The following is a 230,686-nucleotide window of genomic DNA, read 5'->3' as shown; positions in this document are numbered from 1 at the left end:
TGGCTGTAAACCGTCTCGATTTTGTCGAGGTCGGTGGTGCCGGATACCAGCACGCAATGGTCGATAGGGATAGTCATCTCGCCAACCAGCGACAGGGTGGTGTGCTGGAGCAAATCGTATACGTCGTTGATCGCGCCGGAACTGGTATTCTCGATCGGCACGACAGCGTAATCTGCTTGTCCGGTCTCGACCTGGTTGAAGATATCCGCAAACTTCGCGCAGCCGCTCTCAATAAACTCTTCGAAGTGACGGGCCGCATACTGACGCGCGGCGAGGTGGGAATAGGACCCTTTCGGCCCCAGGAAGGCAATACGCGCCGAATGCGGGTTGGTCTTGTTGAGATGCTGTTGCAGCAACGCCTGCTGCGTCAGGACGGAGTCTTCAATAATCAGCTGGAACAGGCGGGTAATGTAGTGTGCATCCAGATGGTGGGTCTTGCCGAGATTGATCAGGCGTTCCAGCAGGTCGCGCTCACGATCGATGTCGCGTACCGGACGATGCGACGCCAGCTTTGCTTTTCCTACCTCGACGGCCAGCGCACGGCGTTCGGCCAGCAGCGAAAGCAATTTTTCATCCAGAGCGCTGATCTTGTCTCGCAGATCCAGTAACGGGTTTTCCGGTGTCATAGCGTTGCCTTAATCATATTATCGTTATCAATAAAAAAGGCCCCCCGGTGTGGGAGGCCTTGTTGTTCGTCTTCGCATTCTTTATCACACGACGAAACGCCTCCCAATCAGGGGAAGGTAAAAAAGAATGCGAAGAAAAACGCTTTAATGGTCATGGATGATTCCTTCAAAAGACAGTCTTAAAGTACCCGTACTGTTTTCACCCTGTCAATAAAAAACAAAAAACGCGCCCGAAGGCGCGTTGGCGATAGACTCAATGTAAAGGATTATTCATCTTCAACTTCTTCTGCGAAGCTGGCGTCTTTCACCGATGTTGCGGCGCGACGGGCTTCACCTTTGTGTTGCACTTTATTGAGCTGCCGTTCCAGCTTGTTAATCAAATCGTTGATTGCGGTGTACATATCCTCATGTTTCGCGCTGGCGACCAGATGGCCGTTTGGAGTATTGATAGTTGCGTCAGCGATGAAACCCTGTGGCTCCTTAGAGAGAATGATATGCGGGTTAATCAAGTGTGTTTGCCATTTATCCAGTTTGGCGAGACGGTCTGCGACGTGCTGGCGGATAGCCGGAGTAATTTCCATTTGTTTACTGGTAATGTTCATTGTCATAAATTTTACCTCTTGTCTTTCCCGTCTTGGTGATTCCAGCATACCGTTCTTAATGTCAATTTGTGTGATCTAAATCACATTTTAATGTCACTTTTTGTCAACGGATTCTTTTTGTGAGGCAGGACAGGAAGAAGCAACTTTTGCCTTGTCGTAATAAGAAATTGCGGCCATAGTTGATAGGATTGGTGCAAGCTAAACCGGTTCAGCTTAATCCGAAAACGGATAAAAAAACGGCAGCCCTGAGGCTGCCGTTTTTTTATCTACCAGAAGAATCAGGAGCTGCTGCTGTTGGCGGCGATGATCTTCGCCACTTTGTCAGCCTGAGATGTCATCTGCAGCTCGCGATAGGCATTTTCCATCAGCTTCATGCCATCGCGTGTTGCCTGAGTATCCGGGTAATCACGCAGCATGCCTTCAACACGGTTCACGACGGCAACATATGCCCCGCGGCGGGTATAGTATTCCGCAACAGAGTATTCATATTTCGCCAGACGATCTTTCAGGAACACCAGACGTTTGCTGGCATCCGTCACGTACTGGCTGTTCGGATAGCCACGTACCAGTTTGGAGAAGTCATTGAACGCATCGCGGGCGTGCTGAGGGTCACGGTCTGAACGATCAACCCCAAAGAAGCCTTGCAGCGCACTGTCATCCAGCGCCATGTTAGTCAGGCCGCGCATATACATGACGTAATCAATATTTGGATGGGTCGGATTCAGACGCATAAAGCGATCAATCGTCGCCTGAGCCAGTGGCAGATCGGCATTTTTATAGTAAGCGTAGATCAGATCCAACTGTACCTGCTGGGAATACGGGCCAAATGGATAACGATTATCCAGCGCTTCCAGTTGCGTTATCGCCTGTTTCCAGTTACCGTCCTGCAGCTTTTGCTGAGCAGTCGCATAGATTTCATTCGGCGGATTGTCAGGGACCTGTTCACCCGAACCGGAGCAGCCTACCAAAGCCAGGCTCAACGTGGCCGCTGCCACCAGATATTTCATGCGCGTCATGACGTTTTGACTTTCCTCAAATGTTTGTCCGGGAGAATCTCTTTCCTGCTCCCGATTAAGACCAGCTACAATAGCACACTATATTAAACGGCAAAGCCGTAAAACCCAACGTTAAACGAAGAAGCAGTCTATGGCACAACGAGTAGAACTCACCGCAACAGTCTCCGAAAAACAACTCGGACAACGCTTAGATCAGGCTTTGGCCGAAATGTTCCCTGATTATTCGCGTTCACGCATAAAAGAATGGATTCTTGACCAGCGCGTGCTGGTAAACGGCAAGATCTGGGACAAGCCAAAAGAGAAAGTGTTGGGTGGGGAAGTGGTCGCCATCAATGCTGATATCGAAGAAGAAGTCCGTTTTGAGCCTCAGGATATCCCGCTGAACATCGTCTACGAAGATGACGACATTTTAGTGATCAACAAGCCGCGTGACTTTGTTGTCCACCCTGGCGCAGGGAACCCTGATGGCACAGTGCTGAATGCACTGCTGCACTATTATCCGCCGATCGCTGACGTACCCCGTGCGGGGATCGTTCACCGTCTGGATAAAGACACCACCGGTCTGATGGTCGTGGCCAAAACTATTCCAGCGCAAACGCGTCTGGTTGAGTCACTGCAGCTGCGTGAAATCACTCGTGAATACGAAGCGGTGGCAATTGGTCATATGACCTCCGGCGGTACTGTAGAGCAGCCTATCAGTCGCCATCCGACCAAGCGTACCCATATGTCGGTTCATCCGATGGGTAAACCTGCGGTCACGCACTATCGCATCATGGAGCATTTCCGTATCCATACGCGTCTGCGTCTGCGTCTGGAAACCGGTCGTACTCACCAGATCCGCGTGCATATGTCGCACATTACCCATCCGCTGGTGGGCGATCAGCTGTACGGTGGCCGTCCGCGTCCGCCAAAAGGCGCGTCAGAAGAGTTTATCGCCATGCTGCGTAAATTTGACCGCCAGGCTCTGCATGCGACGATGCTGCGTCTCTATCATCCGATCACCGGTATCGAGATGGAGTGGCATGCGCCAATTCCACAGGATATGGTGGATCTTATCGACGCCATGCGCGCCGATTTTGAAGAGCATAAGGACGCAGTGGACTGGTTATGACCAAACTGATTGTCCCTGAGTGGCCGGCGCCAGCAGGCGTGGCGGCCTGCAGTTCCACCCGCATCGGGGGTGTCAGCGAGGGAGCCTGGGAGTCCTTAAACCTGGGCGCACACTGTGGCGACGATCTCAACCATGTAGAAGAGAATCGTAAGCGGTTGTTTGCTGCTGGCCAGTTACCCTCGAAACCGGTCTGGCTTGAGCAGGTTCATGGTACGGCTGTTCTCAGTCTTACCGGGGAACCCTATGCTTCGAAACGCGCCGATGCCTCTTACAGCACTACTCCGGGCACCGTCTGCGCCGTCATGACCGCCGACTGCCTGCCGGTGCTTTTCTGCAACCGTGCGGGTACCGAAGTGGCCGCGGCCCATGCCGGCTGGCGTGGACTCTGCGCCGGCGTGCTGGAAGAAACCGTAGCCTGCTTTGCGGATAGCGCGGATAACATCCTCGCCTGGCTCGGCCCGGCGATTGGTCCGCAGGCTTTTGAAGTGGGCCCGGAAGTTCGTGAGGCCTTTATGGCGCACGATCCGCAGGCAGAGAGCGCTTTTCGCCCGCTAGGGGAGAAGTACATGGCGGATATTTATCAGCTGGCCCGTCAACGCCTGACCCATCTTGGCATCAACCAGATCTATGGCGGCGATCGCTGCACTTTCAGCGAAAAGGGTGATTTCTTCTCTTATCGTCGCGACAAGACGACAGGTCGTATGGCAAGTTTCATTTGGCTGATATAACCTATAGAATCAAGACGATCCGGTACGCGCCGTTTTCTTTTCGCATAATTCAGGTCATTCACCTTGAATAATTGAGGGATGACCTCATTTAATCTCCAGTAGCAATTTTGACCTGTTATGGGAGGAGTTATGCGTCTGGATCGTCTTACTAATAAATTCCAGCTTGCTCTCGCTGATGCCCAGTCACTCGCACTGGGGCACGACAACCAATTTATCGAACCTCTTCATCTCATGAGCGCCTTACTGAATCAGGAAGGGGGATCGGTTCGTCCTTTACTCACGTCTGCCGGCATTAATGCGGGCCAGTTACGTACAGCCATCGATCAGGCATTAAGCCGTCTACCCCAGGTAGAAGGCACGGGCGGAGATGTACAACCGTCCCAGGATCTGGTTCGCGTACTGAATCTTTGCGACAAACTGGCGCAGAAACGCGGCGACAACTTTATTTCGTCAGAGCTCTTTGTTCTGGCGGCGCTTGAATCACGTGGCACATTGACCGACTTGCTGAAAACGGCCGGCGCATCCACCGCTAACGTGACACAGGCGATAGCACAGATGCGTGGAGGTGAAAGCGTGAACGATCAGGGTGCCGAGGACCAGCGTCAGGCATTGAAGAAATATACGGTCGATCTGACTGAGCGCGCTGAGCAGGGCAAGCTTGACCCGGTCATTGGTCGTGACGAAGAGATCCGCCGTACTATTCAGGTTCTGCAGCGCCGGACCAAAAATAACCCGGTACTGATCGGTGAGCCGGGTGTTGGTAAAACCGCCATCGTCGAAGGGTTAGCGCAGCGTATCGTGAATGGTGAAGTTCCTGAAGGCTTAAAAGGCCGTCGTGTACTGGCGCTGGATATGGGCGCGCTGGTGGCCGGGGCCAAATACCGCGGTGAGTTTGAAGAGCGCTTAAAAGGCGTGCTCAACGATCTGGCGAAACAGGAGGGCAACGTCATCCTGTTTATCGATGAGCTGCACACCATGGTGGGTGCCGGTAAAGCGGACGGCGCCATGGATGCCGGGAACATGCTGAAACCGGCGCTGGCTCGTGGTGAGCTGCACTGCGTCGGTGCCACAACACTGGATGAGTATCGTCAGTACATTGAAAAAGATGCCGCCCTGGAACGCCGCTTCCAGAAAGTGTTTGTGGCTGAACCGACAGTGGAAGATACCATCGCCATTCTGCGTGGCCTGAAAGAACGTTATGAGCTGCACCACCACGTGCAGATCACTGACCCGGCGATTGTGGCGGCAGCGACTTTGTCGCACCGCTATATCGCTGACCGGCAGTTGCCGGACAAAGCGATCGACCTTATCGATGAGGCCGCCTCCAGCATCCGGATGCAGATAGACTCAAAACCGGAAGAGCTGGACAGGCTTGATCGGCGAATCATTCAGCTCAAGCTTGAGCAGCAGGCGCTGAAGAAAGAGTCGGATGAGGCGAGTAAGAAGCGCCTGGATATGCTTAATGAAGAGCTGAGCGACAAAGAGCGTCAATATTCCGGCTTAGAGGAAGAGTGGAAAGCGGAAAAAGCGTCCCTTTCCGGTACTCAGACTATTAAAGCTGAGCTGGAGCAGGCGAAGATAGCCATCGAACAGGCGCGCCGCGTGGGCGATTTGGCCCAGATGTCTGAGCTGCAGTACGGTAAAATTCCGGAGCTGGAAAAACAGCTGGCAGCGGCAACCCAGCAGGAAGGCAAGACCATGCGTCTGTTACGTAATAAAGTGACGGAAGTAGAAATTGCCGACGTGCTGGCGCGCTGGACCGGGATCCCGGTTGCCAGAATGATGGAGAGCGAACGCGACAAGCTGCTGCGAATGGAAGAGGATCTCCATCATCGCGTTATTGGCCAGGATGAAGCGGTTGAAGCAGTATCGAATGCCATTCGTCGTAGCCGGGCAGGTTTGTCCGATCCTAATCGTCCAATTGGCTCCTTCCTGTTCCTCGGGCCAACCGGTGTCGGTAAGACGGAACTGTGTAAGGCGCTGGCGAACTTTATGTTCGATAGCGATGACGCGATGGTGCGTATCGACATGTCCGAGTTTATGGAAAAACATTCCGTGTCGCGTCTCGTGGGTGCGCCTCCGGGCTATGTCGGTTATGAAGAGGGCGGATATCTGACAGAAGCGGTTCGCCGTCGTCCATATTCCGTCATCCTGCTGGATGAAGTGGAAAAGGCACATCCGGATGTGTTTAACATCCTGCTGCAGGTGCTGGATGATGGGCGTTTGACGGACGGGCAGGGGAGAACGGTCGACTTCCGTAACACGGTTGTCATTATGACCTCGAACCTGGGTTCCGATCTGATTCAGGAACGTTTCGGCGAACTCGATTACGGTCACATGAAGGATCTGGTGCTGGGAGTGGTTAGCCACAGCTTCCGTCCTGAGTTTATTAACCGTATCGACGAGGTGGTGGTCTTCCATCCGCTGGGTGAAAAACACATTGCGTCGATTGCCCGTATTCAGCTGCAGCGTCTGTACAAACGTCTGGAAGAGCGTGGATATGAAATGCAGATTGCGGATGACGCGCTGCAGCTGCTGAGTGCGAATGGGTACGATCCGGTATACGGGGCTCGTCCTTTAAAACGCGCTATTCAGCAACAGATCGAAAACCCGCTGGCTCAGCAAATCCTCTCCGGGAAGCTGATCCCGGGCAAAACGATACAACTGGTGAAAAAAGACGATCAGATTGTGGCAGTGCAGTAAGTCACAAAACGGCAAAAACGGGCCCTCAGGGGCTCGTTTTTGTTTAAAAACCAGGCAAGAATAGGTGTCTTGATGCCAAATCGCCTGGAAAGTGAGCGGTTAGCAAATAATTTTCACTTTATACTTGCCACCCCAGAAGAACTGCCTATAATGCGCCTCCATCGACACGGAACAACGGCAAACAAGCCGCCGGGTCAGCAGAGAAAAGCGTGAAATTACCGCTTGACTCTGAAAGAGGGAAGCGTAATATACGCCACCTCGCAACAGTGAGCGAAAGCCGCGTTGCACTGCTCTTTAACAATTTATCAGACAATCTGTGTGGGCACTCAAAGTGACATGGATTCTTAACGTCGCAAGACGATAAATGAATACCAAAGTCTCTGAGTGAACATACGTAATTCATTACGAAGTTTAATTCACGAGCATCAAACTTAAATTGAAGAGTTTGATCATGGCTCAGATTGAACGCTGGCGGCAGGCCTAACACATGCAAGTCGAACGGTAGCACAGAAGAGCTTGCTCTTCGGGTGACGAGTGGCGGACGGGTGAGTAATGTCTGGGAAACTGCCTGATGGAGGGGGATAACTACTGGAAACGGTAGCTAATACCGCATAACGTCGCAAGACCAAAGAGGGGGACCTTCGGGCCTCTTGCCATCAGATGTGCCCAGATGGGATTAGCTAGTAGGTGGGGTAATGGCTCACCTAGGCGACGATCCCTAGCTGGTCTGAGAGGATGACCAGCCACACTGGAACTGAGACACGGTCCAGACTCCTACGGGAGGCAGCAGTGGGGAATATTGCACAATGGGCGCAAGCCTGATGCAGCCATGCCGCGTGTATGAAGAAGGCCTTCGGGTTGTAAAGTACTTTCAGCGAGGAGGAAGGCGGTGAGGTTAATAACCTCATCGATTGACGTTACTCGCAGAAGAAGCACCGGCTAACTCCGTGCCAGCAGCCGCGGTAATACGGAGGGTGCAAGCGTTAATCGGAATTACTGGGCGTAAAGCGCACGCAGGCGGTCTGTCAAGTCGGATGTGAAATCCCCGGGCTCAACCTGGGAACTGCATTCGAAACTGGCAGGCTAGAGTCTTGTAGAGGGGGGTAGAATTCCAGGTGTAGCGGTGAAATGCGTAGAGATCTGGAGGAATACCGGTGGCGAAGGCGGCCCCCTGGACAAAGACTGACGCTCAGGTGCGAAAGCGTGGGGAGCAAACAGGATTAGATACCCTGGTAGTCCACGCCGTAAACGATGTCGACTTGGAGGTTGTTCCCTTGAGGAGTGGCTTCCGGAGCTAACGCGTTAAGTCGACCGCCTGGGGAGTACGGCCGCAAGGTTAAAACTCAAATGAATTGACGGGGGCCCGCACAAGCGGTGGAGCATGTGGTTTAATTCGATGCAACGCGAAGAACCTTACCTACTCTTGACATCCAGAGAACTTAGCAGAGATGCTTTGGTGCCTTCGGGAACTCTGAGACAGGTGCTGCATGGCTGTCGTCAGCTCGTGTTGTGAAATGTTGGGTTAAGTCCCGCAACGAGCGCAACCCTTATCCTTTGTTGCCAGCGGTTAGGCCGGGAACTCAAAGGAGACTGCCAGTGATAAACTGGAGGAAGGTGGGGATGACGTCAAGTCATCATGGCCCTTACGAGTAGGGCTACACACGTGCTACAATGGCGCATACAAAGAGAAGCGACCTCGCGAGAGCAAGCGGACCTCATAAAGTGCGTCGTAGTCCGGATTGGAGTCTGCAACTCGACTCCATGAAGTCGGAATCGCTAGTAATCGTAGATCAGAATGCTACGGTGAATACGTTCCCGGGCCTTGTACACACCGCCCGTCACACCATGGGAGTGGGTTGCAAAAGAAGTAGGTAGCTTAACCTTCGGGAGGGCGCTTACCACTTTGTGATTCATGACTGGGGTGAAGTCGTAACAAGGTAACCGTAGGGGAACCTGCGGTTGGATCACCTCCTTACCTTAAAGAACCTGCCTTTGTAGTGCTCACACAGATTGTCTGATGAAAAGTAACGAGCAAGACGGCTGCGAAGTCGCGACACATCGTGTCCCCTTCGTCTAGCGGTTAGGACTCCGCCCTTTCACGGCGGCAACAGGGGTTCGAATCCCCTAGGGGACGCCACTTGCTGGGTGTGAGTGAAAGGCACAACCAATCAGTATCTCAAAACTGACTGTTAAGTCATGTTTGAGATATTTGCTCTTTAAAAATCTGGATCAAGCTGAAAATTGAAACGACACACTGTGTCTGCTCTCCGTAATAAGAGCAGATGAAGGTGTGTTCGAGTCTCTCAAATTTTCGCAAAACGATGATGAATCGAAAGAGACATCTTCGGGTTGTGAGGTTAAGCGACTAAGCGTACACGGTGGATGCCTAGGCAGTCAGAGGCGATGAAGGACGTGCTAATCTGCGATAAGCGTCGGTAAGGTGATATGAACCGTTATAGCCGACGATTTCCGAATGGGGAAACCCAGTGCAATCCGTTGCACTATCGTTAAGTGAATACATAGCTTAACGAAGCGAACCAGGGGAACTGAAACATCTAAGTACCCTGAGGAAAAGAAATCAACCGAGATTCCCCCAGTAGCGGCGAGCGAACGGGGAGCAGCCCAGAGTCTGAATCAGCATGTGTGTCAGTGGAAGCGTCTGGAAAGTCGCAGGGTACAGGGTGATACTCCCGTACACGAAGATGCATGTGCTGTGAACTCGAAGAGTAGGGCGGGACACGTGGTATCCTGTCTGAATATGGGGGGACCATCCTCCAAGGCTAAATACTCCTGACTGACCGATAGTGAACCAGTACCGTGAGGGAAAGGCGAAAAGAACCCCGGCGAGGGGAGTGAAAAAGAACCTGAAACCGTGTACGTACAAGCAGTGGGAGCCTACTTGTTAGGTGACTGCGTACCTTTTGTATAATGGGTCAGCGACTTATATTCTGTAGCAAGGTTAACCGTATAGGGGAGCCGAAGGGAAACCGAGTCTTAACTGGGCGTTAAGTTGCAGGGTATAGACCCGAAACCCGGTGATCTAGCCATGGGCAGGTTGAAGGTTGGGTAACACTAACTGGAGGACCGAACCGACTAATGTTGAAAAATTAGCGGATGACTTGTGGCTGGGGGTGAAAGGCCAATCAAACCGGGAGATAGCTGGTTCTCCCCGAAAGCTATTTAGGTAGCGCCTCGTGAACTCATCTCCGGGGGTAGAGCACTGTTTCGGCTAGGGGGCCATCCCGGCTTACCAACCCGATGCAAACTGCGAATACCGGAGAATGTTATCACGGGAGACACACGGCGGGTGCTAACGTCCGTCGTGAAGAGGGAAACAACCCAGACCGCCAGCTAAGGTCCCAAAGTCATGGTTAAGTGGGAAACGATGTGGGAAGGCACAGACAGCCAGGATGTTGGCTTAGAAGCAGCCATCATTTAAAGAAAGCGTAATAGCTCACTGGTCGAGTCGGCCTGCGCGGAAGATGTAACGGGGCTAAACCATGCACCGAAGCTGCGGCAGCGACGCTTATGCGTTGTTGGGTAGGGGAGCGTTCTGTAAGCCGTTGAAGGTGGACTGTGAGGTCTGCTGGAGGTATCAGAAGTGCGAATGCTGACATAAGTAACGATAAAGCGGGTGAAAAACCCGCTCGCCGGAAGACCAAGGGTTCCTGTCCAACGTTAATCGGGGCAGGGTGAGTCGACCCCTAAGGCGAGGCCGAAAGGCGTAGTCGATGGGAAACAGGTTAATATTCCTGTACTCGGTGTTACTGCGAAGGGGGGACGGAGAAGGCTATGTTGGCCGGGCGACGGTTGTCCCGGTTTAAGCATGTAGGCGGAGGTTCCAGGTAAATCCGGAACCTTATTCAACGCTGAGGTGTGATGACGAGGCACTACGGTGCTGAAGCAACAAATGCCCTGCTTCCAGGAAAAGCCTCTAAGCATCAGGTAACATCAAATCGTACCCCAAACCGACACAGGTGGTCAGGTAGAGAATACCAAGGCGCTTGAGAGAACTCGGGTGAAGGAACTAGGCAAAATGGTGCCGTAACTTCGGGAGAAGGCACGCTGATGGTAGGTGAAGCGACTTGCTCGTGGAGCTGAAATCAGTCGAAGATACCAGCTGGCTGCAACTGTTTATTAAAAACACAGCACTGTGCAAACACGAAAGTGGACGTATACGGTGTGACGCCTGCCCGGTGCCGGAAGGTTAATTGATGGGGTTAGCGGCAACGCGAAGCTCTTGATCGAAGCCCCGGTAAACGGCGGCCGTAACTATAACGGTCCTAAGGTAGCGAAATTCCTTGTCGGGTAAGTTCCGACCTGCACGAATGGCGTAATGATGGCCAGGCTGTCTCCACCCGAGACTCAGTGAAATTGAAATCGCTGTGAAGATGCAGTGTACCCGCGGCAAGACGGAAAGACCCCGTGAACCTTTACTATAGCTTGACACTGAACACTGGTCCTTGATGTGTAGGATAGGTGGGAGGCTTTGAAGCGTGGACGCCAGTCTGCGTGGAGCCAACCTTGAAATACCACCCTTTAATGGCTGGTGTTCTAACGTGGACCCGTGATCCGGGTTGCGGACAGTGTCTGGTGGGTAGTTTGACTGGGGCGGTCTCCTCCTAAAGAGTAACGGAGGAGCACGAAGGTTAGCTAATCCTGGTCGGACATCAGGAGGTTAGTGCAATGGCATAAGCTAGCTTGACTGCGAGAGTGACGGCTCGAGCAGGTGCGAAAGCAGGTCATAGTGATCCGGTGGTTCTGTATGGAAGGGCCATCGCTCAACGGATAAAAGGTACTCCGGGGATAACAGGCTGATACCGCCCAAGAGTTCATATCGACGGCGGTGTTTGGCACCTCGATGTCGGCTCATCACATCCTGGGGCTGAAGTAGGTCCCAAGGGTACGGCTGTTCGCCGTTTAAAGTGGTACGCGAGCTGGGTTTAGAACGTCGTGAGACAGTTCGGTCCCTATCTGCCGTGGGCGCTGGAGAATTGAGGGGGGCTGCTCCTAGTACGAGAGGACCGGAGTGGACGCATCACTGGTGTTCGGGTTGTCATGCCAATGGCACTGCCCGGTAGCTAAATGCGGAAAAGATAAGTGCTGAAAGCATCTAAGCACGAAACTTGCCCCGAGATGAGTTCTCCCTGACCCTTTAAGGGTCCTGAAGGAACGTTGAAGACGACGACGTTGATAGGTCGGGTGTGTAAGCGCAGCGATGCGTTGAGCTAACCGATACTAATGAACCGTGAGGCTTAACCTTACAACGCCGAAGCTGTTTCGGCGGATTTGAAGACGATTTTCAGCTGATTACAGATTACTCATCACGCCTGAGGGCGGGGTGAACAACAGAATTTGCCTGGCGGCTGTAGCGCGGTGGTCCCACCTGACCCCATGCCGAACTCAGAAGTGAAACGCCGTAGCGCCGATGGTAGTGTGGGGCCTCCCCATGCGAGAGTAGGGAACTGCCAGGCATCAATTAAAGAAACCCCGTACCGGTAGGTACGGGGTTTTTTGCATTTCCCGAACCGGGCAAACTTCACAATCTCTGGCTAAAATAACAAGATACGTATCATCAGCGAGGTTATTTTGCCGAACCCACCCTTTAACTATGAACAGGATTTCGCCAACACCAACTTTCGTGATCACCCTGAGCTTTACCAGGTGGGGCGGGGAGAGCAAGGTGTTCTGCTGGTTGAACCTTACAAAAGTGAAATCCTGCCTTACTGGCGATACAAGAATGCTGTGGTTGCGACAAAATCTGCGCAGGAGATTTACGCGTTATTTGAGCAATACCGCCAGCAAGACGATTTCGTTGGCATGGATATGGCCAGAAAATTTATTCAGATGGGTTATACCCGCGCCAGACGCTACGCCAACCATAAAGGCGGGAAAAAGTACGACGATGAACGCAATGTTCGTCCGTTAGATCATGATCCCATTAAAGCCGAAGCGGCAAAAGTTTTCAAAGGATGGTGGGATAAAATTCGTGCTGACGAAGATTATTTGCAAAGAAAACAAGCGCATCAGAAAAAATGGGGATGAAGATGGCTCCCATACCAGCCCCCGTTTTATGATGTGTCTCACAAAATTAAATGAAACATAATAGAAACAATTTTTTTACCTAACGTTAAATTTTAAATCTGGTTTTACTGGAATGGGTGCAATGGCCCGCAATGTAAGACAGGGGATTTAAAATGACAGTAACCGTAGCAAGTACAGATACGGATAGTAAAAAAGCAGCAGACGGCGACACTCGCCGCAGGATCTGGGCAATCGTCGGCGCATCTTCAGGCAATCTGGTTGAATGGTTCGACTTTTACGTTTACTCGTTTTGCTCACTCTACTTTGCCCATATCTTCTTCCCATCTGGCAATACCACGACCCAGCTGCTGCAAACGGCAGGCGTTTTCGCTGCTGGCTTTTTAATGCGTCCGATTGGCGGCTGGCTGTTTGGTCGTATCGCCGATCGTAAAGGGCGTAAAACGTCCATGCTGATCTCCGTCTGCATGATGTGTTTCGGCTCTTTGGTTATCGCCTGTTTGCCCGGCTATGACGCTATTGGCACATGGGCACCGGCCTTACTGTTACTGGCGCGATTGTTCCAGGGTCTTTCCGTCGGGGGAGAATATGGCACAAGCGCAACTTATATGAGTGAAGTCGCAGTGGAAGGGCGTAAAGGTTTTTATGCCTCCTTTCAGTATGTAACGCTGATTGGCGGTCAGCTGTTGGCGCTCCTGGCCGTGGTGATCCTGCAGCAGGTGTTAAGTGATGAAGATCTCCGGGCATGGGGATGGCGTATTCCTTTTGCGCTCGGCGCAGTACTTGCCGTTGTGGCGTTATGGTTACGCCGTCAGCTGGAAGAAACATCACGAAAAGAGGTGAGAGCGTTAAAAGAGGCGGGTTCATTCAAAGGTTTATGGCGTAACCGTAAGGCATTTTTGATGGTGCTTGGCTTTACCGCAGGCGGCTCGCTCACCTTCTATACCTTCACGACCTATATGCAGAAGTATCTAGTTAATACCACGGGCATGCACGCTAACGTGGCGAGTATGGTCATGACGGGGGCGCTATTTGTCTTTATGCTCATTCAGCCTGTTATCGGCGCGCTATCGGATAAAATCGGCCGCCGGAATTCAATGCTGATCTTTGGCGGCTTGTCGGCATTATGCACAGTACCTATTCTCACGGCGCTTCAGCATGTTTCTTCCCCTTATGCCGCGTTCGCCCTGGTAATGGTCGCGCTGATCATAGCCAGTTTTTACACCTCGATCAGCGGTATCCTTAAAGCAGAGATGTTCCCCGCTCAGGTGCGTGCCCTGGGAGTTGGGTTGTCTTATGCGGTGGCGAATGCGCTGTTTGGCGGTTCGGCGGAATATGTCGCGCTGTCACTGAAGTCGGTAGGCAGTGAAACGACCTTCTTCTGGTACGTCACGCTGATGGGCGCGCTGGCGTTTGTCGTCTCTTTAATGCTGCACCGAAAAGGGAAGGGGATCCGTCTTTAGTGCTCCGCCAGTTGCCACAGGCTATAGCCAGCAGTGGCCCCGGCGATATCCCACGCAAAATCTTTCCAGCTCCAGCCGCTCCCCGCCGGGCGGCTGTCCCACAGCTCTTTCGATGCTCCCAGACTTACTGAAAACATCAGGCCGTACGCAGCGCTACGATCGTGGCTAACACCCTGGCGTTGGGCATATTCATTACCCGCGGCTGATAGCATCGCCGATGCTAAAAAGTGTTGCGCCTTATCCTGACCAGACCAGCTATCCTGAGCCATATGGCTGCAGCCGCACAATACCAGGCAGCTCATTAACAGGAAATAACGCACAACGACCTCCATAAAAAAGCCCCGTCAATGACAGGGCTGAATATTACAAGATGCGGCTGATTAAGCGATCGATTCGGATCCTGCGCAGGCGGCGGATCAGTTTTCTGACCTTAACCGGGTAATCAGCGATGCTTTGCAGCTCGCGATAATGATTCACCACAGTGGTGTGGGTGCGGATCAGCTCCAGCTCACGCTCGCGTTGAGGGGCCAGTTCATGACGCGGGTCGTGGATCAGAATGGCATTCTCAAGATCCAGTCGCCATGCGCGCGGGTTGAGGTTATTCCCCGTCAGCAGCATCCACTCATCATCAACCCACATCCCTTTCAGGTGATAGCTGTTGTCTTCATCTTTCCAGAGACGTACCACCAGCTGATCGGTATTCACATAATACTGCAGGCGGCTCAGGAAGCGGCGCAGGTTGATCTCATACAGATAAGGCAGGGCACCGATGATCTTAAACGGCTGATCTTCCGGAATGAAGAAATCGTTCGCGGTTTTATCGCCCACGATAATCTCTACCTTTTTGCCGTCGCGTAAGAGCTGAATGATATTACGCACCAGCACAGCCGGCAGGTTGAAGTATGGCGTACAGATGGTCAGCTTATGCTCGGTACACGGCATAAGATGGAAAATGGTCTTATTGAGCAGGCTGGATTTTCCCAGGCCTACCAGCGGAGTCACCGCAAGCTGTTCGTTGTCTGCATCACCCTGGAAATGAAACATGGCATCGCGCAGTTCCTGACGGAAAAGGCGAATGTCATTTTTGATCTCCGGACTTTTTGGACGATGGGGATCGTCAAGGCGATTCACGCCGCGACCGTGCACCAGGTTCTGATCCACCCACCCGAACATGACGTCCGCCATACGGGCATTACGCACCAGGTGATAGCGATCGTAACGGTATTTATCCAACTGATGCAGATAGACGTCATTCAGGCTCGCGCCGCTGTACAGCACGCTGTCATCAATGATAAAGCCTTTGAAATGGAGTACACCGAGCGCTTCACGGGTGTTGACCGGGACACCATAAACCGCCACGTCTACGCCAGGGTTTTCCTGCGCCATGCGGCAATACCAGTCGGCATTGGTGTTAGATGCAGCCGCACCGATACGGCCGCGCTGGGCGCGATGCCAGTCAACCAGAATGCGGACATCCAGTTCAGGGCGCTGACGTTTGGCCTCGTATACCGCGCGTAAAATGGCGCTGCCGCCTTCATCCTGTTCAAGATAAAGCGCGATAATGCAAATACGATGCGTTGCGCTGGCAATTTTTTCCAGTAGCGTCTCCCGAAAATCGGCGGGAGCATAAAAGAACTCTACATCATCAACTGACTGAGAAAGCTTCGGTAGTTGAGCAAGGTGTTGTTGATGTTTATTACGCTTAAATTTGGACAACATCACAGTGCGTTTCTTCTCTGTTCATTGAAGGATTATGTGGACTATGCAGACAACAGAAGCGGGCAATCATACCATCAGTGCCGTTTAAAGTGGTCAACATTTCCAGTACCTTACTCTTGTTTACCTGCCGACATCAGCGCCAGCGTCAACCCGACAATGCCGTCTTCCAGCTGAATATCAACGGTAAAGCCTAATTTTCGCGCCAGGGCGATCATGCCACGGTTGTTGGGCATAGTAATGCCATTGAGGCGGATAAGTCCGTGATCTCGCGTATAACCGATCAGCTTTTCCAGTAACCGTCTTCCTAACCCCAACCCTTTTAGATCGGAGCGAACCAGCACCGCAAATTCTGCATCGACGTTATCGGGATCGGAGATAGCGCGCGTCACGCCAAGGATCTCATCGCCCTCATCAGTGCGGCGGACGGCAACAAACGCCATTTCCCGATCGTAGTCGATCTGCGTCATATTGGCTAAATCTTCGTGGGTAAATTCGTTGATTTCACTAAAGTAGCGATAGTACAGATCTTCTTTTGTTACCTGGGCGATAAAGCGCTGCAGCTGCGGTTCATCTTCCGGCAGAATGGGACGAAATAGCGACTGCTCGCCATTTTTCATCTCCACCCACTCCTCAAGCTGATGGGGGTAAGGGCGGATCGCCAGTCGGCTTTCGCGATCGCCGGTAAAGGCTGCCACATCCATCGTCACATCCAGCGCCGTCAGCTCGCTGCCGGAGGCCAGTAAAGGATGAATATCCAGGCGCTGGATTTCCGGACTGTCGACAATCAGGTTCGATACCTGCACCAGGAACTGGCTCAGGGCGGCAATATCCAGCGGTCGTAAGGCGCTGCGCCCGCGGATCTTCTTGCTCTTGATTGCCTGAATGACCAGATAACGGGCGAGGTTCATGTTCAGTGGAGGCAGGGCAACCACCGCTTGATCTTCAGGGCGCCACTCCACGCCTCCTTCACCCAGCATGATCAGCGGACCGAAGACCGGATCCTGTTCTACCACCACCCGTAGCTCCTGCGCGCCCGCACGGTTGGCCATGCTTTGCACCAGCAGGCCATGGATCCGTGCCTGAGGCCAGGTCATTTTAACGCGATCGATAATCGCATCAGCCGCCTGCTGAACTTCCGCCGCGGTGCGCAGGTACAGCATCACGCCCTGTACTTCTGACTTATGCGGGATATCGGGGGAGCGCAGTTTCAGCGCCACCGGATAACCAATCTGCTCGGCGATATGCACCGCTTCCGCGCTGTCGCTGGCGATCCAGGTCGGTAGGGTATGCATGCCAAAGGCGTTGAGGATCGGCTGCACCTCATGGGTATCCAGCGAACGCGCGCCGTCGTCAATGGCGCGTTGCAGCAGGGCCCGGGCATGTCCGGTATTGGCCGTCAGATTCCCCGGCAGCGCAGGTGTTTCCCGCAGCTGTTTCTGGTTACGCCGGTACTCCACCATATGCATAAAGGCAGTGATGGTGCCTTCCGGGGTGCGGTATGTTGGCAATCCCGCCTCGCTGAACAGGCGCCGCGCCTCCTGCGAAGAAAACTCACCGCACCAGTTGGTTAGCAGCGACACGTATTTCCCCCGCGGATGCTTCTTCACGGCCTCAATCAGTGAACGGGCGCTTTCGCTACCCGGCGCTGCAGCACTCGGAGAGTGAATGACCATCAGGGCATCAAAATCCTGGCTTTCCAGCAAGATGTTGAAGGCGCTGATATAGCGATCGCTGCTGGCATCATCGCGCAAATCAAGGGGATTACCGGGCTCTACGCCGGGCGGGAGCGTCTCACGCAGGCGCTGGAGTGTCTCTTCGCTGAGCGCGGCCAGCTTCCCGTTGCGCAGCCAGAGCTCGTCCAGCGCCAGCGCGGCGGGGGCGGCACCGTTGCTGATGATCATCAGCCGCTCTCCCCGGAGCGGACGCATATGGCTCAGCGTTTCGACAGCGGAAAAGAGTTCGTGGGTATCCTGAACGCGCAACAGGCCGGCACGCTGGATGGCCGCATCCCAGGCCGGATCCATCCCCGAATGCGAATGCAGCAGACGCTGGGCGGCCGGGCTGCGTCCGCTTTTGATCACCAGAATCGGTTTATTGCGCGAGGCGCTGCGGGCCGCCGACACAAAGCGTCGCGCATCGCTAAGATGCTCAAGGTAAAGCAGGATGGCGCTGGTTTTAGTATCGCGCGCCAGGAAATCCAGCAGCTCGTCGACATCAATGTCCAGCCCATCGCCCAGGGCGATGAAGTAGGAGAATCCCATCTCGCGCTGCTGGGCCCAGTCGAGGATGGTATTGGAGACCGCCGCCGACTGGGAGATAAAGGCCAGCTTGCCTTTACGTATCGGAACGGGAGAGAAACTGGCGTTCAGCCCCTGCCAGGGGGCCAGCAGGCCAAGGCTGTTTGGCCCCAGGAGTCGCATCTGGTATCGCGCCGCGCAGGCCATCAGCTCTTTTTGCTGTTCAGGCGGCGAGGAGAGAATGATGCAGGTTTTACAGCCCTTTTTCCCCAGCGCCTCGAGGAGCGTGATATTGCGTCGGGCGTGGGTACAGAGCACCGCGAGATCGGGGATAAAGGGCAGGCTGTCCACATCGGGCCAGGCCAGGACGCCCAGCACGGCTTTATACGCGGGCGTCACCGGCAGGATCGGGCCGTTAAAACCGCCTGCGAGCAGGTTTCGCATCATCAGGTAACCGGCGCGTTCGGGTTTCATCGACGCGCCGATCACGGCGATGGATTTGGGGCGGAGTAAGGCTTCTAACCCGCGCTGGCTCATACAAGTCTCCTGAAAGGGCGAGTGACCTGATGATTTTAAACGCTTTCCGGCTCCGCTGCTGTGATGCTTCCCGTACGAATGGGTTTTCCGGCCAGATAGCGTTCACGGAAAAGAGAGAAGTGATCGCCCAGCGCGTTCGCCGCCTGCACATCTCCCGCCAGATCCAGCAGGGCAATTGCCACTTCGGCGGTGCAGTACTGGCCGTCCGCATGGGCTTCCCGGAGTCGGTAATTTGAAACGCGCGACAGATCGACGGAGATAACCGGCAAAGCATCCAGGTAAGGGCTCTTGCGAAACATCTTGCGCGCCTCGGTCCATGTGCCATCCAGCATGATAAACAGCGGCGGCTTTCCGGAAGGCGGAGCCGTCAGCACCTGACGCGTATCACCGGCATAGGAGGCCGGGAACACTACCATCGGTTGATAATCGGGGCTGGTGACGAGATCGAGCAGCGCCTGTGGCGGCTCAGTGCGTGACCACTGGAAGGCGGTAGTATCCGGTAAAATATCCGCGATCAGCCGTCCGGTATTGCTGGGCTTCATCGGTTCAGTATCAAACATCACCAGACAAAAACGGCTTTCGGCATGGCTGGGGGTCAGGGTCGCGCACAGGCATTGCTTAAGCGGCAGCAGGCAACGCTGACAGCGACGAATGCGGTTACCACGGGCAAGAAAGGGGCGAGTCGCACGCGCCAGGCGTTCAGCGCGCAATTGTAGTACGGCGTTATCAGTCATGGGGGAGTGCGCAGAAAAAACGCCATTCTCGCAGAGGCGAGGGCGGGGCACAAGTTACGTGCCCCGGAATATCAGAGGGATTCGTTCAGCCAGCTATCAAACGGCGCTTTCGGGACTGCACCGTTCAGCATATCGACAACTTCACCATTCTTGAAAATCATGATGGTCGGGATGCTGCGAATGCGGAAGCGGGCGCTTAACTCACGTTCAGCCTCGGTGTTCACTTTTACGAAACGCATTTTCCCGCTACGCTCCTCAGCGACATCTTCAAAGATTGGCGCGAAGTTACGGCACGGGCCGCACCATGGCGCCCAGAAATCGACCACTACCGGCAGATCGTCCTTCAGCAGTTTATCCAGAGTTGCACCGGTAGCATTAATGACATCACCATCGAACAATTCATGACCGCAGCGTCCGCATTTTGCTCCATCATCAACTCGATCATCCGGAATGCGGTTAAGAGCCTGGCAGTTGGCACATACGGTATTCATAACTAACCTCAGGTAGAGCGGGGGACAAATCGGCAACATGCCGGTTATGTTTCCAATATGTTACATATTATCAACGACCCTGTTTGAAACGACAATGCGTTTTATTCAATAAGAACAATAGTCACAGGCTTTTATACGAAGTAATGGCTATGCGCGGGTACATCGGGTAATCTGCGCGCTTCGCGCAGCGCTGGTGGAGAAAAGCATGAACGACGAACTGAAAAACAAAAGCGGCAAGGTCAAAGTGATGTATGTCCGCAGTGATGATGACTCTGATAAACGCACCGAAAATCCGCGTACCGGAAAAGGTGGCGGGCGTCCAGGGCCATCTCGTGCAGACGGTGGCCGTCGCCCCGCCCGCGATGAGAGAAACAGCCGCGGTGATGACCGCAAACGCGACGATCGCAAACGTGACGACCGTAAGCGTGATGATTTCAAACGCGACGACTTTAACCGCGATGCGTCACCATGGCGTACCGTTTCCCGCGCGCCAGGCGATGAGTCCAAAGCGCCTGTCGATCACGGCAGCATGGCCGGTAAAACGGTTATAGATCCGGAAGTGATTCGCCGTCAGCGCGCGGAAGAGACCCGCGTTTATGGCGAAAATGCCTGTCAGGCCCTGTTCCAGAGCCGTCCAGACTGCATCGTGCGCGCCTGGTTTATCCAGAGCGTCACGCCGCGTTTCAAAGAAGCGCTGCGCTGGATGGCGGCTAATCGCAAAGCCTACCACGTTGTAGACGATGCAGAGATCACCAAAGCGTCTGGCACCGAACACCACGGTGGCGTCTGCTTCCTGATTAAGAAACGTAACGGGACAACCGTTAAGCAGTGGGTCAGCCAGGCTGATGAAGATGACTGCGTACTGGCCCTGGAAGACGTAGGTAACCCGCACAACCTCGGCGCGATGATGCGCAGCTGCGCCCATTTCGGCGTGAAAGGGGTACTGTTGCAGGATGCGGCTCTGCTGGAATCCGGTGCGGCAATCCGTACGGCAGAAGGCGGTGCGGAGCACGTTCAGCCGATCACTGGCGACAGCGTACTGGAAGCGATTGAGCAGTTCCGTAAAGCAGGCTATGCCATTGTGACCACCTCCAGCCATAAAGGTACGACGCCGCTGTTTAAAGCGACGCTGCCGCGTAAAATGGTGTTGGTTCTGGGTCAGGAGCGTGATGGTCTTACCGATGCGGCACTGTCCAGCGCCGATCTGAGCGTCTCTATCGATGGCACCGGCAATGTAGAAAGCCTCAACGTATCCGTTGCGACCGGCGTTCTGTTGGCGGAGTGGTGGCGTCAGAACAAAGCGTAATCCCGCTTTGTTCGTAGGCCCGGCAAGCGTAGCGCCGCCGGGCAGTGTGCCGGGTGGCGGCTTCGCCTTACCCGGCCTATTTATCTTATCTACTCACTTTCAGCCGGTAACTCTGGCATCCAGTCAATTGGCGTTTCGCCCTGTTTCTCCAGCCATTCATTCGCCAGCACAAAATGATTGCAGCCAAAAAAGCCGCGATGCGCTGACAGCGGTGACGGGTGCGGTGCTTTCAGGACATGATGACGCTGGGTATCAATGATCGCCCCTTTCTTCTGCGCGTGCGATCCCCACAGTAAAAACACTACCCCCTCCCGATGCTGATTAATCAGGCTGATGACTTTATCCGTAAATGTCTCCCAGCCGAGACTGGCATGCGAATGCGCCTGTCCGGCGCGAACCGTCAGCACGGTGTTGAGCAACAGTACGCCCTGACGCGCCCAGCTTTCCAGATAGCCATGCGCAGGCCGGGTAAAGCCGGGGACCGAGGCTTCCAGTTCTTTATACATATTCAGCAGGGAAGGAGGGGTAGCCACGCCCGGACGCACGGAAAAGGCCAGACCGTGCGCCTGACCCGGCCCGTGATAAGGATCCTGGCCCAGGATCACCACTTTGACATCGGCCAGTTCGGTAAAACGAAAGGCGTTAAAGACGTCTTTCTGAGGCGGATAAATGGTGGTGCCGGACTCACGTTCAGCGGCTACCGTATTCAGGGTGTTGACGAAATAAGGCTGCTTTTTCTCATCGGCCAGTACATCGTGCCAGGTTAAAGGTGTTGTCATCTCGCTCTCCTGCGAATTTTCTCTGTCCCTAGCTTAACTGCTTATGACGAGGGCGCAAAATTGCCGGGGGAAAAAGGTCATCTTACTGAAAAATATTTAAAAAATTACGACGTTTTTGAATTCTGGCTTTGGGGAAAATTGATATAAAACAATAATCTCCCGCTATCACCCTTTTGCTGGTGTGGTTTTTATTGATTTAAGTCAAAGAATGCCGAGGGGTTGACTGATATATATACACTCAAGCAACAATGGTTTTACCAATTGCCCTAAACAACGGGCGACACCCAATAGTGTAGTTTAAGGGAGGCATCACATGATTACTGGTATCCAGATTACTAAAGCTGCAAACGACGACCTGCTGAACTCTTTCTGGCTGCTGGACAGCGAAAAAGGCGAAGCGCGCTGCGTATGTGCAAAAGCAGGCTTTGCGGAAGATGAAGTTGTTCAGGTTAATGCCCTGGGCGAGATCGAATATCGCGAAATCCCAATGGAAATCAAACCGGAAGTGCGTGTGGAAGGCGGTCAGCATCTGAACGTTAACGTACTGCGTCGCGAAACACTGGAAGACGCCGTTAAGCATCCGGAAAAATATCCGCAGCTGACCATCCGCGTTTCTGGCTATGCCGTTCGTTTCAACTCACTGACTGCAGAGCAGCAGCGTGACGTGATTGCCCGTACCTTTACTGCCAGCCTCTAATCGCTGTCAGTATGCAGATAAAAAAACGCCGGGTTAACCCCGGCGTTTTTTTTACTCTTCTTTCTGCGAAGCTGGCTCGCTGCCGCTTGGCTTACGACGCTTGCCTATGTTCTTAGCATCACGGTGGCGTTGCTTCACGCGTGGTTTCTCTTTTTCTTTCTCTTTTTTCTCTGCACGCTTAGCGAGTACTTTCTTCGACGGCTTACCCGTCATTTTTTCGCTTGGCGGACGCGTCGTCGGACGCAGTTCATCAATCACGCGCGCTTTAACCGGCTCGTCGATATAGCGGCCCACTTTCTGCAGCAGCAGATAGTCATGCGCCTCTACCAGAGAAATCGCCGTGCCTTTCAGGCCTGCACGTCCGGTACGACCGATACGGTGGAGGTAGACATCTCCGCTGCGCGGCATGTCGAAGTTAATCACATGGCTCACTTCAGGAATATCAATACCACGCGCCGCCACGTCGGTGGCAACCAGCACATTTACGCGACCTTCAGTCAGGCGTTTAATCCCTTCGGTACGTTTAATCTGTGCCATCTCGCCTTCGAGATAACAGTTGTTAATCCCTGCGGCACGGAGTTGTTCAGCCAGTTCATGCACACGCTCGCGTTTACGTACAAAGACGATGGTACGCGTCGTATCATCCTGTTTTAACAGGTGCTTAAGTAACTCGAGCTTATGCTCGTAGTTATCGGCACGATAATACCACTGGTGAATTTTTTTGCGCTCACGCGTGGACGGCGTGGCAGAGACCTCAGCCGGATCGTCAAGCAGACGCTCAGCGAAGTCCTTAATGGCATCACCTTCAAGCGTCGCAGAAAACAGCATGGTCTGTTTGCGCCAGCGGGTTTCGCCTGCGATGTGTTCAATATCCTGCGCGAAGCCCAGCTCCAGCATGCGGTCCGCTTCATCCAGAATCAGCGTTTCAACAGCACGGCAGTCAAAGTTTTCTTCTTTGATGTACTGCATCAAACGTCCGGTGGTGGCGACCACGATATCCTGGTTCTCACTGAACACTTCAGCGTGGTTCATGTAGGCCACGCCACCGGTGATGGTCGCGATATCCAGATGGGTATTGGCGGCCAGTTCACGCGCATGCTCCGCAACCTGAACGGCTAACTCACGTGTCGGGGTCAGAATAAGGATACGCGGTGGGCCGGATTTCTTGCGGGGGAAATCAATCAGATGCTGCAAGACGGGCAGCAGGTACGCCGCTGTTTTACCGGTGCCTGTCGGCGCTGAACCGAGTACGTCGCGGCCTTCTAACGCAGGCGGAATGGCTGCCGCCTGGATGGCAGTCGGGCGTGTGAAGCCTTTATTCTGGAGGGCTTCCAGAAGGCTTTCGTCGAGTTCAAGTTCGGAAAAAGTCGTTACAGTCATGTTCTACCTCTGTGTGGGGCGCTGATTATAGACGTTATGGCTGCGATCTTCATCTGTTTGTGTGGATATCCCTTTTCCGTCGTTACGCTTTCCCCTATGCTACACCCGTTTCATTTTGAAGGTTGCTCTGACATGTCTCAACTCAAAGCGCAGTTGCGCCGCGATGGTTTTACCTTTAAGCAGTTCTTTGTCGCGCACGATCGCTGTGCGATGAAAGTCGGCACTGATGGCATTTTACTGGGGGCATGGGCACCGGTAGCGGGCGTTAAACGTATCCTCGATATTGGCAGCGGCAGCGGATTATTAGCGCTGATGCTGGCTCAGCGTACCGGGGAGTCTGTTACCCTGGATGCGGTTGAGCTGGATCCACAGGCGGCCGAACAGGCGGCGGAAAACGTGGCTGAATCACCCTGGGCTGCTCGTATCACTCTCCATTGTGCGGATGTACTTACCTGGGCGCCAGAGCAAACGGCTCGCTATGACTTAATTGTCAGCAATCCTCCTTATTATGAACCCGGCGTCGGGTGCGCAACGCCCGAGCGCGATCAAGCTCGTTCAACCGGCTCCCTCGATCACGGCGCGCTGTTAGCCTGTGCGGCGGCGTTGATCACCGAAGAGGGCTTTTTCTGCGTGGTATTACCGGAAAGCGCGGGCAGTACGCTTATTAATAACGCCCTGGAGATGGGCTGGTATTTACGTCTGCGCACCGATATTGCTGACACGGATGGCAGGCTGCCGCACCGTGTGCTGGTGGCGCTGTCGCCGAAAGAAGGGGAGTGCTTCAGCGACAGGATGGTGATCCGTGGGCCAGACCAGCGTTATTCCGAAGATTACACCGCGCTGACCCACCCGTTCTATCTGTTTATGTGAGCCAGCGGCGAGAGCACCGACGGCCCGGAATGCTCAAGCTGTTCCGGGTAGTCGAGCGTGTAATGCAGGCCGCGGCTCTCTTTACGCATCATTGCGCAGCGCACAATTAACTCAGCCACCTGAACCAGGTTACGTAACTCCAGCAAATTGTTCGATACGCGGAAGTGGGCGTAATACTCGTCAATCTCCTGCTGTAGCATTGTAATGCGGCGCAGGGCACGCTCCAGTCGCTTGGTAGTGCGCACAATCCCGACGTAATCCCACATAAAGAGGCGCAGCTCGTGCCAGTTATGCTGGATCACCACCAGTTCATCCGGGTTTTCCACGCGACTCTCATCCCAGGCAGGCAGGTTTTCCGCCTGGCGGGCATAAGGCATACGCTTGGTGATATCTTCCGCCGCCGACCAGCCGTAGACCAGACACTCCAGCAGGGAGTTAGATGCCATACGGTTGGCGCCATGCAGACCGGTATAACTCACTTCGCCGATGGCATACAGACCGTCGACATCGGTCCGGCCATGATCGTCCACCATCACCCCGCCGCAGGTATAGTGCGCCGCGGGCACCACAGGCATCGGCTCTTTGGTGATGTCGATGCCCAACCCCAACAGTTTTTCATAGATCGTCGGGAAGTGCTGACGCACAAACTCTTCGGGCTTGTGGCTGATATCCAGATACATGCAGTCCACGCCCAGGCGCTTCATTTCATGATCGATGGCGCGGGCCACGACATCACGCGGGGCCAGCTCGCCTCGCTCGTCGAAGTCAGGCATAAAGCGCGTGCCGTCGGGGCGTTTCAGGTGCGCACCTTCACCGCGCAGGGCTTCGGTAAGCAGGAAATTGCGGGCCTGAGGGTGGAATAACGCAGTGGGGTGGAACTGATTAAATTCCAGGTTGGCTACGCGACAACCTGCACGCCAGGCCATCGCAATCCCGTCGCCTGAAGAGATATCCGGGTTGGTGGTGTACTGATACACCTTAGAGGCACCGCCCGTTGCCAGCACCACTGATTTGGCGCGGCAGGTTTCTACCGTCTCTTTATTACGGTTCCAGACCCAGGCACCCACGACGCGGCGCGTGCCCGGCAGGCCAATCTTGTCGGAAATGATCAAATCCACCGCATTGCTGCGTTCCAGCACCTGGATATTCGGATGGCTCAACGCCTGGCTCACCAGCGTTGTTTCCACCTCTTTACCGGTAGCATCCGCAGCGTGCAGGATACGGCGATGGCTATGGCCGCCTTCCCGCGTCAGGTGGTAACTCTCTTCCCCGTTGGGCTGCACATGCGTATCAAACAACACACCCTGATCGATAAGCCACTGCACACAGTGACGGGCATTACTGGCGACAAACTCCGCGGCGTGTTTATCCACGATACCGCCGCCAGCAATCAGAGTATCTTCCACATGCGAGTCGATACTGTCCGTTTCATCAAACACAGCGGCAATCCCGCCCTGTGCATAGAAGGTGGAGCCTTCGCTGATGGGACCTTTGCTGAGGACAATCACTTTCTGGTGTGAGGCAAGTCGCAGCGCCAGTGAAAGGCCAGCGGCACCGCTGCCGATAATCAGTACGTCACAGGAGAGTTCAGAAATTGCGTTCATGATGTGTGTTTAATTTACTAAACAATGTTTGGCCAGCATAGCACCCGAGTGCGATGAATCGCACGTTTTTTTTAAGCCGGGTTGCAACGGCTAAACAGGGCGTCTGGCGCGGACAGACACAAAAAGAGCGAAAATATTTTGCGAAGCAGATCGTTAGCTTCAGATTATGTGGTGAAATAAAGCCCGTCTTGCGGTACCCTGCAAGCGGTAAAATGCCAATTCTTATCAGAAACTGGGTGCGTTTCAGTATCAGACTTATAATGATAGAAAATGAACAGTCTGCGACGCGATTAACAAAAACAAAGGCGTGACGGAACTTTTCGAAAAAAAGACCCTCAAAGCAACTGCTTGCTCACAGTGCAGTGTTTGGAGTGGCGTTTCGATAACGCGTGGATTTTAGGTTTGGGGAGACATTACCTCGGATGAGCGAGCAGTTAACGGACCAGATTCTGGTTGAACGGGTCCAGAAGGGAGATCAGAAAGCCTTTAACTTACTGGTGGTGCGCTACAAGCATAAGGTGGCGAGTCTGGTATCCCGCTATGTACCTTCAGGGGATGTTCCTGATGTGGTGCAAGAATCTTTTATCAAAGCCTATCGCGCGCTGGAATCTTTCCGGGGAGATAGTGCTTTTTACACCTGGCTGTATCGTATTGCGGTCAATACTGCCAAGAACTACCTCGTCGCTCAGGGCCGTCGTCCGCCTTCAAGCGATGTTGACGCCATCGACGCAGAAAATTTTGAAAGCGGCGGCGCGTTAAAAGAAATTTCGAACCCTGAGAACTTAATGTTGTCAGAAGAACTGAGACAAATAGTTTTTCGCACCATCGAGTCGCTCCCGGAAGATTTACGCATGGCAATTACGTTGCGGGAGTTAGATGGCCTGAGCTATGAAGAGATAGCCGCTATCATGGATTGCCCGGTCGGTACGGTTCGCTCACGAATCTTTCGTGCGCGAGAAGCTATTGATAATAAAGTTCAACCGCTAATCAGGCGTTGACGATAGCGGGATACTGGAAAAGGTATTAGGCATGCAGAAAGAACAACTTTCCGCTTTAATGGATGGTGAGACGCTGGACAGTGAGATGCTCAACGAGCTCTCTCGCTCTCCTGAGATGCAAAAAACCTGGGAGAGTTATCATCTCATCCGCGATACCTTGCGCGGTGATACCAGCGATGTCCTCCATTTCGATATCTCAGCTCGCGTAATGGCTGCCATCGAGAATGAACCTGTTTCTCAGGCCACTCCGCTGATTCCTGAAGCCCAACCGGCACCGCACCTGTGGCAGAAGATGCCTTTCTGGAACAAAGTGCGTCCCTGGGCGAGTCAACTGACGCAAATGGGCGTCGCTGCGTGCGTATCGCTTGCAGTTATTGTTGGCGTCCAGCAGTATAACAATCAATCTGAAGTGAGCCAGCAACCTGAAGCGCCAGTGTTTAACACACTGCCGATGATGGGCAAAGCCAGCCCGGTAAGCCTGGGTATTCCTTCTGATGCATCGGCAGGCGCCGGTCAGCAGCAGCAGGTACAAGAGCAACGCCGTCGCATTAATGCGATGTTGCAGGACTACGAATTGCAGCGCCGTCTGCATTCCGAGCAACTTCAGTTTGAGCAGGCGCAAACCCAGCAGGCTGCTGTGCAAGTGCCTGGAAACCAAACTTTAGGAACGCAATCGCAGTAATGAAGCAACTTTGGTGCGCCATGTCTCTGATGGCGGGTAGCCTGTTGTTCACTGTCAACGCCTCGGCTGATGTATCGTCCGGGGCGTTGTTACAGCAGATGAACCAGGCCAGCCAGTCACTCAACTATGAGCTGGCTTTTATCAGTATCAATAAGCAGGGCGTAGAGTCGTTACGCTATCGCCATGCCCGTCTTGATAAACAGCCGCTTGCCCAGCTTTTGCAGATGGATGGTCCGCGCCGCGAAGTCGTGCAGCGTGGCAATGAAATCAGCTATTTTGAGCCGGGTCTTGAACCCTTTACGCTGAACGGCGATTACATCGTTGATTCGCTGCCTTCGCTCATCTATACCGACTTCAAACGGCTTGCCCCTTACTACGATTTTATCGCCGTAGGTCGTACCCGCATCGCCGATCGGCTATGTGAAGTACTGCGTGTGGTTGCAAGGGACGGAACGCGTTACAGCTATATCGTCTGGATGGATGCGGAAACAAAATTACCCATGCGGGTTGATCTGCTGGATCGTGATGGCGAGACGCTGGAGCAGTTCCGGGTGATCTCCTTCACCATTGACGATCAGGTCGGCAACAGCATGCAGAATCTGGCAAAAGCCAACCTGCCGCCGCTGCTCTCTGTCCCGGCAGGCGATCCCATCAAGTTTAACTGGGCACCAGACTGGATCCCTCAGGGCTTCAGTGAAGTGTCCAGCAGTCGACGTCAGCTGCCGACGATTGATACCGCGGTTGAATCCCGTCTTTACTCCGACGGTCTGTTCAGCTTCTCGGTTAACGTCAATCGGGCAACACCGGTCAGCGCCGATCAGATGTTGCGTACCGGACGCCGCACCGTGAGTACCAGCGTGCGTGACAACGCCGAGATCACCGTGGTGGGCGAACTGCCGCCGCAGACGGCGAAACGCATCGCCGACAGCATTAAATTCAGGGCCGGACAATGATCAAAGAGTGGGCAACTGTCGTTTCATGGCACGAGGGCGTTGCGCTGGTTCACTGTGACGTTAAAGCGTCCTGTAACAGCTGCGCCTCCCGCGCCGGTTGCGGAAGCCGGGTGCTGAACAAACTCGGGCCGCAAACATCACATACCATTAGCGTGCCCAGCACAGAGCCGCTGGTGACAGGTCAAAAAGTCGAGTTAGGGATCGCCGAAGGCAGCCTGCTCGGCTCGGCGATGCTGGTCTATCTCTCTCCGCTGGTGGGGCTGTTTGCCCTGGGCGGTCTATTCCAGGTGCTGTTTGGTACCGATCCTGCCGCGATGTGCGGTGCAGCCCTGGGGGGCGTGGGTGGCTTTTTACTTGCCCGCGGCTTTTCGTCCAGGCTTGCCGTGCGCGAGGAGTGGCAGCCCGTTATTCTTAGCGTCGGCTTGCCCCCCGATCAACTTCGTGTCGAAATGCTCTCTTCTGAAGCCCGGTGATGTCACCGGGCTTTGTTTATTTACATCTCATAAAAGAAAACGCCGGATCTAAGCGCTAAGCTTGCTGGAAGAGCATTTCCCGGTGAAGGAGATGTAGTGTAGAATGCTGCGTTTTCGCACTGAAAAACGTCAGGCTATGAACAGCGGCCTCCAGGAATTCGTAAGGCATAATTATTTAACTATATGAAGAACATACGTAACTTTTCGATCATTGCTCACATTGACCACGGTAAGTCGACGCTGTCTGACCGTATTATCCAGATTTGCGGTGGCCTGTCTGATCGTGAAATGGCAGCCCAGGTACTGGACTCCATGGACCTGGAACGCGAACGCGGTATTACCATTAAAGCGCAGAGCGTTACGCTCGACTATAAAGCGTCTGACGGTGAAACCTACCAACTCAACTTTATCGACACCCCAGGCCACGTTGACTTCTCCTATGAAGTATCCCGTTCGCTGGCGGCCTGTGAAGGCGCGCTGCTGGTGGTTGATGCCGGGCAAGGCGTAGAAGCCCAGACCCTGGCCAACTGCTATACCGCGATGGAAATGGATCTTGAAGTAGTGCCGGTTCTGAACAAAATCGACCTGCCAGCCGCCGATCCTGAGCGCGTAGCGGAAGAGATTGAAGATATCGTCGGTATCGACGCTACGGACGCAGTGCGCTGTTCGGCAAAAACCGGTGTCGGCGTTCCCGATGTGCTGGAACGTCTGGTGCGTGACATCCCGGCCCCGGAAGGTGACGCTGATGCGCCACTGCAGGCGCTGATCATCGACTCCTGGTTCGATAACTATCTCGGCGTTGTCTCATTGGTGCGTATTAAAAACGGCACCATGCGCAAAGGCGACAAAATTAAAGTGATGAGCACCGGACAGGTCTATAACGCTGACCGTCTGGGGATCTTCACGCCAAAACAGGTTGACCGTACCGAGCTGAAATGCGGCGAGGTAGGCTGGCTGGTTTGCGCTATCAAAGACATTCTCGGCGCACCAGTAGGCGATACCCTGACCCAGGCGCGTAACCCGGCAGATAAAGCGCTGCCAGGCTTCAAAAAGGTAAAACCGCAGGTTTACGCGGGTCTGTTCCCGGTCAGCTCTGACGATTACGAGAACTTCCGTGACGCGCTCGGCAAGCTGAGCCTGAACGATGCCTCCCTGTTCTATGAGCCAGAAAGCTCAACGGCGCTGGGCTTCGGCTTCCGCTGTGGCTTCCTCGGCCTGCTGCACATGGAGATCATCCAGGAGCGTCTGGAGCGTGAATACGATCTGGACCTGATCACCACCGCCCCGACGGTAGTCTACGAAGTAGAGACCACTTCGAAAGAAGTTATCTACGTCGACAGCCCATCCAAGCTGCCGCCGCTGAATAATATTCATGAGCTGCGCGAGCCGATCGCGGAGTGTCACATGCTGCTGCCGCAGGAGTTCCTGGGTAACGTCATCACGCTGTGTATCGAAAAACGCGGCGTGCAGACCAACATGGTTTACCACGGTAACCAGGTTGCGCTGACCTATGAAATCCCGATGGCGGAAGTGGTGCTCGACTTCTTCGACCGTCTGAAGTCCACCTCCCGCGGTTATGCGTCGCTGGATTACAACTTCAAACGCTTCCAGGCCTCTAACATGGTGCGTGTGGACGTGCTGATCAACAGCGAACGCGTTGATGCGCTGGCGCTGATCACCCACAACGACAATGCCCCGTACCGTGGTCGCGAGCTGGTCGAGAAGATGAAAGAGCTCATCCCACGCCAGCAGTTCGACATTGCGATTCAGGCGGCCATTGGCAACCACATCATCGCCCGTGCGACGGTGAAACAGTTGCGTAAAAACGTTCTGGCAAAATGCTATGGCGGTGACGTCAGCCGTAAGAAAAAGCTGCTCCAGAAGCAGAAAGAAGGTAAGAAGCGTATGAAGCAGGTCGGTAACGTCGAGCTGCCGCAGGAAGCGTTCCTCGCCATTCTGCACGTGGGTAAAGACGGAAAATAATCCTATAAGGAGTTGGCATGGCGAACATGTTTGCCCTGATCCTGGTGATTGCCACCCTGGTGACGGGGCTGTTGTGGTGTCTGGATAAGTTTATCTTTGCCCCGAAACGCCACGAACGTCAGGCTGCCGCACAGGCGGCCACGGGCGACCAGTTGGATGCGAAAACCCTGAAAAAGGTCAGCCCGAAGCCGGGCTGGCTGGAAACCGGCGCTTCCGTCTTTCCGGTGCTGGCGATTGTGCTGGTGGTGCGTTCGTTTATCTATGAACCTTTTCAGATCCCATCCGGTTCGATGATGCCAACGCTGCTGATCGGTGATTTTATTCTGGTGGAGAAGTTTGCCTACGGCATTAAAGATCCGATCTACCAGAAGACGCTGATCGAAACCGGCCATCCGAAGCGTGGCGATATCGTGGTGTTTAAATATCCGGACGATCCGCGTCTGGATTACATCAAGCGCACCGTCGGCGTACCGGGCGATAAGGTGACGTATAATCCGGTCTCGAAAGAGGTGACGGTTCAGCCTGGTTGCAGTTCCGGTACGGCCTGTGGCAGTGCGTTAGCGGTGACTTACTCCGGCGTTGAGCCAAGTGATTTCGTGCAGACGTTTGCCCGTCGCAACGGCGGCGAAGCCACCAGCGGATTCTTCCAGCTGCCAAAAGGCGAGACCAAAGAGAACGGTATTCGTCTGAATGAGCGTAAAGAGACGCTGGGTGATGTAACGCACCGTATCCTGACCGTCTCCATCGCTCAGGATCAGCTGGGGATGTACTATCAGCAGCAGGGGCAGCAGCTGGCGACCTGGATTGTGCCACCGGGACATTACTTCATGATGGGTGATAACCGCGACAACAGCGCGGACAGCCGTTACTGGGGCTTTGTGCCGGAAGCGAATCTGGTTGGCAAAGCGACCACCATCTGGATGAGCTTTGAGAAACAGGAAGGCGAATGGCCAACCGGCGTACGGTTAAATCGTATTGGCGGCATCCATTAATTCCTGATAAATGAGCACGTAGTCTCTTTAATTAGAGGCTACGTGAATTATTTCAGTGATAAATCTCTTCTGACTAACGACAACCCCTGTCGTTGCGTATAGAATATTCCCCCGAAGTTTAAGGTTGGCGCTGATTCAGTGCCACGGCACACGAAACCGCGTTGGCTCCCTCAGGACGGTTTCGTGTGCTGCATTTTTGACGCATTTATTCTATTGGTATCGCATGAACCCCATCGTAATTAATCGGCTTCAACGGAAGCTGGGCTACACTTTTCAGCATCAGGAGTTGTTGCAACAGGCATTAACCCATCGCAGTGCCAGCAGCAAACACAACGAGCGACTCGAATTTCTGGGCGACTCCATTTTAAGTTTTGTTATTGCGAATGCGCTTTATCATCGTTTCCCGCGTGTGGACGAAGGTGATATGAGCCGCATGCGCGCAACGCTGGTACGTGGCAATACGCTCGCCGAAATTGCCCGTGAATTTGAACTGGGTGAGTGCCTGCGACTCGGGCCTGGCGAACTGAAAAGCGGCGGCTTCCGTCGTGAATCTATTCTCGCGGATACCGTCGAAGCGTTAATCGGTGGTGTTTTTCTCGACAGCGACATCCAGAAGGTTGAGCAGCTGATCCTGAACTGGTATCAGTCGCGCCTGGATGAAATCAGCCCGGGTGATAAACAGAAAGATCCAAAAACCCGTTTGCAGGAGTATTTGCAGGGTCGCCATCTGCCACTGCCATCTTATCTGGTAGTGCAGGTTCGTGGCGAAGCACACGATCAGGAATTTACCATCCATTGCCAGGTCAGTGGCCTGAGTGAACCGGTGGTTGGCACAGGTTCAAGCCGTCGCAAGGCGGAACAGGCTGCCGCCGAACAGGCGTTAAAAATGCTGGAGCTGGAATGAGCGAAGAAAAGAGTTACTGCGGTTTTGTTGCCATCGTCGGACGTCCGAACGTAGGCAAGTCAACCCTGCTGAATAATCTGCTGGGACAGAAGATTTCCATCACCTCCCGCAAGGCGCAGACCACCCGTCACCGTATTGTCGGGATCCATACCGAAGGAGCGTATCAGGCGATTTATGTCGATACCCCGGGTCTGCATATGGAAGAGAAACGCGCCATTAACCGTCTGATGAACAAGGCGGCGAGCAGCTCTATCGGTGACGTTGAGCTGGTGATTTTCGTGGTTGAAGGCACCCGCTGGACGCCGGACGACGAGATGGTGCTGAACAAGCTGCGCGACGGTAAAACCCCGGTGATCCTCGCGGTCAACAAAGTTGATAACGTGCAGGAAAAAGCCGATCTGCTGCCGCATCTGCAGTGGCTGGGTAGCCAGATGAACTTCCTCGATATCGTCCCGCTCTCTGCCGAGACTGGTCTGAACGTGGATACCATCGCGGGCATCGTACGTAAGCATCTGCCGGAAGCGATTCATCACTTCCCGGAAGATTACATCACTGACCGTTCTCAGCGCTTCATGGCGTCTGAAATCATCCGTGAAAAGCTGATGCGTTTCCTCGGCGCTGAACTGCCATACTCTGTGACCGTGGAAATCGAACGTTTCCAGACCAACGAGCGCGGCGGGTATGACATCAACGGGCTGATCCTCGTTGAGCGCGAAGGGCAGAAGAAGATGGTGATTGGCAACAAAGGCGCCAAGATCAAAACCATCGGTATCGAAGCCCGTAAGGACATGCAGGAGATGTTTGAAGCTCCGGTTCACCTGGAACTGTGGGTGAAAGTGAAATCTGGCTGGGCCGATGACGAGCGCGCGCTGCGTAGTCTTGGTTACGGCGACGACGTTTAAGTCACTAAAACGTGGATGGATGGCAAAGAGCCTTTGTCCTTCACAGCCGTCCGTGGAGCGAAACCAGCCTGATGCTGGACGTCTTCACGGAAGAGTCAGGCCGCGTGCGCCTTGTTGCCAAAGGCGCACGTTCCAAACGTTCTAATCTGAAGGGCGCGCTACAACCCTTCACACCGCTGCTGGTGCGCTTTGGCGGACGTGGGGAAGTCAAAACCCTGCGCAGTGCCGAAGCCGTCTCTCTGGCTCTCCCCCTCTCTGGTATTACGTTGTACAGCGGTCTGTATGTGAACGAGCTGATCACGCGCGTTCTTGAACATGAAACCCGCTTCTCTGAACTCTTTTTCGACTATTTGCACTGTCTGCAGGCGCTGGCAGGCGTTACCGGCTCGCCTGAACCGGTGCTGCGTCGCTTTGAGCTGGCGTTGCTCGGGCATCTGGGATACGGCGTCGATTTTCTGCACTGTGCGGGCAGCGGCGATCCGGTCGAAGACGCCATGACCTACCGCTATCGCGAAGAGAAGGGTTTTATCGCCAGCGTCGTTATCGACAACAGCACCTTCACCGGACGGGATCTGCGGGCGCTGGCGGAGCGCGAGTTTCCCGACGTCGGCACCCTGCGGGCGGCAAAACGCTTTACCCGCATTGCGCTCAAGCCGTATCTTGGTGGCAAGCCCCTTAAGAGCCGCGAATTATTCCGGCAGTTTGTGCCGAAGCGTTAACGAATCAAAAGAAAACCGAGGATTGTCATGGCTGAATTACTGTTAGGCATCAACATTGACCACATCGCCACCCTGCGTAACGCGCGCGGGACGGCATATCCCGATCCGGTTCAGGCGGCATTCATTGCCGAGCAGGCGGGCGCCGATGGCATTACCGTGCATCTGCGCGAAGATCGTCGTCATATCACCGATCGTGACGTACGTGTCCTGCGCCAGACGCTGGATACCCGCATGAACCTGGAGATGGCGGTCACCGAAGAGATGCTGGCGATTGCCGTTGAGACCAAACCGCACTTCTGCTGCCTGGTGCCGGAAAAGCGTCAGGAAGTGACCACCGAGGGTGGGCTGGACGTGGCCGGTCAGCTGGATAAGATGCGTGACGCCTGCAAACGCCTGGCCGATGCCGGGATCCTGGTGTCGCTGTTTATCGATGCCGATGAAGCGCAGATTAAAGCCGCCGCCGACGTGGGCGCGCCGTTCATCGAGATCCATACCGGCTGTTACGCTGATGCCGAAGATGACGCCACCCGGGCGAAAGAGCTGGATCGCATCGCCAGAGCGGCCACCTATGCAGCGGGCCTCGGCCTTAAGGTCAATGCCGGCCACGGCCTGACCTACCATAACGTTAAAGCCATTGCTGCCATCCCGGAGATGCACGAGCTGAACATCGGCCATGCGATTATCGGTCGTGCAGTGATGAGCGGGCTGAAAGAGGCGGTGGCTGAGATGAAACGCCTGATGCTGGAAGCGCGCAAGTAATGGCTATCCTCGGCTTAGGCACGGATATCGTTGAAATTGACCGTATCGAAGCGGTGATTGCCCGTAGCGGCGATCGCCTTGCCCGCCGGGTGCTCAGCGATAACGAATGGGCCATCTGGAATACGCACCAGCAGCCGGTGCGTTTTCTGGCCAAACGTTTTGCGGTGAAGGAGGCGGCGGCAAAAGCCTTCGGCACCGGGATCCGCAACGGCCTGGCGTTTAATCAGTTCGAAGTGTTTAACGATGAATTGGGTAAACCGCGCCTCAGGCTGTGGGGCGAGGCGTTAACGCTGGCGGAAAAGCTGGGCGTGGCGCATATGCACGTCACGTTGGCGGATGAACGCCATTACGCCTGTGCCACGGTGATTATCGAAAGTTAAATCTTGTCCGCGTGGTGCATCAGGACAAACTTGTCCCACAGTTGCTCTTCGGATTCAGAGTGTGCCGGATCCTTCAGGATGGTATTGGGGATAGGGCACACCTTCTGGCAGGTTGGCGTCTCGTAATGGCCAATGCATTCGGTGCAACGGTCGCTGTTAATCTCATAAATGCTGTCCCCCATCGAAATCGCCTGGTTCGGGCATTCAGGTTCGCACATATCGCAATTGATGCATTTTTTGGTGATTAACAGCGCCATCAGGAAATTCTCAGAAACAACACAAACAGGGCGGGCATTATACACAAAATCATTCAAGTTGCATCAAGGCGGCAAGTCTGAGAATCCCCAGGAGCTTACTCAAGTAAGTGACTGGGGTGAGCAGACGCAGCCAACGCAGAGGCAGCTTGAAGGATGACGTGTATATACGCGCATTCTCTGCTCAAACCAACTTTTTTACCAGCGCCTCACTGTGGCGAATGCGTTCCGGAGCCCGCTCCAGATCCTGTTGAACCAGCGCCATAAACAGCAGATCGGTCAGCAGCATCTGCGCGCTGGTGGAGGAGATCGCCGCGCTGCGGGTGGCCTGCTCTTCGGCAATGGTGTAAAGACAGCGGGTGGCCCGCTGCTGCAGCGCATTGGGGGTAAAGCCGGTGATCGCCAGAATTTTCCCGCCCACGCGCAAGGTTTCATCGGCGGCAAGGTTAATCTCCCGACGTTCGCCGGAATAGGAGATAGCCAGCAGCAGATCGTCAGGCGCCATCGCCTGCACGGTGGCCAGCAGGGCATGCATATCCTGTTCGACAATGGCGATCAGACCGATCTTATTCAGCTTCCAGCCAAAATTGCGCGCCACCAGCCCGGACGCGCCGATCCCGGTGAGGATCACCCGCCGGGCCGCGTGCAGCATGGCGACGCTCTCCAGCAGTTTCTCCTCGCTGTTCACGTCCAGCGTGGCGTGCATCGCCGCAACTTTCTCCTTGATCAGCTTTTCGCCCACCAGGCGCATCGGATCGTCGCCGCGGATCTGGTTGTGCACCGGCATGGACTGCGGATTCGGATTGCTGGCCAGGGCTTCACTCAGCGCCAGCTTCAGCGCCGGAAAACCTTTAAAGCCAATTTTTTGCGCGAATTTCACCACGCTGGACTGGCTCACGCCCGCCTCGCTTGCCAGCTGCTGGGAGCTTAAATGGCGGGCACGATCGGGCTGGGTAAGTAAAAAGTCCGCCAGTTTTTTATCGCTCTGGGCAAAGCCCGCGTATCGCTGGCGGATACGAATTAAACAGTTCATAAAGACTCCTGGCGAAATGTGATGACTGCAGCAAATGCGAATTCTGCTCGCCTGAATGAATTTTATATTCCATTATAATGCGACTATTATGAATTAAAAATTCTAGAGGCACAAAAAAATGAATCTCGGCTCACTGGTATCAGAATCCCGCAATCCACAGACCCTGGATCTCGACGCGCTCTCCACGCTTGACCTGGTTAATCGCTTTAACCAACAGGATACGCTGGTCGCGCAGGCAGTGAAAGAGACATTACCCGAGGTAGCGAAAGCCGTGGATGCCGCCGCCGCCGCGCTGAAAGCGGGCGGGCGTATCATCTACATGGGGGCGGGCACCAGCGGGCGTCTTGGCGTGCTGGATGCCTCTGAATGCCCGCCAACCTTTGGCGTCCCGCATGGTCTGGTCATCGGCCTGATTGCCGGTGGACCGGGAGCGCTGCTAAAAGCGGTGGAAGGGGCCGAGGACAGCAAACAGCTCGGCGAAGACGATCTTAAAGCTCTCAACCTGACCGCGCAGGACCTGGTGGTCGGGCTGGCTGCCTCCGGGCGCACGCCGTACGTAATTGGCGGCCTCGAGTACGCGAACCAGACCGGCTGCACCACCGTGGCAATCTCCTGTAACCCGGGCTCACCCATTGCCCAGGTCGCCGCGATCGCCATCTCGCCGGTTGTCGGCCCGGAGGCGTTGACCGGCTCCACCCGCCTGAAATCCGGCACCGCGCAAAAGCTGGTGCTGAACATGATCTCCACCGGGGCGATGGTGAAGTTTGGCAAGGTCTACCAGAACCTGATGGTGGACATGAAAGCTACCAACGTGAAGCTCATCGACCGGGCCTGCCGCATGGTGGTGGAAGCCACCGGCACCACCCGCGACGAGGCAGAAGAGGTGTTGAAACAGACCGGATATGACGTCAAACCGGCCATTCTGATGATCTTAAGCGGGCTGGATGCCGCAGCCGCGCGCGCCAGACTCGACGCGCATCAGGGATTCTTACGTGCGGCATTAGAAAACTAAAGAGGCGTACATGGAAAAAACAGCAGCCCTCGCCAGCGATATCCTTGCGGGTATTGGCGGGGAGAACAACATTCTGCGTCTGGAAAACTGCATGACGCGGGTGCGGGTGGAAGTTCAGGATGATGACAAGCTCGATCTGGCGCGGCTGAAAAAACTGCCCGGGGTCAGCGGCTACGTGAAGCAGGGGGAGCAGCACCAGCTGATCGTCGGCCCTGGCAAGGCTGCGCAGGTAGTGGACGCTATGCGTTCCCTGATGGGCGGGGCGGTGATGGATGATGCCGAACGTACCAAAGCTCAGGTGAAGGCCAAATACAAAGCCCCGATGAGCGACGCGCTGCGCCAGCTGGCCAACGTCTTTATTCCGCTGATCCCGGCCTTTATTGCCTCGGGGCTGATCACCGGGATCATCAATATCCTGAAACGCCCGGACATTGTCGGCGACTTCGCGACCCACTACCCAAACCTGCTGGGGATCCTCGGCATTTTCGGCAGTGCGGTCTTCGCCATCATGAACATTCTGGTGGGGGTCAACACCGCCAAAGTGTTCGGCGGCTCGCTGGCAATGGGCGGGGTGATGGCGGGGATCCTCTCCAGCCCACAGCTGGCGCAAATCACTCTGTTTGGTGAAGCGCTGCAGCCTGGGCGGGGTGGGGTGATCGCCGTGCTGCTGGTAGTGGTGTTGATGTGCTGGATCGAGAAACGGCTGCGCAACCTCCTGCCGGGCTCGCTGGAGCTGATCTTTAATCCGCTGCTGACAACCTTAATCACCGGCAGCGTGGCGATTATCGCCCTGCAACCGCTGGGTGGCGTGATCTCGGAATCCATTGCCCATGGCGCCTCCTGGGCTATCGATCGCGGTGGCTTCCTGGTGGGTGGGGTATTGTCGGGCACCTTCCTGCCGCTGGTGTTGACCGGCTTACATCAGGGCCTGGTGCCTATCCACGTTGAGCTGGTGCAGGCGCATGGTTATAACGCGCTGCTGCCTATTCTGGCGATGGCCGGTGTCGGGCAGATCGGCGCGGCAATTGCGGTGCTGATGAAAACCCGGAATGAACGCCTGAAAAAGGTCATCAAAGGGGCGCTGCCGGTCGGGCTGCTGGGGATCGGTGAACCGCTGATCTTCGGCGTTACCCTGCCGCTGGGCAAGCCGTTTATCGGTGCCTGTCTTGGTGGTGCGGTCGGTGGGGCGCTCATCAGTTACTGGAAAGTGGCTACCGTTATTACCTTCGGTATTTCCGGATTACCGCTGGCATTAACCATCGTGACCGGAAAAGTCATGCTCTATCTGTTAGGCTATCTGGTAGCGGTTATCGCCGGGTTCCTGTTTACCTGGCTGTTAGGGTTTACTGATCCAGAGGAGTAAGGTTTGGCCAATCACGAGCGTCGCGTAGTCTTTTTTGATCTGGACGGAACGCTGCATCAGCAGGATATGTTCGGCACATTTATGCGCTATTTACTGCGCCGACAACCCCTGAATGCCCTGCTCGTGTTGCCTCTGTTGCCCATCATCGGCGGCGTGTTGCTGGTTAAAGGCCGCGCCGCCCGCTGGCCGATGAGCCTGCTGCTGTGGGGCTGCACCTTCGGCCACAGCGAAGCGCGCCTTAAACAGCTGGAGAAAGAGTTTGTCAGCTGGTTTCGCGGGCATGTCACCGCCTTCCCGGTGGTGCAGGAGCGGCTCACCAACTACCTCAACGCCAACGATGCTGACATCTGGCTGATTACCGGCTCGCCGCAGTCGCTGGTGGAGCAGGTCTATTTCGATACCCCCTGGCTGCCACGCGTCAACCTGATCGCCACCCAGATGGGGCGCGCATACGGTGGCTGGGTGCTGACCATGCGCTGCCTCGGCCACGAGAAGGTGGTGCAGCTGGAGAAGAAAATTGGTACCCCGCTGCGCCTCTACAGCGGCTACAGCGACAGCAAGCAGGATAACCCCCTCCTGTACTTCTGCCAGCACCGCTGGCGCGTCACGCCCCTTGGCGAACTTCAGCAACTGGAATGATTTTGTGATTATGCATAGCGGGTGTGTATAATGCGCCCGCTTTTCAGACTGGAGTATGCTGCGTTGTCCGACCTTGAACTTAATCATGAATACTGGATGCGCCATGCGCTCCAGCTTGCCAAACGCGCCTGGGAAGAGGGTGAAGTCCCGGTGGGCGCCGTGCTGGTCCACAATAACCAGGTGATTGGCGAAGGCTGGAACCGCCCGATTGGGCGTCACGATCCCACTGCCCATGCCGAAATTATGGCCCTGCGCCAGGGCGGTCTGGTGCTGCAAAACTACCGCCTGCTGGATACCATCCTCTATGTCACGCTCGAACCCTGCGTGATGTGCTCCGGCGCCATGATCCACAGCCGAATCGGCACGGTGGTGTATGGCGCGCGGGATGAAAAAACCGGGGCGGCAGGTTCGCTGCTGGATGTGCTCAGACATCCCGGCATGAACCATCAGGTCAACGTGATGGGCGGGGTGCTGGCACCAGCGTGTTCGGAGATGCTAAGTGAGTTCTTTCGAATGCGGCGTCAGCAGAAAAAGCGACAAAAGGCAGAATCGAAGTTATCGGGCGAGTAAGTTCATCCGGCGATACCACCGGATAACTTTGCGCCAGCTGCTGGGCCGCCTGTGCCTCTCTCTCTTTCTCCATCAGATACCCCACCAGGCTTATCTGGTATTTGCGGATATTCTCCACGTAGGCGTACGCCTCGTGCCCACGCGCATAGCCATAGGTTAACTTGCTGTAATACGGCTTCAGGCTCAGCATCGGCAGGCGCTGTTTGACGTCTGCCCAACTGTTGGGGTTGCCTTTGGTTTTGGCCGTCAGGGCGCGGGCGTCGATCATATGGGCATAGCCCATGTTGTAGGCCGCCAGCGCAAACCAGATCCGCTCCTCTTCCGGCACCGTCTCCGGCACCTTATCCATCATCGCCTGCAGATAGCGCGCTCCGCCGCTGATGCTCTGCTCGGCATCGGTTCGGTCAGTCAGGCCCAGGCTCTGGGCGGTGTTTTTGGTCAGCATCATCAGGCCGCGCACCCCGGTGGGTGAGGTGGCGAGGGCATCCCAGTGCGACTCCTGATAGGAGATAGCGGCCAGCAGGCGCCAGTCAATCTCCTGGGCGTACTTCTCAAACAGCGGCTGCAGATCCGGCAGGACATTATCCACCGCCCGCAGGAAGCTGCGGGTATCGACATAGTCAAAGTCATCCCCATGGCCGAGGTATTTCTCCTCCAGACGCGCCAGGGTGCCGTCCTCATTCATCCCGTTGAAGAAATCGAGCATCGCGGCAGAGAGCGTCTGGTCACCATCGAGCGGGCTGAACCAGGTGACGGGCTGCTCGTCAGTGACGTCCAGCGCCACTGCCAGTTCAGGATGAACACGCTGGAACAGGCTGATGGCTACCGAGTCAGCGATAGTGTAGGGCAGTTTGCCGTCGATGACCTGCTGCAGCAGCGCCGTAGTGCCGAGCTTCTCATCCACCGTCCAGTTGAGGTCAGGGTACTTCTTCTCTTTCAGCGCCCGCAGGTCGTCAATCACCACATGCCCCGGGGCGACGGTGAGCTGTTCAGCGCTGAGGCTGGCAAGGGTGCGCGGGCGCAGGCTACCGACGCGATAGACCAGCTGCTGCGAGACGGAGTAATAGGTGGGGCCAGGCTGATAGTTTTTGCTGCGCTCGCTGTTATAGACCAGTCCGGCGGCCAGCATATCGGCCTTGCCATTATCCAGGTCGTCAAACAGCTGGCTGATGTTCTGGCGCACGGTGATCCTGAGCTTAACGCCCAGATAGTCAGCAAAGTGCTGTGCCAGCTCGTAGTCCAGGCCAATCGCTTTGTTATTGATGGCGCTGTAGGTCAACGGCGAAGAGAGGGTACTGACGCGCAGCTCCCCCCGCGCCTGAATGGCGGCGATGCGATTTTCGGCCTTGCCGAACCAGGGGATTGAAGGCCAAAGGGCCGCTGCCAGCAGCAAGGTTACGATGCCGATGAACAAATAATTAATCTTTAATTTTTTCAATAAGTTGATTCTATGCGCTGTCTATTATTCTGCTTTGTCGTCGCCACAGTAAAAACAAGTATTACCAAAGATTTCGCGGCATTTTGCGTAAAGTTACGCCACTTGGCAACTTATTAGCGGGATAGGCAACACCAATGGTTAAATGACGGCGTCGATTTTATTACGACGCAAACGGTTTCGTCGGCGCTCAGGATCCACTATAATGGCGCCCGTTTTCCCCCCTTGCGCACACTGTAAGCGCCTCCGGCGCTTCGAAGACGAGAGACTTATGATGGAAATTCTGCGTGGTTCGCCTGCACTGTCTGCCTTCCGTATCAACAAACTGCTGGCACGTTTTCAGGCGGCCGACCTTCCGGTAAGCAATATTTACGCTGAGTATGTCCATTTTGCTGACCTGAATGCTCCCTTAACGGCAGAGGATTTGGTCCGGCTTGAACGCCTGCTGAAGTATGGCCCTAGCCTGAGCAGCCATACCCCAAACGGTAAACTTCTGCTGGTTACGCCTCGTCCGGGCACCATCTCCCCCTGGTCTTCTAAAGCAACCGATATCGCCCGCAACTGTGGTCTGAGCCAGATTGACCGTCTGGAGCGCGGCGTGGCGTATTACGTTGAAGCCTCTACCCTGACTGACGCGCAGTGGGTCGTTGTGGCAACCGAACTGCACGACCGCATGATGGAGAGCGTGTTTGCCTCTCTGGACGACGCGCAGCAGCTCTTCTCCCACCACCAGCCAGCCCCCGTCCAGAGCGTGGACCTGCTGGGGGAAGGCCGTCAGGCGCTGATTGATGCCAACCTTCGTCTGGGCCTGGCGCTGGCGGAAGATGAAATCGACTACCTGCAGGACGCGTTCGTTAAGCTCAACCGCAACCCGAACGACATCGAACTCTATATGTTCGCCCAGGCGAACTCCGAGCACTGCCGCCACAAGATCTTCAACGCCGACTGGGTTATCGACGGCGAGCAGCAGCCGAAGTCGCTGTTCAAAATGATCAAAAACACCATGGAGAAAACCCCTGACCACGTGCTGTCTGCTTATAAAGACAACGCTGCGGTGATGGAAGGTTCCGAGGTGGGCCGCTTCTTCGCCGATCGCGAAGCAGGGCGCTATGACTTCCATCAGGAGCCTGCGCATATCCTGATGAAGGTCGAAACCCATAACCACCCGACGGCGATCTCGCCGTGGCCGGGTGCAGCGACCGGTTCCGGCGGCGAAATCCGTGACGAAGGCGCTACCGGTCGTGGGGCAAAACCAAAAGCGGGTCTGGTGGGCTTCTCCGTTTCCAACCTGCGTATTCCGGGCTTTGAACAGCCATGGGAAGAGGACTTCGGTAAGCCGGAGCGCATTGTGACTGCGCTTGATATCATGACCGACGGCCCGCTGGGCGGCGCGGCGTTTAACAACGAATTTGGTCGTCCGGCCCTGAACGGTTATTTCCGTACCTACGAAGAGAAAGTGGAGAGCCACAACGGCGAAGAGCTGCGCGGCTACCACAAACCGATCATGCTGGCGGGCGGGATCGGCAACATCCGCGCCGATCACGTGCAAAAAGGCGAGATCGTGGTGGGTGCGAAGCTGATCGTACTCGGCGGCCCGGCGATGAACATCGGTCTGGGCGGCGGGGCGGCTTCCTCTATGGCCTCCGGCCAGTCTGATGCGGATCTCGATTTTGCCTCCGTACAGCGCGATAACCCGGAGATGGAGCGCCGTTGCCAGGAAGTGATCGACCGCTGCTGGCAGCTGGGCGACGCCAACCCAATTCTGTTCATTCACGACGTCGGCGCGGGCGGTCTCTCCAACGCCATGCCGGAGCTGGTGAGCGACGGCAACCGCGGTGGTCGCTTCAATCTGCGCGACATCCTGAGCGATGAGCCAGGCATGAGCCCGCTGGAGATCTGGTGTAACGAATCCCAGGAGCGCTACGTGCTGGCGGTGGCCCCGGATCAGCTGCCGCTGTTCGATGAGCTGTGCCGCCGCGAGCGCGCCCCGTACGCGGTGATCGGTGAAGCCACCGAAGAGATGCACCTCTCCCTGAGCGATACCCATTTCGACAACCAGCCGATTGACCTGCCGCTGGATGTGCTGTTGGGTAAAACGCCGAAGATGACCCGCGACGTACAGACCCGCAAAGCCAGCGGCAAAGCCCTCGATCTGCAGGGTGTGACCGTTGCCGAGGCGGTTAACCGCGTTCTGCATCTCCCGGCCGTGGCGGAGAAAACCTTCCTCGTCACCATCGGCGACCGTACCGTGACCGGCATGGTTGCCCGCGATCAGATGGTTGGCCCGTGGCAGGTGCCGGTGGCGAACTGCGCGGTGACCACCGCCAGCCTCGACAGCTACTACGGTGAAGCGATGGCGCTGGGCGAACGCTCCCCGGTTGCCCTGCTGGACTTCGCCGCCTCTGCCCGTCTGGCGGTAGGTGAAGCGCTGACCAACATCGCTGCCACCCAGATTGGCGACATCAAACGCATCAAACTCTCCGCGAACTGGATGGCCGCAGCCGGTCACCCGGGTGAAGACGCCGGGCTGTACGAAGCGGTGAAAGCGGTGGGTGAGGAGCTCTGTCCGGCGCTGGGTCTGACCATTCCGGTGGGTAAAGACTCCATGTCGATGAAGACCCGCTGGCAGGAAGGCAGCGAGCAGCGTGAGATGACCTCTCCGCTGTCGCTGGTTATTACTGCGTTTGCCCGCGTGGAAGATGTGCGTCATACCATCACTCCGCAGCTTTCTACCGAAGACAACGCCCTGCTGCTGATTGACCTGGGTAAAGGTCATAACGCGCTGGGTGCCACCGCGCTGGCGCAGGTTTACCGTCAACTGGGTGACAAGGCGGCAGACGTACGCGACGTAGCGCAGCTGAAAGGCTTCTACGACGCCATTCAGGCGCTGGTGGCGCAACGCAAACTGCTGGCCTACCACGACCGTTCTGACGGCGGCCTGCTGGTTACCCTGGCGGAGATGGCCTTCACCGGCCACTGCGGCGTGGAAGCCAACATTGCCAGCCTGGGCGACGACCGTCTGGCGGCGCTGTTCAACGAAGAGCTGGGTGCGGTAATTCAGGTGCGTGCTGCCGATCGCGAGGCGGTAGAAGCCCTGCTGGCACAGCACGGTCTGGGTGACTGTGTGCACTATCTGGGTAAAGCGGTGACCGGGGATCGCTTTGTTATTGAATCCAACGGTCAGGCGGTATTTGCCGAAAGTCGCGCCACGCTGCGTATGTGGTGGGCAGAAACCACCTGGCAGATGCAGCGTCTGCGTGACAACCCGGCGTGCGCCGATCAGGAGCACGAGGCGAAAGCCAACGACACCGATCCGGGCCTGAACGTGAAGCTCTCCTTCGACATCAATGAAGACATCGCCGCGCCGTATATCGCGAAGAGCGCCCGTCCGAAAGTGGCCGTTCTGCGCGAGCAGGGCGTCAACTCCCACGTTGAGATGGCGGCAGCCTTCCACCGTGCGGGCTTCGATGCCATCGACGTGCACATGAGCGACCTGCTGGCAGGCCGTACCGGTCTGGCTGATTTCCAGGCGCTGGTGGCGTGCGGCGGCTTCTCTTACGGCGACGTGCTGGGAGCCGGTGAGGGCTGGGCAAAATCCATTCTCTTCAACGACCGCGTCCGCGACGAGTTCGAAACCTTCTTCCACCGTCCGCAGACCCTGGCCCTGGGCGTCTGTAACGGCTGTCAGATGATGTCGAACCTGCGCGAGCTGATCCCGGGCAGCGAAGCCTGGCCGCGCTTTGTGCGTAACCAGTCCGACCGCTTCGAAGCGCGTTTCAGCCTGGTGGAAGTGACCCAGAGCCCATCTCTGCTGCTGCAAGGGATGGTGGGATCGCAGATGCCAATCGCCGTATCTCACGGTGAAGGGCAGGTGGAAGTGCGTAACGCCGCTCACCTGGCGGAGCTGGAGAGCAAAGGCCTGGTGGCGCTGCGCTTTGTCGATAACTTCGGTAAAGTCACGCAGACCTACCCGGCGAACCCGAACGGCTCTGCCAACGGGATCACCGCAGTGACCAGCGAAAGCGGTCGCGTGACGGTGATGATGCCGCACCCTGAGCGCGTGTTCCGCACCGTCAGCAACTCCTGGCATCCGGAGAACTGGGGCGAGGACAGCCCGTGGATGCGTATCTTCCGCAACGCGCGTAAGCAGTTGGGTTAAGAGATCGTTGTTGTGCCCGGTGGCGCTTCGCTTACCGGGCCTACAAAAGCCGAGTGAGGTTTTGTAGGCCGGGCAAACGCAGTGCCGCCCGGCATTCCCCAATGTCGCAAATGTGCGACAACCCTCACATTGTCGTGTCGCCAATTGGCGACACCTAACCTGTTGATTTTTATAGCACCCAGAATAACCCTGCAAGGGTGTTGCTAATAAGCGACAGATAGCCTGAAAATCATCCCATCCGAAATTACCGCTGGTATCTATTAAAAATCATATAAATTAACACTTTAATATTTTTATTTGCATTCTGGCACATCTGTTGCATAATAATAACCAGTGGCTCATTCACCCTCTTATGTCAGCCCCTTCGGGACGCGCTACATAAACTTCGAATGACGCACAAAAAGGTGCCTGCCGTCCAACTACTGATCATAGCGTTGCTTTATCAGACCCAGGGCGAAACGTCGAGTTAGGCACCGCCTCATTCCATAACAAAGCCGGGTTTTTAACCCGGCTTTGTTGTATCTGAAGGGTTGTCCAGCTAGCATCCTCTTACCTCCTCGCGACAGAGAGTAATGCGTTGAAACGCTGGCCTGTTTTCCCTCGCTCCTTGCGACAGTTAGTCATGATGGCATTCCTGCTGATCCTGCTGCCTTTGCTGGTCCTGGCATGGCAGGCATGGCAGAGCCTGAACGCCCTCAGCGCCCAGGCGGCGCTCACCAACCGTACTACCCTGATTGATGCCCGCCGCAGCGAGGCGATGACCAATGCCGCGCTGGAGATGGAGCGCAGCTACCGGCAGTATTGCGTCCTCGACGACCGAACCCTGGCAACCGTCTATCAAAATCAGCGTAAGCGCTACAGCGAAATGCTCGATGCCCATGCCGGGGTATTGCCGGATGACAAGCTCTATCAGGCCTTACGCCAGGATATTAATGCCCTGGCGCAGCTCCAGTGCCTTAACAGCGGCCCCGATGCGATGTCTGCCATGCGGCTGGAAGCCTTCGCCAATGCCAACGCCGAGATGGTGCAGGCGACCCGGGCGGTGATCTTCTCCCGCGGGCAGCAGCTCCAGCAGGAGATTGCCGAGCGCGGCCAGTTCTTTGGCTGGCAGGCGCTGGTGCTGTTTCTGGTCAGCCTGGTGCTGGTCCTGCTCTTCACCCGCATGATCATCGGCCCGGTCAAGGGCATCGAGCGGATGATCAACCGGCTGGGGGAGGGTCGCTCGCTGGGCAATACCGTAGTCTTTACCGGCCCGCGCGAGTTGCGCTCGGTCGGACAACGGATCATCTGGCTCTCAGAGCGGCTGGCGTGGCTCGAATCCCAGCGCCACCAGTTTTTACGCCACATCTCCCATGAACTGAAAACCCCGCTCGCCAGCATGCGCGAGGGGACCGAACTGCTGGCTGATGAGGTCGCCGGACCGCTGACGCCAGAGCAGGGGGAGATTGTGGAGATCCTCGATGCCAGCAGCCGCAATCTGCAAAAGCTGATTGAGCAGCTGCTCGACTACAACCGCAAGCTGGCCGACGGCATCCCCGAGCTGGAGCGCGTCGAGCTGGCGCCGCTGGTGGATATGGTGCTCTCCGCCCACAGCCTGCCTGCCCGGGCTAAAATGATGCATACTGAACTGGCACTCTCGACGCCCGCCTGTTTAGCCGAACCCATGCTGCTGATGAGCGTCCTGGATAATCTTTATTCCAACGCGGTGCACTATGGCATTGAATCCGGTACCATTTATGTTCGCAGTTTTACGCGCGACTCACGCGTCTGTATCGATGTCGCCAACACCGGAAACCCGATCCCCGACGATGAAAAAACGATGATCTTCGAACCCTTTTTCCAGGGGAGCCATCAACGCAAAGGGGCGGTTAAGGGAAGCGGTCTGGGGCTGAGCATCGCCCGCGACTGTATTCGTCGTATGCAGGGAGAGCTTAATCTTGTCACTGACGACCGTACCGATGTCTGTTTTCGCATCGAACTGCCGCTTGAGTCGGAAAAATCACTGAAATGAATCTAAGTCTGGTGAGTATGTCACACGTCTTTTCCCGCGCCATTAACGCGGTCTTTTCCGGCCACTTTATTCGCCTGAGCCTTCCCTGCCTGCTGCTGACCGGCTGCGTCACCCACGCACCCGCGCCAACGATTAGCGACAAGCAGGATGAAAAATTGCCTGAACATCAGCTGGCGGACTTCCTCTCTACCGACTGCAATAATATCTGGCAGCTGCACGGTCAGGAGACCGACAGCAACCCGCTCTTCTGGCTGCGCGGCATGGATTGCGCGGACCGCCTCTCACCCGCCGCCGCGCGCGCAGAGGCCCGGGGCTGGACCGATGACACCTGGCAGGAGAGCTTTAAACGCGGGATCCTGCTGGCGAATGCCAAAATTAACCCGGTGGAGCGGCGGGTATTGACCACCCGGCTGGATGCGCTGAGCCCGCAGATCCCCGCCCAGGTGCGTCCGCTTTACCAGCTCTGGCGACACGGACAGGTACTGCAGCTGCAGCTGGCGGAAGAGCGTTCCCGCTACGGCAAGTTACAGCAGACCACCGATGGCGAACTGGATAACCTGCGCCAGCAGCAGCAATATTTACGCACGCAGCTGGACACCACCACGCGGAAGCTGGAAAACCTGACCGATATTGAACGGCAGCTCTCCACCCGTAAGCCGGTCAGTAACTATCTGCCGGATGCGCCGAAGAGTGCGACACCATCCGCTGACGGCGACGCGGCGGATACCCCGAACCAGGAGGATGGAAAGCCATGACAAGCCGAAAACCTGCGCATCTTTTGCTGGTGGATGATGACCCCGGCTTGCTGAAGCTGCTGGGCATGCGTCTGGTGAGCGAGGGCTACAGCGTGGTGACCGCCGAAAGCGGTCAGGAAGGGCTGAAAGTGCTGGGGCGCGAGAAGGTCGATCTGGTCATCAGCGATCTGCGGATGGATGAAATGGACGGCATGCAGCTGTTTACCGAGATCCAGAAGCTCCAGCCCGGCATGCCGGTGATTATCCTTACCGCCCACGGCTCGATCCCCGATGCCGTGGCGGCCACCCAGCAGGGCGTCTTCAGCTTCCTCACCAAGCCAGTGGACAAAGACGCGCTTTACAAAGCTATCGATGACGCGCTGGAACACGCCGCGCCGTCCGGGGACGAGACGTGGCGGGAGTCATTTGTCACCCGCAGCCCGATCATGCTGCGGCTGCTGGAGCAGGCGCGGATGGTGGCGCAGTCTGATGTCAGCGTGCTGATTAACGGCCAGAGCGGCACCGGGAAGGAGATCCTCGCCCAGGCGATCCACAATGCCAGCCCGCGCGGCAAAAATGCCTTTATCGCCATCAACTGCGGGGCGCTGCCCGAGCAGCTGCTGGAGTCGGAACTGTTTGGACATGCGCGCGGGGCCTTTACCGGGGCGGTCAGCAGCCGGGAAGGGCTGTTCCAGGCCGCAGAAGGCGGCACGCTGTTCCTCGATGAAATTGGCGATATGCCCGCTCCCCTGCAGGTCAAGCTGCTGCGCGTGCTGCAGGAGCGCAAAGTCAGGCCGCTGGGCAGTAACCGTGATATCGACATCAACGTGCGCATTATCTCGGCCACCCACCGGGATCTGCCCAAGGCGATGGCGCGCAACGAGTTCCGCGAGGACCTCTTCTATCGTCTTAACGTCGTCAACCTGAAGATCCCGGCGCTGGCGGAGCGGGCGGAGGATATTCCCCTGCTGGCCACCCAGCTGTTGCGCCAGTCCGCCGAGCGACATAAGCCCTTTGTGCGGGCGTTCTCCACTGATGCCATGAAGCGGCTGATGACCGCCAGCTGGCCCGGTAACGTGCGCCAGCTGGTGAACGTGATTGAGCAGTGCGTGGCGCTCACCTCCTCGCCGGTGATCAGCGATGCGCTGGTGGAGCAGGCCCTGGAGGGGGAGAACACCGCCTTGCCGACCTTCGTCGAGGCCCGTAACCAATTCGAGCTCAACTATCTGCGTAAGCTACTGCAGATCACCAAAGGCAACGTCACCCATGCCGCACGGATGGCCGGACGTAACCGCACCGAGTTTTATAAGCTGCTGTCGCGCCATGAGCTGGAAGCGAACGATTTTAAAGAGTGATACGCTAAATTCCGCCTGAATATGATACTGTGAGCAACCGATTACGAGGCAGCTGACAGGCATAAGTTTAAGGAACACCATGAAAAAGATTGATGCGATTATTAAACCTTTCAAACTGGATGATGTGCGCGAAGCGCTGGCGGAAGTCGGCATCACCGGCATGACGGTAACGGAAGTGAAAGGCTTTGGTCGTCAGAAGGGCCACACGGAACTCTACCGTGGCGCGGAATACATGGTCGATTTCCTGCCGAAGGTAAAAATTGAAATCGTGGTGTCGGACGACATCGTCGAGACCTGCGTGGATACCATTATCCGCACCGCGCAGACCGGCAAAATCGGCGACGGCAAAATTTTCGTCTTTGACGTGTCGCGCGTGATCCGTATCCGTACCGGCGAAGAAGACGACGAGGCGATTTAAACGCCAGGCATTAAACCCGCAGGCGCAGCGCCGCCGGGCAAAAAAAAGCCCCTCCGAAGAGGGGCTTTTTGCATTACAGCACCTTATGCGGGCCGAAGCATTCGTAATGAATGTTCTCTTTATTCACCCCCAGCTCAACCAGCTGCGCCGCGGCATACTGCATAAACGCCACCGGGCCACAGACGTAGAACTGCATCTCCGGCGCGTGGAAGTGATCTTTATGCTGGCTTAACGCCATCAGACCTTCGCTGTCGAAGCGCGCTGCGGCGCGGTCATCGTCTGTCGGCAGGCGATACCAGGTATGCGCGGTAAAGTGCGGCAGACCGGCAGCCAGGGTTTTCACTTCATCAGAAAACGCATGCACTTCGCCATTCTCTGCGGCGTGGAACCAGTTCACCTGCGCCTGATGCTGCGATTTCGCCAGGGTATCCAGCATCGCCAGCATTGGAGTCTGACCGACACCCGCGGAGATCAGCGTCACTGGCGTATTTGCATCCACCGCCATAAAGAAATCACCCGCCGGTGCGGCCAGATGCACCACGTCACCCACGTTGGCGTTGTCATGCAGCCAGGTTGAGACCTGACCGCCTTCCTCGCGTTTCACCGCAATGCGATAGCCTTTGCCGTTTGGCTTGCGGGTCAGGGAGTACTGACGGATCTCCTGATGCGGGAAGCCTTCAGGTTTCAGCCACACGCCCAGATACTGGCCCGGCTGGTAATCGGCAACCGGCTGGCCGTCGACCGGCTCGAATTCAAAGCTGGTAATAAGCTGGCTGCGCGGCGTTTTTTCCACGATACGGAAGGCGCGGGTGCCCTCCCAGCCGCCGTTCTTACTGGCGTTCTCACTGTAGATCTGCGCTTCACGATTGATAAACACGTTGGCCAGCACGCCGTAAGCTTTGCCCCACGCGTCCAGCACCTCCTGACCCGGGCTGAACATCTCATCCAGCGTCGCCAGCAGGTGGCTGCCCACGATGTTGTACTGCTCGGGTTTGATCTGGAAGCTGGTGTGTTTCTGGGCAATTTTTTCCACCGCTGGCAGCAGCGCTGGCAGATTCTCAATGTTGCTGGCGTAGGCGGCAATGGCGTTGAATAACGCTTCGCGCTGATCGCCGTTACGCTGGTTGCTCATGTTGAAAATCTCTTTGAGCTCCGGGTTGTGCGCGAACATGCGATCGTAAAAATGAGCGGTAAGTTTTGGGCCGGTTTCAACCAGCAGGGGAATGGTGGCTTTAACGGTAGCGATGGTTTGAGCGTCTAACATAGCAGCTTCCTTCAAATGTTACTTTAATGATGTATTTTATATGCATCTTATAAAAAATAACCCTGCGTTGTAAATGGTTCTTTGCAACGTGAATTAACTGCATCACAAACCTGAAAAGAAATCCAGTTTACAGGGTGAGAGCGTTATTGCTCAAACCCTTGCGTGGCGGGTAGGTAAACGTTTGCGTAAAATCGTTTGTCAAGACCTGTTATCACTCTGCTAATCAGTTATACTGTTGCCCGTCGTCCAACTGGACCGCCTTTTTCAGGCAAAAATTTACTTGTTAGCTGAGTCAGGAGATGCGGATGTTAAAGCGTGAAATGAACATTGCCGATTATGATGCCGAACTGTGGCAGGCTATGGAGCAGGAAAAAGTACGTCAGGAAGAGCACATCGAACTGATCGCCTCCGAAAACTACACCAGCCCGCGCGTAATGCAGGCGCAGGGCTCTCAGCTGACCAACAAATACGCTGAAGGTTACCCGGGCAAGCGCTATTACGGCGGTTGCGAGTACGTGGATATCGTTGAGCAGCTGGCGATCGACCGTGCCAAAGAGCTGTTTGGCGCAGACTACGCTAACGTGCAGCCGCACTCCGGCTCTCAGGCTAACTTCGCGGTTTACACCGCGCTGCTGCAGCCGGGCGATACCGTACTGGGTATGAACCTGGCACAGGGCGGTCACCTGACTCACGGCTCCCCGGTTAACTTCTCCGGCAAACTCTACAACATCATCCCTTACGGTATTGATGAGACCGGTAAAATTGACTACGAAGACATGGCGAAGCAGGCTAAAGAGCACAAACCGAAGATGATCATCGGTGGCTTCTCTGCTTACTCCGGCGTGGTTGACTGGGCAAAAATGCGTGAAATCGCCGACAGCATCGGCGCATACCTGTTCGTCGACATGGCGCACGTGGCGGGTCTGATCGCCGCAGGCGTTTACCCGAACCCGGTTCCACACGCTCACGTGGTCACCACCACCACCCACAAAACCCTGGCGGGTCCACGCGGTGGCCTGATCCTGGCGAAGGGCGGTGACGACGATCTGTATAAAAAACTGAACTCTGCGGTATTCCCAAGCGCGCAGGGCGGCCCGCTGATGCACGTGATCGCAGCGAAAGCTGTGGCGCTGAAAGAAGCGATGGAGCCTGAGTTCAAAGTTTACCAGCAGCAGGTTGCCAAAAACGCCAAAGCGATGGTGGAAGTGTTCCTGAACCGTGGCTACAAAGTGGTCTCCGGCGGCACTGAAAACCACCTGTTCCTGCTGGATCTGGTGGATAAAAACCTGACCGGTAAAGAAGCTGACGCTGCCCTGGGCCGCGCCAACATCACCGTCAACAAAAACAGCGTACCAAACGATCCGAAGAGCCCGTTCGTGACTTCCGGTATCCGTATCGGTTCTCCGGCTGTCACTCGCCGCGGCTTTAAAGAAGCGGAAGTGAAAGAGCTGGCTGGCTGGATGTGTGACGTGCTGGACAACATCAATGACGAAGCCGTTATCGAACGCGTGAAAGCCAAAGTGCTGGATATCTGCGCGCGCTTCCCGGTTTACGCCTAATTCTGCTCCGCAGAACAAAAAGGCCGCTTATGCGGCCTTTTTTTATGGCTAACGTCGGTCGATGGAGATAGCCCCCGGCCCGGCGACCGCCAGCAGCAGAAACCCGCCGGCGATACTGATGTTCTTGAAGAAGTTAATCATGTTCGGCATCACCGCATCGCCGCTCATATCCCAGTAGTGGTGACCAATCACCGCCGTACCCAGGGTATAAAAGACAAACAGCACCGCCAGTGGACGGGTAAAAAAGCCGAGCACGATCAGAATGGCGGCGGGCACCTCCATGATCACCGCCACGATGGCCGCCAGCATTGGCATCGGGGCGCCGAGCTTCGCCATGTACTGCACCGTGCCGTCAAAACCAAACATCTTCGGCACGCCAAAAATAATAAACAGCAGGATCAGAGCGAGGCGGGCGATCAACAGGATCAGCGCCCGGGAGTGACCGAAATCGAAATAGCGTAATCTGTTCATGGCAGGCTCGATATGAGTGGGATTTATCTTAAAGCTAATACACAAAATGCCGGTCCGCCATTCAGGTTTTCTTCATAAATCAGGCATCAGGGTGATGTAAATTTTCCTGACTGCGGCAGGTTCCCGTCAGCCAGCCTCCAGCGCATCCTCCACAAACAGGTAACCAATACCGATAATCTGCTGCTGCCGGGTTAAGCCGCCAAAAGCGATCTCCGTTTGCCGGTTACGCACCGCATCCCCCTGATCGAAGGGAGTAAAGCCGATCTGGCGATTAATGGTTTGCAGCCAGCGTTCGCCGAAGGTGCAGCTGCGACCATAGAACCAGATTTGGTTGATGTTGAGCACATTGAGCAGATTGTAGAGCGTCAGCCCGATGGCGTTAGCGGCCTCGTCGGCCCAGCGCTGAATATTCACGTCACCCTGACGCCAGGCATCCAGCAGCTGCAGGCTGGTCAGGGTATCCGGGTCGAGACTCAGGGAGCCGGGTTGGGATTTCAGCCACAATCGTGCCTGTTTTTTGAGGGCCGACAGGGAGGCGACCGTCTCCAGGCAGCCGTATCGCCCGCAGGCGCAGGCCACGCCGTCGCGATCAAAAATGGTGTGGCCAATCTGCCCGCTGCCGTTGAGCGTGCCGCGATAGACCTGGCCATTAATGACGAACGAGGAGCCGATGCCGTAATCGACGTTAATCACGCAAAAATCGTCGCGGTTGGCCGGGTTTTGCCATTTTTCAGCCAGGGCTAGCATCACACAGTCGTTATCCACCATCACCGTGATGCCGAGTTTTTCTTCCAGCAGATACTTAATCTCGATCGGTTTTTTCCACGGCGCCTGGGGCATGATCTGGGACACCCCGGTGGCGGTATCCACCTGGCCGTGGATCCCGAGAGCCAGGTTAATTCGCTGCCCCGGCCAGCGTTTACGCTGCTGCTGCCACAGGCCTTCGATGGCCTGCAACAGCGCCTCTGGGGTGCGGGCGTTGACGTCGGTCCAGTTAAAATCTCCCAGGGGTGACATGCGCCCGTCGATCAGCTGGCTTTCAATGCTGGTGGGGCTGACATTCATGCAGAGTATCAGTGGACCCTCATCCGGGATCTGGTAGTGGCCGCTGTTCATCCCCCGGGTGCTGAGGTTTTCGCTGGAATGCGCCAGCTTATTGTCAGCCACCAGCTCATCCAGAATCTTACTGACGGCGGGGATCGACAGCCCGGTGTGCTGGGCCAGCTGCGATTTGCTCAGACGCTTGTAGCGCCAGATCAGCGCCATGATCGTGCGTCGGTTATGCTGTCGCACCCGCTGGTTGTTCAGACCGGCTATCTGCATTTCACTAAACTCCGTTAATAGTATTGCGTGAGCATTACGCAATCAGCGCGCTGAATTCCTCTCTACACTGCCATCTTATCGTCTTTCACTGTTATTTGTTTACTGGAGTGTGAATATGTCTGGAGCAGTTAACGTCTGGCGGGAAACCATCGCCTTACCGACATGGACCACCGGCGCAGAAGATACTAACCCGATGTTCCTGGAAAAACGCGTGTACCAGGGTTCCTCCGGCGCGGTCTATCCCTACGGCGTGACCGATACCCTGACCGGGACCCGCGAGATGCGTGATTACCAGGCGGTGTGGATGGAAAACGACTACATCCGCATCATGCTGCTGCCGGAGCTGGGCGGACGTATTCATCGCGCATATGACAAAGTTCAGGAGCGTGATTTCGTCTACTACAACGAGGTGGTGAAACCGGCGCTGGTGGGCCTGCTGGGGCCGTGGATCTCCGGCGGGATCGAGTTTAACTGGCCGCAGCACCATCGCCCGACCACCTTTATGCCGGTTGACGTGACCATCCAGCAGCAGGATGGCGGGGTGCAGACCGTCTGGCTGGGCGAGGCCGAGCCAATGCGCGGCCTGCAGGTAATGACTGGCTTTACGCTCTACCCGGATCGGGCGTTGATTGAGATCACCGGCAAAGTCTTCAACGGCAACGCCACGCCGCGCCACTTCCTGTGGTGGGCCAACCCGGCGGTGAAGGGCGGGGACGATCATCAGAGCGTCTTCCCGCCGGACGTTACGGCGGTGTTTGACCACGGCAAGCGCGCGGTCTCAGCTTTCCCGATTGCCACCGGCACCTACTATAAAGTCGACTACTCGGCGGGCGTGGACATCTCGCGCTACAAAAACGTACCGGTCCCGACCTCCTACATGGCAGAAAAATCGGCCTACGATTTTGTCGGCGCCTACCATCATGGTGAGCGGGGCGGCCTGCTGCACGTGGCCGATCACCACGTTTCTCCGGGTAAAAAGCAGTGGTCCTGGGGCCATGACGATTTTGGTCGCGCCTGGGATCGCAATCTGACCGATGAAAACGGCCCCTATATTGAGCTGATGACCGGCGTCTTCACCGATAACCAGCCTGATTTCACCTGGCTTGCGCCGTATGAAGAGAAGATCTTCGTGCAGAATTTCCTGCCCTATAGTGAGCTGGGGCAGGTGCAGAACGCCAACACCCAGTTGGCGCTTAAGCTGGAGCGGTGCGAGCAGCAGCTTCACCTCGGCCTGTACGCCATCGCCCCGCTTCAGGGCGTGCGCCTCGAACTGACCGCAGAGGGCAAGCCGGTGTGGGAAACACAGCTGACTCTGATGCCGGGTGAAAGCTGGCTGCAGGCGCTGGCGGACGAGTGGCCGCAGCGCTTAACCCTGACCATAAAAGAGGCCTCGGGCCGCACGCTGCTGCATTACCAGGAGCATATCGCCGAGGAAACCCCGCTGCCGGACCCGGCCACCGCACCCGCCATGCCGGAAAACATCAGCAACAGCGATGAACTCTATTTTATTGGTCAGCATCTGGAGCAGTACAACCACGCCAGCCGCTATGCGGAAGATTACTACCGCCGTGCGCTGGAGCTGGATGCCCACGACTATCGCAACAACGTCGCGCTGGGCACCCTGGCGCTGAACCGCGCCGACTGGGGGCTGGCGCAGCGCTGTGCCGAAGCCGCCCTGGTGCGTGCGCATAAGTTAAATAAGAACCCGCGGGATGGTGAAGCCAGCCAGCTGCTGGCGACGGCGCTGGAGCGGCAGGGGGACGACGATGCCGCCTGGGATCACTACTACAAAGCCTCCTGGAGCGGAAACTGCCGCGATGCCGCGTTCTGGTCGCTGGCGCGGCTGTCGATGAAGCGCGGGAATTACGCTGACGCGCTGGAAAAAGTCGACATCAGCCTCGGGATCAATGCCAGCAACAATCTGGCGATGGGGCTCAAAGCGCTGGCCCTGGCTCAGGTTGAGGGCGAACGCACCGCGCAGGACTACATTGACGGCTGCCTGCAAACCCATCCTCTGAGCTACACCCTGCACTATGCCCATTGGGCGATCGCCCGGGACGAGGCTTCACGTGACAAGCTGCTGCAGGTGACGGGTCGTCGTGGGGCCAACGCCTGCGTGCTGGCGGGCTGGTTAACCGCGATGGGGATGCAAGACGCCGCGCGCGAGATGCTGGATCTGCTCGACAGCCAGGAGACCTTGCCTCAGCTCTGGCGGGCCGCGTTAAGCGATGAGCCTGCCACGCGTGCCCATTACATTGCCGCCGCGCGCCGCTGTGAGCCCAACCGGGTGCGTTTCCCGAACGCGCTGGATGAAGTGCAGATGCTGCAGCGCCTGCAGGATGATCCGTTCGCCCGCTATCTGCTGGGCTGCTTCTGGTACAGCAAACGTCGATATGACGATGCGGTGCGGTGCTGGCAAACCACCCTGGAACAGGAGCCGCAGTTTGCACCGGCGCACCGCCTGCTGGGGATCTACGCCTGGAACAAAGCGCACAACCTGGCGCTGGCGGAGCAGCATCTGCAACGCGCCGTGCAGCTGGAACCTGACAACCCGCGTTTCCTGTTTGAACTGGATTATCTCAATAAGCTCACCGGCCAGCCGGTGGCGAACCGCCTCGCCATGCTTACCGGGCGGGAAAATGTGGTCCTCAAACGCGATGACCTGACCGCCGAACTGTTAAGTCTGTGGAACGGTTCCGGGCGCTACGACGCTGCGGCGCAGGTGCTTCAGGCGCGTCAGTTCCATCCGTGGGAAGGCGGGGAAGGCAAGGTGACCGGGCAGTATCTGCTCAACCAGCAGCACCGCGCCTTGCAGCACATTGCCCGCGGCGAGTTCCGCGAGGCGATTAACCTGCTGCAGGCGGCCCTGCGCTATCCGCACAACCTCGGGGAGGGGCGTCTGCCCGGGCAAACCGATAACGATATCTGGTATCTGTTGGGCTACTGCCACGCCCGTGGCGATGAGCAGGCCGAGGCGCAGCGCTGCTTTACCCGGGCGGCACAGGGGGGCTCAACCCTGGAGGCCGGGCGCTACTACAACGATCAGCCGGCGGATTACCTGTTCTGGCAGGGGATGGCCCTGCGGCAGCTGGGGGACAGCGCGGCGGCGGAGCGTCACTTCCAGGGGTTCCTGGCCTGGGTGCAGGCGCATCGCGACGACGTGCCGAAGGCCGATTTCTTTGCAGTCTCACTGCCGGATCTGGTGGTGCTGGATACGCCAGCCGGGCAGCAACATCAGCAGCACTGCCTGTTCATTGAGGCGCTGGGTCATGCCGGACTGGGTGACAGCGCAGCCTGCAAACGCCAGCTGGCGGCCTTGCTGGCACTTAACCCGGCTCATGACAAAGCGCATCTGATTCAGCATGCGCAGGCAGCCGGTATTTTCCATTAACTGACTCTGCAGGTGGGGAAACCCACCTGTTAACCCTCTGTACCCTGCGTTTCCCTTAAAGAGGAATCAACATGAATAACAGTGCGCAGACACAACTGAAAATGGGCTACGTCTGGACAATCTGTCTGGTCGCCGCCTGCGGTGGATTGCTGTTTGGCTACGACTGGGTGGTAATTGGCGGGGCAAAACCCTTCTATGAAGCCTGGTTCTCGATTACCGACCCGGCGCAGTCCGGCTGGGCGATGAGTTCCGCCCTGGTGGGCTGTATTTTCGGGGCTTTAATCTCTGGATGGTGCGCCGATAAATTTGGCCGTAAGTGGCCGCTGATCATCTCGGCGGTGCTGTTCAGCGCCTCGGCGTGGGGCACGGCGGTGGCGAGCAGCTTTGACATGTTCGTGGTCTATCGCATCGTCGGCGGGGTGGGGATTGGCCTCGCCTCCGCCCTTAGCCCGCTCTACATCGCCGAGGTCAGCCCGGCGGATAAGCGCGGTCGCTTCGTGGCCATTAACCAGCTCACCATCGTGGTGGGGGTGCTGGCGGCGCAGCTGATTAACCTGATGATTGCCGAGCCGGTGGCACCTGGCGCCACCCAGGAGGCTATCGTCCAGAGCTGGAACGGGCAAACCGGCTGGCGCTGGATGTTCGGTGCCGAGCTGGTGCCGGCCCTGGCGTTCCTGGTCCTGATGTTCTTTGTCCCGGAATCCCCGCGCTGGCTGATGAAGGCCGGCAAGCCGGAACGCGCCCGCGCCATGCTGGAGCGTATTGGCACCCCGGAGTACGCCAGCCAGACCTTAAAAGAGATCGCCCACACCCTGGAAAAAGATACCCAGAAAGTGGCGTTCTCCACGCTGCTGCAGCCCCAGGTCAAACCGATCGTCATTATTGGCATGGTGCTGGCGATGTTCCAGCAGTGGTGCGGGATCAACGTCATCTTCAACTATGCCCAGGAGATCTTCGCCTCGGCCGGGTTTGATATCAACGACACCCTGAAGTCGATTGTGGCGACCGGCATCATCAACCTGGTCTTTACCCTCGCCGCGCTGCCGCTGGTGGATAAAATTGGCCGTCGCAAGCTGATGCTGTTGGGCGCCTCGGGCTTAACCATTATTTATGTGCTGATTGCCAGCGCCTATGCGATGAACATCATGGGCTGGCCGGTTCTGCTGCTGGTGCTGGCGGCGATTGCCATCTACGCCCTGACGCTGGCCCCGGTGACCTGGGTGCTGTTGTCGGAGATCTTCCCCAACCGCGTCCGCGGCCTGGCAATGTCGATGGGGACCCTGGCGCTGTGGATCGCCTGCTTCCTGCTGACCTACACCTTCCCGCTGCTCAATGCCGGGCTGGGTGCGGCGGGCAGCTTCCTGCTCTACGGAGCGATCTGCGCCGCCGGGTATCTCTACATTCTGCGTAAAGTCCCGGAAACCAAAGGCGTGACCCTGGAGGCGCTGGAGGAGCAGCTGGAGAAACAGCACAGCAAAGTGGCCGCAACGGCGGATGCCGGGCGCGTACATTGATGGACCTGCTGTTGATAGAAAACGCGCATCTGCGGATGCGTGTTAACCCGCAGGGCGGCGGGTTGCAGGAACTCTTCTCCCTCACCCACGGGCAGCCCGTGCTGTGGGATGAGGGCGACAGCGCGCTGTTTCCGATGGTGCCGCTGGCCAACCGGGTGGCGGGTAATCGCTTTGCCTTTCAGGGGCGGGATATTACCCTGCCGCAAAGCCCGGTGGACGAGCGCTTCTTTTTGCACGGCGATGGCTGGCTGTCTCCCTGGCAGGTGGCCTCGCTCACCGATACGGAGTGTGTTCTGACGCTGCGCCGCCAGCATGACTGCGGCTTCGATTATCAGGCGGTGCTGCGCTATCAGTTGCGTGAGCACGTTCTGCGGGCGGAGCTGATGCTCACCCATCTCGGCCCGCAGCCGATGCTGTACGGTCTGGGCTTTCATCCGTGGTTTTACGTTGACGAACGCAGCCGCCTGCAGTTTTCCGCCAGCGGCTACTGGCCGGAAGGGGAGCACCATTTACCGCTGGCGTGGCAGGGAGATATCCCGCCGGAGATCGATTTCAGTACCGCCCGGCAGGGGAGCGATGGCTGGCTGAATGTCGGCTACTCCGGCTGGAACGGCGTGGCAACGATCCTGCGTGATGTGATGAATATCACAATTACCGCGCAAACTCCGTGGCTGATGCTGTTCAGAATGTCGGGTAAATCATTCCTGTGCCTCGAACCGCAGAGCCATCCGGTCAACGCTCACCATATGGCCGGGCAGCCTGGGCTGGTGGTCTTAGGCCCGGGCGACAGCACCCGTTTTGCGATGGAGATTGCCGTCGAAAGCGCCGCCTGAGCCTGTTAATCAGCTGTTAATACCCGCTTGCGCCAGCCTGTTTTTACCGTCAGACTATCGCCTCCAAAACGGGAGGGATTCATGGTTTTGCATTCCACGCGCTGGCTGGCGCTCAGCTACTTCACCTACTTTTTTAGCTACGGTATTTTTCTGCCTTTCTGGAGCGTCTGGCTCAAAGGGATTGGCCTCACGCCGGAGATGATTGGCGTTCTGCTTGGCTCGGGCCTGGTGGCGCGTTTTCTCGGCAGCCTGCTTATTGCCCCGCGCGTCAGCGATCCCTCCCTGTTAATCAAAGCCGTGCGCGTACTGGCGCTGCTCACCCTGGTGTTTATGGCCGGCTTCTGGGTGAGCCAGCAGTTTGCCTGGCTGGTGGTAGTGATGGTGGGCTTTAACCTCTTCTTCTCGCCGCTGGTGCCGCTGACCGATGCGCTGGCCAATACCTGGCAGAAGCAGATCACCATGGACTATGGCCGGGTGCGGCTGTGGGGCTCTATCGCCTTTGTGATTGGCTCGGCGCTGGTGGGCAAGCTGGTCAGCCTGTATGACTATCAGGCCATTCTGGCCCTGCTGAGCGTCGGAATTGCCTCGATGCTGCTTGGGATGCTGCTGCGCCCATCGGTAATGCCGCAGGGCGAAAGCCGTCAGCAGGAGAGCGCCGGCTGGCCGGCATGGCGCTCGCTGGTGGCCCAGAGCTGGCGCTTCCTCGCCTGCGTCTGCCTGCTGCAGGGGGCGCATGCCGCTTACTATGGCTTCAGCGCGATTTACTGGCAGGGAGCCGGGTATTCGGCCTCGGCCGTCGGCTACCTCTGGTCGCTGGGCGTGGTGGCGGAAGTGATCATTTTTGCCCTCAGCAACCGGCTGTTCCGCCGCTTTGGTGCCCGGGAGCTGCTCCTGCTCTCTGCCGTCTGCGGCGTTGTTCGCTGGGGGATCATGGGCTGGACTACCGAGCTGCCGTGGCTGATTGTCGCGCAGATCCTGCACTGCGGCACCTTTACGGTGTGCCATCTGGCGGCGATGCGTTATATCTCGGCCCGCGAAGGCAGCGATGTGATCCGCCTGCAGGCGGTCTACTCGGCGGTGGCGATGGGAGGCAGTATTGCGATCATGACCGTCTTCGCCGGCTTCCTGTACCAGCATCTCGGTCATGGGGTGTTCTGGGTGATGGCGCTGGTGGCGCTCCCCGCGATCCTGCTGCGTCCGCGGGTGGCAGCGCGCTAAGATTCCAGCATGGCGCGAATATGTTCCTGCTGCTGCGCATTCAACGCCTCGACGGCGTGGATGAGGGGCGGCGAGAACAGCGGCAGGGCGGTGGTGTAGGGCGTGACCACCAGGGCGGCCTCGCGCGGGGCGCCCTCCTTCTGAAAGGCCTGTAGCGTCACATAGCGAATGTTCAGCGGCAGCAGGGTTAACTCCCGCAGCTGCTGCTCAATCAGCTCCTCGCAGGCTTTATCCTCCCCGGTCAATAACACCACCTGTTTTTCATGCAGATCGCTCTCCTGCATCAGCCAGGCGCCAAAGATCACCGCCACCAGGCTCGACTCCTCCTCGGAGAAGCGCAGGCCAAACTCCGACTCGAGCTCGAACAGCACCTCCCGGGTGGTACGCATCAGGCGCGGGTAGAGGCGGTGGATCTCCTCGGGGAGGCTGTTGTCGATACCGATGCCAAACAGCGAGCGGTCCAGCGCCTGGGAAATATGCACATAAAGCTGATCGGTCAGCCCCTTCTCGTCGCTGAACTGCATGCCGGTTTGCCCATGAAAGCGGGCGATCATGCGGGTGATGGTGCGGCGCAGCCGGTCATCTTCCTGGTGCGCATCGCGAAGGGGATCCGGCGTGCGGAGCATCATAAACAGCAGCGCCAGGAAAGGTTGCTCATCGGCGTGGGGCACCAGCGCCACGCGGCGCTGCCAGTGGCGCACAATCTCCTGCGCCATCAGATATTCGTTACGTGACTGGGTCCAGTTGCGCTGGATCACTGAAAATTCCGGGCTCTGGCCCAGATGGTGCTGAAGCAGGCAGTACTGCAGATAGAGCTGCAAAAACTGCGTGTCCCGGGATTCAAACTGACGCTGCAGGCGGCGGGAGCAAAAATTAATCAGCGCCCGCAGATTGGTATCGTCATATAAAGTGCGGGCGATGCCGAGCTGCTTTAGCGCGATTTTCAGAGATGGGGTAAACTGCTGCGCGACGAAGTGGGGGCAGAGGCGTAACGCCCGGCGCAACCAGTGCAGCAGGCATAAACGTTGGTTCAGGTGGCTACCTTCAAGCAGGTAGCAGCCATCATGCTGTGTCGCAATGTCGAGCTGGTGATAGCGCTGGATCTCCATGCGCATCTCGTCGATATCCTGCCGGCAGAGGGCATCATCGACACCATTGATTTCACCGATGCGTTGCAGGTTGGCACGGAATCCTGGCACATAGAGCATCAACAGAACCTGGCAGCGGCGCTGCGAACTGGAAAGTGCAGATGGCATTTCGAGAGTCGTCATCATCTGTCGGGTTCCAGTGAGTGTGTTTGATAAGAATAGCTAAAGGATCTATGCCATAGCACAGGTTGCCGGGCTTTCCTTCAGGAATGCGGGTGAACATCACAGAATTTTTGACGTGAGGAAGAGATGCAAACAGTGAAACGCAGCGCAACGACGCTTTTTTTGGCGGTTTTGTCTTTTGCCGCCGCCGCGCACCCTCACAGCTTTATCACCCTGAAAACTCAGATCATGGTGAAAGACGACCAGCTTACCGGGCTGAAGATGCGCTGGGTGATGGATGAGCTGACCTCCGCCGATCTGCTTTATGATGCCGGAAACGCAAAGCCGGGGGATGAGATCTGGAAGAAGCTGGCGGCAGAGGTGATGGCCAACGTGCTCGGTCAGCACTATTTTACCGAGTTTTGGCACAACGGGGAGAAGGTGAAATTCCTCAACCGGCCCACCCAGTACGGTATGACCCGCGTTGATCATCAGGCGGTGCTGACCTTTATCCTGCCGCTGGCGGAGCCGCAGCCGCTGGCCGGGCAGAAATATACCTTTTCCACCTTCGATCCCTCCTACTACGTGGACATGAGCTACGCCGAGGATGACGATGTGTCGCTGCCCGCTGAGCTGCAAAAAAGCTGCGCCCTCACCATCGATACCCCGGAGCCCAGCGATGAGACGCTGAGTTTTGCCAGCTCGCTGGATAAAGACGATGCGCCTCCGGAAGATATGGATCTCGGCAAACAGTTTGCCCAGACGGTGACCTTACAATGTCAATAGTTCGTGCGCGCCGCGTCGCGGATCTCTGGCCGCTGGCGCTGTTTCTGCTGGTGGCGGTGTCAGGGGCCATCTGGCTGTGGCAGGCATGGCCGCAGGTAATGCGTCAGAGCATTCTCTGGCAGCGGGACGTCAATCAGCAGATGAGCGGCTTGCTGAAGGCGGTGGCCGAAAATCCGACGGCGGCGGGCGGGTCGCTGCTGGTATTCAGCTTTTTATATGGCGTGCTGCATGCCCTGGGGCCAGGCCACGGCAAAATCGTGATCACCACCTGGCTTGCCACCCATCCCTCAAAACTGAAATCGAGCATCGGCTTAACCCTGGCCTCCTCTCTATTACAGGGAGTGGTGGCGATTGCCCTGGTGGTGGGGGTATTGACCCTGCTGCAGCTCCCGGCGCGGGATCTGCACATGAGCAGCTTCTGGCTCGAGAAGGGAAGCTATGCCCTGGTGGGCGTGCTGGGGTTAATGCTCTGCTGGCGGGCGCTAAAAAAACTGCGGGCGTTGCTGCGTAAACCGACCTTTAAAGCCTTTACCCCGCATCACGTTCACGACGCCAACTGCGGCTGCGGCCATCAGCATCTGCCGAGCCCGACCCAGATCCAGCGCGCTGACGACTGGCGGGCGCGGATGATGATTATTCTGTCGATGGGGATGCGACCCTGTTCAGGGGCGATCATGGTGCTGCTGTTCAGTAAGGTGATCGGGGTGTTCAGCTGGGGCGTGGCCTCGGCGCTGGCCATGGCGGCGGGAACGGGGCTCACTATCTCTTCACTGGCGCTGCTGGTGCACGGTTTTCGTCAGCTGGCGGTCAGGCTTAGCGGTAATAAAGCGCCGGTACTGTGGCGACAGATCGGGTGGACAACGCTGGCATTAGCCGGTGGGGTGGTGTTGCTGGTGGCGGCGGTGATGATGTGGATCAGTGCAGTGCCGGTGGGCAGGGGGATGCGACCGTTTTAGCAATATTGCCCGGTAAGCGAAGCGCCACCGGGCAATATTCACAGAATTAACGCTTCAGCGCTTCACTCAGTTCGTCACGCATGTTCGCCAGCATGGATTTCACCACACGTGGGTTACCTGCAACGATGTTGCCAGACAGCATGTAGTTGTGGCCGCCGGTGAAATCACACACCAGAGCACCTGCTTCGCGAGCAATCAGTTCGCCAGCAGCGAAGTCCCATGGCTTCAGGCCAATCTCAAAGTAACCGTCCACGCGGCCAGCGGCAACGTAGGCCAGATCCAGCGCAGCAGAACCGGAGCGACGGAAGTCAGCGCACTCGGTGAACAGTTTGCCCAGGATTTTCATGTACGCAGGTGCGTGCTGTTTAGCTTTGAACGGGAAACCGGTCGCCAGGATGGTGCCGTCGAGATCGCGAGCGTTAGTGCCGCGCAGACGGTAACCGTTCAGCTGTGCGCCCTGACCACGGGTAGCGGTGAACAGTTCGTTACGCATTGGATCGTAAACCACTGCCACTTCAGTACGGCCTTTGATGCGTACGGCGATAGAGACAGAGAAGTGTGGCAGACGTTTAACGAAGTTGGTGGTGCCATCCAGTGGATCAATAACCCATTGAACATCCTGATCTTCGCCCACGTGCTCACCGCTTTCTTCGGTGATGATGGTGTGTTGCGGGTAAGATTTGCGAATGGTTTCGATAATCATCGCTTCTGCGGCTTTATCGACGTTAGTCACAAAGTCATTGCTGCCTTTCTGGCTGGTTTCTACGGAATCTGGAGTTTCGTAGTGTTTGGCAATTACATTACCCGCCTTGCGCGCTGCGCGCACGGCGATGGTCAACATAGGATGTTGCATCGGTTACTCTCACTGGATGTTAAAGAACGGGGGATACGAAAACGGCGCAGAGTATAGCAGCGGGATCGGATTATGTCTTCCGTTTATGGTAGCATGGGCGAATATTCTTCAGACACTGAATTCAAACGTAAAAAAATTATGCTGCAAAATATCCGAATCGTACTGGTCGAAACCTCACATACCGGCAATATGGGCTCGGTGGCCCGCGCGATGAAAACCATGGGCTTAACCAATCTCTGGCTGGTTAACCCGCTGGTCAAACCCGACTCACAGGCTATCGCGCTCGCCGCGGGCGCCAGCGACGTCATTGGCAATGCGCAGATCGTTGATACCCTGGATGAAGCCTTAGCGGGTTGCAGCCTGGTGGTTGGCACCAGCGCGCGTTCGCGCACTCTGCCGTGGCCGATGCTCGATCCGCGTGAATGTGGGTTGAAAAGCGTTTCCGAAGGTCAGCATGCGCCAGTGGCGCTGGTGTTTGGCCGTGAGCGCGTGGGGCTGACCAACGATGAGCTGCAGAAGTGCCATTATCACGTCGCCATTGCCGCTAACCCGGAATACAGCTCGCTGAACCTGGCGATGGCCGTGCAGGTTATTGCCTATGAAGTGCGGATGGCATGGCTGGCAACCCAGGAGAAAGAGTCCTACGCTGCGCCAGAAGAGACCCCGTATCCGCTGGTGGATGACCTGGAGCGTTTCTATGGTCATCTGGAGCAGACCCTTCTCAGCACCGGCTTTATCCGCGCCGGGCATCCGGGACAGGTGATGAACCGCCTCCGCCGTCTCTTTACTCGTGCGCGTCCGGAAAGCCAGGAGCTGAACATCCTGCGCGGTATTCTGGCGTCGATTGAGCAGAAGAATAAAGAGTAATGCGGTGGTGCCGGGTGGCGCTGCGCTTACCCGGCCTACAGGACCGTAGGCCCGTGCAAGCGAAGCGCCGCCGGGCAAAAACTGATGAGCGCACAGAAGGTTAAATACCTGACTAAAACAGTCAAGTAAATAGTTGACCAATTTAGTCGGGAATGTCAGACTTGGCCCTGCTATGCAATACCCCCACTTTACAATAAAAACCCCGGGCAGGGGCGAGTTTGAGGTTAAGTAAGACATGAGACTGACATCTAAAGGGCGTTATGCCGTGACCGCGATGCTGGACGTTGCGCTCAACTCCGAATCGGGCCCGGTTCCGTTGGCTGATATTTCTGAACGTCAGGGAATCTCCCTCTCTTATCTGGAACAGCTTTTCTCCCGACTGCGTAAAAATGGCCTGGTTTCCAGCGTCCGCGGTCCTGGCGGCGGATATCTGTTAGGTAAAGACGCGGGCAGTATTGCCGTTGGCGAAGTGATTAGCGCAGTTGACGAATCCGTCGACGCGACCCGTTGCCAGGGTAAAGGCGGCTGTCAGGGCGGCGATAAATGTCTGACTCACGCGCTGTGGCGCGATCTGAGCGACCGTCTGACCGGCTTCCTGAATAACATCACCATTGGTGAACTGGTTAACAACCAGGAAGTGCTGGACGTCTCTGGTCGCCAGCACTCGCACGAGTCCCATCGTAATACCCGCGCGCAGGACGCTATCGACGTCAAATTACGCGCGTAATAAAAAATAAGTATTTCAGAATCAGGCCGGGGCATAACTCGCCCCGCGTACTCGGTCGTACATCCAGCCGGTTGCCTGATTCCTTGCATTGAAGCGATGTACGGAGTTTAAAGAGCAATGAAATTACCGATCTATCTCGATTACTCCGCAACCACGCCGGTGGACCCGCGTGTTGCCGAGAAAATGATGCAGTGTCTGACCCTGGACGGAAACTTTGGTAACCCGGCTTCCCGTTCTCACCGTTTTGGCTGGCATGCTGAAGAGGCGGTAGATATCGCCCGTAATCAGATTGCCGAGCTGGTTGGCGCGGACCCGCGTGAAATTGTTTTCACCTCTGGCGCGACCGAATCCGATAACCTGGCGATCAAGGGTGCGGCCAATTTCTATCAGAAAAAAGGCAAGCACATCATCACCAGCAAAACCGAACACAAAGCCGTGCTGGATACCTGTCGTCAGCTGGAGCGTGAAGGGTTTGAAGTGACCTACCTCGCACCGCAGCGCAACGGTATCATCGACCTGAAAGAGCTCGAAGCGGCCATGCGTGATGACACCATCCTGGTCTCCATCATGCACGTGAACAACGAAATCGGCGTGGTGCAGGATATCGCTACCATCGGCGAACTGTGCCGTGCCCGCGGTATCATCTACCACGTGGATGCGACCCAGAGCGTGGGCAAACTGCCTATCGACCTGAGCCAGCTGAAAGTGGACCTGATGTCCTTCTCCGGCCACAAAATCTATGGCCCGAAAGGCATTGGCGCGCTGTACGTGCGTCGTAAGCCACGTATCCGTATCGAATCCCAGATGCACGGCGGCGGTCACGAGCGCGGTATGCGTTCCGGTACTCTGCCTGTTCACCAGATCGTCGGGATGGGTGAAGCCTACCGTATCGCCAAAGAAGAGATGGAAACCGAGATGGCACGCCTGCGTACGCTGCGTAACCGTCTGTGGGAAGGCGTGAAGGATATGGAAGAGGTCTACCTGAACGGCGATCTCGAGCAGGGCGCACCAAACATTCTTAACGTCAGCTTCAACTATGTTGAAGGCGAGTCGCTGATCATGGCCCTGAAAGACCTGGCCGTCTCTTCCGGTTCTGCGTGTACTTCCGCAAGCCTCGAGCCGTCCTACGTGCTGCGCGCACTGGGCATGACCGACGAACTGGCACACAGCTCTATCCGTTTCTCTTTAGGTCGTTTCACTACCGATGAAGAGATTGACTACACCATCAAGCTGGTTCGCAACTCCATTGGCCGTCTGCGTGACCTTTCTCCACTGTGGGAAATGTTCAAAGAAGGCGTGGATCTGAACAGCATTGAATGGTCACATCACTAATCGGTTTGTAAGGAGAATTCAACATGGCATACAGCGAAAAAGTTATCGATCATTACGAGAATCCACGTAACGTGGGCTCCTTCGACAACAGTGATGACAGCGTGGGCAGCGGCATGGTGGGTGCACCAGCCTGTGGCGACGTGATGAAGTTGCAGATTAAAGTCAACAATGAAGGTATCATTGAAGACGCGCGCTTCAAGACCTACGGTTGCGGTTCCGCAATCGCTTCCAGCTCCCTGGTCACCGAGTGGGTGAAGGGCAAATCCCTGGACGAAGCGCAGGCAATTAAAAATACCGATATTGCTGACGAACTCGAACTGCCGCCGGTGAAAATTCACTGCTCTATCCTGGCGGAAGATGCGATTAAAGCCGCAATCGCGGATTACAAAAGCAAACGTGAAGCAAAATAATTAGTTGAGGTTGTTATGTCGATTACCCTTAGCGACAGCGCTGCCGCGCGAGTAAGCTCCTTCCTGGCAAACCGTGGCAAAGGCTTTGGCCTGCGACTGGGTGTACGCACTTCCGGCTGTTCCGGTATGGCGTATGTACTGGAATTTGTTGACGAACCTGCGGCGGAAGATACCGTGTTCGAAGACAAAGGCGTGAAGGTAGTGGTCGATGGTAAAAGCCTGCAGTTCCTGAACGGCACTCAGCTGGACTTTGTCAAAGAAGGCCTTAACGAAGGGTTTAAATTCACCAACCCGAACGTGAAAGATGAGTGCGGCTGCGGCGAAAGCTTCCACGTCTAATTGCGTATCACCTGCTAACCCCACCGCAGCCAGACTGTGTGTGGGGTTTGTTTTAATCAGCTAACCCTGAGATTGTTATGGATTACTTCACCCTCTTTGGGTTACCAGCCGGGTATGAAATTGATACTCAGGCGCTGGCGGCCCGTTTCCAGGATCTGCAACGTCAGTACCATCCGGATAAGTTTGCCAGCGGCACCCAGGCGGAACAGCTGGCGGCGGTGCAGCACTCTGCGACCATCAATCAGGCGTGGCAAACCCTGCGCAATCCGCTGAGCCGGGCAGAATATCTGCTCTCGCTTCATGGGTTTGATCTCGCCAGTGAGCAACACACCGTCCGCGACACCGCTTTCCTGATGGAACAGCTGGAGCTGCGTGAAGAGCTGGATGAGATCGACCAGGCCAAAGACGAAGCGCGTCTGGAACGTTTTATTAAGCGCGTAAAAGGGATGTTCGATGCCCGCCATCAGCAGATGGTTGACCAATTGAATAACGAGACGTGGGACGTGGCGGCGGACACTGTGCGCAAGCTGCGTTTTCTCGATAAACTGCGAAGCAGTGCTGAACAACTCGAAGAAAAGCTGCTCGATTTTTAATTTCGGAAGCAATTATGGCCTTATTACAAATTAGTGAGCCGGGCTTAAGTGCCGCACCGCACCAGCGTCGTCTGGCGGTAGGCATCGACTTAGGCACCACCAATTCGCTGGTGGCGACCGTGCGCAGCGGCCAGGCTGAGACGCTGGCGGATGCGCAGGGTCAACACCTGTTGCCGTCTGTGGTCCACTATCAGCCCCAGGGCCACAGCGTGGGTTACGACGCCCGCGCCAATGCGGCACAGGATCCTGCCAACACCATCAGTTCGGTAAAACGCATGATGGGCCGTTCCCTGGCAGACATCCAGAGTCGTTACCCACATCTGCCGTATCAGCTGCAGTCCAGTGAAAACGGCCTGCCGATGATCGCCACCACTGCCGGTTTACTCAACCCGATCCGTGTCTCTGCCGATATCCTTAAGGCGCTGGCCGCCCGCGCGACCGCGACCCTGGAAGGCGAACTGGATGGCGTGGTGATCACCGTTCCGGCCTATTTCGATGACGCCCAGCGTCAGGGCACCAAAGACGCGGCGCGTCTGGCGGGCCTGCACGTGCTGCGTCTGCTCAACGAGCCGACCGCGGCTGCCATTGCCTACGGCCTCGACTCCGGTCAGGAAGGGGTGATTGCCGTCTTCGACCTCGGCGGCGGGACCTTCGATATTTCTATCCTGCGCCTGAGCCGCGGGGTATTTGAAGTGCTGGCCACCGGCGGCGACTCTGCTCTCGGCGGCGACGACTTTGACCACCTGCTGGCGGATCATATCTGTGAGCTGGCGGGAATCGCCGATCGGAGTGATGCGCGCCTGCAGCGTCAGCTGCTGGACGCCGCCATTGCCGCCAAAATCGCCCTCAGCGATGCCCCGTCCGTGACCGTTGAGATCGCGGGCTGGAAAGGCGACATCAGCCGCGAGCAGTTCAATGAACTGATCGCCCCGCTGGTGAAGCGCACTCTGCTGGCCTGCCGTCGCGCGCTGAAAGATGCGGGCGTCGAGGCACAAGAGGTGCTGGACGTAGTGATGGTCGGCGGGTCGACCCGCGTTCCGCTGGTGCGTGAGCGCGTGGGCGAGTTCTTTGGCCGCACGCCATTAACCTCGATCGACCCGGATAAAGTGGTCGCCATTGGCGCCGCCATCCAGGCCGATATCCTGGTCGGCAACAAGCCGGACAGCGAAATGCTGCTGCTGGACGTCATCCCGCTGTCCCTCGGTTTAGAAACCATGGGCGGCCTGGTTGAGAAGGTGATCCCGCGTAACACCACCATTCCGGTGGCGCGTGCGCAGGAGTTCACCACCTTCAAAGACGGCCAGACCGCGATGTCGATCCACGTCCTGCAGGGCGAGCGCGAGCTGGTCCAGGATTGCCGCTCGCTGGCGCGTTTCGCGCTGCGCGGCATTCCGGCGCTGCCTGCGGGCGGGGCGCATATCCGCGTCACCTTTCAGGTGGATGCGGACGGCCTGCTGAGCGTCACGGCGATGGAAAAATCGACCGGTGTCGAATCCTCCATCCAGGTGAAACCGTCCTACGGTCTGACCGATGGCGAAATCGCCACCATGATTCAGGACTCAATGAGTTTTGCTGCGCAGGATGTGAAGGCGCGCATGCTGGCTGAACAGAAAGTTGAAGCCGCACGCGTGCTGGAAAGCCTGAACAGCGCACTCACTGCTGATGCCGCGCTGTTAAGCGCCGCTGAACGTCAGGCCATTGACGACGCCGTCGCGCAACTGAGCGCGGTAGCGGAAGGCGATGACGCTGACGCCATAGAACAAGCGATTAAAAACGTTGATAAACAAACCCAGGAGTTCGCCGCACGCCGTATGGACCAGTCTGTCCGTACCGCGCTGAAAGGCCACTCCGTGGACGAGGTTTAATATGCCAAAGATTGTTATTTTGCCTCATGCGGACCTCTGTCCGGATGGTGCAGTTCTGGAAGCTGAGACTGGCGAAACCATCCTTAACGTTGCCCTGCGCAACGGTATCGAAGTGGAACACGCCTGTGAAAAATCCTGTGCCTGCACGACCTGCCACTGCATCGTCCGCGAGGGCTTTGACTCTCTTGCGGAGAGTACAGAAGACGAAGATGACATGCTGGATAAAGCATGGGGTCTGGAGCCGGAAAGTCGTCTGAGCTGTCAGGCGCGCGTCACCGATGAAGATCTGGTGGTCGAACTTCCGCGTTATACGCTTAACCACGCACGCGAGCATTAATATGGGACTGAAGTGGACAGACAGCCGTGAAATCGGCGAGGCGCTGTACGACGCTAATCCGGATCTCGATCCGAAAACCGTACGCTTCACCGATATGCATCAGTGGATTTGCGATCTGGAAGAGTTTGACGACGATCCTAACGCATCCAATGAAAAAGTTCTGGAGGCGATTCTGCTAGTCTGGTTAGACGAAGCAGAATAAAAACGTTACGGGCTGCCTTCAGGCGGCCCGTTTGCTTGTTGCTAATAAGGATAAATAAAAATGACCGAAGCGATGAAGATTACGCTCTCTACTCAGCCTGCCGATGCGCGCTGGGGTGAAAAAGCGACTTACAGCATTAATAACGACGGTATTACCCTGCACCTGAACGGCAGTGACGATTTAGGCCTGATCCAGCGCGCAGCGCGTAAAATTGACGGTCTGGGCATTAAACATGTCACCCTCGACGGCGAAGGCTGGGATGTGGATCGCAGCTGGGCCTTTTCGTCAGGTTACAAAGGCCCGAAAGGCACCCGTAAAATTGAGTGGGCCAGCCTCGACGCGGCGGCACAGAAAGAGCTGGAAAGCCGTCTGACCATCATCGACTGGGTGCGTGACACCATTAACGCCCCGGCGGAAGAGTTAGGCCCGGAGCAGCTGGCGCAGCGCGCGGTGGATCTGCTGAGCAACGTCGCTGGCGACAAGATGTCTTATCGCATCACTAAAGGCGAAGATCTGCGCGAGCAGAACTACATGGGTCTGCACACCGTAGGCCGTGGTTCTGAACGCCCACCGGTTCTGCTGGCGCTGGATTTCAACCCGACCGGCGACAAGCAAGCCCCGGTGTATGCCTGCCTGGTAGGAAAAGGCATCACCTTCGATACCGGCGGTTACAGCCTGAAGCAGAGCGCGTTCATGGACTCGATGAAGTCCGACATGGGCGGCGCGGCTACCATTACCGGCGCGCTGGCTTTTGCCATCACCCGCGGCCTGAACAAGCGCGTGAAGCTGTACCTGTGCTGCGCCGACAACATGGTCAGCGGTAATGCCTTCAAGCTGGGCGATATCATTCGCTACCGCAACGGCAAGAACGTCGAAGTGATGAACACCGACGCCGAAGGCCGTCTGGTGCTGGCCGATGGCCTGATTGATGCTTCCGCGCAGAAACCTGAGCTGATCATCGACATGGCGACCCTGACCGGCGCGGCGAAAACGGCGCTCGGCAACGACTACCATGCCCTGTTCAGCTTCGACGACAAGCTGGCGGCCCGTCTGCTGGCCAGCGCCGCTGCCGAGAACGAGCCGTTCTGGCGTCTGCCGCTGGCCGAGTTCCACCGCAGCCAGCTGCCGTCGAACTTTGCCGAACTGAACAACACCGCCAGCGCGGCCTATCCGGCCGGTGCCAGCACCGCCGCCGGTTTCCTGTCGCACTTCGTTGAGAACTATCACGAAGGCTGGCTGCACATCGACTGTTCCGCCACCTACCGTAAAGCAGCGGTCGAGCAGTGGTCTGCTGGTGCCACCGGTCTGGGTGTGCGTACCATTGCGAACCTGTTGACCGCAGAGTAATTGGCTTGCCCGGCGGCGCTGTGCTTGCACGGGCCTACGGGTTTTGTAGGCCGGGTAAGCGAAGCGCCACCCGGCGTTTTTTGAAGTTGTGAGTGTATGTCAGAAACCAAAAACGAATTAGAAACCCTGCTGGAGAAGGCGGCCACCGAGCCCGCCCATCGTCCGGCATTTTTCCGCACGCTGCTGGAGTCCACCGTCTGGGTGCCCGGCACCGCCGCGGAAGGTGAGCAGGTTGTTGAGGACAGCGCCCTGGATCTGCTGCACTGGGAAAAGGATGACGGCACCTCGGTGATCCCGTTCTTCTCCTCCCTGGAAGCGTTGCAGGAAGCGGTTGAAGATGAGCAGGCGTTCGTGGTGATGCCGGTGCGCACGCTGTTTGAGATGACGCTGGGCGAAACCCTGTTCCTGAATGCCAAACTGCCGACCGGGAAAGAGTTTACCCCGAGCGAAATCAGCCATCTGATCGGTGAGGAGGGCAACCCGCTCAGCACTCAGGAGGTGCTGGAGGGCGGTGCATCTCTGCTGCTGTCGGAAGTGGCCGAGCCACCGGCGCAGATGATCGACTCCCTGACCACCCTGTTCAAAACCCTCAAACCGGTGAAACGGGCGTTTCTCTGCTCCATCAAAGAGCAGGCTGACGAACAGCCGGTACTGCTGATTGGCATTGAGGCAGATGGCGACATCGAAGAGATCATCCAGGCGACAGGCAGCGTGGCGACCGACACCCTGCCGGGCGACGAGCCGATCGATATCTGTCAGGTGGTGAAAGGGGAGAAGGGCATCAGCCACTTTATCACCGAGCACATCACGCCGTTCTATGAACGTCGCTGGGGTGGCTTCCTGCGCGATTTCAAAAACAACCGCATTATCTGAACCATCACGGGGTGATCTTCACCCCGTTGCTTCCAGCAGCAGTAAATCCATTAGCAGCACCAGGTTCGACTCAAACGACGTCACCCCTGCGGCCTCGGCAGCGAAATGCACCGCTTCGTCGTACAGCGCAAAATGCAGATCCGCCATCCCCGCCAGCGTGTTTGCCGACGCCCGGGTAAAGGCCACCACCGTCATCCCCACGTTCTGCGCGATCCGCGCCTTATCCAGTACCTGCTCCGTTTCGCCACTGCGCGACACCGCGATGAAGACCTGATAGCGCGAGGCGTTGCTGAGAAAAATATTGCGGCTGTCGCCAGGACCGGAGATAAACGCCGTCTTGCCCAGCACCTGCAGTTTCTTGGTCAGGTACTCGGCAAACAGGTAGGAAAAGCCCGCCCCGTAGAGAAAGAAGCTCTCTTTCTCCCGCAGCAGTTCGCCAAAGCGGCGACGTTTTTCCGGTGTCGCCCACTGCAGGGTCTGCTGGTAATTAGCAATAAACTGATTAAACAGCGCGGGGAGTTCCGCCGTCTGGCTGGCTTCAGCTGCAATGTGCGGCGTATCGCTCAGCAGCTGCTTGCAGTGCCAGGTGAACTCGCTAAAGCCGCTGAAGCCCAGCTTGCGGCACAGACGCATAATAGTGGCGGTAGAGACAAAGGTCGCCTGCGCCAGCTCCCGCACGGTGATCTGGCCCACCAGCAGGGGATGTTCGGTGAGATGGGCCAGCACGCGATACTCTGCGCGGGTCAGAGACTCCCCGCGCGTTAACAGTGTCGCCAGACGGTTATCCATTACTGAGCCGGTTCAACCGGCAGATCGTCCCGGGCACCCCATTCACTCCACGCCCCGTCGTACAGCGTGACGTCGGTTTTGCCGAGGGTCGCCAGCGCCAGAATGACGACGCAGGCGGTGACCCCGGAGCCACAGCTGGCGACAATTGGCTGATGCAGATCCACGCCCTGACGAGAGAAAATCTCCCGCAGCTCGTCGGTGGTTTTCAGTTCGCCTTCAAACACCAGATCGCCCCACGGCACGTTAAGTGCGCCGGGGATATGGCCGCGTTTGAGGCCCGGGCGCGGCTCGTCGGCCTCGGCGTTAAAGCGCGGGGCAGGGCGGGCATCGACAATCTGCGCGGTCTGCTCGTGGCTTGCCAGCAGCACGTCGGTGACGCACTTGATCGCCCCGGCATCGAAGGTGGCTTCGAAATCGCCATCCGGCAGAGAGATATCGCCCTGCTGGAGAGGCAGCTCAGCCCGCTGCCAGCCGGCAAGACCACCCGCCAGAATCGACACTTTCTCCACGCCGAAGGTTTTCAGCATCCACCATGCTCGCGGAGCGGAGAAGAGGTTACCCTCATCGTAAACGACCAGATGCTTATCGCGGCTGATGCCCAGCTCGCGCATCGCCACGGCAAAGGCTTCCGGGCGCGGCATCATGTGCGGCAGGGGAGAGGTATGATCGGAGAGCGCTTCGATATCAAAAAATACCGCGTCCGGCAGATGTCCGGCGCGGTATTCCGCGGGCATATCGCGAAGGTGTTCCTGACCAGCAGGAGCCATACGAGCATCAATGATTTGAACTTCAGGGTCATCACTGTGCTCAATCAGCCAGTCGGCTGAGACAAAATACGAGGTGGACATGGGTGCCTCCATTAATGAATCCATTGATGGATTGTCGGTGTTTTTTCTGACACCGACAAGCGGACCACGTTCAACTCGCGAGCAAACCCTTATTTTTTCACTGCTTCCCCATCCTGCCAGGCTTTTTGCAGCGCTGGCCAGTATTCGCGGTTGGCCTCGATCATCTCATCCAGGATCGCTTTGGCATGCTCCATCGTCGGCACGGTGCGGTTCAGGGTGAACGCCTGCAACGCTTTTTCGTAGCTGCCTTCGATGGTGGCTTCTACCAGCAGTTGCTCCGAGGCCAGCTGCTGTTGCAGCAGGGTCTGGTGGAACAGCGGCACCTGACCGATGCGGATCGGCTCAGGCCCTTCGCTTGTAATATATGCCGGAACCTCAACCATCGCGTCGTACGGCAGATTGGTAATCGCCCCGCGGTTTTCCACCATCACCAGATGACGCTGACGCAGGTTAAACGCCAGCGAGCGGGCCACATCCACGATAAACTCGCCGTGCACTCCGACGTGGAAGGCATCCGACAGGATCCCGGTCTGTTTATACTCTTCCGCGGCGGCAAACAGCTTTTTCTCACGTCCGTTCATCACTTCGTTGGCGCGGGTGTAGTCCGGGTTCTGGTGCTCGACGATCTGGTTCGGCATCAGGTAGTACTGCAGATACGGGTTCGGCAGATATTCCGGGAAGTTATCCATGATCGGCTTGATGTTGCGCCAGGTTTTCACCCACGATGGATCCGAGTGCTGCGGGTCGGTTTTGGCCGCATCTTCGGTCAGCAGACCAAATCTGGCGATATGGCGACGCAGCTCTGGCAGCCTGTCCTCGCCGTCCACCAGCACGCGGGTAAACCAGCCGAAGTGGTTGAGGCCGAAGTAGTCCACCTCCAGCTTGTGGCGATCCACGCCGAGAATGGCTCCCATGTTACGCATCGCCGCCACCGGCATATCGCAAATGTTCAGTACCCGGGCCTCCGGGCGCAGGCGGCGCACGCCTTCGGCAACAATGGCTGCCGGGTTGGAGTAGTTAACGATCCACGCCTTCTCATGGGCATAGCGGTCAACCATGTCGATCAGCTCAACCATCGGCAGGATGGTGCGCAGGCCGTACGCCAGTCCGCCCGGGCCACAGGTCTCCTGGCCGACCACGCCGTGACGCAGGGGGATCTTCTCATCCTGCTCGCGCATTTTGTACTGGCCGACGCGCATCTGGGCGAAGACGAAATGGGCCCCGCTGAACGCCACTTCCGGGTCGCTGGTGACGCTAAACTTAATGTCCTGGCTGTGATCGCGAATCACCTTCTCGACCACCGGCGCGATGGTGCTCTGCCGCGCTTCATCGATGTCGTAAAGGCGAATTTCCGCCAGCGGGAATTTGTCCAGCTGCACCATCAGGCTTTTCACAATCCCGGGCGTATAGGTGCTGCCGCCACCGGCGATAGAGAGAATAAATGGGGGGGTAATCATGTTTATCTCCTTCAGAGAACCGTCTCGACCGCTTCTCGCATTTTTTTGACATGCAGCCCGTAGACCACCTGAACGTTGTTACCTTGCTTGATAATGCCTTTCGCGCCCGTCGCCTTGAGCCGCGGCTCGTCGATGATGGCTACGTCTTTGACCGTGACGCGCAGGCGGGTGTAGCAGTTGTCCACCACTTCAATGTTTTCGCGTCCGCCGAGGCCGACGACAATCGCCTCGCCCAGACCATCATTACTGCCTTTCGCCTGATACTCCTGTTTGCTGTACAGGCGGGTCTCCTGATCTTCCTCTTCACGCCCCGGGGTCTTCATGCGGAAATGCAGGATCAGGAAGCGGAAGACCACGAAGTAGAGGCTGAACATGATTAACCCGACCAGGATGTACATCGGCCAGTTGGATTTTTCGGTGCCCAGCGGCAGGTTATAGAGAATGAAATCGATGATGCCGTTGGCGCCGATAGCGTGAACCCCCAGCAGATAAAAGAGCATCATGCCGATCCCGGTCAGCACCGCGTGAACCACAAACAGCAGCGGGGCGACGAACAGGAAGGAGAACTCAATCGGCTCGGTCACCCCCACCAGCAGTGAGGTGAGTGCCGCCGGGATCAGAATCGCTTTCGCCGCGGCTTTACGTTCTGGCTTCGCGGTCATGTACATCGCCAGCGCGGCGGCAGGCAGGCCAAACATTTTGCTGATGCCGCGGGCATCCCATACCACGGTGCTGCTGAGCTGCTTCACCTCCGGACAGGCCATCTCGGCAAAGTAGATATTGCGCGCGCCCTGATAGGTGGCGCCGCAGACCTCCTGGGTGCCGCCCAGCTCGGTATAGAGGAAAGGGGTATAGACCAGATGGTGCAGACCGGTCGGCACCAGGATGCGCTCAAGGAAGCCGTAAATCGCCACCCCAAAGGCCCCGGAGCCTTTAATGGCTAAGGCCATGGCGCTGATGCCGTGCTGGGCAAAGGGCCACAGCTCGCTCATTACCACCCCCAGCAGCATCGAGACCGGCAGCATAATGATGGCGACGAAGCAGTGCCCCGAGTAGATCGCCATCGCGCCGTTAAACTGCACACCGGAGTATTTGTTATACAGATAACCCGACAGCGCCCCGGTAAGGATCCCGGCAAAGACGCCCATCTCCAGCACCTGTACCCCCAGCACCATGCTCTGCCCGGCAGCTTTCATCTGATCCGCGGGAGCCAGCGCACCCTGTAGCTGCATGGTCACGTTCATGGCGTTGATAAACACCACGAAGGTCACCAGGCCGATCAGCGCCGCGTAACCTTTGTCACGCGTTGCCAGACCGATAGGGATCCCCACGGCAAACACCAGCGCCAGGTTGACCAGCACCGAGACGGCGGATTTTGAAATCAGCTGGCCGATGCTCTGGATCAGTGGATGGCCGAGGAATGGCAGATACCCGGCAAGGGCGCCATTACCTAATACATTACCAAAAGCAATGAACAGACCGACTATCGGCAGGATAAGTACAGGTCCGTACAATGATTTTCCGAAATTTTGTAGGGCGTTCACGGCTCGTTTCATCTCGTTCTCTCTTATTGAACCGCGCACTCAGGGTGCGTCATAGCATTAAAATTAGCAGGGCAAGCGCGACCTTATCCAGCTATCTTATTGTTTTAAAAACAAATGACGTTAAAGGTTACATGTAACCTTTAACGCTGTGATCGCGCCAGCAACGAAATCTTTATCGGCACAGAAAAGTTTGCGAGGCGTTGTCCAGAATTGGAATCAACGCTTTTGTATTAATGAAACTTGCGGATAATACTTATCCCGACGACGACCAACAGGCCCGCAAGGCCAGGGATAAAGGATGAAACCGTTTCGCCTTGCCGCGCTGTCATTAGCGCTGCTTACCTCCATCACGCTTGGCGGCTGTGATGAGAGTGACGATAAAACCTCTTCAGCGGCACCCGCCACCGCCACTGCTTCCACCTCTACGCCAGCGCCTGCTTCTGCGCCGGTCAAGCCGGACAACGCCACGCTGGAGAAGCTGGCAGCACAAAGCCAGGGCAAAACGCTGTCCCTGCTGGATGCGTCTGAGATCCAGCTGGAGGGTGCCGCCGCCCTGGTGCTGACCTTCTCGGTGCCGCTGGATCCTTCGCAGGATTTCGCCCGCGCGGTGCACGTGGTCGATAAAAAAAGCGGCAAGGTTGACGGTGCCTGGGAGCTGGCGCCGAACCTGAAAGAGCTGCGCCTGCGTCATCTGGAGCCGAACCGCAACCTGGTGGTTACCGTCGAGCGCGATCTGCTGGCGCTGAATAAAAGCACCTTTGGCAGCGACGTCGAAAAAGCCATTACAACCCGCGATATTGCGCCGAGCGTGGGCTTTGCCAGCCGCGGCTCGTTGCTGCCGGGCAAGGTGGTGGAAGGGCTGCCGGTGATGGCGCTGAACGTTAATAATGTCGATGTCAATTTCTACCGGGTCAAACCCGAGTCACTGGCCGCCTTTGTCAGCCAGTGGGAGTACCGCAGCTCGCTCACCAACTGGGAATCCGACAATCTGCTGAAGATGGCGGAGCTGGTCTACACCGGCCGTTTTGACCTTAATCCGGCCCGCAATACCCGCGAAAAATTGCTCCTGCCGCTGGCGGATATCAAGCCGCTGCAGCAGGCGGGTGTCTATATCGCGGTGATGAATCAGGCCGGGCATTACAACTACAGCAATGCCGCCACCCTCTTTACCCTCAGCGATATCGGTCTGTCGGCACACCGCTACCATAACCGGTTGGATATCTTTACCCAGAGCCTGGAGAACGGCGCGGCGCAGTCGGCTATTGAGGTGCAGCTGCTTAACAATAAAGGGCAGGCCCTGGCGCAGGCCACCAGCGACGCCGATGGTCACGCGACCCTGCAGACTGACAAAGAGGCCGCGCTGCTCCTCGCCCGTAAAGACGGGCAGACCACGCTGCTGGATCTCACCCTCCCGGCGCTGGATCTGGCGGAATTTGCTATCTCCGGCGCGCCGGGCTTTAGTAAACAGTTCTTTATGTTTGGCCCGCGGGATCTCTACCGCCCGGGCGAAACGGTGATCCTCAACGGCCTGCTGCGCGACAGCGACGGCAAACCGCTCCCCGACCAGCCGGTGAAGCTGGAGGTGCTGCGCCCGGACGGCCAGGTGGCGCGCACCGTGGTCAGCCAGCCTGCTAACGGGCTTTACCGCTTTGACTATCAGCTTGATAGCGGGGCACAAACCGGGATGTGGCATGTCCGTGCCAGCACCGGCGATAACCAGCAGCGAATGTGGGATTTCCACGTCGAAGACTTTATGCCGGAGCGCATGGCGCTGAATATTGAAGGGCAAAAAGCCCCAATTTCGCCGCAGGATCCTGTCGCCTTCGACGTGGTGGGATATTACCTGTACGGCGCGCCCGCCAACGGCAACAGCCTGCAGGGCCAGCTCTTCTTGCGTCCGCTGCGGGAAGCCGTGGCCGCCCTGCCGGGCTTCCAGTTCGGGGATATTGCCGAAGAGAACCTGAGCCGCAGCCTTGATGAGGTGCAGCTAACCCTCAACGAGCAGGGACGCGGGCAGGTGAGCAGTGACAGCCAGTGGAAAGAGACCCACTCTCCGCTGCAGGTTGTTTTGCAGGCCAGCCTGCTGGAGTCCGGTGGACGTCCGGTCACCCGCCGGGCAGAGCAGGCCGTCTGGCCAGCCGCAACTCTGCCGGGCATCCGTCCGCAGTTCGCCAGCAAAGCGGTCTATGACTACCGAACCGATACCACCGTTAATCAGCCGATTGTCGAGGAGAACAGCCAGGCCGGGTTTGATATCGTTTACGCCGATGCCAGCGGAGCAAAAAAAGCCGTCTCGGGCCTGCAGGTGCGTCTGATCCGCGAGCGCCGCGACTACTCCTGGAACTGGTCGGAGAGCGACGGCTGGCAGTCACAGTTTGATCAAAAAGATCTGATCGAGGGCGAGCAGGCGCTGGATCTGGCCGCCGACGAAACCGGAAAAGTCAGCTTCCCGGTGGAGTGGGGCTCCTATCGTCTGGAAGTGAAAGCCCCGGACGAGGCGGTCAGCAGCGTGCGCTTCTGGGCAGGCTACAGCTGGCAGGATAACAGCGACGGAACGGGGGCAGCACGCCCGGATCGCGTCACCCTGAAACTGGATAAACCGGCCTATCAGCCCGGGGATAGCATCAAGCTGCACATTGCCGCCCCGGCAGCAGGGAAAGGCTATGCCATGATCGAATCCAGCGAAGGGCCGCTGTGGTGGAAAGAGATCGAGGTCCCGGCCGAGGGGCTGGATATGACTATCCCGGTGGATAAAGCCTGGAAACGTCACGATCTTTATCTCTCCACGCTGGTGGTTCGCCCCGGCGATAAATCCAAATCCGCCACGCCAAAACGGGCGGTGGGCTTGCTGCATCTGCCGATGGGTGATGAAAACCGTCGCCTGAGCATTGCGCTGGATAACCCACAGAAAATGCGTCCGAACCAGACCCTGGCTGTCAAAGTGAAGGCCAGCGTGAAAGAGGGGGCTACCCCGCAGAAAATCAACGTGCTGGTCTCGGCGGTGGACAGTGGCGTACTCAATATTACCGATTACGTTACTCCCGATCCGTGGCAGGCATTCTTTGGTCAGAAGCGCTATGGCGCGGACATCTACGACATCTACGGCCAGGTGATTGAAGGCCAGGGGCGTCTGGCGTCGCTGCGCTTTGGTGGTGATGGGGATGAACTCAAGCGTGGCGGTAAACCGCCGGTCAACCATGTCACTATCATTGCCCAGCAGGCGCAGCCGGTAGAGCTGGATGCCAACGGTGAAGGGACCGTTTCGTTACCGATTGGTGACTTCAACGGCGAGCTGCGTCTGATGGCTCAGGCCTGGACCGATGACGATTTCGGCAGCAGTGAGAGCAAGGTTATCGTTGCCGCGCCCGTTATTACCGAGCTGAACACTCCACGCTTCCTGGCCAGCGGCGATAACGCCAGGCTGGCGCTGGATCTGACCAACCTGACGGATAAACCGCAAACCCTGAACGTGGCGCTGACCACGGGTGGAAATCTGGCGCTGGAAGGTAGCCAGCCGCAGCCGGTGCAGCTGGCGGCCGGTGAACGCTCGACGCTGTTTATTCCGGTGCGGGCGCTGGACGGTTACGGCGAGGGGGAAATCGCCGCCCAGGTGAGCGGCCTGACGCTTCCCGGCGAAACCTTCGCGCCACAGCAGAAGAGCTGGAAGATCGGCGTTCGTCCGGCGTTCCCGGCGCAGACGGTGAACAGCGGCACGATGCTCAAGCCGGGTGAAAGCTGGCACGCGCCGGAACAGCATCTTGCTAATTTCTCTCCGGTGACGTTACAGGGACAGCTCCTGCTCAGCGGCAAGCCGCCGCTCAACCTGGCCCGCTATATTCGTGAGCTGCAGGCCTATCCATATGGCTGTCTGGAGCAGACCACCAGCGGCCTGTTCCCGTCGCTCTATACCAGTGCCGCCCAGCTGAACGCCCTGGGCATAAAGGGTGATACCGACGAGAAGCGCCGGGCGGCTATTGAGATTGGCATCTCCCGCCTGCTGCAGATGCAGCGTAACGACGGCGGCTTTGCCCTGTGGGATAAGGAGGGTCCGGAAGAGTACTGGCTCACCGCCTATGTCACCGATTTCCTGGTGCGCGCGGGCGAGCAGGGTTACAGCGTTCCGACGGATGCGGTTAACAATGCCAACAACCGTCTGCTGCGCTACCTGCAGGACCCGGGCATGATGGCGGTCCGCTACAGCGACGACACCCCGGGTAGCAAGTTCGCTATTCAGGCCTATGCCGCGCTGGTGCTGGCGCGTCAGCAGAAAGCCCCTCTCGGCGCATTGCGTGAAATCTGGGAGCGTCGTGCCCAGGCAAAATCGGGTCTGCCGCTGATGCAGCTGGGACTGGCGCTGAAGCTGATGGGGGATGCACCCCGTAGTCAGCAGGCGCTGGATCTGGCGATCAAAACCCCGCGCAGCGAAACCCAGAGCTGGATGGCCGATTACGGCAGCCCGCTGCGGGATAACGCGATGATGCTCAGCCTGCTGGAAGAGTACAACCTGCTGCCGGATGCGCAGAACACGCTGTTGAATGCGCTCTCTCAGCAGGCGTTCAGCCAGCGTTGGCTCTCCACCCAGGAGAGCAATGCCCTGTTCCTGGCGGGGCGTTCCCTGCAGAACCTCTCCGGGGCATGGCAGGCGACCACTACGCTGGCGGAAGGTAGTACCAGCGGAGATAAACCACAGGTGCAGAACCTCAACGCCGATCAGCTGGCTGCTCTGCAGGTGACCAACACCGGTACTACGCCGCTGTGGGTACGCCTGGACAGCAGCGGTTACCCGCAATACGCGCCGCAGCCTGCTTCTAACGTCTTGAAAATTGAACGTCAGATTCTGGCCACCGACGGCAGCAGTAAATCCCTCTCGTCCCTGAAGAGCGGTGAGCTGGTGCTGGTCTGGCTGAACGTTACCGCCAGCCAGAGCGTGCCGGATGCGCTGGTGGTTGACCTGCTGCCTGCCGGGCTGGAGCTGGAAAACCAGAACCTTGCCAGCAGCAGCGCCAGCCTGCAGGAGAGCGGGAGTGAAGTACAGAACCTGCTCAACCAGATGCAGCAGGCCGATATTCAGCATATGGAGTTCCGCGACGATCGCTTTGTCGCTGCCGTGCCGGTCAATGAATACCAGCCGGTGACGCTGGTCTATCTGGCGCGCGCGGTCACCCCGGGAACCTATACCGTGCCTGTGCCGCTGGTGGAATCGATGTACGTGCCGCAGTGGCGGGCAACGGGTGCGGCCAGCGGCCCGCTGACTGTCGTTCCGTAACGTGCAGTATCGGAAATGGATACGCTCCCGCTGGCTATGGCTGGTGGGGGCGATACTTCTGCTGTGGGGCGGCATCATTGCTGCCGATCGCCTGTGGCCACTCCCGCTACACGAAGTCAATCCTGCCCGGGTGGTAGTGGACGAGAAAGGCATCCCGCTGTGGCGATTTGCCGATCGCGACGGGATCTGGCGCTATCCGGTCACTATCGAAGAGGTTTCCCCCCGCTATCTCGAAGCCCTGATCCAGTATGAAGATCGCTGGTTCTGGGATCATCCCGGCGTAAATCCGTTCTCGGTGCTACGTGCTGCCTGGCAGGATCTTACTGCCGGGAAGGTGGTCTCGGGCGGAAGTACGCTGACCATGCAGGTTGCCCGCCTGCTGGATCCTCATCCCCGGACCTTCGGTGGCAAAGCGCGTCAGCTCTGGCGCGCGCTCCAGCTCGAGTGGCATCTCTCTAAACGTGAGATCCTGACCCTCTATCTGAACCGTGCCCCCTTTGGCGGCACGCTGCAGGGGGTGGGGGCCGCCAGCTGGGCTTACCTGGGGAAAGCCCCTGCGCAGTTGAGCTACTCCGAAGCGGCGCTGCTTGCCGTCCTGCCGCAGGCCCCGAGCCGTTTGCGTCCGGACCGCTGGCCGGAGCGTGCCGAGGCGGCACGCAATAAAGTGCTCAGGCGCATGGCCTCTCAGGGCGTCTGGCCCGCGCGTCAGGTGAGCGAATCGCAGGAGGAGCCAGTATGGCTGGCCCCCCGGCAGATGCCGCAGCTGGCACCCTTGTTCTCGCGCATGATGCTCAGCAAAAGCCGTGACACCAAAGTGGTGACAACCCTCGATGCCACACTCCAGCGCCAGCTGGAGGAGCTGGCGCTGAACTGGAAATCCCGGCTGCCGCCCCGCAGTTCACTGGCGATGATCGTGGTCGATCATACCGATATGAAGGTGCGCGGCTGGGTCGGATCGGTGGACATCAACGACGACAGCCGTTTCAGCCATGTGGATATGATCTCAGCGATCCGATCCCCGGGATCGGTGCTCAAGCCCTTTGTCTATGGCCTGGCGATGGATGACGGGCTGATCCACCCGGCCTCGCTGCTGCAGGATGTCCCGCGCCGCACCGGCGATTACCGTCCGGGGAATTTTGACAGCGGTTTTCATGGCCCAATCAGCATGAGCGAGGCGCTGGTGCGATCCCTGAACCTGCCCGCCGTGCAGGTGCTCGAAGCCTACGGGCCGAAAAAGTTTGCCGGGATGCTGCGTAACGCCGGACTGCCGCTGTTGCTGCCCGCAGGCGCTCAGCCGAACCTCTCCCTGATCCTCGGCGGTGCCGGGGCGCGTCTGGAAGATATCGCTGCGGCCTACAGCGCTTTTGCCCGTCAGGGTCGGGCAGGGAAGCTGCGCCTGCAGCCGGACGACCCCCTGCTTGAGCGGCCTCTGCTCTCGCCCGGGGCGGCGTGGATCGTCCGCCGCATTCTGGCCAACGAGGCGCAGCCGCTGCCGGATAGCGCCCTTGCTCAGGTAGTACCCCTGGCGATAAAAACCGGTACCAGCTATGGCTACCGTGATGCCTGGGCGATAGGGCTGAATGCACGCTACGTGATCGGAATCTGGACCGGCAGACCGGATGGTACGCCGGTGGCAGGGCAATTTGGTTTTGCCAGCGCGGTGCCGGTGTTAAATCAGGTCAACAACCTGTTGCAGTCGCGTTCGGCGCTGGATGAGGCGCGCCTGCCGCGCGACCCGCGCCCGGCCTCGGTGAGCCGGGGCGTGATCTGCTGGCCGGGCGGACAGTCTCTGCCTGAAGGGGACAGCAACTGTCGTCGTCGCCTCGCGACCTGGCTGCTTGAGGGGAGCCAGCCGCCGACGCTGCTACTGCCGGAGCAGGAGGGCATCCGTGGGATTCGTTTCCCTGTCTGGCTGGATAACAGCGGCAAACGCGTGGCGGCGGACTGCCCGCAGGCCCAGGAACAGAGCGTTGACGTCTGGCCTCTGCCGCTGGAGCCCTGGCTACCGCAGGCAGAACGACGGGCTGCGCGCATCCCGCCGGCATCTGCAACCTGCCCGCCGCTCGGCCAGGCTTTCCCGGCGCCGCTGATCCTCTCCGGTATTCGCCAGGGAGCGGTGATTAAGCGCCTGCCGGGTGAGGCGCGCGTGTCATTGCCTCTGCTGGCCAGCGGCAGTAACGGTGCCCGCTGGTGGTTTCTTAATGGCGAACCGCTAAATGCGCAGGGGCGGGCGTATACGTTGCATCTTGAAAATGCCGGAGAGTATCAACTGTTGGTGATGGATGAGGCGGGGCAGGTGGCGACCGCTGATTTTACGTTGCAATAGATAAAACAGGTTTTAGCCCCGATCTGTTGTTAAAACTCGTCTTATTTTAAAAAAATGTTACATCCATCCATAGGCAATGGCGTGAATGCTCATTATAATCCGCGCCATATATTTCGCATGAATGCAAAACAACAGAACAAATCACAGAGGTAATCATGGCTATTGAACGTACTTTTTCCATCATCAAACCAAACGCGGTGGCAAAAAACGTTATTGGCAGCATCTTTGCTCGCTTTGAAGCGGCAGGGTTCAAAATCGTTGGCACCAAAATGCTGCATCTGACCGTTGAGCAGGCTCGCGGTTTCTATGCTGAGCACGAAGGTCGCCCATTCTTCGACGGTCTGGTTGAGTTCATGACCTCTGGCCCAATCGTGGTTTCCGTGCTGGAAGGCGAAAATGCTGTTCAGCGTCACCGCGATCTGCTGGGCGCAACCAACCCGGACAACGCGTTGGCCGGTACCCTGCGCGCAGATTACGCTGACAGCTTCACCGAGAACGGCACCCACGGTTCCGACTCCGTAGAATCTGCTGCACGCGAAATCGCTTTCTTCTTCGCAGAAGGCGAAGTGTGCTCACGTACCCGTTAATTTAACGGTTTCGTTTACACATTATTTTCGTAAATGCCGCGTGCAGACGTGGCATCCCTGCGTCAGACTTTGTACAATGCAACGCCCCGGATGAGCAGACTGCTTTCCGGGGCGTTTCTTTTCAACCCTCCACGGGCCATAACGTGTAACAACGAGGCCGGAATATATTATGTCTGAATTAGTTAATACCTCCGAAGTCGCCATTCCTGCGGTTCCAAATAAAAATGGAAAAATCAACCTGCTGGACCTGAACCGTCAGCAGATGCGCGAGTTCTTCAAAGAGATGGGCGAGAAGCCGTTTCGTGCCGACCAGGTCATGAAGTGGATGTATCACTATTGCAGCGACGACTTTGATGACATGACTGACATCAACAAAGTGCTGCGCAACAAGCTGAAAGAGGTCGCGGAAATCCGCGCCCCGGAAGTGGTGGAAGAGCAGCGTTCAGCTGACGGCACCATCAAATGGGCGATTGCCGTAGGCGATCAGCGCGTTGAAACGGTCTATATCCCGGAAGATGATCGCGCCACTCTGTGTGTCTCTTCCCAGGTCGGTTGTGCGTTGGAGTGTAAGTTCTGCTCCACGGCGCAGCAGGGCTTTAACCGCAACCTGCGTGTGTCGGAAATCATCGGCCAGGTCTGGCGTGCGGCGAAGATCGTCGGCGCGGCAAAAGTAACCGGCACCCGTCCGATCACCAACGTGGTGATGATGGGGATGGGCGAGCCGCTGCTGAACCTGACTAACGTGGTTCCGGCGATGGAGATCATGCTCGATGACTTCGGTTTTGGCCTGTCCAAACGTCGCGTGACGCTCTCTACGTCAGGTGTTGTGCCTGCGCTGGATAAGCTCGGCGATATGATTGACGTTGCGCTGGCGATTTCGCTGCATGCGCCGAACGATACCATCCGTGATGAGATCGTCCCCATCAACAAAAAGTACAATATCGAGACCTTCCTGAATTCGGTGCGGGGCTACATTTCGAAGTCCAATGCTAACCAGGGACGCGTCACCATTGAGTACGTCATGCTGGATCACATCAACGACGGCACCGAGCATGCGCACGAGCTGGCCGCGCTGCTGAAAGATACGCCGTGCAAGATTAACCTGATCCCATGGAACCCGTTCCCGGGCGCGCCGTATGGCCGTAGCTCGAACAGCCGTATCGACCGTTTCTCCAAAGTGCTGATGGAGTATGGTTTTACCACTATCGTGCGTAAAACCCGCGGCGATGATATTGATGCCGCCTGTGGTCAGCTGGCCGGTGAAGTTATCGACCGCACCAAGCGTACGCTGCGTAAACGTATGCAGGGCGAAGCGATCGACATCAAGGCCGTGTAATTATTATGCTGCTACGGCGCATTATCTGCGCCGTGGCAGCGTAAGATGCGAATAAACAGTCATTGCACCGGTGTATTGATAATAATTACGGTGCGTTTTATATGACTTTAAGGCAGTATGTAACGACGCAACAACAGTTTAGCCTCACTGACAAGCCGCTTCTGTCAACGAAAACCTGACAGTGTTGTGCTGTCTTACTAAGGTTAACTGACCAGAAGTTTCGCGGTGCGGGTGGCATTGTGACTCACCGGCGCCAGAATCCTCAATTTTCACGTACCAGTAGTTGTAGCGAATGAATACTGAAGCCACTCACGACCAAAATGCAGCACTTTCCACTGGCGTTCGTCTTCGCAACGCCCGTGAACAACTCGGACTAAGCCAGCAAGCCGTTGCGGAACGCTTATGCCTGAAGGTTTCCACGGTCCGCGATATTGAAGAAGATAAGGCACCTGCCGAACTTGCTTCAACGTTTCTGCGTGGTTATATCCGCTCTTATGCGAAACTGGTGCATATTCCAGAAGAAGAACTGCTGCCGATGATGGAAAAACAGGCACCGGTCAGAGCGGCGAAAGTCGCGCCGATGCAGAGTTTTTCGCTGGGCAAACGTCGTAAAAAGCGTGATGGCTGGCTGATGAGCTTTACCTGGCTGGTACTGTTTGTGGTTATCGGCCTGACGGGCGCCTGGTGGTGGCAGAACCACAAAGCGCAGCAGGAAGAGATCACCACCATGGCCGACCAATCCTCCGCCGAGCTTAACGGCTCGGCAGGTGAGGGCGCGCAGAGCATCCCCCTGAATACCGACGCTTCAGCAACCGCCAGCGAACCGCCGGCGGTTACTGCCGGTACGGCGAATACGGCAACGGCGCAGACTACTGCGCCAGTCGTTGATCAAACTGCCCAGGCTCCGGCTGACAACGCCGTGGTTTCGCCTTCACAGGCAAACGTCGAGACGGCACCGGCAGCCACCGCGGATAACGCGGTTCAGCCTTTGCCATCCGATCCGGCGGGCGTGACCGCTGCAGCGGCCGACCCGAACGCACTGGTCATGAACTTCAGCGCCGATTGCTGGCTGGAAGTGACCGACGCGACCGGCAAAAAGCTGTTCAGCGGTCTGCAGCGTAAGGACGGAACGTTAAATCTGGCAGGCCAGGCGCCTTATAAGCTCAAGATTGGTGCTCCGGCAGCGGTCCAGATCCAGTTCCAGGGTAAACCTGTCGATCTGAGCCGTTTTATCAGAACTAACCAGGTTGCGCGTCTGACCCTCAATGCCGAACAATCAGCAGCACAGTAAGTAACAGACAGGCAACGCGGGAGATTTTCCATGCATAACCAGGCTCCTATTCCACGTAGAAAATCGAAACGTATTTACGTCGGGAATGTGCCAATTGGCGATGGTGCTCCCATCGCCGTTCAGTCGATGACCAATACTCGCACCACTGACGTGGCAGCGACGGTCAATCAGATCAAAGCGTTAGAACGTGTAGGCGCAGACATAGTCCGCGTTTCCGTACCGACAATGGATGCGGCAGAAGCGTTCAAACTCATCAAACAGCAGGTCTCCGTTCCGCTGGTTGCCGATATTCACTTCGATTACCGTATCGCGCTGAAAGTCGCGGAATACGGCGTTGATTGCCTGCGTATCAACCCTGGCAACATCGGCAGCGAAGAGCGTATCCGCGCGGTGGTCGATTGCGCCCGCGACAAAAACATCCCCATCCGTATCGGCGTAAACGCCGGTTCGCTGGAAAAAGATCTGCAGGAAAAGTACGGCGAACCGACTCCGCAGGCGCTGCTCGAATCGGCCATGCGTCATGTGGATCATCTCGATCGTCTGAACTTCGACCAGTTCAAAGTCAGCGTTAAAGCGTCGGACGTTTTCCTTGCCGTTGAATCCTATCGTCTGCTGGCGAAGCAGATCGATCAGCCCCTGCACCTCGGGATCACCGAAGCAGGTGGTGCGCGCAGCGGTGCGGTGAAATCAGCGATTGGCCTTGGTCTGCTGCTGAATGAAGGCATTGGCGACACCCTGCGTGTCTCGCTGGCCGCCGATCCGGTGGAAGAGATCAAAGTCGGTTTCGATATCCTGAAATCGCTGCGTATTCGCTCCCGTGGCATCAACTTTATCGCCTGCCCAACCTGTTCACGTCAGGAGTTCGACGTCATCGGTACGGTGAATGCGCTGGAGCAGCGTCTGGAAGATATCATCACCCCGATGGACGTTTCGATTATCGGCTGTGTGGTGAACGGTCCGGGTGAGGCCCTGGTGTCGACCCTGGGCGTTACGGGTGGCAACAAGAAAAGTGGTCTCTATGAAGATGGCGTCCGCAAAGATCGTCTGGATAATAATGACATGATCGATCAGCTTGAAGCCCGCATTCGCGCCAAAGCCACCATGCTGGATGAAGCGCAGCGCATCAGCGTGCTACAGGTAGAAAAATAACGTGATGGGAAGCGGTTCGCTTCCTGTGTATGATTGAACCCTTCGGTTATGAACCCCAGGGTTCATTTTTGTCTATAGAAAGAGAACAAACGTGGCAAAGAACATTCAAGCCATTCGCGGCATGAACGATTATCTGCCTGCCGAGACCGCCATCTGGCAGCGCATTGAAGGCACCCTCAAGCAGGTGCTCGGCAGCTACGGTTACAGCGAAATCCGTTTGCCGATTGTAGAGCAGACCCCGTTATTCAAACGCGCTATCGGTGAAGTCACCGACGTGGTTGAAAAAGAGATGTATACCTTTGAGGATCGTAATGGCGACAGCCTGACCTTACGTCCGGAAGGTACGGCGGGATGTGTACGCGCCGGCATCGAGCATGGTCTCCTGTACAATCAGGAGCAGCGCCTGTGGTATATCGGCCCAATGTTCCGTCACGAACGCCCACAGAAAGGCCGCTACCGCCAGTTTAACCAGTTGGGTGTCGAAGCCTTCGGTCTGCAAGGCCCGGATATTGACGCAGAGCTGATTATGCTGACCGCCCGCTGGTGGCGCGCACTGGGTATCGCTGACCACGTCTCCCTGGAGCTGAACTCCATTGGTTCTCTTGAAGCGCGTGCAAATTATCGTGATGCGCTGGTGGCCTTCCTCGAGCAGCATAAAGAGAAGCTGGACGAAGACTGCAAGCGTCGTATGTACAGCAACCCGTTGCGCGTGCTGGATTCCAAGAACCCGGACGTGCAGGCCCTGCTGAACGATGCGCCTTCCCTGGGCGATTATCTGGATGAAGATTCCCGCGAACACTTTGCTGGTCTGTGCAAACTGCTGGAAGCTGCGGGTATTGCTTATACCGTCAATCAGCGCCTGGTACGTGGTCTGGACTACTACAACCGCACCGTGTTTGAGTGGGTGACTACCAGCCTCGGCTCACAGGGAACCGTCTGCGCGGGTGGTCGTTATGACGGCCTGGTAGAGCAGTTAGGCGGCCGCGCGGCACCGGCAGTCGGTTTCGCTATGGGCCTCGAGCGACTTGTTTTGTTAGTTCAGGCAGTTAATCCGGAATTTAAAGCCGATCCTGTTGTCGATATATACCTGGTGGCCTCAGGCGCGGAAACGCAGTCTGCGGCAATGCAGCTTGCCGAACGTATGCGCGATGCGCTGCCAGCAGCTAAGCTGATGACCAACCACGGCGGCGGCAACTTTAAGAAACAGTTCGCCCGTGCCGATAAGTGGGGCGCGCGTATCGCACTGGTGCTTGGCGAGTCAGAAGTGGCTAACGGCGAAGTGGTAGTGAAGGATCTGCGCTCTGGTGAGCAAACAACGGTAACGCAGGACGGCGTTGCGGCGCACTTGCGCACTCTACTGGGCTAAGGAGAAGGACTGCGTGGAAATGTACGAGAACGAAAACGACCAGGTTGATGCGATTAAACGCTTCTTTGCTGAAAACGGCAAAGCACTGGCTGTTGGGGTCATTTTAGGTGTTGGCGCCCTGGTGGGCTGGCGTTACTGGAACAGTCATCAGGTCGATTCCGCGCGTGGCTCCTCCTTACAGTATGAAAATACCGTGAGCGCCATTAAGGCCGAACAGCCCCAAACCCTGGCGGCGGCAGAGAAATTTGCCGCAGACAACAAAAACACCTATGGTGCCCTGACGTCGCTGGAAGTGGCTCAGCAGTTCGTTGATAAAGGCGAGCTGGATAAAGCGGCAGCCCAGCTGCAGCAGGGTCTGGCAGCCGCAGGCAACGACAACCTGAAAGCGCTCATCAATCTGCGTCTTGCCCGTATTCAGGTGCAGCAGAAGAAACCAGACGAAGCGTTGAAAACCCTGGACTCTGTCAAAGGTGAAGGCTTTGCCTCAATCGTTGCCGACCTGCGTGGCGAAGCACTGCTGAGCAAGGGTGACAAACAAGGCGCGCGCAGCGCATGGGAAGCGGGTGTTAAAAGCAACGCCTCACCCGCGCTGAGCGAAATGATGCAGATGAAAATAAATAATTTGTCCGTCTGAGAGGGACCCGATGCAATTGCGTAAATTACTTCTGCCAGGACTGCTTTCCGTTACGTTATTGAGCGGCTGTTCACTGTTCAGCGGCGAAGAAGATGTTGTCACCATGTCTCCACTGCCGACGGTTGAAAACCAGTTTGCACCGTCTACTGCCTGGAGCACCTCCGTTGGTGACGGCATTGGCGATTTCTACTCCAACCTGCATCCGGCTTCTGCGGACGGCGTGGTCTATGCGGCTGACCGCAAAGGCACGGTAAAAGCCGTAAACGCCGATGACGGCAAAGAGGTGTGGTCGATTAATCTGGCTGAAAAAAGCGGCTGGCTGTCACGCACCCCGGCTCTGCTGTCAGGTGGTGTGACGGTGGCCGGTGGCCATGTCTATATCGGCAGCGAGAAGGCACAGGTCTATGCCCTTAACGCCAGCGACGGTTCCATTGCCTGGCAAACCCGCGTTGCCGGCGAAGCACTCTCCCGTCCGGTCGTCAGCGACGGCATGGTACTGGTGCATACCGCTAACGGTCAGCTGCAGGCGTTGAATGAAACTGACGGTGCGGTGAAGTGGACCGTTAACCTGGATATGCCTGCGCTCTCCCTGCGCGGTGAATCTGCTCCAGCCACTGCCTTTGGTGCAGCCATTGTTGGCGGCGATAACGGTCGCGTTAACGCCGTATTGATGCAGCAGGGTCAGCTGATCTGGCAGCAGCGTATCTCTCAGGCAACCGGTCCGACCGAAATCGACCGTCTGAGCGATGTGGATACCACCCCGGTTATCGTCAATGGCGTTGTCTACGCGCTGGCTTATAACGGCAATCTGACCGCGATGGATCTGCGTAGCGGCCAGGTGATGTGGAAACGCGAGCTGGGCTCGGTGAACGATTTTGTGGTGGACGGCAACCGCATCTATCTGGTGGATCAGAACGATCGCCTGCTGGCGCTGAGCACCGATGGCGGCGTGACGCTGTGGACGCAGAGCGATCTGCTGCACCGTCTGCTGACCGCACCGGCGCTGTATAACGGCAGCCTGGTGGTAGGTGATAGCGAAGGTTACATGCACTGGATTGACCCGAGCAACGGTCGTTTTGTCGCTCAGGAGAAAGTCGACGGTTCCGGTTTCCTGACCGAGCCGGTAGTGGCTGACGGCAAACTGCTGATCCAGGCAAAAGACGGTACGCTGTACGCGATCACGCGTTAATCACCGCGGTTGTAGTATACTCAACGGCTCCTGTTGCTTCAGGGGCCGTTTTGATTTTTTAAAAAACGCCGCAAACGCGACGTGATATCGAATTTTATGAGGCTTTAAACATGGTACCTGTGGTCGCGCTTGTCGGGCGCCCGAACGTTGGAAAATCCACTCTTTTTAACCGTTTAACACGCACCCGTGATGCGCTGGTTGCGGATTTCCCGGGGCTCACGCGTGACCGTAAGTACGGTCGTGCAGAAGTGGAAGGTCGTGAGTTTATCTGTATCGATACCGGCGGTATCGACGGGACAGAAGACGGCGTTGAAACCCGCATGGCGGAACAATCCCTGCTGGCGATCGAAGAAGCGGATATCGTGCTGTTTATGGTAGATGCGCGTGCGGGCCTGATGCCTGCCGACGTTGCCATCGCCAAGCACCTGCGCTCACGTGAAAAATCCACCTTCCTGGTGGCGAACAAAACGGACGGTATCGATCCCGATCAGGCGATGGCCGATTTCTGGTCGTTAGGCCTGGGCGATATCTACCCAATCGCCGCCTCTCACGGTCGTGGCGTTACCAGCCTGCTGGAAACCGCGCTGCTGCCGTACGTTGACGAGATCAACCCGCCGGAAGAGGTCGACGAAGACGCCGAATACTGGGCGCAGTTCGAAGAAGGCGAAGAGGGTGAAGAGGAGCCGGAAGACGATTTCAACCCGCAGGATCTGCCGATCAAGCTGGCCATCGTCGGTCGTCCAAACGTCGGTAAGTCAACGCTTACTAACCGTATTCTCGGTGAAGACCGCGTGGTGGTATACGACATGCCGGGCACCACCCGCGACAGCATCTACATCCCGATGCAGCGTGACGAGCGTGAATACGTACTGATCGACACCGCGGGCGTGCGTAAGCGCGGTAAAATTACCGATGTGGTTGAGAAATTCTCGGTAATCAAAACCCTGCAGGCGATTGAAGACGCCAACGTGGTGATGCTGGTTATCGATGCCCGTGAAGGCATCTCCGATCAGGATCTCTCCCTGCTCGGCTTTATCCTCAATAGTGGGCGCTCACTGGTTATCGTCGTCAACAAGTGGGATGGCCTGAGCAACGAAGTGCGTGAGCAGGTCAAAGAGATGCTGGACTTCCGTCTGGGCTTTATCGACTTTGCCCGCGTTCACTTCATCTCAGCCCTGCACGGCAGCGGCGTGGGTAACCTGTTTGAGTCCGTACGCGAAGCCTACGACTGTTCAACGCGTCGTGTCGGTACCGCGATGCTGACCCGTATCATGACTATGGCGGCAGAAGACCATCAGCCACCGCTGGTGCGCGGTCGTCGCGTGAAGCTGAAATATGCCCACGCCGGCGGTTATAACCCGCCTATCGTGGTGATCCACGGTAACCAGGTGAAGGATCTGCCAGATTCTTACAAACGCTATCTGATGAACTACTTCCGTAAATCGCTGGAAGTGATGGGTACACCGATCCGTATCCAGTTCAAAGAAGGGGATAACCCGTTTGCTAACAAACGTAACACCCTGACGCCGAACCAGATGCGTAAGCGTAAGCGTTTGATTAAACACATTAAGAAAAGCAAATAATCGTTGCTGTTCTGCTGAAAAACCCGCGCCCGTCGCGGGTTTTTTTATGCCTGAAAGGAATGAATAATTATTGATGTGATGTCAATCACTATTCATGTTTATCCAACATAAAATCTAAGAAATAAGACGATTGTCGAACTTTCGTCTTTTGAGGGTGCTCCGGGGGCTGGACAAAAGTTGCCTTAGGTTATCAAATGGTTAAATAACATTTCGCCGGATGTAAAAAAGCTACCTAATCGCTAACCGGGTGGCTGGCTTCCGGTGTTAACAAGCAACACGACACATCGTCTCAGGAGAATTATGCAATCCTCTGTTAATAAAAACGAAAGCCGAACTTTCTTCGGCCATCCTTATCCGCTCGGCGCGCTGTTCTTCACGGAGATGTGGGAGCGCTTCTCGTTTTACGGTATTCGTCCGCTACTGATCCTGTTTATGGCGGCAACCGTCTATGACGGCGGCATGGGGCTGGCGCGTGAAAATGCCTCCGCTATCGTCGGCATCTTCGCCGGGACCATGTATCTGGCCGCGCTCCCGGGCGGCTGGCTGGCGGATAACTGGCTCGGCCAGCAGAAAGCGGTCTGGTACGGCTCAATTCTGATTGCCCTCGGCCACCTGTCGATTGCGCTGTCCGCGGTGATGGGAAACAACCTGTTCTTTATCGGCCTGATGTTTATCGTCCTCGGCTCAGGCCTGTTCAAAACCTGTATCTCGGTGATGGTGGGCACGCTGTATAAGAAAGGCGATGCGCGTCGTGACGGCGGCTTCTCGCTGTTCTACATGGGCATCAATATGGGGTCATTTATCGCGCCGCTGATCTCCGGCTGGCTGATTAAATCCCACGGCTGGCACTGGGGCTTTGGTATCGGTGGCATCGGGATGCTGGTGGCACTGGTTATCTTCCGCCTGTTTGCCGTGCCGTCGATGAAGCGCTATGACAGCGAAGTGGGGCTGGATTCCACCTGGAACAGCCCTGTGGCGAAGAAAAAAGGCGTTGGCGGCTGGTTACTGGCCCTGGCGGCAGGTATCGCGATTATCGTGACCCTGATTGCCCAGGGTGTGATTGTCATTAACCCGGTCGCGGTGGCCAGCGTGCTGGTGTACGTCATTGCCGCCTCGGTGGCGCTCTACTTTATCTGGCTGTTCATGTTTGCCGGTCTGAACCGTAAAGAGCGCGCCAGGCTGCTGGTCTGCTTTATCCTGCTGGTGTCGGCGGCCTTCTTCTGGTCTGCGTTTGAACAAAAGCCGACCTCGTTTAACCTGTTTGCCAACGACTACACCAACCGCATGATCGGTGATTTTGAAATTCCCGCGGTGTGGTTCCAGTCGATTAACGCCCTGTTTATTATCCTGCTGGCGCCAGTCTTTAGCTGGGCCTGGCCGAAGCTGGCGAGCAACAACATTCGCCCGAGCAGCATCACCAAGTTTGTGATCGGCATTCTGTGTGCGGCAGGGGGCTTTGGCCTGATGATGCTGGCGGCGCAGAACGTTCTCAGTAACGGTGGGGCGGGCGTATCGCCGTTCTGGCTGGTGGGCAGTATCCTGATGCTGACCCTCGGTGAACTGTGCCTGAGCCCGATTGGTCTGGCGACCATGACCCTGCTGGCCCCGGAGAGAATGCGTGGCCAGATGATGGGCCTGTGGTTCTGTGCCAGTGCCCTGGGCAACCTGGCGGCGGGCCTGATTGGCGGTCATGTGAAGGCCGATCAGCTGGATATGCTGCCGGATCTCTTCGCGCGCTGCTCCATCGCACTGCTGATTTGTGCCGCTGTCCTGATGGTGCTCATTGTTCCGGTGCGTCGTATGCTGGAAAATACGCAGACAAAAAACGAGCCGAAACCCGTAACTAACGCCTGATATCTGCCCGACCTGGCCGGGGCGTGCGTTACGCTCCGGCCTTGCCAAAACAGAGGTGATACATGCAGATAGGGTTTGTTGGACTTGGCGCGGTGGTTGAAACCGCCTACTTACCCGCACTACAAAACACCTTTGGTACTTCCCTGCGCTGTCTGGGGTTTGATATCCAGCCAGACAGGACCCTTGATGGCGTCACCCGCTGTCCAACGCTCGCCGATCTTCTTGCTCGTCCTCTCGATACGCTGTTTATCACTACCGCATCGCTGCAGCACCTTGAGGTGCTTGAGCAGGCCCTGGCGTCCTCCATCCCGCGCATTGTGGTCGAAAAGCCGATTGTCGCCACCCTTGCTCAAATCGACAGAGTGAAAACGCTGTTGGCGAGACCGGAAGCGGCCTCCAGGGTGCTGGCCCTCGATCACTGGATGGCGCGCATTAACCTGGTGCAGCTGGGATTGGTCAGGGACTTGTCGGACATCGCCAAAATCCACGGTTTTTTACAGGAGCCGAGCGGGTTTAACGCGGCGGGGGAACCCATCGCGCTCAACTTTGCCACCGGGGAACCGGACACCCGCACGCTGCGCCATCCTGACGGGGTGATTCTGGATATTGGTACGCACGTGCTGGCGATGATGCGGGAGACGGTGCGTTACCTGGGCGGCGACGGCGATATTGCCCTGCAGGTTGTCACCGCCAGAGATCGTCTGGGATGCGATATCGCCAGAGGCGATCTAACCACCGCGGAAGGCGAGGCGCATCTTCAGGGGCAGGTCTGCGGCGTGCCGGTGGCGATCTGGCTCAATAAATATGCCGGGCCGTCCGGAGGACAAAAAGGGCTGCGGCTACATCTGCGGGATGGACGCGTGATGAGCCACGACCGGCGCGGGGCAGAAGATGTGCTTGAGCTGATCGAGGGCGACAAGATTCAGTCATGGCGTTTTGGTGGCACGATCTATGAGCGCTGTCTGGCGGAGCATATTCTGGGGGAGCACAGTCTGTTTGCACGGGCCCCGGCCGAAGTAAGCCGCACGACGCAGCGCAGACTGGAAGAGGTGGAGCTGCTGCTGACATTACAGCAGCAGCTGCGTGGCCCCCAGTGAACGCATCGTGTTAACATCAGTGCAGAACTGAATGTCCTTCAAAGGAGTCATCATGTCGATTACCTGCCCGGATTGTCATGCAGAGCTGGAGCCGCAAAACGGCGTGGCGCACTGCGAGCGTTGCAACAAAGATATCGCCATGGAAGCGCGCTGCCCGGAGTGCCATCAGCCACTCCATGTGTTAAAAGCCTGTGGTGCGGTGGATTATTTCTGCCAGAACGGCCACGGTCTGATCTCGAAAAAGCGCGTGGAGTTCGTCAGGGCTGACGCTTAATCGCAGACGCAGCCTTCGCCTTTCTGCCAGAGTTCGACCAGCGACTCTGGCGCTTCCTGCTCGGGAACCAGCACAATGATGTCGGTGTATTGCGCCTGATTGTGCCGGGTCCAGATGATCTGGATGCGAAAATAGCGCTGGTCGCCGCGGCCGGGTGACGACCGCTGGCCGGGCGGCTCTCCCCGTGGAATAGCCTGCTCCAGTATGTTTACCACGCGCTGGCGCTGCGCGCTGTTAAGCGTCGAGAGCGAGATCCGCCGCAACCCGCTGAGATGGGGAATATAGGCCACACCACCTTCACGCGCCAGCTCGACCACCGCGTCATCCGTCAGTTCCGGAACCTGCATTTACAACACTCCCACCTGTTTCCAGGCTTGCTCAATGGCTGCGGCGACGTCACCACCCGATCGCTTTTCACCGTGTGCTACCGTCAGTTTCGCAAAGGCGTCAAAATCTGCATCTTGCGCCAGCTGTCGATCGCAAACTGTGTCATACCAGGCATAACCGGCTTTCTCCCAGGCATGGCCGCCAATGGCCGTCGCGGCAAGATAAAACGCGCGATTAGGAATGCCCGAATTAAGATGCACGCCGCCGTTATCTTCGCGCGTTTTGATAAAGTCTTTCATATGCGCGGGCTGCGGATCTTTGCCGAGCAGGGGATCGTCATAGGCGGTTCCAGGTTCTGACATCGATCGCAGCCCTTTGCCATTAATCCCCTCGGCCAGCAGGCCTTCGCCAATCAGCCAGTCTGCCTCATTGGCGGTTTGCTTAAGGTGATACTGCTTCACCAGCGCGCCGAACACGTCTGATAACGACTCGTTCAGCGCACCAGACTGTTCAAAGTAGATAAGCCCGGCTTCCGTCTCAGTGACGCCGTGGCTTAGCTCATGGGCGACTATGTCTATGGCGATAGTAAAGCGGTTAAAAATCTCGCCGTCCCCGTCGCCAAATACCATCTGCTGCCCGTTCCAGAAGGCGTTCTGATACTCCCGGCCATAATGCACGGTCCCGGTGAGGATCAGCCCCTTGTTATCGAGGGAGTCGCGCTGATAGTTTTTCCAGAAAAAATCATGGGTGATGCCCAGATAATCATAGGCTTCGTCCACCGCCACGTCGCCGTTAGAGCGCTGCCCCTCATAGCGTACCTGGGTGCCCGGCAGCTCCTGGGTCTGCCTGGCGTCGTAAATGTCCCGCTCCAGCTGTCCGGCCTTATTAACGTGCGGCGCAACGGGTTTTCCCGGCATGTGGGCCATCAACGTCTGGACATGGGTCAGGGTCTGGCGGGCGCAGCGCTGCTGCGGCTCAGAGCCGCTCTCAATAATACGGCGAAGAATATAGGGCGGGATCACGCTAAAGGTTCGGGTCATGCGTCTCTCCTGTTATGGCAATGCCGAAAAAAGCAACAGCTTAAGTGTATGCCATAGTGGCGAAACGGCAGGCAAGTCGGATAAATCGCGGGGTGAAAAAGTGGCGCAACCGCCGCGCAGGGTTTAGGTTTTTAACGACCCAACACGAGGAACGGCATGAAGAAAAACCTGGCTCTGGCAATCACCGGATTTGCCTTAATCGCCGTCACCTATGGGATGGCGCGCTTTTCATGGGGCATCATGCTGCCGGATATCCGGCAGGCTATCCCTTTCTCCACCCAGGCTGCGGGCCTGATTGCCGCCTGCAGCTACGGGGCCTATTGCCTGTCGGTATTTTTCGCCTCGCTTCTGACGCAGCGCTTCGGGCCGCGCTTCCCGGCCGTTCTGGCGGCTTTAATAGCGGCGGCCGGTCTGCTGATTCTGGCCTTCGCCCCTTCGCCGCCGGTGTTGGCCGCGGGCTTGTTTATTGCCGGCCTGAGCTCGGGGCTGGCGTCTCCCGCCCTTGCCGGTGCCGTGAGCGTCGGGGTTAACCCCGAGCGGCAAACAGAGGTGAACACCGTCATTAATGCCGGGACCAGCGGGGGGATCATCTTGTCTGTACCGGTGCTGTTTTTTGTGCCGGGAGGCTGGCGGGTCGCCTGCGCAATCTTTGCACTGCTGGCGTTAGCCTCGCTTATCCCCGTCTGGCGCTATCTGCCCCGCACGGGACGCGCGGGTGAAGTGGCGCCGGGCTGGCGTAGCCTCATCCATCAACCGGGGATGATTCGGCTGTCCACTATTGCCCTGGTCAGCGGCATCGCCAGCGCCGCCTGGTGGAGCTTTGGCCCCGAGCTTTTACAGCGTCATACGGGGCTGGGTGACACCAGCACCAACGTCCTGTGGCTGGTGAGCGGCGGGGCAGGGGTGGCCGCGGTGTTCACCGGTAGCCTGGCGAAGCGCATCGGCATGCGCGGGGTCTATCGTGGATCGCAGATCTTTATGGCGGTGTCGCTGATTGCCCTGGCCCTGAGCAACGGTTTTGCCTGGTGGCTGGTGCCGGTAGTGGCGATGAGCGGGGCGGGATATGTGATTTTATCGGGCGTGCTGCTGGTGCAGGGGGCACGGGTCACAGAGCCTTCGCCAGCGGCAGGGGTAAGTGTTGCCTTCCTGATGCTGGCGGTCGGGCAAATTATCGGTTCGGTGCTTTTCGGTCAGCTGTATGGATTTATCGGCGCGGTAGGGGCGCTGCTGGCATTTTCCGCGCTATCGCTGGTGATGCTGGCGGTGGTGCCCGACGCCCGGACGTAATATCGCGTCAGGCCTTTTTGCGCGCGCGGGTTTTCTTCACCGGCGTCACGCCTTTCACTTCGCTTTCCACCCAGCCGTCTGACAGCCGTGTGGTGAGCAGATCCCCGGCTTTGACCTGTTTGGTTTGCTTCAGCACGTTGCCATCGGTCACGGTCGTCACGCTGTAACCGCGCGCCAGCGTCGAGAGCGGGCTGACGGCTTCCAGATGGGTGACCGCGTTACCAAAACGCTCGCGGGTGCTGCTCAGGTGCGCGCGCAGGTTATCCGCGAGGCGATACTCCAGCTGTTGAATACGCGTTTGCGCCCGATAAATACGCGGCTGCGGGTTGTGCTGATTCAGACGTTGAGTGGTGCGCTGCTGGCGCTGGACCGCCCGTTTAAGCTGATTATCCACCGCGAGGTTCATCCGCTGGCGCAGACGTTCCAGCACGGTTTGCTGACGTGCCAGACGCAGCTGCGGATGCTGCTGCTGCAGGCGGTGATGAAGCTGGGTAAAGCGACGGGTGCGGTTGGCGAGGAAATAGTCCATCGCCATCTCCAGCCGCTGCTGGCCGTTCTGCATCTGGCGCAGCAGTTCGAGCTGATTACGGCTCACCATTTCAGCCGCGGCAGAGGGCGTGGGTGCCCGCAGGTCGGCAACAAAATCGGCAATAGTGATGTCGGTTTCATGCCCGACGGCGCTGACCACCGGGATCTGGCTGGCAAAAATCGCCCGTGCCACGCGTTCGTCGTTAAAGCTCCAGAGATCTTCCAGCGAACCACCCCCGCGCCCGACGATTAGCACATCACACTCCTGACGGGTGTTAGCAAGCTGAATGGCGCGGACAATCTGCCCTGGCGCATCGTCACCCTGTACGGCTGTCGGGTAGATGATCACCGGTAGGGAAGGGTCGCGACGTTTCAGGACGTGCAGAATGTCATGCAGCGCGGCACCGGTTTTCGAGGTGATCACCCCTACGCAGTGGGCAGGGGAGGGGAGCGGCTTTTTGTACTGCTGATCGAACAGCCCTTCTGCCGACAGGGCGGCTTTCAGCTGCTCATATTTTTGCTGCAGAAGCCCTTCACCCGCTGGCTGCATGCTCTCAACAATAATCTGATAATCACCGCGCGGCTCGTACAGGGTGATACTGGCGCGAACCAGCACCTGCTGTCCGTGCTGCGGCCTGAACGTCACCCGACGGTTGCTGTTGCGGAACATCGCGCAGCGCACCTGAGCGGTGTTGTCTTTCAGGGTGAAGTACCAGTGACCGGATGCCGGCTGGGTGAAATTAGAAATTTCTCCGCTGATCCACACCTGGCCGATTTCCTGCTCAAGCAGCAAACGGACCGTCTGGTTAAGGCGGCTGACGGTATAAATTGAGGGGGATTGAGAGGATAACATGTGAGCGGGATCAAATTCTAAATCAGCAAGTTATTCAGTCGATAGTAACCTGATAAGAGGCAATCGCAAGCATTTTTTATAAAAAAGTGTAGATGCAATCGGTTACGCTCTGTATAATGCCACGGCAATATTTAACCACCCAGGTCAGAGATATTGCCCATGCTACGTATTGCTAAAGAAGCACTGACGTTTGACGACGTCCTCCTCGTTCCCGCTCACTCCACCGTTCTGCCGAATACTGCCGACCTCAGCACGCAGTTGACTAAAACCATTCGCCTGAACATTCCTATGCTCTCCGCGGCAATGGACACCGTGACTGAAGCGCGCCTGGCTATTGCCCTGGCTCAGGAAGGCGGCATTGGCTTTATTCATAAAAACATGTCTATCGAGCGCCAGGCAGAAGAAGTTCGCCGCGTGAAGAAACATGAATCTGGCATCGTTACCGATCCACAGACCGTTCTGCCAACCACTACTCTGCACGAAGTGAAAGCCCTGACCGAGCGTAACGGCTTTGCTGGCTACCCGATTGTGACTGCCGATAACGAGCTGGTGGGCATCATCACTGGCCGTGACGTGCGTTTCGTCACCGACCTGAACCAGCCGGTCAGCGTCTATATGACCCCGAAAGAGCGTCTGGTCACCGTGCGTGAAGGCGAATCCCGCGACGTGGTGCTGGCAAAAATGCATGAAAAACGCGTTGAGAAAGCGCTGGTTGTGGATGACAGCTTCCACCTGCGCGGCATGATCACCGTTAAAGACTTCCAGAAAGCAGAACGTAAACCGAACGCCTGTAAAGACGAGCATGGCCGTTTGCGCGTGGGCGCGGCGGTTGGCGCTGGCGCAGGCAACGAAGAGCGCGTTGATGCGCTGGTTGCTGCGGGTGTTGACGTCCTGCTGATCGACTCCTCTCACGGCCACTCCGAAGGCGTGCTGCAGCGTATTCGTGAGACCCGTGCAAAATACCCTGATCTGCAGATCATCGGCGGTAACGTAGCAACTGGCGCAGGCGCTCGCGCCCTGGCTGAAGCGGGTTGCAGCGCGGTGAAAGTGGGTATCGGTCCTGGCTCCATCTGTACCACCCGTATCGTCACCGGCGTGGGCGTTCCGCAGATCACTGCGGTCTCCGACGCGGTAGAAGCGCTGGAAGGTACCGGTATTCCGGTTATCGCTGACGGCGGGATCCGTTTCTCTGGCGACATCGCCAAAGCCATCGCGGCCGGTGCCGCAGCGGTAATGGTGGGTTCCATGCTGGCCGGTACCGAAGAGTCCCCGGGCGAGATCGAACTGTTCCAGGGCCGTTCTTATAAGTCGTACCGTGGGATGGGTTCTCTGGGCGCGATGTCCAAAGGCTCTTCTGACCGTTACTTCCAGACCGACAACGCTGCCGACAAACTGGTGCCGGAAGGTATCGAAGGCCGCGTGGCCTATAAAGGCTACCTGAAAGAGATCATTCACCAGCAGATGGGCGGCCTGCGCTCCTGTATGGGTCTGACCGGCTGTGGTACCATCGACCTGCTGCGGACTAAAGCGGAATTCGTGCGTATCAGCGGCGCGGGTATTCAGGAAAGTCACGTTCACGACGTGACCATTACCAAAGAGTCCCCGAACTACCGTATGGGCTCCTGATAAGTTTCCACGCCCGGCTATATGCCGGGCGATTTTGTTTCACTTGCCTCGGAATTAGCGTCAATGACGGAAAATATTCATAAACATCGCATTCTCATTCTGGATTTCGGTTCGCAATACACTCAGCTGGTCGCTCGTCGCGTCCGTGAGCTGGGCGTTTACTGTGAGCTGTGGGCGTGGGATGTCACGGAAGCACAGATTCGCGAATTCAATCCAAGCGGTATCATCCTCTCCGGTGGTCCGGAAAGCACCACCGAAGATAACAGCCCGCGCGCGCCGCAGTATGTATTCGAAGCCGGCGTGCCGGTGTTCGGCGTCTGCTACGGCATGCAGACTATGGCGATGCAGTTGGGTGGCCACGTTGAAGGGTCTAACGAACGTGAGTTCGGCTACGCGCAGGTTGAAGTTCAGACTGAGAGCGCCCTGATCCGCGGTATCGAAGACTCCCTGACCGCCGACGGCAAAGCGCTGCTGGACGTGTGGATGAGCCACGGCGACAAAGTCACCGCCATCCCGTCTGACTTCGTGACCGTCGCCAGCACCGAAAGCTGCCCGTTCGCCATCATGGCTAACGAAGAGAAACGCTTCTACGGCGTGCAGTTCCACCCGGAAGTGACTCATACCCGTCAGGGTCTGCGCATGCTGGAGCGTTTTGTCATCGACATTTGCCAGTGTGAAGCCCTGTGGACGCCAGCAAAAATCATCGACGATGCGGTTGAGCGTATTCGCCAGCAGGTCGGTGACGACAAAGTGATCCTCGGCCTCTCCGGCGGCGTTGACTCCTCCGTGACCGCGATGCTGTTGCACCGCGCCATCGGTAAAAACCTGACCTGCGTGTTCGTGGACAACGGTCTGCTGCGCCTGAACGAAGCCCAGCAGGTGATGGACATGTTTGGTGACCACTTCGGCCTGAACATCGTTCACGTTGAAGGCGAAGAGCGTTTCCTGACCGCGCTGGCGGGTGAAAACGATCCGGAAGCGAAACGTAAAATCATCGGTCGCGTGTTCGTGGAAGTGTTCGACGAACAGGCGCTGCGTCTGGAAGACGTGAAGTGGCTGGCCCAGGGCACCATCTACCCTGACGTGATCGAATCTGCGGCATCCGCAACCGGTAAAGCACACGTTATCAAATCTCACCACAACGTGGGCGGCCTGCCGAAAGAGATGAAGATGGGTCTGGTTGAGCCGCTGCGCGAGCTGTTCAAAGACGAAGTGCGTAAGATTGGTCTGGAGCTGGGTCTGCCGTACGACATGCTCTACCGTCACCCGTTCCCGGGTCCGGGTCTGGGCGTGCGCGTGCTGGGCGAAGTGAAGAAAGAGTACTGCGACCTGCTGCGTCGTGCGGATGCGATCTTCATCGAAGAGCTGCACAAAGCTGACCTGTACAACAAAGTCAGCCAGGCGTTCACCGTGTTCCTGCCGGTTCGTTCTGTGGGTGTAATGGGCGATGGCCGCAAGTACGACTGGGTTGTCTCCCTGCGTGCGGTTGAGACCATCGACTTTATGACTGCCCACTGGGCGCACCTGCCGTATGATTTCTTAGGCCGCGTCTCTAACCGCATCATCAACGAAGTAAACGGCATTTCGCGGGTAGTGTATGACATCAGCGGGAAGCCACCCGCGACGATTGAGTGGGAATAATCTACTAATCGTACCGGGTTGTTTATAACCTGATGAACGCATAAAAGCCCTCTCATTCAGAGGGCTTTTTATTTTCTGTGAACACTTTATACGCTATGCGTTCTGTTAACGGCGGATAACATTGACTGATTTTGTGTTTAAAAAGCGTAGACAACAGCATCAATACTATAAAGCCTCATTGATATTATGAAGTAAGTAAATCAATAAAGAGAACGTAATTACCCTAAAAAATGGTTTAATTTAATATCACTATGTGAGTTTTTGATTTTAAGTATTTAATTTATGAATGAGCTAATTGTTTATATATAACTTTTCCATCAATGATTTTTTTTCTTTATAAACAGATTAAACAACTGGCGAGCGTAATTTACATAGTTGCTTGTTCTGTTTTACTGATGTTTTTTATAACGCTCGCACTTTAACTCATATAATCAATGGCTAAATTGACTTTTATTACGCTGACGATATTTTCAACGCTTTACTTTTTAAGGTTATGAAAGGAAACGCATTATAAAGTGGTGTTCGTTTTTTGATCGGATAGGGTGGGTTGTTTTGAATTTTAAAATTAATTAAGCTTATTACTCCAGTAGCTAATAACACTGCATCTGGCCTTCGTATTGCTCCTGCTACGTATTCACATATTTAGTGATGATAATGATGGGGAGAGATGGCATTAGATTTATTTAAAAATGTTTTCTGGATAATTACATCTCCATTGGAATGAAGATGTGTTTGCCTACTTAAATAAGGATATATTATGACTGGTTTAAAAAAAATTGCGTTAGCATTTACCGTAGTTGCTCTTCCATATTCTGCACTGGCTGCGCCGACGGTGACATTTGAAGGTGAAGTAACCGATCAAACCTGTTCCGTAAATATTAACGGACAAACCAGCTCTGTGGTCATGCTGCCAACAGTAGCGGCAACGGAGTTTGGTACCACTCTGGCTAACGGTCAAACTGCAGGCCTGACGCCATTTACCATCTCCCTGAGTGGTTGTAAGTCTTCGACCTCAAGCACCAATATCACCACCAAATTCCTCGGTTACGATGTTGATAGCACCACCGGAACGCTGGGTAACCGCGCCACTACGGATGCGGCTACAGGCTATGGTATTCAGTTGACTTCCTCCGGTACAGGCGGCACCCCAGTAGTGTTGTCTGGCGTAACGAGCGTACCGGGTCTGGTGCTGGCGGCTAATGCCACCACAGCAAGCTACGAGTTTGGTGCTCAATACTATGTTGTTGATGCGACTACTGCTGCCCCAGGTAAAATCAGCGCCGTTGCGGAATACACAGTAAGCTACCTGTAATTAGGTACATTCTGGTCTGGCGGAGATCGCCGGGCCAGAGTATATATTCAGCTGTAAAAGGCGTGGAGCTCGAGGGATGTACAAGCTTTTCATTTTTTCTATTCTTTTTATTTTATCAGGCATAAACACCGCGTCTGCAAGCGTCGTGATGACAGGGACCCGCGTCATTTTCCCTGAGCAAGCAAAAGAAAAAACCGTTCAATTAAGAAATCCTGATAACAAAGCTTATCTTCTTCAGATGCAGATTGACGATCATGAGGAAATTAAAGAAAAAGCTGACAGCTCATCATCGTTTATTATTACCCCACAAATATTTCGTATGGAGCCCAATTCGGGGCAATCAGTCAGAATAAAGTACATTGGCGATAACTTACCACAGGATCGCGAGACTATTTTTTATTTCAGCTTTAGCCAGCTGCCTTTACTGAAAAAAAACGAACAGGCCGCGAATCAACTGGTTCTTGCTGTGACCTCACGAGTGAAAATTTTCTATCGTCCCAAAGGCATTGCTGGTGCACCTGCCGATGCGGTGAAGGCTTTACGCTTTAGCCTGGATGGCAAGCGTATTAAGGTGAGCAATCCAACGGGGTACCATGTCGTTGTCAGAAAAGCGAGTTTACTGGTTAATGGTAGAGAAATTACCCTGGCCGATTCGACCCTGGTAGCACCGAAAAAAGAGACCGAATGGACGCCTTCTGCGTCCGTATCCCGCCTGGCAGGAAGCCAGTTACGTTTAGTGGTCGTCAATGATTACGGCGTTGATAACGTGAATACCATTAACCTCTAAATAAACGTTTTTTCAATTCTTTGCTGTATGTTAAATCATTTGGGATGGATACCAAATCAATGAAATATCCTGCAATGCTATGCTTGATATTGGCATCGGTTTCTGCCGCGCAAGCTGCCTCTGAAAACGAGCACGTAAGTACAAATAATTCGACATCGGACAACGATTACGTGTTTGATAAGGATTTATTCCGCGGGGGGCGATTTAGCGAGGAATTATTAGGGCGTTTAACCAGGCCGAACAGTATCCTGGCTGGCCAGTATAAAATGGATATTTATATTAATAGCCAGTTTTCTGAGCAATATAATATCGATTTTATTGAGCAACCCGATGGTTCAGTGAAACCCTGCCTAACGCCTGAGATGCTGACAGCAATAGGCCTGAAGAATGTGGAGAATGCCGAGGGTACCTGCAAAATGATCGAGCAGGTTGCCAAAGGGAGCAGCACCTATGTTGATGCCTCCCGTTTTCGGCTGGATTTTACTATCCCTCAGATGCTGTTGAATAAAGTGCCGCGTGGCTATGTCAATCCGCGGGAACTGGATACCGGCAGTTCGCTGGGGTTTGCCAACTATATTGCTAACTATTATCACGTCTCCTATTCAGATAATGAAATGAGGGACAGAGATTCCGTATGGGCATCGCTGAACGGTGGGCTTAATCTCGGAAGCTGGCAGTATCGTCAATTATCCAACATCAACTGGGATAAAGAGGGCGGGAGTAAATGGAATAATATCCGCAGCTATGTGCAGCGGCCCTTACCCCTTATCCAGAGCCAGCTGATGATGGGAGAATTGATCACTAACGGGCGTTTTTTTTCCGGCCTGGATTATAACGGCGTGAGCCTGTCGAGCGATGAAAGGATGCTCCCGGATTCAATGCGGGGGTATGCCCCGACAATCCGGGGCGTGGCAACGTCGAATGCGAAAGTTTCCGTGACGCAAAACGGTACGGAAATTTATCAGACCACCGTCGTTCCCGGTGCCTTTGAAATTAACGATCTGTACCCCACCAGCTATAGCGGGGATCTTATCGTGACCATTACCGAGGCCGACGGTTCTGTCAGCCATTTTAGCGTGCCGTTTTCGGCTGTTCCTGAATCCATGCGCCCGGGCATCTCGCGCTACAGCGTTGAAATAGGTAAAACGCGGGATAGCGGGGAAGAGGCACCGTTCAGCGATCTGATTTGGCAGCGCGGGATAACCAATAGCATCACGGCGAACTCGGGGCTGCGTATTTCCGATGGCTATCAGTCAGCGTTAATAGGCGGGGTGTACGGCAGTTATCTGGGGTCGTTTGGCGTGGATGCCACCTACTCCCGGGCTGATTTACCCGACGAGGGCTACACCGAGGGCTGGATGGCACACCTTGCATGGAGCAAAACGTTCCAGCCAACAAGCACGACGGTGTCCCTTGCAGGTTATCGCTATTCCACTGATGGCTATCGCGATTTCAGCGATGTACTCGGCTTACGTGAGGCATGGAAGCACGGCGAGGCGGATGACTGGCAGTCCAGCACCTATCGTCAGCTTGCGCGCTTTGATGTGTCAGTCAGTCAGAGTCTGCAGAGCTACGGCAATATTTTCCTGACCGGTTCGGCGCAAAGCTACCGCGGCGACCGGAATAAGGATATGCAGCTGCAGTTTGGCTACAGCAATACTTTCGCGTATGGCATCGCCATGAACCTGTCCGTGGGACGGCAGCGGACGGGAAGTTATAACGATGATGAAGGAAGTATGCAGACCATGACGTCCCTATCATTTTCGATTCCGTTTGGTTCAGGTCCGCGTGCGGCAGATCTGACAAACTCCTGGACCCACTCTTCTGACGGCGGCGATCAGTATCAGACCGCTGTTTCGGGGATGGTGGATGAAGCCATGACCACAAACTACAACCTGAACGTGACCCGCGATCAGGAAAACAAACAGACCACCGTCGGTGGCAACCTGCAGAAACGAACGACGTTTGCCACGCTGGGCGTGAATGCTTCGCAGGGGAAAGGATACTGGCAGGCATCGGGTAATGCGCAGGGGGCATTTGTTGCCCATTCCGGCGGCCTGACGATGGGGCCGTATCTGGGCGATACCTTTGCGCTGGTCGAGGCGAAGGGCGCCACAGGGGCAAAAATCTTTAGCTCGCAGCAGGTGGTGATCGACAGCAATGGGTATGCGTTGGTTCCGGCAGTGACACCTTATCGCTACAACCGAATTTCCCTGGACCCTCAGGGGATGGAAGGCGATGCGGAACTGGTGGACAGTGAGAAGCAGATCGCCCCGGTGGCAGGTGCTGGCGTCAAAGTGGTGTTCCGTACCCGTACCGGTACCGCGCTGCTGATCCGTACCCGCTTTAAGGATGGTCAACCGGTGCCGTTGGGGGCGGATGTGCTGGACGAAAAGGGCGATATCGTCGGGATGGCGGGTCAGGGCGGACAAATCTATGTGCGGGCTGAAAAGACCGAGGGCGAGTTAGTGGTTCGCTGGGGTGATGACGCTGAAGATAAGTGTCGTATGCCCTATAAATTTCCTGCGGCTAAACAGGGAAATGCCTTACTTAAGCTCGACGCTGTATGTGTCAATTGATTGCATGGAGGACAAATGAACAAAAGGAATACGCTGCTGGTGAAGTTATGTGCAGCACTGTTACTGCTCGGGGTGGCACTGCCATCATGGGCGACATGTAATAAAAAGAGCACCTCCTTGCAGGCAGATAGCGGGTACAGCGCGATTATCCCCTTTGGAAAAATCAATCTGCCGGACCCCTATTTTGTTCCGGTAGGAAGCTTGCTCGCGAGCACCGTTGTACCCTCGACAAACTATACAACGCTTGGCGCGACAGGGAGTACCGTCTTTTGGGAATGTGACCAGGCCGATCTACCGAACATTTATTATCTCATCGCCACCAACGGTGACGATCGGGTTGGCGGCAATGTCGATATCGGCGCACGAGACGGTCTTGATGGTGTCTACGCAACCTGGTTTGCCTATGTGGGCTTACGCCAGACCATGTCTGGTGTCGTGGTCTCTCGCTACTGGAAAAAAGTGCCTATTACCACATACGGTACCGAGGGCGGAAAGATCCAAATTCGCTTGCAGGATATTCCCCCGTTGCAGGCAGAGCTGTACCGGGTGAGTACGCTTCCCCCTGCCGGGGTCGCCTCTTTTTGTGCGGGGATCGCCTATGCCAGCTCAGCCGGAAATATGTATACCTGTACCGAGCCTAACACCTACATTCAGCTGTCAGGTGATGACAACGTCTCCTTCAGTTTTGGCCATGATAAGCCCGGCGATGACTGTGCAACGAAATATGCCTTTTGGGGATCCGATAATGGTTTTGGCTATGGTATGCGTACCGCCAATAAACTCTATTCCAACCCCACTTGTGTGGCACGTAACGTGACGCCGTTTGTCCTGTTTCCAACGATTACAGCCAATGCACTGGAAGAAGGGCAGGAGGTAACCGGGAATTTCTCTGTCCGGGTGGAGTGCAGTGACGCAATGACGTCGGGGATTAATGACAGGCAAACCGCATTGGGCTTACAGGTCTCGGATGGTGCCTACAGTGCAGCCTCAACGCTGGGGCTTGTCAACGGCAGCGGCGGGGTCAGCGCGCTGGTTTCGGATAACTATTTTGATAGCAGCATGGCAAAGGGCGTGGGTATAACCGTGGCAAACAGCAAAGAACCTGCAAAGGCGCTGACGTTTGTAGGGCAACCCGGCATCGCGACGCTGACGCCGGGTGGCAACGCCGCAGGCTGGTATCCCGTCCTGCAAGGTGCAACCAAAGACGGTAGTTCTATGGCCGGATACTCCTGGTACACTTACGATTTTATTGCCACATTGAAAAAGTTAAATGGACAGACGGTCACACCGGGTAAAGTTCATGCCACTGCCTATGTACTGGTGAAGATGCAATGATCCGTTATATGGCAGCGCTCCTGGCCTGGCTCCTCATAATACCTGCTCAGGCAGGTGTTATGGCGTCATCAACGCGGGTGGTTTATCAGGCTACCGATCGGGAAAAATCGCTGATGCTGGTTAATACCAATGATTATCCCGTCATTGTGCAAAGCTGGGTGGACGACGGCACCGGCGATCCAGATTCCGCTCATGCCCCGTTTGTGATCCTCCCCCCGGTACAGCGCGTGGCACCGAAAGGGATCCAGTCGCTGCGTATTCTTTATAATCAGGAGCCGCTTCCGACAGACCGCGAATCGGTTTTCTGGTTGAATTTATATGAAATTCCATCTGCGATTGGCAAGGTTAAAGACGAGCGGAAACTCGCGTTGGCGATGAATACCCAGCAAAAGATCTTTTACCGTCCGAAAGGGATCTCTCTGTCGTTAAAGGATGCTGTTTCCCGGTTGAGTTTTCACCTTAAGCATGACGGCGCGCAGTGGTTTATCGAATGCGTAAACCCAACACCGCTGCACATCTCATTTACCTCTATCACCTTACTGAACGGCTCATCGGAAAGCGCGGTTCAGCAGCAGCCAGACATGATGACAGCCCCTTTTAGCACCAAAAACTATGCGTTTAAGGACGTAAGCAATTTAACAAATAAGGGGACAATACGGTTTCGTTACCTGGATGATGCCGGGGAACAACATTCTGTAGAGGGCAAATTATCATCTGGTTAGGGTGTCGGCCAGGACTAAGGATGCGCGGGACACTCCTCACGTCAACATGCACTGGAACACTTAACGGTCAGGCGCTTCGACTGACAGGCTGGATTGCTGTGCCTGCTTTTTTTCCTGATGATGATGCCAGGCGCCAATAGAGGAATAAATAAAACGGCCAAGGAAAAAGGATAAACTGATTAGCAGTATGATTCGCGTCATCCGAGTGTTAAACCGATGTCGTTTTCGCATACGTGTAGCCTGACTCACTGTCGTGTTCCTGAAAATACCCTGAGGGCGATGTGCCATTAAGGCATACGGAAGCCACAGGGGTCAATTATTCGGTTTGTAAAATTCCGTCAACGATTAATTCACCTGTTGTTATGTATATTATTAATTTATTTACACCATTGATAATTCGCACAAAATTATCGTTAAAAAACGTGAATATTCTTATTCGGCAATAATATTTTTGATTTAAGTCAAATCTCGCTCGCCATGGCTTACTAAAATCTTTCCTCCTTTCGTGTTTGCGTTATTTCGTCTGCACGACAACGTCGTCAGGTTGGATGCCTGTCTGAACTGCCCCTGGATGAGTGGGTTAACTATGGCATCTATGACTATCTTTTCGTTATACAAAAAATACAAAGACCGCTGGTGGGCATTGCCCCTGATCCTGCCGATCGTTCTGCTGCCCGTTGCACGACTTGCCACGACCTATACCCAGGTTCAGGGAAATATCGTGGTGCTCTATTACATGCCATTGGCGTTTTTATTGTCGATGATGCTCTTTTACGGCATGGCGGCGGTGCCAGGCATTGTGATTGCACTTTTTGTACACTATTACCCTTTGGTGGGCGGTTACGAGACCACCGTAGCGATTGGCCATTATTTGATTCCGATAACCCTCAGCTGGGGTGGATACCGGGTTTTTGTTCCCCGCCGCAATAATGTCTCCTATGGTGACGCCCGGCTGATGGCGCAACGGATGTTCTGGCAGATGCTCTGCCCGGCCACGATTTTTCTGCTGCTGTTTCAGTTCGCCGTCTTCCTTGGGGTCTACAAAACCCGGTTTGATCTGGCGGGGATCAGCACCCCGGGGATCCGCTCGCTGATTAACTACCAGGGCTTACTGGTCGGGTGCCTGACGGGCGTGCCGTTCTGCTATCTCATCATCCGCATTCTCCGCCATCCCCGCTATCTGCGAAGCCTGCTGTCGCAGATCGTGGGCCAGGTCGATCGTAAAGTGACGGTGACGGAAGTGATTATCTGGACCGCGGCAACCGGCGCACTGCTGGCGTTGCTTCTGTGGCCGATCAACGAAAACAGCACCATTTTCAGTACCAATTACACGCTGTCGCTGCTGATGCCGGTGATGCTATGGGGATCGATGCGCTTCGGTTATAAGCTGATGTCCCTTATCTGGACGCCGGTGCTGATTATCTCTATTCACTTTTTTGACAGCTACATTCCCCGGGCACAGGGTTACGACATTCAGCTCACCATCACCACCTCCAGCTACTTGGTCTTTACCTTCGTGGTGGTTTATATGGCGATGCTGGCGACGCGCCAGCGCACGATTAACATCCGCGCCAGACGGCTGGCATTTCTCGACCCGGTGGTGCACATACCTAATCTGCGGGCGCTCAACCGCGCGCTGGGGAAAAACCCCTGGTCGGTGCTCTGCTTCCTGCGCATCCCGGAGCTGGAGGTGCTGGGGCGTAACTACGGTGTTTTGCTGCGTATCCAGTACAAACAGAAACTGGCTGCGTGGATCCATGACTATCTGCAGCCGGATGAGTGCGTGTATCAGCTGTCCGGGCACGATCTGGTGTTGCGGCTGAATACCGAGCTGCACCAGTCCCGTATTGACGAGCTGGATCTACATATCAAACGTTTTCGCTTCGTCTGGGATGGGATGCCGCTCCAGCCGCAGGTGGGGGTCAGCTACTGCTACGTGCGTTCCCCGGTGGTGCATCTTTATCTGCTTCTGGGGGAGCTGAGCACCATAGCGGATCTCTCCCTGGCGACCAATCACCCGGAAAACCTGCAGCAGCGGGGCGCCATCAATCTGCAACGCGGCCTGAAAGACAAAGTCGCGATGATGAATCGTCTGCAGCGCGCGCTGGAAAAAGATGAATTTACCCTGCTGGCGCAGCCGGTGAAGGGGATCCGCGGCGATGACTATCATGAGGTGCTGCTCCGGCTGCAAAATGATGGTGCCGAGCTGATTGCCCCCGATGAGTTTCTGCCCGTCGCGCAGGAGTTTGGCCTCTCTTCGCGAATCGATCTGCTGGTGCTGGAGAAGACGCTGCAGTTTATGGCCGATAACCGGGAGAGTCTGCCGGGACAGCGTTTTGCCATCAATCTGTCGCCATCATCCGTTTGCCGGGCACAGCTGCCGCTTGAGGTGAGCCGCATGCTGGAAACCTATGGCATTGAGAGCTGGCAGCTCATTTTTGAGATCACCGAGAGCAGCAGTTTTGGCAACGCCGGGCTGGCCATGCAGACGATGAACCAGTTGCAGCAGATGGGATGCCGGGTCGCCATTGATGATTTTGGCACCGGCTACGCCAGTTACGCCCGCTTAAAAAATGTCGATGCCGATATCCTGAAGATCGACGGCAGCTTTATTCGCAATATCGTCAGCAACAGCCTGGATTACCAGATTGTGGCCTCGATTTGCCATCTGGCGCGGATGAAGAAGATGCTGGTGGTGGCAGAATATGTCGAGAGCGAAGAGATCCGTTGCGCCGCGGAGGCGCTGGGAATTGATTACTTCCAGGGTTATTTAATCGGTAAACCCGTCAGGCTGGAGTCTTTGCTGCCGCAACAGGCGCTCGCAACGAGCGCCTGAAGGGCAATCAGGCGGCGACGTTCGGAGAGTGCTCTTCTTCAATCTTCAGGCACCAGCCGGTAACGGCGCTCCAGTACTGCTGCTCTCTTTCCAGATCCAGCAGCACCAGCGCGTTCTGGCTAAACCAGTCGTGCGGGAAGCTCAGCGTCCAGTGGTTGTCGTCCGTAGTAAGCGTCAGGGTTGGCGGCGTGGTGGTCGCCTGACGCTGGTTGTTGAGCAGCACGCCCAGACGTAACAGCTGGATCAGCGGCAGGAACTGTTTTTTCTTGAACAGCGTAAAGCGCGGCAACTCGTCCAGCTTAACGGCTTTGCGATGATAGCGTACCAGCGAGGCCATCATAGTCTGCTGCTCCTGGTTGAAGCCAGGCAGGTCGCTGTTTTGAAGAATGTAGGCCGAATGGCGGTGCATCCCGCTGTGATTGATGTTCAGCCCGACTTCGTGCAGCATCGCCGCCCACTTCAGCAGGGCCGCCAGCTGCGGATGCGCCAGTTTTGGGTTCTGGGTTTCCCACTGCTCATACATATGGGTGGTGGTTTCCAGAACCCGCTTCGCCTGCTCACGATCGATGTTGTACTGATTCGCCAGGCTCTGCGCGGTACGGCTGCGAATATCCTGGTGACGGAATCGGCCTTCCATCTCGTAGAGTACGCCTTCGCGCAGCGCGCCGTCAGACAGGCGCAGCTCACGAATGGCCAGCGCATCGAACACGCCGCACAGGATCGCCAGACCCGGCACAAACACCGCCTTGCGCTCTTCGGACAGGCCAGGCAGGCTCAGGGCATCAAAGCTCTTATGCTTGATCACCTCTTCCATCAGCATCGACAGACGCTCCGGGGTGATAAAACCGTCTTTTTCGCCCATCTCCACCAGCACTTCATGTGCGGCTTTGATCGTACCCGAGGCGCCGAGCGCCACGTTCCAGCCCTGCAGTCGGTACTGCCAGGCGAGCGACTCCAGCTTCTGCACCGCAGCCATGCGCGCACGCTGGAAGTTTTCCCGGCTGATGGTTCCACCCGGGAAGTAGAGTTGTGCAAAACTGACGCAGCCCATCCGGCGGCTTTCCACCAGATGTGGCTCAAAGTTTTCGCCAATCACCAGCTCGGTGGAGCCACCGCCGATATCGATCACCAGCTTGCGGCCTTTTTCTGGCTGAGTATGTTCCACACCCATGAAAATCAGTCGGGCTTCTTCATTCCCCGAAATGATCTCGATAGGGTAGGGGATCACCTGCTCCGCACGCTTTAAAAATTCGGTGGCGTTCGACGCCTGGCGGAGGGTGTGGGTCCCGACAATGCAGACGCTCGATGGGGTGAAACCCTGCAGGCGTTCGGCAAACAGCGACAGGCAGTTCAGCCCGCGCTCCATCGCCTCTTCGCTGAGCATGTTGTCCGGCCCCAGGCCGTCAGCCAGGTGGACGCGCTGTTTCAGCCGACCGATGATCTGCATTGCACCATCGACTTCACGGGCAATGACCATGTGGAAGCTGTTAGAGCCAAGGTCGACCGCAGCAAACTCCTGCGGTCGTGGGGTCTTATCGTTTATCGGCATAGGTTAATCGGATTGCTCGAGTGATTTGATATAGTCGTAAATCGCCAGCTGTGCCCGCACTTTACGGCGATTGCCGCGCGGCACATAGCGGTTACTCAGTTCTTTATCGATATAACGTGCTTTTACAGTATCGCTTAACAATAAGTCAATGATATCAAGAATTTGTTGCTTCAGCCGCGGGTCAAGCAGCGGCGCCGCCACTTCGATGCGGTAATCGATGTTACGCGTCATCCAGTCGGCAGAAGAGAGGTAGACGCGTTTATCGCCACCGTTCTCAAAAATATAGATGCGATCGTGTTCAAGGTAGCGGTCGACGATGCTCGTAACGCGAATATTTTCACTGATCCCCTCAAGTTCAGGGATAAGCGAGCACATGCCGCGGATTAGCAGACTGACCTGAACCCCGGAACCGGAAGCCGCATACAGGCGATCCACCAGCCCTTTATCGACCAGGTTGTTGAGCTTCAGCGTAATGCCAGCCGGCAGGCCATTCTGGGCATTGGCGATCTCTTTGTCGATCATGTCATACAGCAGGCGACGGGAGTTCTGCGGCGACACCAGCAGATAGTCGAAGCTGACCGGGCGATACGGGTTCTCAATGAAGTTAAAGACCCGGCGCACCTCGTTGGTGATGCGCGCATCGGCGGTGAGCAGCGAGTAGTCGGTATAAATTCGTGCGGTCTTCTCGTTAAAGTTGCCGGTACCGATGTGGGCATAACGCACCACGTCCTCCCCCTCTTTACGGGAGATGAGGAACAGCTTGGCGTGGATCTTCAGCCCCGGGGCCGAGAAGATGACGTGTACGCCCGCTTCGGTCAGGCGGCGGGCCCAGTGGATGTTGGCCTCTTCATCGAAGCGTGCCTGCAGCTCCACCACCACGGTCACTTTCTTGCCGTTGTGGGCGGCGTGGATCATCGCATCGATAATGCGGGAGTCTTTCGCCACGCGGTAGATGTTGATTTTGATCGCCAGCACATTGGGATCGAACGACGCCTGACGCATCAGCTCCAGCACGTGCTCAAAGGTGTGGTACGGATAGTAGAGCAGGACGTCGCGCTCGCGAATGGCGTCGAAGCCGTTGCGGAACTTATCGAACCAGATATGGCGCAGGCGCGGCAGCGGCTTGTTCACCAGATTGGCTTTGCCGACATTCGGGAAGCCGATAAAGTCTTTAAAGTTGTGATAGCGGCCGCCCGGGACGATGGAGTCGTAGCGGGAGATGGTCAGCTTTTCACGCAGCATCTCGACCATCGCGTCCGGCATATCGCGCTGATAGACGAAGCGCACCGGCTCCGCAGTCAGACGCTGCTTGAGGCTGGAGGACATCAGCTCCATCAGGCTGGCCTCCATCTCGTGCACCAGATCGTACTCGGCGTCACGGGTCATCTTCATCGAATAGGCGTTCAGGGCGTCGTAATCGAAGAAGCCCTTGAAGATGTCGTCCAGGCAGTAGCGTAGGATATTATCCAGCAGGATCATCGGCTTGCGGCGACGCGGGGTTTCCGGCGGCAGATTAACGAAGCGCGGCACCTTGTCCGACGGGATCTCCAGCAGCGCATAGCGGATGCTGTCGCCGCGAATAATCTCCACCGCCAGATAGGTGTAATCATCCTTCAGGAACTGCACCAGATCGGTTTCGCGGTTAATCAGAATGGGGGTGATGTGCTGGCGCAGATAATGTTTGAAATAGTGACGCAGCCAGCTCTGCTGGTTGACCGAGAGCTGTCGCTCGTTAATCAGGAAGATTTGATTGCGTGCCATCTCCAGCAGCAACTCGTTATACAGACTGTCAAATTCCTGATCGGCTTTCAGAACCCGGGACTGGATCTTGCCCAGCAGATGACGCGAATTGGAATTTAAACCCTGCTCTTCGCTAATGATGATTCGGCGTTTCAGCTCAGCAAAGCGAACTTTGTAGAACTCATCCAGGTTATTGGAGTAAATCCCCAGAAAACGCATGCGCTCAATCAGCGGGTTACTTTTATCCGCTGCTTCCTGAAGCACGCGCTCATTGAAGGCTAACCAGCTTAGCTCTTTCTCGATGTATAACTTTTCCTGACCCATTACTACTCACACTCCAGTTCAATCACAGGACGTGGTAAATCCGTCTCGCCTTTATTATGGCGAGCATTTCCACTATATGTCCAACTGTGTCAGAAAAGTATGACAGTTAAATTTTTTATTGAGGGATAATAACGAGTTGCCGGGCAGACGGGGCAGAGGGTGTTGTAGGCCGGGTAAGCGATAGCGCCACCCGGCAAAAGACTACTCTTCGGCCGCGTGGCCTTGCGGGGGTAACGGCGCGCCATCCAGCCAGGCGGCACCGTCGCGCATTTCAAGGCGGCCATCAACAAACCAGCTGACCACTAGCGGATAGATGGCATGCTCCTGGGCCTGAACCCGGGCGGTGACATCCTCTTCGCTGTCGCCTGCAAACACCGGCACTTTCGCCTGCAGGATCACCGGGCCACCGTCCAGTTCGTCAGTGACAAAATGGACCGAGGTGCCGTGCTCCTCGTCGCCATTATCCAGCACCTGACGGTGGGTGTGCAGGCCGGGATATTTTGGCAGCAGGGAAGGGTGGATGTTCAGCAGTCGCCCGACATAGTGCGCCACAAAGGCCGGACTGAGGATCCGCATGTAGCCCGCCAGCACCACCACGTCTGGGGCGTAGGCGTCGATCTCCTGCACCAGCTCGCGATCAAAGGCCTCGCGGCTGGCAAACTGCGAGGCACCGAGCACATGGGCGGCAATGCCTGCGTCGCGGGCGCGCTCAAGGCCGAACGCGTCGGCCTTGTTACTGAATACTGCGCGAATGGTGCCGTTGATCTTCTTCTGTTCGCAGGCATCGATGATAGCCTGCAAATTACTTCCGTTACCGGAAATGAGCACCACTATGTTTTTCATTCAATGACCACACGCTGTTCGGAATCAGATGCTTTGATGATACCGATTTTCCACGCGTTTTCATCTTTGGCCTGCAGCAGCGCCAGGGCATTGTCCACTTCGCTGGCTGGGAGAGCGATCAGCATCCCCACGCCGCAGTTGAAGGTGCGATACATTTCATGATCGCTGACGTTACCGGCATCCTGCAGCCAGTTGAACACTGCCGGCCACTGCCATGAGGATTCGTCGATTACCGCCTGGGTGTTGTCCGGCAGTACGCGCGGAATATTTTCCCAGAAGCCGCCGCCGGTGAGGTGGGCGATGGCGTGAACATCCACGTTCTCGATCAGTTCGAGGATGGATTTCACGTAGATGCGGGTGGGTTCGAGCAGATGATCGGCCAGCGGTTTGCCTTCCAGCTCGGTGGTCAGCGGATCGCAGCCACTCACTTCAACAATTTTACGCACCAGAGAGTAACCGTTGGAGTGCGGACCGCTGGAGCCCAGCGCAATCAGCACGTCACCGTCGGTCACTTTGCTGCCGTCAATGATCTCTGATTTTTCGACAACGCCCACGCAGAAGCCAGCTACGTCGTAATCTTCGCCGTGGTACATCCCCGGCATTTCAGCGGTTTCACCGCCGACCAGCGCACAGCCAGACTGCAGACAGCCTTCAGCGATACCGCTGATCACGCTGGCTGCGGTGTCAACGTCCAGCTTGCCGGTGGCGTAGTAGTCGAGGAAGAACAGCGGCTCAGCGCCCTGAACCACCAGGTCGTTCACGCACATGGCAACCAGGTCAACACCGATGGTGTCGTGGCGTTTCAGATCCATCGCCAGGCGCAGCTTGGTGCCGACGCCGTCAGTGCCCGAGACCAGAACCGGTTCGCGATATTTTTGCGGCAGCGCGCACAGTGCGCCGAATCCTCCCAGTCCACCCATGACTTCCGGGCGGCGGGTCTTTTTAACTACCCCTTTGATACGGTCAACCAGCGCATTACCTGCGTCAATATCTACACCGGCATCTTTGTAGCTGAGAGAAGTTTTGTTGGTCACGGCTCAAGTCCCCACGCGATTGCATTGCGATTGTAAGAAAAATCGGCGCAATTCTAACAGTCCAGGCAAACGTTTGCGAGCCCATTCTGCAACAGAAAAAAGGGCCCCTGAAAATCCAGCAAAAATCGCGCGCTGGCACGCAAACTTGAACCCGTTCACGAAAATGAAACCGGGTACATTCTTATACTTGCAACCCCTTCGCTGAATGCACATCATTTCACTGAAACCGGTTTCTGTACTCTTTTTTGCCGATAATAAACGCTGAATGAGGGATATCGCATGTCAGGATTCAAAGAGGGTTTTCTGTGGGGCGGCGCGGTGGCGGCGCATCAACTTGAAGGCGGCTGGGAGGAGGGCGGGAAGGGCCCGAGCGTCGCAGACGTGATGACCGCAGGCGCGCACGGCGTCCCGCGCGAGATCACCGACGGCGTGCAGCCGGGCAAAAACTACCCCAACCATGAAGCCATCGATTTCTATCACCGTTACAAAGAGGACATCCAACTCTTTGCAGAAATGGGCTTTAAATGCTTCCGCACCTCGATTGCCTGGACGCGTATTTTCCCTAAAGGCGACGAGCAGCAGCCCAACGAGGCGGGCCTGCAATTTTACGACGATCTCTTTGATGAGTGCCTGAAGCACGGCATCGAGCCGGTAATTACCCTCTCGCACTTCGAAATGCCTTATCACCTGGTGAGCGAATACGGCGGCTGGCGTAACCGCAAACTGATCGACTTCTTTGTGCGCTTTGCCAGCGTGGTGTTTACGCGTTATCAGCATAAAGTGAAGTACTGGATGACCTTCAACGAGATCAACAACCAGGCCAACTTCCACGAAGATTTTGCCCCGTTCACCAACTCCGGCCTGCACTATCAGCCGGGTGAAGATCGCGAGCCGGTGATGTTCCAGGCGGCGCACTACGAGCTGGTGGCCAGCGCCCTGGCGGTAAAGGCCGGACGTGAAATCAACCCGTCGCTGCGTATCGGCTGCATGATCGCCATGTGTCCGATTTATCCGCTGACCTGCGCTCCGGACGACATGATGATGGCGATGAACGCCATGCATCGCCGCTACTGGTTCACCGACGTGCACGTGCGTGGTGCCTATCCGCAGCATCTGCTCAACTATTTTGCCCGTCGCGGTTTCGAGCTTGATATCACCGAAGAGGACAAAGCAGCGCTGAAGCAGGGCTGTGTGGATTACATCGGCTTCAGCTATTATATGTCGTTTGCCACCAAGGCGACGGCGGATAACCCGCAGCTGGATTACGACGAGAGTAAAAGCCTGGTCTCCAACCCCTACGTGCAGAAATCGGACTGGGGCTGGCAGATTGACCCGGTGGGGCTGCGCTACTCCCTGAACTGGTTCTGGGATCACTACCAGCTGCCGCTGTTTATCGTCGAAAACGGTTTTGGTGCCATCGACGTGCTGGAGAGCGACGGCACGGTGAACGATCAGTACCGCATTGACTATCTCAGCGCCCATATCCGCGAGATGAAAAAAGCGGTGGTGGAAGATGGCGTGGATCTGATGGGCTACACCCCGTGGGGCTGTATCGATCTGGTCTCAGCCGGCACCGGCGAGATGAAAAAACGCTATGGCTTTATCTACGTCGATAAAGATAACGAAGGCAACGGCACGCTGAATCGCAGCAAGAAAAAATCCTTCGACTGGTATCAGAAGGTGATTGCCAGCAACGGCGAGTCGCTTTAATTCTGCATTGCCGGGTGGCGGCTTCGCCTTACCCGGCCTACAACCCCTGTAGGCCCGTGCAAGCGCAGCGCCGCCGGGCATAAAAACTGCCGCTTACCCCTCCGGTTTTATTTGTCTCTTTTATACTCTCTGCAGCCCGTTATTCACTTTGGTTGATCCCGGTCAAGCAAGATGGGTATGGCGTAGTCCGCAAAAAGCGGTATAATCCGGCGATTTTTTTTGTGGCTGCCACCCGAAGGAGAAAGAGAATGAAGATTGTGGAAGTGAAACACCCACTCGTTAAACACAAGCTGGGCCTGATGCGTGAGCATGACATCAGCACTAAGCGCTTTCGTGAACTGGCCTCTGAAGTTGGCAGCTTACTGACCTATGAAGCAACCTCCGATCTGGAAACTGAAACTGTCACCATTGAAGGCTGGAACGGCCCGGTACAGGTTGAGCAGATCAAAGGTAAAAAAATTACCGTTGTGCCAATCCTGCGTGCGGGTCTGGGCATGATGGAAGGCGTGCTGGAGCACGTCCCGAGCGCGCGTATCAGCGTGGTTGGTATTTATCGCGACGAAGAGACGCTGGAGCCGGTTCCGTATTTCCAGAAGCTGGTTTCCAACATCGACGAGCGTATGGCGCTGGTTGTTGACCCGATGCTGGCGACCGGTGGTTCGATGATCGCCACTATCGACCTGCTGAAAAACGCGGGCTGCAGCAGCATCAAGGTACTGGTACTGGTTGCCGCGCCGGAAGGCATCGCCGCGCTGGAAAAAGCGCACCCGGACGTGGAGCTGTACACCGCCTCTGTCGATCAGGGTCTGAACGAGCACGGGTACATTATCCCGGGTCTCGGTGATGCCGGTGATAAGATTTTTGGTACTAAGTAATCGCATAACGATAAAAAAGCCGACTTTGATAGTCGGCTTTTTTTTGAATAAAACACACACAACCAATAATACTCAGAGGAAAACACTATGACGCGCCGTGCTATCGGGGTGAGTGAAAGACCGCCGCTTTTACAGACAATCCCGCTTAGTTTGCAGCACCTGTTTGCGATGTTTGGCGCAACCGTGCTGGTGCCAATCCTGTTCCACATTAACCCGGCCACCGTGCTGCTGTTTAACGGTATCGGGACGCTGCTGTACCTCTTCATCTGTAAAGGGAAAATCCCGGCCTATCTGGGTTCAAGCTTTGCCTTTATCTCCCCGGTACTGTTGCTGCTGCCGTTGGGCTACGAAGTGGCGCTGGGCGGCTTTATCATGTGCGGCGTGCTGTTCTGTCTGGTGGCTTTCATTGTGAAAAAAGCCGGTACCGGCTGGCTGGACGTGATGTTCCCGCCTGCGGCAATGGGCGCCATTGTTGCCGTCATCGGGCTGGAGTTAGCCGGTGTCGCGGCGAACATGGCGGGCCTGCTGCCTGCCGACGGTCAGGCGCCGGATACCAAAACCATTATCATCTCGCTGGTGACCCTGGGCGTGACGATCTTTGGCTCCGTGCTGTTCCGTGGCTTTATGGCGATTATCCCGATCCTGATTGGCGTGCTGGCGGGCTATGCGCTCTCCTTCGCCATGGGCGTGGTGGATACTACACCGATCGCCCAGGCCCACTGGTTCGCGCTGCCAACCTTCTACACTCCGCGCTTTGAGTGGTTTGCCATCTTCACCATTCTGCCTGCCGCGCTGGTGGTGATTGCCGAGCACGTCGGCCACCTGGTGGTCACGGCGAACATCGTCAAGCGCGATCTGATCCGCGACCCGGGCCTGCACCGCTCGATGTTTGCCAACGGCTTCTCGACCATTATCTCCGGTTTCTTCGGCTCAACGCCAAACACCACCTACGGTGAGAACATTGGTGTGATGGCCATTACCCGCGTGTACAGCACCTGGGTTATCGGCGGCGCGGCGATTATCGCTATCCTGCTCTCCTGCGTGGGTAAACTGGCGGCAGCCATCCAGATCATCCCGGTCCCGGTGATGGGCGGCGTTTCGCTGCTGCTGTACGGGGTAATCGGTGCCTCCGGTATCCGCGTCCTGATTGAATCGAAAGTGGATTACAGCAAAGCACAGAACCTGATCCTGACCTCGGTGATCCTGATTATTGGCGTCAGCGGTGCCAAGGTGCACATTGGTGCGGCCGAGCTGAAAGGCATGGCGCTGGCAACCATCGTCGGTATTGCCCTGGCCCTGATCTTCAAACTGATCTCCGTTCTGCGCCCGGAAGAAGTGGTCCTGGACGCGGAAGAGACAGAAAAAGTCTCCCATTGATCCTCTAACCGGGCGGCCGATCCGCCCGGTTCTCTCCCCGCTTGTTCCGTGTTAAACTCTGGGCCGATTCCGAGTAAGACCTGGTTGAGGTATTTCTGAACGCACCGGCACAGCTCTCTTTGCCACTTTATCTTCCCGACGACGAAACTTTCGCGAGTTTCTGGCCGGGTGATAACCCCTCTTTACTGGCTGCACTGCAAAACGTGTTGCGCCAGGAGCACAGCGGTTACATCTATATCTGGTCACGCGAAGGCGCGGGGCGCAGCCATCTGCTGCATGCCGCCTGTGCCGAACTCTCGCAGCGCGGGGATGCGGTCGGCTATGTGCCGCTGGATAAGCGTACCTGGTTTGTGCCGGAAGTGCTCGATGGGATGGAACAGCTGTCGCTGGTCTGCATCGACAATATCGAATGCGTGGCGGGGGATGAGCTGTGGGAGATGGCGATTTTTGATCTCTACAACCGCATTCTGGAGTCCGGGAAAACCCGGCTGCTGATCACCGGCGATCGTCCACCGCGTCAGTTAAACCTGGGGCTGGCCGATCTGGCCTCTCGCCTCGACTGGGGGCAGATCTACAAATTACAGCCGCTCTCCGATGAAGATAAATTGCAGGCGTTGCAGCTGCGGGCGCGGTTGCGGGGGTTTGAACTGCCGGAAGACGTGGGACGTTTTCTGTTAAAACGGCTGGATCGCGAGATGCGTACGCTGTTTGTGACCCTCGATCAGCTGGATCGGGCATCTATCACCGCCCAGCGAAAGCTCACCATTCCCTTTGTGAAAGATATCCTCAATCTGTAGGCCCGGCGCACGCAGGCTACCGGGCCATTTTACTTACTTCACAATCTCCAGCACCTGTTCAGGTGGACGGCCAATACGTGCTTTACCGTTTGCCACCACAATCGGGCGCTCGATCAGCTTCGGATTATCCACCATCGCCTGAATTAACACCTCTTCAGTGAGCGCGCTATCAGCGAGGCCCAACGTTTTGTAAAGCTCCTCTTTCTGGCGCATTAACGCTCTGGCACTGCTCATGCCCAGCTGGCTTAACAGCGTGCGCAGGGTATCGGCATCCGGCGGCGTCTCCAGATAGAGCACCACCTGCGGCTCAACGCCGTTGGATTTCAGCAGGGCTAGTGTTTCGCGGCTCTTTGAGCAGCGAGGGTTGTGGTAGATCGTAACCGCGTCAGACATCTCTTCTCCTTTACATCTTTTCATACGGACGGTAGCGCTGCTGCAGCTGGCGCAACTGATCGATGCGGGCATCGTAACGGGCCTGTTGCAGGCTACCGAGTTTCACCTGCGAGCTGGCGCTGCTCAGCAGGGAGATAGCCTGATCCAGGCGTCCGACCAGGGCGTAAGCTTCGGCGCGGGCCGCCAGCTCCTGATCGCGATGGCCAAGGGCGCCTTCCGCCTGGGCCAGCAGATCCCAACCGTTAGGATCGTCTTTATTACTGAAGGTGTAGCGGTTGAGAAGGGGCGCGGCTTGCTGCGGCTGTCCGCCCTGTAAATAAGCATTCGCCAGGTTGAGTTGCAGGACCGGATTAGTGCGTATTTCCCGGGCGCCTTTCAGACGGTTAATCGCATCCTGGGCTTTTTTCTGCCCTAAATCGATGTCGGTGGCCAGATCGAGATACCAGGCATTGTTGGCCTCTGCGGTCAGCAGCGGCTGCAGGTTCTTGCGGCCCTCATCATAGTTGCTGGCCTCCATCGCCTGTAACGCCCGACCGTACTGGGCCGCGCGCTGTTCACGCACGTTGCCTTTCGCCAGCGCGTCCAGCAGATCGTTGGTCAGCTGGTTACGCCCGGAGTTGTACATGCCGAGGCTTCTGACCTTCGCCATGTAGAAATCTTCCGAGGACTGCACCACTACCGGACGCATCTGGTTAGCACGGTTACGCGCATCCGACAGACGGCTTTCTGGCAGAGGGTGGGTCAGCAAAATTTCCGGTGGACGCGAGGAGTAGCGCGCCCGATCGAGTAACTTTTCGAGGAAGTTCGGCATCGCCTGCGGGTCAAACCCGGAGCGCTGCAGCACCTGTATACCGATGCGGTCAGCTTCCTGTTCATTCTGCTGGGTAAAGCTGATCATTCCCTGACGCGTACCCGCCAGCGTACCGGTCAGCGCCGCCATCCCCGCCTGCGGGCTGGCCATCGCCAGCAGAATGGAGCCCAGCGCGCCCACCCAAGTGAGCGGGGCGCTGCGCTTCTGATCTTCCATCGCGCGTGCAAGGTGGCGCTGGGTGACGTGGGAAATTTCGTGCGCCATCACCGAGGCCAGCTGGCTTTCGTTATCGGCGTAGCGGAATAACGCCGAGTGCAACACCACATTGCCGCCGAAGAAGGCGAAGGCGTTGATCTCATCGTTATTGATTAAATAGAAGTGGAAAGGGGTTTTCACCGAATCCGCATGGGAGACAAGGCGCATTCCCAGGGAGTTGATGTACTGCACCAGCAGCGGATCGTTAATCAGCGGCGCACTGCCGCGCAGCTGGCGCACGTAATAGTCGCCCATCTGCAGCTCCTGACCAATGGAGAGCGTGCTGCCTGCCGAGGTGCCCATGTCCGGCAATGATTCTGCAGAGTCAGCGAACGCAGGCACCATCTGGCCGGCGGCCAGCGCAGCGATGAGCGTCGCAACCAACGTTTTTTTCAACTGCCTGAACATAACCTCTGTCCTGTCTGGGGGGTGTGCTAATTTGACCGAATAACCCGCATATCGTTCACCTGGGGCTGCTCTGCGAGTGTAGCCGCGTCAGGGCGATAAGAAAATCCCTCTTTTCAGGCTTTTGCGTTTTGTGACAGAGCAAGAAAAAGCGAAAGTCTTTTCATTGACTCTCCGATACAATTCACCTTTTACGTCCAGCCATCATCTTCAGGGAAGGTTGCATGCTCGAGTTATTAATGCAGTGGTACCGCCGACGCTTTAGCGATCCGGAGGCCATTGCGCTGCTGGTTATTCTGGTTGCCGGATTTGGCATCCTCTTCTTCTTTAGCGGGCTGCTGGCCCCGCTGCTGGTGGCGATTGTGCTCGCCTATTTGCTGGAGTGGCCGACGGTCCGGCTGGAAAATATCGGCTGCTCCCGCCGCTGGGCCAGCATCATCGTACTGGTCTTTTTTGTCGGTATCCTGCTGGTGATGTCCTTTGTGGTGCTGCCGATTGCCTGGCAGCAGGGGATCAACCTGATTCGCGATATGCCTGGCATGCTCAGCAAGCTCTCGGATTTTGCCGCCACCCTGCCGCGTCGTTATCCGGCTCTGATGGATGCGGGCATTATTGATGCGATGGCTGAAAACATGCGTACCCGCATCATGACGATGGGGGACACGGTGGTGAAATTCTCCCTCGCGTCGCTGGTGGGCCTGCTGACGCTGGCGGTCTATCTGGTGCTGGTGCCGCTGATGGTCTTCTTCCTGGTCAAAGACAAAGAGCAGATGCTTAACGCAGTGCGCCGCGTGCTGCCGCGTAACCGTGGCCTGGCAGGGCAGGTATGGAAGGAGATGAACCAGCAGATCACCAACTACATCCGCGGCAAAGTGCTGGAGATGATCGTTGTCGGTATAGCCACCTGGATTGGCTTCTTCATCTTTGGTCTTAACTATTCGCTGCTGCTGGCGGTGCTGGTGGGCTTCTCGGTGCTGATCCCGTATATCGGGGCTTTCGTGGTCACCATTCCGGTAGTGGGCGTGGCGCTGTTCCAGTTTGGTCTGGGCACCGAGTTCTGGAGCTGTTTCGCAGTCTATCTGATTATTCAGGGCCTGGACGGTAACCTGCTGGTGCCGGTGCTGTTCTCGGAAGCGGTCAACCTGCACCCGTTAGTCATTATTCTCTCGGTGGTGATTTTTGGCGGGTTATGGGGATTCTGGGGGGTGTTCTTTGCCATCCCATTGGCAACGCTGATTAAAGCGGTGGTTCATGCCTGGCCGGATGTGCCGGCGGTTGAGGAGTAATCTGTTGCCCGGCGGCGCTAACGCTTGCACGGGCCTACGGGTTTTGTGCGGACTGATGCCCTCACCCCAACCCTCTCCCACGGGGAGAGGGTGCAAACACTAAAAACGGCAACTCAGGTTGCCGTTTTGCGTTTACCTTCAGGCGTTCTCTTTCACCCAGTTCAATACCACGTCGTGGTGATTGCTGGTTTTGAAGTCATCAAACACATGTTCAACTTTACCTTCGGCATCGATCAGGAAACTGATGCGGTGGATACCGTCGTAGGTTTTGCCCATAAAGGTTTTCTCACCCCAGATGCCAAACTCACCGCAGACCTGATGGTCTTCGTCGGAGAGCAGCGTGAAGTTCAGCAACTCTTTTTCGGCAAAACGAGACAGCTTTTCAGGCTTATCGGTACTGATACCCAGCACTTCCACGCCCGCGCTCTTCAACTCATCCATGTTGTCACGTAGACCGCACGCTTGTACGGTACAGCCTGGCGTCATGGCTTTCGGGTAGAAGTAGACCAGAACACGCTGTCCCTGGAAGTCGGTTAAATTTACTTGCTCGCCGTCTTGATCGGGCAGGCTAAATTTCGGTGCGATGTCACCGGCTTTCAGTGGATTCATTACTCAACTCCGTCTTGTTCATGCTGGGAATAATTGACGACGTTTATACTGCCTTGCGCATTTAATTCTGTACAGAGGGCTTTGAACGCTTGCTCTATATTTGATGCATCCTGAGAGGCCGGGCTGTGCGCGGTGATCTGGATAAACAGTTTAGGGATAGTGTGGCCTTCGCCCGGCTGGGTACGGGAGACCAGCTCGGCAATGTTCATCTGATGGCTATCAAACAGGGCGGTAAAGCGTTCGATTAAGTGCGGGGAATCAGTCACTTCCACCTGGACCCAGACGGTTGCCGGCAACGCTGGCTGCGGACGTGCGGTGGTGCGCTTCATCACGATTAACAGATCCAGCTCTGCGCCTTTTAACGGCAGGGTCGATTCAATTAAGGTGATGGCATTCCACGATCCGGAAAGCAGCATGATGAAGGTGAACTCTTCCCCCAGCATCGCCAGACGACTGTCTTCAATGTTGCAGCCGCAGCTACTGACGTGGCGAGTAATGGTGTTTACGATCCCCGGCCTGTCAGCACCCAGCGCAGTGATAACCAGGTAATGTTGTGATGATGTTGTCAAACCGGTTCTTCCTTTGCATGGTTTAGTCTTTCTAAGGAAAGCATAAAAAAAACCGGCATACAATAACCTGGAGGCCTCATGTCCCTTGCTTTTATTACAGCACCAAACGTACCATTGAGGCTCTTGCACGCACAGAGGATGGCCCATGTTCACGGGAAGTATTGTTGCGCTTGTTACACCGATGGATGAGAAAGGTAATGTCTGCCGGTCAAGCCTGAAGAAACTGATTGATTATCATGTCGCCAGCGGAACCTCGGCGATTGTTTCGGTAGGGACTACCGGTGAATCTGCAACGCTGAGCCATGAAGAGCATGGCGAAGTGGTCATGATGACCCTCGAACTGGCTGACGGGCGTATCCCGGTTATCGCCGGTACGGGCGCCAACGCGACCGCTGAAGCCATCAGCCTGACCCAGCGCTTCAACGACTCGGGTGTGGTCGGTTGCCTGACGGTAACGCCATACTACAACCGTCCGACCCAGGAAGGTCTGTTCCAGCATTTCAAAGCCATCGCTGAACATACTGACTTGCCACAAATCCTGTATAATGTGCCGTCGCGCACTGGCTGCGATATGCTGCCAGAAACGGTTGGCCGTCTCGCGAAAGTAAAAAATATTATCGGTATTAAAGAGGCGACCGGGAACTTAAGCCGTGTTCATCAGATCAAAGAGCTGGTTTCAGACGACTTTATTCTGCTGAGCGGTGATGATGCGACCTCGCTGGACTTTATGCAGCTCGGCGGCCACGGGGTAATTTCCGTGACCTCCAACATTGCAGCCCGCGATATGGCTGAAATGTGTAAACTGGCGGCTGCCGGTCATTTCCAGGAAGCCCGCGTGATTAACCAGCGTCTGATGCCGCTGCACAACAAATTATTTGTCGAACCCAATCCGATCCCAGTGAAATGGGCATGTAAGGAGTTGGGACTTGTAGCGACCGATACGCTGCGCCTGCCGATGACCCCGATTACCGACCACGGTCGCGAAACGGTCACTGGCGCGCTGAAGCATGCCGGTCTGCTGTAAAGTTTAGGGAGATTTGATGGCTTACTCAGTACAGAAGTCGCGCCTGGTGAAGGTTGCGGGTGTTTCGCTTGTTATGCTGCTCGCGGCCTGTAGCTCAGATTCACGCTACAAGCGCCAGGTGAGCGGTGACGAATCCTATCTGGATGCTGCGCCGCTTGCTGAACTTCATGCGCCCGCTGGCATGATCCTGCCCGTTCAAAATGGCGACTATAACATTCCGGTCACCAACGGGAGCGGCGCGGTAGGCAAAGCGCTTGATATCCGTCCGCCAGCACAGCCTCTGGCGTTAGTAAGCGGGGCGCGTACTCAGTTCACCGGCGATACCGCGACGCTGCAGGTTGAGAGCGCGCGTAATGCCGCGCTGTGGCCGCAGGTTGTCAGCGTGATTCAGTCGAAGAACTACACAATCACGCAACGCGATGACGCCAGCCAGACGCTGTCGACAGACTGGATCGAATGGTCCCGTCTGGATGAAGATCAACAGTACCGTGGACGTTATCAAGTCTCTGTTAAACCTCAGGGTTACCAGCAGGCGGTCGTGGTTAAGCTGCTGAACCTCGAGCAGGCAGGCAAGCCCGTCTCCGATGCCGCTTCCCTGCAGCGCTACAGCACCGAGATGCTTAACACCATCGCTGCGGGCCTCGACAAAAACGCAACCGACGCTGCCAATGCTGCCCAGAGCCGCAATGGCGCAACCTTCGACGTGCAGAGCGCTGCCGACGAAACCGGTCTGCCAATGCTTGTCGTACGTGGTCCGTTCAACCAGGTCTGGCAGCGTCTGCCTGCCACGCTTGAGCGCGTCGGCATGAAAGTGACCGACAGCACCCGCTCGACCGGCAGCATGGCGGTGACCTACAAGCCGCTGTCTGACAGCAGCTGGGAAGCGCTGGGCGCACGCGATCCGGGTCTGGCTTCCGGCGACTACAAGCTTCAGGTCGGCGATCTGGACAACCGTAGCAGCCTGCAGTTTATCGATCCGAAAGGTCACACCCTGACCCAGTCGCAGAACGATGCGCTGGTCGCTGTCTTCCAGGCGGCATTCAGCAAATAAAAAAAGAGGGCTGGTGAATCCAGCCCTTTTTATTTTCGTGCTACGCAAACGTGTGCGTGGCATAATATCTCCAGTTTTGAACACAAATCATCACACCAGGAGTAATGAAGATGCAGAAGCAAGCTGAGTTGTATCGTGGCAAAGCGAAAACCGTATACAGCACGGAGAACCCGGATCTGTTGGTGCTCGAGTTCCGCAATGATACGTCAGCAGGAGATGGCGCGCGCATTGAACAGTTTGACCGTAAAGGGATGGTGAACAACAAGTTCAACCACTTCATTATGAGCAAGCTGGAAGAAGCGGGCATCCCTACGCAAATGGAAGCGTTGCTGTCCGATACCGAATGTCTGGTGAAAAAGCTGGATATGGTACCGGTGGAATGTGTCGTCCGTAACCGCGCCGCAGGCTCCCTGGTGAAGCGTCTGGGTATTGAAGAGGGCATCGAGCTCAACCCGCCGCTGTTCGACCTGTTCCTGAAAAACGACGCCATGCACGATCCGATGGTTAACGAATCTTACTGCGAAACCTTTGGCTGGGTGAGCAAAGAGAACCTGGCGCGCATGCAGGAGCTGACCTTCAAAGCCAACGACGTGCTGAAGAAGCTGTTTGATGACGCCGGCCTGATCCTGGTCGACTTCAAACTGGAATTCGGATTGTATAAAGGCGAGGTGGTTCTGGGTGATGAATTCTCCCCGGACGGCAGCCGTCTGTGGGACAAAGAGACGCTGGATAAAATGGACAAAGACCGCTTCCGCCAAAGCCTGGGCGGTGTGATTGAAGCGTACGAAGCCGTTGCCCACCGTCTGGGTGTTAAACTCGACTAATCCCGTCCTGTCGCCAGGGGAACCTCTGTTCCTCTGGCATCTCACCTTTGTTTCCAGTGGTAATCTTGCCCCGAACCGCCTACGATCATATTTATTATTAAGATGATAATTTCGAGGTGGTTATGCGCTGGCAAGGGCGTCGTGGAAGCGACAATATAGATGACAGACGTAGTAGCGGTGGTCCGTCAATGGGTGGGCCGGGCTTCCGGCTGCCGGGGGGAAAGGGCGGTATCATTATTCTGCTGGTGGTCGTGGTAGCAGGTTACTACGGGGTCGACCTGAGCGGGTTACTCACCGGGCAACCGATGCCGCAGCAGCAGCAGGCGACGCGCTCCATCAGTCCAAATGAAGATGAAGCGGCGAAATTCACCTCGGTGATCCTGGCCACCACGGAAGATACCTGGGGTCAGCTGTTCGACAAAATGGGTCGCACCTACCAGCAGCCGAAGCTGGTGATGTACCGCGGTGCCACGCGTACCGGCTGTGGGACCGGGCAATCGGTGATGGGGCCGTTCTACTGTCCTGCCGATGCCACCGTCTATATCGATCTCTCCTTCTACGATGACATGAAACGCAAGCTGGGCGCCGACGGCGACTTTGCCCAGGGCTACGTCATCGCCCATGAAGTGGGCCATCACGTGCAGAAACTGCTCGGCATTGAGCCAAAGGTTCGCCAGCTTCAGCAGAATGCCAGCGAGAGCGAAGTGAATGCGCTGTCGGTGCGTATGGAGCTGCAGGCTGACTGCTTTGCCGGGGTCTGGGGCCACAATATGCAGCAGGAGGGCGTGCTGGAGGCGGGAGACCTGGAAGAGGCGCTTAACGCCGCGCAGGCGATTGGCGACGATCGTTTGCAGCAGCAGAGCCAGGGACACGTGGTGCCGGACAGCTTTACTCACGGGACCTCAGAACAGCGTTACAGCTGGTTCAAAAAAGGCTTTGACGGCGGCGATCCTGCCCAGTGCAATACCTTCGGTAAGGCTATGTAATTCTCAATGTCAGGGATGAATTTATCCGGGTTACCGGAACAACTGGCGCGGGAGGGGCACCGGCGATTACTGGTGCTGAGCGGGGATGAGACATGGACGCAGCAGCAGGCGCTGCTGCTGAAAGAAGAACATCCCGGAGATTGGCTGTGGGTTGGCGACGACGCCCCCCAGCTCCCGTCCTGTTCACCCCAGGCGCTGAATCAGCTGCTGGGCCGCGAGTTTCTCCACGCCATCTTCGATGCCCGCCAGGGCTTCGATGTCTCGGCCTTTGCGGCCGTCGGCGGCACGCTGCGGGCCGGAAGTATACTGGTTTTACTCACCCCAGCCCTGGCACGTTGGCCGGAGCTGCCCGACCAGGATTCGCTGCGCTGGAGCGACAGGCCAGAGCCAATCCCCACTCCTCGCTTTACTGAACATTTCTGCCGACATATCACGCGCGACCCGCAGGTTTTACTCTGGCAGCAGGGCGCCTCTTTTCCCCGATTGCAAACCCTGCCTGCCCCCGACTGGCACCCGGCCAGCGGTGAGCCGCAGCGGGAGCAGGCCGCGATCCTCGCCCGATTGACGACGATGCCCGCAGGGATCGCCGCCGTGACCGCCGCGCGCGGTCGTGGAAAGTCGGCGCTGGCGGGCATGCTGCTGCAACGCATTGCAGGCCACGCCATTGTCACGGCACCCGCCAGAGCGGCGACGGAGGTTATCGCCCGCTTCGGTGGCGACCGCTATCACTTTATGGCCCCGGACGCGCTGCTGGCTTCGGACGAGCGCGCCGATTGGCTGATCGTTGATGAGGCGGCGGCGATCCCCGGCCCGCTTCTGGCGCGGCTGGTGACGCGCTTCCCCCGGGTGCTGCTAACCACCACGGTGCAGGGTTATGAGGGCACCGGCAGGGGATTCCTGCTGAAATTCTGCGCCCGCTTTGCCGGGCTGCGTTACTTCACCCTGAGTGAACCGGTGCGCTGGGCCGCGGGCTGCCCGCTGGAGCGTATTATCGCCGAGGTGTTGCTGTTCGATGACGAACCCGACGAGCGCCTCCCACAGGGGGAGATCGTCTGTGCTCCGCTGGAGCAGGAGGCCTGGAGCCGTGATCCTGACCTTCCGGCGGCGGTCTATAAATTGCTCTGTGCCGCGCACTACCGGACCTCACCGCTTGATCTGCGGCGGATGATGGATGCCCCGGGGCAGCATTTTGCCGTCGCCCGAACGGCTGATGACGTCTGCGGCGCGCTGTGGCTGGTGGAGGAGGGGGGGCTGAGCCCGGCGCTCAGCCAGGCGGTGTGGGCGGGCTACCGCCGTCCACGCGGCAATCTGGTGGCGCAGTCGCTGGCCGCTCACGGCGGCTCCCCGCAGGCCGCCACCCTTACCGCCCGGCGGGTAACGCGCGTTGCGGTCCATCCCGCTCGCCAGCGTGAGGGCATTGGCCGGGCGCTGATTGCCACCGCCCGCCAGCAGGAGAATATCGACTATCTGTCCGTCAGCTTCGGCTATACCGAGGAACTCTGGCGCTTCTGGCAGCACTGTGGCTTTGTGCTGGTGCGTATGGGCAGCCACCGCGAGGCCAGCAGCGGCTGCTATACGGCGATGGCGATGCTGCCGCTTAGCCCGGCGGGGCAGGCGCTGTGCCAGCGCGAGCAGCAGCGGCTCTGTCGCGATGCGCCAGTCATTGAACGCTGGAATGGTGAAAAGATCCCGGTAGCGCCCGCTGGTGAGGCTACCCTTAATGATGATGACTGGCTGGATCTGGCTGGGTTTGCCTTTGCGCACCGCCCCTTTACGGCGGCGGTGGCCAGCCTGACGCGACTGCTGCAGGCGACGGATCTGTCGCTGGCAGGCGTGCGGGGCAAAATCGAACAGGGGCTGGACGACAGCGACCTGAGTCGCGCGTTAGGCCTCAGCGGACGCAAAGCCCTGCTGAGCCAGCTGCGTATCGAGACGGGCCAGGCGCTGACACAGCTGGACAGCGAACGCTGCCAGAAGCTGAAGCATACCGTTTTGCAATGGCAATTTTTTCAATGACTTCATCAGTAAACTGGCATGTTCATTCTGCCTGTCAGGCGTAGAATCCCGCTTATCAAATAAGGAGACTGCCATGAAACATGACCATTTTGTTGTCCAGAGCCCCGATCGTCCGGCTAAACAGCTACTGCTGCTGTTTCATGGCGTCGGCGATAACCCGGCCAATATGGCGCAGATTGGCAGCTGGTTTGCGCCTCTGTTTCCTGATGCTCTGGTGGTCAGCGTGGGCGGCGCAGAGCCGTGCGGCCCCGATGGTCGGCAGTGGTTTTCGGTGCAGGGCGTGACTGAAGAGAGCCGTCAGGAGCGGGTGGATGCGATCATGCCGACCTTTGTCGGGACGGTGCGTTACTGGCAGCAGCAAAGCGGTGTTGGCGCGAATGCCACCGCGCTGATCGGCTTTTCTCAAGGGGCGATCATGGCGCTGGAGAGTGTGAAAGCCGAGCCGGGGTTAGCCTCGCGGGTGATTGCGTTCAATGGCCGCTACGCGACCCTGCCGGAACGGGCGAATACGGCGACTACGATCCACCTGATCCACGGCGGGGAGGATCACGTCATTGAGCTATCCCATGCGGTTGCCGGTCAGGAAGCGCTGATCCGCGCGGGCGGCGATGTGACGCTGGATATTGTTGACGATCTGGGACACGCCATTGACGAGCGCAGTATGCAGTTTGCGTTGGATCATCTGCGTTTTACCGTGCCGAAACACTACTTCGATGAAGTACTCAGCGGCGGTAAGCCGAACGACGACGGCATTGTTGAGTTTTTATGAGGGCTAACCCTCTCCCCAGCGGGGAGAGGGTTAAGACATTACTTCTTCTGGTCCTTCTTCGGCCAGTCGTCTTCATCATCCCACTTGTCGTTAAAGTCACGATGTGGGGGGAGGTCAGGTTTGTTGGCGAGGAATTTCTTATGGTCAACGCGCTTGAGATCCTTGATCACGTTCAGCAGCACGCCTACCAGAAAAACCAGTACCAAAATCCACCAGTATTTAGCCAGCCAGTCCATTCGCTTATCCTTCTTCAGGGCAACCGTCAGGCGACGAGTTGCTCCATGATACGTTGATACATACGGGCCAGCAGCTGCAAATCAGCGGCATTCACGCATTCATTGATTTTATGAATGGTGGCATTCACCGGCCCAAGTTCGACCACCTGTGCACCCATACGGGCAATAAAGCGTCCGTCGGATGTGCCGCCCGTGGTCAGCAGTTGCGGTTTAATTTCATTATAGTGCGCGATAGCGTTAACCACCGCATCCACCAGCTTCCCGCGGCCGGTCAGGAACGGCTGGCCGGAAATCCACCAGTCCACGCTGTAGCGCAGCTGGTGTTTCTCCAGCAGGGCCGCGACGCGGGCTTTGATCATCTCGTCGGTCAGTTCGGTACTGAAGCGGAAGTTAAACTGTACAAACAGATCGCCGGGGATGACGTTGTTGCTGCCGGTGCCGGCCTGAATGTTGGCAATCTGCATGCTGGTCGGCGGGAAATAGTCGTTGCCCTTGTCCCACTCGATCCCCACCAGCTCGTTGAGCATTGGCGCGGCGCGGTGTACCGGGTTATCGGCCAGATGCGGATAGGCCACGTGCCCCTGCACGCCATGGATAGTGAGGTTACAGGTCATCGAGCCGCGACGGCCATTTTTGACCACGTCACCCACCACCTCAGTGCTGGACGGCTCGCCCACCAGGCAGTAATCCAGACGTTCGTTGCGCGCCATCAGCGCTTCCACTACCTTCACGGTGCCGTTTTTGGCGCTGGCTTCTTCATCGGAAGTGATTAAAAACGCCAGACGGCCTTTATGGTTCGGGTATTGCGCCACGAAACGTTCGGCGGCAACCACCATCGCTGCCAGGGAACCTTTCATGTCGGCCGCGCCGCGACCAAACAGCATGCCGTCGCGGATCGTTGGTTCGAAAGGGGGATTGATCCAGCGGTCAGCGTCACCGGCTGGCACCACATCAGTATGTCCGGCAAACGCCAGCGTTTCGCCCTGACCGCGCCAGGCCCAGAAATTTTGCGTATCGCCAAAATCCATAGGTTCGACGGTAAAACCAATCGCCCGCAGGCGTTCGATCATCAGCGCCTGACAACCCGCATCATCCGGGCTCAGGGAGGGGCGGCGAATAAGCTGCTGAGTCAGCTCAATGACCGGGCATGACATAGACTACACCTCAATAAAATAGGTTTGGTATTGGTTTTCGTTAAAACCCAGCAGCATAGGCTTACCGGGCGCCCAGAGCAATGGGCGTTTGATGATTGCTGGCATTTCAAGCATTAAGGCAGCGGCGCTGTCGGCATTATTGATACTGGCGCGGTGATTTTCATCCAGTTTGCGCCAGGTGGTGCCGCGGGTGTTCAGCAGCGCTTCCCAGCCCAGCTCAGCGATAAACTTCTGCATTAAATCAGCATCCAGACCGTCGACGCGATAGTCATGAAACCGGTAATCGACATGATTATCGTCCAGCCAGCGGCGGGCTTTTTTGATGGTGTCGCAATTTTTGATGCCGTACAGGGTGATCATGGTGAATCCTTTTGTCTTAATAGTGGCCAGTTGCTCAGTATTTTCGAAGCTTCAACAATTGCGGAAATATAACACATTTGTTTTATGACATTATTTTATATCCATGCCTGGCATAAATAACGTACAGGTTATGAATATTATTTCATCTTTATCGCATAGAAGTCCAGGCGCTAAAAAGTCGTGTAAGAACAGTCGCTAATTAATTTTTTCATCGTTAATCAAGGTTATTTCAAAATGTTGCAGTTGGTCACATAAAATTTATCGGACTGGACCCATATTATCTACAAGCCAGTCGTACCAACGGGGGTAGAGCAGAAGAGCTGATTAAAAAGTCTTCACAATGATGATATATTCTCGTAGAATGGCCATAATAATAAGAGAGGTAGTTATGATTGAACGTGAACTGGGGAACTGGAAAGATTTTATCGAAGGCATGCTTCGTAAATGACATTCAGGAAGAAATGCAAGAGCACTTAATTAGCTAAATAACTATAGTGTGAAAATAAACACACAAAAAAGGCGGCCGGTAAGGACGCCTTTTTCATTTTCAACATCTTATTTCTGTCGTTCCTTTAACGGGAAACGTCGACGGACCAGCACAAAGAACAGCGGAACAAAGTAAATGGCGAGGATAGTCGCGGAGATCATCCCGCCCATCACCCCGGTTCCCACCGCGTGCTGGCTGCTCGATCCCGCGCCAGAGCTGGTAGCCATCGGCAGCACGCCAAAGATAAACGCCAGCGAGGTCATCAGTATCGGGCGCAGGCGCTGACGACAGGCATCAAGGGTCGCTGCCATCAGCTCCTGACCTTTCTCATTCATCTCGTTAGCAAACTCAACAATCAGAATGGCGTTCTTCGCGGACAGGCCAATAACCGTTAGCAGCCCGACCTGGAAGTAGACGTCATTCTCCAGCCCACGCATCCAGGTGGCGAGCAGGGCGCCAATCACCCCCAGCGGCACCACCAGCATCACCGAGAACGGCACCGACCAGCTCTCGTACAGGGCGGCCAGACAGAGGAACACCACCAGCAGCGACAGAGCATACAGCGCCGGTGCCTGGGCACCGGAGAGGCGCTCCTGATAGGACATCGCAGTCCACTCAAGACCAAAACCGGCAGGCAGCTGCTGGACCAGATTTTCCATCAAATCCATCGCCGTACCGGTACTCACGCCCGGCGCGGCCTCACCGACAATCTCTACCGCCGAATAGCCGTTGTAGCGCTCCATACGTGGGGAGCCAGTCTCCCAGCGCGAGGTGGCAAAGGCCGAAAAGGGCACCATACCGCCATCTTTGTTACGCACATACCACATGTTGATATCGTCCGGCAGCATGCGATATTTGGCCGCCGCCTGCACGTAGACCTTTTTCACGCGGCCCCGATCCATAAAGTCGTTCACATAGCTCGATCCCCACGCGGTTTGCAGGGTGTCATTGATATCGTCAATGTCCACGCCGAGTGCCTGCGCCTTACGCTGGTCGATATCAATCTGCAGCTGCGGGCTGTCATCCAGACCGTTGTGACGCACGCGGGTGAGGGAAGGATCTTCCCCGGCCAGCTCCAGCAGGCGGTCGCGCGCGGCCATCAGCGCCACATGTCCGGCCCCGGCGTGATCCTGCAGCTCCATATCAAAACCTGCCGAACTGCCGAGCCCGCTGATCGCCGGTGGGCTGCTGGCGAAGACCCGCGCCTCTTTAATGTGGCTGAAGGCTTTAGTGGCGCGCTCGATAATGGCGAACGAGCTGCCGGTTTTGGCATCGCGCTCATCCCAGTCTTTCAGGCGCACGAACATACGCGCCACGTTCTGCCCGTTCCCGCCGGGGCCAGAGCCCACGGTGGCAAAGACCGACAGCACGCTATCCTTCTCTTTAGTGAAGAAGTACTGCTCGACCTGCTGGACCACCTTCAGGGTCTGCTGTTGGGTAGAGCCGCTGGGCAACTGCACCGAGGTGATGAACATGCCCCGATCTTCCAGGGGCAGGAACGAGGTGGGCAGACGCAGGAACATGAACACCATGCCGCCCAGTAGCAGGACGTAGATCAGCACCCAGCGCAGGCTGCGATGCAGTATCCGCCCGACGCCCGCCTCATAGCGCGCGGCGTTGCGGTTAAACATACGGTTGAACCAGCCAAAGAACCCTTTCTGGCCGTGCTGCTCACCCTTATGCAGCGGTTTAAGCAGGGTGGCGCACAGCGCCGGGGTGAGGATCATCGCCACCAGCACCGACAGCACCATCGCTGAGACGATGGTGATGGAGAACTGGCGGTAGATCGCGCCGGTGGTGCCGCCAAAGAAGGCCATCGGCACAAACACCGCCGACAGCACCATGGCAATCCCCACCAGCGCCCCCTGGATCTGCTTCATCGATTTTCGCGTCGCCTCGCGCGGGGAGAGCCCCTCTTCGCTCATGATACGTTCGACGTTCTCCACCACCACGATGGCGTCATCCACCAGCAGGCCTATCGCCAGCACCATCGCAAACATGGTGAGGGTGTTGATGCTATAGCCAAAGGCGTACAGCACCGTGAAGGTGCCCATTAGCACCACCGGTACCGCGATGGTCGGGATCAGCGTGGCGCGGAAATTTTGCAGGAACAGGTACATCACCAGGAACACCAGGGCGATGGCTTCCAGCAGGGTTTTCACCACATCCTCAATCGAAGCCTTCACAAAAGAGGTGGTTTCGTAAGCAATTTTGTATTCGAGCCCGTGGGGGAAATAGTGCGACAGCTCATCGAGGCGGCTGATGACCTGTTCAGCCGTGGCCATCTCGTTGGCCCCGGAGGCCAGCTTGACCCCCAGACCGGAGGCCTGCTTGCCGTTGAAGCGGCTCAGGTAATCGTACTTCTCCGCGCCCATCTCCACGGTAGCGACATCACCCAGCCGCACTTCCGAGCCGTCCTGGTTGACGCGCAGGGTGATATCGCGGAACTGCTGGGGGGTCTGCAACAGCGACTGGGAGTTGATGGTGGCGTTCAGCGCCTGCTTATCAATGGACGGCGTACCGCCCAGCTGGCCGACCGCAATCTGCGCGTTTTGCGATTCGATGGCGTCGGTGACGTCTTTTGCCGTCATCTGGAAACTGTTCAGCTTCGCCGGATCGAGCCAGATGCGCATCGAGTATTGCGAGCCGTAGGCGTCGATATCCCCCACGCCGTTGATGCGGCTGAGCGGATCCTGAATATTACTGGCGACATAGTCGGCGATATCCTGCTTATCCATCGACCCGTCGGTGGAGACAAAGGCGATGGTAAGGATGTTGGTATCGCCGGTTTTACGCACCGTCACGCCCTGATTCTGCACCGCCTGCGGCAGCTTACGCAGCGCGGACTGGAGCTGGTTCTGCACCTGCTGCACCGCTTCATCCGGGTCAGCGCCCGCGGTAAAGCTCAGCGTGACCGTCGCCTGCCCGGTAGCGCTACTCTGGGAGGACATGTACATCAGGTTGTCGAGGCCGGTCATGTTCTGCTCGATCACCTGGGTGACGGTATTCTCAAGGGTCTGTGCGGAGGCCCCCGGATAGTTAGCCGTGATCCGCACGTTAGGCGGAGCCAGATCCGGATACTGCTCAACAGGAAGGGAAAAAATGGCCAGCGTGCCGGTCAGGCACAACAGAATTGCCAGCACCCAGGCAAAAATGGGGCGATCGATGAAAAAATTCGCCATTAAAATAAGACCTCGTTTTGCTGCGCGTCGTCATTGTACATTGCCCGCATCACTCTAGCGGCAAGGCGGATGCCAAACGTGGAGAAATAAAGGAGATAATGTAAATTATCATGCGCTTTATCCGCGCGATTATCCTGAAGCGGTGAGTATTGCCCATCCCCATGGTTGAGCGGTGACATTCCCCCCTGATTTTACCGTTATTTACCCTCGGTACCGGCTGACGAGCGGAAACAGACGCTGACCTGCGTCCCTCCGCCGGGTGGCTGGGAGAAGTGCAGGGTGCCTCCGAGCCTGTCGGCGCGCTCGCGCATGATGTTCAGACCGTAGTGACCCGGCGGCTCGCTGGCGTCGCCAATTCCAATCCCGTCGTCGCGAATGCTCACCGTATGGCTGCCGTCCGGGGCGGTAACGCAGCTGACCTGAATATCGCTGGCCTGGGCGTGCTTGATGGCGTTCAGCACTGCCTCGCGCACAATCTGCAGCAGGTGAACCTGCATCTGGGCGTCCAGCGCCAGGGAGGAGAGCCGACAGTCGAGGCGCACTGTTGCGCTGGTCTGCTTCTGCAGATCGTCCAGCGTCTCCTGCAGCGCGGCGGGGAGGTTGGCCTGATTCAGGGTCAGGCGGAAGGTGGTCAGCAGCTCGCGCAGCTGGCGGTAAGCGGCATTCAGCGCCCGGGAGAAATCGGTAATGATCGCCTGCGCCGGCTCGTTCTCCTCCGGCACCGTATGTTTGAGCAGCGTCAGCTGGATACGCAGATACGACAGCACCTGCGCCAGCGAGTCGTGCAGCTCGCGGGCGATAGTGGCGCGCTCCTCCATCAACAGCAGCTGGTGGTAGTGCTTCTGAGCCTGGTTGGAGAAGAGGCCACGCCCGAGCATGGTGGCGACGTTTTTCATCAGTGGGATCGGAACGGCGCGCTGCCCGCTTTGCCAGCGCAGCTCACCGAAGCGGGTCTCCAGCATAATGACCGGCAGCACCTGCGTCTCAAGGTGTTCGGCGGCCTCGCCCTCCTGCATTTTCCAGCCGTCGCTGGTATGCAGCGCCAGCCAGGTAATTCCGGTGTATTCGCGCACGGTTTGCAGGATATGACGGAAACAGTGGCTGTCGATCTTGCTGGTGTTCATCTCCTGCGAACAGGTAAACAACATCTCCAGCTGCTGGTGGGCCTCGTGCAGATGGTGCGTCTTCTCCTCAACCGAGATTTCCAGCGAGCGATACAGGCTGTGCAGCTCGGTGGCCATATGGTTAAAGGTGCGGGAAAGTAGACCAAGCTCGTTCGGCAGATCGGTATCCGGGACCGGGGTATCAAACCGGCCCTGTTCGATGTGCAGGCTGGAGGCGACCAGATGATTGAGCGGGGCGACCACCTGCCGGCGGATCCGCCGCAGCGTGTTGAATGCCAGCAGGATGATGCCGATCCCGCCGGCAAAGGAGATGGCGAACACCAGCTGGATTTTATGTTCGGCGTAATGCTGCAGGGAGAGGACAAAGGCGTCAATACGCGCCACATACTCATCCATATGGTTCTGATACCAGGCGTAATCGCCCTGATCGAGCTTCTCGCTTACCCCGTGCCACGCCAGCTGCAGCTGGTGATAATGCTGTTGAACCTCATCCGGCACGTACCAGCTTTTCAGCGTCAGCAGGGCGGGGGCGTTCAGCGTTTGCTGCCAGGTCTGGCGATGGGGCAGCAGATCGGCGCTGCCCCGCTGCATATCGTAACCCAGGCGATAGCTCTGCATGCGCAATGACCCTGCCAGGTTGATCGCTTCGGCGTCGCGCTGACTGCTGGCGAGAGTAAACAGGGCGATGGCGCTGGTCAGTAGCGACAGCACAATGATGGCGAAAAAGGCCCGGGCAAGGCTGCGTGAAACCGGTTGTTTTACAATCACAAATCGCGTCCTGAGCTAATACGATACAGACCTGATAAGCGTTTCCGCGGAGGGAATGAAACGTAATTTCATCAGGAATGAAATTAATTGATCTGACACAGGTTCAGGCGAAATAGTTCGCGTTCCTGGGCAATTGAACATTGCCTGAATCCGTTGCGGTGGGTAAATACATTATTCATACAAAGAATAAGGTTATTCAGCCCAGCAGGGGAACCGTGATGAATCATTTTATTATGGCCAACAGCCAGCTCTGCATTGGATGTCGTGCCTGCGAAGTGGCGTGCGTCATGGCGCATCATAATGAACAACATGCCCTCAGCGCGCGCCATTTTACCCCTCGTATCACCGTGGTGAAAGAGGGCAACACACACAGCGCCGTCACCTGCCACCACTGTGAAAATGCCCCCTGCATCCAGAGCTGCCCGAACGGGGCCATCAGCCGGATGCGCGACAGCGTGCAGGTTGACGCGAAGCAATGTATCGGCTGCAAAGCCTGTGTGGTGGCCTGCCCGTTTGGCACCATGGAGATCGTCACCACCACCGCGCAGAAATGCGATCTGTGTCTGGATCGCCCCGAGGGCCCGGCCTGCGTGGCGAACTGCCCGGCGGATGCCCTGACGCGCGTTACGCCCGATACTCTGAACCAGCTGGCCCGCACGCGGCAGGTACGCACGGCGCGTCATGAGGCGCAGCCGTGGCAGACCGGGGCGGCGACCACTCCCCGGGAGCTCAGCAAGCGCGAGCGGATGTTTGCCCTGACCGCCCGCGGCGAGCCGGATAAACTGGCGCCCGAAGCACGAGCGGGTAATTTCAACGAAATTTATCTGCCGTTCCGCCCGGCGCAGGCCCAGCGTGAGGCCGACCGCTGCCTGACCTGCGGGGAGCATTCAGTGTGTGAATGGACCTGCCCGCTGCACAACCACATTCCCCAGTGGATTGAGTGCGTCAAGGCTGGGGATATCGACGCCGCGGTAGAGTTATCCCATCAGACCAACTGCCTGCCGGAGGTAACCGGCCGGGTCTGCCCCCAGGATAAACTGTGCGAAGGCGCCTGCACGGTGCGCGACGTTGCCGGGTCGGTGACCATCGGCAATATCGAACGCTATATCTCCGACCAGGCGCTGGCCAAAGGCTGGCGGCCCGATCTGAGCCATGTTACCCCGGTCAATAAGCAGGTCGCCATTATCGGGGCTGGGCCCGCCGGACTGGCATGCGCCGATGCGTTAATCCGTCGCGGGGTCAGCGTCACGGTCTTCGATCGCCACCCGGAAATCGGCGGCCTGCTCACCTTCGGCATTCCGGCCTTTAAGCTGGATAAATCCCTGCTGGCCCGCCGTCGGGAAATCTTCACGGCGATGGGCATCCGCTTCGTGCTCAACTGTGAGGTGGGTAAAGATATCCCGCTGGCGCAGCTGCTCAGCGAATACGATGCCCTGTTTGTCGGGGTGGGCACCTACCGTTCGATGAAAGCGGGCATTCCCCATGAGGATGCACCCGGCGTTTACGATGCCCTGCCGTTCCTGGTGGGCAACACCCGGCAGCTGATGGGGCTGCCGTCGTCGGAGGAAGAGCCCTTTGTCGATACCGCCGGGCTGAACGTGGTGGTGCTCGGCGGGGGCGATACGGCGATGGACTGCGTACGCACCGCGCTGCGCCACGGGGCTGCCAGCGTGACCTGCGCCTACCGCCGGGACGAAGCCAACATGCCGGGCTCGAAAAAAGAGGTCAAAAATGCCCGGGAAGAGGGAGCCGCCTTTGAATTCAACGTTCAACCGGTGGAGCTGACCCTCGACGAGACCGGGCGGGTTAACGGTATTCGCCTGCTGCGCACCCGGCTGGGTGAGCCGGATGCCCAGGGCCGCCGTCGCCCGGAGCCCATCGAGGGCAGCGAGTTTGTGATGCCTGCCGATGCGGTGATCATGGCCTTTGGCTTCAACCCGCATGCCATGCCCTGGCTACAGGCGCAGGGCGTCGAGGTGGATGACTGGGGGCGGATCGCCGCCAGCGTCGAGTCGCGCTACCGCTATCAGACCAGCAACCCGCAGATCTTTGCCGGGGGCGACGCGGTGCGCGGTGCCGATCTGGTGGTCACCGCGATGGCGGAAGGGCGACACGCCGCCCAGGGCATCGTCGACTGGCTCGGGGTTAATGCGCCCGCCGCGCATTAACCCGACGGACGACAACGCAGGCTTCACAGCGTAAAATGACTCCCATGACGCGCAACGGAGCCCGTATAACCTTGAAAATTGAACTGATTAAAGACAAGTGCCTCTCGGATAACTATTTCATTCTGCGCAACCTGACCTACGATTTGACGCGACGTAACGGCGAAGTGGTGCGCCACAAACGTGAAGTGTACGATCGCGGTAACGGTGCCACGGTCCTGCTCTATAACCCTGCGAAGCAGAGCGTGGTGCTGATCCGCCAGTTCCGTATCGCCACCTGGGTGAACGGCAATCCCGACGGACGCTTGATTGAAACCTGCGCCGGGCTGCTGGATAACGATGAGCCGGAAGTCTGCATTCGCAAAGAGGCGATCGAAGAGACCGGGTTTATTGTCGGTGAGGCGCGTAAGGTGTTTGAGCTGTACATGTCTCCCGGTGGGGTGACGGAAATCGTCCATTTCTTCGTAGCGGAATACAGCGATGCCCAACGTGCGGGCAAGGGCGGCGGCATCGAAGACGAAGAGATCGAGGTCCTGGAGCTGCCCTTTAGCGAGGCGCTATTGATGGTACAATCGGGTGAAATACGGGACGGCAAAACGGTGATACTCTTACAGTATTTGCGCAGTTCTGGGTTAATGGATTGATCTTATTATCCTTAATAAGATGTATTTTATATAAATCTATCCGATAAATCCGATTGAGTAAGCCCGGCCTGAGCAGGAAGATACGGTCTGTTTGTCAGTTTTTGCTTCCGGGATCCTGCTATTCATGCGTCACAGGCTTTTTCTTATCTTTATGCTCAGCGTGCTGCCCGCATCTCTGGTTCAGGCGGCACCTGCTCAGCAGTCGTTTACTGACTGGCAGGTGACCTGCAACAACCAGAACTTTTGCATTGCGCGCAATACCGGTGAGCATAACGGGCTGGTGATGACCCTGAGCCGCAGCGCCGGGGCGAAAACCGATGCGGTGCTGCGTATCGATCTCGGTGGGCTGGCGACAATCGATCCCAAAGCGCCCGCCATCGCGCCTCGCTTGCAGCTCGACGGCGAGCCGCTGCAGCTTGCTCCCCCGCACTGGCAGGTTACCTCCTGGCGTCTGACTACCGATCATACCGCCACCATTACCGCCTTGCTGACCACCCTTCAGCAAAAAAAGGCCATCACCCTCGCGGATGGCAAGCAGGTTATCTCCCTTGATGGACTGAAAGAGGCGCTGCAGTTTATTGACGCCCAGCAGAAGCGTGGCGGGAGTGAAACCGCGTGGATCAACAAAGGCGCGCAGCCGCCACTGAGCGTCCCGCCCGCACCAGCCCTGAAAGAGGTGGCGGTGGTCAATCCGACCCCCACACCCTTGACCCGTGAGGAGCGCAGCGATCTTACCGACTATGGCACCTGGCGCATCAACAGCAGCCAGTGTTCTCTCGATCCGACGCGTCGTGAAGTGCGGGTCACCGCCTTAACCGATGACAAAGCGCTGCTGATCGTCAGCTGCGAGGCCGGGGCGTATAACACCGTCGATCTGGCCTGGCTGGTGTCGCGCAAAAAGCCGTTTGCTTCCCATCTGGTGCGCCTGCGCCTGCCGTTTGTGCCGTCGAGCGACAGCAGCGAGATGGAGTTGATGAACGCCAGCTTCGATGAGAAGAGCCGCGAGCTGACCACCCTGGCCCTGGGGCGCGGGATTGCCGACTGCGGGATCCAGACGCGCTGGCGCTTTACCGGCCAGCGTTTCCGTCTGGTGCGTTACGCCGAAGAGCCGAGCTGCGATAACTGGCATGGACCCGACTCCTGGCCGACGTTATGGATCACGAGGTAAAAGCAAAACGGCAACCATTCGGTTGCCGTTTTTAGTCTGTGCACCCTCTCCCACAGGGAGAGGGCGGGGTGGGGGCATCAGGCCGCACAGCCGGGCAAGGCACTTACAGCACGCTCTGCGCCTTCTCCACCACGTTCTCCACGGTGAAGCCGAAGAACGGGAACAGCTTCTCGGCAGGCGCCGATTCACCATACCCGGTCATGCCGACAATCTTCCCTTTCAACCCGACATACTTGTACCAGTAGTCCGCGATACCCGCCTCGACCGCGACACGCGCCGTCACGTCAGAAGGCAGCACCGACTCACGATACGCTTCATCCTGGGCATCAAAGATATCCGTTGAAGGCAGGGACACTACCCGTACCGCATGACCTTCAGCGGTCAGCTTCTCCGCCGCCTTAACGGTGATCTCCATTTCCGACCCGGTAGCAATCAGAATCACATCTGGCTTGCCGCCGCTGTCTTTCAGGATATAGCCCCCGCGGGCGATATTTTTCACCTGCTCCGGCGTGCGCTCAATCTGCGCCAGGTTCTGGCGAGAGAGGATCAGCGCCGTCGGGCCATTATGGCGCTCCACCGCCAGCTTCCAGCCCACCGCAGCCTCAACCTGATCGCACGGCCGCCAGGTACTGAAGTTTGGCGTCAGACGCAGGCTGGCCAACTGCTCTACCGCCTGGTGGGTCGGACCATCTTCTCCCAGCCCGATGGAGTCGTGGGTGTAGACCATGATCTGCCGGGCCTTCATCAACGCCGCCATACGCGCGGCGTTACGCGCATACTCGACGAACATCAGGAAGGTAGCGGTGTAGGGCACAAATCCGCCGTGATGGGCGATACCGTTGGCAATGGCGGTCATACCGAACTCGCGCACCCCGTAGTGGATGTAGTTCCCGGCCAGATCTTCCTTGAGTGAGGTTGAGCCCGACCAGATGGTCAGGTTACTCGGGGCCAGATCCGCTGAGCCGCCCAGCAGTTCCGGCAGGATCGGGCCAATGGCGTTGAGGGTGTTCTGCGAGGCCTTACGGGTGGCGATCTTCGCCGGGTTGGCCTGCAGGTTCTCGATCAGCGCCTGGGTGGTCTCTTCCCAGTTCTCCGGCAGGCCGCCGCTCATGCGACGACTGAACTCGGCCGCCAGCTCCGGATGGGCTTTCTGGTAGGCGGCAAATTTTTCGTTCCAGGCCGCCTGCGCTTTTTCGCCCTCTTCACGGGCATCCCAGGCTTTGTAGATCTCTTTCGGGATCTCAAAGGCCGGGTATTTCCAGCCCAGTTTCTGACGGGTCAGGGCCACTTCTTCTTCCCCCAGCGCCGCGCCGTGGGACTCCTCTTTGCCGGCTTTGTTCGGGGAGCCAAATCCGATGACCGTGCGACAGATAATCAGCGACGGTTTATCGGTCACGCTTTGCGCTTCCTGAATGGCCGCTTTTAGTGCCTCAGGATCGTGGCCGTCAATCTCGTGCACCACGTGCCAGTGATAGGCTTCAAAGCGTTTTGCCGTGTCGTCAGTGAACCAGCCCTCGGTCTCGCCGTCGATGGAGATGCCGTTGTGATCGTAGAAGCCAATCAGCTTGCCCAGCCCCAGGGTGCCTGCCAGGGAGCAGACCTCGTGGGAGATCCCCTCCATCAGACAGCCATCGCCCATAAACACATAAGTGTTGTGGTCGACAATCTCATGTCCCGGCTGGTTAAACTGCGCCGCCAGCGTGCGCTCGGCAATCGCCAGCCCCACCGCATTTGCCAGCCCCTGACCCAGCGGGCCGGTGGTGGTCTCGACTCCTGGGGTGTAACCCAGCTCCGGGTGACCCGGGGTTTTCGAGTGCAGCTGGCGGAAGTTTTTCAACTCCTCCAGCGGCAGGTTATAGCCGGAGAGGTGCAGCAGGCTGTAGAGCAGCATCGAGGCGTGACCGTTAGAGAGAATAAAGCGGTCGCGGTCGTACCACGTTGGATCGTTGGGGTTATGCTTCAGGAAATCATTCCACAATACTTCAGCGATATCGGCCATGCCCATTGGTGCGCCTGGATGACCGGAATTGGCTTTTTGCACGGCATCCATGCTGAGGGCGCGAATGGCATTGGCTAACTCTTTACGGGACATAGTTCACTCCATGGCAAGGTTACAGTTTGGCGGCGAGCAGATCTTCGAGTTTGCGTTGGTCGACCGCGAAAAGACGGATCCCTTCTGACAGCTTATCGACCGCCATGGCGTCCTGATTATGCTCCCAGCGGAATTCGGCTTCAGTCATCGGTTTTGGTTTTGGCAGCACCGTTGAGGACGGCACCAGGCGGCGGATCACCGATTCCTCTTTATCCTGCAATTCCTGCAGCAGGTTAGGGGAGATGGTCAGGCGGTCACAGCCGGTGAGGGCGAGGATCTGCTCGGTGCGGCGGAAGCTGGCGCCCATCACGATGGTTTCGTAGCGGTGTTGCTTATAGTAATCGTAGATATTACGAACGGACTTCACGCCCGGATCTTCTTCCACCACGTAGGGGTCCATTGGCTGGCGGGCCTGATACCAGTCATAAATACGCCCGACGAACGGTGACACCAGGAACACCCCGGCTTCGGCGCAGGCGCGAGCCTGAGCAAAGGAGAAGAGCAGCGTCAGGTTGCAGTTAATCCCCTCTTTCTCCAGCACCTCGGCGGCGCGGATCCCCTCCCAGGTGGAGGCCAGTTTGATCAGAATGCGCGATTTCTCGACGTCCTGCTCCTCGTAAAGCTGCACCAGACGCCGCGCTTTGGCGATGCTTTTCTCCTGGTCAAAGGAGAGGCGTGCGTCCACTTCGGTAGAGACCCGTCCCGGGATGCTTTTCAGAATTTCGCTACCAATATTGACCGCCAGCTTGTCGCTGGCCTCGGCGACCTGTTGCTCTTTGGTTTTTCCGCGTCCTTTACCGTACGCAATCGCATCGTCAATCAGGTGCGAGAAGTGCGACAGCCCGGCGGCTTTCAGCAGCAGCGACGGGTTGGTGGTCGCATCCTGCGGCTGGTAATGGCGGATGGATTCGATATCCCCGCTGTCAGCCACGACCGTGGTGAATTGTTTGATGCCGTCTAGTTGGTTCATAAATAATTACTCCTTGGAAATAAAAGAGTTGGTGGAGTGTGTTAGATCACACTTCTGCGAAATTCGCGATGTACTTAACAAAAAAGCATAGCAGACGGACATGGTCTTGCTTTGATGGGCAGGTAACATGATTGTTATAAATTGATAACAATTTTTGTTTTTTGATGGTGAGAGTTTGGCAGCCTTCAAAGTTTGAACGGCGGGCAGCAGCGATACTATCCGCCACCCAGGGTGAACTCCGACCATAACAACATCACCCATTTTGAACGATACGTGAAAGGAACCTTACAATGGACGAGCAGTTAAGACAGAGTGCCCTCGATTTTCATGAATTCCCCGTTCCCGGTAAAATTCAGGTCTCCCCAACCAAACCCCTCGCGACCCAGCGCGACCTGGCATTAGCCTACTCCCCGGGCGTGGCCGCGCCCTGTCTCGAAATCGAAAAAGATCCGCTGGCAGCCTACAAATACACCGCCCGTGGCAACCTGGTGGCGGTGATCTCCAACGGCACCGCGGTGCTGGGGCTGGGCAATATCGGGGCGCTGGCCGGTAAACCGGTAATGGAAGGCAAGGGCGTGCTGTTCAAGAAATTCGCCGGTATCGACGTGTTTGATATTGAAGTGGATGAACTCGATCCGGACAAATTCATTAACGTGGTGGCAGCGCTGGAGCCGACCTTTGGCGGCATCAACCTCGAAGACATCAAAGCCCCGGAATGTTTCTACATCGAGCAGAAGCTGCGCGAGCGGATGAACATTCCGGTGTTCCACGACGATCAGCACGGGACGGCGATCATCAGCACCGCCGCTATCCTGAACGGCCTGCGAGTGGTGGAGAAGAACCTTTCTGACGTGCGCATGGTGGTCTCCGGCGCGGGCGCGGCAGCCATCGCCTGTATGAACCTGCTGGTGGCGCTGGGGATGCAGAAGCACAACATCGTGGTCTGCGACTCGAAAGGCGTTATTTACAAAGGCCGCGAGGCCAATATGGCCGAAACCAAAGCCGCCTACGCCGTGGACGACGACGGCAAACGCAGCCTGGCGGATGTGATGGACGGGGCGGATATCTTCCTCGGCTGCTCGGGCCCGAAAGTGCTGAACGAAGAGATGGTGATGAAGATGGCGCGCGCGCCGCTGATCCTCGCCCTGGCAAACCCGGAGCCGGAGATCCTGCCGCCGCTGGCGAAAGGGGTCCGCCCGGATGCCATCATCTGTACCGGCCGTTCCGATTACCCGAACCAGGTCAACAACGTCCTCTGCTTCCCGTTCATCTTCCGCGGGGCGCTGGACGTCGGCGCCACTGCCATTAACGAAGAGATGAAGCTGGCGGCGGTTCACGCCATTGCCGAGCTGGCGCACGCCGAGCAGAGCGAAGTGGTGGCCTCGGCCTATGGCGATCAGGATCTGAGCTTTGGCCCGGACTACATCATTCCAAAACCGTTCGATCCGCGTCTGATTGTTAAAATCGCCCCGGCTGTCGCTAAAGCGGCGATGGACTCCGGCGTGGCGACACGCCCGATTCAGGATTTCGATGCCTACGTCGATAAGCTGACCGAGTTCGTCTACAAAACCAACCTGTTTATGAAGCCCATCTTCTCCCAGGCACGCACCGACGCAAAACGCGTGGTGTTGGCGGAAGGGGAAGAGGCTCGCGTCCTGCACGCCACCCAGGAGCTGGTAAGCCTGGGGCTGGCGAAGCCGATCCTGATTGGTCGTCCGAGCGTGATCGAGATGCGTATTCAGAAGCTGGGGCTGCAGATCAAGCCGGGCGTGGACTTTGAGATCGTCAACAACGAATCCGATCCACGCTTCAAGGAGTACTGGAGCGAGTATTACGCCATCATGAAGCGCCGGGGGATCACCCAGGAGCAGGCCCAGCGGGCGGTGATCAGCAACACCACGGTGATCGGGGCGATCATGGTTCATCGCGGCGAAGCCGACGCGCTGATCTGCGGCACCATTGGCGACTATCACGAGCACTTCAGCGTGGTGCAGGAGATCTTCGGCTATCGCGAAGGGGTTCATACTGCCGGGGCGATGAACGCGCTGCTGCTGCCAAGCGGTAACACCTTTATTGCCGATACCTACGTCAACGACGATCCGACCCCGGAGCAGCTGGCGGAGATCACGGTGATGGCGGCGGAAACGGTGCGTCGCTTCGGTATCGAGCCGAAAGTGGCCCTGCTGTCGCACTCCAACTTTGGCTCCTCCAAATCGGCGGCGGCCTGCAAGATGCGTCAGACCCTGGATCTGGTGCGCGAGCGCGCGCCAGAGCTGATGATTGACGGGGAGATGCACGGTGATGCCGCGCTGGTGGAGAGCATCCGAAACGAGCGGATGCCGGACAGCCCGCTGAAAGGCTCAGCCAACGTGCTGATTATGCCGAACGTCGAAGCGGCGCGTATCAGCTATAACCTGCTGCGCGTCTCCAGTTCGGAAGGGGTGACCGTCGGGCCAGTACTGATGGGCGTGGCGAAACCGGTGCATGTGTTAACCCCGATTGCCTCGGTGCGTCGGATTGTGAATATGGTGGCGCTGGCGGTGGTAGAGGCGCAGACCCAGCCGCTGTAAGGGGGCTTCCCCTCACCCCGGCCCTCTCCCCAGAGGGGCGAGGGTGAAAAGACGGCTCCGTGCGGTTCCCTCTCCCCTTTGGGGAGAGGGTTAGGGTGAGGGGTTAAATCCAGTCCCGAACCTGAATAAACTCTTTCAGGGCAGCCTCGCGGCTGCCTTCTTTCGGATCAAAGTTGTATTCCCAGCGCACCAGCGGCGGCATCGACATCAGAATCGACTCCGTGCGTCCGCCGGTCTGCAGGCCGAACAGCGTGCCGCGGTCCCACACCAGATTGAACTCCACGTAACGCCCCCGACGATAGAGCTGGAATTCGCGCTCGCGCACGCCGTAATCGTGGTTTTTCCGCCGCTCGACAATTGGCAGGTAGGCGTCGGTATAGCCGTTGCCCACCGCCTGCATAAAGCTGAAGGCGGTATCAAAATCCGGGGTATTAAGATCGTCAAAGAACAGGCCGCCAATCCCGCGCTGCTCGTCACGGTGCTTCAGGTAAAAATAGTCGTCGCACCACTTTTTGTACTTCGGGTAGATGTCTTCACCAAAGGGCTGGCACAGGTCGTGTGCGGTCTGATGCCAGTGGACAGCGTCTTCTTCAAAGCCGTAGAAGGGGGTTAAGTCGAAGCCGCCGCCAAACCACCACACCGGATCGGCACCCGGTTTTTCGGCGATAAAAAAGCGCACGTTGGCATGGCTGGTGGGCACAAAGGGATTATGCGGATGCACCACCAGTGAGACGCCCATCGCTTCAAAGCTGCGGCCCGCCAGCTCCGGGCGGTGCGCGGTGGCCGAGGCGGGCATGGCATCGCCGTGCACGTGGGAGAAGTTAACCCCGGCCTGCTCGAACACGCCGCCGTTACGCAGCACGCGGCTGCGCCCGCCGCCGCCGGCTTCGCGCTGCCACTCATCCTGCTGAAATTCACCGCCATCGACGGCGCTCAGTTTCTGGCAAATTTCATCCTGCAACTGGAGCAGGAAGGTTTTGACCAGCTGTGCATTGGGTTTCATTAACGTTTCCTGGAGTGCGCTTTCTGGTTATCGAACCAGTTGAAGTAACTGATGATCCCGGAGGCGATGGCGTTGGCGATCTTCTGGCGAAACGCCGTGGTGCCCAGCAGTCGCTCTTCTTCCGGGTTGGTGATGAAGGAGGTCTCCACCAGCACGGAGGGAATCGACGGGGATTTCAGCACCACAAACGCCGCCTGCTCGGTGCCTTTGCTGTGCAGACGGTGCACCGGCTTAATCTTTTTCAAAATATGCGAGCCGAGGGTGAGGCTGTTCTTGATGGTGTCGGTTTGCACCAGGTCAAACAGCACCTGCTGGAGCAGATGATCTTTGTCAGTGGTTTTCTTTCCGGCCACTTCATCCGCACGGTTTTCACGGTCGGAGAGGTATTTTGCCATGGCGCTACTGGCGCCACGATTGGAAAGGGCAAATACCGAAGCACCCGCCGCCGAGGGGTTAGTAAAGCCGTCCGCGTGAATCGACATAAACAGATCCGCGCCATGCTTGTGGGCGATCTCCACGCGGTCGTACAACGGAATAAAGGTGTCGCCGGAGCGGGTCAGACGGGCGTCAATGCCGTTGCTGCGTAAAATTGACCGGACGTTTTTTGCAATCGCCAGTACAACATGTTTTTCTTTAGAGCCGTTACGGCCAATGGCGCCGGTATCGATGCCGCCGTGACCCGGATCCAGTACCACCACGCGTTTTCCGCCGCTTTTTTTGGCTTTGGGTTTACTGTGTCCGTTGCTGGTTTTAAGCGTGCTCTCGTCTTTTGCCTGAGCCTGCCTGGCGATGCCCGTTAACGTCAATGCCGCCAGCCCCGCTTTAAGAACCTGACGACGCGATGTGAGTGTTTTTAAGGGTTTGAATGTGCTCATGCGGCCTGAAGTGTAAAAAATGAGTGTCCTGGTGTTATATCGTATCGTCTTTTCCGTTACGACAGTCCGTGTGGTGAATTGTTTTACTTTTCATTTCAATACGTGACAAAGTGCCATTATGCCAAATTTCCTGACCTTTTTCGCTGGATATTGGCGAAAGAGGGCGTTCGCGTCATAATCACTGTTTTTGAACCCAAAAAGGCGGTTAATACCATGGAGATACGCGTTTTTCGCCAGGCAGACTTCGAAGAGGTGATCACCCTTTGGGAGCGCTGCGATCTACTGCGGCCCTGGAACGATCCGGAGATGGACATCGAGCGCAAGCTCAATCATGACGTCAGTCTGTTTCTGGTCGCCGAAGTGAATGGCGAAGTGGTGGGCACGGTGATGGGCGGTTACGACGGGCATCGCGGCTCGGCCTATTACCTGGGCGTCCACCCGGAGTTTCGTGGGCGTGGCATTGCTAACGCGCTGCTCAATCGTCTGGAGAAGAAACTGATCGCCCGCGGCTGCCCCAAAATTCAGATTATGGTGCGTGAAGATAATGACATGGTGCTGGGCATGTACGAGCGCCTCAACTATGAACATGCCGACGTGCTGACCCTGGGCAAACGCCTGATAGAAGATGAAGAGTATTGATTTTCACCCTGGCGACTATGACAGCCAAGGCCGGGTTCGCCTGCCGTTTCTGTTCTGGTGCGTGCTGCTGCTCCAGGCGCGAACCTGGGTATTGTTCGTGCTGGCCAGTGCCTCCCGCGACCAGGGCAACACGCTGCTGAACCTGTTTTATCCCGATCATGATAACTTCTGGCTCGGGCTGCTGCCGGGGATCCCGGCGGTGCTGGCCTTTTTACTCAGCGGGCGGCGTCATCTGATGCCGCGTATCTGGCGCGCGCTGCGCTGGCTGTTAATCCTCGCCCAGGTGGTGCTGCTGGGCTGGCAACCCCTGCTGTGGCTGAAGGGGGAAGCGCTAAGCGGCATCGGCATTGCCCTGCAGGTGGCCGATATCGTGGCGCTGCTGTGGCTGGTGACCCATCCCCGTTTACGCGCCTGTTTTACGCCCGAGAAAGATTAAACGGCACTTTTTAGCGATGCTGCACTCCAACAAGCGTTAAATTAACCAGAAAGGAACTCCCGATGAAATCGCTGCGTTTACTGTTATGCGCGCTCCCCGTTGTCCTGACGGGCTGTTCAACGCTCTCCGCCGTGAACTGGTCTGCGGCTTATCCCTGGAACTGGTTCGGCTCATCTACCGAAGTGACCGAACAGGGCGTGGGCAATATCACTGCCGCCACGGCGCTGGAACAGAGCGCTATCGAATCGGCGTTAGGCGGTGATTACCGTCTGCGCAGCGGCATGAGAACGCAAAACGGCACCATCGTGCACTACTTCGAAGCGCTGAAAGATGACCAGCTGGCGCTGGTGATTAACGGTGATAAATCCACTGTCGGGCGCATTGAGGTGCTGGACAGCGAAATCGAAACCGACACTGGGGTGAAAATCGGTACCCCGTTCAGCGACCTGTATCAGAAAGCCTACGGCAACTGCATAAGCGTGCCGGGTGACGACAGCGTGACGGTGGAGTGTAAGGCCGACGGTAGCCAGCATATCAGCTACCAGTTCAGCGGAACCTGGAACGGCCCGGACGGATTAATGCCTGCTGATGACACGCTGAAGAACTGGAAAATCAGCAAAATTATCTGGCAGCAGTAAATTGCGCCTGGACAAGCCGCCTCGCTGAAAAAGCGGGTATAATCGCCGCCATCTATGCCACGACGTCGTGGCATCTTTTTTTTCAGGAGGAGCGATGTCTCAGGTTCAGAGTGGCATTTTGCCAGAACATTGCCGCGCGGCGATTTGGATCGAAGCCAGTGTTAAAGGGGATATCGATGCCCTGCGTGCGGCCAGCAAAATTTTCGTTGATAAACTGGCCACCTTCCAGGCCAAATTTCCGGATGCCCACTGCGGCGCGGTAGTGGCGTTCGGCCACAACGTCTGGCGTCAGCTGAGCGGTGGGGAAGGGGCTGAAGAGCTGAAAGACTTTGTCCCTTACGGCAAAGGTCTGGCTCCGGCCACCCAGTACGACGTGCTGATCCATATTCTCTCCCTGCGTCACGACCTGAACTTCTCCATTGCCCAGGCCGCGATCGCCGCGTTTGGCGACTGCGTTGAGGTTAAAGAAGAGACCCACGGTTTCCGTTGGGTGGAAGATCGCGATCTGAGCGGCTTCGTTGACGGCACTGAAAACCCGGCAGGGGATGAGACGCGTCGTGAAGTGGCGGTAATCAAAGAGGGCGTGGACGCGGGCGGCAGCTACGTGTTCGTCCAGCGTTGGGAGCACAACCTCAAGCAGCTTAACCGCATGAGCGTGCCGGACCAGGAGATGATGATTGGCCGTACCAAAGAGGCCAATGAAGAGATCGACGGCGACGACCGCCCGGCGACCTCCCACCTGAGCCGTGTGGATCTGAAAGAGAATGGCAAAGGACTGAAGATTGTGCGCCAGAGCCTGCCGTACGGCACCGCCAGCGGGACGCACGGTCTCTACTTCTGCGCCTACTGCGCGCGTCTGTATAACATCGAACAGCAGCTGCTGAGCATGTTTGGCGATACCGACGGCAAGCGTGACGCCATGCTGCGCTTTACCAGACCGGTGACCGGCGGTTACTACTTCGCCCCCTCTGTTGAGCGTCTGCTGGCGCTGTAAAAATACTGTTCTTCCGTAGGCCGGGTGAGCGCTAGCGCCACCCGGCATTTTCCCCGCACCCTTATTCCCTTTTCTGCTTGCAAATCACCAAACGGTATATAAAACCGTTACTCCTTTAGTACTCGTTATAAATATGATGACCCTAAGAAAATCATCACAACGTTTAGGGTGCGCAATGGCCGTTACTGTACTGAAAAAAGGATCTCTGGTGCTGGCAGCTTCAGTGTTGCTGGTCGCTCAGGCGCAGGCAACCGAACTGCTGAACAGCTCTTATGATGTCTCCCGCGAGCTGTTTGCCGCCCTCAACCCGCCGTTTGAACAGCAGTGGGCGAAAGACAATAACGGCGACAAGCTGACCATCAAACAGTCTCACGCCGGTTCGTCCAAACAGGCGCTGGCGATCCTGCAGGGGCTGAAAGCGGATGTGGTGACCTACAACCAGGTGACCGACGTGCAGATCCTGCACGACAAAGGCAAGCTGATCCCGGCCGACTGGCAGAGCCGTCTGCCGAACAACAGCTCGCCGTTCTACTCCACCATGGGCTTCCTGGTGCGTAAGGGCAACCCGAAGAATATCCACGACTGGAACGACCTCGTACGTTCTGACGTGAAGCTGATTTTCCCGAACCCGAAAACCTCCGGCAACGCCCGCTATACCTATCTGGCTGCCTGGGGTGCTGCGGACAAAGCTGACGGCGGCGATAAAGCCAAAACCGAACAGTTCATGACCCAGTTCCTGAAAAACGTCGAAGTGTTTGATACCGGCGGTCGCGGCGCGACGACCACCTTCGCAGAACGCGGTCTGGGCGATGTGCTGATCAGCTTTGAGTCGGAAGTGAACAACATCCGCAAACAGTACGAAGCCCAGGGCTTCGAAGTGGTGATCCCGAAGACCAACATTCTGGCGGAGTTCCCGGTGGCGTGGGTGGATAAAAACGTCGAAGCCAACGGGACAGAGAAGGCGGCGAAAGCCTATCTCAACTATCTCTACAGCCCGCAGGCGCAGACCGTGATCACCGATTACTACTATCGCGTGAACAACCCGGACGTGATGAACAAACTGAAGGACAAATTCCCGCAGACCGACCTGTTCCGCGTGGAAGACCATTTTGGCGCCTGGCCTGAGGTGATGAAAACGCATTTCGTCAGCGGCGGTGAGTTAGACAAACTGTTGGCGGCGGGGCGTAAGTAATGTTTGCAGTCTCTACCAGACGTGTGCTGCCGGGCTTTACCTTAAGCCTCGGGACCAGCCTGCTGTTCGTCTGTCTGATTTTGTTGTTACCGCTCAGTGCGCTGGTGGTCCAGCTCTCTGAGATGAGCTGGTCCCAGTACTGGGAAGTGATCAGTAACCCGCAGGTGGTGGCGGCCTATAAGGTGACGCTGCTGTCGGCGTTTGTAGCCTCGATTTTCAACGGTGTGTTCGGCCTGCTGATGGCGTGGATTTTAACCCGCTACCGCTTCCCGGGCCGCACGCTGCTGGATGCGCTAATGGATCTGCCGTTTGCGCTGCCTACCGCGGTGGCCGGTTTAACCCTCGCCTCGCTGTTCTCGGTGAACGGCTTTTACGGTGAGTGGCTGGCGAAGTTTGATATCAAGGTGACCTATACCTGGCTCGGCATTGCGGTGGCGATGGCCTTTACCAGTATCCCGTTTGTGGTGCGAACCGTGCAGCCGGTGCTGGAGGAGTTAGGTCCGGAATATGAAGAAGCGGCCGAAACCCTGGGCGCGACGCGCTGGCAGAGTTTCCGCAAAGTGGTCATGCCGGAACTCTCTCCGGCGCTGGTGGCCGGTGTCGCACTGTCGTTTACCCGCAGCCTCGGCGAGTTCGGCGCGGTGATCTTTATCGCCGGTAACATCGCGTGGAAAACCGAAGTCACCTCGCTAATGATTTTTGTTCGTTTGCAGGAGTTTGATTACCCGGCGGCGAGTGCCATCGCCTCGGTGATTCTCGCGGCCTCGCTGCTGCTGCTGTTCTCGATTAACACTCTGCAAAGTCGCTTTGGTCGACGCGTGGTAGGTCACTGATGGCGGAAATCACTCAATTGAAACGCTACGACGCGCCCCGCATTAACTGGGGAAAATGGCTGCTGATTGGTACCGGCGTGCTGGTATCGGCCTTCATTCTGGTCGTGCCGACGGTGTACATCTTTGTCCAGGCGTTCAGCAAAGGCATTATGCCCGCGCTGCAAAACCTGGCCGACCCGGACATGCTGCACGCCATCTGGCTGACGGTAATGATTGCCTTGATTACCGTGCCGGTGAACCTGGTGTTTGGCATCCTGCTGGCCTGGCTGGTAACGCGCTTTGACTTCCCGGGCCGCCAGCTGCTGTTGACCCTGCTGGATATCCCGTTTGCGGTCTCGCCAGTGGTGGCCGGTCTGGTATATCTGCTGTTCTACGGCTCCAACGGCCCGCTGGGCGGCTGGCTGGATGAACATAACTTACAGATTATGTTCGCCTGGCCGGGCATGGTGCTGGTGACGGTCTTTGTGACCTGTCCGTTTGTGGTGCGCGAGCTGGTGCCGGTGATGCTGAGTCAGGGCAGCCATGAAGACGAAGCGGCGATTTTACTTGGCGCGTCCGGCTGGCAGATGTTCCGCCGCGTGACCCTGCCGAACATCCGCTGGGCGTTGCTGTATGGTGTGGTGCTGACCAACGCCCGCGCCATTGGCGAGTTTGGCGCGGTATCGGTGGTGTCCGGCTCGATCCGCGGCGAAACCCTGTCGCTGCCGTTACAAATTGAATTGCTGCAGCAGGACTACAACACCGTCGGTTCCTTTACCGCCGCAGCCCTGCTAACGCTGATGGCTATTTTGACCCTGTTTTTAAAGAGTATGGTGCAGTGGCGTTTAGAGAATCAGGCCAAACGCCAGCATCAGGAGGGAAATCATGAGCATTGAGATTGCCAATATTAAGAAGTCCTTTGGTCGCACCCAGGTGCTGAACGATATCTCGCTGGATATCCCTTCCGGACAAATGGTGGCGTTGTTGGGGCCGTCTGGCTCCGGTAAAACCACGCTGCTGCGTATTATCGCCGGTCTGGAGCACCAGACCAGCGGGCACATTCGTTTCCACGGCACCGACGTCAGCCGCCTGCATGCGCGCGATCGTAAGGTGGGCTTTGTGTTCCAGCATTACGCCCTGTTCCGCCATATGACGGTGTTCGACAACATCGCCTTCGGCCTGACGGTACTGCCGCGTCGCGAGCGTCCCAATGCCGCCACTATCAAGGCGAAAGTGACCAAACTGCTGGAGATGGTGCAACTGGCGCATCTGGCAGACCGTTATCCGGCCCAGCTTTCCGGCGGGCAGAAACAGCGCGTGGCGCTGGCTCGCGCCCTGGCGGTTGAGCCGCAGATCCTGCTGCTGGATGAACCTTTCGGCGCGCTGGATGCCCAGGTGCGTAAAGAGCTGCGCCGCTGGCTGCGTCAGCTGCATGAAGAGCTGAAATTCACCAGCGTCTTTGTGACCCACGATCAGGAAGAGGCGATGGAAGTGGCCGACCGGGTGGTGGTGATGAGCCAGGGGAATATCGAGCAGGTCGATGAGCCAGAACAGCTCTGGCGTGAACCGGCCACCCGCTTTGTACTGGAATTTATGGGCGAAGTGAACCGCCTGCACGGCACCGTTCGCGGCGGTCAGTTCCACGTCGGTGCCCATCGCTGGCCGCTGGGTTACACCCCTGGCTATCAGGGCCCGGTGGATCTGTTCCTGCGCCCGTGGGAAGTTGACGTCAGCCGTCGCACCAGCCTCGATTCGCCGCTGCCGGTGCAGGTGCTGGAGGCCAGTCCGAAAGGTCACTACACCCAGTTAGTGGTACAGCCGTTGGGCTGGTATGACGAACCGCTGACGGTGGTGATGCGCGACGAGGAGCCGCCATACCGCGGCGAACGGCTGTTTGTCGGCCTGCAACATGCGCGCATTTATCACGATAAGGATCGCATCGAGACGCGGGGAGATCTTGCTCTGGCGGAATCTGCCTGATAGGTTATTGACCATGTTTATCGCCCGGTGGCGCTACGCTTACCGGGCCTACAAAAGCACGGATGTAGGCCGGGTAAGCGATGCGCCACCCGGCTTTTTTATTGAGTAAAAATCGTGAATACACTCGAACAAACCATCGGCAACACCCCTCTGATCAAACTGCAGCGCATGGGGCCGGACAACGGCAGCGAAATCTGGATCAAACTGGAAGGCAACAACCCGGCGGGGTCGGTCAAAGACCGTGCGGCGCTGTCGATGATTGTCGAGGCGGAAAAGCGCGGAGAAATTAAACCCGGCGATGTGCTGATTGAGGCCACCAGCGGGAATACCGGCATCGCACTGGCGATGATTGCCGCCCTCAAAGGCTATCGCATGAAGCTGCTGATGCCAGACAATATGAGCCAGGAGCGGCGTGCTGCGATGCTGGCCTATGGCGCCGAGCTTATTCTGGTCAGCAAAGAGCAGGGGATGGAAGGGGCACGGGATCTGGCGCTTGAGATGGCGAACCGCGGCGAAGGCAAACTGCTCGATCAGTTCAACAACCCCGATAACCCTTACGCACACTACACGACGACCGGCCCGGAGATCTGGCAGCAGACCGCAGGCCGCATCACCCATTTCGTCTCCAGTATGGGCACCACCGGGACCATCACGGGGGTATCCCGTTTTCTGCGCGAGCAGGAAAAGGCGGTCACCATTGTCGGTCTGCAGCCCGAAGAGGGCAGCAGCATACCGGGCATTCGCCGCTGGCCTGCGGAGTACATGCCGGGTATTTTTAATGCCTCGCTTGTGGACCAGGTGCTGGATATTCATCAGCGCGAGGCGGAAAATACCATGCGTGAACTGGCCGTGCGCGAAGGGGTCTTCTGCGGCGTCAGTTCTGGCGGCGCGGTAGCCGGCGCCCTGCGGGTAGCAGCGGCAACGCCGGGGGCAGTGGTGGTGGCGATCATCTGCGATCGCGGTGATCGCTACCTCTCTACCGGCGTGTTTGGTGAGGAGAGCTATGCGCAGGGCGCAGGGATCTAAAGGCTATGGAAATGATTTTATTCCGGGACAACTCCCGGGCGCAGCAGACCGATATTGTGGCGGTGCAGTCCCAGGTGGTGTACGGCAGCGTCGGTAACAGCATTGCGGTGCCCAACATTCGCCAGCATCACCTCAACGTGACGGCGATCCCGACGGTGCTGTTCAGCAATACCCCGCATTACGACACCTTCTACGGCGGGGTGATCCCCGACGAGTGGTTTAGCGGCTATCTGAAAGCGCTGGGCGAGCGCGACGTGCTGCGCGAGTTGAAGGCGGTCACCACCGGCTATATGGGCAGCGCCAGCCAGATTGCCCTGCTGGCGGAGTGGCTGCGTGTGGTAAAGGCGCAGCATCCCGATGTGCTGATCCTGGTAGACCCGGTGATTGGTGACACCGACAGCGGCACCTACGTCAAACCGGAGATTCCGGAAGCCTACCGTCAGCACCTGCTGCCGCTGGCGCAGGGAATTACCCCGAACGTCTATGAGCTGGAAGTCCTTAGCGGCAAATCGTGCCGGGACAACGCCAGCGCCATTGCCGCTGCCAGAGGGCTGCTATCCGATACCCTGCAGTGGGTGGCAATCACCAGTGCGCCGGTTGCCGGTGATACTGACAGCATCCACGTAGTTTTAGTCTCCCACGATAACGTGACGGTCAGCGCTCATCCGCGCATCAAAGCCGATCTGAAAGGCACCGGGGATCTGTTCTGTTCTGAACTGGTCAGCGCGCTGGTGCAGAACGAGAGCGTGGCTGCGGCGATAAGCCGGGCAGGGGACAGGGTGACGCAGGTGATGCAGCACACCCAGGAGAAGGGGTACGACGAGCTGGTTCTCCCGGCCTGATAAACAAAAATGGCGCCCGAAGGCGCCATTTTTCTGTGCGGCAAGAAGTTACTTCTTGATGCGGATAACCGGGGTTTCACCCACGGTAACGCTGCCGGACAGTTTGATCAGTTCTTTGATTTCGTCCATGTTGGAGATAACAACCGGAGTCAGGGTAGACTTGGCTTTCTCTTCCAGCAGTGGCAGATCGAATTCAATAACCGGGTCGCCAACTTTAACGCGCTGGCCTTCTTCAGCGATACGCTTGAAGCCTTCGCCTTTCAGCTCGACGGTGTCGATACCGAAGTGAACGAACAGCTCAATACCGCTATCAGATTCGATAGAAAATGCGTGGTTGGTTTCAAAAATCTTACCGATGGTACCATCAACCGGCGCAACCATTTTGTTACCGGTCGGTTTGATAGCAATGCCATCACCAACAATTTTCTCTGCAAACACGACATCCGGCACGTCTTCGATGTTGACGATTTCACCAGACAGCGGAGCAACAATCTCAATAGTTCCGGTGTCGCTGTTGCCTTTGTCACCGAACAGTTTACTAAATAACCCCATTAGCCATCTCTCCTAAGCAGTAAATTGGGCCGCATCTCGTGGATTAGCAGATTGTTTTTTCTTCAATGAACTTGTTAACCAGCGTCATTAACTCGTCCGTTGTCGGTTGAGCAAGAGCCTGCTCTGCTAATACCTTCGCATCTTCGAAGTTCGTGTTACGGATGATCTTCTTAATGCGCGGGATGGAAATGGCGCTCATAGAGAACTCGTCCAGACCCATACCCAGCAACAGAAGTGTAGCACGTTCATCGCCTGCAAGCTCACCACACATACCAGTCCATTTGCCTTCGGCATGAGAAGCATCAATAACTTGCTTGATAAGCGTCAGCACGGACGGTGACATTGGCTGGTAAAGATGTGAAATCATATCATTACCACGGTCAACTGCCAGGGTGTACTGGGTTAAATCGTTGGTACCAATACTAAAGAAATCGACTTCTTTCGCTAAATGACGGGCAATCGTTGCCGCGGCTGGGGTTTCCACCATCACGCCGACTTCGATAGATTCGTCGAACGCTTTACCTTCGTCGCGCAGTTCCTGTTTGTAGATCTCGATCTCTTTCTTCAGTGCACGCACTTCTTCAACAGAGATGATCATCGGGAACATGATGCGCAGCTTACCGAACGCGGAAGCACGCAGGATGGCACGAACCTGGTCGCGCAGGATCTCTTTACGATCCATGGCGATACGTACCGCACGCCAGCCCAGGAACGGGTTCTCTTCTTTCGGGAAGTTCATGTACGGCAGCTCTTTGTCGCCACCGATGTCCATGGTACGGACGATAACCGCCTGTGAGCCACACGCTTCAGCTACCGCTTTGTAAGCAGCAAACTGCTCTTCTTCGGTTGGCAGCGCGTCACGGTCCATGAACAGGAATTCAGTACGGTACAGGCCTACACCTTCCGCGCCGTTGCGCTCAGCGCCATCAACGTCACGCACGGTACCAATGTTGGCACAAACTTCAACCTGATGACCGTCCAGCGTGATCGCCGGCAGATCTTTCAGTTTTGCCAGTTCGGCTTTCTCGGTGGCAACCTGTTCCTGAACGGCACGCAGCTCTTCGATTTGCTCGTTGGTTGGGTTGACGTAAACCAGATTGTTTACGGCATCCAGAATCAGATAGTCGTCGTTTTTAACCTGCGCGGTCACGCTACCGGTACCCACGATGGCTGGCAGTTCCAGAGAACGCGCCATGATAGAGGTGTGGGAGGTACGGCCGCCAGCGTCAGTGATGAAACCCAGCACCTTGTTCAGGTTCAGCTGTGCGGTTTCTGACGGGGTCAGGTCAGCAGCAACCAGGATCACTTCGTCCTGAATCGCGCTCAGATCGATGATGGCCAGGCCGAGGATGTTGCGCAGCAGGCGCTTACCGATATCACGCACGTCAGCCGCACGTTCTTTCAGGTATTCATCGTCCAGCTCTTCGAGAGCAGTCGCCTGACCTTCGATAATTTCATGCGCAGCGGCATCCGCTGTCATGTTCTTATCTTTAATCAGGGCTATGATTTCCTGCTCCAGCTCCTCATCTTCGAGCAACATGATGTGGCCTTCGAAGATGGCTTCTTTTTCTTCACCGAAAGTTTCGCCAGCTTTAGTCTTGATCGCTTCCAGTTGCGCAGATGCCTTTGCACGACCACTCAGAAAACGTTCAACTTCCTGACTAACCTTGTCGGCAGAAATTTTTTTCCGGTCGATGACGATCTCGTCTTCCTTCAGCAGCAGTGCTTTGCCGAAAGCGATACCCGGGGATGCTAAAATGCCTGAAATCATAACCCTACCTTACTTGTGACTGATTTTTACAAAGAACCCGGATACTTACTCGAGCTCAGCCATCAGTTTTACCAGATGCTCAACTGCTTTCTGCTCGTCTTCGCCTTCTGCGGAGATGGTCACAACGGTACCCTGAGTCAGGCCCAGAGTCTGCAGTTTGAACAGGCTTTTTGCGCTGGCGCTTTTGCCGTTGGAAGTCACAGTGATCTCAGAAGTGAAGCCTTTTGCTTCTTTAACAAACTGAGCAGCAGGGCGGGTGTGCAGACCGTTCGGAGCGGTAATGGTAACTTCTTGCTGGAACATTGTATTTCCCCAACTTATTGGTTTAGTGTTGTGGAACTAAAGTCTAGCCTGGCGGCAGGACTTTAGCCTGTATTGTTAGCACCGGCTTAACGGCACGAGGCACAGATGTGTCAAACGTATTCCGGTACTGGCATGTCAGGCTGCTGACGTCTCGTTCGACATTAAACATTATGCCGCGAAAGCAAGACTTGAACCAAATCATAAAATCGATTCAGCAGCGGGAATTCGTGTATCGATTAATTTCGAGCTTCAAAATAATTGTCAGCTTAAATACCAGAGCTAACAGGGTGAAGCAATGCCAGACGAGATAAAACTTTGAAGCAGGCCACAAAAAAGCACCCGGATGGGTGCTTTTTTACGCGATATTTACATTCTGGCACTACTGTTGCAATTCTTTCTCTGTGAAGAGATCGGCAAACAGTGCAGTACTTAAATAACGCTCACCCGAGGAAGGAAGAATAACCACGATATTCTTATTGGTAAAGGTTTCATCTTCGAGTAATTGCAGTGCAGCAGCGACGGCAGCACCGGAGGAGATCCCGGCCAGAATACCTTCTTCTTCCATCAGACGACGGGCGGTAGAGATGGCTTCATCGTTGGTGATAGCCACAACTTTATCAATCAGTTTCAGATCCAGGTTACCCGGAATAAAGCCTGCGCCAATACCCTGAATTTTGTGCGGGCCCGGTTTCAGCTCTTCACCAGCCAGCGCCTGAGCAATTACCGGGGAGTCGGTTGGCTCAACGGCAACGGTAATCAGATCTTTTTTACCTTTCGTGCCTTTAATATAGCGAGAGACGCCGGTCAGCGTACCGCCAGTACCCACGCCGGAAATAAAGACATCCACCTGACCGTCGGTATCTTCCCAGATTTCCGGGCCGGTGGTCTTCTCGTGAATCTCCGGGTTAGCCGGGTTGCTGAACTGCTGAAGCAGGAGATATTTTGCCGGATCGCTGGCAACAATCTCTTCTGCTTTCTGAATCGCACCCTTCATCCCTTTTGCGCCTTCGGTCAGGACCAGATTCGCGCCCAGCGCTTTCAGCAGCTTGCGACGTTCAATACTCATGGTTTCCGGCATGGTCAGGGTCAGTTTGTAACCGCGCGCGGCGGCAACGTAGGCCAGAGCAATACCGGTGTTACCGCTGGTTGGTTCAACCAGCTCAACGCCAGGTTTCAACACGCCACGCTTTTCCGCATCCCAAATCATATTGGCACCGATACGGCATTTTACGCTGAAGCTTGGGTTACGAGATTCTACCTTCGCCAGGATGCGTCCATTACCGATACGGTTCAGTCGAACCAGGGGCGTGTGACCGATAGTCAGCGAGTTGTCTTCAAAAATCTTACTCATGGCCTGTCCTTAACTGTTTGAAATTGGGATACCGACCCAGCATACCTGTTGATTAAGTATGGGGAAGTAAGGAATTCGCATATCTATATGCTGATGAGAAATAATGCTATCCAGTATGGAATAAGGGATGGCATAAGCCATCCCTTTATTTAACTTATTTCCACAACGCGTGTTTATCACGGTAACAGTCGACCCACATCGCCGTCGCGCCGCACACCGCAACCGGCATGATGAACAGATTCAGGAACGGAACCATGGTGAACAGGCTGGTCAGCGCGCCAAACTGCATGTTGGTCATCTTGCGGGCACGCAGGGCAGTGCGCATCTCTTTAAACGGGACTTTGTGGTTATCGAACGGGTAGTCACAGTACTGGATCGCCAGCATCCACGCGCTGAACAGGAACCATAGCACCGGGGCCACCGTCTGCCCGATACCCGGAATAAAGTAGAGGATCAACAGCACGATGGCGCGGGGCAGGTACCACGCGAACTTTTGCCATTCGCGTTTCATAATACGCGGCAGATCCTTCATGATGCCCAGCACCCCGGTATCTGGCGGTGTCGCACCCGTTAGCCGGGCTTCGAGTTGTTCGGCGAGCAGGCCATTAAAGGGGGCGGCAATCCAGTTGGCTATCGTGGAAAAGAGATACCCAAAGACCAGCAGGATGGAAATCACCACCAGCGGCCACAGCAGATAGCTGAGCCACTGCAGCCAGTCGGGTACATGGCTCATAATGGCCGGGATCCAGCTGTCCAGGCGAGTAAACAGCCACCAGAAGGCGCCTCCCATCAGCAGAATGTTAATCAGCAGAGGGAGGATCACAAAGCGCCGGATACCCGGGAGCGAAACCAGTTTCCAGCCCTGAGAAAAGTACCAGACGCCGCTGCGGGGAGGGGAAGATGTTGATGAAACCATAACCAGGTTGAGCTCCTTTTATCACAACCAGTGAAATTGCCTGCCTATATTAGCCAGTTGCGGCGCATTCACCAGTTCGGAAATGTTCGAAAAAACAGCAAAAAGCACGATTTAGTTCATCTTTATGCTGTGAATGCTCCCCATACACTTGCACTTGACGTAATCGGCAAATACTCTTAGTGAGTAAATGTTTGCCGTGGTGGCAAGGTGTTAGAACAACAGAGAATATAATGATGCAGGATTTGCGTCTGATATTAATCATTGTTGGCGCGATCGCCATAATCGCTTTACTGGTCCATGGGTTCTGGACCAGCCGTAAAGAGCGCTCTTCTATGTTTCGCGATCGCCCACTGAAGCGCATGAAGTCTACTCGTGACGACGATAACGATGACGATATCGAAGACACGGAAGACGAGGGTGTGGGTGAAGTACGTGTTCATCGGGCCAATACTGCGCCCGGCGCAGGCCATGGGGAGCAAGAAGCGCCTCGTCAGCCTCCGCAGCATCAGTACCAGCCGCCTTACGCATCTGCTCAGCCGCGTCCCGCTGCGCCGCCGCAGCCTGTGGTCGAGCCGGTACACCAGCCGCAACCGCAGCAGCATGAGCCTGTGCGCAAGCAACCGGCGCCACAACCCCAGTATGTTGCTCAGCCTGAACCGCAGCCGGTCGTGCAGCAGCAGGCACCTCAGCCTGTCGCGCCAGCGCCGCAACCGGCCCCTGCGCCTGCGCCTGTTGTTGAGCCAGAGCCGGTAGTTGAAGCCGCCCCAGTGGTTGAAAAACCGCAGCGCAAAGAGACGGTGATCGTCATGAGCGTAGCGGCCCATCATGGCACAACGATTAATGGCGAACTGCTGCTCAACAGCATTCACCAGGCGGGCTTTAAATTTGGCGATATGAATATCTTCCATCGCCACCTGAGCCCGGACGGGAGCGGTCCTTCCCTGTTCAGCCTGGCGAACATGGTTAACCCGGGCACCTTTGATCCGGAAATGACCGGTGATTTTACCACCCCGGGCATTACCATCTTTATGCAGGTGCCATCTTACGGCGATGAACTGCAAAACTTTAAGCTGATGCTGCAGTCTGCCCAGCATATCGCGGACGAAGTCGGCGGTATGGTGCTCGACGATCAGCGTCGAATGATGACGCCGCAGAAACTGCGCGAGTATCAGGACCGCATCCGCGAAGTAAAAGAAGCTAACGCGTAAGTTTCCGCGTTTGTTTCACACCACCTCAACCCCCGCATGTCGGGGGTTTTTCTCATTAATGGTGCGACATGGACTCAATCGAACAACAACTCACCGAACTGCGAACCACGCTTCGCCACCATGAATATCTCTATCATGTGATGGATGCGCCCGAAGTACCGGACGCGGAATATGACCGACTGATGCGTGAATTGCGTGAGCTTGAAGCGCAGCGTCCCGATTTAATTACTCCGGACTCACCGACCCAGCGTGTCGGCGCCGCGCCGCTGGCCTTTTTTAGCCAGGTGCGTCATGAAGTACCGATGCTGTCGCTGGATAACGTCTTTGACGAAGAGAGTTTCCTCGCCTTCAACAAACGCGTTCAGGATCGCCTGAAGCAGACCGATGCCCTGAGCTGGTGCTGCGAGCTGAAGCTGGATGGCCTGGCCGTCAGCATTCTGTATGAAAACGGCGTGATGACCCGCGCTGCCACCCGCGGCGACGGCACCACGGGCGAGGACATTACCACCAACGTCCGCACCATCCGTGCTATCCCGCTTAAGCTGCATGGCGAGAACATTCCGGCACGTCTGGAAGTGCGTGGCGAAGTCTTCCTGCCTCAGGCGGGCTTTGAAAAAATTAACGAAGAAGCGCGCCGCACCGGCGGAAAAATCTTCGCTAACCCCCGTAATGCCGCCGCAGGCTCGTTACGCCAGCTGGACCCGCGCATTACCGCGAAGCGACCGCTGACCTTCTTCTGCTACGGCGTAGGCATCCTGGAGGGGGGCGAGCTGCCTGATACCCACCTGGGCCGCTTGCTGCAGTTTAAGGCCTGGGGGCTGCCGGTGAGTAACCGCGTGCAGCTGTGCGATTCGCCGGAAGCGGTGCTGGCGTTTTATCGCCAGGTTGAAGCAGACCGTCCGACGCTGGGCTTTGATATCGACGGGGTGGTGATCAAAGTCAACTCCCTCGCGCTTCAGGAGCAGCTGGGCTTTGTCGCCCGTGCGCCGCGCTGGGCGGTAGCCTTTAAGTTCCCAGCCCAGGAGCAGATGACCTTTGTGCGCGACGTGGAGTTCCAGGTCGGCCGTACCGGGGCGATAACGCCGGTTGCCCGTCTGGAGCCTGTCCAGGTGGCCGGAGTGCTGGTCAGCAACGCAACCCTGCATAACGCCGATGAGATTGACCGTCTGGGGCTGCGCATTGGCGATAAAGTGGTTATCCGCCGGGCGGGGGATGTGATCCCGCAGGTGGTCAACGTGGTGGAGTCAGAGCGCCCTGAGGATACGCGTGCGGTCGAGTTCCCGACCCACTGCCCGGTGTGCGGCTCAGACGTTGAACGTGTCGAAGGTGAAGCTGTGGCTCGCTGTACCGGCGGTTTAGTCTGCGGTGCCCAGCGCAAAGAGTCCCTGAAGCACTTCGTCTCCCGCCGGGCGATGGATGTCGACGGCATGGGGGACAAAATCATCGACCAGTTGGTTGAGAAAGAGTATGTCCATACGCCGGCCGATCTGTTCCGCCTGACGCCGGGTAAACTGACCGGGCTGGATCGGATGGGGCCGAAATCCGCACAGAACGTGGCTGACGCGCTGGAGAAATCTAAAGAGACCACCTTCGCCCGTTTCCTCTACGCGCTGGGTATCCGCGAAGTAGGGGAGGCGACCGCAGCAGGGCTGGCGGCATACTTTGGCACGCTGGAGGCGCTTGAGAAGGCGACGATTGACGAGCTGCAAAAGGTGCCGGACGTCGGTATTGTGGTCGCCACCCACGTCTTTAACTTCTTCTTGGAAGAGAGCAACCGTGAGGTGATCGGTCAGCTGCTTAAGGAAGGCATTCGCTGGCCTGCGCCGCAGGTGATCAACGCCGACGAGATCGACAGCCCGTTTGCCGGGAAAACCGTTGTGCTGACCGGCAGCCTGAGCCAGCTCTCTCGCGATGACGCTAAAGCGCGTCTGGTGGCGCTGGGGGCAAAAGTGGCTGGCAGCGTGTCGAAGAAAACTGACCTGGTGATTGCCGGAGAAGCGGCGGGCTCCAAGCTGGCGAAGGCGCAGGAGCTGGGGATTGACGTGATTGATGAAGCAGAGATGCTGCGTCTGTTAGGAGAGTAACGTGGATAAAGCGCAGCTTATCGAGATAGCCAATATCGAGATGCCGTTCGGGAAGTATAAAGGCCGTCGGCTGATTGATGTGCCGGAAGAGTATTTGCTGTGGTTTGCCCGTAAGGATGAGTTTCCTGCCGGGCATCTGGGTGAGCTGATGGCGCTCACGTTACTGATTAAAACCGAAGGGCTGACCCAGCTGGTTCAGCCCCTGCGTCGCCCTTAAACTTTCGCCGTGCGGGCCTGCTCCTGGGCCTGCAACTCGTCGGTCTGGCGTTTATAACGACGCGCCATGACCGCGCAAATCATTAGCTGCAGCTGGTGGAAGATCATCAGCGGCAGCACCATCATCCCAATCACCGAGGTCGGAAACAGAATGTTGGCCATCGGGATCCCGTTCGCCAGGCTCTTTTTCGAGCCGCAGAAGACAATGGTAATTTCATCGGCTTTGTTGAACCCGAAGCGACGCGCGGCAAAAACGTTGATGCCAATGATAATCGCCAGCAACACCAGGCTGACCACCACGATAAACAGCAGCGACCCGACCCCGACCTTATGCCAGATGCCGTTCACCACGGCTTCGCTGAACGCGGAATAAACCACCAGCAGAATCGACGACTGATCGGTTTTGGCAATCCACTTCTTATGCTTCGCCACAAAGGCCCCGATCCACGGCCGGGAAAGATGCCCCAGCACAAACGGCAGCAGCAGCTGCAGCATGATTTTACCCACCTGCTCCAGACTGCCTTCCGCACCGTGCATGTCCATCACCAGCCCAACCAGCAGCGGCGAGAGGAAAATCCCCAGCAGGCTGGAGGCGGACGCCGAGCAGACGGCAGCCGCCACGTTACCGCCTGCCATAGAGGTAAAGGCGATTGCTGACTGCACCGTGGCCGGCAAAATACAGAGGTACAGGAAGCCGCTATACAGGGTTGGATCGACATTGATCGGCGCCCACCAGGCAAACAGCACGCCCAGCACCGGGAAGACGACAAAGGTGCTGCACATCACCCACAGATGCAGTCGCCAGTGGCTACCGCCAGAGATAATCGCTTCCCGGGAGAGTTTGGCCCCGTGCATAAAGAACAGCAGCGCGATGGCGGCGGTGGTAAGCCCCTCAAAAAAAGGAACAAAGCCACCGCGAGCGGGGAAGAAGGAGGCGAGCAGGACCACGACGATAAGGGTAATAGTGAACGGATCGAGAATGCGAAAAAGTTTCATAAACACTCCTGAAAACAGATAGCGCTATTGTGCTTTCTTCCTTTTGAGAAATAAAATTGATTTATTGCATCTATTCATGAGTAAAACAGATGAATTACTCGTTACGACAGCTGCGTGTATTTGTCACCGTCGCGCAGGCGAAAAGTTTTAGCCGTGCAGGCGAGATTATCGGCCTGAGCCAGTCGGCGGTCAGTCACAGTGTGAAAGAGCTTGAGCAGCAGACCGGCGTCCGGCTGATCGACAGAACCACCCGGGAAGTGATGCTGACCGAGGCGGGCCATCAGCTGGCGGCCCGGCTGGAGCGGATCCTCGACGAACTTTCCAGCACGCTGCGGGACGTAGGCCGGGTAGGACAGCAGCTCTCCGGGACGGTACGGGTCGCTGCCAGCCAGACCATTTCGGCGCATCTCATTCCGCACTGTATCGCGTTCAGTAATTACCAGTACCCGGATATCAATTTTGTGCTGCACGATCGCCCCCAGCAGTGGGTGCTGGAGAGTATTCGTCAGGGAGAGGTGGATTTCGGCATCGTCATCGATCCGGGGCCGGTCAGCGATCTGGAATGCGAAGAGGTGCTCTCGGAACCCTTTTTACTCCTCTGCCGCGACGACGATCCTCTTGCCGCCCTGGAGGAGGTCACCTGGCAGGCGCTGCACGGGGCGAAGCTGGTGTTACAGGATTATGCCTCTGGCAGTCGACCGCTGATCGATGCAGCCCTTGCCGGGCAGCAGGTGAGGGCGACGATTGTGCAGGAGATTGGCCATCCCGCCACGCTCTTTCCGATGGTGGAAGCCGGCATTGGCATCAGCGTGCTGCCAGCGCTGGCGCTGCCGTTGCCCCAGGGGAGCCGCTTAACGATCAAGCGCTTCACGCCTGTCGTCGAGCGTAAGCTGATGCTGGTTCGTCGCAAGAATCGCTCGCTGTCAGGGGCGGCGCAGGCGCTGTGGGAAGTGGTACGTATGCAGGCGCAGCAGTTGACCGAGGCCCGCATACGCGATCCACTTTTTACTACAGAGAAGTGTTAAACGTAGACATCAATCTGGCGATCGCTGGAAGGGGCCTTAACACCTTCTGCTTTGGCTTGTTGTGCCTCCTGTTTCTGCTGCGCTTCTTCCGCCTGACGACGCTGCAGCTGCGCAAGTTGTGCTTGCAGCATTTTGATCTGCGTTTGCAGTAGCTCTTGCTGTTTCTTTTTTTCTTCTGCCGAGCCACTGCCGTTGGCGACATCCTTCAGCTGCTGGGTCAGTTTGGTGATTTGCGAGGTCAGGCGGCTGATCTGTGAGGAGAGATCGTTCCCGCTCGAACTGCTGCCGCTACTGCGTTGGGGTTGTACGGACGCTGCGGATGTTTGAATAGTGGTCATGCTAATTTCCTCTGCCTAAAGAAGTGATATCGGCAGGGAATAGAAGGACTTGAGCCAGACTACCAGTATTGGCGGAAATTGCAGGAATTGCAGATAGCAAAAAAGCGCCTTTAGGGCGCTTTTTTACATTGGTGGGTCGTGCAGGATGACTCGCTTCGCTCGCCCTTCGGGCCGTCGCCATACGGCTCCGGTGCCTCACTGCGTTCGGCTCGAACCTGCTGCAGGTTCGAATCGTCCATATTGCAGATAGCAAAAAAGCGCCTTTAGGGCGCTTTTTTACATTGGTGGGTCGTGCAGGATTCGAACCTGCGACCAATTGATTAAAAGTCAACTGCTCTACCAACTGAGCTAACGACCCGAAATGGTGGGCGATGACGGGCTCGAACCGCCGACCCCCTCCGTGTAAAGGAGATGCTCTACCAACTGAGCTAATCGCCCATTTCGGAACTGCTATTGATAAGGTGAGAATGGTGGGCGATGACGGGCTCGAACCGCCGACCCCCTCCGTGTAAAGGAGATGCTCTACCAACTGAGCTAATCGCCCATTCTCAATTCTTATCAACACTGCGGCATCTATCGAAGTAGATGGTGGGTGATGACGGGCTCGAACCGCCGACCCCCTCCGTGTAAAGGAGATGCTCTACCAACTGAGCTAATCACCCCCGCTGTGTGGAGTCGCATTATAGGGAGAGTTGAAAATGAGTCAACGGCTTTTCTAAAGATTTTGTTCGTTCGTCGTAAAATTAAACAAAACGATCGTGAAACCACCAGTGATGCATGATTTCTAAACAAAAACGGCTATGAATAAGGATCTGACAGCAACAAGATTGAGGAATCAGGCGGGAGTGATAGAATATTGCCCACTTTCGTTTCCAGGATATGCCGGTTGTCGGCATCTTTATCACTGTAAGGCCACTTCATGAAAATCAAAACTCGCTTCGCGCCAAGCCCGACCGGCTATCTGCACGTCGGCGGCGCGCGTACTGCTCTCTATTCCTGGCTGTTTGCTCGCAACCAGGGCGGTGAGTTTGTGCTGCGTATCGAAGACACCGATCTCGAACGCTCCACGCCGGAAGCAATCGAAGCCATTATGGATGGTATGAACTGGCTTAATCTGGAGTGGGATGAAGGCCCGTATTTCCAGACTAAACGTTTTGATCGCTACAACGCGGTTATTGATGAGATGCTTGAAGCGGGTACAGCCTATAAGTGCTACTGCTCAAAAGAGCGTCTGGAAGCCCTGCGCGAAGAGCAGATGGCGAATAATGAAAAGCCACGTTACGACGGTCGCTGCCGCCACGATCATCAGCATCACGCCGCGGACGAGCCGTGCGTAGTGCGTTTCGCAAACCCGCAGGAAGGGTCGGTCATCTTTGACGATCAGATCCGCGGCCCGATCGAATTCAGCAACCAGGAGCTGGACGATCTGATCATCCGCCGTACTGACGGTTCTCCAACTTATAACTTCTGCGTTGTGGTTGATGACTGGGATATGGCGATCACCCACGTGGTGCGTGGTGAAGACCACATCAACAACACCCCGCGTCAGATCAACATCCTGAAAGCGCTGAATGCACCGGTTCCGGTTTATGCTCACGTGTCGATGATCAACGGCGACGACGGTAAAAAGCTGTCCAAACGCCATGGCGCGGTCAGCGTGATGCAGTACCGTGACGATGGCTATCTGCCGGAAGCGCTGCTCAACTATCTGGTGCGTCTGGGCTGGTCCCATGGCGATCAGGAGATTTTCAGCCGTGAAGAGATGATCCAGCTCTTCACCCTGAGCGCGGTAGGGAAGTCTGCCAGTGCGTTCAATACCGATAAACTGCTGTGGCTGAACCATCACTACATCAATACCCTGCCGCCAGAGTATGTTGCGACCCAGCTGCAGTGGCACATTGAGCAGGCAAACATCGACACCCGCAACGGTCCGCAGCTGGCCGACCTGATCAAACTGCTGGGTGAACGTTGCAAGACCCTGAAAGAGATCGCGGAAAACTGCCGCTACTTCTATGAAGAGTATGACGAGTTTGACGCCGACGCCGCGAAGAAGCATCTGCGTCCGGTTGCACGTCAGCCACTGGAAGTGGTTCGCGACAAGCTGGCCGCCATTACCGACTGGAGCGCTGAGAATGTGCATCATGCCATTCAGGCGACAGCAGATGAGCTGGAAGTTGGGATGGGTAAAGTCGGTATGCCGCTGCGCGTAGCCGTTACCGGTGCAGGTCAGTCTCCGGCGCTGGACGTTACGGTGCACGCGATTGGCAAAACCCGCAGCGTGGCGCGTATCAACAGAGCGCTGGACTTTATTGCTGAGCGCGAAAGCCAGCAGTAATCAGGACGTAAAAAACAAAACGGCAGGTTTCCCTGCCGTTTTTTATTCCGCTGGCTGATGAATGCTCAGCCGCACGAGAAAACCCTGTATCCCTTCCCGGGTAAGCAGCGTTTCAAGCCGCTCCTGTTCCGCTAAGGTCATATTCTCCAGCGCATTGATGATCCCAGGAAGCACCGCCACGGGCTTAGCGTCACCGTAGCTGGCTGCGGTTTCTGCCAGCTGGTAGAGCGCCTGGCGTTTACGAATGGCCGGAATATTCATGATGTGCGCCTTCACCTGCGCATCAATAAGAATGAGGCGCGCGCGTCCACCTTTTACCCCATTAATGCCTTCCGTCTTCCAGCCATTTTTGCGCACCCAGCGGTTTACGGTCTGCCTGGCGACGCTCAGCGTCTCCGCCAGCTCTTCGGTGGTCATTTTGCTACGTAATTTTTTCATATCAGTTCTGATCGCGAATCCCTAAGCGTTGTAACAATCCGGTGATCCCTTCCCGGAGTAATAAAGAGGTAAGCTGTTTCTGCTCTGCCGGCGTCATTTCATTGGCAAGTGTGATCAGCAAGGCCTGCAACGAGTTATCCGCGGAGGCTTCCGGTAATGTGGCCGCCTCCGGAGCCCGACGCGCATTGCGAATAAACTCCCGTACTTTCTCATTAACATGGACCAGACGCGCTTTACCGCCCTGAACGCCGGGTTTTGGCGAGGTGGACCATCCCTCTTTACGCACCCATTTATTGATGGTCTGGCGGCTATAGCCAGTGAGCCGGGCCAACTCTTCTGGCGTCATTCGTTCCTTGATCATGCAATTTCCTGAGTAAGAGTATGGGTAATTAGAGGTTCATTTTATAACACCGTTTTACTGGAAAACGTGACAAGATTAACTCATGGCTGCGAGCGTTCTCGCAATGTGATTCATTTGCTTGAATTTTCAGCGGTTGAACGCCAGAGTGAGAATTTGCCGTTGACACCCGGCAAGGGAATTCATATTATGCCGCCCGTCAACACGACACGCTTTACGCGATGGGGCTATAGCTCAGCTGGGAGAGCGCTTGCATGGCATGCAAGAGGTCAGCGGTTCGATCCCGCTTAGCTCCACCAAACTCTGAACCCAACAGAGTCTGGTGCGTAAACAACATTGTGGGGCTATAGCTCAGCTGGGAGAGCGCTTGCATGGCATGCAAGAGGTCAGCGGTTCGATCCCGCTTAGCTCCACCAAAATTTGAACCCTCGCCGAATGGCGGGGGTTTTTTTATGCCTGCAATAAACTCCTTTAGTTTCACCGCATTGACAAATAAATAGCCTTTTCCGGTAAAAACTTTACTAAATGTAATGACTTTTCCTGGCCTGGAATGTTGTATCAGGGTTTTAAAGAATCTATGATTAATATGAATTTAATAACGCCAGGTTAATAGTTAAATAAAATTAATGAAAAGCAAAAGTCATTTTAACGGAAAAAGCTTCGTGCTTGCTCTGGCGTTATGCATGATTGTCGTGCCATTTTCCCGCCTTATTTCCCCGAAATCTGTTATCGATGGCTTTGAGATTTATCTTGCCTGGATGCCGCTGAGCGTCATGCTGGCGATCCTATTATTATTCGGACGTCAGGCTGTCCTGCCAATTATTATCAGCTTCGCCATACTGAATGAATGGAACCTGGAACTGTCGGCAAAGCAGGATCTTATCTTGCTCTTTTGTCAGGTGTTCAGCACGCTGGGAGTCTGCGCCATGCTCCGCTGGCAGGTGGGGCCGCGCTGGCGCTACCACGTACCCAGTCGGTTCATGGCGGCGCGTATTACGTGGTTGGGATTTGTCCTGCCGCTGGTAATAAAACTGACAATGTTCCTGGCCGGCTATTTATGTGATTTTCCTGTTACTCTCGCCAATTTCACGGACCGCGGCTCGGTAATTTATCATGTTGTCGATATTCAAAGCCTGGTTTGCGCCGTTATCATCTTCACCATGTTGTTCTATTATCCGATAAGAATGGTTATTAATCCTAATTATGCCCGCGCATTCTGGCGAAGAAATATACATAATTCATTCTCATCCCGAAACCAGTTATTTACATCTGTATTACTTCTTTGCCTTATTGCTGGCCTTCTTCTGCTCTGTTTACCCTTTACTTCAGATATTATTGCTGGCTATCTGGTGCCTGTTATTTTCATTTTATTTACAATTGGCATTAGCCGCTTTCGCTATCCGCTGATTGTCCTTGGCTGGGCACTGAGTGCCCTGATGTTGCTCACCTACAACAGTAACTTTTTGCAGGGTGTGCAGAACGGCTACTCGCTGGCCTTCGTACTGTCAGTCCTGATCTCCTTTGCTATCTGCCTGGCTTACATGTCACGCATTTATCAGCGCAGCGAATGGCTCAAACGCGGCTGGCAGGAGAGGGCGCTGATCGATCCGCTGACCGGTTTACGTAACCTGCGCGCCCTGGAATCCTTTTTGACGGACAACAAGGGCACCACCCTGTGCTGTTTGCGGATGGATAATCTGGAATTCCTGAGCCGTCATTATGGCCTGATGATGCGCGTCCAGTGTAAACGCGCCATTATTCGCCAGCTGCAGCCGCTGCTGATGCCTAATGAACAGGTATTCCAGATCCCCGGTAACGAACTGGTGGTGGTGCTGAGCGGCCCGGAAACCGGGGCGCGGTTACAGCACATCGTGGATCACCTCAACAGCCGTAAAATCTACTGGAACAACACCGGGCTGGACATTGAGTTTGGCGCCGCCTGGGGAGGCGTGGAATACCAGTGCGGCGAAAGTCTCTACCATACGCTCGGGCAGCTCAGCTGGCTGGCGGAAAAGTCCTGCTCGGCGCATCAGGTCCTGTCGCTGAATAACAGCCTTGAGACGGTGTCGGGGCAGACGACCGAGCGCGTCCTGATGCTTAGCCGGGTGAAACGGGCCCTGGATGAGGGCGGTTTACATCTCTATGCCCAGCCGATCCAGCGGGGCGATGGGGTGGGCTACCACGAAATCCTGTCGCGGCTGGAGAGTGAAGGGGAGTTGCTGACGCCCGATAAGTTTCTGCCGCTGGTGGCGCAATTTAACCTGAGCCGGCGCTTCGATATCAGCGTGGTGGAAGCGGTACTGGTATGGCTGCGGGATCACCCCTCGGAAGACCGCTGCGCGCGTTTCTCGGTGAACCTGATGCCTTTAACGCTGATGCAGAAAGAGGTCGCGGCGGAGATCATTGCTCTGTTTGAACGCTTCCAGGTGAAACCGCAGACGGTGATCATCGAAGTGACCGAAGAGCAGGCCTTCTCGAATTCCGAAGTCAGTATCGCCAACATTCAGCAGCTGCGTCATTACGGCTTTAAACTTGCCATCGACGACTTCGGTACCGGCTATGCCAATTACGAACGTCTCAAGCGCCTGCAGGCGGACGTCATTAAGATTGATGGGTGCTTCGTGAAGGATATCTGTAGCGACAGTATGGATGCGATGATTGTGAAATCGATCTGCAATCTGGCGAAGACCCGATCGCTGTGTGTGGTGGCGGAGTTTGTCGAAACGGAGGAGCAGCGTGAGATGTTGCTCGCCTCGGGGGTGGATTACCTGCAGGGATATCTGATAGGTAAACCGCAACCGCTCAGTGAATAACAGACGTAAAAAAACCGGGGAGGATAAATCCCCGGTTTTTTTTGAGCTGATTACAGGACCAGTGCAGCGATAGACGCAGACAGGACGCTGACCAGCGTAGAGCCGTAAACCAGCTTCAGACCGAAGCGGGAGACCACGTTACCCTGCTCTTCGTTAAGGCCTTTAATCGCACCCGCGATGATGCCGATAGAAGAGAAGTTGGCGAAGGAGACCAGGAAGACTGAGAGGATACCTTCAGCGCGCGGGGAGAGGGAACCGGCGATTTTCTGCAGATCCATCATGGCGACGAATTCGTTAGAAACCAGTTTGGTTGCCATAATACTGCCGACCTGCAGCGCTTCGCTTGCCGGGACACCCATCACCCAGGCGACCGGGTAGAAGATGTAACCCAGAATGCCCTGGAAGGAGATACCCAGCACAGCAGCAAACAGGGCGTTCAGCGCGGAGATCAGGGCGATAAAGCCGATCAGCATCGCGGCAACGATAACCGCCACCTTGAAACCTGCCAGAATGTACTCGCCCAGCATTTCGAAGAAGCTCTGACCTTCGTGCAGATTCGCCATCTGCAGGTTCTCTTCACTCTCATCCACGCGGTACGGGTTGATCAGGGACAGAACGATAAAGGTGCTGAACATGTTCAGAACCAGTGCAGCCACCACATATTTTGGCTCCAGCATGGTCATATACGCGCCCACGATAGACATGGAAACGGTAGACATTGCGGTAGCCGCCATGGTGTACATGCGGTTGCGGGACATTTTGCCGAGGATATCTTTATAGGCGATAAAGTTCTCAGACTGACCGAGGATCAGGGAGCTTACGGCGTTGAAAGATTCCAGTTTGCCCATGCCGTTCACTTTAGACAGCACGGTACCGATAGCGCGGATCACAATCGGCAGAATGCGAATGTGCTGCAGAATACCGATCAGGGCAGAGATGAAGACGATAGGGCACAGAACCTTCAGGAAGAAGAACGCCAGACCTTCATCGTTCATTTTACCGAATACGAAGTTAGTCCCTTCGTTGGCAAAGCCGAGGAGGCTTTCGAACATCTCGGAGAAGCCCTTTACGAAACCCAGACCCACGTTGGAGTTCAGGAAGAACCACGCGAGCAGAACTTCAATAACGAGTAATTGAATAACATAACGAATGCGGATTTTTTTACGATCGCTGCTGACCAGCAACGCAAGCACGGCAACGACAACAAGTGCCAGGACAAAATGTAGGACGCGGTCCATATTTGCTCCAAATATGAGGCAGGTTTAATTTCGCTGCACATTCTATGAAACAAGCGTAAAGAAAACGAGATCAAAGCCACACTATAGTCACGTCCTGTGACGAGACTCAAAAATAGTGACATACGATACGTTTTTGTTATGTTGTGTAAATGAGTTAAAAGTTAAGTTTGTGTGCTACGCTTCACAAAGGTTGCGTGTATTTATCGTTCGGCAGCCTTTCCACGTTTTCAGCCTGCTTATTGTTCTTCGCTATCACTGTAATCAATATAACCATTTTAAATGAACTTGATAATCATTCGCATTTTGATAGCATTAAACATAGCAAAGGCTATATTTCTGAGGCAAAAATGACCAACAGTCGCATTGATGAGAGTACCAGTGGCAAAGCAGCACGCAAAATGCGGTTTGCATTAATGGGACCTGCGTTTATTGCCGCTATTGGCTACATCGATCCCGGTAACTTTGCGACCAACATTCAGGCCGGGGCCAGCTTCGGCTATAAACTGCTGTGGGTGGTGGTGTGGGCTAACCTGATGGCGATGATGATCCAGGTGCTGTCGGCAAAACTGGGCATCGCCACCGGCAAAAACCTCGCAGAACAGATCCGCGACCATTATCCGCGTCCGCTGGTCTGGTTTTACTGGGTGCAGGCCGAAATTATCGCCATGGCGACCGACCTTGCGGAGTTTATCGGTGCCGCAATCGGCTTTAAGCTGATCCTGGGCGTATCGCTCCTTCAGGGGGCGGTGTTAACCGGTATTGCCACCTTCCTGATCCTGATGCTGCAACGCCGCGGGCAAAAACCGCTCGAAAAAGTGATTGGCGGCCTGCTGCTGTTCGTGGCGGCGGCCTATATCGTTGAGCTGATCTTCTCCCAGCCTGACGTCGTCCAGCTCGGCAAAGGGATGGCGATCCCGAGCCTGCCCACCACGGAAGCGGTGTTCCTGGCGGCCGGGGTGCTGGGCGCCACCATTATGCCGCACGTAATCTATCTGCACTCCTCGCTGACCCAGAACCTGCACGATGGGTCGCGGCATGAGCGTTATTCTGCAACCAAATGGGATGTGGCGATCGCCATGACCATCGCCGGGTTTGTTAACCTGGCGATGATGGCCACCGCCGCGGCAGCATTCCACTTCAACGGTCATACCGGTGTGGCCGATCTGGATCAGGCCTATCTGACCCTCGAACCGTTACTCAGCCACGCCGCGGCCACCATTTTTGGCCTGAGCCTGGTGGCAGCGGGTCTTTCGTCAACGGTGGTCGGTACCCTGGCGGGGCAGGTGGTGATGCAGGGATTTGTGCGCTTCCATATTCCGCTATGGGTGCGTCGTGCCGTCACCATGCTGCCGTCCTTTATTGTGATCCTGATGGGGCTCGATCCGACCCGCATTCTGGTGATGAGCCAGGTGCTGCTGAGCTTTGGTATTGCGCTGGCGCTGGTGCCGCTGCTGGTGTTTACCAGCAATAAGACGTTGATGGGCGATCTGGTGAACAGCGTGCTGGTGAAACGGGCAGGGTGGGCGATAGTGGTGCTGGTGGTGGCGTTGAATCTGTGGCTGCTTATCGGCACGGCGTTAGGGTTATAAAAAAGGCGCCGCGAGGCGCCTTTTTCGTATCAGTGACGATGACCGTGTCCGCCATGACCGTGACCTTTGCGGCCGCGATGGTCATCACGATCGCGCCAGCCTTCACGGTAGCCGCGTTCATAGGCGTTACGTTTATCCCAGCCACGGTGGTAGCCGTTGTCATGTTTGTGCCAGCGTTTGCCACGCCATTCATAATTACGATGCCAGTAGCCGCGGTCACGCCAGCCGCCACCGTCCCAGTAGTTACCGTAATTATCGCGATCGCCAATTTGTAATTTTACGGATGGCAACAGGGTGATTTCGCCAGCATTAGCGACCAGCGGGGCTGAAGCCATTAATACTGCTGCCAGAATCAGGGACCTGAACATTATTATTCTCCTTCACGATCGGAGCCGTAAGCGGCTTGTTAACGCAATATTAAGGGGCGGTAAAGCCCCGGATAATCGCTTTAACTCCTAATTCAGAAGGCGTAGCACTTTTTGCTAAAAGTGCTTTTAAATAACGCTGCTCAGGATTGATTCTATTTCGCTCAGCTCCTCAGGGGTGAAGTGACGATTCGCCAGCATCCCCACCGCATCGTCGATTTGCGCCGTTTTGCTGGCACCGATCAGCACCGAGGTGATGGCCTCGTGATGTAATACCCAGGCCAGCGCCATCTGCGACAATTTCTGGTTACGGCGTTCGGCCAGGGCATTGAGCTGGCGCACTTTCTCCAGCTTCTCGTCGGTGACCTGATCCGGGTTGAGGAAGCGGCTGCCGCTGGCGGCGCGGGAATCTGCCGGAATACCGTTCAGATAACGGTCGGTAAGCTGGCCACCGGCGAGCGGCGAAAACGCAATGCATCCCACCCCTCTCTGCTTAAGCACATCCAGTAATCCTTCTTCCGGGGCGCGTTCCAGCATCGAAAACTTTGGCTGGTGAATAAGGCAGGGGGTGCCCAGATCGTCGAGGATGTCGATGGCCTGTTGGGCCAGCTCCGCCGGGTAGTTGGACAGCCCGACGTACAGTGCCTTGCCCTGACGCACCAGATGGTCGAGCGCTTTCATGGTCTCCCGGAGCGGCGTTTCCGGATCCGGGCGGTGATGATAGAAGATATCGACATACTCCAGCCCCATACGTTTCAGGCTTTGATCGAGGCTGGCAATCAGGTATTTACGCGACCCCCAGTCGCCGTACGGCCCCTCCCACATGGTATAGCCCGCTTTGCTTGAGATGATCAGCTCATCACGCAAATTGCCGAAATCTTCCTGCAGGATCCGGCCGAAGTTACGCTCCGCCGATCCCGGCGGTGGACCGTAGTTATTGGCAAGGTCGAAATGGGTAATCCCCAGATCGAAAGCACGATGTAAAAGTTGACGGCTGTTTTCGATCAGCGTGGCATCGCCGAAGTTGTGCCACAGCCCGAGGGAGATGGCAGGCAGCTTAAGACCGCTTTGCCCGCATCGTTGATACGACATTGATTGATAACGATTTTGCTCCGCCTGATAAACCATGAGTTTTTCCCTCTGCGTCAGATAGTCATTCAGTGTATACGTTTACACCACGACTGAGGCACACAGAGTAACGCGCAAAAATACGTAAAGCAGGGTTTCCATGATCTGAATATCGCCATTCCTGGACAGCTATCACGCTTCTTCAATACTCAAAGTGAAGTCAACATTATAAGGATAACAGTCATGCTTACCCCCTACACCGTCGCCGATTACCTGCTGGACCGCCTTACAGATTGTGGTGCCGATCATCTGTTTGGCGTGCCAGGCGACTACAACTTACAGTTCCTGGATAACGTTATCGCCAGCCCGGATATTGGCTGGGTGGGTTGTGCTAACGAGTTGAATGCGGCCTACGCCGCCGATGGCTACGCGCGCTGCAAGGGTTTTGCCGCGCTGTTGACCACCTTTGGGGTGGGCGAGCTCAGCGCCATGAACGGTATCGCGGGCAGTTTCGCCGAACATGTTCCGGTTTTGCATATCGTGGGCGCGCCGGGCAGCGCCTCGCAGAAAAGAGGGGAACTGCTGCACCATACGCTGGGTGACGGCGAGTTTCGTCACTTCTATAAAATGAGTGAGCCCGTGACCGTCGCCCAGGCGCACCTTACCGAACAGAATGCTTGCTATGAAATCGACCGGGTGTTGACCGAAATGCTCCGGGAGCGCCGCCCGGGCTACATCATGCTGCCGGCCGATGTGGCAAAAAAACCTGCCACCCCGCCTGTAAGCGCTCTCATTGATCGTATATATGAAAGCGACAGTTTCCGCCTCGATGCCTTCCGCCAGGCGGCAGAGAAAAGACTGGCGGCCAGTGAGCGCACCGCGCTGCTGGCCGATTTCCTCGTCCTGCGCTACGGCCTGAAAAGCCAGCTCCAGCGCTGGGTGGAGCAGACGCCCATGGCGCACGCCACCCTGCTGATGGGGAAAGGGATCTTTGACGAGCGCAAACCGGGCTTCGCGGGCACCTACAGCGGCTCTGCCAGTGCCGCCGGGGTCAACGAGGCCATTGAAGGCGCCGATACGGTGATCTGCGTGGGGACGCGCTTTACCGATACGCTCACCGCCGGGTTCACCCACAAGCTCACGCATCAGCAGACGATCGACGTGCAGCCGCACGCCTCGCGGATCGGGGATGTCTGGTACACCGGGATCCCGATGACTCAGGCGATTGAGGTCCTCTCCAGCCTGTGCCATCAGTACGCCAGCGCCACTACGGAAACCCGTCCCGCCCGGCAACTGCATGCAGTACACCCCGGGACGCTGAGCCAGGACAGCTTCTGGAAAACGCTGCAAAACTTTATTCGCCCGGGGGATATTATTCTCGCCGACCAGGGAACATCCGCCTTTGGCGCGGGCGCGCTGCGTTTACCTGAGGAGGTGAATTTTATCGTTCAGCCGATCTGGGGCTCGATTGGCTATACCCTTGCCGCCGCCTATGGCGCGCAGACGGCCTGTCCGGATCGCCGCGTGATTGCGATTACCGGCGACGGCGCGGCGCAGCTCACTATCCAGGAGCTGGGCTCGATGCTGCGGGACAAACAGTGCCCGGTGATCATGGTCCTGAACAACGAAGGCTACACGGTTGAGCGCGCCATTCATGGCCCGAATCAGCGCTATAACGACATTGCGCTGTGGAACTGGACGCAGATCCCGCAGGCCCTCAGCCTGAACTGTCAGGCCGAGTGCTGGCGGGTGAGTGAGGCGGTGCAGCTGGAAGAGGTGCTGGAGAGAGTGGCGCACCCGGATCGGCTTTCGCTGATTGAGGTCATGCTGCCGAAAGCCGATGTTCCACCGCTGCTGAGTGGCATCATCCAGGCGCTGGAAGCGCGTAAAAGCGCCTGATTATTTATCTTCGTTAGAGGCCGCCAGCATAGGTCTGCCCGCCAGCAACAGCCAGGCGGGCAGCATCACGATACAGAGGAGCGGCAGCAGGGTGGTTTCTGGCACCACCACTGCCGCCATAAACAGGCTCAGCCACGCATCCCGGGTGACAACCAGCACCAGCCCCAGAATCGAACAGGAAACGGTAATCGCCGCCGGGACCGCCTCGACGTGCTCATGCAGCATCAACCCCAGCGCGGCACCGACAAACACCGCCGGGAAAATCCGTCCACCACGAAAACCACAGGCCGCTGCCACCACCAGCGCCGCCAGTTTGATCAGCGCAAAGAGCAGATAATCTGAAACGCTGAACAGCTGACTGAATGCCATCTGCTGCATCTCATCCAGCCCTTTAAACAGCGTGATATTGCCGCCGATAGCGCCGAGGAGCCCCAGAATCAACCCACCTGTCCCGAGGATAAGTACCGGGTGCTTCAGGCGATGCATCAGCCGGTGCAGGCGCGGCAGGCACCAGACCGCCACCATCCCCAGCGCGATGGCGATGGCGACGACAATCGCCCCGCTAAAGATATCGGCCAGCTGCATCTGGCTGTAATGGGCGATGGGCAAGGAGAAGTGGGGATGGAAAAAGAGGCTGGTGGTCAGGGCACCCGCAGCAGCGGAAAGCAGTGGGGCGAACAGGCGATCCCAGAGGGGGATTTCGGTGTTGCCGCTCAGGGTCTGGGAAAAGATCAGCGCCGCCGCGACGGGCGTGCCGAACAGCGCGCCAATGGTGCCCGCCGAGGCGAGAATGGTCCAGTCCAGGGCGTTGACCCGGGGAAACACGCGCGATCCCACGGCAACGGCGAGGGCGATATTCACCGCCATCACCGGATGCTCTGGCCCGAGGCTTACGCCCCCCGCCAGGCCAATAATCAGGGCGATAATCAGCCCGGGCAGGGCGGCCGTATCCACCGGGGCACCAATCAGCGGCTCTGTCGCCGGGTCCGGCCCGGCATGACCGGGGCTGTAGCGGATCACCAGCCCCACGGCGATGCCGGTCAGGGTCAGGGTCAACACCACCCAGGTCGGAGAACTCGCGTTAAGGCCGACTGCGGAAGGTAACGACGTCCAAAGTACTGCCTGTAATACGGAGGCAACTTTCATGATCACAATCAGAATCAGGCTGGAGGCGACGCCAATAATCAGCGCGGGAGGGGCCAACAGCAGCATCGTTCTGGCTCGCGGATGGAGCATGATGATTTCCTTGTAAAAAATGGCGGTCATTACTTTGCACGCTCAGACTGATGCTAATAGTGCAAATGGTGCTGAAACGGTAAAGTTATTCTGTGACGAAGATCGATTATCCTGGGGTGCTTTTATTCAGGCCGTTGTTGTTATCGGGCCTTGAATTTAGAGTGTGCCAAAGAGTTATTTTGACTTTAGCGGAGCAGTAGAAGAATGACAAAGTATGCTTTGGTAGGAGATGTAGGAGGCACTAACGCGCGTCTGGCGTTATGTGACGTCAGTACGGGGGAGATCTCCCGCGCCAAGACCTATTCCGGGCTGGATTATCCCAGCCTTGAAGCGGTGGTTCGTGTCTATCTGACCGAGCATGATGTCAGCGTGGAGGATGGCAGTATCGCTATTGCCTGCCCGATTACCGGTGACTGGGTGGCGATGACCAACCACACCTGGGCGTTTTCCACGGCGGAGATGAAAGCGAACCTCGGGTTTGCGCATCTGGAAATTATTAACGACTTTACCGCGGTGTCGATGGCGATCCCGATGTTAAAGCCGGAGCATCTGATCCAGTTCGGCGGCACCCAGCCGGTGGAAGGTAAGCCGATCGCCGTCTATGGCGCTGGCACTGGGCTGGGCGTCTCGCATCTGGTGCACGTCGATAAGCGCTGGATCAGCCTGCCAGGGGAAGGTGGCCACGTCGATTTCGCGCCGAACAGCGAAGAAGAGGGCATTATCCTCGAAGAGCTGCGCGCAGAACTGGGCCACGTGTCGGCGGAGCGCGTGCTCTCCGGTCCGGGCCTGGTGAATCTCTACCGGGCGATCGTCAAGTCCGACGGAAGACTACCGGAAAACCTGCAGCCGAAAGACGTGACCGAACGTGCGCTGGAAGACAGCTGCACCGACTGTCGTCGCGCGCTGTCGCTGTTCTGCGTGATCATGGGGCGGTTTGGCGGCAACCTGGCGCTGAATCTGAGCACCTTTGGCGGGGTTTATATCGCGGGCGGCATTGTGCCGCGCTTCCTCGACTTCTTTAAATCCTCCGGTTTCCGCGGTGGGTTTGAAGACAAGGGCCGCTTCCGCGACTACGTCCGGGATATCCCGGTATACCTGATTGTCCATGACAACCCGGGCCTGCTGGGCGCGGGCGCGCATCTGCGTCAGACTCTGGGACAGGTGCTGTAATCCTTCCTCCCCGGTGAACGTCCGTTCGCCGGGGACCATCCTCACAGGTGCATCAGCTGGCGAAACTCTTTCACCTTGCTGCGACTCACCGGCACCTGAAAATCCAGATCCTTCAGCCGCAAAATATAGGTGTTGTTAAACCAGGGCTCGATCTCGCGGATCTTATGCAGGTTGACGCAAAACGAGCGGTGGCAGCGGAAAAAATGGCTGGTCGGCAGCTTGCCGCAGAATTCGGTGATGTTCATCGGCATCACAAACGACTCGCGGCGGGTATAGACAAAGGTCATCTTCTCATGCGCTTCGGCGTAGTAGATATCGTCCACCGGCGTCACGATGATGCGCTCATCCTTGATCAAATTGATGGTGTCATTTTCGCGCGTGACCGGCGAGGCGGCGACCTGTCCCGCGCCGGATTGCTGCTGCCAGGCTTGCTCAAGTTTTTGCAGCATGCTGACGATCCGCGACTCCTGATACGGCTTGAGAATATAGTCGAAGGCTTCCAGCTCGAAGGCCTCCACCGCATGCTCTTTCCACGCGGTGACAAAGACGATAAAGGGCTTGCTGGCAAACTGACTGATGTTTTGCGCCAGCAGCACGCCGTCCAGCGACGGAATATTGATATCCAGAAAAATGGCGTCGACCCTGTTGTGCTGAAGGTATTTCAGCACGTCCAGCCCGTCCTCAAAGGTGCCGACGATCTCCATCTGGCTATGTTCTTTGATAAGCCAGCTCAGCTCCTGTTGCGCGAGTATTTCATCTTCCACAATGATGACTTTCATGGGTCACTCTCTCCAGGGCGATAACAACGTCTGCGCATGAACGGGGGACCGTTCATTGGGCACATAAAAAGCGATCTCGGTGCCCGGCTCCAGGCGGCGAATGTGCAGCCCCTCACCATAAAGCAGCTTAACGCGGTGATGAACATTCAGCAGACCAATTTTATTACCGGGCATCTCGTTTGACTCCACCCGCTCAATCACCTGGGGATCGATACCGTGGCCGGTATCGCGTACCGCCACCCGGACGCGGTTGCCGCACTCCGCCACGCTTATCGTCACCACGCCTTTGCCCTTGCGCGGCTGAATGCCGTGAACAATGGCATTCTCCACCAGCGGCTGGATCAGCAGGCTCGGGATGACGCAGTTCACCTCTTCATCAATGTCATAGATGACGGTGAGCTTATCGCCAAACCGCGCCTGCTCAATGGCGATGTAATCCTTAATCTGGTAGAGCTCTTTTTTGATGTCGATCTGCTCATCATCCTTCAGCTCAATGTTATAGCGCAAATAGCGCGACAGATTGAAGATCAGCTGCCGGGCGGTGTCCGGATTGAGGCGGATCGACGAGGAGATGGCATTCAGGGCATTGAACAGGAAATGGGGATTGATTTTACTCTGCAGGGCGCGCAGCTCGGCTTTGTTGGCCATCTCCCGCAGCTGCTCGGCACGGGACACCTCCAGCTGGGTGGAGATAATCTGCGACAGCCCGACCGCCATCTCCTGCAGGGAGGAGGTAATCTGGTGCGCGTGGCAGTAGTAAATTTTTAGCGTGCCGGTAACGACCCCTTTTTCCCACAGCGGGATCACCAGCATGGAGTGGATCTCCGGGGTGCGGTGAGCTTCGTCGTTATTCTTGATGATGATTTTGCCATCGCTGATGGCCTGGCGGGTGGTGGGGCTGACGGTATCGTCATTATCCCGGTAGTTATGCTCTCCCACGCCCACGTAGGCCAGCACCCGATTAATATTGGTAATGGCCACCGCATCGGCGTGAATGTCGGTGCGGATGATGTCGCACACCTGACGCAGGGATTCGACATTAATATCGCGAAACAGCGGCAGGGTTTTATTGGCAATATCCAGCGCCAGCTTGGCCTGTCGGGCGGCGCTGGCCTCTTTTTCGCCCTCCACGCTCTGTACCAGCAGCACGATAAAGCCCACGCAGACGCTGCCGAGGATCATCGGGATGCCGATTTTCGACACAATATCCAGCCCAAGCTCAATGGTCGGTGCCCAGGCCACCACCAGGATCATGGTGAGAGTTTCGCAGATCATCCCGGCGATAATGCCCGCCCGCCAGTGCTGCTTTTTGGGAACCTTACGGTTGATCCAGCCCGACAGCACGCCCGCGATGATGCTGGTGATCAGGCAGGGGATCGCCGTCACGCCGCCGATATCGATCAGGTAACGGTGGGTCCCGGCGATGACGCCGGTGATGATCCCGACCCAGGGGCCAAACAGGATCCCGCCGGACATCACGGCAATTACGCGCACGTTGACCAGCGAACCCTCCACCGGCACCCCGGACCAGGTGCTGAACAGGGCAAACATTGAGAAAATGGCGGTCACGGCCAGCAGCTCGCGCGGCGAGTGGGCCGATTTATGCAGCAGCTCGCGGAACAGGCGGATACGGATCAGGAAGAACAGGCAAATCAGCATTAATGCCGCGCGATCGAAGACCGCCAGCAGCATATCGAATATTTCGTGCACGGGATGACCTGGGCAAACGGGAAACAACCATGATAAAAAACCTGACGCCCAATGACCAGTTATCCGTCAGTTTTATCAAATGGGGAGAAGGCGCACTTTTCAAATGGGATAGTTTCAGGTTGACCTGCCAGGTGCGCTTACGAGAAAACCCACCCGAAAGTCGTAAATCTATTGATATTAAAGTGTTAATAAAATGGCATCAGAAATGCCGCTATTCATTTTTACTTCCCGTTTTAGTCGCAGCAGAGTTCCTGTTTTAGCGCTACGTTTTTTTTTATTTTTCCCCTCTCGACAAGCCGAATTTTTTCGGGTTATTTTCTAAGCACGCCGCACATCGTGGCGACGTCGCTCGGACGGTCCGGGCGCTAACGTTATCTGAGGTATCTATGGCTGATTCCAGTCCTGAACGCCGTTTTTCGCGTATCGATCGTCTCCCCCCGTATGTTTTTAATATTACCGCTGAACTGAAAATGGCTGCGCGTCGGCGCGGCGAAGACATTATTGATTTCAGTATGGGCAACCCGGACGGCGCTACGCCGCCCCATATCGTGGAAAAACTCTGCACGGTCGCCCAGCGCCCGGATACGCATGGCTACTCCACCTCCAAAGGGATTCCCCGTTTACGCCGCGCCATCTCGCGCTGGTATCAGGACCGCTATCAGGTTGAGATCGATCCCGAGAGTGAAGCCATCGTCACCATCGGTTCGAAAGAGGGGCTGGCGCATCTGATGCTGGCCACGCTGGATCATGGCGACACGGTGCTGGTGCCGAACCCCAGCTACCCAATTCATATTTACGGCGCGGTCATCGCCGGGGCGCAGGTACGCTCTGTGCCGCTGGTGGAAGGCGTCGACTTTTTCAACGAGCTGGAGCGCGCTATCCGCGAAAGCTATCCGAAGCCGAAGATGATGATCCTCGGCTTCCCCTCCAACCCGACCGCCCAGTGTGTCGAGCTCGATTTCTTTGAAAAGGTGGTGGCCCTGGCGAAGCGTTACGATGTGCTGGTGGTACATGATCTGGCCTACGCCGATATCGTCTATGACGGCTGGAAAGCCCCGTCGATTATGCAGGTTCCCGGCGCGCGCGACGTGGCGGTGGAGTTCTTCACCCTGTCGAAAAGCTATAACATGGCAGGTTGGCGCATCGGCTTTATGGTCGGCAACAAGACGCTGGTGAATGCCCTGGCGCGCATCAAGAGCTACCACGACTACGGCACCTTTACGCCGCTGCAGGTGGCGGCCATTGCTGCCCTGGAAGGGGATCAGCAGTGCGTGAAGGATATCGCCGCGCAGTACAAACGCCGTCGCGATGTGCTGGTCAAAGGGCTGCATGAGGCGGGCTGGATGGTTGAAATGCCTAAAGCCTCCATGTACGTCTGGGCAAAAATCCCGGACGCTTATGCGGGGATGGGCTCGCTGGAGTTCGCCAAGAAACTGCTGCAGGACGCGAAAGTCTGCGTCTCACCGGGGGTGGGCTTTGGCGAATATGGTGATACGCACGTGCGTTTCGCGCTGATTGAGAACAGCGACCGTATTCGTCAGGCGGTGAGGGGGATCAAGAGTATGTTCCGGGCCGACGGGCTGTTGCCGCAGGGGACAAAATCCGCGTCTGAGTAAGCCAGTCAATAAGCATAAAAAAACAGGCGCCAATGGCGCCTGTTTTTTTGCATTTTCTTTGCTCAGTTCATCATCAGGGCAAAGGTGCCGACCCAGGCGAACACAATAACTGAAAAACCCATAAAGAAATATTTCACGTTCATCGCTCCGCGTATATCGTGATACGCATTAAATTCAGAGTCCAACTGAGTATAGAGAGGTGAAGTCAGGCCAGAGCGGAAATGAGAATTATCCCCGTTTTGGCATCAACTCCAGCTCAGAATTCTGTGCTTTCGGGTAGCCAGACGGCGCTAATGTACGCTTAAATTTGAGGGGTGACAAGAGGGGTTTTTTTAAATACTTTCCGCGACTTACGAGTGTCGTGGAACGGCGACAGTTTAATTTCCCAGGGTAATAAATTGCCCTTGAGCAACATAGCGTGCTAACGATAAATCAGGGTGATTACAGGTTATTGAAAAGGCTAGTTTCAAGGCGAAACTAACCTTTAGGAGAGGGTTACCGGTAGAGGGACGGTTCGCCTTCAGGACGGGTTTTGAAGCGGCGATGCACCCATAAATACTGCTCAGGCGCACGCATGATCTCTTTCTCGATCACCTGGTTGATATACGCCGCAGCGGCTACCTCTTCCTCAGGGTAATTTTCCAGTTCCGGCATGATAAACAGGCGATAGCCGCTGCTATCGTTTTTCCTTACCATCGTCACGGTCAGCATTACCGATTTAGACAGGCGTGAAATCACGAATGTGCCGTTGGTGGTGGCGACCTCTTTTACCGCGAAGAACGGGGCGAAGCTGCTGCCATTACGGCCATAATCCTGATCGGGGGCAAACCATACCGCTTCCCCTTTTTTCAGGGCGCCAACCAGCCCGCGTAAATTATTCCGGCTGATCATCGCTTTATTGGAGCGCATACGACCGCGGGTCTGCACCCACTCCATCAGCAGGCTATTGTGCGGCCGATAGGTGGCCATCATCGGCTGGCATAACCCCATCACGCGACCGCCCAGCTCCAGCGACATAAAGTGCACGCCGATCACCATTACGCCGCGGTGTTTAGCCTGCGCGCGCTGTAAATTTTCCAGACCTTCCACATCGAACCACTTGCGTACTCGATGGTCCGGCCAGAACCAGGCCATTCCGGTTTCCAGTAACGCCATGCCGATGGATTTAAAATTCTCAGTAATCAGATGCTCGCGCTCTTCGGGCGATAAGGCCGGAAAACAGAGTTCGAGGTTTCTGCGGCCGATAGATTCCCGGCGTTTAAGAAAACGACGCGAGAGGCTACCGAGGGTGGAGCCCAACCAGAGCAGCGCCGGGTAGGGGAGTTGTACGAGCAGCCACAGGACGCCCAGACCAAACCACGTAAACCAGTAACGGGGATGCAAGAGGGCGAGTGTGAATTTGCATTGAGACAAGATAAAACGACCTTTTTGAAGAGTGTGGAGGTAGCGCCAGACGGGCGATACGCCGTACTGTTTTTATGACCCGTCTTAATATTAATGGTTCCAGGTGGTTACCGTACAGGTCGACTGGTCTGATAATGCGTGTTGCCGCGTGGCGGCGTAATGTAGCACTGAATATATCTTAACGGCTATCACAACTTCACGCTTGAAAAACCAGCAAAAAACAGGCCTGTTTATTGTCCTGGAAAAGACCTTACTTATCACGCGTTTCGTAGCCAAAATCAAAGTCCATCAACAGATTCTGGCGTAGGGCGTGGTTTAACGGATAGCTGTAACTTTGCCCGATGCTGACCGCATGAATGACCCGCAGCAGCGCGCCGCCGCTCAGTGACGAGGACTCTCCGGTAATCGCCACGTCCGCACCCTGTAACCCATGACGCAAGGCATGATAGGCCGGCGAGGCCGTGATGCTGTTATTCATCAGGCTGAACATCCCAAGCAGCAGGCAAATCAGCAGCACCGGAAAGAGTAGCGCATGACGGTTAAGCAGGCGAACCGGACGCCACGAGGTGATATACAGCAGGGCCGCACTCAGGGGGAGCAGCAGCAGATAGAGCAGTTTTGCCAGATGGGTAAGCGCGCCGAGCAGTGAGAACATCAGCGCAATCGGCGGAACAATCACCGCCCGCGCCGCATCCTCTCCCGCTTTTTCATTCGCACCGCCCGGACCATAGCTGGCCAGCGCGGCCTGCAGGTGGGGGAGCTGCTGTTGCACGGCGTAATCAAGATGGGGGGCCTGCAGCTCAAGGGCAAACTGCTTAAGGGCGTCATCTTTGGGGTATTCAGAGCGAACCCGGCTTTGAGGGGGAAGCGCCAGCGTTTCACGCAGCCTGCTCTGCACCACGTCCAGCATGAAAAACGCCTCCCAGTCGAGTCGGGCAGGGATCATCGCCTCGTGATAACGCACGTTTTTCTGCGTCACGCTGGAATAGTCGAGATAGTCCTTATAAATGTCCGCACGCCCGCCAGCCAGGCTTTGTAATAGCCGAGGATCCCTCCCTCCTGGACGCTTATACTGTCGCGCAGATTCTGCGCAGTCTCGCTTTCCAGCAGCGGGTGATAACGGCTGACCGAGCTCATCAGCAGCGGCAGCATCGCCAGAAACGCTTTCCCCGAGGGGCTGGCCCAGGTCTGGCGCTGCCCGCCGTCTTCATCCAGCGGGATCCCCTCCAGCGTCTGGTGCCCGTCAATCAAGGATTGCTGGTAGAGCTGTGCCAGCAGCGATTTCTGGCGAAATTCGCCGGTACTTTGCGCGACCTGCTGTTCAATCACCCGTTCCACCGTCTGCCAGGTCACCACGCCGGTGAGCAGGCAGAGCGAAAACACCATGCTTGCCACGTACAGCGGGGGAAAATCGATGCCGCGTTTTTTTAGCCGGACGTTGCCTGCCAGCACCAGCTGGAGCACCAGCAGGGCCGCGGCGATGGCGGTTAACGCCCGGCCATAGCGTTCCATACTGTGGATGTCCTCGGGGGTGGAGAGACTTCCCACCAGGTCGAGCAGGCGCGAGTTAAATGCCAGCTCGCAGATGAGGTAGGTGAGGGTGATGATAATCACCAGACCGTTTTGCCAGAGAGGCAGGGTCGGGTGCCTGATATCAGGCCGGCTGCTCAGTTCACCGATGGCGCGTTCGGTCATGATTTCAGCTCCAGACTCGTCTGACGGCTTATCGCCGGCTGCCAGATCGGCTCGGGCAACGAATTATCCAGCACCGGCATCGCTCTGGGCTGACGTTGTTCTGCGGCTTTGGTCGGCGGGCGTTTTTTCGCTTTCACCGGCGGCGCCTCTTCTGGCGCTATGCTCCAGGGTTCCGGCGCGCGCTGCACGGGCATCGCCGGGGGCGGAATGTACGCGGGGCGGTAGTATTTTTGCACCGGCCGTCCCCGGCTGGCGGTATTGTCCCCGGAAGAGCATCCGCTAACCCCCAGGAGTAGCATGAACAGCATAAGCCCGCAGCGGGGTATGTTTTGCAGTGGCACGCTCATCAATGTGTCCTGACCCTGTATCACAGCGGCGTTATGGTCAGTATGTATTCGCCCTCAACATTCACGCCTCATGATTTTTTAGTATTCATGGCGGGCCCCTCATCTGAAGTCATGAGACCGAAGCGGCTGTCCAGGGTCATGGTCAACATATATTCGCCGTCCACGTTGACGGCACGCCAGGCGCCGCGCTCGCCAATTGCCATTCCCTGCAATTTCAGATGGGCGATCAGATCGGCAAACTCAGCCTCGTTAACCGGGCGCGGCTGCCAGAAGGTCCGTTTGTTGTCGGTAAAAATTGGCAGGAGCTGGATCTGCGGTATCGAATGACCGAGCAGCAGGCGGACGATAAACCCGTACGCGGGCATGCCACGCTCCCGGTATTCGCCGTTGCTGTTAAACACGGCGTTGCCAATGCTGTAGACCACCAGGCTCTCGCCCAGTCGGGCGGCATCGCCCGCCATATGCGGGCCGGAACCAATGATGAGATCGGCCCCGGCCTCGCTCAGGCGTTTCGCCTGTGCCCGCTGTCCGGCGGTGGTCCAGCGGTAGTCCAGCCCCCAGTGGGCCAGTACGATGGTGGTGGCCGGACGAGGGCTGGCTTTCTCCTGTCGCAGCTGTTCGATCAGCCCACCGCTCAGGCAGGCGACGCCCGCGCGGCGCGGCCGGGCGTAGAAGGCGCACTCCTGCTCCATATAGCGGCGATACCAGTAGGCGCTGAAAATCTTGTACTGCCTGCCACCCACCGTCAGCACCAGCGGGGCATACGCCTGCTGAGCATTGAGTCCGGCCCCGATGCAGGCGATCCCGCCATCGCGAAACGCCGCCAGGGTGCTGTGCAGACCCGGCAACCCGGCATCCATGGCGTGATTGTTACCCAGCGCTACCGCGTCGATGCCCTGTTTGCGCAGGGCGGCAACCGAGGCGGTCGGATCTCCGATCAGACAGAAGGGTTTGCGGCCCTCCAGGCTGGCGCTCAGGTCGGTGGTCAGGGCCGCTTCGAAGTTGGCAAGGGTCAAGTCGCTGCCGCGTAGCAGCGGGGCGATCGCCGCAAAGCTGTGGTCATACCCGTGCCGCTGGAGGGCGTCATCCATCCCGCGCGCCTGGCGCCGGCGGGTGTACCACTCGCCAAAATAGGTGTCCCCCAGCAGGGTGAGGGTGGCGGCTGGCTTTTCGATCTGCCGGACGACTGACGCTGGTGCGGGCGGTCGGCCTTCGGCGCTGGCCAGCAGTTCATCCAGCAGATAGTCGAGATGGAAGGCGTCATTAGCGCCGGCGGCGCAGGCCAGCCACAGCTCACCCGCTACCCACTGCAGCGCGACGCCCCAGCGCCCGGCACCGAACTGCCCCCAGGCGCTGCCGTCACTGTGCAGGTTGCCGGTTTTACGGTACACCCGCTCGCCGATCGCCGCCTCATACTCCCCCAGCCACGGCAACAGGTGCGGGTAGCGCTGGTGGAAATGGCGCATCAGCCGGGCAATATCGGCCAGCGTGGTGCGCTGCCCGGGGCGCGGGCGGCCGGAGACGTTATTGAGATGGGTGTGATGCATGCCCAGTGTGGCGCTCAGCGCCCGGAGCTGTTTCAGCGCCTCTGTGCTGCTGCCCGCCAGCAACTCCGCGAGGTGAATAGCGGCATCGCAGGCGGTATGGATCAGCATCCCCTGCACCAGCGATTTTACCGTTGCCGTGCTGCCCCGGGCCAGGCCGAGTGCCGGGTTGCCCTCCAGGATGGCGGCGGCAATGTCGCGCACCTTTACCGGGGTATCAAGAGTGATTTTTTTTGCCAGCAGACGATCCGCAATGCAGCAGGTCAGTAGCAGCTGGCTGAGATACGTCGGCGCAAAGGTGCTGCCGCTCAGCTGCGATATCCGCTGTTCGCCGGTGGAGAGATTGATCAGCAGGCGTGCGGTTTGCCCTTTCCCGAGCGCAGGCGGGGCCGCGAAACGGGCTTTCAGCAGGCCGGCGACCCGCTTAAAGTCGGAATTGCGCGCGCTGCCTTTGACCAGCACGATATCGCCGTCGCGCAACGTCGGGGCTACGGCCTCCACCAGTGCTTCAGCGGTAAGGAAGTGACCGCCGCGAACGCCGTCCGGCAGGGCATCGTGCAGGGCCGCCATCTCCTCGCCGTGTAAAAATGCCTGCTGGCAGCCCGCCGCCAGCAGGGGCTCTGCCAGCGCGCGGTGGATCGCCCCGGACTGCTCGCCGAGGTTGACGATCCGCCCCAGCAGGGCAATGACCCGGCCACCGCCGTCGCGGGCACGCTGCGCCGCCACCTCAAAGGCGTTGAGCATCGACAGGTATTCGGCGTTGTAGCTGTCGTCAATCAGGGTAACGGCACCACCGTCCGGCAGCGGCAGCGCGGTAATGCCCATATGTTGACCGTCGCCGCGCCAGGCCTCCAGGCTGGTGATACTCTGCGCCATGCTGACGCCCAGCAGCTCGGCGGCGATCAGCGCCGCCACCGAGTTAAGCACGCCACCCTTATCGGGCACCGTCAGCCGGTAACGCAGGGGCTGGTTGCGGAAGAGAAGGGTAATCTGGCACCCGTACGCGTCCGGGGTGAACGCCGTGATGCGCACGTCGGCGGCGGCGTCGAAACCGTAGCTGATGATGCGGGCGCCGTCCCGGAGGACGCTCTCTGCCACGCGGTCATACAGGGCCATGTCGCGGTTTAGAATGGCGTAGCCGCCCGGAATCAGACCCTGGCTGATGCGGGCTTTAAAGCGCGCCACATCCTCGAGAGAGGTGATGTTTTTCCCCACCTGCGTGATGCCGACTTCGGTCACGATGACGATATGCGGCTTGATACGTGGGCCGATCCCGCCGTTGCGCATCCACAGGGCCGAGATTGCCACCTCCATTACCACTGACTGCGGGTTGCAGGCGGTACGGGCCAGCGTGACCAATGCCCCTGTACGGGTGTTGTGGTTACCACGGCTCGCCACCACCGACATGCGGGGTGCAAGAATGCTGTCCAGCATCGCTTTGGTCGTGGTTTTCCCAACCGTTCCGGTGATCGCCACCACTTTGCCGTCAAGCCGTTGCCGGGCCGCTTCCGCCAGCCTCTGCAGCGCCTGATAGCTATTGCCCACCACCAGTTGGGGGAAGTCGGGAGGCAGATCCTCAAGGCGTCGCTGGACGATCGCCCCACAGTAGCGGGAGGCGTGACGGGAAAGCGACAGATGGGTATCGGTCCAGCCCGCGTAAATCCCGGTATTGCCGGAGCCCTTGAGCCAGGTGTCGGTATCCATGGCAATAAACAGGCAGGGGCGGGTGGCGTGCGCCTTGTCGTGAAAAAGGGCAATGTCGTCGGCACGCCAGTCCGCATCCGGACGATGATGCCAGATGCCGCCGGACAGTTTTTCGAGGTCGGCGGCCGTCCATCCCGGTGCGTCAGCGTGGCGTGGGCGGGGTGATGTCTGGCTCATGGTCCTGTCCTTACGGTTTTGGGGTATGCCCGCGCTGCGGACAAAGCTTAATGGCGTTGATCGCGGCATTACCCAGCAGATCGTGGTACTCCGGCGGAGCGGCGGGACGTTCGAGCAGCATTACCCGGTGGCCATGCTCGCGCAGCGCAGCGGCAAAGCGCGCCTGCAGATCGAACGGGGTGTTGCGATCCTGCGGGTTGCCGATCACCAGGATCAGCCGCAGGGGATCGGCGGCGATCCCGCTAATATGATCGAGCGGGTCCCAGGGATGAGGCAATCCCGTGCCGTCCAGCGCGGGGGCGGGGGGCGCATTGCGCTGCTGGCGCATACGCTGCGCCCGCTCCAGCAGCCCCCAGGCACCGGAGGTCAGCACCGCGCAGTCGATATCCCGCCGACCGGTAGCCAGCAGCGCCGAGGCGGCAGTGGCTCCGCCGCTGTGTCCGCTGAGGATAAAACGCTGAATACCGTATCGGGCTTTGATGGCGTTGAGGGTTGCCGCGATCGCCTGAAACTCTTCCGCCTGGCGGCGGCGGTAGTGGTTGCCGCTGGAGCCGTAGGTGCCGGGACGGGCGATAATAATCGTCGGCAATCCGGTCTGGCGCAGCATGGCCCGGGCCTGACGGCGCTGAGCGTTGGCGGTATTGCCGGGAATAGCATCCGGGGATCGTTTAATCTGCGCGACCCGGTCGCCTTTCAGTACCACCAGTGCCAGGGGAGCGTCACGCAGCGTGCCCGCGCTGAAATAGCGCATGCAGGCTTCGCCGCTCGGGTACTGCACCCAGGCGGCGTCGTTGCTGGTTGGACAGTGTTGTCGGCTGGGCGGTTGGTTCCACAGCAGGGGCGTCTCAGCGTAAGCGAAAACGCTTATCAGCAGCAGAAATCCTGACACACACCATCGACTCACAACACCGCCCCGGGGAAACAACAGACATACAGAATACACAACTTGTCATACATAATGGTATCATCGGTTAGGATTTTTCTGACAGGGTGCCTCTGGCGTTTTCAGGAGTTAACATGCCGCTCAGCGACTTACTTGCGCAAACCCGCCCGGCGATGGAATTGCTGGACGTTGCGCCTAAACCGTCGATTTGCCCCACCTGGGCGATCTTTTTTAGTGCCTCCGACAGTCAACGCCGTGCCCACATTGTGCAGGGTTGCGGCGACACCTTTGAACAGGCCTGGCAGCAGGGGACGCAGGCGCTACAGGCGTGGCAACAGCAGAGCGGCACTGACGTCTGTTGGCTGCGGGTTGACCTTGTCGATAAGGTGGAGGCATTGCGCTGGGACTCGCTGGAAGCCCGACTCGGCAAAACCAAGCGTAACTATTTTCGCTATGGCCTGAGCCTCGATCCGGCGTTTCGCTACGCCATGCTGGAGCAGGAGATTGCCGCTAACGCGCTGCTCTACCACGGTGACCACGGCGTCGCCACGCCGAATGCCAACAACCTGGCCCATTTCTCGCGCCGTCGCTTCGGGGCGGTGTTGAGCTGGCCCGAACAGCCTGACCAGATGCTCTGGCGCTTCACCACCCGGGCGCTGTTTTGCGACGGCGAGCAGTTGCTGCCCATCGAATCGACCGGGCGTAACAGCGGCTATCGCCAGCTCCCCGACTGGCAGGCGACGGCCCTGGAGCCGATGATCGCCTCGGCCACCGACTATCTGGCGCGCCAGATCACTGCTACCGGGCGCTACCACTACGGCTGGTTTCCCTGCTTCGATCGCGCCATTCCGACCTATAACGCCCTGCGTCACGCCAGCTCAACCTATGCCCTGCTCGAAGGCTGGGAAGTCACGCGCGAGCCAGAGCAGTTCGCGGCCATCGAGCGGGCGCTGAACGACCTCTGCACCAGCTTCATTCGCACCTATACCCTGCCAGATGGCAGCGAGGCCGATTTCCTGGTGGATACCGGGGATGAGATCAAGCTTGGCGGCAACGCGGTGTGCATCCTGGCGATGGCGAAATACAGCGAGCTGACCGGGGATAACCGCTACCTGGCGCAGATGGCGCGGCTGGCGAACGGGATCGGCTTTATGCAGGATCCGCAGACCGGCGGGTTTGTGCATGTGCTGAATGCCGGGGATCTCTCTCTCAAGGCAGCGCACCGCATTATCTATTACGACGGCGAAGCAGCCTTCGCGCTGATGCGCCTTTACGGCCTGACGAAGGCTCCACGCTGGCTGGAGATGGTCGAGCGGGCGATGGATCACTTTATCGAACAGAAGCACTGGCAGGCCCACGATCACTGGCTCAGCTACTGCGTCAACGAGCTAACGCTCTACCGACCGCTGGAGCGTTACTATCAGTTTGGGCTGGATAACGTGCGCGACCACCTCGACTTTGTCCAGAACCGGGTTACCACCTATCCCACGCTGCTGGAGCTGATGATGGCGGCATCAAAGATGATCGCCCGGCTGGAGACCTCGCCGCATAAGCACCTGCTGGCCGGCTTCGATATGGACGTGTTCAATCAGGCGCTGGAGACCCGCGCCCGCTGTCTGGCGAATGGCTTTTTCTGGCCGGAACTGGCGATGTTCTTTAAAAATCCGCCGCGGATCGTCGGCAGCTTTTTTATTCGTCACCACAGCTACCGGGTGCGGATTGACGACGTCGAGCACTACCTCTCTGGCTATGTCGCGTATCGCCAACGCTGGCGCGCCCGGTCAGACGAGCAGTAAGCGGCCTCTATGCGACCTCTTCGCTCCCTCATATCAGTGCGTTGTCGACGTTGGCTGTCGCTCTGGCTGGTGGCATTGCTGGTTATCTCGCCAGGGCTCGGTGCCGGGTGGGATTTCAGCGCCATCAGCACCCGCACCGAGCGGCTGTATGGCCCGGCCACCCCCGCCGCCCGACAGCGGATCGCTGAGTGGGCGGCCTTGCTTAACACCCCGTCGCAGGGCACGATCCAGGACAAGTTAAAGCAGGTTAATCAGTTTTTTAACGCCAGAATGGCTTTTCGGGATGATATCGTCGTCTGGAAGCAGCAGGATTACTGGGCAACGCCGATTGAATTTCTGCGTAAAGGGGCAGGGGACTGCGAGGACTTTGCGCTGGCGAAATATTTCACCCTGCGTGAAATGGGCGTACCCGCGAACCAGTTACGTATTACCTATGTAAAAGCACTCGAACTGAATCAGGCGCACATGGTGGTGACATGGTATTCCACCCCCACGGCGATCCCGCTGGTTCTGGATAATCTGAAAACCGCCATTCTGCCGGCCACCCAGCGTACGGACCTGCTTCCGGTCTACGCGTTTAACGGCGAAGGGCTCTGGCTGCCGCAGTCCGGCGGCAACAAACGCGTGGGCGACAGCAAACGGCTCTCCCGCTGGCAGGATCTTCTCACCCGCATGCGTGCAGAAGGATTTGAAATTAATGAATAGGATAGGGCCATGTCTCTTTATAAACAGCTACTGATCGGCATCTGTTTATTTACGTTTGTCATCTTCTGCGGCAACTTCGTGGTAACCCTTGAGAGTTCCCGCGAGCAGTACCGCAATCAGCTTAGCGCCCACGCGCAGGATGCGGCGACGGCGCTGGGGCTGTCGCTGACCACCCATATCGACGACCCGACGATGACCGAGCTAATGGTCAACTCCATCTTCGACAGCGGTTATTTTTATCGCATTCGCGTGATCGACATTAAGACCAATAAACCGATCATCGAGCGCAGCGATGTGCCCCAGAATACCCGCGTTCCGCAGTGGTTCGTGCGGCTGGTGCACCTCAGCCCCGGTGAAGGCGACGCCATTGTGATGCGCGGCTGGACGCAGGCCGCCCGGGTCGAGGTGGTCAGCCATCCGATGTTCGCCCTGGCCCGCCTGTGGAACAGCATTGTCGCCAGCTTTTTGTGGCTGACCGGCTGTAGCCTGCTGTTCCTGCTCGCCGCCACCCTGCTGTTACGCCGTATGCTGCGCCCGCTTAACTATATCGTCGACCAGGCGATGGCGATCACCCGCCGTGAGTTTCTCAATGTATCGGCCTTGCCGAAGACCCCGGAGCTGCGGCGGGTGGTTGAGGCCACCAACATGATGGTGACTCAGCTTAAGGTGTTATTCAGCGATCAGGCCCGGCGCACCGAATCCCTGCGTCAGGAGGCCTATCACGACAGTCTGACCGGGCTGAGCAACCGTCGGGCGTTTGATATGCAGCTGCAGTCGCGACTGAGCGATGAAGAGAACCCTGCCGGACACATCATGCTGCTGCGGGTCCAGAATCTGATGGGTCTCAACCAGCGTCTGGGCGGGGCGAAATCCGATCAATTGCTGGTGGCGGTGGCGGATATTCTTACCGGTCTGCAGCGCAACTATTTTCACAACGAAGGCTTTGTCGCCCGCGTGCGTGGCGGGGAGTTCGCTATTATCGCCCCGCTGATGCTGGGACAGGATCTGGATAACCTGAGCAACACCCTCACCACCCAGCTGAAGGCGCTGTCTGAAACCGGCATGAGTGACCTTTCGCCGGTGGCCCACTTCGCGCTGGTGCCTTTTAACGTCGGCGATACCCCGCAGGCGGTACTGGCGCAGGCGGATCAGGCCCTGGCGAGAGCGGAAACCGAGATGCGCTTCTTTGCCAGCCCCGATACTGCCCCGGCCGGTGAGCGCGAAGAGGATCATCACAGCTGGTACACCCGGCTGGACGCGGTGCTGACCAACGGCGCCTTCGAGCTCTTCTCGCAGCCGGTGTATGCGTGTAATAACCCGCATGTGGTGCTGCACCATAAGATCCTCGCCCGCATTAAAACCCGGGAGGGTGAGCTGGTGCCGGCGGGACGCTTTATGCCGTGGATCCACCGTCTCGATCTCAGCCGTCGCATGGATATCGTGATGCTCCAGCAGACCCTGCAGGAGCTGGCTAAATCGCCGCGCCCGCTGGCGCTGAGTATCAGCGGTGCCAGCGTGGCTGACGACCAGAGTCTGAAGGCTCTCCTGCAACCGCTGAAAGGCGCGCCGCAGCTGGCAGCCTGGCTGACCCTGGAGCTGGATGAGAACGAGCTTCCCGACGTCGAACGCGTCAACGTGCTGGTCAGTCGCCTGAAGGCGTTGGGTTGCCGTCTGGGGATCCAGCATTTTGGTGGTCGCTTCCATCTTATTGGCAATTTACCGCAGTGGGGTCTGGCCTGGATTAAAGTCGATGGCAGTTATATTCGCAATATAGACAGCGAAGATGATAAGAAACTGTTTATTGAGGCCATTTACTGGGCAACCCGCCAGATTAATCTTCCCCTTATTGCCGAACGAGTGGAAACAGCTGGGGAACTGGCAATTCTGGAAAACATTGGCCTGCATGGTGCGATGGGGCGCTATTTCGCTGACGCCAGTACACTGGATAGAAATTAACCTCACAGAGTGAATGGAGGCTGAAAATGTATTATGTAGAACGCGATACGGAAAGACGAATTATACGGGTGGAGCTGACGCCTTTTACCACCATGACGGAACAACATGATCTCTGCACCCCCGAGATTGACGAGTGGATGCGCCAGCGAGAAATCCGTGAAGCCACGCTGTATCAGCTGCAGCAGAGCGACCTTGAGATGGTGCGTGTGCTGGAGGATTTGATCGAGGTGCTGATGAGCAAAGGCGTCATCACCATTACCGACCTGCCACCGGCCGCGCAGGCGAAACTCACCAGCCGCGCGCAGGCGCGCCGCTCGCTGAGTGGTCTGGAAGGGTTAATCGCGGATGATGACGAGGGGCTTATTTAAGCTGCCTTCATTACCTGACGGATTAATAGGGAGCCATTAGCCTGACTCCCTGTTTTGATAGTGCATACCTTTTTAGATTCCTATTTATTCATGTCATCAATTAATATAGGGGGCTGACACGGACCTGCATCAATAAATTTCTTATTGAGAGGCGTATCCTTGTCAGCGTTGCACAGCAAATTACTAATACAGATTTAATTCTTTTTTAGCATTCTAAGCCTGAGTAAGGGATGAATTGGGCATGTAAAGGATTGAGGGAAAAAATATATGAGCGGCGTATCCGGGATCGTCAAAGCAGTAATAGGGCAGGTATTCGCAGTCAGTCCTGACGGCAGCACAAGGTTGCTGACGGAAGGCGACAGGATCCTCGACGGGGAACAAATTCAGACGGGCGCGACTGGCGCGATTACCTTATCGCTGGCGGACGGCAAACAGGTAGATCTGGGCCGTGACAGCCACTGGGACAGCACAGGGCACGTGGCCACTGACGCCACGGCATCCGAGCAGCAGGACGTGGCGGCTATTCAGCAGGCCATTGCCGACGGGCAGGACCCGACGCAGACTCTGGAGGCGCCAGCCGCAGGTCCTCAGCCCGTTAATTCTGGCGGTGAACCAGGCGGCAGCGGCGGCGGGTCGCATACCCACGTCGTGCTCGATTTAACCGCTGAGATTGTTGACCCTGATGCGGGCTACCCGACGACCGGCCTTGATTTCCCCGATGATGAGCCCCCGGAAGAATTAACGCTGCTCGATAGTGATGATTCGGATGCTGATGCAGATGCCGATTCTGATGCAGACGCCGATGCGGATGCGGATGCAGATTCTGACTCAGATGCCGATGCCGATGCAGACTCCGATTCTGATGCCGATGCGGACGCTGACGCGGATGCTGATTCCGATGCGGATTCCGATTCTGATGCCGATGCGGATGCGGATGCGGACGCTGATTCCGATTCAGATTCTGACGCCGATGCCGATGCCGATGCCGATGCCGATGCCGATGCGGATGCCGATGCCGATGCAGACGCCGACGCCGATGCCGACGCGGATGCGGATGCGGATGCGGATGCGGATGCGGATTCCGATTCCGATGCTGACGCCGATGCCGATGCCGATGCCGATGCCGATGCCGATGCCGATGCGGATGCCGATGCCGATGCCGATGCAGACGCCGATGCCGACGCGGATGCGGATGCGGATGCGGATGCGGATGCGGATTCCGATTCCGATGCTGACGCCGATGCCGATGCCGATGCGGATTCTGACGCAGATGCAGATTCTGATGCGGACGCCGATGCAGATGCTGATGCTGATGCCGATGCCGATGCCGATGCCGACGCCGATGCTGATGCTGATGCTGATGCTGATGCGGATGCAGATTCCGACGCAGACGCAGATGCCGATGCCGATGCCGACGCTGACGCGGATGCCGATTCTGACTCAGATGCGGATGCAGACTCAGATTCTGATGCCGATGCAGACGCTGATGCAGATGCTGATGCAGATGCTGATGCTGATGCGGATGCGGATGCGGATTCCGATGCAGACGCCGACGCCGATGCGGACGCGGATGCGGATTCCGATTCTGACGCCGATGCTGACGCGGATGCAGATGCAGATGCAGACTCCGATTCTGATGCGGACGCCGACGCCGACGCCGACGCCGACGCCGATGCTGATGCTGATGCGGATTCCGACGCGGATGCGGACTCCGATTCTGACTCAGATGCAGATGCCGACGCGGATGCGGACGCCGATGCGGATGCCGATTCTGATGCTGATGCGGATGCGGATGCGGATGCGGATTCCGATTCTGATGCGGACGCTGATGCGGATGCGGATGCCGATTCCGACGCGGATGCCGATTCAGACGCTGATGCCGACGCCGACGCCGACGCGGATGCGGACGCCGACGCTGATGCGGACTCCGATTCTGACTCAGATGCAGATGCGGATGCTGATGCCGATTCCGACGCGGATGCCGACGCCGATTCTGATGCTGATTCCGATTCTGACGCCGATGCAGATGCGGATGCAGACTCCGATTCTGATGCCGACGCCGACGCCGATGCCGACGCAGATGCTGATGCCGATGCAGACTCCGATTCTGATGCCGATGCCGATGCCGATGCCGACGCGGATGCGGACTCCGATTCTGACTCAGATGCAGACGCCGACGCGGATGCTGATGCTGATGCGGATGCAGATTCCGACGCCGATGCCGATGCCGATGCGGATTCCGATGCAGACGCGGATGCGGATTCCGATTCTGATGCAGACGCTGACGCCGATGCCGACGCAGACGCAGACGCAGATGCCGATGCCGATGCCGATGCCGATGCCGACGCTGACGCGGATGCCGACGCTGACGCGGATGCCGATTCTGACGCGGATGCCGATTCTGACTCAGATGCGGATGCAGACTCAGATTCTGATGCCGATGCAGACGCTGATGCAGATGCCGATGCAGACGCTGATGCAGATGCAGATGCTGATGCGGATTCCGATGCAGACGCCGATGCCGACGCGGATGCGGACTCCGATTCTGACTCAGATGCAGATGCAGATGCAGATGCGGATGCGGATGCAGATGCCGACGCCGACGCGGATGCCGATGCAGATTCTGACGCAGATGCAGATTCTGATGCCGACGCGGATGCTGACGCCGATGCAGATGCGGATGCCGATGCAGATGCCGATGCCGACGCGGATGCGGATGCGGACTCCGATTCTGACTCAGATGCAGACGCCGACGCGGATGCTGATGCTGATGCGGATGCCGATTCTGATGCGGATGCCGATGCCGACGCCGATGCGGATGCCGATGCTGACGCAGATGCGGATGCCGATGCTGACGCAGATGCGGATGCGGATGCGGACTCCGACGCTGATGCTGATGCTGATGCGGACTCCGATGCTGATGCTGATGCTGATGCTGATGCCGATGCCGATGCCGATGCCGATTCTGATGCCGATGCCGATTCTGACGCCGATGCCGACGCGGATGCGGATGCGGATGCGGATTCTGATGCAGACGCCGACGCCGATGCTGATGCTGATTCTGACTCAGATGCGGATGCAGACTCAGATGCAGATTCTGACGCCGATGCCGACGCGGATGCGGATGCTGACTCCGATTCTGACTCAGATACGGATGCCGACGCTGATGCCGATGCAGACGCTGACGCCGATGCCGATTCTGACGCGGATGCGGATGCGGATGCAGACTCAGATTCTGATGCTGATGCTGATGCGGACGCCGACGCCGACGCGGATGCAGATGCTGATGCTGATGCGGATGCAGACTCAGATTCTGATGCTGATGCTGATGCGGACGCCGACGCTGACGCCGATGCCGATTCTGATGCGGATGCGGATGCGGATGCCGATTCCGACGCTGATGCCGATGCCGACGCGGATGCCGATTCTGATGCTGATGCCGATTCAGACGCTGATGCCGACGCCGACGCGGATGCGGACGCCGACGCGGATGCGGACTCCGATTCTGACTCAGATGCAGATGCGGACGCTGATGCGGATGCTGATGCCGATTCCGACGCGGATGCGGATGCCGACGCGGATGCTGATTCAGACGCTGATGCCGATGCCGATGCCGATGCCGATGCGGACGCTGACGCTGACGCGGATGCCGATGCCGATGCCGATGCCGATGCCGATGCCGATGCGGATTCCGATGCAGACGCGGATGCCGATGCTGATGCGGATGCGGATGCAGATTCCGACGCGGATGCGGATGCCGACGCGGATGCGGATGCCGACGCGGATGCGGATGCCGACGCGGATGCAGATGCAGATGCAGATTCTGACGCTGATGCAGATGCCGACGCAGATGCCGACGCCGACGCCGATGCCGACGTCAAACTGACCGTTACCGTTACTCCTGGCGATAAGACGACCGAGACGTCAGATGACAAAATCATCCACATCAACGGCGGCAGCGGCGATCCGAACGGGTACGATATCCAGAACGGTGTCATCGTGGCGATCGGCAGTAACGTGCATGTCTGGCTGACCCCGGATAGCCCGGACGGCAAGATTCAGGGCGACTTCGTGCCGAAGGCCGACAGCCCGGATCAGATCCACTACTACACCAGCCAGGGTAACGCCAACGCCAACAATGGCGATAAGACCCATACCGATATCTTTGTGGTGGGAGATCATACGGGTGGCTACTACCAGCAGGGCGACTGGTCGCAGGATCACTATGAATTCCGACCGCTCAACGGCATTACTGGCAACCAGGGCTTACCGCAGAGCAGCGTAGGTAAGGACTATATCTTTGTTCAGGGTAATGAAGCTGACTACACCGTCACCGGTGTCGATCATCCGCAGAACGGCAAAAACAACGACATAGACAACCTGCATGTGGTCGATAACGATACCGGGAAGTCGCCGTTCCAGAATGCCAACGGCATCGAGGGCGTTGTTTTCGGCGACGGGCCTTCCGGAACGCACGGCGGTAGTACCACCGTCACCACCACGGCCACCCTGAACCTCGACGTGAATCTGGAAAGCTCAGACAGCAGCGACCATCTGACCAGCCTCACGCTGGGGGGCATTCCTGAGAATGCGACCTTTACGGGTAACTACACCAGCGTCAGTTACGACGCGGACAACAAGGTCTACCACCTGACCTTCGATAACGACACCTCGCACTTTACCGGCCAGGTCACTGTTGAACTCCCGAACGGTGATAGCGATTTCGGTGACATCACGCTGGAAGTGGGCTCTACCGCCGACGGTCAGCACCAAAGTGACTTTACCATTGACGGTAAAGAGGGCGGCACCGTCGTCAGCGAAAGCCACGGTGGGGAAGAGCATGCAGATGACGCTGTTGACGACGATCACCCTCTGATGGCCAGCCACAGCGTTGAGGAGAGCCATACCGATCATGACGGCGAGGCGAGCGATAAGCTGACGCATACCAGCAGCCTGGATGCTGACGATCATGCTGCCTCGTTAATTGATGACGATAATCTGATGCTCAACACCACCGCAGCGCCAATGGCCGATCATGCCAGTGATGCGCTGCTGAACGATGCGCAGAGTGAAAACCTCGCTACGCTGCAGAGCGCCGGTCCGGATCAGGACGAGCAGCTGAACTTTAGCGATCTCATTCATGACGAAGAGCATAACGATCTCAGCACCCTGATTCAGGCCGGGCCGCAGAGCGATGCGGCGGATGGTCCGGCGGAGATCGAACATGTTCCCGCTGAAGGTGGCGAGATAGCCGGAACGGAAGGTTACGATGCCGGAAACGAAGCGATGCTGGATAACTTGATCGCCAAACCGGAAGATCACGCCTGATCGTCTGCCGCGCAGAGTGCGGTTGGGCTCTGCGCGGCAACAACGATGATTTGAATTCAGGTCAGACGAAGGATCCCGTCCGATCATAAACCCGCAGGATGCATTTTATCCCTCGGTCTGATGGGATTTTCTCAGGTGGATAATGATCCACACTCAAGGGATGTGAAGGAAAAACAACAAGATGAAACACTATAGTCAGATTGTGATGGGTGCGGCGCTGGTGTTGAGCGCCACGCAGAGCCAGGCCACTACCCTGGAGCAGGCCGTAAAAGACAGCCTGCTGTGGCACCCGGAAGTTAACGCGTCGGTAAACAGCCGATATTCCGCCGATCAGGATCTTCGCGCCGCCAAAGGTGGCTATCTGCCGACCCTGGATCTCACTGCTGGCACCGGTTGGGAGCAAACCGATAACGCCAGCACCCGTGCAGGAGGCGATCATCTGCGTGATTTGCACCGCAGTGAATCCGCCATCAACCTTCGCCAGAACGTCTTCAATGGTTTTGCGACCACCAGCGAAGTGGGCCGCCAGAAAGCGACGGTCAACTCCCGGGCCTGGACGGTGCTGAATACCAGCGAATCCACCGCCCTGCAGGCGATCCAGAGCTATCTCGATGTGCTGATGCGCCAGAAGATGGTGGCGCTGGCAGAAGATAACCTTAAGAATCACGAGCGGGTGTTTGATCAGATCCGCCTGCGTACCGAGCAGGGCGTGGGTCGTCAGGCAGACTTTGAGCAGGCTCAGGCCCGTCTGGCACAGGCGCGCAACAATCTGCTGACCGAGCAAACCAACCTCGAAGACTCCCGTGCTAACTACCAGAGCGTCACTGGCAAAGAGCCTGATACTCTGGTGATGCCCGCTAAAATCGCGGTTCCCGCCTCGCTGGATGCCGCACGTTCGGTGATGCTGGAAAACAACCCGCTGCTGAAACAGGCCGATGCCGATGTGGAAGCGACCCGCCAGCGGTATGAGGCGGCAAAATCGCGCTTCTACCCGGATGTGAACGTTGAAGTCGGTCGTACCATGGATAACAACATCGATGGCACCCGCGGACACAGCCAGGAGTGGCAGGCGATGCTGCGCATGCGCTACAACCTCTATAACGGCGGCAGCGATCAGGCAACGCTCACCTCTTACGCCTACAAAATGAAAGAGGCGGAGGATGTGAAAAAGAATGCCCAGCGTCAGCTGAACGAAGATCTGCGTCTGGCCTGGAACGCCCTGAGAAACGCCCACCAGCAGGTGCCGATCGCCAAAGAGTATGCCGATCGCAGCGTACAGGTGCGTAGCGCCTATCAGGAGCAGTTCAGCCTGGGCGACCGCACCCTGCTCGATATGCTCGACAGCGAAAACGAAGTGTTTAGCGCTCAGCGCCGCTACGTTGAGCTGCAGTTTGTCGACATGTTTACCACCTATCGCATCAACGCCCGTACCGGTGAGCTGCTCAGGAACCTGAACATTCAGGCGCCGTCGGCAGCGCAGCCGCTTGATCAGGCGCAACGTACCCAGGCAGAGCTGCCTGAGTTAAAATAGGGCCTTTGAAGGCTGACGGGGGTTATGCCGGCTGACACCGGGACAACCCTCTCTTTTTTATCTGCGGCATCGGTCTGCAGAACACTGAGGCAGAGAATGACGCCTGATATTGACTCCTCCGAGCGCATTGAGACCACCCCGCAGGCGCAGGGCAGGCAGGATCCGCGGCAAAGTCATGACGACCCGCTCCTGGATGCGCTGATGATCGTCTGTAAATTGCATAACATTGCCACCAGCCGCAATGTCCTGACTACCGGCCTGCCGCTGGAAGCTCATACCCTGACGATTGAAACCTTTCCGCGCGCTGCCGGACGGGCAGGGCTCAAGGCGCGGGTGGTGCAGCGTCCGCTGGAAAACATTACTGCGATGTCTCTGCCCGCCATTCTGCTGCTGAAGAACAAGCAGACCGCGGTGCTGATTGGCTGGGATGAGCAGCAGCGCGCGCGTCTGCTGCCCAGCGAAACGGAAGGCGGTGAGATTACCGTATCGCCCGAGACGCTGGCGGAAAACTACAGCGGCCGGGTGATTTTTATCTCCCCGGAACATGAGTTCGATGCCCAGCCGACGGCCACGCTGCCGCGCACCAAAGCCTGGTTCCAGGACACGCTCAGGCTGTCGAAATTCCTCTACGTGGATGCCGTGGTCGCCAGCTTCCTCGTGAACCTGGTGGCGCTCGCCGCCCCGCTGTTTGTTATGAACGTCTATGACCGGGTGGTGCCCAACCAGGCCACGGCCACCCTGTGGGTACTGGCGATCGGCATCAGCATTGCGTATGTATTCGACTTTGTACTGAAGATCCTGCGCGGTATTTGCCTCGACCTGGCGGGTAAAAAGACCGACCTGGTGGTCTCCTCGGCGCTGTTCGAGCGGCTGCTGGGGATGAAGATGAAGCTCCGCCCGCCGCGGGTGGGGAGCTTCGCGCAGAACTTCCAGGAGTTTCAGTCGATCCGCGACTTCCTCTCATCGCTGACGCTGACCGCCTTTATCGACCTGCCGTTTACCCTGCTGATCCTGCTGGTGATTGGCATCATCGGGGGGCCGCTGGTGTTTATCCCGCTGCTCTGCTATCCGCTGGCGCTGCTGGTGAACTGGCTGATCCAGCGCCCGCTGATGTCGCGGGTCAAGAAAACCTATCAGCTCTCCAACGAACGCCAGGCGATGCTGGTGGAGACGCTTACCGGCCTGGATGCCATCAAGATCAATAACGCCCAGAGCGAGCGCCAGTATCAATGGGAACACCTCACCGGCCAGCTGAGCAAGCTGGAGCTGCGGGTGAAGTCGCTCTCCTATGTGGCGGTGAACTTTACCGCCTGGCTACAGCAGTTCAGCGGCGTGGCCATTATCGTGGCCGGGGTCTACATCATTATTGGCGGCAACCTGAGCATGGGCGGGCTGATTGCCTGCTACCTGCTGCACCGTCGCGCCATGATGCCCATCGGCCAGCTGTGCAGCCTGATCACCCGCTACCAGCGGGCGCGGATGACCAAGGCCACTATCGACCGGATGATGAACCTTGAGCAGGAGGTGCAGGATGACGAGGTGCCCCTGAAGCGGGAAACGCTCTCCGGCGCCATTGAACTGCGCGACGTCACCTTCGTCTACCCGGGCAACCAATACGCCTCGCTCAGCAATGTGTCGCTGACCATCCAGCCCGGCGAGAAGGTAGGGATCATCGGCCGCAGCGGGTCGGGCAAAAGCTCGCTGGCGAAACTGCTGGTCGGCTTTTATCAGCCGGACAGCGGCAATGTGCTGATTGACGGTATTGATGCCCGCCAGATCGATGTCCACGATCTACGCCACAACATCGGCTATGCCCCACAGGATATCCATCTGTTCAGCGGCACCCTGCGGGAGAATCTGGTCTATGGCGCCAGCTACGTTGACGACGAGACCATGCTGCGGGTCGCCACCCTCACCGGGGTGCACGAGTTTGCCCGTCGCCATCCGTCCGGGTACAACATGCAGGTGGGCGAGCGGGGGATGAGCCTCTCCGGCGGCCAGCGGCAGGCGGTGGCTTTAGCGCGTGCACTGCTGCTCGATCCGCCGGTGCTGCTGATGGACGAACCCACCAGCTCGATGGATAACACCAGCGAAGATCTGATTAAAAAGGCGCTGATACCGGTCATCAGCAACAAAACGCTGCTGATGGTGACGCATCGTGCGTCGCTGCTGACCCTGGTGGACCGTCTTATTATTGTCGATAACGGCAAAATTATTGCCGACGGCCCGAAAGAGAGCGTCATGAGCGCACTGAAGAAGGGACAAATTCATGCGAATCGTTGAGTCGCTTAGCCGCCTGATGAGCTGGCTGTCAGGAGATAAACAGCCCGCACCGTTCACCACCAACGAGGTCAACAAAGCCCTGCTGGATGATGCCCCACGGGTGGTGCGCGTCACGCTGTGGGCCATCTTTGCCTTCTTTATCGCCATGATCCTCTGGGCGTCGCTGGCGAATATTGATGAGGTGACGCGTGGGGAAGGGCGGGCCATTCCATCCTCGCGCCTGCAGAAGGTACAGAACCTCGAAGGCGGGATCGTGGCTGAGGTCTTTGTGCATGAAGGGGAGGTGGTGAAAGCCGGGGCACCGCTGCTGCGTCTGGATGATACCCAGTTTCGCTCCAACGCCGGGGAGTCCGACGCCGATCGGCTGGCCCTGCAGGCGCGGATCCAGCGTCTGACCGCTCAGCTTGACGATGCGAAAACGCTGACCCTGGCGCCGGAGATTGTGCAGAAGGCGCCGGATATCGCCAATGGAGAACTAGAGCTGTTCGCCAGCGTTAACAAACGTATCCAGAGCGAGCTGGACGGACTCAACGAACAGCTGGTGCAGAAGAAGCAGGAGCTGCTCGACTTCCAGGGCAAGGTCAGCCAGTACCGCCGTAGCCTCGGGCTGCAGCAGCAGGAAGTCAGTATGTCTGAGCCCCTGGTGGCCAAAGGGGCAATCTCAAAAGTAGAGGTGCTGCGCCTGCGTCGTGGCGTGGTGGAAACCCAGGGACAGCTGGACTCGGTGCTGCTCGCCATTCCCCGGGCGGAAGCGGCCATCAAGGAGATTGAGAGTAAGGTCAGCGAAACGCGGGGGCGTTACCGCAGCGAGGCGCTGGGGCAGCTCAACGAGGCGCGAACCGATCTCAGCAAAATTGAGGCCTCGGGCAAGGCGATTTCCGACCGGGTGAACCGCACCCTGGTGACTTCCCCGGTGCGCGGCGTGGTCCAGCAGCTGCTGGTCAACACCATCGGCGGCGTGATCCAGCCGGGTAACGACCTGGTGGAGATTGTTCCGCTGGACGATACGCTGCTGGTGGAAGCGAAGATTCGTCCGCAGGACATCGCGTTTTTACGTCCGGGCCAGGAAGCGACGGTGAAGTTCACCGCTTACGATTACACCATCTATGGCGGACTGAAGGGCACGCTGGAGCAGATCAGCCCCGACACGGTGACCGACAAAGACGGGAAGAGTTTTTACATTATTCGTCTGCGCACCGACAAAAACCACCTCGGTACGGATGAGAAACCACTGTTGATTATTCCGGGGATGGTGGCCTCGGTAGATATTATTACCGGTAAGAAAACGGTGATGGCCTATCTGCTGAAACCGATCCTGCGCGCCAGAGCGGAGGCGTTCCACGAGCGTTAAGAAGGGAGACAGACCACCTCCTGGAGAGGTGGTCTGTCAGGGTTACCACATCAGATCGTCTGGCACGACAAAATCGGCGTACGGATCGTCTTCGTCCTTCGCTTCCTGAGTCAATTCGCTGCTTAACACGATATAGCTCGCATCACGCTGGGAAATTTTCTCGGCGACGATGGCGGGGATAATCGCATATTCGCTCTCACGGCCCGCGTCGGCAACCAGACGCGCAATGGCGAGACGGCCATTGATCAGCTGTGCTTGCGTGGTTTTATCGACATAGATTTTTTTGATCAGGTTATTGTCGGTGAAGTTAAAACCGATATCGCCTTTTGCCACCACGATCCGGTTCATCTCGATTAACTGCTTGATCTGCGCCTTATACTCTTTCGCCAGGGCGGCCTGCTTCTGCTGCTCGCTTAACGCTTTATCACGTTCAACCTGCGCCTGCTTATTCACTTCAACCGCTTCGCGTGCTTCACGCGCCTGCACGCGGGATTTTTTGGCGGTGCGCTGCACTTTCGCCATTTTTTTGCTGGTGACTAAACCAGCTTTAAGCATCTGCTCTTGTAGTGTGAGTTTGGTCATGTTCGTTTCTGAAATCCGTCAAATGATTGGCAGATTATACCCTGGAGCGTTGGTGGCGTGCCAGGTGATGGACGCCCGGGGCACAGTATTCAGGAAAGCTGGAACGCCGCGGCGTCGGTAACCTGCGCAAAACCGGCATCGAGCAGACCCAGGGTCACATCATGAATGGCCTTTGCGCTGAGCTGATGGCTTTCCAGCTCAAAGCTGAGTACCGCATCTTTTAGCACCGTCATCTTTAACCCCAGATCGGCGCCCATTCTGACGGTTGAGTTAACACAAAACCCGGCCACAGCACCGATAACCACCACCTCAGCAATACGCGCCTCCTGGAGATAAGCCAGTAATCCCGTTGAGCTGAACGCGGAGGAGGTGTGTTTAATAAATACCGGTTCGTCAGCGCGCTCTTTGAACGCGTCAAGGGGCTGGCTTGATGGCGAGCTGTGATGGAGAGGGGAACCCTGCTCAGGCGTCTGGTGGCGTACGTGGATGACGGGGGTGCCAGAGGTTCTGAATTTTTCAATTACCGAGGTCATGTTTTCAATGCTGTTCTGCGGGAAGTAATCCACACCCTGTTGGATTCTCTCTTTTACAAAATTCTGCATATCGATGATGAGTAGCGCTTTTGACATATTACCCTCTGTAAACCGGACTGGTGGCATGGTAAGTCAGCGTTCAAGAGTAACTGTTTTTGCTCAGGAGCGTCAGCGCCCTGGTTTGGTGGGGGGGGGAGCTCCGATAGTCCGGAGCTCTGGCGTCTTAGCGAACCACGTTACCGTGCTGTACGCAGCGACCATCGTTGCAGTTAACGGCGTCCACTCTGGCGGCGCGGTGGTTTCTTGCCTGCGCGGTGACCGTCGCGGCCGCTACCGGGTGGTCGGAGTTTGCCACTACCGCAGCGCGCTCAACCGGGTGAAAGATAACCCCGGCAAACGCAGAGCAAGGGGCAATTAAGGCCAGAACGATCAGGATTCTCTTCATGTACTTTCTCCGTTATTTTTTGAGATGCGAATTTGTTTTAACGGCGCGAGAGTACAGCACAGCGATAGGGGGCGTTGTGGGTATGGGTGCTATTGGCTGGGAAGGATAAGTCGGAACGGAAGACGGGAGAATGTCCCCTGCAGACATCTAATGGATTCGATAAGTGCAGGGGATGTATGGGGAAATTTTGATGTGAAGAAAATTGTGCCCGCTGTTATGCCCGCAAAGGGTATTCACGATGCATTTTCAACTGGGGGAAGAGCGTGGTTTTTCCACTTGAGATAATCGGCATAAAGCCAGCGTGAGGATCTGCCGTACTTGATCGGAGGAGGGAGGTTTCCATTCTGGATTTGTTTATAGAAGTACCGGTCAGTGAAACCAGCATCTCCCATCATAAACTTCATGTCAATGAGTGAGTCGTCTCTGAGTTCTCGCATGGGTTTTATCTCCGGTTTGGGAATCGAACCTGAAAGCCAGGCAAAAAGAACCCGGCACGATGGCCGGGGATAGGGGGGATAACGTGGCAGTGCATTCGCACCCAATAGCCGACTCAGTGAATCAGCTATCAGTTGCTTCAGTCGTCTTCATCGTCCCAGTCTTCGTCGTAATACGGCGAGGCCAGAAGGGGGTTTGTTGCTGACAACATTTCACCTGCTGAACCCTGTCGTTGAAGTCGGCGAAGCGCTTCGTACAGTTCGAATGCTTCCGTACGCTCATCTCCAATATCGAGGGAGCACGCTACTTTGTGCGCCTCTGTAACCAGCGTTGCCAGCTGGCTACGAATATCCTGAATAGTGCTCATATCTCTCCTCATGCCGCACGCATAGCGCGAAGCCGTTTAATGTGCTCGCTCGTCTCCAGTTCGGCGCGGATCTGCTCCGCCTCCCGGTGGTCGAGGTGTTCAAAGTCGTTGTTAAATCGGTCGATTGAAGCGGTGTTGATTCGGCCCTGTCGCCAGTAGCGGACTATCTGTGAATTGCAGCTGTGGATGATGACGGGCCAACCGTGCTGGTCAGCGTAAGTCTGACTCCGTTGAATTAGCTGGAACATTGGGCACCACCTTAAATTCGACTACCCAGACCCACGGGTTGGCCTGCCAGCTGTCGTCGCCGTAGATAGATTTCCACAACTCTTCCCACGCCTGGAATCCATAAGTGGCAGGGCGGAATTCATAAAGACCACAACCAAATTCTTTGCAGATATCTCCCAGGGTTATGTCCTGCAACCGCTCGACCCGCACATCGGTGATCTCAAGCAGAATGCGGCTGGCCCAGCGCGGCATATGGATGGCTGGACGCCAGCGGCCTCCCTCCGGCCAATCTTCCGGCGTTGTAGCGCGGTACGCCAAATCGTGGCTGTTCTGGTCGATGTTGTAGCGCGCCCACGTCTCGCACACCCAGATGCGATCGCCTGGCTTTCCGTAAGGGCAGCTGATCAGCTTGATGCGTTCGTTAACTTCGTGCCCCGGGCCATCACCGCACAGCCAGGATAATTCGGCGACGCCGGGTGATCCTTCCGCAATATCAACACTGAGGCTTGGGCCAATGGCTTGCTTTAGCAGACGCCGGGCCTGAGTCTTCCGGCCATCGAGCAGCGCCCGCACCATATCTTCGTTGAAAATCATTCCGCGCTCTTTCACTGAATTCCCCTCTGCTTATTCCGTAACTCCATCTCACCCTGACACTCAACGCACATCGTGCATCCCGGATACGCTTTCCGGCGAGCCTCCGGCAGCGGTTCGCAGCATTCTTCACAGTGCTTTGCCGATACCGCATCACGGTTAATCCTGTGAGCACTCAACGCAGCATTACGCTGCAACTCTTCGACGGCTGATGCGTCGTCTGCAAAATCTGCCATTGTTCACTCCCGCTTAACCTATTTCTTTGGAATTAAGTTTCCCGCAGTGCACGCACTGGAGCGTATGAAGAGTCGCTATCCTATTAGGCCTGCTATCTGTAGATGACTTGTAGTAATGCCTTTCATTTGAGCTGATTACAGACCACTGATGCATGCCGAAAAAGCACCTCCAGTTTCTTTTGTCTTCCATTGTCAGTGTTCCCTGAACTGTCGGTTAATCCTGCTGACGGCAAACGCCAGCAATAAAAAAGGCCGCATTAGCGACCCGGTGATTTGTGCTGTCATGCGGCGCACTCCATACTGTCAATTCCACCCCTCACGGCGGTAACAATCCGATCCAGATATTGGTAATGATGGTTCGGAACGGACGGCCATTTTGCATACCATGGGTCATCACCAAGCAGGTTAAGCAGCTTGTCACCGACGAGGTAATTGCAGCAGCTCGCCTTCACATCATCAGCGCTTTCTGCCTCATCCCACATCGAGCGGGCTTCGTTGCCATCGATTTCCTGCTCCCGACGCAGCTTGATAATCTCACCCTTAACGAAAGCGAGATTGGCGTCATTGTCATCATCAACAGTGCTTTGCAGCTGCGGGTCGAAGTAGCCGATCAGGTACTCGTTGCTGACGCGCTTAATGAACTCCTGCACCGAGTCATCGCCCATTGCAAACCATGCGCCAGTCCACGCCTTTCCGTAGCAGGTGATGGTGATACGGCCTTTTCCAGGCTCATAGTTTTCAATCATCACGCGAACCGGGTCGAGGCGCTCAAGCTCCGTAAGCGTGAACGCCAGAACGTCAATTTTCTCTACCTTCATGACTCCACTCCATAGCGGCCCTGCATGCGGCCAATTTTGCTGATGAATCCAAGCTTATCGATGCCGATGGCGGCTATCTTCTGATAGTGCTTGTCGAGGATTGGCGGAACGACAGTGTTCCATTTGGGCTTTGGCCGGGCCTTCATCACCTGGCGGATTTCAGCCACGCATTTGCGGCATTGCGATCTGACGGCGTTTTCACTTTCTGGCGTCATGCGGCCTCCCGTCTGGCGAGAAGTTTCACCCCGAATGACATCAACTCATCCCGTTCCACAGTTGCGAAGTGGCAGTGTGTACGCGGGTATGGCCGCCAGATGAGCAACATACTGCCTTTGTTATTTCCAGAGACAGGCTTGCCGGTGACCGGGTTGATAAATGCCAGCCGCCCGGCGGTGATAAAGCGCACCTCGCTGGCCGTCTCGATAGCCTCACGGAACCAGCCGACAGAGGTATCAGCCGGAACCAGCATGACGGTGCCGATCTGATTCTTGCTCTCTCCTGCAGCCTTTTTCACAAACGGCGTGATATCGCTATAGGGTGGGTTCAGCCAGCAGTAACCGGGGATAGTGAGGTAATCACCCCACGGCGTCTCAAGCGTGTTCTGCTCGGCGGTGATGAACTTGCGGCATAGCGTGTTGCGCGGCGCTGCGGCGGCGTCCAGTTGAAAGCAGAATTCAGCATCCAGCGCTGCGAACAGAGCCGGTGGCGTGCGCCATAAATCACGCTGATCTGCTGGCGTTTTACTCCCGGTGTAATCGGTCATGCCGCCTCCCGCTTATTATTGAGTTCTTCGGCAAGTCGCTGGGCCTTGAACGGATTCTGAATAACCATGCCGCCCGGTAGCATCCACCCGCGACGTAAATTGGAATAAACGAGCGTCACCGATCCCACGCTGATGTTGTCGTGTGCATTTTTCATATATCACCGGGTTTACTTGATGATGAGAGAGGGCTTGCCGATCTTAATGCGCGCGCCGGGGATATCGATACCGGCATCGAGCTTATGCTTGATGGCTAACTTGTCAGCTTTGATGACCGTGTCGTACTCGACATATTCAGCGGGCAGGGAGGCGGCGTCGGTAATCTCAACTGACTTGGATGGGGCCCTGACGGTTACCTGGTGGATGCCAGCTTTGATGGTAGTCTTGCCTGCAGTATCGAGAGACCGGGCAACATACTCTTTCATGCTAACCACTCGGTTCTCGGCAGCCTTTGCACGTTCAGCCAGTTTGCGGGACTCCTCCTTGAGCGTCTCCGCATAGGCCTGCTCGTTTTTGCAGGCAGCCAGAATCTGCTCCACCTTCGCCTCAAGCTCCCACTCGATGCCGTCCAGGGTATCTGCAATCATCTCCGGATCCATATCGGAGTCAGTCAGCTTGGCGAAGTCATTGGCTATTTTGTAGAGGGCGGTCATTGCGCCACCTCCTCAAACTTCATTTTGCACTCGGAATAGATGGCCTGAACGTTCTGCTGCAGCTTCATGCCGGCCGTCATTCTGTAGGCTGTCTGGAAGTGCATTTTCAGATCGTGCATGGTTTCAGCGCGTTCCATCTCATCGCACAGCGCCGATACCCGGTCGTGAAGCTCCTGCTTTCTCTGCTCTTCCGACAGGATTACTTCACTCTCTGGCGTGTGGGCCATAACCGGCTCCTGGTGGATTCCCTCATCTTCGTTGATGACGTGGATCGCGTTATCCAGACGCTCAGCGCGGGGCCAGTACTTGCTGGCTCGCTTGACGATGGTCTTACGCGCCATCTCCTCCCAGAAGTTCTTCCAGGGGCCGTTCTTAGCCTTGCTGGTAGCTTCCGTCGCCTTGATTTCTGCCAGGCTCATTTCTTCCGTCAGGTAGTCACCATCAGGCGTTTTCACTGTGCAGTAACCGCCAACAACTGCGCCGCGGTCACCGAAGGCGTTATATTTGTGAGTAGGTGCAGTATCGAGGCCGTTTGACTCGTAGGTGTCGTTTGAGTAGACCAGTTTGCACTGACCCCACTTAATGGATCCGGTAGCCTGGGCGAGATGAAGCAGGCCCATATAGCTGATATCGAGACACACCATGCCGTCGCGCGGCACCAGATAAGCCAGTTTGCTCGCCGGGTTCAGCGTGATGCCGATGGCGGCCACGTTGATGATCGCGTTCTGCGCGCTGGCCGGGTTGCTGATTGCCGTTGTAGCCAGCCTGTCGTTTCGCTGAAATGCCTGAATTGCGAACTGGCTTTCTTTCGCCCACGTTACGGACTGATCGGTGACCGCCCCGGCAAAGAGCGGCTCCTGCTGTTTAACGAACTCAACGATGCTGAAGCTCATTATTTACTCCTGATAATCTGGTTTCAGAACGGGCAGCCGGTGCGGTGCTCCCAGTCATGCTCTGCCTGGGCGTAGGCCACTGCCGAAACGAAGTCGTTGTATGCCTCGGAAGCTTTATCGCTGCGAAGTCCTTCGTATGGGCTGGAGTCGATCGGCACGGAGAAGTGGAAGAGGCCGGACGGCTCTTTTGGCATCATGTCGATGATTTCCTGCGCCCGGTCGTCAATCCACTTCTCTTTCTCGTCGATTAACTGCTGCTCGACCCAGCGACGATCCTCTATGTGGTCGTATGCGCGATATGCGGCCATGGGTTACTCCTGAAATTGACGTGCGTCACCCGGCACCGATTGGCTGCTAGATGTGAAATGGGGTGGGGGATTACTCGGTTGGTGGAGGTGGAAGTGGCATCCAGTGTGAAACTTGGTAGGGGCTGCCTTTTTTCCCATAGACATCAAACCAACAGCCAACCCACAGGCCTTCGCCTTTATATCTCCCGTTCTCGATATTGAAATGCTCGTTACAAGAGATTCGAATCAGCACCTGCTCGCCAACATCCGGCATCCGCTCTATGCACTTAATCCACTGCATACTCACCTCCGCGCTGATTCGAATTACCGCGATACCACGGCATTCCCGCAGCTCTCTTCATCTCTTCGTTGGCTTCCATCCACTTGGTGCCGTTGCGTTGTGCAATGGCGTCACGGGCTTTCTGCTGGGCCATACGGAGTAACTGGTGATTGATGGTCATGACTTCCCCTCCACCTGCTTAAGCAACCCGGCATACGCCATCTGCGCCCGGTCTAAGGTGATTGACTCGCGCGGCTTCTCGACCGACGTTAGCCGCCATACATTCCCCGTTACCTTTCGTACTGTGTACTGCTTGCCGTTGTGTGTGACTGTCATAATCTCTCCGCCCGTTGGGCTGCTGAACTAGTGCAGACGCGTCATTGACGCAATATTGGTAGCGGTGGATGGCCGCCGTCTCATAACTGAGTCGCCTACTTGAAGCGACTGAGGTATGAAAAAAGCCGCTGGTTAGGCGGCCTTAATTGAATAGAGATAATCTTTGCCGGCCTGCGTTAGCTGGTAAGAGGCTGGCGCATATCGCGCGTCTTTGTTTCTGTCTTCCACCAGGCCTAGCGCCTCTAACTTCTCGCGCGTTTTTGGCTTCCAGTAGGATGGGTAATCACGGTAATGATCGATTTCCTTAAGGCACTCAATCATTGGTTTGGTTAGGTTCAAATGTCCTCCGTTAGCTGAGGTATGAGGCAATAAAAAACCCGCCGTAGAGGGTCAGATGTCAGTCAGTTGGTAGTCGCAAATCATCTCGCAACTACTCTTGTCCTCTTCATCTCGGGGTCGCAGCCCTACCTGCTGCGTTTCCTGCTTAATCTCACCCCAGCAAACTTGGGCCACTTCATCCGGCCATCCGTCACCCGCATCACCACGGTAGTAGTCGATGGCCTCATCAGCCGCTGCCTTCGCCTCTTCGGCTGTCTTATACGTTTCGAATCCGTTATCTGGGTCGAACATGAAAAATTTGTAACCCGCCATACCCTTACCCTCTGTAGTTACCAGCTAAAAGGCCGCGCTATGCGACCTGTTTCACTGAGCGAATTGTTGTCCACGACACCGAATGCTCTGCCGTCAGCTTGAAGTGGCGCTCGCACTCATAGCATTTGTGCTCTTCCTGGCAGGCGTCGTATGATTCATCGGTGGATATTTCAGCCTTGCACCATGGGCAGCGAGCCGCGTCTTCGTGCCAGAAATCCATCTCATCGTATTCATCATCAGGCACGATCCGGGCCTCTGCTTCTGCGAGACGCTGTCTGTTAATCTGCTCCTGACAGTCATTGCAACGCCATCCACCACGGCATCCCCATGCTGTCGTCGTGCTCCTTCTGTCGCCGCCACAATCAACGCATACATCATGCTTCTGGCAACGGGAATATGCCCATTCTTTAGGCTCGCCATTGCAATGGTCGCAGCCTTCAACCCAGTGCCAAACCCCATCAATTTCCTTTGAATACCAGCTCTTCTCTGGAGGAGTGATTTCAAAATCGCATTCCTGGATGCATTTCCCCCCCTGGACGATCCGCTTTCCGAACATCTGAGTGCTGCCACTTCTTACCCGTTCAATCCCAGGGAAGAGGCGAGGGTCGTTAATGACGCCCCGAATAATCTCCCCATCAATTCGTTTGCCCATACCCACCCCTTTGTTTATTCACCGCAGGCCACTCGACCCGCTGATTAGCGAGCTGTAACTTGCTTTGAATTGCGATGACCAGCTGCGAAGATTGCTACTTCTGGTAAGCAGCTGGCCCCGCCGGTATTGCTTTCACGAAGGCTGCCGAGCGAAGTGGCGCGGTCTACTCGTGACATATCCTGTTTTCTTTCCTGTGCCGCGTTCTGAGAAGCCTCAGCGCGACGCTTAGCCATCAGCTCACCACGTTTCAGATAACGCCGTGTAACGCTGTTGCTTGCGATTAAATTGGTCATACATCCTCCAGTGGTTGCTTTGGTGGATTGATAAATGTGACGTTGTGGCTCGCGTCGTATCAGCGCCTACCGCCATCCCGATTCGCTTATGAGATACGCCTCATGCCGCGTTACTTTTAGGCTCGGTCATCAATCCCCAAAGCAACTTCCTTTGGTCTCCCACAAGGGCGGGAGAAATTACCCCATCGATTTTAAAGAGCTGAGACTTCGTTCCGTGTCTAGGTGGTGCTTCCTGTTGATGAGATAAAGATACAGATAAAACTGTATTATCGTCAACAGACAAAACTGTATTTATTATCGTAATAAACATATGCACCTGTAATTTCGGAAGATTTATTTTTGTATAGGCGAAAAAAACCGGCATCAGCCGGTTCTTCAGGAGAGGGAGTTAGGGTTAGCGCTTGCGGCGGTAAATACGGTGCTCAATCATTACACCGATGATCACTAAGGGCTGTAGTGAGCTGTTAATGACAGGGTAATCATCATTCAGCGGAACAAGCTCAAAGTGCTGGCAGCCCATAGCGTCGGTAAACGTGGGGCGGTACTTCTTAAACGTGGCCTGATCTCCCCCATTCTTTGCAACTACGAACTCACCTGGTACTGGCTCCACCTCTGGGTCAACAATAATAACGTCACCGGCCTTAAAGTCCGGCTCCATGGAGTCACCCTCGATGCGGAGGGCGAAGCTGTGCTCTGACAAATCCAGATCCGTCAGGATGTATTCAAGGCTACCATCGAAAGCCTCTATAGGGCTCTTATCCGCAAGCGCACCCGCCTGCACGTAACTTATCAAAGGAACTCTCCTGCTGTTCACTTCGGCTATCGGCATAAATGCGCCGCCGTTCATAAGCCAGTCAGCGTCGCTGCGCAGCGCCTTGGCTATGCCAACTATATTACGCGGCTTAAGAGTTTTCCCGTCTTCAATGCTCTGCCAGGACTGCTGGCGAATACCGGCTCTCTCAGCTGCTTCTGTCTGGGTAAGGCCCAGCTCAATTCTTTTTTGTTTTACGCGATCTGCAAGGCTCATAAATCCCTCTCTCTGTATGCCTTGATAGTCACAGTTAAAACTGTAATTGACAAACAGAAATAACTGTCACAGAATACAGATAAAACTGTGGAGGTGATATGGAAACAATTTCTCAACGCCTCAAGCAAAAACGTGAAGAGATGAATCTGTCTCAGGACCAGCTAGCAAAACTGGCGGGTATGAAACAGCAGTCTCTTCAGGCCATCGAGGCAGGGACAACAAAGCGCCCACGTTATTTGGTTGAGTTGGCTCGTGCGCTTAAGTGCGATCCAGAATGGCTGCTCTTCGGCGACCCCCGCCAGGCACAGCACTGATTCAACACTAAGCACCATCGCTCTTTAACATCGCTGCACATCCTCTCCGCCCATGTGGAGATAACAAAAACGCATCATTGGGTGCGCATTAACTTATTCAACACAAGGAATTATCAATGAAGGATAAAGCAAGTTACAGCAAGCCAACACGTCAGGACGTAGATCGTGCCGAAACGGATCTGCTCATCAATCTGTCTGCGGTCACTCAGCGAGGTCTGGCGGAGATGGTGGGGTGTCATGAGTCGAAGATAAGCCGGACAGACTGGCGCTTTATTGCCGCCGTCTTGTGCTCGTTCGGGATGGAATCAGATATCAGCCCTATCAGTCGGGCCTTTCATCACGCGCTCAATGCGCTCACAAATGAAAAACGTCCAGCTGTTGGTAGCAGTCTGGACGCTTAATGACACTGTGTTACGTCAGGTAACGGGAGTAATTATGACAAAAGCTCGCAGAAAGTACCAGGAAAAAGAGGAGCGGCGCCATCCCGCCGAGCCGGAAGGTTTAGTTGTCACAGCGTCAAAGAACCGGGCGTTTGCAGAGCGTCTGATTGGCGTTATCCGACTGGCACTGATCACATCAGGGGTGAAGCATGGTCGTCGTTAAGTTAGCAGATTACCGGCATACCGCCGTACCAACGCAGGAGGCAGCCAGTATGGGGTATGTCTCTATACACCGCCAGTTTATGGATAGCCGGCTCTACAAGGACTCTCAGGCCGTTCATCTTTGGCTTCACCTGATCCTCAAAGCCAATCATGACGACGCCGTAGTTAACACCGACATTGGCCCGGTCACTGTAGGAAGAGGCCAGATGCTTACAGGGCGTCCTACCCTGGTCAGCGAGACCTTCATTCCTGACAACAAGGTGAGAAGTTTACTGCGGAGTTTTGAGGCTAAAGGGATGCTTCACATCAGCTCGATGGGCAAGAAATTCAGCCTGCTCACAATCGTGAAATATGACGATTTCCAGGCAAAAAATTGTCCAACGGTTGTCCAACGGTTGTCCAACGGTAACCCCAGTGATGACGCGCCTCTCAGCGAAGATTGTCCAACGGTTGTCCAACGGTTGTCCATAAACAATAAGTCTTTAAATAACTTACTACCTAAAGGTAGTAAGTATGTCGCCCCCGCCGAAGAAAAACAGGCTGAAAAGTCCAACAGAATTTCCTGCGAAGAAATCTGGAATGCTCTTCGGGAATGCGTACCTGATGCCAGGGGATGGAATGCCATCACTCCAAAGCGCCGTCAGCTGATCCAGAAGTTCTGGAGAGAGGCCAAGCCTATTGCCAAGCAGTTTGGTGATGCAGAGCCTTTCGGCATGACAGCTTTCAGACAGTACCTGAGCTACCTGCACACCTCCTGCAGATGGATGTTTGAATCCCGCTCAGACCAGAAGACAGGCAAGACCTGGCAGAAGCGCAACTACGAATTCATCCTGAATTCCGAGCTTTACGCCCAGGTTCGGGAAGGAGACCGTGATGACCGTTGATTTCGTGACCGTACCTCACAACGTTGAAGCAGAGCAGAGCGTGATCGGCGGCCTGATGCTGGTAGGCGATAGCAACGAACGCGCCCAGCAGGTGCTGGCAATGCTCAAGCCTGAGTCGTTCTACGTCCGTTGGCACCAGGTGATATTCACCGAGATGCGCCAGATGTACCGCGACAACAGACCGGTCGATGCTCTTACCCTCTTCGACGCACTGGAAAGCAAAGGGCTTGCGGAGCAGGTCGGTGGGTTTGCATACCTGGCGGAGATCGCCAAGAACACGCCCAGCGCTGCAAACATCGTGGCCTATGCCGCATCGGTCCGTGAAGCCGCTATGGAACGCTACGGCATCCAGCGTCTGACGGAAGCTACCGAGTTGCTCTATTCCCGCAACGGCATGAACGCCACGCAGAAGTTTGACGCTATCCAGTCCATTTTCACGCAGATGTCCGATCACTCGAAGACCGGAGCCCGCCGCGGCCTGAGGACGTTCTCAGACGTGATGGAAGACTGGGTGGATGACCTGGAGAAACGCTTTGATCCGGCAGGGGAGCAGCGCGGACTGAGTACTGGGGTTCCATCACTCGACCGACTCCTGGCGCCAAAAGGTCTGGTTAAGGGTTCGC

At 56.8% G+C, this 230,686-nt stretch carries 205 protein-coding genes, 7 tRNA genes, 3 rRNA genes, 1 other RNA gene and 1 other annotated feature (2 of these 217 cut by a window edge); of the genes, 125 read left to right on the top strand and 91 right to left on the bottom strand.

What is annotated here, in order from left to right; all coding sequences use genetic code 11:
- From pheA to bamD, 3 genes are all read right to left on the bottom strand, one after another.
- On the bottom strand, window positions 1–626 hold the 5' portion of the coding sequence (pheA, locus tag G7090_RS17545) for a bifunctional chorismate mutase/prephenate dehydratase (protein ID WP_106995037.1). 535 nt of this gene lie to the left of the window's left edge; the window shows 626 of its 1,161 coding nt (coding positions 1–626); the start codon lies at window positions 624–626; the stop codon falls past the left edge of the window.
- Between the two features lie 30 nt (window positions 627–656).
- Window positions 657–782, bottom strand: a sequence feature (Phe leader region).
- 110 nt (window positions 783–892) lie between these two features.
- Complete coding sequence (gene raiA / locus G7090_RS17540; RefSeq protein ID WP_106995038.1) at window positions 893–1,234, bottom strand: ribosome-associated translation inhibitor RaiA; 342 nt, start codon at window positions 1,232–1,234, stop codon at window positions 893–895.
- A gap of 272 nt (window positions 1,235–1,506) precedes the next feature.
- Window positions 1,507–2,244, bottom strand: a complete 738-nt coding sequence (gene bamD / locus G7090_RS17535; protein ID WP_166183424.1) for an outer membrane protein assembly factor BamD — start codon at window positions 2,242–2,244, stop codon at window positions 1,507–1,509.
- Window positions 2,245–2,374: 130 nt separating this feature from the next.
- Here bamD and rluD point away from each other — a divergent pair, with 130 nt between their 5' ends.
- The 9 genes from rluD to G7090_RS17490 all read left to right on the top strand — a co-directional run bounded on the left by rluD (window position 2,375) and on the right by G7090_RS17490 (window position 14,291).
- Window positions 2,375–3,355: a 23S rRNA pseudouridine(1911/1915/1917) synthase RluD gene (gene rluD / locus G7090_RS17530; protein WP_106995040.1), complete on the top strand. Its 981-nt coding sequence runs from the start codon at window positions 2,375–2,377 to the stop codon at window positions 3,353–3,355.
- Window positions 3,352–4,083, top strand: coding sequence for a purine nucleoside phosphorylase YfiH (yfiH, locus tag G7090_RS17525; RefSeq protein WP_166183422.1), 732 nt, complete (start codon window positions 3,352–3,354; stop codon window positions 4,081–4,083). Before rluD ends, yfiH begins: the two co-directional genes overlap by 4 nt.
- A gap of 129 nt (window positions 4,084–4,212) precedes the next feature.
- A complete protein-coding gene (clpB, locus tag G7090_RS17520; RefSeq protein ID WP_166183420.1) occupies window positions 4,213–6,786 on the top strand; it encodes an ATP-dependent chaperone ClpB in 2,574 nt (857 codons plus the stop codon).
- A 433-nt stretch (window positions 6,787–7,219) separates the two neighbouring features.
- A 16S ribosomal RNA gene (locus tag G7090_RS17515) occupies window positions 7,220–8,761 on the top strand.
- An 87-nt stretch (window positions 8,762–8,848) separates the two neighbouring features.
- A tRNA-Glu gene (locus tag G7090_RS17510) sits at window positions 8,849–8,923 on the top strand.
- A gap of 218 nt (window positions 8,924–9,141) precedes the next feature.
- Window positions 9,142–12,049 (top strand): 23S ribosomal RNA (locus G7090_RS17505).
- 95 nt (window positions 12,050–12,144) lie between these two features.
- Window positions 12,145–12,260, top strand: a 5S ribosomal RNA gene (gene rrf, locus G7090_RS17500).
- The 16S, 23S and 5S rRNA genes sit together here with 1 tRNA gene alongside, the layout of an rRNA operon.
- A gap of 115 nt (window positions 12,261–12,375) precedes the next feature.
- The gene (locus G7090_RS17495) at window positions 12,376–12,831 is read left to right on the top strand and encodes a DUF4385 domain-containing protein (RefSeq protein WP_166183417.1); all 456 of its coding nucleotides are present in this window, start codon (window positions 12,376–12,378) and stop codon (window positions 12,829–12,831) included.
- Between the two features lie 152 nt (window positions 12,832–12,983).
- Window positions 12,984–14,291 carry an MFS transporter gene (locus G7090_RS17490; RefSeq protein WP_166183415.1) on the top strand — a complete coding sequence of 436 codons (1,308 nt, stop codon included), beginning with the start codon at window positions 12,984–12,986 and terminating at the stop codon, window positions 14,289–14,291.
- Here G7090_RS17490 and G7090_RS17485 read toward each other — a convergent pair.
- The 5 genes from G7090_RS17485 to trxC all read right to left on the bottom strand — a co-directional run bounded on the left by G7090_RS17485 (window position 14,288) and on the right by trxC (window position 20,009).
- On the bottom strand, window positions 14,288–14,623 hold the full coding sequence (locus G7090_RS17485) for a YfiM family lipoprotein (protein ID WP_269469076.1): 336 nt from the start codon (window positions 14,621–14,623) through the stop codon (window positions 14,288–14,290). The genes G7090_RS17490 and G7090_RS17485 overlap by 4 nt on opposite strands.
- 31 nt (window positions 14,624–14,654) lie before the next feature.
- Window positions 14,655–16,010, bottom strand: coding sequence for a CDP-diacylglycerol--serine O-phosphatidyltransferase (pssA, locus tag G7090_RS17480; protein WP_166183413.1), 1,356 nt, complete (start codon window positions 16,008–16,010; stop codon window positions 14,655–14,657).
- Window positions 16,011–16,120: 110 nt separating this feature from the next.
- Window positions 16,121–18,784 (bottom strand): protein lysine acetyltransferase, encoded by a 2,664-nt coding sequence (gene pat, locus G7090_RS17475; RefSeq protein WP_166183410.1) that lies wholly within the window; start codon window positions 18,782–18,784, stop codon window positions 16,121–16,123.
- Between the two features lie 35 nt (window positions 18,785–18,819).
- Window positions 18,820–19,518 carry a tRNA-uridine aminocarboxypropyltransferase gene (locus tag G7090_RS17470; protein ID WP_166183408.1) on the bottom strand — a complete coding sequence of 233 codons (699 nt, stop codon included), beginning with the start codon at window positions 19,516–19,518 and terminating at the stop codon, window positions 18,820–18,822.
- A gap of 71 nt (window positions 19,519–19,589) precedes the next feature.
- Window positions 19,590–20,009 carry a thioredoxin TrxC gene (trxC, locus tag G7090_RS17465; protein ID WP_106994551.1) on the bottom strand — a complete coding sequence of 140 codons (420 nt, stop codon included), beginning with the start codon at window positions 20,007–20,009 and terminating at the stop codon, window positions 19,590–19,592.
- Window positions 20,010–20,214: 205 nt separating this feature from the next.
- Here trxC and G7090_RS17460 point away from each other — a divergent pair, with 205 nt between their 5' ends.
- On the top strand, window positions 20,215–21,315 hold the full coding sequence (locus tag G7090_RS17460) for a tRNA/rRNA methyltransferase (protein ID WP_106994552.1): 1,101 nt from the start codon (window positions 20,215–20,217) through the stop codon (window positions 21,313–21,315).
- Between the two features lie 89 nt (window positions 21,316–21,404).
- Here the strand turns inward: G7090_RS17460 and ung are convergent, their stop codons facing one another.
- Entirely contained in the window at window positions 21,405–22,094 is a 690-nt protein-coding gene (ung, locus tag G7090_RS17455) for a uracil-DNA glycosylase (RefSeq protein ID WP_166183406.1), read from the bottom strand.
- Window positions 22,095–22,407: 313 nt separating this feature from the next.
- On the opposite strand from ung, the gene grcA reads away from it, so the two are divergent.
- Entirely contained in the window at window positions 22,408–22,791 is a 384-nt protein-coding gene (grcA, locus tag G7090_RS17450) for an autonomous glycyl radical cofactor GrcA (protein ID WP_039029771.1), read from the top strand.
- A 51-nt stretch (window positions 22,792–22,842) separates the two neighbouring features.
- Here the strand turns inward: grcA and srmB are convergent, their stop codons facing one another.
- Window positions 22,843–24,171: an ATP-dependent RNA helicase SrmB gene (srmB, locus tag G7090_RS17445; protein ID WP_166183404.1), complete on the bottom strand. Its 1,329-nt coding sequence runs from the start codon at window positions 24,169–24,171 to the stop codon at window positions 22,843–22,845.
- A gap of 132 nt (window positions 24,172–24,303) precedes the next feature.
- Between srmB and G7090_RS17440 the strand changes: the two genes are divergently transcribed.
- The gene (locus G7090_RS17440) at window positions 24,304–25,041 is read left to right on the top strand and encodes a tRNA1(Val) (adenine(37)-N6)-methyltransferase (protein ID WP_166183402.1); all 738 of its coding nucleotides are present in this window, start codon (window positions 24,304–24,306) and stop codon (window positions 25,039–25,041) included.
- Here G7090_RS17440 and nadB read toward each other — a convergent pair.
- Entirely contained in the window at window positions 25,026–26,645 is a 1,620-nt protein-coding gene (gene nadB / locus G7090_RS17435) for an L-aspartate oxidase (protein WP_166183399.1), read from the bottom strand. The genes G7090_RS17440 and nadB overlap by 16 nt on opposite strands.
- A 348-nt stretch (window positions 26,646–26,993) precedes the next feature.
- Between nadB and rseD the strand changes: the two genes are divergently transcribed.
- From rseD to acpS, 12 genes are all read left to right on the top strand, one after another.
- Entirely contained in the window at window positions 26,994–27,071 is a 78-nt protein-coding gene (gene rseD / locus G7090_RS23830) for a rpoE leader peptide RseD (RefSeq protein WP_223263911.1), read from the top strand.
- Entirely contained in the window at window positions 27,068–27,643 is a 576-nt protein-coding gene (gene rpoE, locus G7090_RS17425) for an RNA polymerase sigma factor RpoE (protein WP_166183397.1), read from the top strand. Before rseD ends, rpoE begins: the two co-directional genes overlap by 4 nt.
- Window positions 27,644–27,674: 31 nt before the next feature.
- A complete protein-coding gene (gene rseA, locus G7090_RS17420) occupies window positions 27,675–28,325 on the top strand; it encodes an anti-sigma-E factor RseA (protein WP_106994557.1) in 651 nt (216 codons plus the stop codon).
- Window positions 28,325–29,278 carry a sigma-E factor regulatory protein RseB gene (gene rseB / locus G7090_RS17415; RefSeq protein ID WP_106994558.1) on the top strand — a complete coding sequence of 318 codons (954 nt, stop codon included), beginning with the start codon at window positions 28,325–28,327 and terminating at the stop codon, window positions 29,276–29,278. Before rseA ends, rseB begins: the two co-directional genes overlap by 1 nt.
- The gene (gene rseC / locus G7090_RS17410; protein WP_106994559.1) at window positions 29,275–29,751 is read left to right on the top strand and encodes a SoxR-reducing system protein RseC; all 477 of its coding nucleotides are present in this window, start codon (window positions 29,275–29,277) and stop codon (window positions 29,749–29,751) included. The genes rseB and rseC overlap by 4 nt, the downstream gene beginning before the upstream one ends.
- 183 nt (window positions 29,752–29,934) lie before the next feature.
- Window positions 29,935–31,734 (top strand): translation elongation factor 4, encoded by a 1,800-nt coding sequence (gene lepA / locus G7090_RS17405; protein ID WP_106994560.1) that lies wholly within the window; start codon window positions 29,935–29,937, stop codon window positions 31,732–31,734.
- Between the two features lie 17 nt (window positions 31,735–31,751).
- Window positions 31,752–32,726, top strand: a complete 975-nt coding sequence (lepB, locus tag G7090_RS17400) for a signal peptidase I (RefSeq protein ID WP_142486736.1) — start codon at window positions 31,752–31,754, stop codon at window positions 32,724–32,726.
- A gap of 223 nt (window positions 32,727–32,949) precedes the next feature.
- Window positions 32,950–33,630 (top strand): ribonuclease III, encoded by a 681-nt coding sequence (gene rnc / locus G7090_RS17395; protein WP_106994562.1) that lies wholly within the window; start codon window positions 32,950–32,952, stop codon window positions 33,628–33,630.
- Complete coding sequence (gene era / locus G7090_RS17390; protein WP_166183395.1) at window positions 33,627–34,532, top strand: GTPase Era; 906 nt, start codon at window positions 33,627–33,629, stop codon at window positions 34,530–34,532. The genes rnc and era overlap by 4 nt, the downstream gene beginning before the upstream one ends.
- Before the next feature lie 11 nt (window positions 34,533–34,543).
- Window positions 34,544–35,251: a DNA repair protein RecO gene (recO, locus tag G7090_RS17385; protein WP_166183393.1), complete on the top strand. Its 708-nt coding sequence runs from the start codon at window positions 34,544–34,546 to the stop codon at window positions 35,249–35,251.
- A gap of 27 nt (window positions 35,252–35,278) precedes the next feature.
- Window positions 35,279–36,010 (top strand): pyridoxine 5'-phosphate synthase, encoded by a 732-nt coding sequence (gene pdxJ, locus G7090_RS17380; protein ID WP_106994565.1) that lies wholly within the window; start codon window positions 35,279–35,281, stop codon window positions 36,008–36,010.
- Window positions 36,010–36,390 (top strand): holo-ACP synthase, encoded by a 381-nt coding sequence (gene acpS, locus G7090_RS17375; RefSeq protein ID WP_106994566.1) that lies wholly within the window; start codon window positions 36,010–36,012, stop codon window positions 36,388–36,390. Before pdxJ ends, acpS begins: the two co-directional genes overlap by 1 nt.
- Here acpS and G7090_RS17370 read toward each other — a convergent pair.
- Both G7090_RS17370 and G7090_RS17365 read right to left on the bottom strand, forming a co-directional pair.
- The gene (locus G7090_RS17370) at window positions 36,387–36,647 is read right to left on the bottom strand and encodes a YfhL family 4Fe-4S dicluster ferredoxin (RefSeq protein WP_106994567.1); all 261 of its coding nucleotides are present in this window, start codon (window positions 36,645–36,647) and stop codon (window positions 36,387–36,389) included. The two genes, acpS and G7090_RS17370, sit on opposite strands and share 4 nt — an antisense overlap.
- A 181-nt stretch (window positions 36,648–36,828) precedes the next feature.
- Window positions 36,829–37,677, bottom strand: coding sequence for a MurR/RpiR family transcriptional regulator (locus G7090_RS17365; RefSeq protein ID WP_166183391.1), 849 nt, complete (start codon window positions 37,675–37,677; stop codon window positions 36,829–36,831).
- 118 nt (window positions 37,678–37,795) lie between these two features.
- Between G7090_RS17365 and murQ the strand changes: the two genes are divergently transcribed.
- The 4 genes from murQ to tadA are packed head-to-tail and all read left to right on the top strand — an operon-like array spanning window position 37,796 to window position 41,261.
- Window positions 37,796–38,689 carry an N-acetylmuramic acid 6-phosphate etherase gene (murQ, locus tag G7090_RS17360; protein ID WP_166183389.1) on the top strand — a complete coding sequence of 298 codons (894 nt, stop codon included), beginning with the start codon at window positions 37,796–37,798 and terminating at the stop codon, window positions 38,687–38,689.
- A 10-nt stretch (window positions 38,690–38,699) separates the two neighbouring features.
- Complete coding sequence (locus G7090_RS17355) at window positions 38,700–40,052, top strand: PTS transporter subunit EIIC (protein WP_106994570.1); 1,353 nt, start codon at window positions 38,700–38,702, stop codon at window positions 40,050–40,052.
- A 3-nt stretch (window positions 40,053–40,055) separates the two neighbouring features.
- The gene (yfhb, locus tag G7090_RS17350) at window positions 40,056–40,691 is read left to right on the top strand and encodes a phosphatidylglycerophosphatase C (protein ID WP_106994571.1); all 636 of its coding nucleotides are present in this window, start codon (window positions 40,056–40,058) and stop codon (window positions 40,689–40,691) included.
- A gap of 30 nt (window positions 40,692–40,721) precedes the next feature.
- Complete coding sequence (gene tadA, locus G7090_RS17345) at window positions 40,722–41,261, top strand: tRNA adenosine(34) deaminase TadA (protein ID WP_166183386.1); 540 nt, start codon at window positions 40,722–40,724, stop codon at window positions 41,259–41,261.
- Here the strand turns inward: tadA and mltF are convergent.
- Window positions 41,143–42,699, bottom strand: a complete 1,557-nt coding sequence (gene mltF, locus G7090_RS17340) for a membrane-bound lytic murein transglycosylase MltF (RefSeq protein WP_146145531.1) — start codon at window positions 42,697–42,699, stop codon at window positions 41,143–41,145. The genes tadA and mltF overlap by 119 nt on opposite strands.
- 268 nt (window positions 42,700–42,967) lie before the next feature.
- Here mltF and purL point away from each other — a divergent pair, with 268 nt between their 5' ends.
- The 5 genes from purL to glnB all read left to right on the top strand — a co-directional run bounded on the left by purL (window position 42,968) and on the right by glnB (window position 51,373).
- Window positions 42,968–46,855, top strand: coding sequence for a phosphoribosylformylglycinamidine synthase (purL, locus tag G7090_RS17335; RefSeq protein WP_166183384.1), 3,888 nt, complete (start codon window positions 42,968–42,970; stop codon window positions 46,853–46,855).
- Between the two features lie 577 nt (window positions 46,856–47,432).
- Window positions 47,433–48,866 carry a two component system sensor histidine kinase QseE/GlrK gene (qseE, locus tag G7090_RS17330; protein WP_106994574.1) on the top strand — a complete coding sequence of 478 codons (1,434 nt, stop codon included), beginning with the start codon at window positions 47,433–47,435 and terminating at the stop codon, window positions 48,864–48,866.
- On the top strand, window positions 48,863–49,621 hold the full coding sequence (qseG, locus tag G7090_RS17325; RefSeq protein WP_106994575.1) for a two-component system QseEF-associated lipoprotein QseG: 759 nt from the start codon (window positions 48,863–48,865) through the stop codon (window positions 49,619–49,621). Before qseE ends, qseG begins: the two co-directional genes overlap by 4 nt.
- Window positions 49,618–50,955: a two-component system response regulator GlrR gene (gene glrR, locus G7090_RS17320; protein ID WP_166183382.1), complete on the top strand. Its 1,338-nt coding sequence runs from the start codon at window positions 49,618–49,620 to the stop codon at window positions 50,953–50,955. Before qseG ends, glrR begins: the two co-directional genes overlap by 4 nt.
- A gap of 79 nt (window positions 50,956–51,034) precedes the next feature.
- On the top strand, window positions 51,035–51,373 hold the full coding sequence (glnB, locus tag G7090_RS17315; protein ID WP_106994577.1) for a nitrogen regulatory protein P-II: 339 nt from the start codon (window positions 51,035–51,037) through the stop codon (window positions 51,371–51,373).
- Window positions 51,374–51,446: 73 nt separating this feature from the next.
- On the opposite strand, the gene hmpA is transcribed toward glnB, so the two are convergent.
- Window positions 51,447–52,637 carry an NO-inducible flavohemoprotein gene (gene hmpA / locus G7090_RS17310; protein WP_166183380.1) on the bottom strand — a complete coding sequence of 397 codons (1,191 nt, stop codon included), beginning with the start codon at window positions 52,635–52,637 and terminating at the stop codon, window positions 51,447–51,449.
- 305 nt (window positions 52,638–52,942) lie between these two features.
- Here hmpA and glyA point away from each other — a divergent pair, with 305 nt between their 5' ends.
- Complete coding sequence (gene glyA, locus G7090_RS17305) at window positions 52,943–54,196, top strand: serine hydroxymethyltransferase (protein WP_166183378.1); 1,254 nt, start codon at window positions 52,943–52,945, stop codon at window positions 54,194–54,196.
- A 48-nt stretch (window positions 54,197–54,244) separates the two neighbouring features.
- Here the strand turns inward: glyA and G7090_RS17300 are convergent, their stop codons facing one another.
- Window positions 54,245–54,667 (bottom strand): DoxX family protein, encoded by a 423-nt coding sequence (locus G7090_RS17300; protein ID WP_106994580.1) that lies wholly within the window; start codon window positions 54,665–54,667, stop codon window positions 54,245–54,247.
- 126 nt (window positions 54,668–54,793) lie between these two features.
- Entirely contained in the window at window positions 54,794–55,990 is a 1,197-nt protein-coding gene (locus G7090_RS17295) for an ROK family transcriptional regulator (RefSeq protein ID WP_166183377.1), read from the bottom strand.
- Between the two features lie 115 nt (window positions 55,991–56,105).
- Here G7090_RS17295 and G7090_RS17290 point away from each other — a divergent pair, with 115 nt between their 5' ends.
- From G7090_RS17290 to G7090_RS17275, 4 genes are all read left to right on the top strand, one after another.
- Window positions 56,106–59,381, top strand: a complete 3,276-nt coding sequence (locus G7090_RS17290; RefSeq protein ID WP_166183375.1) for a DUF5107 domain-containing protein — start codon at window positions 56,106–56,108, stop codon at window positions 59,379–59,381.
- A 71-nt stretch (window positions 59,382–59,452) separates the two neighbouring features.
- The gene (locus G7090_RS17285) at window positions 59,453–60,895 is read left to right on the top strand and encodes a sugar porter family MFS transporter (RefSeq protein ID WP_166183374.1); all 1,443 of its coding nucleotides are present in this window, start codon (window positions 59,453–59,455) and stop codon (window positions 60,893–60,895) included.
- The gene (locus G7090_RS17280) at window positions 60,892–61,728 is read left to right on the top strand and encodes an aldose 1-epimerase (RefSeq protein WP_166183371.1); all 837 of its coding nucleotides are present in this window, start codon (window positions 60,892–60,894) and stop codon (window positions 61,726–61,728) included. Before G7090_RS17285 ends, G7090_RS17280 begins: the two co-directional genes overlap by 4 nt.
- An 81-nt stretch (window positions 61,729–61,809) precedes the next feature.
- A complete protein-coding gene (locus G7090_RS17275; RefSeq protein ID WP_106994585.1) occupies window positions 61,810–62,946 on the top strand; it encodes a 3-phenylpropionate MFS transporter in 1,137 nt (378 codons plus the stop codon).
- Here the strand turns inward: G7090_RS17275 and csiE are convergent.
- Window positions 62,943–64,220: a stationary phase inducible protein CsiE gene (csiE, locus tag G7090_RS17270; RefSeq protein WP_166183369.1), complete on the bottom strand. Its 1,278-nt coding sequence runs from the start codon at window positions 64,218–64,220 to the stop codon at window positions 62,943–62,945. The two genes, G7090_RS17275 and csiE, sit on opposite strands and share 4 nt — an antisense overlap.
- Window positions 64,221–64,343: 123 nt before the next feature.
- Between csiE and G7090_RS17265 the strand changes: the two genes are divergently transcribed.
- Both G7090_RS17265 and G7090_RS17260 read left to right on the top strand, forming a co-directional pair.
- Window positions 64,344–64,982 (top strand): DUF1007 family protein, encoded by a 639-nt coding sequence (locus G7090_RS17265; protein ID WP_166183367.1) that lies wholly within the window; start codon window positions 64,344–64,346, stop codon window positions 64,980–64,982.
- Complete coding sequence (locus G7090_RS17260; RefSeq protein WP_166183365.1) at window positions 64,973–65,938, top strand: nickel/cobalt transporter; 966 nt, start codon at window positions 64,973–64,975, stop codon at window positions 65,936–65,938. The genes G7090_RS17265 and G7090_RS17260 overlap by 10 nt, the downstream gene beginning before the upstream one ends.
- 46 nt (window positions 65,939–65,984) lie before the next feature.
- Here G7090_RS17260 and suhB read toward each other — a convergent pair whose 3' ends face one another.
- Window positions 65,985–66,791 carry an inositol-1-monophosphatase gene (suhB, locus tag G7090_RS17255; RefSeq protein WP_207630082.1) on the bottom strand — a complete coding sequence of 269 codons (807 nt, stop codon included), beginning with the start codon at window positions 66,789–66,791 and terminating at the stop codon, window positions 65,985–65,987.
- A gap of 138 nt (window positions 66,792–66,929) precedes the next feature.
- Between suhB and trmJ the strand changes: the two genes are divergently transcribed.
- From trmJ to sseB, 11 genes are all read left to right on the top strand, one after another.
- The gene (gene trmJ / locus G7090_RS17250; RefSeq protein WP_166185419.1) at window positions 66,930–67,658 is read left to right on the top strand and encodes a tRNA (cytosine(32)/uridine(32)-2'-O)-methyltransferase TrmJ; all 729 of its coding nucleotides are present in this window, start codon (window positions 66,930–66,932) and stop codon (window positions 67,656–67,658) included.
- A 235-nt stretch (window positions 67,659–67,893) separates the two neighbouring features.
- Window positions 67,894–68,385 carry a Fe-S cluster assembly transcriptional regulator IscR gene (gene iscR, locus G7090_RS17245; protein ID WP_032613130.1) on the top strand — a complete coding sequence of 164 codons (492 nt, stop codon included), beginning with the start codon at window positions 67,894–67,896 and terminating at the stop codon, window positions 68,383–68,385.
- Window positions 68,386–68,502: 117 nt separating this feature from the next.
- Entirely contained in the window at window positions 68,503–69,717 is a 1,215-nt protein-coding gene (locus G7090_RS17240; RefSeq protein ID WP_032613128.1) for an IscS subfamily cysteine desulfurase, read from the top strand.
- A gap of 23 nt (window positions 69,718–69,740) precedes the next feature.
- Entirely contained in the window at window positions 69,741–70,127 is a 387-nt protein-coding gene (gene iscU, locus G7090_RS17235) for a Fe-S cluster assembly scaffold IscU (protein WP_004866383.1), read from the top strand.
- Between the two features lie 15 nt (window positions 70,128–70,142).
- Window positions 70,143–70,466: an iron-sulfur cluster assembly protein IscA gene (iscA, locus tag G7090_RS17230; RefSeq protein WP_039029731.1), complete on the top strand. Its 324-nt coding sequence runs from the start codon at window positions 70,143–70,145 to the stop codon at window positions 70,464–70,466.
- Window positions 70,467–70,543: 77 nt separating this feature from the next.
- Window positions 70,544–71,059 (top strand): co-chaperone HscB, encoded by a 516-nt coding sequence (gene hscB, locus G7090_RS17225; RefSeq protein WP_106994592.1) that lies wholly within the window; start codon window positions 70,544–70,546, stop codon window positions 71,057–71,059.
- 14 nt (window positions 71,060–71,073) lie between these two features.
- On the top strand, window positions 71,074–72,924 hold the full coding sequence (gene hscA, locus G7090_RS17220) for a Fe-S protein assembly chaperone HscA (RefSeq protein WP_166183363.1): 1,851 nt from the start codon (window positions 71,074–71,076) through the stop codon (window positions 72,922–72,924).
- A 1-nt stretch (window position 72,925) separates the two neighbouring features.
- The gene (fdx, locus tag G7090_RS17215; RefSeq protein WP_106994594.1) at window positions 72,926–73,261 is read left to right on the top strand and encodes an ISC system 2Fe-2S type ferredoxin; all 336 of its coding nucleotides are present in this window, start codon (window positions 72,926–72,928) and stop codon (window positions 73,259–73,261) included.
- A gap of 1 nt (window position 73,262) precedes the next feature.
- The gene (iscX, locus tag G7090_RS17210; protein ID WP_106994595.1) at window positions 73,263–73,463 is read left to right on the top strand and encodes a Fe-S cluster assembly protein IscX; all 201 of its coding nucleotides are present in this window, start codon (window positions 73,263–73,265) and stop codon (window positions 73,461–73,463) included.
- A gap of 60 nt (window positions 73,464–73,523) precedes the next feature.
- Window positions 73,524–74,810, top strand: coding sequence for an aminopeptidase PepB (pepB, locus tag G7090_RS17205; protein WP_166183361.1), 1,287 nt, complete (start codon window positions 73,524–73,526; stop codon window positions 74,808–74,810).
- 96 nt (window positions 74,811–74,906) lie between these two features.
- Window positions 74,907–75,683, top strand: a complete 777-nt coding sequence (sseB, locus tag G7090_RS17200; RefSeq protein ID WP_166183359.1) for an enhanced serine sensitivity protein SseB — start codon at window positions 74,907–74,909, stop codon at window positions 75,681–75,683.
- A gap of 18 nt (window positions 75,684–75,701) precedes the next feature.
- Here sseB and G7090_RS17195 read toward each other — a convergent pair whose 3' ends face one another.
- From G7090_RS17195 to G7090_RS17180, 4 genes are all read right to left on the bottom strand, one after another.
- Window positions 75,702–76,472: a MurR/RpiR family transcriptional regulator gene (locus tag G7090_RS17195; RefSeq protein WP_166183357.1), complete on the bottom strand. Its 771-nt coding sequence runs from the start codon at window positions 76,470–76,472 to the stop codon at window positions 75,702–75,704.
- Window positions 76,472–77,320, bottom strand: a complete 849-nt coding sequence (sseA, locus tag G7090_RS17190) for a 3-mercaptopyruvate sulfurtransferase (protein WP_166183355.1) — start codon at window positions 77,318–77,320, stop codon at window positions 76,472–76,474. The genes G7090_RS17195 and sseA overlap by 1 nt, the downstream gene beginning before the upstream one ends.
- Window positions 77,321–77,409: 89 nt before the next feature.
- Window positions 77,410–78,777 (bottom strand): 6-phospho-alpha-glucosidase, encoded by a 1,368-nt coding sequence (locus tag G7090_RS17185; protein WP_166183353.1) that lies wholly within the window; start codon window positions 78,775–78,777, stop codon window positions 77,410–77,412.
- Window positions 78,778–78,788: 11 nt separating this feature from the next.
- On the bottom strand, window positions 78,789–80,333 hold the full coding sequence (locus G7090_RS17180) for a PTS transporter subunit EIIC (protein WP_106994601.1): 1,545 nt from the start codon (window positions 80,331–80,333) through the stop codon (window positions 78,789–78,791).
- 286 nt (window positions 80,334–80,619) lie between these two features.
- On the opposite strand from G7090_RS17180, the gene G7090_RS17175 reads away from it, so the two are divergent.
- The 13 genes from G7090_RS17175 (at window position 80,620) to G7090_RS17115 (ending at window position 100,273) form a co-directional block, all read left to right on the top strand.
- Complete coding sequence (locus G7090_RS17175; protein WP_166183351.1) at window positions 80,620–85,587, top strand: alpha-2-macroglobulin; 4,968 nt, start codon at window positions 80,620–80,622, stop codon at window positions 85,585–85,587.
- 1 nt (window position 85,588) lies between these two features.
- Complete coding sequence (pbpC, locus tag G7090_RS17170; protein ID WP_166183349.1) at window positions 85,589–87,913, top strand: peptidoglycan glycosyltransferase PbpC; 2,325 nt, start codon at window positions 85,589–85,591, stop codon at window positions 87,911–87,913.
- Between the two features lie 155 nt (window positions 87,914–88,068).
- Window positions 88,069–88,500, top strand: a complete 432-nt coding sequence (gene ndk, locus G7090_RS17165; RefSeq protein WP_106994604.1) for a nucleoside-diphosphate kinase — start codon at window positions 88,069–88,071, stop codon at window positions 88,498–88,500.
- A gap of 169 nt (window positions 88,501–88,669) precedes the next feature.
- Complete coding sequence (locus tag G7090_RS17160) at window positions 88,670–89,836, top strand: bifunctional tRNA (adenosine(37)-C2)-methyltransferase TrmG/ribosomal RNA large subunit methyltransferase RlmN (protein WP_166183347.1); 1,167 nt, start codon at window positions 88,670–88,672, stop codon at window positions 89,834–89,836.
- Window positions 89,837–90,128: 292 nt separating this feature from the next.
- The gene (gene rodZ, locus G7090_RS17155) at window positions 90,129–91,127 is read left to right on the top strand and encodes a cytoskeleton protein RodZ (RefSeq protein ID WP_166183345.1); all 999 of its coding nucleotides are present in this window, start codon (window positions 90,129–90,131) and stop codon (window positions 91,125–91,127) included.
- Between the two features lie 30 nt (window positions 91,128–91,157).
- Window positions 91,158–92,276 (top strand): flavodoxin-dependent (E)-4-hydroxy-3-methylbut-2-enyl-diphosphate synthase, encoded by a 1,119-nt coding sequence (gene ispG, locus G7090_RS17150; protein ID WP_106994607.1) that lies wholly within the window; start codon window positions 91,158–91,160, stop codon window positions 92,274–92,276.
- Between the two features lie 91 nt (window positions 92,277–92,367).
- A complete protein-coding gene (gene hisS / locus G7090_RS17145) occupies window positions 92,368–93,642 on the top strand; it encodes a histidine--tRNA ligase (protein ID WP_106994608.1) in 1,275 nt (424 codons plus the stop codon).
- 13 nt (window positions 93,643–93,655) lie between these two features.
- The gene (locus G7090_RS17140; protein WP_166183343.1) at window positions 93,656–94,276 is read left to right on the top strand and encodes a YfgM family protein; all 621 of its coding nucleotides are present in this window, start codon (window positions 93,656–93,658) and stop codon (window positions 94,274–94,276) included.
- 10 nt (window positions 94,277–94,286) lie between these two features.
- Window positions 94,287–95,465 carry an outer membrane protein assembly factor BamB gene (bamB, locus tag G7090_RS17135; RefSeq protein ID WP_106994610.1) on the top strand — a complete coding sequence of 393 codons (1,179 nt, stop codon included), beginning with the start codon at window positions 94,287–94,289 and terminating at the stop codon, window positions 95,463–95,465.
- Window positions 95,466–95,575: 110 nt separating this feature from the next.
- Entirely contained in the window at window positions 95,576–97,048 is a 1,473-nt protein-coding gene (der, locus tag G7090_RS17130; RefSeq protein WP_166183342.1) for a ribosome biogenesis GTPase Der, read from the top strand.
- Window positions 97,049–97,348: 300 nt separating this feature from the next.
- Window positions 97,349–98,902 carry a peptide MFS transporter gene (locus tag G7090_RS17125; protein WP_166183340.1) on the top strand — a complete coding sequence of 518 codons (1,554 nt, stop codon included), beginning with the start codon at window positions 97,349–97,351 and terminating at the stop codon, window positions 98,900–98,902.
- A 62-nt stretch (window positions 98,903–98,964) separates the two neighbouring features.
- Window positions 98,965–99,999, top strand: a complete 1,035-nt coding sequence (locus tag G7090_RS17120) for a Gfo/Idh/MocA family oxidoreductase (protein WP_166183338.1) — start codon at window positions 98,965–98,967, stop codon at window positions 99,997–99,999.
- Between the two features lie 52 nt (window positions 100,000–100,051).
- Window positions 100,052–100,273: a zinc ribbon domain-containing protein gene (locus tag G7090_RS17115; RefSeq protein WP_166183337.1), complete on the top strand. Its 222-nt coding sequence runs from the start codon at window positions 100,052–100,054 to the stop codon at window positions 100,271–100,273.
- Here the strand turns inward: G7090_RS17115 and G7090_RS17110 are convergent.
- Together G7090_RS17110 and G7090_RS17105 are read right to left on the bottom strand one after the other, a co-directional pair.
- The gene (locus tag G7090_RS17110) at window positions 100,270–100,620 is read right to left on the bottom strand and encodes a protealysin inhibitor emfourin (RefSeq protein WP_166183335.1); all 351 of its coding nucleotides are present in this window, start codon (window positions 100,618–100,620) and stop codon (window positions 100,270–100,272) included. The two genes, G7090_RS17115 and G7090_RS17110, sit on opposite strands and share 4 nt — an antisense overlap.
- Window positions 100,621–101,640 (bottom strand): M4 family metallopeptidase, encoded by a 1,020-nt coding sequence (locus G7090_RS17105; protein ID WP_166183333.1) that lies wholly within the window; start codon window positions 101,638–101,640, stop codon window positions 100,621–100,623. It lies immediately after the preceding gene.
- A gap of 156 nt (window positions 101,641–101,796) precedes the next feature.
- Here G7090_RS17105 and G7090_RS17100 point away from each other — a divergent pair, with 156 nt between their 5' ends.
- Window positions 101,797–102,927 (top strand): MFS transporter, encoded by a 1,131-nt coding sequence (locus tag G7090_RS17100; protein WP_166183331.1) that lies wholly within the window; start codon window positions 101,797–101,799, stop codon window positions 102,925–102,927.
- A gap of 7 nt (window positions 102,928–102,934) precedes the next feature.
- Here the strand turns inward: G7090_RS17100 and xseA are convergent, their stop codons facing one another.
- Window positions 102,935–104,308: an exodeoxyribonuclease VII large subunit gene (xseA, locus tag G7090_RS17095; RefSeq protein WP_166183329.1), complete on the bottom strand. Its 1,374-nt coding sequence runs from the start codon at window positions 104,306–104,308 to the stop codon at window positions 102,935–102,937.
- 159 nt (window positions 104,309–104,467) lie between these two features.
- On the opposite strand from xseA, the gene guaB reads away from it, so the two are divergent.
- The 7 genes from guaB to G7090_RS17060 all read left to right on the top strand — a co-directional run bounded on the left by guaB (window position 104,468) and on the right by G7090_RS17060 (window position 114,310).
- The gene (gene guaB / locus G7090_RS17090; RefSeq protein ID WP_106994617.1) at window positions 104,468–105,934 is read left to right on the top strand and encodes an IMP dehydrogenase; all 1,467 of its coding nucleotides are present in this window, start codon (window positions 104,468–104,470) and stop codon (window positions 105,932–105,934) included.
- A gap of 63 nt (window positions 105,935–105,997) precedes the next feature.
- Window positions 105,998–107,575 carry a glutamine-hydrolyzing GMP synthase gene (guaA, locus tag G7090_RS17085; RefSeq protein ID WP_106994618.1) on the top strand — a complete coding sequence of 526 codons (1,578 nt, stop codon included), beginning with the start codon at window positions 105,998–106,000 and terminating at the stop codon, window positions 107,573–107,575.
- Window positions 107,576–108,329: 754 nt separating this feature from the next.
- Entirely contained in the window at window positions 108,330–108,887 is a 558-nt protein-coding gene (locus tag G7090_RS17080) for a fimbrial protein (protein WP_371811843.1), read from the top strand.
- Between the two features lie 76 nt (window positions 108,888–108,963).
- Window positions 108,964–109,674 carry a molecular chaperone gene (locus G7090_RS17075; RefSeq protein ID WP_166183325.1) on the top strand — a complete coding sequence of 237 codons (711 nt, stop codon included), beginning with the start codon at window positions 108,964–108,966 and terminating at the stop codon, window positions 109,672–109,674.
- Window positions 109,675–109,733: 59 nt separating this feature from the next.
- Window positions 109,734–112,253: a fimbria/pilus outer membrane usher protein gene (locus tag G7090_RS17070; protein ID WP_166183323.1), complete on the top strand. Its 2,520-nt coding sequence runs from the start codon at window positions 109,734–109,736 to the stop codon at window positions 112,251–112,253.
- 15 nt (window positions 112,254–112,268) lie between these two features.
- Window positions 112,269–113,588, top strand: coding sequence for a fimbrial protein (locus tag G7090_RS17065; protein ID WP_166183321.1), 1,320 nt, complete (start codon window positions 112,269–112,271; stop codon window positions 113,586–113,588).
- A 59-nt stretch (window positions 113,589–113,647) separates the two neighbouring features.
- Window positions 113,648–114,310 (top strand): molecular chaperone, encoded by a 663-nt coding sequence (locus G7090_RS17060; RefSeq protein ID WP_166185412.1) that lies wholly within the window; start codon window positions 113,648–113,650, stop codon window positions 114,308–114,310.
- Between the two features lie 60 nt (window positions 114,311–114,370).
- On the opposite strand, the gene G7090_RS17055 is transcribed toward G7090_RS17060, so the two are convergent.
- Complete coding sequence (locus tag G7090_RS17055) at window positions 114,371–114,559, bottom strand: YfgG family protein (protein ID WP_106994624.1); 189 nt, start codon at window positions 114,557–114,559, stop codon at window positions 114,371–114,373.
- A 346-nt stretch (window positions 114,560–114,905) separates the two neighbouring features.
- Between G7090_RS17055 and G7090_RS17050 the strand changes: the two genes are divergently transcribed.
- Window positions 114,906–117,146, top strand: coding sequence for an EAL domain-containing protein (locus tag G7090_RS17050; RefSeq protein ID WP_166185409.1), 2,241 nt, complete (start codon window positions 114,906–114,908; stop codon window positions 117,144–117,146).
- Between the two features lie 7 nt (window positions 117,147–117,153).
- On the opposite strand, the gene ppx is transcribed toward G7090_RS17050, so the two are convergent.
- The 4 genes from ppx to purM form a co-directional block, all read right to left on the bottom strand.
- Window positions 117,154–118,695: an exopolyphosphatase gene (ppx, locus tag G7090_RS17045; RefSeq protein ID WP_166183319.1), complete on the bottom strand. Its 1,542-nt coding sequence runs from the start codon at window positions 118,693–118,695 to the stop codon at window positions 117,154–117,156.
- 3 nt (window positions 118,696–118,698) lie between these two features.
- The gene (ppk1, locus tag G7090_RS17040; RefSeq protein ID WP_166183317.1) at window positions 118,699–120,759 is read right to left on the bottom strand and encodes a polyphosphate kinase 1; all 2,061 of its coding nucleotides are present in this window, start codon (window positions 120,757–120,759) and stop codon (window positions 118,699–118,701) included.
- Window positions 120,760–120,960: 201 nt separating this feature from the next.
- Entirely contained in the window at window positions 120,961–121,602 is a 642-nt protein-coding gene (gene purN / locus G7090_RS17035; RefSeq protein WP_166183316.1) for a phosphoribosylglycinamide formyltransferase, read from the bottom strand.
- Complete coding sequence (purM, locus tag G7090_RS17030) at window positions 121,599–122,636, bottom strand: phosphoribosylformylglycinamidine cyclo-ligase (protein ID WP_166183313.1); 1,038 nt, start codon at window positions 122,634–122,636, stop codon at window positions 121,599–121,601. The genes purN and purM overlap by 4 nt, the downstream gene beginning before the upstream one ends.
- Before the next feature lie 279 nt (window positions 122,637–122,915).
- On the opposite strand from purM, the gene G7090_RS17025 reads away from it, so the two are divergent.
- The 4 genes from G7090_RS17025 (at window position 122,916) to G7090_RS17010 (ending at window position 127,395) form a co-directional block, all read left to right on the top strand.
- Complete coding sequence (locus G7090_RS17025) at window positions 122,916–124,346, top strand: 6-phospho-beta-glucosidase (protein WP_166183311.1); 1,431 nt, start codon at window positions 122,916–122,918, stop codon at window positions 124,344–124,346.
- Window positions 124,347–124,594: 248 nt separating this feature from the next.
- Window positions 124,595–125,221: a uracil phosphoribosyltransferase gene (upp, locus tag G7090_RS17020; RefSeq protein ID WP_106994631.1), complete on the top strand. Its 627-nt coding sequence runs from the start codon at window positions 124,595–124,597 to the stop codon at window positions 125,219–125,221.
- An 87-nt stretch (window positions 125,222–125,308) separates the two neighbouring features.
- On the top strand, window positions 125,309–126,598 hold the full coding sequence (gene uraA, locus G7090_RS17015; RefSeq protein ID WP_106994632.1) for a uracil permease: 1,290 nt from the start codon (window positions 125,309–125,311) through the stop codon (window positions 126,596–126,598).
- Between the two features lie 95 nt (window positions 126,599–126,693).
- Window positions 126,694–127,395 carry a DnaA inactivator Hda gene (locus tag G7090_RS17010; protein WP_207630125.1) on the top strand — a complete coding sequence of 234 codons (702 nt, stop codon included), beginning with the start codon at window positions 126,694–126,696 and terminating at the stop codon, window positions 127,393–127,395.
- A 33-nt stretch (window positions 127,396–127,428) separates the two neighbouring features.
- Here G7090_RS17010 and arsC read toward each other — a convergent pair whose 3' ends face one another.
- Window positions 127,429–127,788 (bottom strand): arsenate reductase (glutaredoxin), encoded by a 360-nt coding sequence (arsC, locus tag G7090_RS17005; RefSeq protein ID WP_166183309.1) that lies wholly within the window; start codon window positions 127,786–127,788, stop codon window positions 127,429–127,431.
- Window positions 127,789–127,798: 10 nt separating this feature from the next.
- Window positions 127,799–129,262 carry a beta-barrel assembly-enhancing protease gene (bepA, locus tag G7090_RS17000; protein WP_166183307.1) on the bottom strand — a complete coding sequence of 488 codons (1,464 nt, stop codon included), beginning with the start codon at window positions 129,260–129,262 and terminating at the stop codon, window positions 127,799–127,801.
- Between the two features lie 221 nt (window positions 129,263–129,483).
- Here bepA and G7090_RS16995 point away from each other — a divergent pair, with 221 nt between their 5' ends.
- On the top strand, window positions 129,484–130,545 hold the full coding sequence (locus tag G7090_RS16995) for an AI-2E family transporter (RefSeq protein WP_106994636.1): 1,062 nt from the start codon (window positions 129,484–129,486) through the stop codon (window positions 130,543–130,545).
- A 138-nt stretch (window positions 130,546–130,683) separates the two neighbouring features.
- On the opposite strand, the gene bcp is transcribed toward G7090_RS16995, so the two are convergent.
- A complete protein-coding gene (gene bcp, locus G7090_RS16990; RefSeq protein WP_166183306.1) occupies window positions 130,684–131,154 on the bottom strand; it encodes a thioredoxin-dependent thiol peroxidase in 471 nt (156 codons plus the stop codon).
- Window positions 131,154–131,723, bottom strand: coding sequence for a glycine cleavage system transcriptional repressor (locus G7090_RS16985; RefSeq protein ID WP_207630081.1), 570 nt, complete (start codon window positions 131,721–131,723; stop codon window positions 131,154–131,156). Before G7090_RS16985 ends, bcp begins: the two co-directional genes overlap by 1 nt.
- A 145-nt stretch (window positions 131,724–131,868) precedes the next feature.
- Here G7090_RS16985 and dapA point away from each other — a divergent pair, with 145 nt between their 5' ends.
- The 6 genes from dapA to ypfH all read left to right on the top strand — a co-directional run bounded on the left by dapA (window position 131,869) and on the right by ypfH (window position 138,393).
- Window positions 131,869–132,747: a 4-hydroxy-tetrahydrodipicolinate synthase gene (gene dapA / locus G7090_RS16980; RefSeq protein ID WP_166183304.1), complete on the top strand. Its 879-nt coding sequence runs from the start codon at window positions 131,869–131,871 to the stop codon at window positions 132,745–132,747.
- Between the two features lie 16 nt (window positions 132,748–132,763).
- On the top strand, window positions 132,764–133,798 hold the full coding sequence (gene bamC, locus G7090_RS16975) for an outer membrane protein assembly factor BamC (RefSeq protein ID WP_106994640.1): 1,035 nt from the start codon (window positions 132,764–132,766) through the stop codon (window positions 133,796–133,798).
- 110 nt (window positions 133,799–133,908) lie between these two features.
- Window positions 133,909–134,622 carry a phosphoribosylaminoimidazolesuccinocarboxamide synthase gene (purC, locus tag G7090_RS16970; protein ID WP_032613044.1) on the top strand — a complete coding sequence of 238 codons (714 nt, stop codon included), beginning with the start codon at window positions 133,909–133,911 and terminating at the stop codon, window positions 134,620–134,622.
- Window positions 134,623–134,744: 122 nt separating this feature from the next.
- Complete coding sequence (locus G7090_RS16965) at window positions 134,745–135,608, top strand: neutral zinc metallopeptidase (protein WP_166183302.1); 864 nt, start codon at window positions 134,745–134,747, stop codon at window positions 135,606–135,608.
- 15 nt (window positions 135,609–135,623) lie between these two features.
- Window positions 135,624–137,624 (top strand): tRNA(Met) cytidine acetyltransferase TmcA, encoded by a 2,001-nt coding sequence (locus G7090_RS16960; RefSeq protein WP_371811842.1) that lies wholly within the window; start codon window positions 135,624–135,626, stop codon window positions 137,622–137,624.
- Window positions 137,625–137,697: 73 nt separating this feature from the next.
- Window positions 137,698–138,393 (top strand): esterase, encoded by a 696-nt coding sequence (gene ypfH, locus G7090_RS16955; protein WP_166183298.1) that lies wholly within the window; start codon window positions 137,698–137,700, stop codon window positions 138,391–138,393.
- 38 nt (window positions 138,394–138,431) lie between these two features.
- Here the strand turns inward: ypfH and G7090_RS16950 are convergent, their stop codons facing one another.
- Genes G7090_RS16950 through G7090_RS16940 form a run of 3 tightly spaced genes read right to left on the bottom strand, consistent with a single transcriptional unit; the run spans window position 138,432 to window position 140,143 of the window.
- The gene (locus tag G7090_RS16950; protein ID WP_095453344.1) at window positions 138,432–138,629 is read right to left on the bottom strand and encodes a YpfN family protein; all 198 of its coding nucleotides are present in this window, start codon (window positions 138,627–138,629) and stop codon (window positions 138,432–138,434) included.
- 26 nt (window positions 138,630–138,655) lie between these two features.
- Window positions 138,656–139,783, bottom strand: coding sequence for a succinyl-diaminopimelate desuccinylase (gene dapE, locus G7090_RS16945; protein ID WP_166183296.1), 1,128 nt, complete (start codon window positions 139,781–139,783; stop codon window positions 138,656–138,658).
- 3 nt (window positions 139,784–139,786) lie between these two features.
- Window positions 139,787–140,143, bottom strand: coding sequence for an ArsC family reductase (locus G7090_RS16940; RefSeq protein WP_166183294.1), 357 nt, complete (start codon window positions 140,141–140,143; stop codon window positions 139,787–139,789).
- A 388-nt stretch (window positions 140,144–140,531) separates the two neighbouring features.
- Between G7090_RS16940 and ypfM the strand changes: the two genes are divergently transcribed.
- Window positions 140,532–140,591: a protein YpfM gene (ypfM, locus tag G7090_RS16935; RefSeq protein WP_015572204.1), complete on the top strand. Its 60-nt coding sequence runs from the start codon at window positions 140,532–140,534 to the stop codon at window positions 140,589–140,591.
- Window positions 140,592–140,698: 107 nt separating this feature from the next.
- Here the strand turns inward: ypfM and acrD are convergent, their stop codons facing one another.
- A complete protein-coding gene (gene acrD, locus G7090_RS16930; protein WP_166183292.1) occupies window positions 140,699–143,812 on the bottom strand; it encodes a multidrug efflux RND transporter permease AcrD in 3,114 nt (1,037 codons plus the stop codon).
- Window positions 143,813–144,009: 197 nt separating this feature from the next.
- Entirely contained in the window at window positions 144,010–145,704 is a 1,695-nt protein-coding gene (gene narQ / locus G7090_RS16925) for a nitrate/nitrite two-component system sensor histidine kinase NarQ (protein ID WP_166183290.1), read from the bottom strand.
- A gap of 218 nt (window positions 145,705–145,922) precedes the next feature.
- Here narQ and aegA point away from each other — a divergent pair, with 218 nt between their 5' ends.
- From aegA to G7090_RS16910, 3 genes are all read left to right on the top strand, one after another.
- Window positions 145,923–147,872 (top strand): formate-dependent uric acid utilization protein AegA, encoded by a 1,950-nt coding sequence (aegA, locus tag G7090_RS16920; protein ID WP_166183288.1) that lies wholly within the window; start codon window positions 145,923–145,925, stop codon window positions 147,870–147,872.
- 65 nt (window positions 147,873–147,937) lie between these two features.
- A complete protein-coding gene (gene nudK / locus G7090_RS16915; protein ID WP_106994734.1) occupies window positions 147,938–148,513 on the top strand; it encodes a GDP-mannose pyrophosphatase NudK in 576 nt (191 codons plus the stop codon).
- Window positions 148,514–148,637: 124 nt separating this feature from the next.
- A complete protein-coding gene (locus G7090_RS16910) occupies window positions 148,638–149,681 on the top strand; it encodes a DUF1176 domain-containing protein (RefSeq protein WP_166183286.1) in 1,044 nt (347 codons plus the stop codon).
- Window positions 149,682–149,784: 103 nt separating this feature from the next.
- Here the strand turns inward: G7090_RS16910 and tkt are convergent, their stop codons facing one another.
- Both tkt and tal read right to left on the bottom strand, forming a co-directional pair.
- The gene (tkt, locus tag G7090_RS16905) at window positions 149,785–151,773 is read right to left on the bottom strand and encodes a transketolase (RefSeq protein ID WP_166183284.1); all 1,989 of its coding nucleotides are present in this window, start codon (window positions 151,771–151,773) and stop codon (window positions 149,785–149,787) included.
- Between the two features lie 19 nt (window positions 151,774–151,792).
- Window positions 151,793–152,743 carry a transaldolase gene (gene tal, locus G7090_RS16900; RefSeq protein ID WP_106994652.1) on the bottom strand — a complete coding sequence of 317 codons (951 nt, stop codon included), beginning with the start codon at window positions 152,741–152,743 and terminating at the stop codon, window positions 151,793–151,795.
- 290 nt (window positions 152,744–153,033) lie between these two features.
- Between tal and maeB the strand changes: the two genes are divergently transcribed.
- A complete protein-coding gene (maeB, locus tag G7090_RS16895; RefSeq protein WP_166183282.1) occupies window positions 153,034–155,313 on the top strand; it encodes an NADP-dependent oxaloacetate-decarboxylating malate dehydrogenase in 2,280 nt (759 codons plus the stop codon).
- A 103-nt stretch (window positions 155,314–155,416) separates the two neighbouring features.
- Here maeB and hemF read toward each other — a convergent pair whose 3' ends face one another.
- The gene (gene hemF, locus G7090_RS16890) at window positions 155,417–156,316 is read right to left on the bottom strand and encodes an oxygen-dependent coproporphyrinogen oxidase (protein WP_166183280.1); all 900 of its coding nucleotides are present in this window, start codon (window positions 156,314–156,316) and stop codon (window positions 155,417–155,419) included.
- Window positions 156,316–157,191 carry an N-acetylmuramoyl-L-alanine amidase AmiA gene (gene amiA / locus G7090_RS16885; protein WP_106994656.1) on the bottom strand — a complete coding sequence of 292 codons (876 nt, stop codon included), beginning with the start codon at window positions 157,189–157,191 and terminating at the stop codon, window positions 156,316–156,318. The genes hemF and amiA overlap by 1 nt, the downstream gene beginning before the upstream one ends.
- Before the next feature lie 213 nt (window positions 157,192–157,404).
- Between amiA and G7090_RS16880 the strand changes: the two genes are divergently transcribed.
- The 10 genes from G7090_RS16880 to pdxK all read left to right on the top strand — a co-directional run bounded on the left by G7090_RS16880 (window position 157,405) and on the right by pdxK (window position 165,750).
- The gene (locus G7090_RS16880; RefSeq protein ID WP_106994657.1) at window positions 157,405–157,830 is read left to right on the top strand and encodes a GNAT family acetyltransferase; all 426 of its coding nucleotides are present in this window, start codon (window positions 157,405–157,407) and stop codon (window positions 157,828–157,830) included.
- Window positions 157,817–158,266, top strand: coding sequence for a DUF2919 domain-containing protein (locus G7090_RS16875; protein WP_166183278.1), 450 nt, complete (start codon window positions 157,817–157,819; stop codon window positions 158,264–158,266). Before G7090_RS16880 ends, G7090_RS16875 begins: the two co-directional genes overlap by 14 nt.
- Window positions 158,267–158,328: 62 nt before the next feature.
- Window positions 158,329–158,904 (top strand): RpoE-regulated lipoprotein, encoded by a 576-nt coding sequence (locus G7090_RS16870; protein ID WP_166183276.1) that lies wholly within the window; start codon window positions 158,329–158,331, stop codon window positions 158,902–158,904.
- Between the two features lie 94 nt (window positions 158,905–158,998).
- Complete coding sequence (locus tag G7090_RS16865; RefSeq protein ID WP_166183274.1) at window positions 158,999–159,898, top strand: Dyp-type peroxidase; 900 nt, start codon at window positions 158,999–159,001, stop codon at window positions 159,896–159,898.
- 175 nt (window positions 159,899–160,073) lie between these two features.
- A complete protein-coding gene (locus tag G7090_RS16860; protein ID WP_106994661.1) occupies window positions 160,074–161,090 on the top strand; it encodes a sulfate ABC transporter substrate-binding protein in 1,017 nt (338 codons plus the stop codon).
- Entirely contained in the window at window positions 161,090–161,923 is an 834-nt protein-coding gene (gene cysT / locus G7090_RS16855; RefSeq protein WP_106994662.1) for a sulfate/thiosulfate ABC transporter permease CysT, read from the top strand. The genes G7090_RS16860 and cysT overlap by 1 nt, the downstream gene beginning before the upstream one ends.
- On the top strand, window positions 161,923–162,798 hold the full coding sequence (cysW, locus tag G7090_RS16850) for a sulfate/thiosulfate ABC transporter permease CysW (RefSeq protein ID WP_106994663.1): 876 nt from the start codon (window positions 161,923–161,925) through the stop codon (window positions 162,796–162,798). The genes cysT and cysW overlap by 1 nt, the downstream gene beginning before the upstream one ends.
- Entirely contained in the window at window positions 162,788–163,882 is a 1,095-nt protein-coding gene (gene cysA / locus G7090_RS16845) for a sulfate/thiosulfate ABC transporter ATP-binding protein CysA (RefSeq protein WP_106994664.1), read from the top strand. Before cysW ends, cysA begins: the two co-directional genes overlap by 11 nt.
- Window positions 163,883–163,996: 114 nt before the next feature.
- Entirely contained in the window at window positions 163,997–164,908 is a 912-nt protein-coding gene (cysM, locus tag G7090_RS16840; RefSeq protein ID WP_106994666.1) for a cysteine synthase CysM, read from the top strand.
- Window positions 164,909–164,913: 5 nt separating this feature from the next.
- Entirely contained in the window at window positions 164,914–165,750 is an 837-nt protein-coding gene (gene pdxK, locus G7090_RS16835; protein ID WP_166183272.1) for a pyridoxine/pyridoxal/pyridoxamine kinase, read from the top strand.
- A 48-nt stretch (window positions 165,751–165,798) separates the two neighbouring features.
- Here the strand turns inward: pdxK and crr are convergent, their stop codons facing one another.
- From crr to cysZ, 5 genes are all read right to left on the bottom strand, one after another.
- Window positions 165,799–166,302 carry a PTS glucose transporter subunit IIA gene (crr, locus tag G7090_RS16830; protein ID WP_032612978.1) on the bottom strand — a complete coding sequence of 168 codons (504 nt, stop codon included), beginning with the start codon at window positions 166,300–166,302 and terminating at the stop codon, window positions 165,799–165,801.
- 43 nt (window positions 166,303–166,345) lie between these two features.
- Entirely contained in the window at window positions 166,346–168,073 is a 1,728-nt protein-coding gene (gene ptsI, locus G7090_RS16825) for a phosphoenolpyruvate-protein phosphotransferase PtsI (RefSeq protein ID WP_166183270.1), read from the bottom strand.
- A 45-nt stretch (window positions 168,074–168,118) separates the two neighbouring features.
- On the bottom strand, window positions 168,119–168,376 hold the full coding sequence (gene ptsH, locus G7090_RS16820; protein WP_000487600.1) for a phosphocarrier protein Hpr: 258 nt from the start codon (window positions 168,374–168,376) through the stop codon (window positions 168,119–168,121).
- Between the two features lie 379 nt (window positions 168,377–168,755).
- Window positions 168,756–169,727 carry a cysteine synthase A gene (gene cysK, locus G7090_RS16815; protein WP_106994669.1) on the bottom strand — a complete coding sequence of 324 codons (972 nt, stop codon included), beginning with the start codon at window positions 169,725–169,727 and terminating at the stop codon, window positions 168,756–168,758.
- Window positions 169,728–169,881: 154 nt separating this feature from the next.
- A complete protein-coding gene (gene cysZ, locus G7090_RS16810) occupies window positions 169,882–170,643 on the bottom strand; it encodes a sulfate transporter CysZ (protein ID WP_166183269.1) in 762 nt (253 codons plus the stop codon).
- 230 nt (window positions 170,644–170,873) lie between these two features.
- Between cysZ and zipA the strand changes: the two genes are divergently transcribed.
- The 3 genes from zipA to G7090_RS16795 all read left to right on the top strand — a co-directional run bounded on the left by zipA (window position 170,874) and on the right by G7090_RS16795 (window position 174,152).
- The gene (gene zipA, locus G7090_RS16805; RefSeq protein ID WP_166183267.1) at window positions 170,874–171,851 is read left to right on the top strand and encodes a cell division protein ZipA; all 978 of its coding nucleotides are present in this window, start codon (window positions 170,874–170,876) and stop codon (window positions 171,849–171,851) included.
- A 68-nt stretch (window positions 171,852–171,919) separates the two neighbouring features.
- Window positions 171,920–173,935: an NAD-dependent DNA ligase LigA gene (gene ligA, locus G7090_RS16800; protein ID WP_166183265.1), complete on the top strand. Its 2,016-nt coding sequence runs from the start codon at window positions 171,920–171,922 to the stop codon at window positions 173,933–173,935.
- 1 nt (window position 173,936) lies between these two features.
- Window positions 173,937–174,152, top strand: a complete 216-nt coding sequence (locus tag G7090_RS16795; RefSeq protein WP_166183264.1) for a DUF3820 family protein — start codon at window positions 173,937–173,939, stop codon at window positions 174,150–174,152.
- Here G7090_RS16795 and G7090_RS16790 read toward each other — a convergent pair.
- Window positions 174,149–175,147, bottom strand: a complete 999-nt coding sequence (locus tag G7090_RS16790; RefSeq protein ID WP_106994673.1) for a bile acid:sodium symporter family protein — start codon at window positions 175,145–175,147, stop codon at window positions 174,149–174,151. The genes G7090_RS16795 and G7090_RS16790 overlap by 4 nt on opposite strands.
- Before the next feature lie 89 nt (window positions 175,148–175,236).
- On the opposite strand from G7090_RS16790, the gene G7090_RS16785 reads away from it, so the two are divergent.
- Window positions 175,237–176,172 (top strand): LysR family transcriptional regulator, encoded by a 936-nt coding sequence (locus G7090_RS16785; RefSeq protein ID WP_166183262.1) that lies wholly within the window; start codon window positions 175,237–175,239, stop codon window positions 176,170–176,172.
- On the opposite strand, the gene G7090_RS16780 is transcribed toward G7090_RS16785, so the two are convergent.
- The 6 genes from G7090_RS16780 to G7090_RS16755 form a co-directional block, all read right to left on the bottom strand.
- Complete coding sequence (locus G7090_RS16780; protein WP_166183260.1) at window positions 176,169–176,510, bottom strand: FlxA-like family protein; 342 nt, start codon at window positions 176,508–176,510, stop codon at window positions 176,169–176,171. The genes G7090_RS16785 and G7090_RS16780 overlap by 4 nt on opposite strands.
- A 129-nt stretch (window positions 176,511–176,639) precedes the next feature.
- Window positions 176,640–176,763: non-coding RNA, RtT sRNA (locus G7090_RS16775), on the bottom strand.
- A 29-nt stretch (window positions 176,764–176,792) separates the two neighbouring features.
- Window positions 176,793–176,868, bottom strand: a tRNA-Lys gene (locus tag G7090_RS16770).
- Window positions 176,869–176,872: 4 nt separating this feature from the next.
- A tRNA-Val gene (locus G7090_RS16765) sits at window positions 176,873–176,948 on the bottom strand.
- Between the two features lie 30 nt (window positions 176,949–176,978).
- Window positions 176,979–177,054 (bottom strand) — tRNA-Val (locus G7090_RS16760).
- 42 nt (window positions 177,055–177,096) lie between these two features.
- Window positions 177,097–177,172 (bottom strand) — tRNA-Val (locus tag G7090_RS16755).
- 257 nt (window positions 177,173–177,429) lie between these two features.
- Here G7090_RS16755 and gltX point away from each other — a divergent pair.
- Window positions 177,430–178,845, top strand: a complete 1,416-nt coding sequence (gene gltX / locus G7090_RS16750) for a glutamate--tRNA ligase (RefSeq protein WP_106994676.1) — start codon at window positions 177,430–177,432, stop codon at window positions 178,843–178,845.
- Window positions 178,846–178,887: 42 nt separating this feature from the next.
- Here gltX and G7090_RS16745 read toward each other — a convergent pair whose 3' ends face one another.
- The gene (locus G7090_RS16745; protein ID WP_166183258.1) at window positions 178,888–179,283 is read right to left on the bottom strand and encodes a YfeC-like transcriptional regulator; all 396 of its coding nucleotides are present in this window, start codon (window positions 179,281–179,283) and stop codon (window positions 178,888–178,890) included.
- A 1-nt stretch (window position 179,284) separates the two neighbouring features.
- A complete protein-coding gene (locus G7090_RS16740; protein ID WP_166183256.1) occupies window positions 179,285–179,644 on the bottom strand; it encodes a YfeC-like transcriptional regulator in 360 nt (119 codons plus the stop codon).
- 220 nt (window positions 179,645–179,864) lie between these two features.
- Here G7090_RS16740 and G7090_RS16735 point away from each other — a divergent pair.
- The 3 genes from G7090_RS16735 (at window position 179,865) to G7090_RS16725 (ending at window position 182,454) form a co-directional block, all read left to right on the top strand.
- Window positions 179,865–179,940: transfer RNA gene (locus tag G7090_RS16735), tRNA-Ala, on the top strand.
- A 41-nt stretch (window positions 179,941–179,981) separates the two neighbouring features.
- Window positions 179,982–180,057 (top strand) — tRNA-Ala (locus G7090_RS16730).
- Window positions 180,058–180,267: 210 nt separating this feature from the next.
- A complete protein-coding gene (locus G7090_RS16725) occupies window positions 180,268–182,454 on the top strand; it encodes an EAL domain-containing protein (RefSeq protein WP_166183254.1) in 2,187 nt (728 codons plus the stop codon).
- Between the two features lie 50 nt (window positions 182,455–182,504).
- On the opposite strand, the gene G7090_RS16720 is transcribed toward G7090_RS16725, so the two are convergent.
- The gene (locus G7090_RS16720; protein WP_166183252.1) at window positions 182,505–183,692 is read right to left on the bottom strand and encodes a NupC/NupG family nucleoside CNT transporter; all 1,188 of its coding nucleotides are present in this window, start codon (window positions 183,690–183,692) and stop codon (window positions 182,505–182,507) included.
- 347 nt (window positions 183,693–184,039) lie between these two features.
- Here G7090_RS16720 and G7090_RS16715 point away from each other — a divergent pair, with 347 nt between their 5' ends.
- Window positions 184,040–185,281, top strand: a complete 1,242-nt coding sequence (locus G7090_RS16715; protein WP_166183250.1) for an Nramp family divalent metal transporter — start codon at window positions 184,040–184,042, stop codon at window positions 185,279–185,281.
- 29 nt (window positions 185,282–185,310) lie between these two features.
- Here the strand turns inward: G7090_RS16715 and ypeC are convergent, their stop codons facing one another.
- Together ypeC and G7090_RS16705 are read right to left on the bottom strand one after the other, a co-directional pair.
- Window positions 185,311–185,649, bottom strand: coding sequence for a DUF2502 domain-containing protein YpeC (ypeC, locus tag G7090_RS16710; protein ID WP_106994681.1), 339 nt, complete (start codon window positions 185,647–185,649; stop codon window positions 185,311–185,313).
- Between the two features lie 126 nt (window positions 185,650–185,775).
- Window positions 185,776–186,774 carry an aldo/keto reductase gene (locus G7090_RS16705; protein WP_166183248.1) on the bottom strand — a complete coding sequence of 333 codons (999 nt, stop codon included), beginning with the start codon at window positions 186,772–186,774 and terminating at the stop codon, window positions 185,776–185,778.
- Window positions 186,775–186,957: 183 nt separating this feature from the next.
- Here G7090_RS16705 and ipdC point away from each other — a divergent pair, with 183 nt between their 5' ends.
- Window positions 186,958–188,613, top strand: coding sequence for an indolepyruvate decarboxylase (ipdC, locus tag G7090_RS16700; protein ID WP_166183246.1), 1,656 nt, complete (start codon window positions 186,958–186,960; stop codon window positions 188,611–188,613).
- On the opposite strand, the gene G7090_RS16695 is transcribed toward ipdC, so the two are convergent.
- Window positions 188,614–189,849 carry an ion channel protein gene (locus G7090_RS16695; protein ID WP_166183244.1) on the bottom strand — a complete coding sequence of 412 codons (1,236 nt, stop codon included), beginning with the start codon at window positions 189,847–189,849 and terminating at the stop codon, window positions 188,614–188,616.
- 204 nt (window positions 189,850–190,053) lie between these two features.
- On the opposite strand from G7090_RS16695, the gene glk reads away from it, so the two are divergent.
- Complete coding sequence (gene glk, locus G7090_RS16690) at window positions 190,054–191,019, top strand: glucokinase (protein WP_166183242.1); 966 nt, start codon at window positions 190,054–190,056, stop codon at window positions 191,017–191,019.
- A 41-nt stretch (window positions 191,020–191,060) separates the two neighbouring features.
- Here the strand turns inward: glk and G7090_RS16685 are convergent, their stop codons facing one another.
- Together G7090_RS16685 and G7090_RS16680 are read right to left on the bottom strand one after the other, a co-directional pair.
- Complete coding sequence (locus tag G7090_RS16685) at window positions 191,061–191,798, bottom strand: LytTR family DNA-binding domain-containing protein (RefSeq protein WP_106994686.1); 738 nt, start codon at window positions 191,796–191,798, stop codon at window positions 191,061–191,063.
- 3 nt (window positions 191,799–191,801) lie between these two features.
- Window positions 191,802–193,508 carry a sensor histidine kinase gene (locus tag G7090_RS16680; RefSeq protein WP_166183240.1) on the bottom strand — a complete coding sequence of 569 codons (1,707 nt, stop codon included), beginning with the start codon at window positions 193,506–193,508 and terminating at the stop codon, window positions 191,802–191,804.
- Between the two features lie 29 nt (window positions 193,509–193,537).
- Here G7090_RS16680 and G7090_RS16675 point away from each other — a divergent pair, with 29 nt between their 5' ends.
- Entirely contained in the window at window positions 193,538–193,768 is a 231-nt protein-coding gene (locus G7090_RS16675; RefSeq protein ID WP_166183238.1) for a hypothetical protein, read from the top strand.
- 126 nt (window positions 193,769–193,894) lie between these two features.
- On the top strand, window positions 193,895–195,124 hold the full coding sequence (alaC, locus tag G7090_RS16670) for an alanine transaminase (protein WP_106994688.1): 1,230 nt from the start codon (window positions 193,895–193,897) through the stop codon (window positions 195,122–195,124).
- A 62-nt stretch (window positions 195,125–195,186) separates the two neighbouring features.
- Here alaC and ypdK read toward each other — a convergent pair whose 3' ends face one another.
- From ypdK to G7090_RS16635, 7 genes are all read right to left on the bottom strand, one after another.
- Complete coding sequence (ypdK, locus tag G7090_RS23970; protein ID WP_098946261.1) at window positions 195,187–195,267, bottom strand: membrane protein YpdK; 81 nt, start codon at window positions 195,265–195,267, stop codon at window positions 195,187–195,189.
- A 352-nt stretch (window positions 195,268–195,619) separates the two neighbouring features.
- Window positions 195,620–196,540, bottom strand: coding sequence for a kdo(2)-lipid IV(A) palmitoleoyltransferase (lpxP, locus tag G7090_RS16660; RefSeq protein ID WP_207630124.1), 921 nt, complete (start codon window positions 196,538–196,540; stop codon window positions 195,620–195,622).
- 238 nt (window positions 196,541–196,778) lie between these two features.
- On the bottom strand, window positions 196,779–197,507 hold the full coding sequence (locus tag G7090_RS16655) for a hypothetical protein (protein ID WP_166183234.1): 729 nt from the start codon (window positions 197,505–197,507) through the stop codon (window positions 196,779–196,781).
- Complete coding sequence (locus G7090_RS16650) at window positions 197,504–198,223, bottom strand: hypothetical protein (protein WP_166183231.1); 720 nt, start codon at window positions 198,221–198,223, stop codon at window positions 197,504–197,506. Before G7090_RS16650 ends, G7090_RS16655 begins: the two co-directional genes overlap by 4 nt.
- On the bottom strand, window positions 198,220–198,570 hold the full coding sequence (locus tag G7090_RS16645) for a hypothetical protein (protein WP_166183229.1): 351 nt from the start codon (window positions 198,568–198,570) through the stop codon (window positions 198,220–198,222). The genes G7090_RS16650 and G7090_RS16645 overlap by 4 nt, the downstream gene beginning before the upstream one ends.
- Before the next feature lie 68 nt (window positions 198,571–198,638).
- A complete protein-coding gene (locus G7090_RS16640; protein ID WP_166183227.1) occupies window positions 198,639–201,995 on the bottom strand; it encodes a CapA family protein in 3,357 nt (1,118 codons plus the stop codon).
- A 10-nt stretch (window positions 201,996–202,005) separates the two neighbouring features.
- Window positions 202,006–202,884 (bottom strand): S9 family peptidase, encoded by an 879-nt coding sequence (locus G7090_RS16635; protein ID WP_242685334.1) that lies wholly within the window; start codon window positions 202,882–202,884, stop codon window positions 202,006–202,008.
- 128 nt (window positions 202,885–203,012) lie between these two features.
- Between G7090_RS16635 and G7090_RS16630 the strand changes: the two genes are divergently transcribed.
- The 8 genes from G7090_RS16630 (at window position 203,013) to G7090_RS16595 (ending at window position 218,196) form a co-directional block, all read left to right on the top strand.
- Window positions 203,013–204,674, top strand: a complete 1,662-nt coding sequence (locus G7090_RS16630) for a Mur ligase (protein ID WP_166183226.1) — start codon at window positions 203,013–203,015, stop codon at window positions 204,672–204,674.
- A 9-nt stretch (window positions 204,675–204,683) separates the two neighbouring features.
- On the top strand, window positions 204,684–205,379 hold the full coding sequence (gene lapG / locus G7090_RS16625; protein WP_166183224.1) for a cysteine protease LapG: 696 nt from the start codon (window positions 204,684–204,686) through the stop codon (window positions 205,377–205,379).
- A gap of 9 nt (window positions 205,380–205,388) precedes the next feature.
- On the top strand, window positions 205,389–207,335 hold the full coding sequence (gene lapD, locus G7090_RS16620; protein ID WP_166183221.1) for a cyclic di-GMP receptor LapD: 1,947 nt from the start codon (window positions 205,389–205,391) through the stop codon (window positions 207,333–207,335).
- A gap of 26 nt (window positions 207,336–207,361) precedes the next feature.
- The gene (locus tag G7090_RS16615) at window positions 207,362–207,703 is read left to right on the top strand and encodes a tryptophan synthase subunit beta (RefSeq protein ID WP_166183219.1); all 342 of its coding nucleotides are present in this window, start codon (window positions 207,362–207,364) and stop codon (window positions 207,701–207,703) included.
- A 267-nt stretch (window positions 207,704–207,970) separates the two neighbouring features.
- Window positions 207,971–213,031, top strand: coding sequence for a hypothetical protein (locus G7090_RS23675; protein WP_207630079.1), 5,061 nt, complete (start codon window positions 207,971–207,973; stop codon window positions 213,029–213,031).
- 181 nt (window positions 213,032–213,212) lie between these two features.
- Window positions 213,213–214,562: a TolC family outer membrane protein gene (locus G7090_RS16605; RefSeq protein WP_166183217.1), complete on the top strand. Its 1,350-nt coding sequence runs from the start codon at window positions 213,213–213,215 to the stop codon at window positions 214,560–214,562.
- Window positions 214,563–214,658: 96 nt separating this feature from the next.
- Window positions 214,659–216,845: a type I secretion system permease/ATPase gene (locus G7090_RS16600; protein WP_166183215.1), complete on the top strand. Its 2,187-nt coding sequence runs from the start codon at window positions 214,659–214,661 to the stop codon at window positions 216,843–216,845.
- The gene (locus G7090_RS16595; protein ID WP_166183213.1) at window positions 216,832–218,196 is read left to right on the top strand and encodes an HlyD family type I secretion periplasmic adaptor subunit; all 1,365 of its coding nucleotides are present in this window, start codon (window positions 216,832–216,834) and stop codon (window positions 218,194–218,196) included. Before G7090_RS16600 ends, G7090_RS16595 begins: the two co-directional genes overlap by 14 nt.
- A gap of 42 nt (window positions 218,197–218,238) precedes the next feature.
- On the opposite strand, the gene G7090_RS16590 is transcribed toward G7090_RS16595, so the two are convergent.
- The 20 genes from G7090_RS16590 to G7090_RS16495 form a co-directional block, all read right to left on the bottom strand.
- Window positions 218,239–218,778, bottom strand: coding sequence for a DUF2058 domain-containing protein (locus G7090_RS16590; RefSeq protein ID WP_166183211.1), 540 nt, complete (start codon window positions 218,776–218,778; stop codon window positions 218,239–218,241).
- An 89-nt stretch (window positions 218,779–218,867) separates the two neighbouring features.
- Window positions 218,868–219,407: an isochorismatase family protein gene (locus G7090_RS16585; protein WP_166183209.1), complete on the bottom strand. Its 540-nt coding sequence runs from the start codon at window positions 219,405–219,407 to the stop codon at window positions 218,868–218,870.
- Window positions 219,408–219,534: 127 nt separating this feature from the next.
- Complete coding sequence (locus G7090_RS16580; RefSeq protein ID WP_166183207.1) at window positions 219,535–219,756, bottom strand: hypothetical protein; 222 nt, start codon at window positions 219,754–219,756, stop codon at window positions 219,535–219,537.
- A 574-nt stretch (window positions 219,757–220,330) separates the two neighbouring features.
- Complete coding sequence (locus G7090_RS16575; protein WP_242685332.1) at window positions 220,331–220,558, bottom strand: hypothetical protein; 228 nt, start codon at window positions 220,556–220,558, stop codon at window positions 220,331–220,333.
- Window positions 220,559–220,566: 8 nt separating this feature from the next.
- Window positions 220,567–220,806 (bottom strand): DUF4222 domain-containing protein, encoded by a 240-nt coding sequence (locus G7090_RS16570; protein ID WP_166183203.1) that lies wholly within the window; start codon window positions 220,804–220,806, stop codon window positions 220,567–220,569.
- A complete protein-coding gene (locus G7090_RS16565) occupies window positions 220,769–221,380 on the bottom strand; it encodes a morphogenetic protein (RefSeq protein ID WP_166183201.1) in 612 nt (203 codons plus the stop codon). The genes G7090_RS16570 and G7090_RS16565 overlap by 38 nt, the downstream gene beginning before the upstream one ends.
- Before the next feature lie 11 nt (window positions 221,381–221,391).
- Window positions 221,392–221,613 (bottom strand): TraR/DksA family transcriptional regulator, encoded by a 222-nt coding sequence (locus G7090_RS16560; protein ID WP_166183199.1) that lies wholly within the window; start codon window positions 221,611–221,613, stop codon window positions 221,392–221,394.
- Window positions 221,614–221,894: 281 nt separating this feature from the next.
- Window positions 221,895–222,431 carry a hypothetical protein gene (locus G7090_RS16555; RefSeq protein WP_166183197.1) on the bottom strand — a complete coding sequence of 179 codons (537 nt, stop codon included), beginning with the start codon at window positions 222,429–222,431 and terminating at the stop codon, window positions 221,895–221,897.
- Window positions 222,428–222,646, bottom strand: coding sequence for a hypothetical protein (locus G7090_RS16550; RefSeq protein WP_166183195.1), 219 nt, complete (start codon window positions 222,644–222,646; stop codon window positions 222,428–222,430). The genes G7090_RS16555 and G7090_RS16550 overlap by 4 nt, the downstream gene beginning before the upstream one ends.
- The gene (locus G7090_RS16545; protein ID WP_166183192.1) at window positions 222,643–223,194 is read right to left on the bottom strand and encodes a phage N-6-adenine-methyltransferase; all 552 of its coding nucleotides are present in this window, start codon (window positions 223,192–223,194) and stop codon (window positions 222,643–222,645) included. The genes G7090_RS16550 and G7090_RS16545 overlap by 4 nt, the downstream gene beginning before the upstream one ends.
- Entirely contained in the window at window positions 223,191–223,349 is a 159-nt protein-coding gene (locus G7090_RS16540) for a DUF1317 family protein (RefSeq protein WP_166183190.1), read from the bottom strand. The genes G7090_RS16545 and G7090_RS16540 overlap by 4 nt, the downstream gene beginning before the upstream one ends.
- A 12-nt stretch (window positions 223,350–223,361) precedes the next feature.
- Window positions 223,362–223,844: a siphovirus Gp157 family protein gene (locus tag G7090_RS16535; protein WP_166183188.1), complete on the bottom strand. Its 483-nt coding sequence runs from the start codon at window positions 223,842–223,844 to the stop codon at window positions 223,362–223,364.
- Entirely contained in the window at window positions 223,841–224,737 is an 897-nt protein-coding gene (locus G7090_RS16530) for a recombinase RecT (RefSeq protein ID WP_166183187.1), read from the bottom strand. The genes G7090_RS16535 and G7090_RS16530 overlap by 4 nt, the downstream gene beginning before the upstream one ends.
- 23 nt (window positions 224,738–224,760) lie before the next feature.
- Window positions 224,761–225,045, bottom strand: a complete 285-nt coding sequence (gene gamL / locus G7090_RS16525) for a host nuclease inhibitor GamL (RefSeq protein ID WP_166183186.1) — start codon at window positions 225,043–225,045, stop codon at window positions 224,761–224,763.
- A 70-nt stretch (window positions 225,046–225,115) separates the two neighbouring features.
- Window positions 225,116–225,325 carry a DUF551 domain-containing protein gene (locus tag G7090_RS16520; RefSeq protein WP_166183185.1) on the bottom strand — a complete coding sequence of 70 codons (210 nt, stop codon included), beginning with the start codon at window positions 225,323–225,325 and terminating at the stop codon, window positions 225,116–225,118.
- Window positions 225,312–225,485 (bottom strand): host cell division inhibitory peptide Kil, encoded by a 174-nt coding sequence (locus G7090_RS16515; protein ID WP_166183182.1) that lies wholly within the window; start codon window positions 225,483–225,485, stop codon window positions 225,312–225,314. The genes G7090_RS16520 and G7090_RS16515 overlap by 14 nt, the downstream gene beginning before the upstream one ends.
- A 545-nt stretch (window positions 225,486–226,030) precedes the next feature.
- On the bottom strand, window positions 226,031–226,291 hold the full coding sequence (locus G7090_RS16510) for a hypothetical protein (RefSeq protein ID WP_166183180.1): 261 nt from the start codon (window positions 226,289–226,291) through the stop codon (window positions 226,031–226,033).
- 37 nt (window positions 226,292–226,328) lie between these two features.
- Window positions 226,329–226,943: a hypothetical protein gene (locus G7090_RS16505; protein ID WP_166183178.1), complete on the bottom strand. Its 615-nt coding sequence runs from the start codon at window positions 226,941–226,943 to the stop codon at window positions 226,329–226,331.
- Window positions 226,944–226,987: 44 nt separating this feature from the next.
- Entirely contained in the window at window positions 226,988–227,236 is a 249-nt protein-coding gene (locus G7090_RS16500; protein ID WP_166183175.1) for a hypothetical protein, read from the bottom strand.
- 394 nt (window positions 227,237–227,630) lie between these two features.
- Entirely contained in the window at window positions 227,631–228,263 is a 633-nt protein-coding gene (locus tag G7090_RS16495; RefSeq protein WP_166183173.1) for a LexA family transcriptional regulator, read from the bottom strand.
- A gap of 98 nt (window positions 228,264–228,361) precedes the next feature.
- On the opposite strand from G7090_RS16495, the gene G7090_RS16490 reads away from it, so the two are divergent.
- From G7090_RS16490 to G7090_RS16470, 5 genes are all read left to right on the top strand, one after another.
- Window positions 228,362–228,577, top strand: coding sequence for a helix-turn-helix domain-containing protein (locus tag G7090_RS16490; RefSeq protein WP_166183170.1), 216 nt, complete (start codon window positions 228,362–228,364; stop codon window positions 228,575–228,577).
- A 116-nt stretch (window positions 228,578–228,693) separates the two neighbouring features.
- Window positions 228,694–228,978, top strand: a complete 285-nt coding sequence (locus G7090_RS16485; protein WP_164539908.1) for a CII family transcriptional regulator — start codon at window positions 228,694–228,696, stop codon at window positions 228,976–228,978.
- A 34-nt stretch (window positions 228,979–229,012) separates the two neighbouring features.
- Window positions 229,013–229,180 carry a hypothetical protein gene (locus G7090_RS16480; protein ID WP_166183168.1) on the top strand — a complete coding sequence of 56 codons (168 nt, stop codon included), beginning with the start codon at window positions 229,013–229,015 and terminating at the stop codon, window positions 229,178–229,180.
- Window positions 229,167–230,063 carry a DNA replication protein gene (locus G7090_RS16475; protein WP_166183166.1) on the top strand — a complete coding sequence of 299 codons (897 nt, stop codon included), beginning with the start codon at window positions 229,167–229,169 and terminating at the stop codon, window positions 230,061–230,063. The genes G7090_RS16480 and G7090_RS16475 overlap by 14 nt, the downstream gene beginning before the upstream one ends.
- On the top strand, window positions 230,053–230,686 hold the 5' end (the start) of the coding sequence (locus tag G7090_RS16470) for a DnaB-like helicase C-terminal domain-containing protein (RefSeq protein ID WP_166183164.1). It continues 800 nt past the right edge of the window; 634 of the gene's 1,434 nt are visible here — the first part of the coding sequence; the start codon lies at window positions 230,053–230,055; the stop codon falls past the right edge of the window. The genes G7090_RS16475 and G7090_RS16470 overlap by 11 nt, the downstream gene beginning before the upstream one ends.

This window comes from Leclercia sp. 29361 (assembly GCF_011290365.1).
GTDB lineage: Bacteria > Pseudomonadota > Gammaproteobacteria > Enterobacterales > Enterobacteriaceae > Enterobacter > Enterobacter tamurae.
Note: the sequence above shows the minus strand (reverse complement) of the source record. Positions and strands in the feature narration are given on the sequence as shown.

Coding starts and splice junctions, on each gene's coding strand:
- raiA (WP_106995038.1), bottom strand. CDS start 1,234: ATGACAATGAACATTACCAGTAAACAAATGGAAATTACTCCGGCTATC.
- bamD (WP_166183424.1), bottom strand. CDS start 2,244: ATGACGCGCATGAAATATCTGGTGGCAGCGGCCACGTTGAGCCTGGCT.
- rluD (WP_106995040.1), top strand. CDS start 2,375: ATGGCACAACGAGTAGAACTCACCGCAACAGTCTCCGAAAAACAACTC.
- yfiH (WP_166183422.1), top strand. CDS start 3,352: ATGACCAAACTGATTGTCCCTGAGTGGCCGGCGCCAGCAGGCGTGGCG.
- clpB (WP_166183420.1), top strand. CDS start 4,213: ATGCGTCTGGATCGTCTTACTAATAAATTCCAGCTTGCTCTCGCTGAT.
- G7090_RS17490 (WP_166183415.1), top strand. CDS start 12,984: ATGACAGTAACCGTAGCAAGTACAGATACGGATAGTAAAAAAGCAGCA.
- G7090_RS17485 (WP_269469076.1), bottom strand. CDS start 14,623: ATGGAGGTCGTTGTGCGTTATTTCCTGTTAATGAGCTGCCTGGTATTG.
- pssA (WP_166183413.1), bottom strand. CDS start 16,010: ATGTTGTCCAAATTTAAGCGTAATAAACATCAACAACACCTTGCTCAA.
- pat (WP_166183410.1), bottom strand. CDS start 18,784: ATGAGCCAGCGCGGGTTAGAAGCCTTACTCCGCCCCAAATCCATCGCC.
- G7090_RS17470 (WP_166183408.1), bottom strand. CDS start 19,518: ATGACTGATAACGCCGTACTACAATTGCGCGCTGAACGCCTGGCGCGT.
- trxC (WP_106994551.1), bottom strand. CDS start 20,009: ATGAATACCGTATGTGCCAACTGCCAGGCTCTTAACCGCATTCCGGAT.
- G7090_RS17460 (WP_106994552.1), top strand. CDS start 20,215: ATGAACGACGAACTGAAAAACAAAAGCGGCAAGGTCAAAGTGATGTAT.
- ung (WP_166183406.1), bottom strand. CDS start 22,094: ATGACAACACCTTTAACCTGGCACGATGTACTGGCCGATGAGAAAAAG.
- grcA (WP_039029771.1), top strand. CDS start 22,408: ATGATTACTGGTATCCAGATTACTAAAGCTGCAAACGACGACCTGCTG.
- srmB (WP_166183404.1), bottom strand. CDS start 24,171: ATGACTGTAACGACTTTTTCCGAACTTGAACTCGACGAAAGCCTTCTG.
- G7090_RS17440 (WP_166183402.1), top strand. CDS start 24,304: ATGTCTCAACTCAAAGCGCAGTTGCGCCGCGATGGTTTTACCTTTAAG.
- nadB (WP_166183399.1), bottom strand. CDS start 26,645: ATGAACGCAATTTCTGAACTCTCCTGTGACGTACTGATTATCGGCAGC.
- rpoE (WP_166183397.1), top strand. CDS start 27,068: ATGAGCGAGCAGTTAACGGACCAGATTCTGGTTGAACGGGTCCAGAAG.
- rseA (WP_106994557.1), top strand. CDS start 27,675: ATGCAGAAAGAACAACTTTCCGCTTTAATGGATGGTGAGACGCTGGAC.
- rseB (WP_106994558.1), top strand. CDS start 28,325: ATGAAGCAACTTTGGTGCGCCATGTCTCTGATGGCGGGTAGCCTGTTG.
- rseC (WP_106994559.1), top strand. CDS start 29,275: ATGATCAAAGAGTGGGCAACTGTCGTTTCATGGCACGAGGGCGTTGCG.
- lepA (WP_106994560.1), top strand. CDS start 29,935: ATGAAGAACATACGTAACTTTTCGATCATTGCTCACATTGACCACGGT.
- lepB (WP_142486736.1), top strand. CDS start 31,752: ATGGCGAACATGTTTGCCCTGATCCTGGTGATTGCCACCCTGGTGACG.
- rnc (WP_106994562.1), top strand. CDS start 32,950: ATGAACCCCATCGTAATTAATCGGCTTCAACGGAAGCTGGGCTACACT.
- era (WP_166183395.1), top strand. CDS start 33,627: ATGAGCGAAGAAAAGAGTTACTGCGGTTTTGTTGCCATCGTCGGACGT.
- pdxJ (WP_106994565.1), top strand. CDS start 35,279: ATGGCTGAATTACTGTTAGGCATCAACATTGACCACATCGCCACCCTG.
- acpS (WP_106994566.1), top strand. CDS start 36,010: ATGGCTATCCTCGGCTTAGGCACGGATATCGTTGAAATTGACCGTATC.
- G7090_RS17370 (WP_106994567.1), bottom strand. CDS start 36,647: ATGGCGCTGTTAATCACCAAAAAATGCATCAATTGCGATATGTGCGAA.
- G7090_RS17365 (WP_166183391.1), bottom strand. CDS start 37,677: ATGAACTGTTTAATTCGTATCCGCCAGCGATACGCGGGCTTTGCCCAG.
- murQ (WP_166183389.1), top strand. CDS start 37,796: ATGAATCTCGGCTCACTGGTATCAGAATCCCGCAATCCACAGACCCTG.
- G7090_RS17355 (WP_106994570.1), top strand. CDS start 38,700: ATGGAAAAAACAGCAGCCCTCGCCAGCGATATCCTTGCGGGTATTGGC.
- tadA (WP_166183386.1), top strand. CDS start 40,722: ATGCGCCCGCTTTTCAGACTGGAGTATGCTGCGTTGTCCGACCTTGAA.
- purL (WP_166183384.1), top strand. CDS start 42,968: ATGATGGAAATTCTGCGTGGTTCGCCTGCACTGTCTGCCTTCCGTATC.
- qseG (WP_106994575.1), top strand. CDS start 48,863: ATGAATCTAAGTCTGGTGAGTATGTCACACGTCTTTTCCCGCGCCATT.
- glrR (WP_166183382.1), top strand. CDS start 49,618: ATGACAAGCCGAAAACCTGCGCATCTTTTGCTGGTGGATGATGACCCC.
- glnB (WP_106994577.1), top strand. CDS start 51,035: ATGAAAAAGATTGATGCGATTATTAAACCTTTCAAACTGGATGATGTG.
- hmpA (WP_166183380.1), bottom strand. CDS start 52,637: ATGTTAGACGCTCAAACCATCGCTACCGTTAAAGCCACCATTCCCCTG.
- glyA (WP_166183378.1), top strand. CDS start 52,943: ATGTTAAAGCGTGAAATGAACATTGCCGATTATGATGCCGAACTGTGG.
- G7090_RS17300 (WP_106994580.1), bottom strand. CDS start 54,667: ATGAACAGATTACGCTATTTCGATTTCGGTCACTCCCGGGCGCTGATC.
- G7090_RS17295 (WP_166183377.1), bottom strand. CDS start 55,990: ATGCAGATAGCCGGTCTGAACAACCAGCGGGTGCGACAGCATAACCGA.
- G7090_RS17290 (WP_166183375.1), top strand. CDS start 56,106: ATGTCTGGAGCAGTTAACGTCTGGCGGGAAACCATCGCCTTACCGACA.
- G7090_RS17285 (WP_166183374.1), top strand. CDS start 59,453: ATGAATAACAGTGCGCAGACACAACTGAAAATGGGCTACGTCTGGACA.
- G7090_RS17275 (WP_106994585.1), top strand. CDS start 61,810: ATGGTTTTGCATTCCACGCGCTGGCTGGCGCTCAGCTACTTCACCTAC.
- csiE (WP_166183369.1), bottom strand. CDS start 64,220: ATGATGACGACTCTCGAAATGCCATCTGCACTTTCCAGTTCGCAGCGC.
- G7090_RS17265 (WP_166183367.1), top strand. CDS start 64,344: ATGCAAACAGTGAAACGCAGCGCAACGACGCTTTTTTTGGCGGTTTTG.
- G7090_RS17260 (WP_166183365.1), top strand. CDS start 64,973: ATGTCAATAGTTCGTGCGCGCCGCGTCGCGGATCTCTGGCCGCTGGCG.
- suhB (WP_207630082.1), bottom strand. CDS start 66,791: ATGCAACATCCTATGTTGACCATCGCCGTGCGCGCAGCGCGCAAGGCG.
- trmJ (WP_166185419.1), top strand. CDS start 66,930: ATGCTGCAAAATATCCGAATCGTACTGGTCGAAACCTCACATACCGGC.
- iscR (WP_032613130.1), top strand. CDS start 67,894: ATGAGACTGACATCTAAAGGGCGTTATGCCGTGACCGCGATGCTGGAC.
- G7090_RS17240 (WP_032613128.1), top strand. CDS start 68,503: ATGAAATTACCGATCTATCTCGATTACTCCGCAACCACGCCGGTGGAC.
- iscU (WP_004866383.1), top strand. CDS start 69,741: ATGGCATACAGCGAAAAAGTTATCGATCATTACGAGAATCCACGTAAC.
- iscA (WP_039029731.1), top strand. CDS start 70,143: ATGTCGATTACCCTTAGCGACAGCGCTGCCGCGCGAGTAAGCTCCTTC.
- hscB (WP_106994592.1), top strand. CDS start 70,544: ATGGATTACTTCACCCTCTTTGGGTTACCAGCCGGGTATGAAATTGAT.
- hscA (WP_166183363.1), top strand. CDS start 71,074: ATGGCCTTATTACAAATTAGTGAGCCGGGCTTAAGTGCCGCACCGCAC.
- fdx (WP_106994594.1), top strand. CDS start 72,926: ATGCCAAAGATTGTTATTTTGCCTCATGCGGACCTCTGTCCGGATGGT.
- iscX (WP_106994595.1), top strand. CDS start 73,263: ATGGGACTGAAGTGGACAGACAGCCGTGAAATCGGCGAGGCGCTGTAC.
- pepB (WP_166183361.1), top strand. CDS start 73,524: ATGACCGAAGCGATGAAGATTACGCTCTCTACTCAGCCTGCCGATGCG.
- sseB (WP_166183359.1), top strand. CDS start 74,907: ATGTCAGAAACCAAAAACGAATTAGAAACCCTGCTGGAGAAGGCGGCC.
- G7090_RS17195 (WP_166183357.1), bottom strand. CDS start 76,472: ATGGATAACCGTCTGGCGACACTGTTAACGCGCGGGGAGTCTCTGACC.
- sseA (WP_166183355.1), bottom strand. CDS start 77,320: ATGTCCACCTCGTATTTTGTCTCAGCCGACTGGCTGATTGAGCACAGT.
- G7090_RS17185 (WP_166183353.1), bottom strand. CDS start 78,777: ATGATTACCCCCCCATTTATTCTCTCTATCGCCGGTGGCGGCAGCACC.
- G7090_RS17180 (WP_106994601.1), bottom strand. CDS start 80,333: ATGAAACGAGCCGTGAACGCCCTACAAAATTTCGGAAAATCATTGTAC.
- G7090_RS17175 (WP_166183351.1), top strand. CDS start 80,620: ATGAAACCGTTTCGCCTTGCCGCGCTGTCATTAGCGCTGCTTACCTCC.
- ndk (WP_106994604.1), top strand. CDS start 88,069: ATGGCTATTGAACGTACTTTTTCCATCATCAAACCAAACGCGGTGGCA.
- G7090_RS17160 (WP_166183347.1), top strand. CDS start 88,670: ATGTCTGAATTAGTTAATACCTCCGAAGTCGCCATTCCTGCGGTTCCA.
- rodZ (WP_166183345.1), top strand. CDS start 90,129: ATGAATACTGAAGCCACTCACGACCAAAATGCAGCACTTTCCACTGGC.
- ispG (WP_106994607.1), top strand. CDS start 91,158: ATGCATAACCAGGCTCCTATTCCACGTAGAAAATCGAAACGTATTTAC.
- bamB (WP_106994610.1), top strand. CDS start 94,287: ATGCAATTGCGTAAATTACTTCTGCCAGGACTGCTTTCCGTTACGTTA.
- der (WP_166183342.1), top strand. CDS start 95,576: ATGGTACCTGTGGTCGCGCTTGTCGGGCGCCCGAACGTTGGAAAATCC.
- G7090_RS17125 (WP_166183340.1), top strand. CDS start 97,349: ATGCAATCCTCTGTTAATAAAAACGAAAGCCGAACTTTCTTCGGCCAT.
- G7090_RS17120 (WP_166183338.1), top strand. CDS start 98,965: ATGCAGATAGGGTTTGTTGGACTTGGCGCGGTGGTTGAAACCGCCTAC.
- G7090_RS17115 (WP_166183337.1), top strand. CDS start 100,052: ATGTCGATTACCTGCCCGGATTGTCATGCAGAGCTGGAGCCGCAAAAC.
- G7090_RS17110 (WP_166183335.1), bottom strand. CDS start 100,620: ATGCAGGTTCCGGAACTGACGGATGACGCGGTGGTCGAGCTGGCGCGT.
- G7090_RS17105 (WP_166183333.1), bottom strand. CDS start 101,640: ATGACCCGAACCTTTAGCGTGATCCCGCCCTATATTCTTCGCCGTATT.
- G7090_RS17100 (WP_166183331.1), top strand. CDS start 101,797: ATGAAGAAAAACCTGGCTCTGGCAATCACCGGATTTGCCTTAATCGCC.
- xseA (WP_166183329.1), bottom strand. CDS start 104,308: ATGTTATCCTCTCAATCCCCCTCAATTTATACCGTCAGCCGCCTTAAC.
- guaB (WP_106994617.1), top strand. CDS start 104,468: ATGCTACGTATTGCTAAAGAAGCACTGACGTTTGACGACGTCCTCCTC.
- guaA (WP_106994618.1), top strand. CDS start 105,998: ATGACGGAAAATATTCATAAACATCGCATTCTCATTCTGGATTTCGGT.
- G7090_RS17075 (WP_166183325.1), top strand. CDS start 108,964: ATGTACAAGCTTTTCATTTTTTCTATTCTTTTTATTTTATCAGGCATA.
- G7090_RS17070 (WP_166183323.1), top strand. CDS start 109,734: ATGAAATATCCTGCAATGCTATGCTTGATATTGGCATCGGTTTCTGCC.
- G7090_RS17065 (WP_166183321.1), top strand. CDS start 112,269: ATGAACAAAAGGAATACGCTGCTGGTGAAGTTATGTGCAGCACTGTTA.
- G7090_RS17060 (WP_166185412.1), top strand. CDS start 113,648: ATGGCGTCATCAACGCGGGTGGTTTATCAGGCTACCGATCGGGAAAAA.
- G7090_RS17050 (WP_166185409.1), top strand. CDS start 114,906: ATGACTATCTTTTCGTTATACAAAAAATACAAAGACCGCTGGTGGGCA.
- ppx (WP_166183319.1), bottom strand. CDS start 118,695: ATGCCGATAAACGATAAGACCCCACGACCGCAGGAGTTTGCTGCGGTC.
- ppk1 (WP_166183317.1), bottom strand. CDS start 120,759: ATGGGTCAGGAAAAGTTATACATCGAGAAAGAGCTAAGCTGGTTAGCC.
- purN (WP_166183316.1), bottom strand. CDS start 121,602: ATGAAAAACATAGTGGTGCTCATTTCCGGTAACGGAAGTAATTTGCAG.
- G7090_RS17025 (WP_166183311.1), top strand. CDS start 122,916: ATGTCAGGATTCAAAGAGGGTTTTCTGTGGGGCGGCGCGGTGGCGGCG.
- upp (WP_106994631.1), top strand. CDS start 124,595: ATGAAGATTGTGGAAGTGAAACACCCACTCGTTAAACACAAGCTGGGC.
- uraA (WP_106994632.1), top strand. CDS start 125,309: ATGACGCGCCGTGCTATCGGGGTGAGTGAAAGACCGCCGCTTTTACAG.
- arsC (WP_166183309.1), bottom strand. CDS start 127,788: ATGTCTGACGCGGTTACGATCTACCACAACCCTCGCTGCTCAAAGAGC.
- bepA (WP_166183307.1), bottom strand. CDS start 129,262: ATGTTCAGGCAGTTGAAAAAAACGTTGGTTGCGACGCTCATCGCTGCG.
- G7090_RS16995 (WP_106994636.1), top strand. CDS start 129,484: ATGCTCGAGTTATTAATGCAGTGGTACCGCCGACGCTTTAGCGATCCG.
- bcp (WP_166183306.1), bottom strand. CDS start 131,154: ATGAATCCACTGAAAGCCGGTGACATCGCACCGAAATTTAGCCTGCCC.
- dapA (WP_166183304.1), top strand. CDS start 131,869: ATGTTCACGGGAAGTATTGTTGCGCTTGTTACACCGATGGATGAGAAA.
- bamC (WP_106994640.1), top strand. CDS start 132,764: ATGGCTTACTCAGTACAGAAGTCGCGCCTGGTGAAGGTTGCGGGTGTT.
- purC (WP_032613044.1), top strand. CDS start 133,909: ATGCAGAAGCAAGCTGAGTTGTATCGTGGCAAAGCGAAAACCGTATAC.
- G7090_RS16965 (WP_166183302.1), top strand. CDS start 134,745: ATGCGCTGGCAAGGGCGTCGTGGAAGCGACAATATAGATGACAGACGT.
- G7090_RS16960 (WP_371811842.1), top strand. CDS start 135,624: ATGAATTTATCCGGGTTACCGGAACAACTGGCGCGGGAGGGGCACCGG.
- ypfH (WP_166183298.1), top strand. CDS start 137,698: ATGAAACATGACCATTTTGTTGTCCAGAGCCCCGATCGTCCGGCTAAA.
- G7090_RS16950 (WP_095453344.1), bottom strand. CDS start 138,629: ATGGACTGGCTGGCTAAATACTGGTGGATTTTGGTACTGGTTTTTCTG.
- dapE (WP_166183296.1), bottom strand. CDS start 139,783: ATGTCATGCCCGGTCATTGAGCTGACTCAGCAGCTTATTCGCCGCCCC.
- G7090_RS16940 (WP_166183294.1), bottom strand. CDS start 140,143: ATGATCACCCTGTACGGCATCAAAAATTGCGACACCATCAAAAAAGCC.
- acrD (WP_166183292.1), bottom strand. CDS start 143,812: ATGGCGAATTTTTTCATCGATCGCCCCATTTTTGCCTGGGTGCTGGCA.
- aegA (WP_166183288.1), top strand. CDS start 145,923: ATGAATCATTTTATTATGGCCAACAGCCAGCTCTGCATTGGATGTCGT.
- G7090_RS16910 (WP_166183286.1), top strand. CDS start 148,638: ATGCGTCACAGGCTTTTTCTTATCTTTATGCTCAGCGTGCTGCCCGCA.
- tkt (WP_166183284.1), bottom strand. CDS start 151,773: ATGTCCCGTAAAGAGTTAGCCAATGCCATTCGCGCCCTCAGCATGGAT.
- tal (WP_106994652.1), bottom strand. CDS start 152,743: ATGAACCAACTAGACGGCATCAAACAATTCACCACGGTCGTGGCTGAC.
- maeB (WP_166183282.1), top strand. CDS start 153,034: ATGGACGAGCAGTTAAGACAGAGTGCCCTCGATTTTCATGAATTCCCC.
- hemF (WP_166183280.1), bottom strand. CDS start 156,316: ATGAAACCCAATGCACAGCTGGTCAAAACCTTCCTGCTCCAGTTGCAG.
- amiA (WP_106994656.1), bottom strand. CDS start 157,191: ATGAGCACATTCAAACCCTTAAAAACACTCACATCGCGTCGTCAGGTT.
- G7090_RS16880 (WP_106994657.1), top strand. CDS start 157,405: ATGGAGATACGCGTTTTTCGCCAGGCAGACTTCGAAGAGGTGATCACC.
- G7090_RS16875 (WP_166183278.1), top strand. CDS start 157,817: ATGAAGAGTATTGATTTTCACCCTGGCGACTATGACAGCCAAGGCCGG.
- G7090_RS16870 (WP_166183276.1), top strand. CDS start 158,329: ATGAAATCGCTGCGTTTACTGTTATGCGCGCTCCCCGTTGTCCTGACG.
- G7090_RS16865 (WP_166183274.1), top strand. CDS start 158,999: ATGTCTCAGGTTCAGAGTGGCATTTTGCCAGAACATTGCCGCGCGGCG.
- G7090_RS16860 (WP_106994661.1), top strand. CDS start 160,074: ATGGCCGTTACTGTACTGAAAAAAGGATCTCTGGTGCTGGCAGCTTCA.
- cysT (WP_106994662.1), top strand. CDS start 161,090: ATGTTTGCAGTCTCTACCAGACGTGTGCTGCCGGGCTTTACCTTAAGC.
- cysW (WP_106994663.1), top strand. CDS start 161,923: ATGGCGGAAATCACTCAATTGAAACGCTACGACGCGCCCCGCATTAAC.
- cysA (WP_106994664.1), top strand. CDS start 162,788: ATGAGCATTGAGATTGCCAATATTAAGAAGTCCTTTGGTCGCACCCAG.
- pdxK (WP_166183272.1), top strand. CDS start 164,914: ATGGAAATGATTTTATTCCGGGACAACTCCCGGGCGCAGCAGACCGAT.
- crr (WP_032612978.1), bottom strand. CDS start 166,302: ATGGGGTTATTTAGTAAACTGTTCGGTGACAAAGGCAACAGCGACACC.
- ptsI (WP_166183270.1), bottom strand. CDS start 168,073: ATGATTTCAGGCATTTTAGCATCCCCGGGTATCGCTTTCGGCAAAGCA.
- ptsH (WP_000487600.1), bottom strand. CDS start 168,376: ATGTTCCAGCAAGAAGTTACCATTACCGCTCCGAACGGTCTGCACACC.
- cysK (WP_106994669.1), bottom strand. CDS start 169,727: ATGAGTAAGATTTTTGAAGACAACTCGCTGACTATCGGTCACACGCCC.
- cysZ (WP_166183269.1), bottom strand. CDS start 170,643: ATGGTTTCATCAACATCTTCCCCTCCCCGCAGCGGCGTCTGGTACTTT.
- zipA (WP_166183267.1), top strand. CDS start 170,874: ATGATGCAGGATTTGCGTCTGATATTAATCATTGTTGGCGCGATCGCC.
- ligA (WP_166183265.1), top strand. CDS start 171,920: ATGGACTCAATCGAACAACAACTCACCGAACTGCGAACCACGCTTCGC.
- G7090_RS16790 (WP_106994673.1), bottom strand. CDS start 175,147: ATGAAACTTTTTCGCATTCTCGATCCGTTCACTATTACCCTTATCGTC.
- G7090_RS16785 (WP_166183262.1), top strand. CDS start 175,237: ATGAATTACTCGTTACGACAGCTGCGTGTATTTGTCACCGTCGCGCAG.
- G7090_RS16780 (WP_166183260.1), bottom strand. CDS start 176,510: ATGACCACTATTCAAACATCCGCAGCGTCCGTACAACCCCAACGCAGT.
- gltX (WP_106994676.1), top strand. CDS start 177,430: ATGAAAATCAAAACTCGCTTCGCGCCAAGCCCGACCGGCTATCTGCAC.
- G7090_RS16745 (WP_166183258.1), bottom strand. CDS start 179,283: ATGAAAAAATTACGTAGCAAAATGACCACCGAAGAGCTGGCGGAGACG.
- G7090_RS16740 (WP_166183256.1), bottom strand. CDS start 179,644: ATGATCAAGGAACGAATGACGCCAGAAGAGTTGGCCCGGCTCACTGGC.
- G7090_RS16725 (WP_166183254.1), top strand. CDS start 180,268: ATGAAAAGCAAAAGTCATTTTAACGGAAAAAGCTTCGTGCTTGCTCTG.
- G7090_RS16720 (WP_166183252.1), bottom strand. CDS start 183,692: ATGGACCGCGTCCTACATTTTGTCCTGGCACTTGTTGTCGTTGCCGTG.
- G7090_RS16715 (WP_166183250.1), top strand. CDS start 184,040: ATGACCAACAGTCGCATTGATGAGAGTACCAGTGGCAAAGCAGCACGC.
- ypeC (WP_106994681.1), bottom strand. CDS start 185,649: ATGTTCAGGTCCCTGATTCTGGCAGCAGTATTAATGGCTTCAGCCCCG.
- G7090_RS16705 (WP_166183248.1), bottom strand. CDS start 186,774: ATGGTTTATCAGGCGGAGCAAAATCGTTATCAATCAATGTCGTATCAA.
- ipdC (WP_166183246.1), top strand. CDS start 186,958: ATGCTTACCCCCTACACCGTCGCCGATTACCTGCTGGACCGCCTTACA.
- G7090_RS16695 (WP_166183244.1), bottom strand. CDS start 189,849: ATGCTCCATCCGCGAGCCAGAACGATGCTGCTGTTGGCCCCTCCCGCG.
- glk (WP_166183242.1), top strand. CDS start 190,054: ATGACAAAGTATGCTTTGGTAGGAGATGTAGGAGGCACTAACGCGCGT.
- G7090_RS16685 (WP_106994686.1), bottom strand. CDS start 191,798: ATGAAAGTCATCATTGTGGAAGATGAAATACTCGCGCAACAGGAGCTG.
- G7090_RS16675 (WP_166183238.1), top strand. CDS start 193,538: ATGATAAAAAACCTGACGCCCAATGACCAGTTATCCGTCAGTTTTATC.
- alaC (WP_106994688.1), top strand. CDS start 193,895: ATGGCTGATTCCAGTCCTGAACGCCGTTTTTCGCGTATCGATCGTCTC.
- ypdK (WP_098946261.1), bottom strand. CDS start 195,267: ATGAACGTGAAATATTTCTTTATGGGTTTTTCAGTTATTGTGTTCGCC.
- G7090_RS16650 (WP_166183231.1), bottom strand. CDS start 198,223: ATGACCGAACGCGCCATCGGTGAACTGAGCAGCCGGCCTGATATCAGG.
- G7090_RS16645 (WP_166183229.1), bottom strand. CDS start 198,570: ATGAGCGTGCCACTGCAAAACATACCCCGCTGCGGGCTTATGCTGTTC.
- G7090_RS16640 (WP_166183227.1), bottom strand. CDS start 201,995: ATGAGCCAGACATCACCCCGCCCACGCCACGCTGACGCACCGGGATGG.
- G7090_RS16630 (WP_166183226.1), top strand. CDS start 203,013: ATGCCGCTCAGCGACTTACTTGCGCAAACCCGCCCGGCGATGGAATTG.
- lapG (WP_166183224.1), top strand. CDS start 204,684: ATGCGACCTCTTCGCTCCCTCATATCAGTGCGTTGTCGACGTTGGCTG.
- lapD (WP_166183221.1), top strand. CDS start 205,389: ATGTCTCTTTATAAACAGCTACTGATCGGCATCTGTTTATTTACGTTT.
- G7090_RS16615 (WP_166183219.1), top strand. CDS start 207,362: ATGTATTATGTAGAACGCGATACGGAAAGACGAATTATACGGGTGGAG.
- G7090_RS23675 (WP_207630079.1), top strand. CDS start 207,971: ATGAGCGGCGTATCCGGGATCGTCAAAGCAGTAATAGGGCAGGTATTC.
- G7090_RS16605 (WP_166183217.1), top strand. CDS start 213,213: ATGAAACACTATAGTCAGATTGTGATGGGTGCGGCGCTGGTGTTGAGC.
- G7090_RS16600 (WP_166183215.1), top strand. CDS start 214,659: ATGACGCCTGATATTGACTCCTCCGAGCGCATTGAGACCACCCCGCAG.
- G7090_RS16595 (WP_166183213.1), top strand. CDS start 216,832: ATGCGAATCGTTGAGTCGCTTAGCCGCCTGATGAGCTGGCTGTCAGGA.
- G7090_RS16590 (WP_166183211.1), bottom strand. CDS start 218,778: ATGACCAAACTCACACTACAAGAGCAGATGCTTAAAGCTGGTTTAGTC.
- G7090_RS16585 (WP_166183209.1), bottom strand. CDS start 219,407: ATGTCAAAAGCGCTACTCATCATCGATATGCAGAATTTTGTAAAAGAG.
- G7090_RS16580 (WP_166183207.1), bottom strand. CDS start 219,756: ATGAAGAGAATCCTGATCGTTCTGGCCTTAATTGCCCCTTGCTCTGCG.
- G7090_RS16575 (WP_242685332.1), bottom strand. CDS start 220,558: ATGAGCACTATTCAGGATATTCGTAGCCAGCTGGCAACGCTGGTTACA.
- G7090_RS16570 (WP_166183203.1), bottom strand. CDS start 220,806: ATGTTCCAGCTAATTCAACGGAGTCAGACTTACGCTGACCAGCACGGT.
- G7090_RS16565 (WP_166183201.1), bottom strand. CDS start 221,380: ATGATTTTCAACGAAGATATGGTGCGGGCGCTGCTCGATGGCCGGAAG.
- G7090_RS16560 (WP_166183199.1), bottom strand. CDS start 221,613: ATGGCAGATTTTGCAGACGACGCATCAGCCGTCGAAGAGTTGCAGCGT.
- G7090_RS16555 (WP_166183197.1), bottom strand. CDS start 222,431: ATGAAGGTAGAGAAAATTGACGTTCTGGCGTTCACGCTTACGGAGCTT.
- G7090_RS16550 (WP_166183195.1), bottom strand. CDS start 222,646: ATGACGCCAGAAAGTGAAAACGCCGTCAGATCGCAATGCCGCAAATGC.
- G7090_RS16545 (WP_166183192.1), bottom strand. CDS start 223,194: ATGACCGATTACACCGGGAGTAAAACGCCAGCAGATCAGCGTGATTTA.
- G7090_RS16540 (WP_166183190.1), bottom strand. CDS start 223,349: ATGAAAAATGCACACGACAACATCAGCGTGGGATCGGTGACGCTCGTT.
- G7090_RS16535 (WP_166183188.1), bottom strand. CDS start 223,844: ATGACCGCCCTCTACAAAATAGCCAATGACTTCGCCAAGCTGACTGAC.
- G7090_RS16530 (WP_166183187.1), bottom strand. CDS start 224,737: ATGAGCTTCAGCATCGTTGAGTTCGTTAAACAGCAGGAGCCGCTCTTT.
- gamL (WP_166183186.1), bottom strand. CDS start 225,045: ATGGCCGCATATCGCGCATACGACCACATAGAGGATCGTCGCTGGGTC.
- G7090_RS16520 (WP_166183185.1), bottom strand. CDS start 225,325: ATGCAGTGGATTAAGTGCATAGAGCGGATGCCGGATGTTGGCGAGCAG.
- G7090_RS16515 (WP_166183182.1), bottom strand. CDS start 225,485: ATGACCATCAATCACCAGTTACTCCGTATGGCCCAGCAGAAAGCCCGT.
- G7090_RS16510 (WP_166183180.1), bottom strand. CDS start 226,291: ATGGCGGGTTACAAATTTTTCATGTTCGACCCAGATAACGGATTCGAA.
- G7090_RS16505 (WP_166183178.1), bottom strand. CDS start 226,943: ATGGGCAAACGAATTGATGGGGAGATTATTCGGGGCGTCATTAACGAC.
- G7090_RS16500 (WP_166183175.1), bottom strand. CDS start 227,236: ATGACCAATTTAATCGCAAGCAACAGCGTTACACGGCGTTATCTGAAA.
- G7090_RS16495 (WP_166183173.1), bottom strand. CDS start 228,263: ATGAGCCTTGCAGATCGCGTAAAACAAAAAAGAATTGAGCTGGGCCTT.
- G7090_RS16490 (WP_166183170.1), top strand. CDS start 228,362: ATGGAAACAATTTCTCAACGCCTCAAGCAAAAACGTGAAGAGATGAAT.
- G7090_RS16485 (WP_164539908.1), top strand. CDS start 228,694: ATGAAGGATAAAGCAAGTTACAGCAAGCCAACACGTCAGGACGTAGAT.
- G7090_RS16480 (WP_166183168.1), top strand. CDS start 229,013: ATGACAAAAGCTCGCAGAAAGTACCAGGAAAAAGAGGAGCGGCGCCAT.
- G7090_RS16475 (WP_166183166.1), top strand. CDS start 229,167: ATGGTCGTCGTTAAGTTAGCAGATTACCGGCATACCGCCGTACCAACG.